Origin of the sequence: Trinickia diaoshuihuensis (assembly GCF_003390925.1) — a bacterium.
In the GTDB taxonomy this organism is placed as follows: Bacteria; Pseudomonadota; Gammaproteobacteria; order Burkholderiales; family Burkholderiaceae; genus Trinickia; species Trinickia diaoshuihuensis.
Genome location: NZ_QUBS01000090.1, coordinates 57672 through 288357, shown reverse-complemented (window position 1 = coordinate 288357; position 230686 = coordinate 57672). Strand labels below are relative to the sequence as shown.

General features: G+C 62.6%; 200 protein-coding genes and 8 pseudogenes (2 of these 208 only partly in view). 112 read left to right on the top strand and 96 right to left on the bottom strand.

Annotated features, from left to right (window positions below):
* The 8 genes in view from DXT59_RS29605 to DXT59_RS29570 are tightly spaced (at most 52 nt apart) and all read left to right on the top strand, a layout consistent with a single transcriptional unit that may run on beyond the window.
* On the top strand, nucleotides 1-118 hold the end of the coding sequence (locus tag DXT59_RS29605; RefSeq protein ID WP_162878304.1) for a c-type cytochrome. It extends 710 nt beyond the left edge of the window; 118 of the gene's 828 nt are visible here — the last part of the coding sequence; its start codon lies off the left edge, out of view; it ends in the stop codon at nucleotides 116-118.
* A 7-nt stretch (nucleotides 119-125) separates the two neighbouring features.
* On the top strand, nucleotides 126-788 hold the full coding sequence (locus tag DXT59_RS29600) for a chromate transporter (RefSeq protein ID WP_116142286.1): 663 nt from the start codon (nucleotides 126-128) through the stop codon (nucleotides 786-788).
* On the top strand, nucleotides 785-1330 hold the full coding sequence (locus tag DXT59_RS29595) for a chromate transporter (protein WP_116141953.1): 546 nt from the start codon (nucleotides 785-787) through the stop codon (nucleotides 1328-1330). Before DXT59_RS29600 ends, DXT59_RS29595 begins: the two co-directional genes overlap by 4 nt.
* 52 nt (nucleotides 1331-1382) lie before the next feature.
* A complete protein-coding gene (locus DXT59_RS29590; RefSeq protein ID WP_116141951.1) occupies nucleotides 1383-2513 on the top strand; it encodes a 3-deoxy-7-phosphoheptulonate synthase in 1131 nt (376 codons plus the stop codon).
* Nucleotides 2514-2537: 24 nt separating this feature from the next.
* A complete protein-coding gene (locus DXT59_RS29585) occupies nucleotides 2538-3512 on the top strand; it encodes an extracellular solute-binding protein (protein WP_116141949.1) in 975 nt (324 codons plus the stop codon).
* Nucleotides 3513-3536: 24 nt separating this feature from the next.
* On the top strand, nucleotides 3537-6704 hold the full coding sequence (locus tag DXT59_RS29580; protein WP_116141947.1) for an efflux RND transporter permease subunit: 3168 nt from the start codon (nucleotides 3537-3539) through the stop codon (nucleotides 6702-6704).
* Nucleotides 6705-6727: 23 nt separating this feature from the next.
* Nucleotides 6728-8014, top strand: coding sequence for an efflux RND transporter periplasmic adaptor subunit (locus DXT59_RS29575; RefSeq protein WP_420823438.1), 1287 nt, complete (start codon nucleotides 6728-6730; stop codon nucleotides 8012-8014).
* Nucleotides 8011-9510, top strand: coding sequence for an efflux transporter outer membrane subunit (locus DXT59_RS29570; protein ID WP_240324736.1), 1500 nt, complete (start codon nucleotides 8011-8013; stop codon nucleotides 9508-9510). Before DXT59_RS29575 ends, DXT59_RS29570 begins: the two co-directional genes overlap by 4 nt.
* On the opposite strand, the gene DXT59_RS29565 is transcribed toward DXT59_RS29570, so the two are convergent.
* The gene (locus DXT59_RS29565) at nucleotides 9467-10369 is read right to left on the bottom strand and encodes a LysR family transcriptional regulator (protein WP_116141945.1); all 903 of its coding nucleotides are present in this window, start codon (nucleotides 10367-10369) and stop codon (nucleotides 9467-9469) included. The genes DXT59_RS29570 and DXT59_RS29565 overlap by 44 nt on opposite strands.
* Before the next feature lie 218 nt (nucleotides 10370-10587).
* Here DXT59_RS29565 and DXT59_RS29560 point away from each other — a divergent pair, with 218 nt between their 5' ends.
* Entirely contained in the window at nucleotides 10588-11178 is a 591-nt protein-coding gene (locus tag DXT59_RS29560) for a class I SAM-dependent methyltransferase (RefSeq protein ID WP_116141943.1), read from the top strand.
* Here DXT59_RS29560 and DXT59_RS29555 read toward each other — a convergent pair.
* The 5 genes from DXT59_RS29555 to DXT59_RS29535 form a co-directional block, all read right to left on the bottom strand.
* Nucleotides 11159-12583 carry an efflux transporter outer membrane subunit gene (locus DXT59_RS29555; RefSeq protein ID WP_116141941.1) on the bottom strand — a complete coding sequence of 475 codons (1425 nt, stop codon included), beginning with the start codon at nucleotides 12581-12583 and terminating at the stop codon, nucleotides 11159-11161. The genes DXT59_RS29560 and DXT59_RS29555 overlap by 20 nt on opposite strands.
* A gap of 10 nt (nucleotides 12584-12593) precedes the next feature.
* Nucleotides 12594-14168: a DHA2 family efflux MFS transporter permease subunit gene (locus DXT59_RS29550; RefSeq protein ID WP_116141939.1), complete on the bottom strand. Its 1575-nt coding sequence runs from the start codon at nucleotides 14166-14168 to the stop codon at nucleotides 12594-12596.
* Nucleotides 14169-14181: 13 nt separating this feature from the next.
* Nucleotides 14182-15273 (bottom strand): HlyD family secretion protein, encoded by a 1092-nt coding sequence (locus tag DXT59_RS29545; protein WP_116141937.1) that lies wholly within the window; start codon nucleotides 15271-15273, stop codon nucleotides 14182-14184.
* A gap of 64 nt (nucleotides 15274-15337) precedes the next feature.
* On the bottom strand, nucleotides 15338-15769 hold the full coding sequence (locus DXT59_RS29540; protein WP_116141935.1) for a MarR family winged helix-turn-helix transcriptional regulator: 432 nt from the start codon (nucleotides 15767-15769) through the stop codon (nucleotides 15338-15340).
* Nucleotides 15770-15855: 86 nt separating this feature from the next.
* Entirely contained in the window at nucleotides 15856-16764 is a 909-nt protein-coding gene (locus tag DXT59_RS29535; RefSeq protein WP_116141933.1) for a LysR family transcriptional regulator, read from the bottom strand.
* Nucleotides 16765-16854: 90 nt separating this feature from the next.
* Between DXT59_RS29535 and DXT59_RS29530 the strand changes: the two genes are divergently transcribed.
* Complete coding sequence (locus tag DXT59_RS29530; RefSeq protein ID WP_116141931.1) at nucleotides 16855-17283, top strand: MarR family winged helix-turn-helix transcriptional regulator; 429 nt, start codon at nucleotides 16855-16857, stop codon at nucleotides 17281-17283.
* A 6-nt stretch (nucleotides 17284-17289) separates the two neighbouring features.
* On the opposite strand, the gene DXT59_RS29525 is transcribed toward DXT59_RS29530, so the two are convergent.
* The gene (locus DXT59_RS29525) at nucleotides 17290-18030 is read right to left on the bottom strand and encodes an SDR family NAD(P)-dependent oxidoreductase (RefSeq protein WP_116141929.1); all 741 of its coding nucleotides are present in this window, start codon (nucleotides 18028-18030) and stop codon (nucleotides 17290-17292) included.
* A 246-nt stretch (nucleotides 18031-18276) separates the two neighbouring features.
* Here DXT59_RS29525 and DXT59_RS29520 point away from each other — a divergent pair, with 246 nt between their 5' ends.
* On the top strand, nucleotides 18277-18849 hold the full coding sequence (locus DXT59_RS29520) for a TetR/AcrR family transcriptional regulator (RefSeq protein WP_116141927.1): 573 nt from the start codon (nucleotides 18277-18279) through the stop codon (nucleotides 18847-18849).
* Between the two features lie 15 nt (nucleotides 18850-18864).
* On the opposite strand, the pseudogene DXT59_RS29515 reads toward DXT59_RS29520, so the two are convergent.
* Nucleotides 18865-19458 (bottom strand): annotated as a pseudogene (locus DXT59_RS29515) (TolC family protein); the annotation flags it as partial.
* On the opposite strand from DXT59_RS29515, the pseudogene DXT59_RS29510 reads away from it, so the two are divergent.
* A pseudogene (locus tag DXT59_RS29510) lies at nucleotides 19457-20734 on the top strand (efflux RND transporter permease subunit); the annotation flags it as partial. The pseudogenes DXT59_RS29515 and DXT59_RS29510 sit on opposite strands and share 2 nt — an antisense overlap.
* 140 nt (nucleotides 20735-20874) lie before the next feature.
* Here DXT59_RS29510 and DXT59_RS29505 read toward each other — a convergent pair.
* Complete coding sequence (locus DXT59_RS29505) at nucleotides 20875-21618, bottom strand: IclR family transcriptional regulator (protein WP_116141925.1); 744 nt, start codon at nucleotides 21616-21618, stop codon at nucleotides 20875-20877.
* A 120-nt stretch (nucleotides 21619-21738) separates the two neighbouring features.
* Between DXT59_RS29505 and DXT59_RS29500 the strand changes: the two genes are divergently transcribed.
* On the top strand, nucleotides 21739-22728 hold the full coding sequence (locus DXT59_RS29500) for a nitrilase-related carbon-nitrogen hydrolase (RefSeq protein WP_240324735.1): 990 nt from the start codon (nucleotides 21739-21741) through the stop codon (nucleotides 22726-22728).
* Nucleotides 22725-23650: pseudogene (locus DXT59_RS29495) on the top strand (threonine/serine dehydratase). Before DXT59_RS29500 ends, DXT59_RS29495 begins: the two are co-directional and overlap by 4 nt.
* Before the next feature lie 7 nt (nucleotides 23651-23657).
* On the opposite strand, the gene DXT59_RS29490 reads toward DXT59_RS29495, so the two are convergent.
* The 4 genes and pseudogenes from DXT59_RS29490 to DXT59_RS29475 form a co-directional block, all read right to left on the bottom strand.
* A complete protein-coding gene (locus DXT59_RS29490; protein WP_116141920.1) occupies nucleotides 23658-24296 on the bottom strand; it encodes a LysE family translocator in 639 nt (212 codons plus the stop codon).
* Nucleotides 24297-24386: 90 nt separating this feature from the next.
* Nucleotides 24387-24743, bottom strand: a pseudogene (locus tag DXT59_RS29485) (HD domain-containing protein); the annotation flags it as partial.
* Nucleotides 24744-24836: 93 nt separating this feature from the next.
* The gene (locus DXT59_RS29480) at nucleotides 24837-25292 is read right to left on the bottom strand and encodes a carboxymuconolactone decarboxylase family protein (RefSeq protein WP_116142281.1); all 456 of its coding nucleotides are present in this window, start codon (nucleotides 25290-25292) and stop codon (nucleotides 24837-24839) included.
* Between the two features lie 24 nt (nucleotides 25293-25316).
* Nucleotides 25317-25733 (bottom strand): cupin domain-containing protein, encoded by a 417-nt coding sequence (locus tag DXT59_RS29475; protein ID WP_116141918.1) that lies wholly within the window; start codon nucleotides 25731-25733, stop codon nucleotides 25317-25319.
* 262 nt (nucleotides 25734-25995) lie between these two features.
* Here DXT59_RS29475 and DXT59_RS29470 point away from each other — a divergent pair, with 262 nt between their 5' ends.
* Both DXT59_RS29470 and DXT59_RS31380 read left to right on the top strand, forming a co-directional pair.
* Nucleotides 25996-26691, top strand: a complete 696-nt coding sequence (locus DXT59_RS29470; protein WP_116141916.1) for an HD domain-containing protein — start codon at nucleotides 25996-25998, stop codon at nucleotides 26689-26691.
* 20 nt (nucleotides 26692-26711) lie between these two features.
* Nucleotides 26712-26813, top strand: a pseudogene (locus DXT59_RS31380) (SDR family NAD(P)-dependent oxidoreductase); the annotation flags it as partial.
* 33 nt (nucleotides 26814-26846) lie between these two features.
* On the opposite strand, the gene DXT59_RS29460 reads toward DXT59_RS31380, so the two are convergent.
* From DXT59_RS29460 to DXT59_RS29445, 4 genes are all read right to left on the bottom strand, one after another.
* A complete protein-coding gene (locus DXT59_RS29460; RefSeq protein WP_116141914.1) occupies nucleotides 26847-28088 on the bottom strand; it encodes an MFS transporter in 1242 nt (413 codons plus the stop codon).
* Nucleotides 28089-28211: 123 nt separating this feature from the next.
* Entirely contained in the window at nucleotides 28212-30071 is a 1860-nt protein-coding gene (locus tag DXT59_RS29455; protein ID WP_116141912.1) for an amidase, read from the bottom strand.
* 28 nt (nucleotides 30072-30099) lie between these two features.
* On the bottom strand, nucleotides 30100-31368 hold the full coding sequence (locus DXT59_RS29450; RefSeq protein WP_338065206.1) for a D-amino acid dehydrogenase: 1269 nt from the start codon (nucleotides 31366-31368) through the stop codon (nucleotides 30100-30102).
* 103 nt (nucleotides 31369-31471) lie between these two features.
* Nucleotides 31472-32356, bottom strand: coding sequence for a LysR family transcriptional regulator (locus DXT59_RS29445; protein WP_116142278.1), 885 nt, complete (start codon nucleotides 32354-32356; stop codon nucleotides 31472-31474).
* A gap of 212 nt (nucleotides 32357-32568) precedes the next feature.
* Between DXT59_RS29445 and DXT59_RS29440 the strand changes: the two genes are divergently transcribed.
* Nucleotides 32569-34014 carry an N-acyl-D-amino-acid deacylase family protein gene (locus tag DXT59_RS29440; RefSeq protein ID WP_240324734.1) on the top strand — a complete coding sequence of 482 codons (1446 nt, stop codon included), beginning with the start codon at nucleotides 32569-32571 and terminating at the stop codon, nucleotides 34012-34014.
* A 32-nt stretch (nucleotides 34015-34046) separates the two neighbouring features.
* Here the strand turns inward: DXT59_RS29440 and DXT59_RS29435 are convergent, their stop codons facing one another.
* Nucleotides 34047-35195: a porin gene (locus tag DXT59_RS29435; protein WP_116141908.1), complete on the bottom strand. Its 1149-nt coding sequence runs from the start codon at nucleotides 35193-35195 to the stop codon at nucleotides 34047-34049.
* 263 nt (nucleotides 35196-35458) lie between these two features.
* The gene (locus tag DXT59_RS29430) at nucleotides 35459-36421 is read right to left on the bottom strand and encodes a quinone oxidoreductase family protein (RefSeq protein ID WP_116142276.1); all 963 of its coding nucleotides are present in this window, start codon (nucleotides 36419-36421) and stop codon (nucleotides 35459-35461) included.
* 92 nt (nucleotides 36422-36513) lie between these two features.
* Between DXT59_RS29430 and DXT59_RS29425 the strand changes: the two genes are divergently transcribed.
* Entirely contained in the window at nucleotides 36514-37323 is an 810-nt protein-coding gene (locus tag DXT59_RS29425) for an AraC family transcriptional regulator (protein WP_420823437.1), read from the top strand.
* Between the two features lie 128 nt (nucleotides 37324-37451).
* On the opposite strand, the gene DXT59_RS29420 is transcribed toward DXT59_RS29425, so the two are convergent.
* A complete protein-coding gene (locus tag DXT59_RS29420; protein WP_116141906.1) occupies nucleotides 37452-40211 on the bottom strand; it encodes a putative bifunctional diguanylate cyclase/phosphodiesterase in 2760 nt (919 codons plus the stop codon).
* Nucleotides 40212-40421: 210 nt separating this feature from the next.
* Here DXT59_RS29420 and DXT59_RS29415 point away from each other — a divergent pair.
* Nucleotides 40422-41548 (top strand): annotated as a pseudogene (locus DXT59_RS29415) (aminotransferase class V-fold PLP-dependent enzyme).
* Between the two features lie 156 nt (nucleotides 41549-41704).
* Here the strand turns inward: DXT59_RS29415 and DXT59_RS29405 are convergent.
* The 6 genes from DXT59_RS29405 to DXT59_RS29380 form a co-directional block, all read right to left on the bottom strand.
* Nucleotides 41705-42364 carry a lysozyme inhibitor LprI family protein gene (locus DXT59_RS29405; protein WP_162878303.1) on the bottom strand — a complete coding sequence of 220 codons (660 nt, stop codon included), beginning with the start codon at nucleotides 42362-42364 and terminating at the stop codon, nucleotides 41705-41707.
* Between the two features lie 292 nt (nucleotides 42365-42656).
* The gene (locus tag DXT59_RS29400; RefSeq protein WP_116141902.1) at nucleotides 42657-43694 is read right to left on the bottom strand and encodes an SDR family oxidoreductase; all 1038 of its coding nucleotides are present in this window, start codon (nucleotides 43692-43694) and stop codon (nucleotides 42657-42659) included.
* 48 nt (nucleotides 43695-43742) lie between these two features.
* A complete protein-coding gene (locus DXT59_RS29395; protein WP_116141900.1) occupies nucleotides 43743-45575 on the bottom strand; it encodes an ABC transporter ATP-binding protein in 1833 nt (610 codons plus the stop codon).
* Nucleotides 45576-45635: 60 nt separating this feature from the next.
* Nucleotides 45636-45911 carry a DUF6566 family protein gene (locus tag DXT59_RS29390; RefSeq protein WP_116141898.1) on the bottom strand — a complete coding sequence of 92 codons (276 nt, stop codon included), beginning with the start codon at nucleotides 45909-45911 and terminating at the stop codon, nucleotides 45636-45638.
* A gap of 71 nt (nucleotides 45912-45982) precedes the next feature.
* A complete protein-coding gene (locus tag DXT59_RS29385; RefSeq protein ID WP_116142272.1) occupies nucleotides 45983-46558 on the bottom strand; it encodes a diguanylate cyclase in 576 nt (191 codons plus the stop codon).
* 393 nt (nucleotides 46559-46951) lie between these two features.
* Entirely contained in the window at nucleotides 46952-48061 is a 1110-nt protein-coding gene (locus DXT59_RS29380; protein WP_116141896.1) for a patatin-like phospholipase family protein, read from the bottom strand.
* 106 nt (nucleotides 48062-48167) lie between these two features.
* Here DXT59_RS29380 and DXT59_RS29375 point away from each other — a divergent pair, with 106 nt between their 5' ends.
* The gene (locus tag DXT59_RS29375) at nucleotides 48168-48686 is read left to right on the top strand and encodes a CinA family protein (protein WP_116141894.1); all 519 of its coding nucleotides are present in this window, start codon (nucleotides 48168-48170) and stop codon (nucleotides 48684-48686) included.
* Nucleotides 48687-48981: 295 nt separating this feature from the next.
* Nucleotides 48982-49737, top strand: coding sequence for a TetR/AcrR family transcriptional regulator (locus DXT59_RS29370; protein WP_116141892.1), 756 nt, complete (start codon nucleotides 48982-48984; stop codon nucleotides 49735-49737).
* Nucleotides 49738-50405: 668 nt separating this feature from the next.
* On the opposite strand, the gene trpS is transcribed toward DXT59_RS29370, so the two are convergent.
* The gene (gene trpS, locus DXT59_RS29365; RefSeq protein WP_116141890.1) at nucleotides 50406-51416 is read right to left on the bottom strand and encodes a tryptophan--tRNA ligase; all 1011 of its coding nucleotides are present in this window, start codon (nucleotides 51414-51416) and stop codon (nucleotides 50406-50408) included.
* Between the two features lie 337 nt (nucleotides 51417-51753).
* Here trpS and DXT59_RS29360 point away from each other — a divergent pair, with 337 nt between their 5' ends.
* From DXT59_RS29360 to DXT59_RS29325, 8 genes are all read left to right on the top strand, one after another.
* The gene (locus DXT59_RS29360; RefSeq protein WP_116141888.1) at nucleotides 51754-52929 is read left to right on the top strand and encodes a methyl-accepting chemotaxis protein; all 1176 of its coding nucleotides are present in this window, start codon (nucleotides 51754-51756) and stop codon (nucleotides 52927-52929) included.
* A gap of 34 nt (nucleotides 52930-52963) precedes the next feature.
* Nucleotides 52964-53332, top strand: a complete 369-nt coding sequence (locus tag DXT59_RS29355; protein ID WP_116141886.1) for a response regulator — start codon at nucleotides 52964-52966, stop codon at nucleotides 53330-53332.
* 31 nt (nucleotides 53333-53363) lie between these two features.
* The gene (locus DXT59_RS29350) at nucleotides 53364-53720 is read left to right on the top strand and encodes an STAS domain-containing protein (RefSeq protein WP_116141884.1); all 357 of its coding nucleotides are present in this window, start codon (nucleotides 53364-53366) and stop codon (nucleotides 53718-53720) included.
* Complete coding sequence (locus DXT59_RS29345) at nucleotides 53704-55752, top strand: chemotaxis protein CheA (RefSeq protein WP_116141882.1); 2049 nt, start codon at nucleotides 53704-53706, stop codon at nucleotides 55750-55752. Before DXT59_RS29350 ends, DXT59_RS29345 begins: the two co-directional genes overlap by 17 nt.
* Before the next feature lie 73 nt (nucleotides 55753-55825).
* A complete protein-coding gene (locus tag DXT59_RS29340; RefSeq protein ID WP_116141880.1) occupies nucleotides 55826-57484 on the top strand; it encodes a methyl-accepting chemotaxis protein in 1659 nt (552 codons plus the stop codon).
* Between the two features lie 9 nt (nucleotides 57485-57493).
* Nucleotides 57494-58057 carry a chemotaxis protein CheW gene (locus DXT59_RS29335; RefSeq protein WP_116141878.1) on the top strand — a complete coding sequence of 188 codons (564 nt, stop codon included), beginning with the start codon at nucleotides 57494-57496 and terminating at the stop codon, nucleotides 58055-58057.
* A gap of 24 nt (nucleotides 58058-58081) precedes the next feature.
* A complete protein-coding gene (locus DXT59_RS29330; RefSeq protein WP_116141876.1) occupies nucleotides 58082-58885 on the top strand; it encodes a CheR family methyltransferase in 804 nt (267 codons plus the stop codon).
* Nucleotides 58886-58952: 67 nt separating this feature from the next.
* Nucleotides 58953-60032, top strand: a complete 1080-nt coding sequence (locus tag DXT59_RS29325) for a protein-glutamate methylesterase/protein-glutamine glutaminase (RefSeq protein WP_116141874.1) — start codon at nucleotides 58953-58955, stop codon at nucleotides 60030-60032.
* A gap of 48 nt (nucleotides 60033-60080) precedes the next feature.
* Here DXT59_RS29325 and DXT59_RS30910 read toward each other — a convergent pair whose 3' ends face one another.
* Nucleotides 60081-60932: a hypothetical protein gene (locus DXT59_RS30910; protein ID WP_162878302.1), complete on the bottom strand. Its 852-nt coding sequence runs from the start codon at nucleotides 60930-60932 to the stop codon at nucleotides 60081-60083.
* Between the two features lie 335 nt (nucleotides 60933-61267).
* Here DXT59_RS30910 and DXT59_RS29310 point away from each other — a divergent pair, with 335 nt between their 5' ends.
* Together DXT59_RS29310 and DXT59_RS29305 are read left to right on the top strand one after the other, a co-directional pair.
* A complete protein-coding gene (locus tag DXT59_RS29310) occupies nucleotides 61268-61990 on the top strand; it encodes a helix-turn-helix transcriptional regulator (protein ID WP_116142270.1) in 723 nt (240 codons plus the stop codon).
* A gap of 32 nt (nucleotides 61991-62022) precedes the next feature.
* A complete protein-coding gene (locus tag DXT59_RS29305) occupies nucleotides 62023-62397 on the top strand; it encodes a VOC family protein (protein ID WP_116141868.1) in 375 nt (124 codons plus the stop codon).
* A 45-nt stretch (nucleotides 62398-62442) separates the two neighbouring features.
* On the opposite strand, the gene DXT59_RS29300 is transcribed toward DXT59_RS29305, so the two are convergent.
* The gene (locus DXT59_RS29300; RefSeq protein ID WP_116141866.1) at nucleotides 62443-63687 is read right to left on the bottom strand and encodes a DUF1479 domain-containing protein; all 1245 of its coding nucleotides are present in this window, start codon (nucleotides 63685-63687) and stop codon (nucleotides 62443-62445) included.
* 97 nt (nucleotides 63688-63784) lie between these two features.
* Between DXT59_RS29300 and DXT59_RS29295 the strand changes: the two genes are divergently transcribed.
* Nucleotides 63785-64756 (top strand): helix-turn-helix domain-containing protein, encoded by a 972-nt coding sequence (locus tag DXT59_RS29295; protein ID WP_116141864.1) that lies wholly within the window; start codon nucleotides 63785-63787, stop codon nucleotides 64754-64756.
* A 51-nt stretch (nucleotides 64757-64807) separates the two neighbouring features.
* On the opposite strand, the gene DXT59_RS29290 is transcribed toward DXT59_RS29295, so the two are convergent.
* Nucleotides 64808-65557 (bottom strand): glucose 1-dehydrogenase, encoded by a 750-nt coding sequence (locus DXT59_RS29290; protein ID WP_116141862.1) that lies wholly within the window; start codon nucleotides 65555-65557, stop codon nucleotides 64808-64810.
* 82 nt (nucleotides 65558-65639) lie between these two features.
* Here DXT59_RS29290 and DXT59_RS29285 point away from each other — a divergent pair, with 82 nt between their 5' ends.
* A complete protein-coding gene (locus tag DXT59_RS29285) occupies nucleotides 65640-66215 on the top strand; it encodes a TetR/AcrR family transcriptional regulator (RefSeq protein ID WP_116141860.1) in 576 nt (191 codons plus the stop codon).
* A 28-nt stretch (nucleotides 66216-66243) separates the two neighbouring features.
* Here the strand turns inward: DXT59_RS29285 and DXT59_RS29280 are convergent, their stop codons facing one another.
* Nucleotides 66244-66600, bottom strand: a complete 357-nt coding sequence (locus DXT59_RS29280) for a carboxymuconolactone decarboxylase family protein (protein WP_116141858.1) — start codon at nucleotides 66598-66600, stop codon at nucleotides 66244-66246.
* Nucleotides 66601-66613: 13 nt separating this feature from the next.
* Entirely contained in the window at nucleotides 66614-68050 is a 1437-nt protein-coding gene (locus DXT59_RS29275) for an NAD-dependent succinate-semialdehyde dehydrogenase (RefSeq protein WP_116141856.1), read from the bottom strand.
* A 279-nt stretch (nucleotides 68051-68329) separates the two neighbouring features.
* Between DXT59_RS29275 and DXT59_RS29270 the strand changes: the two genes are divergently transcribed.
* Nucleotides 68330-69283 (top strand): LysR family transcriptional regulator, encoded by a 954-nt coding sequence (locus tag DXT59_RS29270; protein WP_116141853.1) that lies wholly within the window; start codon nucleotides 68330-68332, stop codon nucleotides 69281-69283.
* On the opposite strand, the gene DXT59_RS29265 is transcribed toward DXT59_RS29270, so the two are convergent.
* Nucleotides 69260-69859, bottom strand: coding sequence for a glutathione S-transferase N-terminal domain-containing protein (locus tag DXT59_RS29265; protein ID WP_116141851.1), 600 nt, complete (start codon nucleotides 69857-69859; stop codon nucleotides 69260-69262). The two genes, DXT59_RS29270 and DXT59_RS29265, sit on opposite strands and share 24 nt — an antisense overlap.
* Before the next feature lie 45 nt (nucleotides 69860-69904).
* Between DXT59_RS29265 and DXT59_RS29260 the strand changes: the two genes are divergently transcribed.
* From DXT59_RS29260 to DXT59_RS29235, 6 genes are all read left to right on the top strand, one after another.
* The gene (locus tag DXT59_RS29260) at nucleotides 69905-70333 is read left to right on the top strand and encodes a winged helix-turn-helix transcriptional regulator (RefSeq protein WP_240324733.1); all 429 of its coding nucleotides are present in this window, start codon (nucleotides 69905-69907) and stop codon (nucleotides 70331-70333) included.
* Between the two features lie 237 nt (nucleotides 70334-70570).
* Entirely contained in the window at nucleotides 70571-71215 is a 645-nt protein-coding gene (locus tag DXT59_RS29255) for a hypothetical protein (protein ID WP_116141847.1), read from the top strand.
* 1 nt (nucleotide 71216) lies between these two features.
* Nucleotides 71217-71924, top strand: coding sequence for a hypothetical protein (locus tag DXT59_RS29250; RefSeq protein ID WP_116141845.1), 708 nt, complete (start codon nucleotides 71217-71219; stop codon nucleotides 71922-71924).
* Nucleotides 71925-72004: 80 nt separating this feature from the next.
* Entirely contained in the window at nucleotides 72005-72613 is a 609-nt protein-coding gene (locus DXT59_RS29245; RefSeq protein ID WP_116141843.1) for a hypothetical protein, read from the top strand.
* 145 nt (nucleotides 72614-72758) lie between these two features.
* Nucleotides 72759-73361 carry a DUF1326 domain-containing protein gene (locus DXT59_RS29240; RefSeq protein WP_116141841.1) on the top strand — a complete coding sequence of 201 codons (603 nt, stop codon included), beginning with the start codon at nucleotides 72759-72761 and terminating at the stop codon, nucleotides 73359-73361.
* A 124-nt stretch (nucleotides 73362-73485) separates the two neighbouring features.
* The gene (locus tag DXT59_RS29235) at nucleotides 73486-74151 is read left to right on the top strand and encodes a DUF2182 domain-containing protein (RefSeq protein ID WP_116142268.1); all 666 of its coding nucleotides are present in this window, start codon (nucleotides 73486-73488) and stop codon (nucleotides 74149-74151) included.
* Between the two features lie 66 nt (nucleotides 74152-74217).
* On the opposite strand, the gene DXT59_RS29230 is transcribed toward DXT59_RS29235, so the two are convergent.
* Complete coding sequence (locus DXT59_RS29230) at nucleotides 74218-75141, bottom strand: alpha/beta fold hydrolase (RefSeq protein WP_116141839.1); 924 nt, start codon at nucleotides 75139-75141, stop codon at nucleotides 74218-74220.
* A gap of 87 nt (nucleotides 75142-75228) precedes the next feature.
* Here DXT59_RS29230 and DXT59_RS29225 point away from each other — a divergent pair, with 87 nt between their 5' ends.
* Nucleotides 75229-75615, top strand: coding sequence for a MerR family transcriptional regulator (locus DXT59_RS29225; RefSeq protein WP_116142267.1), 387 nt, complete (start codon nucleotides 75229-75231; stop codon nucleotides 75613-75615).
* 13 nt (nucleotides 75616-75628) lie between these two features.
* Here the strand turns inward: DXT59_RS29225 and DXT59_RS29220 are convergent, their stop codons facing one another.
* Complete coding sequence (locus DXT59_RS29220; RefSeq protein ID WP_116141837.1) at nucleotides 75629-76762, bottom strand: aromatic ring-hydroxylating oxygenase subunit alpha; 1134 nt, start codon at nucleotides 76760-76762, stop codon at nucleotides 75629-75631.
* Between the two features lie 193 nt (nucleotides 76763-76955).
* On the opposite strand from DXT59_RS29220, the gene DXT59_RS29215 reads away from it, so the two are divergent.
* From DXT59_RS29215 to DXT59_RS29205, 3 genes are all read left to right on the top strand, one after another.
* Nucleotides 76956-78701, top strand: a complete 1746-nt coding sequence (locus DXT59_RS29215) for a RecQ family ATP-dependent DNA helicase (RefSeq protein ID WP_240324732.1) — start codon at nucleotides 76956-76958, stop codon at nucleotides 78699-78701.
* A gap of 184 nt (nucleotides 78702-78885) precedes the next feature.
* Nucleotides 78886-80931: a hypothetical protein gene (locus tag DXT59_RS29210; protein ID WP_240324731.1), complete on the top strand. Its 2046-nt coding sequence runs from the start codon at nucleotides 78886-78888 to the stop codon at nucleotides 80929-80931.
* Nucleotides 80932-80996: 65 nt separating this feature from the next.
* Nucleotides 80997-82139, top strand: a complete 1143-nt coding sequence (locus DXT59_RS29205) for a CaiB/BaiF CoA transferase family protein (protein WP_116141833.1) — start codon at nucleotides 80997-80999, stop codon at nucleotides 82137-82139.
* A gap of 27 nt (nucleotides 82140-82166) precedes the next feature.
* On the opposite strand, the gene DXT59_RS29200 is transcribed toward DXT59_RS29205, so the two are convergent.
* Nucleotides 82167-83471, bottom strand: coding sequence for an NRAMP family divalent metal transporter (locus tag DXT59_RS29200; RefSeq protein ID WP_116141830.1), 1305 nt, complete (start codon nucleotides 83469-83471; stop codon nucleotides 82167-82169).
* 193 nt (nucleotides 83472-83664) lie between these two features.
* Between DXT59_RS29200 and DXT59_RS29195 the strand changes: the two genes are divergently transcribed.
* A complete protein-coding gene (locus tag DXT59_RS29195; protein WP_116141827.1) occupies nucleotides 83665-84324 on the top strand; it encodes a carbonic anhydrase in 660 nt (219 codons plus the stop codon).
* A 25-nt stretch (nucleotides 84325-84349) separates the two neighbouring features.
* Here DXT59_RS29195 and DXT59_RS29190 read toward each other — a convergent pair whose 3' ends face one another.
* Nucleotides 84350-86026, bottom strand: coding sequence for an alkaline phosphatase family protein (locus DXT59_RS29190; protein ID WP_116141825.1), 1677 nt, complete (start codon nucleotides 86024-86026; stop codon nucleotides 84350-84352).
* Between the two features lie 146 nt (nucleotides 86027-86172).
* The gene (gcvA, locus tag DXT59_RS29185) at nucleotides 86173-87144 is read right to left on the bottom strand and encodes a transcriptional regulator GcvA (protein ID WP_116141823.1); all 972 of its coding nucleotides are present in this window, start codon (nucleotides 87142-87144) and stop codon (nucleotides 86173-86175) included.
* Between the two features lie 134 nt (nucleotides 87145-87278).
* Here gcvA and DXT59_RS29180 point away from each other — a divergent pair, with 134 nt between their 5' ends.
* The gene (locus DXT59_RS29180) at nucleotides 87279-88493 is read left to right on the top strand and encodes an MFS transporter (protein WP_116141821.1); all 1215 of its coding nucleotides are present in this window, start codon (nucleotides 87279-87281) and stop codon (nucleotides 88491-88493) included.
* Between the two features lie 2 nt (nucleotides 88494-88495).
* Here the strand turns inward: DXT59_RS29180 and cysS are convergent, their stop codons facing one another.
* The 9 genes from cysS to glpD form a co-directional block, all read right to left on the bottom strand.
* Complete coding sequence (gene cysS, locus DXT59_RS29175) at nucleotides 88496-89890, bottom strand: cysteine--tRNA ligase (protein ID WP_116141819.1); 1395 nt, start codon at nucleotides 89888-89890, stop codon at nucleotides 88496-88498.
* Nucleotides 89891-90226: 336 nt separating this feature from the next.
* Complete coding sequence (locus tag DXT59_RS30905; RefSeq protein WP_162878301.1) at nucleotides 90227-90370, bottom strand: hypothetical protein; 144 nt, start codon at nucleotides 90368-90370, stop codon at nucleotides 90227-90229.
* Between the two features lie 33 nt (nucleotides 90371-90403).
* Nucleotides 90404-90766, bottom strand: coding sequence for a VOC family protein (locus DXT59_RS29170; RefSeq protein WP_116141817.1), 363 nt, complete (start codon nucleotides 90764-90766; stop codon nucleotides 90404-90406).
* 113 nt (nucleotides 90767-90879) lie between these two features.
* Nucleotides 90880-91623: an SDR family NAD(P)-dependent oxidoreductase gene (locus DXT59_RS29165; RefSeq protein WP_116141815.1), complete on the bottom strand. Its 744-nt coding sequence runs from the start codon at nucleotides 91621-91623 to the stop codon at nucleotides 90880-90882.
* 77 nt (nucleotides 91624-91700) lie between these two features.
* Complete coding sequence (locus DXT59_RS29160) at nucleotides 91701-92009, bottom strand: hypothetical protein (RefSeq protein WP_116141813.1); 309 nt, start codon at nucleotides 92007-92009, stop codon at nucleotides 91701-91703.
* Between the two features lie 201 nt (nucleotides 92010-92210).
* On the bottom strand, nucleotides 92211-93839 hold the full coding sequence (locus DXT59_RS29155) for an NADP-dependent glyceraldehyde-3-phosphate dehydrogenase (protein WP_116141811.1): 1629 nt from the start codon (nucleotides 93837-93839) through the stop codon (nucleotides 92211-92213).
* 46 nt (nucleotides 93840-93885) lie between these two features.
* The gene (pyk, locus tag DXT59_RS29150) at nucleotides 93886-95307 is read right to left on the bottom strand and encodes a pyruvate kinase (protein WP_116141809.1); all 1422 of its coding nucleotides are present in this window, start codon (nucleotides 95305-95307) and stop codon (nucleotides 93886-93888) included.
* Nucleotides 95308-95394: 87 nt separating this feature from the next.
* Complete coding sequence (glpK, locus tag DXT59_RS29145; RefSeq protein ID WP_116142263.1) at nucleotides 95395-96897, bottom strand: glycerol kinase GlpK; 1503 nt, start codon at nucleotides 96895-96897, stop codon at nucleotides 95395-95397.
* A 98-nt stretch (nucleotides 96898-96995) separates the two neighbouring features.
* The gene (gene glpD / locus DXT59_RS29140; protein WP_116141807.1) at nucleotides 96996-98531 is read right to left on the bottom strand and encodes a glycerol-3-phosphate dehydrogenase; all 1536 of its coding nucleotides are present in this window, start codon (nucleotides 98529-98531) and stop codon (nucleotides 96996-96998) included.
* 261 nt (nucleotides 98532-98792) lie between these two features.
* On the opposite strand from glpD, the gene DXT59_RS29135 reads away from it, so the two are divergent.
* The 7 genes from DXT59_RS29135 to DXT59_RS29105 all read left to right on the top strand — a co-directional run bounded on the left by DXT59_RS29135 (nucleotide 98793) and on the right by DXT59_RS29105 (nucleotide 106486).
* Nucleotides 98793-99521: an SDR family oxidoreductase gene (locus tag DXT59_RS29135; protein WP_116141805.1), complete on the top strand. Its 729-nt coding sequence runs from the start codon at nucleotides 98793-98795 to the stop codon at nucleotides 99519-99521.
* Between the two features lie 133 nt (nucleotides 99522-99654).
* Nucleotides 99655-99888, top strand: coding sequence for a FitA-like ribbon-helix-helix domain-containing protein (locus DXT59_RS29130; RefSeq protein WP_116141803.1), 234 nt, complete (start codon nucleotides 99655-99657; stop codon nucleotides 99886-99888).
* Nucleotides 99875-100291: a type II toxin-antitoxin system VapC family toxin gene (locus DXT59_RS29125; protein WP_116141801.1), complete on the top strand. Its 417-nt coding sequence runs from the start codon at nucleotides 99875-99877 to the stop codon at nucleotides 100289-100291. Before DXT59_RS29130 ends, DXT59_RS29125 begins: the two co-directional genes overlap by 14 nt.
* Nucleotides 100292-100446: 155 nt before the next feature.
* The gene (locus DXT59_RS29120; protein ID WP_116141799.1) at nucleotides 100447-100932 is read left to right on the top strand and encodes an OsmC family protein; all 486 of its coding nucleotides are present in this window, start codon (nucleotides 100447-100449) and stop codon (nucleotides 100930-100932) included.
* Between the two features lie 194 nt (nucleotides 100933-101126).
* On the top strand, nucleotides 101127-102731 hold the full coding sequence (locus tag DXT59_RS29115) for a ribonucleotide reductase N-terminal alpha domain-containing protein (RefSeq protein WP_116141797.1): 1605 nt from the start codon (nucleotides 101127-101129) through the stop codon (nucleotides 102729-102731).
* A 287-nt stretch (nucleotides 102732-103018) separates the two neighbouring features.
* Nucleotides 103019-105406 (top strand): beta strand repeat-containing protein, encoded by a 2388-nt coding sequence (locus DXT59_RS29110; protein WP_240324730.1) that lies wholly within the window; start codon nucleotides 103019-103021, stop codon nucleotides 105404-105406.
* A gap of 159 nt (nucleotides 105407-105565) precedes the next feature.
* Nucleotides 105566-106486 (top strand): hypothetical protein, encoded by a 921-nt coding sequence (locus DXT59_RS29105; protein ID WP_116141793.1) that lies wholly within the window; start codon nucleotides 105566-105568, stop codon nucleotides 106484-106486.
* Nucleotides 106487-106510: 24 nt separating this feature from the next.
* On the opposite strand, the gene DXT59_RS29100 is transcribed toward DXT59_RS29105, so the two are convergent.
* On the bottom strand, nucleotides 106511-107803 hold the full coding sequence (locus DXT59_RS29100) for an NRAMP family divalent metal transporter (RefSeq protein ID WP_240324729.1): 1293 nt from the start codon (nucleotides 107801-107803) through the stop codon (nucleotides 106511-106513).
* Nucleotides 107804-107907: 104 nt separating this feature from the next.
* On the opposite strand from DXT59_RS29100, the gene DXT59_RS29095 reads away from it, so the two are divergent.
* From DXT59_RS29095 to DXT59_RS29055, 9 genes are all read left to right on the top strand, one after another.
* Nucleotides 107908-108801, top strand: a complete 894-nt coding sequence (locus DXT59_RS29095) for a LysR substrate-binding domain-containing protein (protein ID WP_116141789.1) — start codon at nucleotides 107908-107910, stop codon at nucleotides 108799-108801.
* Nucleotides 108802-108962: 161 nt separating this feature from the next.
* Complete coding sequence (locus tag DXT59_RS29090; protein ID WP_116141787.1) at nucleotides 108963-110327, top strand: MFS transporter; 1365 nt, start codon at nucleotides 108963-108965, stop codon at nucleotides 110325-110327.
* Entirely contained in the window at nucleotides 110324-111664 is a 1341-nt protein-coding gene (gene gudD / locus DXT59_RS29085) for a glucarate dehydratase (protein WP_116141785.1), read from the top strand. The genes DXT59_RS29090 and gudD overlap by 4 nt, the downstream gene beginning before the upstream one ends.
* A 74-nt stretch (nucleotides 111665-111738) precedes the next feature.
* On the top strand, nucleotides 111739-112656 hold the full coding sequence (kdgD, locus tag DXT59_RS29080; protein ID WP_116142261.1) for a 5-dehydro-4-deoxyglucarate dehydratase: 918 nt from the start codon (nucleotides 111739-111741) through the stop codon (nucleotides 112654-112656).
* A 179-nt stretch (nucleotides 112657-112835) separates the two neighbouring features.
* Complete coding sequence (locus DXT59_RS29075) at nucleotides 112836-113363, top strand: FUSC family protein (RefSeq protein WP_240324748.1); 528 nt, start codon at nucleotides 112836-112838, stop codon at nucleotides 113361-113363.
* 139 nt (nucleotides 113364-113502) lie between these two features.
* Nucleotides 113503-114207: an ABC transporter ATP-binding protein gene (locus DXT59_RS29070; protein ID WP_420823436.1), complete on the top strand. Its 705-nt coding sequence runs from the start codon at nucleotides 113503-113505 to the stop codon at nucleotides 114205-114207.
* Nucleotides 114204-115607, top strand: a complete 1404-nt coding sequence (locus DXT59_RS29065) for an ABC transporter permease (RefSeq protein WP_116141781.1) — start codon at nucleotides 114204-114206, stop codon at nucleotides 115605-115607. Before DXT59_RS29070 ends, DXT59_RS29065 begins: the two co-directional genes overlap by 4 nt.
* A 23-nt stretch (nucleotides 115608-115630) precedes the next feature.
* Nucleotides 115631-116410: an outer membrane lipoprotein-sorting protein gene (locus tag DXT59_RS29060; protein ID WP_205417494.1), complete on the top strand. Its 780-nt coding sequence runs from the start codon at nucleotides 115631-115633 to the stop codon at nucleotides 116408-116410.
* A 3-nt stretch (nucleotides 116411-116413) separates the two neighbouring features.
* Nucleotides 116414-117667, top strand: a complete 1254-nt coding sequence (locus DXT59_RS29055; RefSeq protein WP_116141779.1) for a hypothetical protein — start codon at nucleotides 116414-116416, stop codon at nucleotides 117665-117667.
* A gap of 38 nt (nucleotides 117668-117705) precedes the next feature.
* Here the strand turns inward: DXT59_RS29055 and DXT59_RS29050 are convergent, their stop codons facing one another.
* Entirely contained in the window at nucleotides 117706-118200 is a 495-nt protein-coding gene (locus DXT59_RS29050) for an NUDIX hydrolase (RefSeq protein WP_116141777.1), read from the bottom strand.
* A 176-nt stretch (nucleotides 118201-118376) separates the two neighbouring features.
* Nucleotides 118377-118625, bottom strand: coding sequence for a hypothetical protein (locus tag DXT59_RS29040; RefSeq protein WP_162878300.1), 249 nt, complete (start codon nucleotides 118623-118625; stop codon nucleotides 118377-118379).
* A gap of 469 nt (nucleotides 118626-119094) precedes the next feature.
* Between DXT59_RS29040 and DXT59_RS29035 the strand changes: the two genes are divergently transcribed.
* Together DXT59_RS29035 and DXT59_RS29030 are read left to right on the top strand one after the other, a co-directional pair.
* Complete coding sequence (locus DXT59_RS29035; protein ID WP_116141771.1) at nucleotides 119095-119796, top strand: N-acetylmuramoyl-L-alanine amidase family protein; 702 nt, start codon at nucleotides 119095-119097, stop codon at nucleotides 119794-119796.
* A gap of 19 nt (nucleotides 119797-119815) precedes the next feature.
* Nucleotides 119816-120193 (top strand): lysozyme inhibitor LprI family protein, encoded by a 378-nt coding sequence (locus DXT59_RS29030; RefSeq protein WP_116141769.1) that lies wholly within the window; start codon nucleotides 119816-119818, stop codon nucleotides 120191-120193.
* A gap of 38 nt (nucleotides 120194-120231) precedes the next feature.
* Here the strand turns inward: DXT59_RS29030 and DXT59_RS29025 are convergent, their stop codons facing one another.
* Nucleotides 120232-120678: a GNAT family N-acetyltransferase gene (locus DXT59_RS29025; protein WP_116141767.1), complete on the bottom strand. Its 447-nt coding sequence runs from the start codon at nucleotides 120676-120678 to the stop codon at nucleotides 120232-120234.
* 186 nt (nucleotides 120679-120864) lie between these two features.
* Here DXT59_RS29025 and DXT59_RS29020 point away from each other — a divergent pair, with 186 nt between their 5' ends.
* Nucleotides 120865-121824: a carotenoid oxygenase family protein gene (locus DXT59_RS29020; protein ID WP_116141765.1), complete on the top strand. Its 960-nt coding sequence runs from the start codon at nucleotides 120865-120867 to the stop codon at nucleotides 121822-121824.
* Between the two features lie 13 nt (nucleotides 121825-121837).
* Here the strand turns inward: DXT59_RS29020 and DXT59_RS29015 are convergent, their stop codons facing one another.
* Nucleotides 121838-122542, bottom strand: coding sequence for an SDR family NAD(P)-dependent oxidoreductase (locus tag DXT59_RS29015; RefSeq protein ID WP_116141763.1), 705 nt, complete (start codon nucleotides 122540-122542; stop codon nucleotides 121838-121840).
* Nucleotides 122543-122680: 138 nt separating this feature from the next.
* On the opposite strand from DXT59_RS29015, the gene DXT59_RS29010 reads away from it, so the two are divergent.
* Nucleotides 122681-123637, top strand: coding sequence for a LysR family transcriptional regulator (locus DXT59_RS29010; protein ID WP_116141761.1), 957 nt, complete (start codon nucleotides 122681-122683; stop codon nucleotides 123635-123637).
* Between the two features lie 10 nt (nucleotides 123638-123647).
* Nucleotides 123648-124151 carry a GNAT family N-acetyltransferase gene (locus DXT59_RS29005; RefSeq protein ID WP_116141759.1) on the top strand — a complete coding sequence of 168 codons (504 nt, stop codon included), beginning with the start codon at nucleotides 123648-123650 and terminating at the stop codon, nucleotides 124149-124151.
* A 9-nt stretch (nucleotides 124152-124160) separates the two neighbouring features.
* Here DXT59_RS29005 and tam read toward each other — a convergent pair whose 3' ends face one another.
* The 7 genes from tam to DXT59_RS28970 form a co-directional block, all read right to left on the bottom strand.
* On the bottom strand, nucleotides 124161-124940 hold the full coding sequence (gene tam, locus DXT59_RS29000; RefSeq protein ID WP_116141757.1) for a trans-aconitate 2-methyltransferase: 780 nt from the start codon (nucleotides 124938-124940) through the stop codon (nucleotides 124161-124163).
* 193 nt (nucleotides 124941-125133) lie between these two features.
* Nucleotides 125134-125958, bottom strand: a complete 825-nt coding sequence (locus tag DXT59_RS28995) for an OmpW/AlkL family protein (protein WP_116141755.1) — start codon at nucleotides 125956-125958, stop codon at nucleotides 125134-125136.
* A gap of 37 nt (nucleotides 125959-125995) precedes the next feature.
* On the bottom strand, nucleotides 125996-127249 hold the full coding sequence (locus tag DXT59_RS28990; RefSeq protein ID WP_116142255.1) for a DUF2957 domain-containing protein: 1254 nt from the start codon (nucleotides 127247-127249) through the stop codon (nucleotides 125996-125998).
* Between the two features lie 139 nt (nucleotides 127250-127388).
* Entirely contained in the window at nucleotides 127389-127865 is a 477-nt protein-coding gene (locus tag DXT59_RS28985; protein ID WP_116141753.1) for an activator protein, read from the bottom strand.
* Between the two features lie 82 nt (nucleotides 127866-127947).
* Entirely contained in the window at nucleotides 127948-129555 is a 1608-nt protein-coding gene (locus tag DXT59_RS28980; RefSeq protein ID WP_116141751.1) for a DUF2957 domain-containing protein, read from the bottom strand.
* A gap of 752 nt (nucleotides 129556-130307) precedes the next feature.
* Complete coding sequence (locus tag DXT59_RS28975) at nucleotides 130308-130511, bottom strand: hypothetical protein (protein ID WP_116141749.1); 204 nt, start codon at nucleotides 130509-130511, stop codon at nucleotides 130308-130310.
* 150 nt (nucleotides 130512-130661) lie between these two features.
* A complete protein-coding gene (locus DXT59_RS28970) occupies nucleotides 130662-131291 on the bottom strand; it encodes a LysE/ArgO family amino acid transporter (protein ID WP_116141747.1) in 630 nt (209 codons plus the stop codon).
* A gap of 97 nt (nucleotides 131292-131388) precedes the next feature.
* Between DXT59_RS28970 and DXT59_RS28965 the strand changes: the two genes are divergently transcribed.
* Nucleotides 131389-132285 (top strand): LysR family transcriptional regulator ArgP, encoded by an 897-nt coding sequence (locus DXT59_RS28965; protein ID WP_116141745.1) that lies wholly within the window; start codon nucleotides 131389-131391, stop codon nucleotides 132283-132285.
* 183 nt (nucleotides 132286-132468) lie between these two features.
* A complete protein-coding gene (locus tag DXT59_RS28960; protein ID WP_116141743.1) occupies nucleotides 132469-133041 on the top strand; it encodes a helix-turn-helix domain-containing protein in 573 nt (190 codons plus the stop codon).
* On the opposite strand, the gene DXT59_RS28955 is transcribed toward DXT59_RS28960, so the two are convergent.
* Entirely contained in the window at nucleotides 133038-134432 is a 1395-nt protein-coding gene (locus DXT59_RS28955) for an NAD(P)/FAD-dependent oxidoreductase (protein ID WP_162878299.1), read from the bottom strand. The genes DXT59_RS28960 and DXT59_RS28955 overlap by 4 nt on opposite strands.
* On the bottom strand, nucleotides 134419-136446 hold the full coding sequence (gene lodA / locus DXT59_RS28950) for a CTQ-dependent lysine 6-oxidase LodA (protein WP_116141739.1): 2028 nt from the start codon (nucleotides 136444-136446) through the stop codon (nucleotides 134419-134421). Before lodA ends, DXT59_RS28955 begins: the two co-directional genes overlap by 14 nt.
* 279 nt (nucleotides 136447-136725) lie before the next feature.
* On the opposite strand from lodA, the gene DXT59_RS28945 reads away from it, so the two are divergent.
* Together DXT59_RS28945 and DXT59_RS28940 are read left to right on the top strand one after the other, a co-directional pair.
* A complete protein-coding gene (locus DXT59_RS28945; protein WP_116141737.1) occupies nucleotides 136726-137346 on the top strand; it encodes a TetR/AcrR family transcriptional regulator in 621 nt (206 codons plus the stop codon).
* A gap of 114 nt (nucleotides 137347-137460) precedes the next feature.
* Nucleotides 137461-138399, top strand: a complete 939-nt coding sequence (locus DXT59_RS28940) for an alpha/beta fold hydrolase (RefSeq protein ID WP_116141735.1) — start codon at nucleotides 137461-137463, stop codon at nucleotides 138397-138399.
* A gap of 37 nt (nucleotides 138400-138436) precedes the next feature.
* Here the strand turns inward: DXT59_RS28940 and DXT59_RS28935 are convergent, their stop codons facing one another.
* Both DXT59_RS28935 and DXT59_RS28930 read right to left on the bottom strand, forming a co-directional pair.
* A complete protein-coding gene (locus tag DXT59_RS28935; RefSeq protein WP_116142253.1) occupies nucleotides 138437-139285 on the bottom strand; it encodes a DUF72 domain-containing protein in 849 nt (282 codons plus the stop codon).
* A gap of 29 nt (nucleotides 139286-139314) precedes the next feature.
* Complete coding sequence (locus DXT59_RS28930) at nucleotides 139315-140373, bottom strand: LacI family DNA-binding transcriptional regulator (RefSeq protein ID WP_116142252.1); 1059 nt, start codon at nucleotides 140371-140373, stop codon at nucleotides 139315-139317.
* A 273-nt stretch (nucleotides 140374-140646) separates the two neighbouring features.
* Here DXT59_RS28930 and DXT59_RS28925 point away from each other — a divergent pair, with 273 nt between their 5' ends.
* From DXT59_RS28925 to DXT59_RS28905, 5 genes are read left to right on the top strand one after another with little or no spacing between them, the layout of a single operon-like run.
* Nucleotides 140647-141933, top strand: coding sequence for an extracellular solute-binding protein (locus DXT59_RS28925; RefSeq protein ID WP_116142250.1), 1287 nt, complete (start codon nucleotides 140647-140649; stop codon nucleotides 141931-141933).
* Between the two features lie 51 nt (nucleotides 141934-141984).
* Complete coding sequence (locus tag DXT59_RS28920) at nucleotides 141985-142908, top strand: carbohydrate ABC transporter permease (protein ID WP_240324746.1); 924 nt, start codon at nucleotides 141985-141987, stop codon at nucleotides 142906-142908.
* Nucleotides 142909-142910: 2 nt separating this feature from the next.
* The gene (locus DXT59_RS28915) at nucleotides 142911-143756 is read left to right on the top strand and encodes a carbohydrate ABC transporter permease (RefSeq protein WP_240324728.1); all 846 of its coding nucleotides are present in this window, start codon (nucleotides 142911-142913) and stop codon (nucleotides 143754-143756) included.
* A 6-nt stretch (nucleotides 143757-143762) separates the two neighbouring features.
* Nucleotides 143763-144929 carry an ABC transporter ATP-binding protein gene (locus DXT59_RS28910; protein WP_116141731.1) on the top strand — a complete coding sequence of 389 codons (1167 nt, stop codon included), beginning with the start codon at nucleotides 143763-143765 and terminating at the stop codon, nucleotides 144927-144929.
* A 32-nt stretch (nucleotides 144930-144961) separates the two neighbouring features.
* Nucleotides 144962-147382 carry a glycoside hydrolase family 3 N-terminal domain-containing protein gene (locus tag DXT59_RS28905; protein ID WP_116141729.1) on the top strand — a complete coding sequence of 807 codons (2421 nt, stop codon included), beginning with the start codon at nucleotides 144962-144964 and terminating at the stop codon, nucleotides 147380-147382.
* A gap of 22 nt (nucleotides 147383-147404) precedes the next feature.
* Here the strand turns inward: DXT59_RS28905 and DXT59_RS28900 are convergent, their stop codons facing one another.
* The 4 genes and pseudogenes from DXT59_RS28900 to DXT59_RS28885 all read right to left on the bottom strand — a co-directional run bounded on the left by DXT59_RS28900 (nucleotide 147405) and on the right by DXT59_RS28885 (nucleotide 152066).
* Nucleotides 147405-148865: an MFS transporter gene (locus DXT59_RS28900; protein ID WP_116141727.1), complete on the bottom strand. Its 1461-nt coding sequence runs from the start codon at nucleotides 148863-148865 to the stop codon at nucleotides 147405-147407.
* 28 nt (nucleotides 148866-148893) lie between these two features.
* Nucleotides 148894-149904 (bottom strand): cyclase family protein, encoded by a 1011-nt coding sequence (locus DXT59_RS28895; RefSeq protein ID WP_116141725.1) that lies wholly within the window; start codon nucleotides 149902-149904, stop codon nucleotides 148894-148896.
* Between the two features lie 66 nt (nucleotides 149905-149970).
* Nucleotides 149971-151261: pseudogene (locus DXT59_RS28890) on the bottom strand (CaiB/BaiF CoA transferase family protein); the annotation flags it as partial.
* Nucleotides 151262-151316: 55 nt separating this feature from the next.
* Complete coding sequence (locus DXT59_RS28885) at nucleotides 151317-152066, bottom strand: IclR family transcriptional regulator (protein WP_116141721.1); 750 nt, start codon at nucleotides 152064-152066, stop codon at nucleotides 151317-151319.
* Nucleotides 152067-152337: 271 nt separating this feature from the next.
* Here DXT59_RS28885 and DXT59_RS28880 point away from each other — a divergent pair, with 271 nt between their 5' ends.
* Together DXT59_RS28880 and DXT59_RS28875 are read left to right on the top strand one after the other, a co-directional pair.
* Complete coding sequence (locus tag DXT59_RS28880) at nucleotides 152338-153240, top strand: HpcH/HpaI aldolase/citrate lyase family protein (protein ID WP_116142246.1); 903 nt, start codon at nucleotides 152338-152340, stop codon at nucleotides 153238-153240.
* A gap of 74 nt (nucleotides 153241-153314) precedes the next feature.
* Nucleotides 153315-154388, top strand: a complete 1074-nt coding sequence (locus tag DXT59_RS28875; RefSeq protein WP_116141719.1) for a porin — start codon at nucleotides 153315-153317, stop codon at nucleotides 154386-154388.
* Between the two features lie 8 nt (nucleotides 154389-154396).
* On the opposite strand, the gene DXT59_RS28870 is transcribed toward DXT59_RS28875, so the two are convergent.
* The 6 genes from DXT59_RS28870 to DXT59_RS28845 form a co-directional block, all read right to left on the bottom strand.
* The gene (locus DXT59_RS28870; RefSeq protein ID WP_116141717.1) at nucleotides 154397-155383 is read right to left on the bottom strand and encodes a LysR family transcriptional regulator; all 987 of its coding nucleotides are present in this window, start codon (nucleotides 155381-155383) and stop codon (nucleotides 154397-154399) included.
* A gap of 180 nt (nucleotides 155384-155563) precedes the next feature.
* Entirely contained in the window at nucleotides 155564-156214 is a 651-nt protein-coding gene (maiA, locus tag DXT59_RS28865; protein WP_162878298.1) for a maleylacetoacetate isomerase, read from the bottom strand.
* A gap of 17 nt (nucleotides 156215-156231) precedes the next feature.
* On the bottom strand, nucleotides 156232-156735 hold the full coding sequence (locus DXT59_RS28860; RefSeq protein ID WP_116141712.1) for a cupin domain-containing protein: 504 nt from the start codon (nucleotides 156733-156735) through the stop codon (nucleotides 156232-156234).
* 81 nt (nucleotides 156736-156816) lie between these two features.
* Nucleotides 156817-158685, bottom strand: coding sequence for an FAD/NAD(P)-binding protein (locus tag DXT59_RS28855; RefSeq protein ID WP_205417493.1), 1869 nt, complete (start codon nucleotides 158683-158685; stop codon nucleotides 156817-156819).
* A gap of 13 nt (nucleotides 158686-158698) precedes the next feature.
* Entirely contained in the window at nucleotides 158699-159547 is an 849-nt protein-coding gene (locus DXT59_RS28850; RefSeq protein WP_116141709.1) for an N-acyl homoserine lactonase family protein, read from the bottom strand.
* Between the two features lie 54 nt (nucleotides 159548-159601).
* Nucleotides 159602-160435 (bottom strand): class I SAM-dependent methyltransferase, encoded by an 834-nt coding sequence (locus tag DXT59_RS28845; protein WP_116141707.1) that lies wholly within the window; start codon nucleotides 160433-160435, stop codon nucleotides 159602-159604.
* Between the two features lie 380 nt (nucleotides 160436-160815).
* Here DXT59_RS28845 and DXT59_RS28840 point away from each other — a divergent pair, with 380 nt between their 5' ends.
* From DXT59_RS28840 to DXT59_RS28815, 6 genes are all read left to right on the top strand, one after another.
* The gene (locus tag DXT59_RS28840) at nucleotides 160816-162135 is read left to right on the top strand and encodes an aspartate aminotransferase family protein (protein ID WP_116141705.1); all 1320 of its coding nucleotides are present in this window, start codon (nucleotides 160816-160818) and stop codon (nucleotides 162133-162135) included.
* 56 nt (nucleotides 162136-162191) lie between these two features.
* A complete protein-coding gene (locus DXT59_RS28835) occupies nucleotides 162192-163160 on the top strand; it encodes a diiron oxygenase (RefSeq protein WP_116141703.1) in 969 nt (322 codons plus the stop codon).
* A gap of 72 nt (nucleotides 163161-163232) precedes the next feature.
* The gene (locus tag DXT59_RS28830) at nucleotides 163233-167642 is read left to right on the top strand and encodes an SDR family oxidoreductase (protein WP_116141701.1); all 4410 of its coding nucleotides are present in this window, start codon (nucleotides 163233-163235) and stop codon (nucleotides 167640-167642) included.
* Between the two features lie 184 nt (nucleotides 167643-167826).
* On the top strand, nucleotides 167827-168720 hold the full coding sequence (locus tag DXT59_RS28825) for a LysR family transcriptional regulator (RefSeq protein ID WP_116141699.1): 894 nt from the start codon (nucleotides 167827-167829) through the stop codon (nucleotides 168718-168720).
* A gap of 226 nt (nucleotides 168721-168946) precedes the next feature.
* Nucleotides 168947-170440, top strand: coding sequence for an MFS transporter (locus DXT59_RS28820; protein ID WP_116141697.1), 1494 nt, complete (start codon nucleotides 168947-168949; stop codon nucleotides 170438-170440).
* Nucleotides 170441-170447: 7 nt separating this feature from the next.
* Nucleotides 170448-171335, top strand: a complete 888-nt coding sequence (locus DXT59_RS28815) for a molybdopterin-dependent oxidoreductase (protein WP_162878297.1) — start codon at nucleotides 170448-170450, stop codon at nucleotides 171333-171335.
* 70 nt (nucleotides 171336-171405) lie between these two features.
* Here DXT59_RS28815 and DXT59_RS28810 read toward each other — a convergent pair whose 3' ends face one another.
* The 4 genes from DXT59_RS28810 to DXT59_RS28795 form a co-directional block, all read right to left on the bottom strand.
* Complete coding sequence (locus tag DXT59_RS28810; RefSeq protein WP_116141693.1) at nucleotides 171406-172287, bottom strand: HpcH/HpaI aldolase/citrate lyase family protein; 882 nt, start codon at nucleotides 172285-172287, stop codon at nucleotides 171406-171408.
* Nucleotides 172284-173528, bottom strand: a complete 1245-nt coding sequence (locus DXT59_RS28805; protein ID WP_116141691.1) for a CaiB/BaiF CoA transferase family protein — start codon at nucleotides 173526-173528, stop codon at nucleotides 172284-172286. The genes DXT59_RS28810 and DXT59_RS28805 overlap by 4 nt, the downstream gene beginning before the upstream one ends.
* Nucleotides 173529-173615: 87 nt before the next feature.
* Nucleotides 173616-174779 carry a zinc-binding alcohol dehydrogenase family protein gene (locus DXT59_RS28800; RefSeq protein WP_116142242.1) on the bottom strand — a complete coding sequence of 388 codons (1164 nt, stop codon included), beginning with the start codon at nucleotides 174777-174779 and terminating at the stop codon, nucleotides 173616-173618.
* Nucleotides 174780-175019: 240 nt separating this feature from the next.
* On the bottom strand, nucleotides 175020-176531 hold the full coding sequence (locus DXT59_RS28795; RefSeq protein ID WP_116141689.1) for a peptide MFS transporter: 1512 nt from the start codon (nucleotides 176529-176531) through the stop codon (nucleotides 175020-175022).
* Between the two features lie 456 nt (nucleotides 176532-176987).
* On the opposite strand from DXT59_RS28795, the gene DXT59_RS28790 reads away from it, so the two are divergent.
* Nucleotides 176988-178370, top strand: coding sequence for an OprD family outer membrane porin (locus DXT59_RS28790; protein WP_240324727.1), 1383 nt, complete (start codon nucleotides 176988-176990; stop codon nucleotides 178368-178370).
* A gap of 129 nt (nucleotides 178371-178499) precedes the next feature.
* Here DXT59_RS28790 and DXT59_RS28785 read toward each other — a convergent pair whose 3' ends face one another.
* Together DXT59_RS28785 and DXT59_RS28780 are read right to left on the bottom strand one after the other, a co-directional pair.
* The gene (locus DXT59_RS28785) at nucleotides 178500-178745 is read right to left on the bottom strand and encodes a hypothetical protein (RefSeq protein WP_116141685.1); all 246 of its coding nucleotides are present in this window, start codon (nucleotides 178743-178745) and stop codon (nucleotides 178500-178502) included.
* 261 nt (nucleotides 178746-179006) lie between these two features.
* Complete coding sequence (locus DXT59_RS28780) at nucleotides 179007-179576, bottom strand: TetR/AcrR family transcriptional regulator (protein ID WP_116141683.1); 570 nt, start codon at nucleotides 179574-179576, stop codon at nucleotides 179007-179009.
* Between the two features lie 406 nt (nucleotides 179577-179982).
* Between DXT59_RS28780 and DXT59_RS28775 the strand changes: the two genes are divergently transcribed.
* Nucleotides 179983-180543: a J domain-containing protein gene (locus tag DXT59_RS28775; RefSeq protein WP_116141681.1), complete on the top strand. Its 561-nt coding sequence runs from the start codon at nucleotides 179983-179985 to the stop codon at nucleotides 180541-180543.
* Nucleotides 180544-180592: 49 nt separating this feature from the next.
* Here the strand turns inward: DXT59_RS28775 and DXT59_RS28770 are convergent, their stop codons facing one another.
* Nucleotides 180593-181432 (bottom strand): oxidoreductase, encoded by an 840-nt coding sequence (locus tag DXT59_RS28770; protein WP_205417499.1) that lies wholly within the window; start codon nucleotides 181430-181432, stop codon nucleotides 180593-180595.
* Nucleotides 181433-181537: 105 nt separating this feature from the next.
* Nucleotides 181538-182941 (bottom strand): GntP family permease, encoded by a 1404-nt coding sequence (locus DXT59_RS28765; protein ID WP_116141677.1) that lies wholly within the window; start codon nucleotides 182939-182941, stop codon nucleotides 181538-181540.
* Nucleotides 182942-183273: 332 nt separating this feature from the next.
* On the opposite strand from DXT59_RS28765, the gene DXT59_RS28760 reads away from it, so the two are divergent.
* The 6 genes from DXT59_RS28760 to DXT59_RS28735 all read left to right on the top strand — a co-directional run bounded on the left by DXT59_RS28760 (nucleotide 183274) and on the right by DXT59_RS28735 (nucleotide 188368).
* Nucleotides 183274-184731 (top strand): sigma-54 interaction domain-containing protein, encoded by a 1458-nt coding sequence (locus DXT59_RS28760; protein ID WP_116141675.1) that lies wholly within the window; start codon nucleotides 183274-183276, stop codon nucleotides 184729-184731.
* Nucleotides 184732-184842: 111 nt separating this feature from the next.
* On the top strand, nucleotides 184843-185121 hold the full coding sequence (locus DXT59_RS28755; RefSeq protein ID WP_420823435.1) for a hypothetical protein: 279 nt from the start codon (nucleotides 184843-184845) through the stop codon (nucleotides 185119-185121).
* Nucleotides 185122-185277: 156 nt separating this feature from the next.
* A complete protein-coding gene (locus DXT59_RS28750) occupies nucleotides 185278-185565 on the top strand; it encodes an H-NS histone family protein (protein ID WP_116141674.1) in 288 nt (95 codons plus the stop codon).
* Nucleotides 185566-185690: 125 nt separating this feature from the next.
* Complete coding sequence (locus tag DXT59_RS28745; protein ID WP_116141673.1) at nucleotides 185691-186968, top strand: NupC/NupG family nucleoside CNT transporter; 1278 nt, start codon at nucleotides 185691-185693, stop codon at nucleotides 186966-186968.
* A 42-nt stretch (nucleotides 186969-187010) separates the two neighbouring features.
* Nucleotides 187011-187400, top strand: a complete 390-nt coding sequence (locus DXT59_RS28740) for a cytidine deaminase (protein ID WP_116141672.1) — start codon at nucleotides 187011-187013, stop codon at nucleotides 187398-187400.
* A gap of 8 nt (nucleotides 187401-187408) precedes the next feature.
* Nucleotides 187409-188368, top strand: a complete 960-nt coding sequence (locus DXT59_RS28735) for a nucleoside hydrolase (protein WP_116141671.1) — start codon at nucleotides 187409-187411, stop codon at nucleotides 188366-188368.
* A 206-nt stretch (nucleotides 188369-188574) separates the two neighbouring features.
* Here the strand turns inward: DXT59_RS28735 and DXT59_RS28730 are convergent, their stop codons facing one another.
* Nucleotides 188575-189357 (bottom strand): CerR family C-terminal domain-containing protein, encoded by a 783-nt coding sequence (locus DXT59_RS28730; protein WP_116141670.1) that lies wholly within the window; start codon nucleotides 189355-189357, stop codon nucleotides 188575-188577.
* A 122-nt stretch (nucleotides 189358-189479) separates the two neighbouring features.
* Here DXT59_RS28730 and DXT59_RS28725 point away from each other — a divergent pair, with 122 nt between their 5' ends.
* From DXT59_RS28725 to DXT59_RS28680, 10 genes and pseudogenes are all read left to right on the top strand, one after another.
* A complete protein-coding gene (locus DXT59_RS28725; protein WP_116141669.1) occupies nucleotides 189480-190619 on the top strand; it encodes an HlyD family secretion protein in 1140 nt (379 codons plus the stop codon).
* Entirely contained in the window at nucleotides 190612-192213 is a 1602-nt protein-coding gene (locus DXT59_RS28720) for an MDR family MFS transporter (RefSeq protein WP_116141668.1), read from the top strand. The genes DXT59_RS28725 and DXT59_RS28720 overlap by 8 nt, the downstream gene beginning before the upstream one ends.
* Nucleotides 192214-192231: 18 nt before the next feature.
* The gene (locus tag DXT59_RS28715; RefSeq protein WP_116141667.1) at nucleotides 192232-193698 is read left to right on the top strand and encodes an efflux transporter outer membrane subunit; all 1467 of its coding nucleotides are present in this window, start codon (nucleotides 192232-192234) and stop codon (nucleotides 193696-193698) included.
* Nucleotides 193699-193967: 269 nt separating this feature from the next.
* Nucleotides 193968-195761: pseudogene (locus tag DXT59_RS28710) on the top strand (glycosyltransferase); the annotation flags it as partial.
* A 328-nt stretch (nucleotides 195762-196089) separates the two neighbouring features.
* Nucleotides 196090-196977: a UTP--glucose-1-phosphate uridylyltransferase GalU gene (galU, locus tag DXT59_RS28705; RefSeq protein WP_116141665.1), complete on the top strand. Its 888-nt coding sequence runs from the start codon at nucleotides 196090-196092 to the stop codon at nucleotides 196975-196977.
* A 373-nt stretch (nucleotides 196978-197350) separates the two neighbouring features.
* Nucleotides 197351-197554: a hypothetical protein gene (locus DXT59_RS30900; protein WP_162878296.1), complete on the top strand. Its 204-nt coding sequence runs from the start codon at nucleotides 197351-197353 to the stop codon at nucleotides 197552-197554.
* A gap of 186 nt (nucleotides 197555-197740) precedes the next feature.
* Nucleotides 197741-199849, top strand: a complete 2109-nt coding sequence (locus DXT59_RS28695) for a phosphocholine-specific phospholipase C (RefSeq protein WP_116142238.1) — start codon at nucleotides 197741-197743, stop codon at nucleotides 199847-199849.
* 264 nt (nucleotides 199850-200113) lie between these two features.
* Nucleotides 200114-200563 carry an HU family DNA-binding protein gene (locus DXT59_RS28690; protein WP_116141663.1) on the top strand — a complete coding sequence of 150 codons (450 nt, stop codon included), beginning with the start codon at nucleotides 200114-200116 and terminating at the stop codon, nucleotides 200561-200563.
* 139 nt (nucleotides 200564-200702) lie between these two features.
* Entirely contained in the window at nucleotides 200703-201401 is a 699-nt protein-coding gene (locus DXT59_RS28685) for a DUF421 domain-containing protein (RefSeq protein WP_240324726.1), read from the top strand.
* Complete coding sequence (locus DXT59_RS28680) at nucleotides 201398-202084, top strand: DUF421 domain-containing protein (RefSeq protein WP_116141661.1); 687 nt, start codon at nucleotides 201398-201400, stop codon at nucleotides 202082-202084. The genes DXT59_RS28685 and DXT59_RS28680 overlap by 4 nt, the downstream gene beginning before the upstream one ends.
* A gap of 51 nt (nucleotides 202085-202135) precedes the next feature.
* On the opposite strand, the gene DXT59_RS28675 is transcribed toward DXT59_RS28680, so the two are convergent.
* Nucleotides 202136-202471 carry a DUF4148 domain-containing protein gene (locus DXT59_RS28675; RefSeq protein ID WP_116141660.1) on the bottom strand — a complete coding sequence of 112 codons (336 nt, stop codon included), beginning with the start codon at nucleotides 202469-202471 and terminating at the stop codon, nucleotides 202136-202138.
* Nucleotides 202472-202603: 132 nt separating this feature from the next.
* The gene (locus tag DXT59_RS28670; protein ID WP_116142236.1) at nucleotides 202604-203566 is read right to left on the bottom strand and encodes a LysR family transcriptional regulator; all 963 of its coding nucleotides are present in this window, start codon (nucleotides 203564-203566) and stop codon (nucleotides 202604-202606) included.
* A 323-nt stretch (nucleotides 203567-203889) separates the two neighbouring features.
* Between DXT59_RS28670 and DXT59_RS28665 the strand changes: the two genes are divergently transcribed.
* The 6 genes from DXT59_RS28665 to DXT59_RS28640 all read left to right on the top strand — a co-directional run bounded on the left by DXT59_RS28665 (nucleotide 203890) and on the right by DXT59_RS28640 (nucleotide 211347).
* Nucleotides 203890-205044 carry a porin gene (locus DXT59_RS28665; RefSeq protein ID WP_116141659.1) on the top strand — a complete coding sequence of 385 codons (1155 nt, stop codon included), beginning with the start codon at nucleotides 203890-203892 and terminating at the stop codon, nucleotides 205042-205044.
* A 241-nt stretch (nucleotides 205045-205285) separates the two neighbouring features.
* Nucleotides 205286-207439 (top strand): FUSC family protein, encoded by a 2154-nt coding sequence (locus DXT59_RS28660; RefSeq protein ID WP_162878295.1) that lies wholly within the window; start codon nucleotides 205286-205288, stop codon nucleotides 207437-207439.
* Nucleotides 207440-207617: 178 nt separating this feature from the next.
* Complete coding sequence (locus tag DXT59_RS28655) at nucleotides 207618-207848, top strand: hypothetical protein (RefSeq protein WP_116141657.1); 231 nt, start codon at nucleotides 207618-207620, stop codon at nucleotides 207846-207848.
* A 149-nt stretch (nucleotides 207849-207997) separates the two neighbouring features.
* A complete protein-coding gene (locus DXT59_RS28650; protein ID WP_162878294.1) occupies nucleotides 207998-208366 on the top strand; it encodes a response regulator transcription factor in 369 nt (122 codons plus the stop codon).
* Between the two features lie 17 nt (nucleotides 208367-208383).
* The gene (locus DXT59_RS28645) at nucleotides 208384-210540 is read left to right on the top strand and encodes a PAS domain-containing sensor histidine kinase (protein WP_116141655.1); all 2157 of its coding nucleotides are present in this window, start codon (nucleotides 208384-208386) and stop codon (nucleotides 210538-210540) included.
* Between the two features lie 63 nt (nucleotides 210541-210603).
* Complete coding sequence (locus tag DXT59_RS28640; protein ID WP_116141654.1) at nucleotides 210604-211347, top strand: response regulator; 744 nt, start codon at nucleotides 210604-210606, stop codon at nucleotides 211345-211347.
* On the opposite strand, the gene DXT59_RS28635 is transcribed toward DXT59_RS28640, so the two are convergent.
* The 4 genes from DXT59_RS28635 to DXT59_RS28620 form a co-directional block, all read right to left on the bottom strand.
* On the bottom strand, nucleotides 211344-212297 hold the full coding sequence (locus DXT59_RS28635; RefSeq protein ID WP_116141653.1) for a LysR family transcriptional regulator: 954 nt from the start codon (nucleotides 212295-212297) through the stop codon (nucleotides 211344-211346). The genes DXT59_RS28640 and DXT59_RS28635 overlap by 4 nt on opposite strands.
* Entirely contained in the window at nucleotides 212294-212974 is a 681-nt protein-coding gene (locus DXT59_RS28630; RefSeq protein ID WP_116141652.1) for a cytochrome d ubiquinol oxidase subunit II, read from the bottom strand. Before DXT59_RS28630 ends, DXT59_RS28635 begins: the two co-directional genes overlap by 4 nt.
* A gap of 239 nt (nucleotides 212975-213213) precedes the next feature.
* Entirely contained in the window at nucleotides 213214-214725 is a 1512-nt protein-coding gene (locus tag DXT59_RS28625) for a cytochrome-c peroxidase (protein ID WP_162878293.1), read from the bottom strand.
* 51 nt (nucleotides 214726-214776) lie between these two features.
* Entirely contained in the window at nucleotides 214777-216438 is a 1662-nt protein-coding gene (locus tag DXT59_RS28620; protein ID WP_116141650.1) for a phospholipase C, read from the bottom strand.
* 327 nt (nucleotides 216439-216765) lie between these two features.
* On the opposite strand from DXT59_RS28620, the gene DXT59_RS28615 reads away from it, so the two are divergent.
* Nucleotides 216766-217518, top strand: coding sequence for a Fic family protein (locus tag DXT59_RS28615; protein ID WP_116141649.1), 753 nt, complete (start codon nucleotides 216766-216768; stop codon nucleotides 217516-217518).
* Between the two features lie 130 nt (nucleotides 217519-217648).
* Here DXT59_RS28615 and DXT59_RS28610 read toward each other — a convergent pair whose 3' ends face one another.
* Both DXT59_RS28610 and DXT59_RS28605 read right to left on the bottom strand, forming a co-directional pair.
* A complete protein-coding gene (locus tag DXT59_RS28610; RefSeq protein ID WP_116142234.1) occupies nucleotides 217649-218809 on the bottom strand; it encodes a porin in 1161 nt (386 codons plus the stop codon).
* A 377-nt stretch (nucleotides 218810-219186) separates the two neighbouring features.
* Complete coding sequence (locus DXT59_RS28605; RefSeq protein ID WP_116141648.1) at nucleotides 219187-220095, bottom strand: YihY/virulence factor BrkB family protein; 909 nt, start codon at nucleotides 220093-220095, stop codon at nucleotides 219187-219189.
* 251 nt (nucleotides 220096-220346) lie between these two features.
* Here DXT59_RS28605 and DXT59_RS28600 point away from each other — a divergent pair, with 251 nt between their 5' ends.
* The gene (locus DXT59_RS28600; protein ID WP_116141647.1) at nucleotides 220347-220598 is read left to right on the top strand and encodes a GlsB/YeaQ/YmgE family stress response membrane protein; all 252 of its coding nucleotides are present in this window, start codon (nucleotides 220347-220349) and stop codon (nucleotides 220596-220598) included.
* Nucleotides 220599-220661: 63 nt separating this feature from the next.
* Here DXT59_RS28600 and DXT59_RS28595 read toward each other — a convergent pair whose 3' ends face one another.
* On the bottom strand, nucleotides 220662-221555 hold the full coding sequence (locus DXT59_RS28595; protein WP_116141646.1) for a LysR substrate-binding domain-containing protein: 894 nt from the start codon (nucleotides 221553-221555) through the stop codon (nucleotides 220662-220664).
* Nucleotides 221556-221649: 94 nt separating this feature from the next.
* Between DXT59_RS28595 and DXT59_RS28590 the strand changes: the two genes are divergently transcribed.
* Nucleotides 221650-222609: a nitrilase-related carbon-nitrogen hydrolase gene (locus DXT59_RS28590; RefSeq protein ID WP_116141645.1), complete on the top strand. Its 960-nt coding sequence runs from the start codon at nucleotides 221650-221652 to the stop codon at nucleotides 222607-222609.
* 3 nt (nucleotides 222610-222612) lie between these two features.
* Here DXT59_RS28590 and DXT59_RS28585 read toward each other — a convergent pair whose 3' ends face one another.
* On the bottom strand, nucleotides 222613-223182 hold the full coding sequence (locus tag DXT59_RS28585) for a GNAT family N-acetyltransferase (protein WP_116141644.1): 570 nt from the start codon (nucleotides 223180-223182) through the stop codon (nucleotides 222613-222615).
* A gap of 97 nt (nucleotides 223183-223279) precedes the next feature.
* The gene (locus tag DXT59_RS28580; protein ID WP_162878292.1) at nucleotides 223280-224227 is read right to left on the bottom strand and encodes a sialidase family protein; all 948 of its coding nucleotides are present in this window, start codon (nucleotides 224225-224227) and stop codon (nucleotides 223280-223282) included.
* Nucleotides 224228-224735: 508 nt separating this feature from the next.
* Between DXT59_RS28580 and katG the strand changes: the two genes are divergently transcribed.
* A complete protein-coding gene (katG, locus tag DXT59_RS28575; RefSeq protein ID WP_116142232.1) occupies nucleotides 224736-226949 on the top strand; it encodes a catalase/peroxidase HPI in 2214 nt (737 codons plus the stop codon).
* 76 nt (nucleotides 226950-227025) lie between these two features.
* Here the strand turns inward: katG and DXT59_RS28570 are convergent, their stop codons facing one another.
* The 3 genes from DXT59_RS28570 to DXT59_RS28560 form a co-directional block, all read right to left on the bottom strand.
* Entirely contained in the window at nucleotides 227026-228489 is a 1464-nt protein-coding gene (locus tag DXT59_RS28570; protein ID WP_116141642.1) for a mechanosensitive ion channel family protein, read from the bottom strand.
* 57 nt (nucleotides 228490-228546) lie between these two features.
* Nucleotides 228547-230016, bottom strand: coding sequence for an efflux transporter outer membrane subunit (locus tag DXT59_RS28565; RefSeq protein WP_162878291.1), 1470 nt, complete (start codon nucleotides 230014-230016; stop codon nucleotides 228547-228549).
* Between the two features lie 86 nt (nucleotides 230017-230102).
* Nucleotides 230103-230686, bottom strand: the 3' portion of a protein-coding gene (locus DXT59_RS28560; protein WP_162878290.1) for an HlyD family secretion protein. Its footprint extends 481 nt past the window's final position; only the last 584 of its 1065 coding nucleotides appear in the window; its start codon lies beyond the right edge, outside the window; it ends in the stop codon at nucleotides 230103-230105.

The window sequence follows — 230686 nt, the reverse complement described above, 5'->3', positions numbered from 1 at the left end:
GACTGATCAGGAAGCCGTGGACGTGGCGGCGTATGTCACGCAGCAGCCGCGTCCCGACTTCGCCCAGAAAGCCAACGATTGGCCCAAGGGCGGCAAACCCTCCGATGCCCGCTACTGAGCACGCAATGCGAGCCGAAAGCACCGTTCCCCATCTGAGCACGCTGGCCCAACACGGCGCGTCGTCGCATGAGCGCGTCCCGGCACCGGTCTCGCCGGCCGCCCTGTTCGTCGCGTTCGCGACGATCGGCTTATGCGGCTTCGGCGGCATCTTGCCGTGGGCGCGGCGCACGCTCGTCGATACGAAAGCGTGGCTGACGGATCAGGAATTCACCGAGCTGCTCGGCTTCGCCCAAGTGCTGCCCGGCGCGAACGGGACGCATCTCGCGGTGATGTTCGGCGCGCGGCGGTGCGGCTGGCGCGGCGCCGTGGCCGCTGTCACGGGCCTGTTGATTCCGCCGTTCGTGATTCTGATCGCGCTCGCGCTGCTGTACCGCTGGTACGGCAAGCTGCCCGAGGTGCATGGCGCGCTCAAGGGGATGGCGGCCGTCGCCGCGGGTCTGAGCATCGAGACGGGGCTGCGGCTCGCGCGAGCGTTGACACGGCGCATCCATACGATCTTGCTGAGCTTGCTGCCTTTCATCGCGATCGCCGTGCTGCATCTGCCGCTCGTGCACGTCATGCTGGTGCTCGTGCCGGCGGCGATCGTTTGCGAGTTCGCGATGCGCAAATACGCAAGCTCGGCGGCGCGCCGCATCGACGGCCGCAAGCAGGGAGGGGGAGCGTCATGAGCCTGAACCTGAATCTGACGCGCGTCCTGGCGCTGCATTTCTTTCTGATCTCGATCATCGCGTTCGGCGGTGCGAGCGCGGTCTTGCCGGAGATGCATCGGTTTCTCGTCGACGATCTGCGCCTCATGACCGATCAAGACTTCATCGCGCTGAACGCGCTCGCACAGGCGGCGCCGGGGCCGAACGTGCAGATCGTGGCCATGTACGGTTTTTGGGTTGCAAGTCTGCCCGGTGCGCTCGCGTCGATCTGCGCGATGTGCGGGCCGACGTCGCTGCTCGCATTCGCCGTCGAGACGCTCGGCGCACGCCACAGCGGCACCGAATGGCACAAGCTGATTCGCCGCTCGCTGGCGCCGCTGACGGTCGGGCTCGTGCTGGCGACGGGCTGGATTCTCTCGGTCGGCGCCTCGCATATGGACGAGCGCTGGGTGCGCACATTGCTGCTGACGGCCGCGGCGACCGGCGTCGCGATGACGCGGCGGCTCAATCCGATCTACCTCATCGCGGCGGGCTCGTTGCTCGGGGCGGTGGGGATTATTTGAGGCGCTGCCTGCGCAAGCGCGCGGTATCCAACGATCATCGAGGACCGAGGATATGAACGAAGGCCTTCATCAGGACGGTACCTACCACGGTGGACGTATCGCCGAGGTCACGCCGCTGCCGTCGCCCGCGGAGCTTTGCACCGTGCTGCCCGGAGCGGCGGCTTTCGATACGGTCGAGCGGGCGCGCCGCGCACTGGGCGCGATCGTCGCCCGCGACGATGATCGCCTTGCGCTCGTCGTCGGGCCGTGTTCGATCCATGACGTCGACGCCGCGCTCGTCTATGCGGAGAAAATCGCGGCGTTGCGGCGCGTTTATGCGGACGACGTCGAGATCGTCATGCGCGCGTACTTCGAGAAGCCGCGCACGATCGACGGATGGAAGGGCTTGCTCAACGATCCGTTGCTCGACGGCAGCAGCGACGTGCGCCTGGGCTTGCGGCTCGCGCGGCGGCTACTCATCGACATCAACTTGCTGGGCGTGCCGGCCGCGACCGAGTTCCTCGAACCCGCGGCGACGCATTTTCTGAGCGATCTGATCGCCTGGGGGGCGATCGGCGCGCGCACGACCGAGTCGCAGATTCATCGGCAGATCGCCTCGGGGCTGCCCTGTCCGATCGGCTTCAAGAACGGCACCGACGGCAACGTGACGATCGCCGCCGATGCGCTGAAGGCGGCGAGCCGCCCGCATCAGTTTTTGTCGGTCGCACCCGACGGCACGCTCGCGACGATCGGCACGACCGGCAACGCGGCTTGCCACCTCGTCTTGCGGGGCGGCAAAGAGCCGAACTACGACGCGCAGAGCATTGCGCAGGCGTGCGCCGCGCTCGCGCAGCGCGGCCTGCCCGAGCGCGTGGTCATCGATGCGTCGCACGGCAACAGCCGCAAACGTCATGCAAATCAACTGCTCGTCTGCGATTACCTGGCACGGCTCGTCGGTGAGGGCAATCAGGCCGTGGTGGGCGTAATGGTCGAGTCGAATCTCGTCGACGGACGGCAGGATCTGCGCGCGGGGTGCGAACTCGTCTACGGACAAAGTATCACCGACGCATGCATCGGCTGGGGCGACACGGAGCGTGTCGTCGAGCAACTGGCGCTGGCGGTACGCCGCCGGCGCACGGCGGGTCGAGCCCGGCGCGCGCGGCTCGGCAGCCTCGGAAACCTCGAAACTCTGGCTAACGTTTGAACCAACGCGGCAAGATCCATAATAATGAAACGACCCTTTGTGCGGCTTCTCACTGCATGCTGTGCGGTGCTCGCGTGTGCGACGGCCGCGTCCGATGCGGCGGCATTGACCGTTTATAGCGTCGGGCCCGCGCCGCTCATTCGCCGCTTGGCGGCCGATTTCCGCGACGAAACGGGCATTGAGGTCAACGTCTTCCAAGGGGACACGGGCCAGGTGCTCGCGCGCTTGGCCGATCCTAGCGCGGCGCCCGCCGACGTCGTGATTCTGGGTTCGTGGGACACGGCGCTGGAGATGAGCCGGCGTGGCGAGCTATTGCCCTATCGGCCGGCGGGGTACGAGCATGTGCCCAGCGCTTATCGCACGCCGCGTTTCATCGCCCAGGGCGTCGCGACGCTTGCGCTCGTGTGGCGCGTCGATAGCGGCACGCCGCGGCCCGAGGACTGGAACGACCTCGCGGCGCCCGTCTATCGCGACCGGATCGGTACCGTCGATCCCGCGCAATCGGGCTCCTCGCTCGATCTCATCGCGGCGCTCGACGCTCAACGCGGCACCGACATCTGGGGACTGCTCGCCGCGTTGCGCGACAACGGCCTGGCGCCTTCCGGCTCGAATGCGCAGGCGATGGATGCCGTGCTCAAAGGCGGCAAAGCGGCGCTGTTCGCCGTGGCCGACCATACGGCGCTCGAGGACAAGGCGCACGGCGCCCCAATCGAGGTGATCTTCCCGCGCTCGGGCACGATTGCGACGGCGCGGCCCATGATGATCATGAAGCGAGCGCAAGCGGTGCGCGATGCGAAGCGCTTCGTCGATTTCGTGCTTTCGCGCAAGGGCCAGCAAGACGTCGCCGACGAGTTCATCATCCCCGCGCGCGATGATGTGGCGGCCAAACGGCCGGGGCTCGATTCGATCAAGCTGCTGCCGGCGCCCGCGGACCGGACCGGCGGCGGGACCGGCCGCGATGCGGTGCTCAAGCGCTTTGCCGCGCTGTTTTCGCAGTAACGGTATCGACGCGGGAAAGACGCAATGTGGATCGTCAGGCTGGCCCTCGCGCGGCCCTATACGTTTATCGTCATGGCGCTCGCGATCGTGCTGGCGACACCGCTTACGCTCGTGCGCACGCCGGTCGACGTGCTGCCCGATATCGACATCCCCGTCATCAGCGTGATCTGGACGTACAGCGGCTTATCGGCCGACGAGATGGCCAACCGCATCACGACCGTGAACGAGCGCAATCTGACGGTGCTCGTCAGCAATATCCAGCATAGCGAGTCGCAGTCTCTGGCCGGTATTGCGATCATCAAGCTGTTTCTGCAGCCGCATACCGACGTGCGCACGGCAATGGCGCAGGCCGTTTCGGCCGAAGAGGCGCAACTGCGCTTCATGCCGCCCGGCGCGACGCCGCCGCTGATTCTGACGTACTCGGCCTCCAGTATTCCCGTGCTGCAACTGGGCATCTCGAGTCCCGTCATGTCGGAGCAGGCGCTCAACGATGCGGCCACCAACTTTCTGCGCCCGCAACTCGTCACGATTCCGGGCACCGTCGTGCCGTTCGCCTATGGCGGCAAGCCGCGCGTGATCTCGGTCGATCTCGACACGCGCGCGCTGCTGGCCAAGAACCTGACGCCGAGCGACGTCATCAACGCCGTCAATGCGCAGAACTTGATTCTGCCGAGCGGTACGGCGAAGATCGGGGCAACCGAATATTCGGTGATGACGAACGCGTCGCCCGACACGATCGACGGCTTGAACCGCATTCCCGTCCGCACGATCGACGGTGCGACGACCTACCTCGGCGAAGTCGCCCACGTACGCGACGGTTTTTCGCCGCAGACGAACGTCGTGCGGCAAGACGGGCATCGCGGCGTGCTGATGTCCGTGATGAAAAGCGGCGAGGCCTCGACGCTCTCCATTGTGGATGCCATCCACGCGTTGCTGCCGCACGTCGCGCAATCGCTGCCGCCCGACCTCAAAATCGTTTCGCTGTTCGATCAATCGGTGTTCGTGAAGGCGGCCGTCCAGGGCGTGGCGCGCGAGGCGGTGATCGCCGCCGCCCTGACGGCCGCGATGGTGCTGCTGTTTCTCGGCAATTGGCGCAGTACGCTGATCATCGCGATCTCGATCCCATTGTCGATTCTGGCTTCGCTGATTGCGCTTTCGGCGCTCGGAGAAAGCATCAATATCATGACCCTCGGCGGGCTCGCGCTTGCCGTGGGTATTCTCGTCGACGATGCGACGGTCACGATCGAGAATATCGAGCGTCACTTGCATATGGGCAGCTCTCTGCGCGAAGCGATTCTCGACGGCGCCGGCGAGATCGCCGTGCCCGCTTTCGTCTCGACGCTCTCGATCTGTATCGTGTTCGTGCCGATGTTCTTCCTGACGGGCGTGGCGCGTTACTTGTTCGTACCGCTGGCCGAGGCCGTGGTGTTCGCGATGCTCGCCTCGTATCTGCTGTCGAGAACGCTGGTGCCGACGCTCGCGTTGCTGCTTACGCGGCATCCGCCGATGCACGTCGACGATGCGCACGAAGGTACGTCGCTCTTTGCACGCGTGCATCGGCGCTTTCAGCGCGTGTTCGACCGCTTGCATGCGAATTACGTCGTCTTGCTGACGATGGCACTCGAGCGGCCTGGGCGGTTCGGCGGGGTCTTTCTAGGCGGATGTCTGCTCTCCACGGCGCTGCTGTTCGTCGTCGGCACCGACTTTTTTCCGTCGGTCGATTCGGGGGCGATCCGCTTGCATATGCGAGGACCGACGGGCCTGCGTATCGAGGAGACGGCCCGCTTGGCCGATGAGGTGGAAGGTGCCGTGCGCGAAGTCGTGCCCGTAAGCGAGCGCGGCCCGATTCTCGATAACCTGGGACTGCCGTATAGCGGTATCAATCTGTCCTACAGCAACGCGGGCACGATCGGCACGTTCGACGGTGAACTGATGATTGCGTTGGCACCTAACCACGCCCCCGCCGAGCGCTATATCGAGCGGCTGCGTACGCTGTTGCCTCAGCGCTTTCCCGGCGTCGAATTTTTCTTTCAGCCAGCCGACATCGTCACGCAAATTCTGAATTTCGGTTTGCCCGCGGCGATCGACGTGCAAATCGTCGGTGCCAATCAGCGCGCGAACTTCGCCGTGGCGAGCCGGCTCATGAAGGCAATGCGTTCGTTGCCGGGTACGGTCGATGTCCACATTCAGCAACGCGTGAACGAGCCGACGCTCGTGTTTCAGATGGACCGCTCGCGCTTGCAGCAGTTGGATCTGACGGCGCAAAACGTCGCGCAGAATCTGCTCGTCGCGCTATCGGGCAGTTCGCAGACGGCTCCGGCATTCTGGCTCAACGAACATAACGGCGTGCAGTATCCGCTCAGCGTACAGATGCCGCAGTACGACGCGGCCTCGTTGGACAGCCTTATGCGCATTCCCGTGACGGCGCCGAGCGGCACCGGCCGGCCGCAGTTGCTCGGCAACCTGGTCCGCGTGGAGCGGCGCGCGTTGCCGGCCGAGGTGTCGCACTACAACATCCGGCCGGCCATCGACGTGCTCGTATCCGTGCAGGGGCGCGATCTGGGCAGCGTCGCACGCGCGATCGACAAGCTCGTCGCGGCCGCGCGGCCGACGCTGGCGCGCGGCTCGGACATCGACGTGCGAGGCCAAGTCGAAACGATGCGTTCTTCGTTCTCGGGGCTATACATCGGGCTAGCCGTGGCGGTCGTGCTGGTCTACTTGCTGATCGTCGTGAACTTCCAGTCGTGGCTCGATCCGCTGATCATCATCAGCGCACTGCCCGCGGCATTGGCCGGTATCGCATGGATGCTGTTTCTGACCGGCACGCGCCTGTCGGTGCCGGCGCTGACGGGCGGGATCATGACGGTCGGCGTGGCAACGGCCAACAGCATTCTCGTGGTTTCGTTCGCGCGCGAGCGGCTCGCCGCCGGGGCGACGCCGCTCGCCGCCGCGCTCGAAGCGGGCGCGACGCGCATGCGTCCGGTCTTGATGACGGCGACAGCGATGATCGTGGGGATGCTGCCGATGGCGCTGGGCGTCGGCGAGGCGGCGGAGCAAAACGCGCCGCTCGGGCGCGCGGTGATCGGCGGGCTGTTGTTCGCGACCGTGTCGACGCTCGTGTTCGTGCCCCTCGTGTTCTCGGTGTTGCATGGGCGGCTTGCTCGCAAGTACGACGCGGGGCACGCGTCATGACGATTCAATCGATACGCAATGACATGGACGATTCTTTTCAACCTGTGAGCGCGGAGCGCTTGACCGTGGCTGCGGACGCATCGCCTATGTCGTCGCTGGAGGGCAAGACCATGCCGTTGCCGTCGAGGGAAACGGTACGGCGGCGGTTGCGGTTGGCGGCGATCCTGATCGCGCTCGCAATTGCGGCGCTGACCGCGCGCACGGTCGTCGTCGGCATCGAGCGCACGCATGCGCTCGCCGACGCGTCGGCGAGCAATCAGCGCGAGTATGTCCATGTCGTGAAGCCGGCGCTGCCGCACCATGGCGACGCGCTCGTCTTGCCCGGCACGCTGCGCGGCGCCGTCGAATCGCCGATTTACGCACGCGCGAATGGTTACGTGAAGCGCTGGTATGCCGACATCGGCACGCGCGTGCGCGAAGGGCAACTGCTGGCGGAACTCGATACGCCCGAGATCGATCAAGAACTGGCGCAAGCGCTCGCGCAACGGCGCCAGGCCAGCGTTACGCTGGGTTTGGCCAAGAGTTCGCTCGCGCGTTGGCGCGAGTTGCGGGCGCACGACGCCGTCTCGCAGCAGGAACTCGACGAGCGTTCGAGCGCGTACGACGAGGCGGCGGCGAGCTTGGCCGCGGCCGATGCGAACGTGAAGCGGCTCGGCGAACTCGAGTCGTTCAAGCGCATCGCGGCGCCGTTCGCGGGCGTCGTCACGCGACGCAACGTCGATGTCGGCGATCTCGTCGACGCGGGCAACGGCGGTACGCGCCGGGCGCTGTTTTCGCTCGCGCAGACGGACCCGCTGCGCGTGTACGTCGACGTGCCGCAAGCCTATGCGCAAGGCATCGCGCCGGGGGAGCACGTCGTCGTGACGCAGGCCGAGCTTGCGCGCCGGTCGTTTGCCGGGACCATCACGCATACGGCGCAGGCAATCGACGTGACGACGCGCACGATGCAAGTGGAGGTGACGCTGCCGAACCGCGATGGCGCGTTGATGCCGGGTGCCTACGTCCAGGTGGCGTTCGCCGATACGGCCCATGCCCGTCTGCAAGTGCCCGGCAACGCGCTGCTGTTTCGCGCCGAAGGGCCGCGCGTGGCGGTCGTCGATGCCGAGGGCCGCGTGCACTTGCGGCCTGTCGTAATCGCGCGCGATCTGGGCCAGTCGCTCGAAATCGAGAGCGGCCTCACGCCGAAGGATCGGGTCATCGTCAATCCCGGCGACTCGCTGGCCGACGGCGACAAAGTGATCGTCGCCCCGGCTTCGGCTTCGGCTTCGGCGCCGGCGCCCGCTTCGGCTCCGGCGAAGGGGCACGCGTGAAGCTGCGCTGGGGGTGGCTGCCGATTGCCGCGGCGCTCGCGGGCTGCGCGGCCGGGCCCGACTACCGGAAGCCGGACGTCGAGCTCCCGGCGGCGTGGCGCATCGATGCTGGCGATGCATACTGGCATGCGGCCGCGCCCGCACATGCGCCGCTCACGCTCGATTGGTGGCGCGGCTTCGGCGATACGCAACTCGACAGCCTCGAGGTGTCCGCGCTGGCCGGGAATCAGACACTGCAAGCGGCCAGCGCGCATTTCGACGCCGCGCGGGCGAATCTTGCCGAAGTGGCGTCGGCGCAAGCGCCCACGTTGGGGCTCCAAGCGGACATGGCGCGCGAAAAAATCTCGGGCGAACGGCCGCGCATCAACTACGCGGTGCCGACCTACTCGACCGTGCAGAACGATATCGTGCTACGGGCGAGCGTGGGCTACGAAGTCGATCTGTTCGGGCGCATTCGCCGTGAGGTTCAGGCCGCGAATGCATCGGCGCAAGCGGCCGCTGACGATTTGGCCAACGCGCGGCTCGTGATCACGGCCGACGTGGCGGCCACTTACGTCGCGTTGCGCGTCGTCGATGCCCAAAGCGACGTGCTCGCGCAATTGATCGCGCTGCAGCAGCAGTCGCTCGATTACGTGCGCACACGGCACGACCTCGGCGCGGTTTCGGGTCTCGACGTATTGCAGCAGCAGACGCAGCTCGATGCCACGCGCACCCAGGCGCAACTGCTTCTTGCCACGCGTGCGCAATACGAGCATGCGCTGGCGGCGCTCGTCGGCGTGCCGGCCTCGTCGTTCTCGATCGCCTCGCGCGTCGTGCCGCTGACGGACACGCCGCCGCCGGCCGTCTCGCTCGCGCTGCCGAGCGAACTGCTCGAGCGGCGGCCCGATATCGCATCGGCCGAGCGCGCGATGGCCGCGGCCAACGCGCGTATCGGCGTGGCGCGCACCGCGTACTTTCCGAGCCTTATGCTGAACCCGGGCATCGGCTGGGAAGCCACACGCTTCACCAGCATGCTCAGTGCCCCTGCACTGCTGTGGTCGGTCGGCGCTTCGGCCGAATCGATGCTGTTCGACGGCGGCAAGCGCCGCGCACGGGTCGATTTCGCGCGGGCCGGCTATGCCGAGGCACAGGCGCGCTATCGACAGACTGTGCTCGATGCCATGCAGCAAGTGCAGGACGGCGTAACAGGCCTGTCCGTGCTCGACCAAGCCGCGCGACAGGCACAGGCGGCCGTGGACGATGCGCGCCGCCTCGTCGACATGGCGCATGAGCGCTATGCGGGCGGCATGGCGGCGTTCATCGACGTGATCAGCGCACAGCAACAACTGCAGACGAGCCGTGAACAGGAGGTCGCCATTCACGGCCGCCAACTGGCGACGCTGGTGTTTCTAGCGAAGGCGCTCGGCGGCGGCTGGAACGCGGCGGCGCCCGAACCCGCGCAGCCTCTGGCGGCTAACCGTTCAGGTGTCCAAAGTGATCGGTTAGGAACTGAATGAACGAGAGCACGCGCGGGGCGACGAACGGATCGTCGCGCCACATCAAGTACGCGAAGCGCTTCTCGAAGGTCCAGTCGGGAAAAATCGGTACGAGCGAGCCGGCTTCGATCGCTTCATGGGCGACATAGCGCGGCAGATAGGCGACGCCGAGGCCGTCCAAGGCCGAACTCAGCAGCGCGCGGCTATTGTTGGAGCGCATCACGCAGCGCGCGCGCACTTCGACTTCGCGCTTGTGCTTTTGCATCGCGACGACGCTCGTGTGGGCGGGACCGCGAAACAGCATGAAGCCGTGACGGCAGAGTTGTTCAGGGTCCGTGATCGGCGGATGGCGCGCGAGGTAGCCCGGCGCGGCAAACAAGCCCCATTCGATTTCCATGAGGACTTTCCCGTGCGCGTACTCGGGTTTGCTGCGATTGATCCCGATCGCGACGTCGAAATTCTGGCTGTCGAGATCGATTTGCCGATCCGTCAAATCGAGTTCGATCTGCACGTTCACGTATTTCGTCGCGAATCGATTCAATGCGGGCATCAGCATGATATTGCCGAATGTGACGGGGGCCGCCACCCGCAGATTGCCGACGGGATCGGCATGGTATTTCGCCATGAACGCCTCGGCGCTGCGCATCTCGACGAGCATGCGCGCGCAGTACTCGTAGTAGGTGCGCCCCACGTCGGTGATTTCCACCTTGCGCGTGGTGCGCTTGAGCAAGGTGACGCCGAGGGTCGCCTCCAGTCTAGCCAATTCCTTGCTGACGGCGGATTTCGACACGCCGATTAAACGCGCAGCCTCCGTATAGCTCATCGTCTCGACGATCTTGGCGAAGATCGCCATGGACGCCATTTGCTCCAACTGATTCATCGTCGCCCTCGGTCTGGTTATTCTTTTGCGCTTTTTCTTTATCGGCACGATTATAGCGATGGCCTTCGCGCAGGCAATCCTCATTCGAGGGCCGTCTGGGCAAGGCGGGGTTGGATGCCTGTCACGCCTGATACCGGGATAACGACTAACCTTTCCCGATAAGCCGGGTACGCCTAAACTACGGCGCAATCGTCACCTTTTGACCGGAGGGAGTTGTCATGGACGAACAGACTATCGAAGCCTACTCGACGGGCGCGAGCCGATTCGCCGCCGAGTGGCGCGACCAGCCAGCGCCCGCCGACATGTACGCGCTGCTGCAGCAGTATTTCACCCCTGGCGGTAAAACGGCCGATATCGGTTGCGGCGCCGGCCGCGACGTTGCGTGGCTAAACGATCACGGCTTCCCCACGATCGGCTATGACGCGGCGCCGGGACTGCTCGCGCAAGCCGAGGCCGCTTATCCGAATCTCGTCTTCAAGCACGACGCGCTTCCGGAACTCGGCTCGATCGATGCGCAGACATTCGACAACGTGCTTTGCGAGACCGTCGTCATGCATTTGCCGCCCGAGGAAGTCACGCGTGCCTGTGCGCGCCTGGCCGATATTCTCAAGCCGGGCGGAACGCTTTACCTGAGCTGGCGAGTCTCGGATTCCGCATCCAAGCGCGACGGCACCGGCCGGCTCTATGCCGGATTCGACGCCGCGCAAGTCAGGGAAGGCCTCGGCGACGTCCAGTTGCTGCTCGACGCCGAGACCGTCAACGAGTCTTCGGGCAAGCGCGTCCATCGGCTTATCGCGCGGCGCTCATGACGTCGGCCGTGTCCCCGGTGCTCCAGCCGCCGCCCAGCGAGCGATACAGCGCGACCGCGGAAAGCGCATGCTCGCGCCGCGCTTGATTGAGCGAGTCCGAATCGCGCAGATAAACTTCCTGGGCCGATAACACGTCGAGGAAATCGGTCGCACCGGCCTTGTAGAGTTGGTTCGCTAACCCAAGCGCCTTATCGGATGAGGCGAGCGCGCGGGTTAGGCGCCGCGTCGATTCGGTCGTGCCGACGAGATTCGCGCGCGAGTCCTCGACTTCGCGCAGCGCTTCTAGCATCGTCTGCCGCAGTTCGAGTTCCGACTCGCGCATCCGGCTTTCGCTTTGCGCGATGCCGGCCGTAATGCGTCCCGCGTTGAAGATAGGGCTCGTCGCGCTCAGCGCCGCGCTGAAGAGATTGTCGGTGAGCGTGGGCAGCCCTAGATACGAGGCGGCCAGTATGCCGTCGGTGAGGTTCAGCGAGAACTTCGGATACCGCTGCGCCTTTGCCACGCCGACTTGCGCCGCACGGCTTTCCACTTGGGCGTACGCCGTCAAGACGTCGGGGCGGCGCAGGAGCGCTTCGGACGGCAGCGTTTGCGGTGCGCCTTCCGGCGGCGCCGGGATGTCGCGGGGCTGGGCCAGCACGAGACGATCGACCGATTCGGGCGTGCGGCCGGAATAGACGGCAATCAAGTTCAGCTCATGGGCGATCTGTGCCTGCGTCGCCGGGATGCGGGCTTCGAGCGCGTCGAGCTGGTTTTGAGCGCGCGTGACGTCCAGTTCGGTGGACAGCCCGAACGCCAGCCGTTTGCGCGTGAGTTCGAGCGCGCGTTGCCGGATCTTCGCGTTGTCCTGCAAGATCAGCAGTTCCTGCTGGGCCCATCGTAGATCGACATAGGCAGAGGCCGTATCCGCGGCGAGCGCGAGCCGTATCGCGTCTTGCGCGTGCTGTCGTCCCACGAGGTCTGCTTTCGCCGCGAGCAGATCGAGCCGCTCCCCGCCGAACACGTCGGGCGACCAACTCAGCGCGAGGCCCGCGCCTGCTTGCTTCACATAGCCCACCGGCGGTGGCGTGTTCTGCCGTGCATCGGCGGCGCGCGCGGTTGCATCGAGTTCGGGCAGCAGCACCGAGCGCTTTTCGACGGTCAGCGCCTGCGCCTGTTTTACCCGCTCGGCAGCGGCCCGAACGTCGAGGTTGCCGTCGAGCACGGTCGCGATCAACTGGTCGAGCACGGGGTCGCGAAACTGCGCCCACCAAGCGGCCGCATCGGCGCCGGCAGGCGGTGCTTCGATATCCCACGCGGCGGGTGCCAGGGAGTCCACGGACTCGCGCAGCGGCGGGTGCGCGGCCGGCTGCACGGCGCAGCCGGCGGCAAATAGGCTCACGGCGACGGCAACGAGAAGCTTTTTCATGGCGAGTCTCTCAGTGCGCGTCCGGCGGCGGCGCGCTCAACGAAATTGGTTTGGAGAACAGGACGGCGACGAGCGCCACGACAAAACAGAGCGATAGCGCGTAATACGCATCGGCATAGGTCAGCGTCAGCGCCTCGCGATAGACGAGGTGATGCAAATTGGCGAGCCCCGCTTGCGCGGCATTGAACGTATCGCCCGCCACGCTTGCCCAATACGCGCTCTGCTGATTCAACAACGCTTGTATCTGCGGCTGTCCGGCGCTAACGTGTTCGTTTAGGCGCAAGTAATGGAAGTTCAGCCGGTCGTTGAGCATCGTTGCGCTGACGGCGATACCGATCGCGCCGCCGAGGTTGCGCATGAGGTTGAACAAACCGCTCGCCGATTTGAGCCGCGACTGCGGCAGCGAACCGAGCGACATCGTGACGATGGGCGGCACGCTGAATTGTTGGCCGATGCCGCGCAGTGCTTGCGGCAGCAGCAGTTGCTGCCAGCCCCAATCGTGCGTGATCGGCGTGTACAAGTAGCAGCCGAGGCCGAAGCAGACGAGGCCGAATACGAGCAAGGCGCGCATACTCACGTACCGCGACGCGATCGCATAAGCGCCGAGCGCGAGCATCTGAAAGGCCCCGACCGAGAGCAGGGCGACGCCGATCTGCAGCGAACTGAAGCCGCGCACCTGCGCGAGAAAGAGAGGTGTCAGGAACACCGTGACGAAAATCCCGATTCCCGTGACGAACGACAGTAAGCTGCCGATTCCGAAATTGCGCACGGCGAGGGCGCGTAGATCGACGATCGGATCCTTGGCGGTGAGCGCGTGCACGACGAACAGGAAGCCGCAGATCGCGGAGACCCAGGCGCAGGCGACGATCACATGGTCTCCGAACCAGTTCTTGCGCGGGCCTTCTTCGAGCACGTATTCGAGGCAGCCAAGGAAGCCCGACATCAGCGCAATGCCGGGGTAATCGCCGCGCTTGACGAGGCTCAGGTCAGGCGTATCGATATGGACGTAACGCGGCACCAGCGCAGCGACGACGATGCCGGGCAAGAGGTTCAAGTAGAACAGCCAGTGCCAAGACCATTGGGCGGTGATCCAACCGCCGATCACGGGCCCGATCGCGGGGGCAAGCGAGGCAAGCGCGCCGATCGTCGTCGAAGCGACGAGCCGCTGCTTGCCGGGGAACAGCACGAACGCCGTCGTGAATACCGTCGGAATCATCGCGGCGCCGAGCGCGCCTTGCAGCCCGCGGAAGAGAATCATCGAGTCGATGTCCCAAGCGAGGCCGCACAGCATGCTCGTTATCGTGAAGCCGACCGCCGATGCGACGAAGAGCCAGCGCGTGGACAGCACTTTCGACAGCCAGCCCGACATCGGAATCACGATGATTTCGGCGATCAGATAGGCCGTCTGCACCCAGGACAACTCGTCTTGGCTGGCTGACAGTCCGCCGCCGATGTCGCGCAGCGAGGAGGCGACGATTTGGATGTCGAGCGTCGCCATGAAGAAGCCGACGCACATCAGCGCGAAGGCGAATACGCGCTGCTTCATCGGTTGCGCCGACGGGTCGCCGGCGAATGCGGTGGTCATGATCGACTCCGTCTCAGTGCGCGCGGCCGGTGTGCACCGTCACGACGGCGGATAGCCCGGGGCGCAGCACGTTTTCCAGATCGGGCTGCGGGTCGAGCAGGACGCGCACGGGTACGCGCTGCACGATCTTCGTGAAGTTACCGGTCGCGTTCTCGGCGGGTAGCACGCTGAAGGTCGCACCGGTCGCGGGCGCGAGACTATCGACGTGACCATGCAGACTCACGCTGGAGGCGTCGAGCGAGATATCGACGCGATCACCCGGATGCATCCGCTTCAGTTGGTCTTCCTTGAAGTTCGCATCGATCCAAAGACCCGAGGCCGGCACGATGGTCAGCAGCGGGGCGCCCACGTTCGCGAGCATGCCGACTCGGCCGGTCCGGTTGCCGACGTAGCCGTCCACCGGCGAGCGGATCGTCGTGTACTCGACGTTCAGCGCCGCGACTTTTTGCGCGGCCAGCGCGGTGCTCACGCGAGCGCGGGCATCGACGATCTGCGCGCCGAGCACGTCGAGCTGGCGCTGTGCCGCGAGCAGCGCGGCGTCGCTGCGCGCGAGACCGGCGCTCGCCTTCGTGTAATCAGCGTCGGCCCGCTCGACGATCTGATTGGACACGGCGTCGGATTTCACGAGTTCGCCATAGCGCACTTTGTCCGATGCGGCGCGCGTCAATTCGGCCGCGGACGCGCTCTTATCCGCCGCATGCTGGCCGATCACCGCGAATTGCAGTTGCTGCTTGGCCTGCAGTTCGGCGACGGCGGCGCGCGCGCTATCGACTTCGGCGCTCGCCTGCGCGAGCTTCGCGTCATAGTCTCGTGAGTCGAGTCGAACGAGCACGTCGCCGGCCTTGACACGCTGATTGTCGGTGACGAGGATTTGCTCGACGAACCCGTTGACCTTCGGCGCAAGCACCGTGACGTTGCCGCCCACATAGGCATCGTCGGTGCTTTGCTCGAAGCGCAGCACGAAGTTCCAATAGAGTGCGGCCGACGCCACGACCACTACCACGGCGGATACCGCGATCGCCATCCAAGGGATCCGCCGGCGCTGCCGCACGGCGTCTAGGGCCGGAGCCGCCTCGCGAGAGACGGAAGTCTGTGTCGTATCCATCGCTTCACCTGTGTATATGCACTCATTAAAACGATCGACGCGGCGCGCCGATCTAGGGATTGCGTCAACGTTCCGGGATCTGGTGCGTGACTCGGAATAGTTCGTCTCGGAGCCGCGCGGCCTCGGAGGTCCCGAAACGCCGCTCGAACGCGTCTTGTGCGGCGAGCCAATACGTATGCGCCCGTGCGACCTTTGCTTCACCGTCGGCGGTCAGCATGTAGCTGAGCCGCCGGCGGTTATCCTCGCAATGGCCTGCCACGAGCGCCGCGCTCACGAGCGGTTTGAGCGCACGCAGCAGGGCGGAACGTTCGATGACGAGGGCGCTCGAGAGGGCCGCCATCGTCAGACCGGGGCGATCGCTCAGCAGCGCGAGGATGCTGTACTGCGAGGCGGTGATGCCCGCATGCGACAGGTAGCGCTCGTAAAACTGCGAGATTCGACGGGCGGCCTGCCGGACGGCGAAACAGTCGTCATCGATGAGAGTAGGCCTATGCATATGCACATGTTATGTGCCGAGCTATGCAAGAAGCGATATGCGGGAATGGATCAGATTGGTGCCGTGCTTGTACCAATCGGCGGCGATTACCGTACCGGCTCGACGTTCTCGCTGTAGGCTGCCGTATAGTCGATAAACGCTTTGACCTTCGCCGGCAGTAGCGCGCGGTTCGCATAGGCGAGTTTGATTTCGACGAACGCGTCGACGAGATCGGCGTCTTCGAGTATTTGAACGAGGATGCCGGACGCAAGCTCCTGCTCGACGAGCCCTTTCGGCACGACGCCGATGCCGAAATGGCGGGCGACCATTTCGCGATTGAACACGGGGCTGTTCGAGGAGACGTCGAACCGGTACGGCACGGTTATCGTTTCCCCTTCGTGATTGAACGCGAGCGCGGGGCGCCGGATCGACGGCGACATCGGCACGAACAGGTGGTCGGCCAGCTCGGCCGGCATGGTGGGCCGCCCATGAGTCCGCAGATACTCGGGTGTGGCGACGATAACGAACGGAATACGCTCGATGAGCCGTACGACGGTCGATTCGCTCGTGAGCATGTACGGTACGACGATGCCGATGTCATAGCCCTCGCCGACGAGATCGACGGGCCGCTCCGTCAGCGTGACGTCGAGGCGCACCTTCGGATGGGCGGCCTTGAAACCCGCAATCAGCGGCACGAGGCGATTGAGCGTGGCGCTCGTGTGCGCGACGAGCCGCAGCAGGCCGTCGGGCTCGCGCGTGTGCGTGACGGTCTCCGCTTCGAGCGAATCGAGTTCGTCGAGTGCGGCTGCGCACCGCTCGTAAATCCGTTCGGCCGCTTCCGTCAACGTAACTTGCCGTGTGGTACGGTGCAGCAGCCGGCAACCGAAGCGCGCCTCGAGTTCGGCGATCGCGCGCGATACCACGGGGCGGGCCACGCCGTGAATGTCGGCGGCGCGGGTGAAGCTGCGTTGCTCCACGACGGATCGAAAGAGCCGCAGTTTGTCGAAATAGTCCATGCGCGTGTGCTCGCGGCTGTTTCGGCCGTCTTGGGGGATACCGAGCAGTATAAATTGACTCTGTGCATACGCACATATAGATTGCTCGTCATGGACGATATTCAGATAGCCGATGCTTGCAACTGCTTCGCCCTGCGCCAGGCAGCGCGTTTCGTCACACAAATTTACGAGCGGCATTTGCAGCCGATCGGCGTGACGCCCGCGCAGTTTTCGATCATGGCGGCGCTTTCGCGCCGGGAGGACATGCTCATGAGCGAGCTTGCCGAGGCGCTCGTGATGGATCGCACGACGCTGTTGCGCGCGCTCAAGCCGTTGCAGCGCGACGGCTTGGTGCAGGCAGGCGTGTCGGAGGGCGATGCGCGCGCCCATACGCTCAACTTGACCAAACTCGGCTTACGGACGTTTGGTCAGGCGAAACGGGCGTGGCGCTCGGCGCAGAACGAATTCGAACAGCAATTCGGCGAGCGCCGCGCCAAGGCGTTACGTAAGGCGTTGTTCAGCTTGACCGGCAAGCGGTGACGCCGTTCAATCGATTGCGTGAACGAGTTGCGCCAATTGCGCTTGGATGCCCTCCGGGTCGTCCTTGAATGCCTTCGCGGTGGCCTGCGACAGTTCGCCGGGGAACACCTCTTCCGCGCCGGCGGCTAGTGCGTCGAGTGCCCCGGATGCGACCTGCTGCGGCGTCAGTTTCGGCTCGGGCAACGCGGCGCCCATTGCGGTGTCGGTTTGCGCGGGCAGGACGGCCAGAACTTGCACGCCGCGCGATTTCAGTTCGGCGCGCAACGTACGCGTGAGGTGCAAGGCGGCGGCCTTCGACGCCGAGTACGTGCCGGCAACGGGCAGCGTGATATGGGACAGGACCGAAAGAATATTGACGATGGCGCCGCCGGCGTGAAACGCCGCGGTATCGCGTAAGGCTTGCGAGAGGGCAAGCACGCCGAAGTAATTGGCTTCCATTTCGGCTCGCGCGCCGGTCGTATCGCGGGCGGACAGCGCACCGCTAAAAGCGGCCGTTCCGGCATTGTTGATCAGCAGATTGATATCCGACACGGCGCTTGCGGCGCGGGCGATCTGATCCGGCCGGCTCAGATCGAGTTCGATCGGAACGAGTCGATCCGACTGGCCGACGAGGTCCTGCACGGCCGCGGGGTTTCGCACACCTAGATAGATCTTCGACGCGCCGCGCTTGAGCAGTTGTTCGACGAATGCACGCCCGATTCCGCCGTTCGCGCCAGTGAGCAGTACGACCGATCCTTCGATATTCATGTTCGACTCCGAGTTGGGGATGAAGTGCTCGCGTTCTTTTTAATTGCGATCGCAATGTATAGAATGATTGGGCTTGCAATGAATAAAGTCAAGCGTTTTTTCGACGGCCGGTACCGGGCGGCGCCGGATGCCGCCCGCCTGTCATCCGGCTGTTCAGGCGGTAAAATTGCGATTGCAATCAATAGTTCCGAAACAACCTGAACGTTGCCTCGGGGCTTTGCCGTCGGATGTACAGGAGAGATAGATATGAAGGTTACGAAGGCGCGTGCGAGCGAGAACCGGGAAGCGATCGAAAAAGCCGCGGCGGCGTTGATGCGCGAGCGCGGTTTCGACCAAATGAGCGTGGCGGCGGTGGCGGGCGCGGCGGGCTTGACGCATGGCGCGCTGTACAGCCACTACGGCTCGAAGGAAGCGCTCGCCGAGGCCGCGACGAAACGTGCCTTCGACGACACCGTCAGAGGATTGGCGGGGTTGTCCGCTGCCGAGTTCGTCGTGCGCTATTTGTCGCCGATGCACCGCGATCATCCCGAGATGGGCTGCCCGAACGCGGCACTGGCGTCCGAGGTATGGCGGCAGCCTGGGGGAACACGTCAAGCGTTTCGCGATGGGATCGAACAATACGTCGAGCTGCTCCGATCGATGCTAACGTCCGCCGGCGAACCGGGAGACAAGGCTAAGGCGGTGACGATGCTGGCGGCGATGGTGGGAGCGATGGCGCTGTCGAGGGCCGTCGACGATGTCGATCCGTCATTTTCGAACGAAATCCTCAGCGACGTGAGCGAACAACTGACGGCGTTCATCGGGGCCAAGCGCGCTTAGTGCGCGTCGGCTCGATCAATCGGCCGACGACAACCGCACCGGATCCGCGGAGGTATCCCATCCGCCGCCGAGCGCCTTGAATGTCGCAATCGCCGCGCGAGCCGATTCCGTTTGCGCTTGCGCCCTCGCATCGGCCGCCTGAAGCAGTGTTTCGTCGGCATGCAGGACGGCTTGGCGATAGGCTGCGAGCGCTTCGGCGTCCTTGCCCTTCGCCTCGCCCACTTCGGCATTGATGCGGCCGAAATCGAACAAGCGCCAACGCAAACCCAAAAGCCCCGCGGCTTGGGTGGCGCCGCCCGAGAACAGCGTGCCGGCCGATACCGCGGTGGCGCTCCCGAGCAGCGCGGAGAGCGAAAGCTTCGGGTAGTACTCGCCGATCGCCGCGCCGATACGGGCATTCGACGCGGCGAGACGACGCTCGGCCGCGATCAGGTCGGGCCGCCGTTGCAGCGGATCCGCGGGCTTGCCCATATCGCCGATGGAGGGTGCCGCGGGAATCGGCGCGGCGGCGGCAAGCTCCGTGCGATGCGTGCCCGGCGGCGAGCCCAGCATGACATCGAGCGAGTTCATGGCCGCATCGAGATTTGCCGTGAGGACCGGCACCGTTGCGCTGAAGGCGAAAGGGCAGCCCGAACGGCTACTGGTGCGCGACGCCGAAGCGCTTCGTCGGCGGCTCCTTCACGTGGCAGGCGTGAAGAAAGTCAATATCGTCGGCGAACAGGCACAGCGGATTTTCATCTCCTTCTCGCACGACCGCCTCGCCACGCTCGGCGTCACGCCCCAAGAAATTTTCGCGGCGCTGAACGGCCAGAACGTGCTCACGCCGGCCGGCTCGATCGATACGGGCGGCGCGCAAGTCTTTATTCGCGTCGAAGGCGCCTTCGACAAACTCCAAAAAATCCGCGATACGCCGATCGTCGTTCAGGGACGCACGCTCAAGCTGTCCGACGTGGCGAACGTCGAACGCGGTTACGAAGACCCGGCGACATTCCAGATCCGCAACGACGGCGAGCCCGCCTTACTGTTGGGCGTCGTCATGCGCGACGGCTGGAATGGCTCGAACCTCGGCGCGGCGCTCGATCAGGAAGTGGAGAAGATCAACGCGGGTTTGCCGCTGGGAATGAGTTTGACGAAAGTCACGGATCAAGCCGTCAATATTCATTCGTCCATCGATGAATTCATGATCAAGTTTTTCGTCGCATTGCTTGTCGTCATGATCGTCAGTTTCGCGAGCATGGGCTGGCGTGTGGGGATCGTCGTGTCGGCGGCAGTGCCGCTCACGCTTGCCGGCGTATTCATCGTGATGGCCGCGACGGGGAGGAATTTCGACCGCATCACCCTCGGGTCGTTGATTCTGGCGCTCGGCCTGCTGGCCGACGACGCGATCATCGCCATCGAAATGATGGTCGTCAAAATGGAGGAGGGCTACAGCCGCGTTCAGGCATCGGCGTACGCATGGAGCCACACGGCCGCGCCGATGCTCTCCGGCACGCTCGTCACGGCCGTCGGCTTCATGCCGAACGGCTTTGCACGATCGACGGCCGGCGAATACACGAGCAACATGTTCTGGATCGTCGGCATCGCGTTGGTCACGTCCTGGGTCGTCGCCGTCGTCTTTACGCCCTATCTCGGCGTGAAGTTGTTGCCCGAGATACCCCGAATCGAGGGTGGACACGAGGCGATCTACAACACGCCCAGGTACCAACGCTTCCGCCGCTTCCTCGTGCGTGTCGTCGAGGGTAAATGGATGGTCGCGACAATCGTAATCGGCTCGTTCGTGGTGGCCGTTGCAGGGATGGCTGTCGTGAAGAAACAGTTCTTTCCGACGTCCGATCGTCCGGAAGTGATGGTCGAAGTGCAGATGCCTTACGGCACGTCGATCGACATCTATGCAATCGCATCGGCGCTCTCGCTCGACTGATCGGCCGGGGAATCATCGGCCATCTCTGGGCGAATCTTGAACCTGTTGCGGGACGCGACGTAAGCGAATTGGCCGGATGCGATCGCGTCCGGCCGAAACGAAAGCTACGCCGATACCCGCGACGCCGTGACGGCTGCGCTCAAGACCTTCGCCAGCGCTTTCGGATTGCCCACGCGCGCGGTCGGACCCGCGACCGATATCGCACCCAGGACCTCGTTGCCGCGCAGCAGCGGTACGGCCACGCACGTCAAACCCGCGATGAGTTCCTCCGCATCCACCGCGTAACCTTGCTTGCGGATCTGCGCGAGTTCCGCCTCGAGCTTTGCCTTCTCGACGATGGTATTGGGCGTAAAACGTTCGAGTCCCTCGTCGCACACGCGTGAAAGCAATTTCGCTTCGAGCGAAGCGAGCAGTACCTTGCCGACACCGGTTGCATGCAGCGGCCCGCGCCAACCCACTTGAGAAAACATACGAATCGGGTGAGGTGAATCGACCTTCGCGAGATAGACGACGCGATCGCCATCGAGCACGGCAAAGTGGGCCGTTTCCCCTGTCTCGTTGACGAGGCTTTGCAATAGCGGCTTGACCCGCTCGGCCAGCGCCGCCTGCGCGCCGGCGCCCACGCCTTGAAAGAGCCCGGTCAGACGCAAGCTGAGCCGATAGGCTTTGTCCTCCTGAACGATCCACTCACGTTGTATCAACGTTTTAAGTAGCCGATAGACCGTCGCGCGCGGCAGGTCCAAGGACTGCGCCAACTGGCTGACGCCGAGCCCGAGTTCCGAGGCGGCCATCAACTCGACGAGACGAATGGCGTGCTCAACGCTATTGACCGTCGCGATTTCACCCATCACCTCTCCTCGAATCGTTAGACAAAGACGAACGCGCGCCACTTGCCAAGTATTCGGCAAGAGACTACGATGTTCTTTATTGATACTATCACGTTCACTATAGATACACAAGGAGGCGATGTGAGTGAGTTGAAGACGCAAGCCCCATGGATCGCGGCAGTCGTTCAAGGCACGCCGGTGCCTTTCGATCAGCGCCAGACGTTAGCCAAAGTGGAGGATCTGGTTGCATCGGCCGTATCTCGAGGCGCCAAGCTGGTGGTCTTCCCCGAAGCGTTCGTCGGCGGGTATCCGAAGGGGCATGTGTTTGGGTCGTACGTGGGCGGACGCAGTGACGAAGGAAGAGACGCCTATCGGGAGTATTGGGAAGCGGCGATCGATGTACCGGGGCCGTACGTGGAGGAATTGGGCGCTATTGCGGGATGTCATGGCGTCCATATCGTGATCGGCGTGATCGAGCGCGATGCGGGAACACTCTATTGCTGCGTGCTGTTTTTCGGTCCGACCGGAGCATTTGTCGGCAAGCATCGCAAGTTGATGCCGACCGGTGCGGAGCGATTGATCTGGGGTTACGGTGACGGTTCGACCATGCCCGTGCTCGACACGGATCTAGGCAAACTCGGAGCGGTGATTTGCTGGGAGAACTACATGCCGATGATGCGCACGGCCATGTATGCGAAAGGGATTCAGCTCTACTGTGCGCCGACGGCCGATTCGCGGCCGAGCTGGGTTGCCTCGATGCAGCATATCGCGATCGAAGGCCGGTGCTACGTCCTTGCGAGCAATCAGTTTTTACGGCGCGGCGACTATCCGGAGCAATACCCCAGCCCGTTCGGCGACGATCCCGAAGCGGTCGTGCAGGCCGGTGGGAGTTGCATCGTCGATCCGTTTGGCCGAATCCTTGCCGGTCCGGCGTTCGGTGAGGAAACCATTTTGACGGCGGAGATCGATCTGCGAAACATCGCCCGCGGTAAGTTCGATTTCGACGTGACGGGCCATTACAGCCGCCCGGACGTGTTTCGCTTGACCGTTGACGAACGCCGTCAGGCACCGGTGAGTGTCATTTCCGCTGGCCGTTCCCAAGAAGCGCATTACGAGGAAGGATCCAAATGATTGCTCAAGAAGACATTCGCGCGGCCGCGCAGCGTATCGCGCCTTATATTCGCACCACGCCTGTTATACGGCTCGAACCTGGTTGCTTCGACGTTGCCGGCGACATGTTCCTCAAATTGGAGTCTCTCCAGGTCACGGGCTCCTTCAAACCCAGAGGTGCGTTCAATCGGCTGCTCAGCGCACCGCTTCCCCCGGCGGGTGTCATCGCCGCCTCGGGTGGAAACCACGGTATCGCAGTCGCTTACGCGGCTAAAAGACTGGGCGTTCGCGCCGAGATCTTCGTGCCGAGCCTAGCTACGGCAATCAAGCGCAAGATGCTGACGGATCTCGACGCGCAAATCGTTGTGGCGGGCGATACCTATGTCGAAGCACTGGCCGCTAGCGAAGCGCGGGCCGCGGAAACGGGGGCGCTCAAAGTTCATGCGTTCGACGATGCCGCGACGGTGGCGGGGCAAGGAACGATTGCGATCGAACTCGAGGCGCAAGCGCCCGATGTCGACACCGTGTTGGTTTCCGTGGGAGGCGGCGGATTTATTGGCGGTATTGCGGCCTGGTTTGCCGGGCGCGTAAGAATCGTCGCCGTCGAACCGACCGAATGTCCAACGCTCAACCGCGCGTTGCAGGCGCGCATGCCCGTCGATGTGCAAACCGGGGGCATTGCCGCGGATTCGCTCGGGTGTAAACGTATCGGTGACGTGCCGTTCTCGGTGCTGCTGCCTGCCGTCAGCGATTCGGTGTTGGTGTCCGACGAGCAAATCCGGCAGGCGCAACGGCTTTTGTGGGGAAGCTTAAGCTCGTCTCCGAGCCGGGCGGCGCAACGGCGTTGGCGGCGCTGGTGTCGGGAGGTTACCTACCCGCGCCGGGGGAGAAAGTTGCCGTGGTGATCTGTGGGGGCAATGCCGATCCGGCGTCGTTTGCTTAGAGCCGCGTTAAATCCCGGCTTTGGACCCATTGAGAATCAATCGCACACCGAGCACGGAAATGGCGCCAGCGGCAATGCGGTCGATCCATTTCTTCGCCCGGAGATACATTTCGCGGGGCCCCTTGCTGGAAAAACATAGCGCGACGATCGTATACCACCCGCATTCCACGGCAAACACGAGCGGTGGCAGAACGAAATAGCACCAAAGCGGTGGATGCGCAGGAAGCAGTGCGGCAAAAATACTGCCGTACCAAATGGCGGTTTTCGGATTGCTCAGTTGCGTCGTGAGACCGAGCCAGAACGATTTGCGTGTGCTGCCCGTCAGTGTGGCGAGCCTGTCATCGACCGTGATGGGATGCCCGGCTCCGCGCCAAATCTTTGAAGCGATAAAAAGCAGGTACGCGCCACCCGCTATTTTTAAACCGATATAGAGCCATTCGACGGCCTGCAACAGCGTGTAAAGCCCGGCGAGCGCAACGCCGCCGAAAAAGATGCCGCCTACCCCCATCCCGAGGGCGGTGGCCAGTCCGTCACTACGGGAAAGCCCAATTGCATTGCGCGCGACCAGCACGAAACTCGGTCCCGGAATCATGGCACCTAGCCATAACGCGACGAGAATAGCGAAAACGGCGGCGGATGCGGTCATCGAGCGCTCCCGGAATTGTTGAAGCCAATACCCTAGCTATGAAACGTTCCGCGCGCAACAAAAGCTCGGCTGCCGGTGGGGTGATCGATTCTCCACCCCAGCGGTCATGAGTTGAACCACCGGCTTCTCAAACTGCGGAATACCAGGCGTGGTATGCAAGGCAATGGCGTCCCAAACCAGGTCGATATCGTCTTCGGGAATGCGATGATCTTCGAGGAAACGGCGCGCGGCATTCGCACCGTCGACTTCGAAGCGATTCTGGGGCGTGTGGAATTGCTCGGTCAATCCGATATCGTAAAACATCGCGCCGATATAAAGAAGCCCCGGGTCGTACTTGAGCCGCTTGCGCCCACCGGTCGGCTCGCCGAAGAGAAACACTCGGGTGGAGTGGTGAAAAAGCAGGTCCGATTCCGTGTCGCGAATGAGTTCGGTGGCCGCGCGCGCCATCGCGCTATCGGGAATCTTGGTGCCTGCGATCGTGGATCATATTGGATCCTCCAATATTCATCTGGCCGCACCGCTGAAATCAGTGCAATAGGTTCACCGTTCCAACACGGCTTGCGGCGTATTACGGAAGCTGATCGCCATACGGTTATAGGTGTTCATCAGGCTGATTGCGATCGTCAAATCGACGAGCTCGCGCTCCTCGAAAGCCGCACGAGCGGCCTCGTAGGCAGCGTCGGGCACGCCGGTTTGCGCCACGAGCGTTACCGATTCCGCCCAGGCGAGCGCTGCGCGCTCTCGTTCGTCGAACAGACCGCCGGCCTCTCTCCACGCCTGCAATAGCGCTAGTTTTTCGATTTTCACGCCCTTCTTCAGCAAGTCGCGCGTGTGCATGTCCAGGCAGTAGGCGCAGTTGTTGATCTGCGAGACGCGCAGATAGACCAGATCGACGAGGATCGGCGACAGTCCGCTTTGCGAGACATAGCCGTACACGCCGCCGAGCGCTTTCGCGCCGGCGGGCGCGAGTTGGTTGTAGTCGAGACGGTTGCTCATCATGTGACTCCTTAATGCGGTGATTTACTTAAGAGGCGTGGTTAAAACCTTGTCGTTGCTGTCGACGACGAATACCGCCAGCAACTTCGCCGGTTCGGATTCGCTCGCATTGCGACTGACACGGTGAACCGCGCCGGGCTCTTCGAAAAAGCTTTCGCCGGCGTGGTAGATCCGTTTGGGGCCATCGTTCACCTGCGATTCGATCTCGCCGGAGAGCACGTACGCGTAAATAAATGCCGAAGGGGCGTGCGTGTGCGCCGGCGATGCCGCGCCGGGGGCGTAGTCGACAACGACAGCCTTCAACGATTTGCCCGGAATGTTGGGAATGGCGTGCGCGAAATTCGGCGTGACGGTTTCAGCGTTGTCGTGCGCCGCGGCGGGCAGGGCTGCGGCAAAGGCGAGACCGATACAAGCGTAACCGGCGATCGATCGAATGTTCATAGGTATTGGCTCCTGACTGTTGCTGCAGTTTGATACAGCGCTGGGGCACGCGAAAGAACCAGGAATGAACATTTTCGATGTACCAAGAATCGGTCGCCTGGCGGGCTGACCGGTCGGCAAACGCACGCCAAGGAGGGCGATAGTGCAGTCGAATTTGCCGATCTTGGGTCTTTTTCGTGGCCCGTGACAGGCGTAATTTCGGGTTGTCACGCGGGCCATCGGCGCCGGCGGAACCACAGCCTTTTACAGACCGAGTATCGCCATGAAGCAAGACAACACTGTCATGAACCGCGAAATGTGCGGCGTCGTGATTCCCGATAGCCGGCTCACCCGCGAGGTGACCCAGCTTATCCGCGACACCGAAAGCGCATTGCTGTTCAACCATTCCACGCGCGTGTACCTATGGGGATCGCTGCTTGGAAAACGAAAGAACCTCTCCTTCGATCCCGAGCTGCTATACGTTGCCGCCATGTTCCACGATATCGGCCTGACCTCGGACTATAGGGAAAGTCAACTGAGGTTCGAGGTGGACGGCGCGAACGCCGCGCGCGATTTTCTGCGTAGCCACCGCATAAACGAAGCGGATATCGAGAAGGTGTGGACCGCGGTCGCGCTCCACACCACGCCCGGCATTCCGGAGCACATGCACGGCGAGATCGCGCTGCTGCAAGCTGGAGCGGGCATGGATGTGGCGGGACGCGGCTTCGACGAGTTCACGGACGAGCAACGCGAGGCCGTGATCGAGGCCTACCCGCGAGGCCCCCAGTTCGCCGACAGGATGATCGACGCCTTCTATGAAGGCACGAAACATCGCCCCGGAACGACGTTCGGCACCTTCAACGATGATTTTCTTGCGCATAAGGACCCGAGTTTCGCCAGGGTCAACCTATGCAGCATCATCTTGAGTTCCCCTTGGGTCGACCATCCGCATTCGCATCGGCACGTGACGACTTTTTAAAAACTTCAGGATTTTTTTCGATGTTCAAACGTACGTTTCTAATCACGGGTGCGAGCAAAGGGATCGGCCGCGCCTTGTCGGATAGGCTCGCGGGCGAAGGTCATCAAGTCGTGGGTCTGGCCGTTCTGATCGCGCGCCCTTGCCGGCCGCTCACATCACGGGTTGGCGAGCGCCACCCGCGACGAATCCTGATTCGTACTTGGCGTCTTCAACGTGCAAGCGACCACGCAAGCGATCGCGGCCGAGAGCACGAGATACCAAAAGGCCCCGACGTATGAGCCATGGAAGGCCCCGATCAAATGCCCCATGATCACCGGTGCGATAAATCCGGCCATTTGACCGCCGAAGTTGATCAGCCCTGTCGCACTGCCGACCTTGTCATTCGGAAAATATTTGAGCGGAACAGTAAAAACCGTCGCGTAGACCATCGTGAATGCGCAGATGCATAGCGTCCAATACAGCACGAGCAGCGGGAGCGAGGACGTCGTCATCATCAGAACGAGGAACAGGGCGCACAGTAGCGCGCCGCACGCCATGAGCGGTTTCGATCGCTGCGCGCCCGCTTTATCGATCACATGGCCGACGGCGTTAGTGCCGAAGAACGCGGCGATGTAAGGGATCATCGATGCAATCCCGACATGTTGGATGTCTATGCCTCGAACCTTCAGCAAATACGAGGGCATCCATGATTGGAGGCCGAGGAACAGCGTGCTGCTGCAGAACCAGATTAGGCCCACACGCCATGTCATGGGATTGCGCAGTAAGTCCAGATACTGCGAACGGTGTTTAGCGGCTCCACCGGCGCCGCGCACCGACTCCCGAGGTTTGAGCATAAAGACGAACATCGCCGCGACGATCACGCCGCATACCCCCAATGCCGGAAACGTCCAACGCCAACCGTACGCCGCAATGACGGCTGCGACGAAAATCGACCCCGCCGCGTTGCCGAGAAACACGGTACTGGACATCAGCGATTGCACGCGGCCACGCTCGTGCTTTTGAAAATTCTCCGCGATCGCGACGGCATTGGCCGGCGCGAAGCCGCCCTCGCCGATCCCGAACAGCAATCGAATGATGACGAGCGAGGCGAACGACCAAGACATCCCCGTCAACGCGGTGAAGAAGGACCACATCACGATACAGGCGGTCAGCACGCGCTTCGCGCCGTAGCGATCGGCGAGCCATCCGCCGCCAAGCTGCATGAATGCGTAAGTGAAGTAGAAAGCGCCGAGAACGTACCCGCGCTCTTGATCATTGAGTCCAAATTCGTGGGCTATGGGAATCACGGCCGTCCCGATGACGATCCGGTCGGCGTATGCGACGACCCAAGCAACGAAGATGATGGCAATCAGCGCTGCCTTGCGCCAGTTTTGTGTACTCAATGTCGATGTCTCCATGACAACTCCTCTTGGCCCAGTTCGTCGGCCTGCCGATCGATCTCGACAGGCGCCAGGCTCTCAATGTGCGCGTGCCAATATGTCCAAGCAATTGACGATATGGCAATTGCCTATAAACGCATGTTATGGATGCCTCGAGCCTCGCGGGTTCGTCTCGGTTCCGAGGCACACAGGCACGGCTTCTTGCGTTCCGTTCGTCGTCGTGAGGCGCAGCGCGACCTCGCCGCCGACCCACCGAGCGAGTTGATGCGGTGCGAGCGGGAGCGTGCCGGATCTGCGGCGTTCGCCCCGCAGAAGCAGGTGGGCGAACATGGGGCCGGCCAACTGTTCTTGTCCGACATGAGCGGTCACGGCGATCAACCGGTCCGCCAGGACCGCGCTCGCGCACGCCTCGTAGCGCAGTTCGGCCGTCAACGTGTCCAACGTATAGTCGACGCGTACCCCCTCTTCGTCACCGCTTCGCTCGCGCAGATTGATGCTGCCGCGGACCGTCCGGTTCGATGAAGAGAGGTAGGACAGGCTAGGCGTGCTGTAGGGCGGCACGCGCGTCCATGCCTGCGCTTCCCAGTGGCTCGCGTAGCTGAGCAAGTCCTGCTCGGCGTAGCGCCGACCCAGCAGTTCGATGCCCACCGGCAGGTCGTCGCGCGTCCAGCCGGCCGGCATCACGATGGAGGGCAAGCCGGTGCCCGGCCCAAGTTGACTGTTATCGGCCGGCAAGATTTCCCCGATCAACGTCGGCTTGCGACGCAAGGCAGGATAGGCCAATACGTCGACCTGGTGCCGCGCCATGCAGGCTTGCACAACCCCGCGCAGCTTCGCTTGCTGAGCGATGGCCTCCCTGTACGCGTCGCTATCGGGCTCGTAGATTGCGTTTCTCGCTTTGAGCACCGTGTCGAGTTGCTCGTGGTGCAAACCGGCGGCGATGACATCGCCCAGCGAACGTATCGCGGACGCGGGATAACCGCGCAAATAGCCGGCTAGGGCGAAGCGGAACTCATGTGCGATGACATTGCTCGCCCGCATGAGTGGCTCGAGTTCGGGAATGTCGATCTCGACGAGCTGCGCGCCTAAGCCCTGCATCGTCTGCAACGCTTGACGGATCAGATCCGATACCTCGACTTCATCGGCGGCGCCGCCGAACAGTTGGCGCAGGACCCCGATCCTTAGCCCCGCGAGTGCGTCGGCGCGAATACCTGCCAAATAGGAGCGGGGAATATGCGCCCGGGCGCCGATCGTCGAAGCATCGGCGGGATCCTCGCCGACCATGGCGTCGAGCGTGACGGCGAGATCGGCCACGGTTCGCGCGAGCGGTCCCGCGATGTCTTGGGTGGGCGACAGCGGCATCATGCCCGAGCGGCTTGCGAGACCGCGCGACAACCGCAGCGTAAAGAGCGACTCGCACGACGCGGGAAGGCGCAGAGAACCGCAGGTATCGCTGCCGATGCCGACCGCGGCGAAACTCGCGGCAACGGCAACGGCCGTGCCGCCGCTCGAACCGCCGGGCACCCGGCGCGGGTCATAGGGATTGCGTGTAAAGCCCGTCAACGACGACACGTTCGTTACGCCGGCGGCTAACTCGTGCAGCGTCGTTTTTCCCAACACGATGGCGCCGGCGGAGCGCAGCTTTTCCACGAGAAAAGCGTCGCTGCGCGGATAGAGATTCGCAAACGCCAACGAGCCGCCGGAAGTCGGCAGGCCCGCAACGTCGATGTTGTCCTTGATGAGAATGGGGATGCCATGCAGTGGGCCGCGCATTCCCTTTTCGCAGCGCTCGACGTCGAGCGCCGCCGCTTCGTCTAAGGCGGACGGATTCAGCATGACGACAGAGTTGAGCCTGGGGCCGTTCCGGTCGAATGCCTCGATTCTGTCGATGTAGCCTTGCACGAGTTGGCGAGCGGTCACCTCCCCGCAGGCCATCGCGGCATGGAGTTGCTGCACTGATTTCTCGGTAACGTCGTAACGGGTTTCTTGCGAAATATTCATTCGCTCACCTCATCGGAATCGGAGGGCGCTAGGCGGGCAGCCCGAAACCGTCGAGCGGCACCGATGGCGTTCGTCCGCCGATAAGCTCGCTGACGAGCAAACCGCTCGCCAAAGCGAGCGTGAAACCGAGCGCGCCTTGCCCAAGGTTCAGCCAGAGATTGTCGAAGCCGGTTGGGCCGATGATGGGGGTACTCGTCGGCGTTGCCGGCCGCAATCCGCACCATGCGTCCGCGAGGCCGTAATCGGCAGCCTCGGGAAACGCTTGTGCGGCTTCCGCCCGCAGAGATTCGATCCGTGCCGGATCGGGCTTGGGATCGCGGCCGGTGATGTCGGCCATCCCGGCGATCCGAAGCCGATCGCCCAAGCGGGCATAGACAACCTTGCGATCGAAATCCGTGACGCTCGCGCGCGGCGCCGCACCGCGTTCGCCGATTCGGGCGGTCAAGCTATATCCCTTGAGCGGATAAAGCGGGATTCTAAGCCCAAGCGGCTTCAACAAGTCCGCGCTTGCCGTACCCGCGCACAAGACGACTTGATCGGCCTCGATCTCCCGGCCGCCGGCATGCACCGAGATGCGAGATGCTCGCCCCAACGTGCGGGCGCGCAAAGCGGTCACCTCGGTGCCGAGCATGAATTGAACGTTGCGCGAGCCAAGCAATTCGGCCAAGGCGGTGCAAAACTTATAGCAGTCCGCCGTCTCTTCGCTCGGCGTAAAAATGCCGCCTGCTAGTTTCGGCGCTAGCGCGCTCAAGGACGGCTCGACGACCGCGCATTCGCGTGGCGATAACACCCGTTGCTCGCAACCGAGATCGCGTTGCAGATCCACGAGATGCCGCGCCGAAGCGAAGCTTTCCTCGTTCCGATACACCACCAGTTTTCCAGCGGCCTTGTAGTCGAACGAGAGGGAGGACTCACGGGTTACGAGGTCCCGCATCAGTTCGCGGCTGAGGAACGAGAGCCTTAAAAGGCGGCGCGTCGCCAGTTCGCTTTGTGCCTGCGTGCATGCCCGAACGAATTTCAGCAGCCAGCGCCATTGGTCGATATCGGCGCGCGGACGGAATCGCACCGGCGAGTGCGCTTGCGTCAGCCACCGCGGCAACTTGGAGAGTATGCCGGGGCCGGCGAGAGGCGCCACGTAGCAATACGAAAGCTGGCCGCCGTTGGCATAGCTGCTTTCAAGCGCCACGCCGGCATTGCGTTCGACGATCGTCACGCGATGGCCGTCGGCGGCCAGATACCAGGCCGTCGCAAGTCCGGTCACGCCGCCACCCAACACCAGCACGTGCATATCGCCCATCCCTAGAATATCGATTTCCGCATTGTTGGCTGCTAGGGGCTAACCGTCCAATGCCGAAAAAGGCTGAAGCGATAAACGCGGGTTATGGGCATCGCGCCGCCGGCTATCGGGCGGCTTCACGTAGCGCTTGCAAAAGGCGCTCGGCGGGCTTCAAAGGCGGCCGCGAACGCTCGGTGACCGCATAGACATGCAAGGTCTGGTCGGAAGCGACGGGCCTCGTCTGGACGGTGTGCTGCCCGCCGCTCGATCGGGCAGTCAGCGAATCGACGAGCGCAAGGCCGACGCGGTTTTCGACGAGTGCTCGCGCCAGCGGATAAGTCTGCACGGATAGGCGCGAGCCGATACCCTCGGCGTCCGCCAGCCAGTCGGCGATCAGCGCGCCCAGGTAGTCGTCGGTATCGATCGAGATGAATGGCGTATTGGTCAGTTCGTTGGGCTCGAACGGACGGCTCAGCATGTCGTCCGGCCACCAGCCGGGCGGGGCGATGGCCCACAACGCGCAGTCGAGAATAGGCGTGGTAACCAGGTTCGGATGCGAGACGGGGCGCATGGTCAAGCCCAGTTCGGCCTCGCCGAGCAACAAGGCATATTCGATCTCGCGCGTATGAGCCACGGCGAGTTCGCACTGCGCATCGGGAAATGCTTTCGACCACGCGCCGACGGCGCGCGGCAACACGCTATAGGCGATCGCCGGCGTGACGGCGACGGTCAGTGGGCGCACCGCGCCCTGGGCCAGGCTTGTCGATAAACGCCGGATTCGCCGTAACTGATCTTCGAGCGGCGCCAGTTCTTGACGCAGCCGCAATGCTTCGGGCGTGGGCACGAGTTTGCCTTTGTCTCGGATGAACAAGGCAAAGCCCAGCGATTGTTCGGCATGCTTGAGGATCTTGCTGATCGCGGGCTGTGAGATGTGCAACAGCTTGGCCGCACCGGCCGCCGAGCCGGTCGAAACGATGGCGCTGAACACTTCGATATGTCGTAGCCGCACGTTGCTTCCTTTCCCGATAGGATTTCCGTTCGGCGTCACTGTACGCTACCCGATACGCGGCGCGAATAAGAAGCAGCCCTCATAACCGGCGGTTATCGGCACGGTCGCGAAAATCATTAGACACCCGGCCCATACCGGGCAATATTCCATCTCGTCGAAGACATCGCGCTTCATCATTCAGGGATACGAACGGTATGGCCTCGCGAGACGATATGAAGCTCTCCATCCTCATCCGCGGCGCAACGTTGATCGACGGAACGAAACGGCCCCGCGTCGATGCGGACGTCGGCATCGACGGCGACCAGATCGTCTTTATCGGCGACGCGTCGCGATTGACTGCCGACAGAGTCATCGACGCCTCGGGAAAGATCCTCGCTCCAGGTTTTATCGATTCGCACACCCACGACGACGCGGCGCTGCTGCTCGATCCGTTGATGTTGGCCAAGGTCTCGCAGGGCGTGACGAGCGTGGTGACGGGCAACTGCGGCGTCAGCACCGCGCCGCTTGCCGACCACGCGCCGCGGCCCATGCCGCTGAGTTTGATCGCAAGCCGTGAGTTGCACGGCGGCGCGTCGTTTCCCGATTTCGCCGGATACTTGGGTGCACTCGAGCGATCGCCGGCCTCCGTGAACGTAATCCCGATGGTGGGGCATACGACGTTGCGCGTCTCGGCGATGGACGCGCTCGATCGCGAGGCGCGTCCGGACGAGGTGCGCGCGATGCAGGCGCTGTTGTCGGAGGCAATGGATGCGGGTGCGGTTGGGCTTTCGACAGGGACGTACTATCCGCCTGCCGCCGCGGCGACGACGCGCGAGATCGTAGAGGTGTGCAGACCGCTCGCCGAGAAAGGCGGCATCTACGTGACGCATATGCGAGACGAAGCCGATCGATGCGTCGAATCGATCGAGGAGACGCTCGAAATCGGGCGGGCGCTCGGCGTCCCCGTCGTCATATCGCATCACAAATTGGCGCGCGAACAAAACTTCGGACGGTCGCTTGTCACGTTGCCGCTGATCGAGGCGGCGATGAAATGCCAATGCGTCGGCCTCGATTGCTACCCTTACGATGCGAGTTCGACGATGCTCCATCAGGACGAAGCGCGTCTGAAGGGCCGCGTGCGAATCGCTTCGAGCGGCTCGCATCCGGAGCTGGTCGGGCATGAGCTGGCCGACATCGCGGCATCGTGGGGTGTCTCGCTCGCTGAGGCGTCGAAGCGGTTGCAGCCGGCCAGCGCGATCTACTTCAGCATGGATGAAGCGGACGTGCAGCGTATCTTGGCGTTCGAACAGACGATGATCGGATCGGACGGCTTGCCCAGCAGCGAAAAGCCGCATCCTCGCCTGTGGGGCACGTTCTCACGCGTGCTCGGCCGCTATTGCCGCGAACTGAACTTGTTTCCGCTGGAAACGGCGATATGGAAAATGACGGGCCTCACGGCGCGAACGTTCGGCATCGGGCGGCGCGGCACGATCGAAGTGGGCAACTACGCCGACCTCGTCGTCTTCGACGCGCAGACGGTGGGCGACCGCGCCACCTATGAGAATCCCGCGCAGCCGTCCGCGGGCATCGAAACCGTTATCGTCAACGGCGAAGTGACATTCGCGCGAGGCGTCCATATCGGGCGGCGGGCGGGCCGCGTACTCACCCGCACGCGATAACACCGCGCCGCCCGGCACGCCTTGCCGGCTCGTCAGAACATGGTCCGGATACCGACGGCCGCGCCGACGTTGTTCGTACGACCGATCGAATCGACTACCCCGGTTGTCCGATTCGTTACGCCCGGATAGTCCGCGGAAAACGCTCCGGTACCGCGCGAGAAATCGGCGGTGCCGTAGATTTCCGTGCGCTTCGTAAGCGAGTATTCGGCCAGCACGGTGCCCGAGTAGTTGATGCCCGAGCCGAGCGTGCCGTCGAGGCGTTCGGCGTTTCGGGTTTGACCGTAGTAAGCGGCGAACGTGAAGAGCAGCGGGTCCGTTGCTTGCCAGTTGGCGCCCAAGTAGTACGTATCGTCGATGCGGTTCGGGCTGGCGCCGGGCAATACGGGCGCACCCGCTTGCTGCATGCCGCTGTCCAGCGTGCCGGTGCGGTCTTGCTGGTGCAGCCAGCCCGCGAGCAGCCGCACCTTGGGCGTGATCTGATAGGCGGCGCTGACGTGCAGCATGTTGATCTTCGCGCCATTGACCACGGCCCCTTGCGAGGACAGGACGGACGTTTGCTGGAAGCCGGCGCCGAGCGTCGCCGGACCTTGCGCGTACATCAGTTCGACGGCATACGTCGCACCGTTGCCGACTGAACCGGGCTTGTTGCTGAAACCGTAGGCCGCATCGATGCTCAAGCCTTTATAGCTCGCCTTGTACTTGACCGAGTTCGCGATCGTCAGATAGTTGCCGATGCCGTTCCAGGCCCAACTGTCTTGCCAATAGTCGCCGACGGTCAATGGATCGAAGATATCGCCCATCGTGTCGTACATCGGCGCATATTGATTCCCGAACGTGACCGTCCCCCACCTTTCGCTCGACAAGCCCACATATGCCTGACGACTGAACAGCGTGTTCGCCTGATGAAGCTGGCCGGTATTCACCTCGAAGCCGTTTTCGAGCCGGAAGACGGCGGACACGCCGCCACCCAAGTCTTCGCTTCCCCTCAAACCCCATCGGCTATGCGTTTCCGGCCCGACTGTCATGCCGATCAGATCTTTGCCATCGGCCGCGGCATTCGTTTGATACCGAATGGCCGTATCGATGAGGCCATAAAGCGTGACCGAGCTTTGAGCAAAGGCGGGTGATGCGGCAACGGCGCAAAGTGCGCCCGTTGCGATGGACATCGCGACTTCTTTCATTGGATCAAAATCTCAAGTTGAATGGAGGGAGAGGCGTGCTCTTTGGCTTTGAAAAAGGAGCATCGGGCCGGAGCATAACGCTCAAATTTTTGGATTCATAGGCACCGCACGATGCTGTTGTTCCTTTTCCACTCCCCGCGCCGGGCTTCGCGTAGCGGTCAACTCGTGATCAATGCATCAGTCGGAAAATGTCCTTTTCGAATCGAGTAATAATTGAATGGACGATTTCGATTCGTTTGAAACAAGCGCGATTAGCGAAGTGCCTAACGCGGGTTCGGCACGAATACCTTGCGCCCCTTGCCCGCTTGGTCGTCCCAGTGCTGGGCTAAATCGGCCAACGGTACCGCGTCGGCCGTGATATGGAGATGGCCGTCCGCCGCGGCGTGCAGCACGCCTTCGATAGCCTTCAATAGATGGGTGAACGGGACGCTGCCGATGCCGCTTCCCATAAGGCTGATCGGTTTCGAACGCAATACGGCCGCGGGCAACGAGAGTTCGAGCCCGCCCATGGACCCGATCTGCACGAAGCGCAGCGCGCGCTCCACTGGCGAGGCGCTTGCGGCGGCGAGCAATAGGGCGTGCGCGCTGGGCCCCCAAAGGTAATCCAGCACCACGTCGATGCCGGAGCGCAACGCCGCCGAGAACGCTTCTTTCATCTCGCTTTCGTCGCTCGCCAAGGTGATCGTCGTATCGACGCCGCCCGCGCGCAGCCGTTCGAGCTTCTCGGGATTACGGCCCGTCGCGATGATCTTTTCCGCGCCCAGCAGGCGGGCGATCTGCACCGCGAGTTGCCCCGATTCGCCCGTTGCACCGTTGATCAAAACCGTCTCTCCGCGAACCAAGTGCGCGCGCTCCGTCAACGCCGCCCATGAAGACATGCCCGGATTGGCGATGGCGGCTGCCGTGACGTCGCTAATGGCGGCCGGTAGCGCAATGCATTGCGTTTGCGCAACCGGTGCGAATTCCGCCATTGCGCCAAAAGGCGCGGTGGCCCCGAAGAAATAGACGCGCCGGCCGTCGTTCAATCGTCCAGCGCCGTCGACGCCCACCACCTGCGGATAGCTGTTCGACGAGGAATAATGACGACCCGCCGCCCTTCCACGGGCGAGCTGACTTAACGCGGACGCGCTTACCTCGACGATGTGCTCGCCTTCGCGCGGTTCGGGCCGACGGAAATCCATATAGATGGGTTGACTTCCCGGGGCGGTGACAACGGCGGCTTTCATCATGACTGATTCCCTTTAGCGTGAGGTGAAGCCCAAGTCTATGCGTGCGGAGTTGGCCAGGCTGCGGTATAACGGTCAATCCATACGCTATTTTGGTCAAAGTGAATCAATCGCCTTCCGCCGTCACGATCGTCCCCGGCGACCTCGTCGTATCGAACGAAGGGCCGTTTCTCGCCGCGGGCGAGCTGAGGCAACCGGCGCCGCGCGTGGTATCGACGCATAGTCATCCACGCGGGCAATTGATGGGCGCGTTAAATGGGCTCGTCTCCGTCGGCATAGCGTCGCAACAATGGGTCGTGCCTGCCGTGCATGCAATCTGGATACCGCCGCACGTCGAGCACTCGGTGCGCTCGTTCGGTCCATTCTCGGGATGGAGCGTATTCATTAGCGAGGCACGATGCCGCGATCTCCCGGCGAGTCCACGCGCGATTCGCACCACCGGGTTGCTGCGCGAGGCCGTGCACCGCGCGGGAGCGTGGGCGGGCGGGCCGCTCGATGCCGCCAAGGCTCGCATTGCCGAAGTGATTATCGACGAACTGATCGCCGCCCAGGCGGAGCCGCTCCATTTGCCGCGTCCGACCGACTCTGCGCTCGTGAAGATTACCGATGCATTGACGCACAACCTCGCGGACAACCGGCGGCAGGAGGAGTGGGCCGCGTGGGCCGGCGTCTCGGCTCGCACGATGAGCCGCAGGTTCGTGGCGCAGACGGGGCTGACGTTCGGGCGCTGGCGCCAGCAGGCGCGTATGTTGGCGGCTTTGGAGCGCGTCGCCGACGGCATGCCGGTCACGCGCATCGCGCTCGAATTGGGCTATGAAAACGTGAGCGCGTTCATCGACGTATTCCGCGATACCTTCGGGACGACGCCGGGGCGATATATGGCGCAGCCCGCCACGTCCTAGTCCGCATCGACCAGTTCGGCGATCTCATCGACCCCGATCGTGCGCCCATGCTTGTTCTTGACGCCATGTCCCCCGAGCCTGCACGTGCGCGCCGGGACGCAGATAGCTGTGCTCGAAGTGGCGAAAGCCTAGGTCAGCGCGGCGCTCTCCGTTGCTTCGAACCGCGCGACGTAAGCGGCGATGTCCGGCGCCGCCAAAGGCTTGGAAAATAGGTAGCCCTGGATGATCGGGCACCCGCGGTCCAGCAGAAACCGCAATTGTTCGTCGCTTTCCACCCCTTCCGCGACGATCTCGAACCCTAAGCTTTGCGCGAGCGCACTGACGGCGCGGATGATGGACTCATCGGCATGGCTTACGCCGATTCCGCGGACGAACGACATATCCACTTTGAGCCGGTTGGCGTGGAACGTACGCAGATACGACAAGCTCGAATATCCCGTGCCGAAATCGTCGATCGCAATCGAGACGCCCATGTCGCTCAGCGCTCGCAACGTTTGCAGGCTGTTCGGTGCGACCAGTGCTCCCTCGGTGATTTCGAGTTCCAGTCGCTCGGCGGGCAGACCGGTGATCGCGAGCGCGCGACGCACGACGTCGCAGAAGTTGTCCCGGGCGAGCTGGCGCGGCGCTACGTTCACCGAAATGCGCATGCCGGGTAAATGCGTCTCCCAACGTTTCGCTTGGGCACACGCGGTATGCAGCACCCATTCGCCGAGTTCTTCGATCAATCCGTTCTCTTCCGCGAGCGGGATGAAGACGGAAGGACTGACGGGGCCCAATTCCGAATCACGCCAACGGATAAGGGCTTCGACGCCGCAGACGCGCCTTGCCCGCATGTCGATCTGAGGCTGGTACACAAGCTCGAACGCCTTTTGCTCGAGCGCATCGCGCAGCCGTCGCGAAAGCTTGATGCGTTCATCCGAGACGCTCGCCAGTCTTGGGTTGAATCGCTCGACGCCGTTTCGGCCGTTGGCTTTGACGTGGTACATCGCGAGATCCGCATGCTTCAAAAGCGTCTCGGGGTCGTTCCCGTCCTCCGGATAGCAGGCCACGCCGATGCTCAGTTGCACGGACAATTGCGTGTCGTCGACGTGGATCGGCGCGCTGAATACCCGCGTGAGACGCTCGTACAACTTAGCGAGCCGCTGCGCATTGTATGGGTCCGGCAGCATCATGACGAACTCGTCGCCGCCGTAGCGCGTAGCGATGCCGTCACTCCCCACGCAATCGGACAGGCGTCGCGCGACTTCGCGCAGTAACCGGTCGCCCGCACCGTGACCGAGGCTGTCGTTGACATCCTTGAAGTGATCGAGATCCATGAACAACAATGCAAACGCGCGTTGTTCTTCGATGGCCTGACCGATGAGTTCGTGCAGCGTGACGCGGTTCGGGAGATTCGTGAGGGCGTCGCGACGCGCCTGCATGACGAGCTTGTCGCGCGAATCGATGAGTTCGGTGAGATCGCTTATGACGGAAATGTGATACGAGGGGATGCCACGTTCATCGCTGACGGAGGCGACGTGCAATTGATTCCAGAAGGATCGGCCGTCGGCGCGCCGGCTCTGGAGCAGCGTGCTGGCATCTTGTCCCTTTTCGACGATGTGCTGCAACTGCGGAAAGAGATCGCGGCTCGTGCTGCGTGCGCAAAGCGTTGCGCAGTCGCGTCCGACGATGCCGGTCAGCGCGTAGCCCGTGATTCTTTCGAATGCGGGGTTGGCATATTCGACGATTTGTCCTTCCTCGGTCGCGCGCGTAATGAGCACGCCATTGCCGATGGCATTCAGGGCACGGCTGCGCAGTCGCAATTCGAGTTCGGCGTTCTTGCGTTGCGTCACGTCGATGGCCGTGATGAAGCACGCCTCACGCTTGTCGTAAGTCAGGAAGTGATAGGACAGATCGACGTAGACGAGTGCTCCGTCGCGTCGCTGATGCCGGCAGATGCCGGCGGCTCCGCTTCCCGTGCCCGCCGACCTCGTCGCCCGTAGATCGCTCAGGAACGCGCACGAGTCGGCCGGCGCATAGAGCGACGCCATGCTGCGCCCGGCAAGTTCGCCGCTCGTATAGTCGTATTGCGTCGCGGCAGCGCGGTTCGCTGCGATGATTTCGAGCGTTTCGACATCGAAGATCAGCATCGGCAGCGGATGATGATCGAAATACTCTCGGAAGCGGCGCTCGCTCTCGGCGGCGACCACGTGTGCGCGCTGTCGCGCGAGGCCCGCGCGATAGTGAGCGATAAAGGCGTAGCCGAGCAAGGCGCAGGCGACCAAGCCGCTCAGAGCGAGCACGAGCCCTTCGACTTCGGTATGTCGCGCCGCGCTGTCGGCGGTCGCCTTCAATTTCGCGGTTTGCTCGTCACGCAGTCCGGCCACTTGCGAAGCGATTCGCTCGAGCAAGCGATTAGCATCGAGCAATCTCGCGCTGTCCACCGAGGCGCGCCCGTCCTCGAGACGGGCGTTGACCGCGATCTCGGCTTGCAAATAGGCCCATTGCGCGGTTTCCTCGCGCAACGCCTGCAAGATCGCGGCACTATCGGGCGTACGCGCGTAGGCCTCGCCAAGGCGCTGGAAACACGCGGTAGCCTTTCCCACGCGTGCGATCGGCCAGGCGAAAGACGCTAGACGAGCGCTTCCGAATCCTTGGAGAAAGTCCGCGTTGGCGCTTAGATAGAGGGTTTGCAGCGTATCGAGATCGTTGCGCACAAGGAAAGCACGCGTTCGTTCCCGGTGCAGGTGCTCCCGCCAATTCAATGTGTACCCGACCCCGGCGGCGAACATGCCGATCCCTAGCACCACGAGCGCGATGGTGACGGGGAGCCGACGATCGCTCCACAAATAGCGCGGCCATCGCCGCATCGCTGTGCGGGTCGCGTCGATATGTAAGCCGGTCGTCATTGATTGAGTGCGAGCGCGAGGACGCTGATCGAAATGGGTGCGGACAGTAGGAGGAGATGGCCCGATGGTCTTGGTTCAAGCCAAGCGATGCGGCCTCGCTGATTCCCGATACCGGTCTATCGGCCCTTGCCGCTAAAACTTGATAGGAAAGCCGGCTATCGGGAACTGAGCGATACTGCGCTTATTGTTTTTCCATTCCCGGAGACGAACGTGTCAGGCTTACTTCCCAATGTCGATCCCGAAGGACTCCTCGAATATTCGGTGGTCTACACCGATCGGGCGATCAACCATATGTCGCAACGCTTTCAAGGCGTGATGCGCGACATCTCCGGCGCCTTGAAAAGCGTCTATTGCGCCAAATCGGTTGTGGTGGTCCCGGGCAGCGGCACGTTCGGGATGGAGGCCGTTGCGCGGCAGTTCGCAACCGGCAAGAAATGCCTCGTCATTCGCAACGGCTGGTTCAGTTACCGTTGGTCGCAGATCTTCGATATGGGCGGCATTCCCTCCGAATCGATCGTGCTGAAAGCGCGTCCTGTCCAACAAGGCAGGCAAGCCGCGTATGCGCCGGCGCCGATCGAGGAAGTGGTCGCCGCGATCCACGAGCGCAAGCCGGACCTCGTTTTCGCGCCGCACGTGGAGACGGCATCAGGCATGATGTTGCCCGACCCCTACCTGCGCGCGGTGGCGGACGCAGTGCATGCGGTCGGCGGCATGTTCGCGCTCGACTGCATTGCCTCGGGCACCGTCTGGGTCGATATGCAGGCTACCGGCGTCGATATCCTGATCAGTGCGCCGCAAAAGGGTTGGAGCGCGTCGCCTTGTTGCGCGCTCGTGATGCTTGGCGCACTCGCCCGCGAAAGAATCGACGCCACGACAAGCACCAGCTTCGCCTGCGATTTGCGCAAATGGCTGCAAATCATGGAAGCCTATGAAAGCGGCGGCCACGCTTATCACGCGACGATGCCGACCGACAGCCTGGCAACGCTGCGCGATGTCATCAAGGAAACCGAGGCGTACGGCTTTGAGAAGGTGAGGGCCGAACAACTTGAACTAGGCAGGCGCATTCGTTCTTGTTGGCCCGTAAAGGCTTTAAAAGCGTCGCGGCCGAGGGTTTTCAGGCACCGGGCGTCGTAGTGAGCTATACGGACGACGACGGCATACGATCGGGTAAAAAGTTTGCCGATGCGGGCCTGCAGGTCGCGGCCGGTGTGCCCTTGCAATGCGATGAGCCCGAGGATTTCAAGACCTTCCGTATTGGGCTATTCGGCCTCGACAAGCTGCATGATATCGATGGTGCGGTCGCTAGATTCGCCGGCGCATTGGACCGCATCCTCTAATTGAGGCGTCGCGCTACGGCCAACAGACGAATGGCTCGCGTTGTCCGACGTGCCGCACGTCTTCCAGACGTTCGTGGACTCCCTCGACGAAGCGGGCCATGCCCTCGAGGGTGCGGCGCTTTTCATCACGCAACACCTCGGCAAGCGCGGCTCGAACTAATTCTCGGCCACGTCGCCCGAGTGGACCACTGCGTCCAAGTATTCCTGCTGGCGCCGAAACCATGCCGACACGCAGGCCGCGTCGTCGCATATCCGGTCGCGTTCTTCCCAACGACGCCGGACGATCCGTTCAAACGCGGCTTGGTCCTTGGCGACCAATTGCGCGATAAAGTAGCGCTCCGTGAAATGGTGATCCGCTTTCGCCAGTTCGGGCTGTCGACAGATGAGCTTCTCGGCGGCCGATCTCGTGCCTTCGCAATCGAAGCTCGGTGCCAATGGGTTTCTTATCGTGATCGCGTACGGCGTGGACGTCCATGGGCGCGCGGCATCCATGCTCGCCAGGATGCGATCCGCCTGGTTCTGCGCTGAATCCCACTTGCCTTGAGCCGTGTATCCAAATGCGACGAGTTTGCCGGCGACGGCATCTTTTACGATCGCGCCCAGTATCGAGGTGGAGGGCACAGGAACGGTTTGCACCTTGAGCGTCACCGGCGACACGATTTGCTCCACGGTCGCGACGGAGCACGGAAGCTTGCAATAGAGATGCAAGATTTGAGGCGGGAGGTAGTCGTGCTCGATATTGATATCGTACCGATCGCCGTGTTGGCCGAGATAGGTGACTGATACGAGAGGCGTACCGGCTGTGGCATTTCGCATCTCTTCTTGGCCCGGCAAACGCGCGTAGCCGTACGTCCAGTCTCGTTGATAGACGTAATGGAGTGGGCTTGACGATGGATCTATGTTTGCCGCTTCCTGCGCCGAGGAGGGGCGGTTGCCGAGAAGAAGCGTTGCAGCGAGTGCGAGCCGGAGTAATCGGTTTTTTTTGTACATCGTTGACGATAACGTTCGCTTAGAGGCCAGAGCCGAGCGAACGTATTGTTGCACAAAGCGATCCGGGAACCGGCCATCGGTCCCGGACGCGGCATGGTGCCATGCAGTGTTCGATCGGCTATTGAACCGAATGCCCCGCCACCTTCGGCCCACTCTGCGCGCGACGCGCCCCTCGCGTGAGCATCCACATCGCGAGTGCGCCGCCCGCGATCAGCGCCGTTTTCCGCCAATGCATGGCCGCCTGCGTATAAAGGCTCGATTCGAGTACGACGCGTTGCTGCGAAGACCGTTCATGGAGAGCGCCATCGCTCGAACCGGGATCCGTTTGCGCGCCTACCGGTTCGGCGGTCAGTTGCGACGAAATACCGATACGGCTCATCATTCGATCGTACAAGCGAGGGGCGATTCGCGCGAACGCCGCCATCGAAGCCGACGCGCCCCCGATATACAAATCGCGAACGGTATGCGTGGCTGCGTGCACGATGGCCTGCGCCACGATATCGGGCGCGTAGACCGGAGGCGGAAGCTTGGGCTGCCGGTCCACATGCTTGCGCGCATGCTCGACAAAGCGCGTATGAATGCCGGCGGGCTTGATCAGGGTCACCGATACGGGCGCGCCCTCGCTTTGCAATTCCATGCGCAGCGCATCCGTATAGCCTTTCACTGCATGCTTCGACGCGACATAGGCGCCTTGCAGAGGAAGCGCGACGTCGGACGCCTCGCTTCCCAGATTGATCAACGCGCCGCCGTGAGCTTTTAAGTGTCGGGCGGCGATGAGCGAACCGTTGACCACGCCCCAGAAGTTCGTGTCGAACAACTCCTTTTGTTCGTTGACGGGCACGTCGAGGCATTGACCGTAGATCGAAAAGCCAGCGTTGTTGACCCAGGTATCGTACCCGCCGAAACGCGCGATCGCTTGATCGGACGCCTTCTGAAGCTGATCCGCATCGCCTACGTCGGCGACGGCGTGTTCGACCTGGACGCCCTTGGCCGTCAGCTCTCGCGCGAGCGTTTCAAGCGCCTCGCCGTTGCGTGCGATCAGCATCAACCGCGCGCCGCGTTCCGCGGCCAACCGCGCGGTGGCCAAGCCGATGCCGCTGGTGGCGCCGGTGATGACGATGACTTGTGCGTCGATGGGTTTCAGTTTGACTTTCATGTCTATCCTCGATGGTGGCTGCCGTGCGAAGGCATGGATTGAGCGGCGTCACGCAGCGATGGCGGGCAAGCGCCGGCTTTGCTTCGTCCACATGTCCCGGTAGATGCCGGGGCGCCGGGCAAGCTCGGCAGGCGTGCCTTCCTGGACGATCCGTCCATGACTCAACACGACGATGCGATCGAAGTTTTGCAGCGTGGAAAGCCGATGCGCGACCGCCACGACCGTACGGCCGCGCATCAAATGGTCTAGTGCGGCTTGAATGGCGATCTCCGAGTGCGTGTCGAGCGCGGAGGTGGCCTCGTCGAGCAACAAGATGGGAGCATTGCGCAAGATGGCTCGCGCGATGCCTACGCGCTGGCGCTGGCCGCCGGATAGTTTCGCGCCGCGGTCCCCCACGATCGTGTCGAGCCCGGCCGGCAATGCCTTCACGAAGTCGAGACACTGGGCCGACTCGCAGGCGCGAAGGATTGCGTCGTCGGTGGCATCGGGGCGACCGTACGCGATGTTCTCCCGCAGCGTGCGATGAAACAACGACACGTCTTGAGGGACGATCGCAAGCGCGTCTTGCAAGCTGCCCGAGGCGACCTGCGCAATGTCCTGCCCCGAGATCAAAATGCGGCCCGCACTCGGCTCGTAAAAGTGCTGCAAGAGCATCAGTATGGTCGACTTACCCGCGCCGGAATGGCCCACGAGGCCCACGCGTTCCCCCGCATCGATGTGCAAGCATACTGCGTTGAGAACGGGCCGACGCCCCGGATAGGCGAAGTTCACGTCTTCGAAATCGATCGTCGCCTCGTTCACGGCAAGCGGCGCCGCTTTAAGCGTTTCGGGCATCGCTTGCGGCACGAGCAGCGTTCGTGTCGCCTCGCCCAAGCGAGCGACGTGTTGCGTGAGCTCGACGAACGCGACGGCCACATCGCGCGATCCGTGCAAGATCGAAAAACCGAGCGATGAAATCAGCACGATGTCGCCGGTCGTCGCCGTGCCGGCACTCCAGAGCAGCAAGGTCCAGCCGAGCAAGCCGGCGGACAACACCGCTGTAGCGACGGCATGCAGCAGACGCAGGCGCTCCAGATAGAGCAAGCTGTGTCTGCGTGCCTCGGTTTCGGTTTTGAGCCGGCCCGTGATGCGTTGATGTTCAGCCGCCTCGGCGCAAAACGCGCGCACGAGTCCCATGTTGCCCGCGACGTCGACCAATTCGCCGTCCACCGAGGCCGCTTGCTGGGCGAAGTGCTCATGACGCGCCGTGCCTTTGCTGGCAAGAACGAAGATGCCGTAGGCTAGTGCGGTCGAAACGGCCCCTAGCGCCAGCGTCATCGGTACGCTGACGGCCGACACCATGACCACCGATCCGATGATGGTCAGCGTGGGCGGCAGCGCGGTCCATGCCAGCGCGTTTTCGAGCGTGTAGACAGCGTTGGCCATCGCGGTGATGCGGCTCGACAGTACGCCCGGCTGCTTATCGGCGAAGTACGACGGCGCGTGACCGGCGAGATACTCGAACATATCCTGTCGCAGGTCGCCGGTGACCGCGACAAACGCGCGTGCCGATATCCAACCGGCCACGCGCCATAGCAGGTTGTCGGCAAAAATCAGCACGACCAAAACGACGAACGCTCGGACGATGAGCTCCATATGGTGCCGCCCCGCGGGCAAAGCGTCGACCAAGTTGCGGATGGCGTATTGCGACGCGAGCGCACAGCCGACCGCGGCGACGATCGCGAGCACCAAAACGCCGTGTGCGAGCTTGCGCCGCGCGACGTATCGCCAGATCAGCGCGAGCGGGCGCCCCGCGTAGCGCGACAAGATTCGCGATTTGCGCTTTTTACGAATGCGCCATGCCCGATCGCTTGCGCTACCGTGACCGCTGTTCGTCTTCATCGTTGCATCGCTCCCGCGGCGGCGCCGCGAACGGTGATCGTCGGGGCTGCTTGGGCGCGGTTATCGCGCGGGATTGCGTAAATCCAAGGGAGTCCGGTCGCGCTTATCGAGCAGGTATCGCGCTCGCTCGAGACCAGCTTGAAGCGCCTCGCGACGTGTCGCCCAGTAGGGACCGGTGCCCTCGGGCGCGTCCAGTTCGACCGGCTGCCCCTCCCGCGTCACCTCGATGTTCGGTAGCCATTGCTCCCGCTCGCCTTGCTCCGCCGAAACGGTGACGTTGTAGCCCCGGTATTCGTAGCACCGAAACTCGTCGTCCGAGCCTAAGGTTTGGTCCATGAATGCTCCCTATCACCGAAGAATGGCCAAGGCGGAAGCAGCACCCGCCATGCCTGGGAGACGACGAGCCACTAAGCGTGGCGCTCCAGACGTCTCGCGTTGAACTGCTTGCGAGCGCAGCGAACGAGTTCCTCGGCGTACGGCGCCACGCCGAAGAGCGCAACGGCGATCAGGACCGATGCCAACCACGCAGCCGGTAGCGGAGTGGCCTTCCAAGCGAGGGTGAAGCGGGCGTGTTCGGGCCCAGCTCCGAGCAGCGCCAGAACCTGGCCCCAATGCAGGGTCGCGACGCATACGAGGGCGAAGAGCGGCATCAGTTCAAGGAAGCTGTGCATATGCTGCTCGAACGGCGTGACCTCGCGGTCCGAATACGTCGCATAGCTCACGTCCCAGAGCGCGGTGGCCTCGTGGACGACGAATGCAAGCACCATCAACGCGATCAGCAGCGCGTCGATTTCTAGAAATAGGGCGGCGAGAAGGGGCAAGCCCACTTCGGCAAGCATCAAGCTATGAAGGATCGACTCTTTCGTACCGGTCGTCCGTTCGATACCGGAGGCTCGATGGCAGCCCCAATCGGCGACGCCGGCTGCCAGCCAAAGCGGAATCAAAAAGTAAAAGAGGATCGTACGGAGTGCGGCTTCGGTCATCGGATGCCTGGCGGTTCGGATCGATAGATAGCCGCTACTTCGCAAGCCTTGCGCCAGGGTTGCATCGGCCGATGCAGACGCGGCGCTGGAACGGCCGTTGCGCGGCTCATCGGGCGATCGGCTCTCGAAGCGTTGGCCGAACGCGCCCGGGCGGCATCGCCCCAACGTCAGACAAAAGGGAACATCGACTATGAAGACTGCCCCTCCAACTCATCGCACCGAGCAGGACACCAAGGCCGAGGCGCACTCCGGCAGGCCCGCCACGACGTCCAGCAGCAAACCCGGTAGCGGACAGCACGCCGCGAATCACACTAAGGCGGGGAAGGATCACGGCGCCGGCGGCGGCGCGAAACAGCGGCACGGCCCACGTTGAACGGCGCGGGCGGTCACGGCCTATGCGGTGCATGCGGCGATCCGTTCGAGCGCGGCGTGCGCCGCCCGCCGTCCGTTCTCCCAATGCTCGGCGATGGCCTGCTGTCCGAACTGGACGTCCTTGAAGTGGGTCCCGGATTGCGAGTGCGGATAGGCCACGGGGATGATCTCGATAGCAGCCGTCCTGACTTCTCGCTTTGCGCGCGTCAGTTGAGGATCGGCGCTGATTCGTTCGGGATCGATCCGATCTAACGCATGCGCGAGCAGGGTGCGCAGTTCTGCGGCTTCACGATAGGCCTCATCGAAAAATGCGGCTCGGCTCGCCTGTTCGATATTTTTGTGGCGGATATCGACGTCCGTCATGTTATCGGGCATCGGTCCGTCGGACGCCCAAAGATCGGCACGCAAGATAACGGTTTCGCCATCGCTTGGTGCCGTTTCGATCAGACGCCTCAGCGGTGTGCCGGTCACGAGCGAGCCGTCCCAGTACCAGGCGCCGTCCACCTCGACCGCCGGGAACCACGGCGGCAAAGCGCCCGATGCCATGATCGCCGATGCGCTCAAAGAACCGTTGTCGAAATAGCGGACCTTACCTGTCTCTACGTTGGCCGCCACGACGCTGAGCTGCGTGTCGCTCTCGTTTAGGAGCGAGAAATCGCAGAGCATTTCGAGCGTTCGCTTCAGCGGCGTCGTATCGCACAGGGCCGCGGCGGACGGATCGCCCACGCCGTCGACCCAAGGCACCCAACCGCGTCGAGCGAAGAACCCCGGCAACCCGAAGGACAGTGCGTACGCTTGGTCCACCTCGGCCTGTGTGCGTCTGAATGCCGGTATAGCGCCCACGAGCGGTGCGGCCCGCGCGAAAAGATCCGTCCAAGTCGCGCTGCCCGGGATCGACACGCCGTTCCAAAACGCCTGCAAGCGTTCGAGCCGCTCCGATCTATGGTTGCCGAAAAACAGTGCGGCATTGATCGCGCCGATCGACGAGGCGCAGCATGCATCGATCGAAATGTTCTCTTCGTGCAGCACCTCCAGTATGCCCGCTTGAAACGCACCGATCGCTCCGCCGCCCTGTAACGCCAGTGCGATGCGTTTTCCCGTCCTTTCCGGCCGGATGGTCGCTGCCTGCATGTAGATTCTCCGAAAGTGATATGGACGCAATACAACGTCGGCAGGGAATGCAATTTGCATGCACGTAACACGGATGAGCCAACACCCAAAAACGGGGAGACAGTCGATGAGTACCGAACAAGATGTCGTTTCCTTTCTAACCGAGGCCGAGCTCAAGCTCGCGACGGCCGAGTCGTGCACGGGCGGGCTAATCGCGGCGAGTTTGGCGGCTGTGCCGGGAAGCGGTAAATGTTTGGACGTCGGGTTCGTTGCATATTCGCCGTCGGCGAAGGCGGGCTTGCTCGGCGTTCGGCAAGAAACGATGGATCGCTTCGGGCTCACGAGCGAAGAGGTTGCACGCGAAATGGCGGAAGGCGCGTTGGCGTCGCAGGGATGCTGCGCGGATGTGGCTGTGTCCAACACCGGGGTGGCCGATCCGGTTGGCGACGGCAAGGGACCGCCGCCCGGCACGCAATGCTTCGCATGGTCTTGGCGTTTGGAGGATCGGGGTTGCGTGACGTTCAGCGAGACCGCCCGCTTTGCATGTACACGTAATGAAATTCGCGAGACGGCGGCCCGCTATGCGCTGTCGCGGATCGAGCATTATTTTGGGCTGCTGCCGCGTCCCATCTCCGACGTGGGGTAGTGCGCCGGGGGCGCGCCGTCGTCGCTTTCTGCACTGCGCGACGCATTTCGCTTGCGGCCTCTCCCTTTTGCCGCAGAGACTCCATTGACAGGTCGACCCATCGATAGGAAGCCCCCTCGATTAATAGCGCCCGGGCTGCCTCGACCAACCGCTCGCTGGTCTGCGTTCCGCGGGCTTCAGCCGTTTGCGTTCATTAAATTTCAATGCGGAATATGGGCATTTATGTCACGGGTGAGCGTTTTGTCGATAACCACCTTTGAATCTATACTGCGGAATGGATCGACACTGAATTCTCATGCCGAAGACAACAAATATACCGGCCGCCAAGCGTACGGTTTTGCAAACGCCTGTCGCCGCCGCGGAGCCTGCTGAAGCCCGCGAACCGCGCGGCGCGCGCCGCAAGAGAGAGACACGAGCGCGCTTGCTCGGAGCAGCGCTCAAGCTCATGGCCCGAAAGGGCATGGACGGCGTCGCAATCAACGAAATCACCGAGGCGGCCGACGTCGGCTTTGGCTCGTTCTATAACCACTTCGAGTCCAAGGAGGCGATCTATGCCGCGCTGGTCGAATCGGTGTTCGACGAATTTACCGACTGGCTCGATCGCCTCACGACGGGCCTGACGGATCCGGCCGAAGTGATTGCTGTCTCCGTGCGCTACACGCTAATGCGCGCGCATCGCGAGCCGCTCTGGGGGCAGTTCTTGGTTAGGGAGGGGTTTTCCTCGCGCATGCTCGACCGGGGGCTCGGCAAACGCTTGTTGCGCGACTTGCAACGAGGCATGGTTGCCAAGCGTTTCCCCGTGGCGGATCCTTTCGTCGCGTTCTTATCCGTGGGCGGGACCATGCTCACCGCGGTGACGGCCGTACTCGGGTTCGTCGCCCCAGAGGCACCGAACGCCGCAATATTGGAGGAACTCCGGTTCAGCGGGGAACATCTTCCCGAGCGCACCGCAGCCACGTTATTGCAGACGTTGGGCTTGAAACGCGCCGAGGCCGAAAAAGTGGCGATGCGTGAGTTGCCGATCGTGATGTCCGCGGTCGAGGCCGGCTGAAACCGACGGCGGCATACCCCACGGCCGGCGAGCGGCGGGTCGGCAGGTAGGCTCATTCAAGCAGTCGCGGCCGACCGACGTGTTCGAAGGCGTCCTAGGAACGCCTAACGCAAGGGGAAGCATGGTACGAAAATCCACGTTCAAGTCCCGCGTCTTGAGTGCGTCGGCTGGCTCGGTGTTCCTTTTGTCGTGCCTCGTATATTCGACGGATAGCGAAGCCGGTGGCTCCGGTCAGGCGGCATTCTGTGTGCCGTGCGTTCGTATCCGCGTAGGCCTGCCCCAAGTAGTGCGGGGCCCCTCTCCCGGTATTCCCGACAGCCCTTTCACGGAAATCCAACTACCCGGCGGAAACTTTCGCGGCTTCAGCGCCAGTGCGACGACATACGCGGCAATGGCGGCAAGCGGTGTTGGATCACCGAGTGGGGATTCATCTATGCCAGTAAAACCTGTCCCGCCCCGGACGAGAGCGATCACGCCCGCTTGATCCAGGAGATGACAGGCGATTTCGCGCAGCTTGCAAGCGAGAATCGTCTCGGCGCTGCGATCTATTACTCCTGGACCGGAGATCCGTCATTCGATCTCGATCGTTGCGGCGGCCCGGGGGAGGCGGCAAGGACCCTGTTGAAGCAGCGTTGACATAGAGTCGGCTTTGCGGGGGCAACGCATCTTTAGAAGTAACTTAGACCGAGCGCTCCTTTGACATCGAGCAGGGTTTGCGCGGCGACCTCTCTTGCCCGCATCGTGCCCCGGCGTAGTATGTCGACCACCGCGCCGCGGTCGGCCGCTAGTTCATGGCGGCGGGCGCGAATCGGTTCGATCAGCGATTGAAGCCGCTCGTTGAGCATGCGCTTCACCACGCTGTCGCCGAGCCCGCCGCGCCGATAGTGGGCTTTAAGTTCATCCACTCTCTGTGTGTCGGGCTCGAATGCGTCGAGGAATGCAAAGACGACATTGCCTTCCACTTGCCCGGGGTCGTTGACGCGTAGATGATTGGGATCGGTGTACATGGCGTTGACGGCGCTCGCGATCTCATCCGCGCTCGCGCCCAATGTAATTGCATTGCCGAGCGATTTACTCATCTTGGCCCTACCGTCGATGCCGGGCAATCGAGGCACGTGCGACAGCACGGCCTCGCATTCGACCAGCACCGGCTGGCCGACGGCGGCGTTGAAGCGGCGCACTAATTCGTTCGTCTGCTCGATCATCGGAAGCTGATCGTCGCCCACCGGCACGTGCGTGGCCCGGAACGCCGTGATATCGGCGGCTTGGCTGACCGGATAGGTCAAGAACCCGGCCGGGATATCGCGCTCGAAGCCGCGCAGACGAATCTCTTCTTTGATGGTCGGGTTGCGCTCCAGGCGCGCGACGGTGACTAGGTTCAGCAGATACTGCGATAGTTCCGCCAGCTCGGGGACTTGTGATTGAATGAGGATGGTCGACTTTTCTGGATCGATGCCCACGGCAAGATAATCGAGTGCGACTTCGATTACGTTCTCGGTCACCTTCCGATGACGGCCGACGTTATCGGTCAATGCTTGGGTATCGGCGAGGAGCAGGAACTGCCGCGCTTCATGCTGAAGTTGCACGCGAGCCCGTAGCGAGCCGATGTAGTGGCCGAGATGAAGGGGGCCGGTCGTTCGATCGCCGGTGAGGATGGTGGGACGGTTTGCGCAGGTCATGGGCTGAAGTCTCAAGTATTTGATGACGCCAGCCGTCAGCGGATAAAAACGAAAACGCCGCCAAGACTGGCGGCATCGCGTTTGGGAAATACGTAGGAAAACGGGCCGCCGGATTCAGGCGTGCCACCAACCGTGCAGGTTCGGAGAGATCGGTTTCGTATCCATGGCGGAGAGTATAGCGCAGTTAAAAAAGTTCAGCGCGCTGAGGGTTCGACCATAAATACGCAAAACAATAAACGTTCGGGGACGATTTAAAAAACATCGGACGAGTATTCAGTTCCCTTTCAAAAGACCGAAATACAGGCTCGTTAGGACGAAAGGAAAAAGGAAGCCGTCGATGTCGCGTCAGCACGTTACACCGTTCAACCCGCTCCAGATCAGATCAGGTATCGCACGCCATCAATCGGCTGCGATGACGATCGTCGCCGTCGTGGCGACGTGGTCCGCGGGCAACTGGACGATCAATGGCTGGATTGCCGCCGTTGCGGTCGCGGCGCTCGCGATGGGATGGTTCGCGGATCGCCGTCGAGAGGCAGAGCTGGAGCAATTGCACCGCGCATTCGCGGCATACGTGCAGGGCACGGCTGACCTCGGCAGCGACTTGTTGCCCGTGTGGAGCGCGCACATAGAAGACTCGCGTAGTCAAATGGAAAGCGCGGTGTCGGCGCTGACGCAGCGCTTCTCCGCCATCGTGGACCGGCTCGGCAAGGCGTTGGGTTCGTCGGCCGAGGGCGGGCGCGGCAAGGCAGCGAGCGTGCTTGCTCAAAGCGAGCGCGATCTTTCGCCCGTCGTCGATTCGCTGTCGGATGCGATGTCCAGCAACCGCTCGATGCAAGCCGAGGTACAAAGCCTTGGACGCTTCGCTCAGGAACTCGACGCAATGGCAGCCGAGGTCGCCGCGATTGCCTCGAAAACGAATCTGCTTGCGATCAATGCGGCTATCGAGGCCGCGCATGCGGGCGAGTCCGGCCGCAGCTTCGGTGTCCTCGCGCAGGAAGTGCGCAAACTCGCGGCGATGTCCGGCGAAACCGGGCGCCAAATGGCCGCTAAGGTCAGTGTGATCGTGGCAGCCATCGAAGCGGCGCGGCAAGCCGCCGAATCGTCCGCGCAACGCGAAGCAAGCTCCATCGGCGCGTCGCAAGTCGCGATCAACGGCGTGCTCGAAAATTTCCGTGCCGTCATCGACGCACTCGAAACCTCGGCAGAGACGCTAACTCGCGAGAGCGCGGCCATCCAGACCGAAATCGTCGAGTCGCTCGTTCAATTGCAATTCCAGGACCGAGTCAGTCAGCGTATGACGCATGTGCGTCAAAACATCGAACGCGTGGCGCCGTTAGTCGCGGAAAGCCTACGGGAATTCGAGCAGCACGGATCCCCGGCCGCCGTTGACAGCAAGCGCCTCCTGGGCGAGCTACAAAGCACATATGCGATGGTCGACGAACATGCGACCCATGCCGGCGGCGCCGCGGCCGGTGTCCAGGCGAGCCCCGTCGACGACGTCACGTTCTTCTAAACCGCATACCTTCACAATTCATACCGGAACACCCATGGCAAAGACCATCATGATCGTCGACGACTCGGCGTCCTTGCGCCAAGTCGTGAGCATCGCGCTGCGCGGCGCGGGTTACGAAGTCATCGAGGGCTCGGACGGCGCCGACGCATTGAAAAAGTTGACGGGTCAGAAAATCCATTTGATCGTCAGCGACGTGAACATGCCGAACATGGACGGCATCAGCTTCGTCAAAGCGGTGAAGCAATTGCCCGCCTACCGCTTCACGCCGATCGTCATGCTGACCACCGAGTCGCAGGACGACAAAAAGCGCGAAGGGCAGGCCGCGGGCGCGAAGGCTTGGATGGTCAAGCCGTTCAACCCGCCGCAACTGCTCTCCGTCGTGCAAAAGCTCGTTCTGCCCTGAGCACGCGCTACAACATTGACTCCATAACACGATGAATTCCGCAGAAATCGCTGTGCCGTCAACGTTACGTCTAGAAGGCGAACTGACGATTTATCGAGCGGTCGAATTGCACGAGGCGCTACGAGCGCTGCTCGATGGCGCCGCGAAGTGCGCCATCGAGCTATCCCAGGTGACGGAAATCGATAGCTGTGGTGTGCAGCTACTGCTCGCCGCGCGGCGTACCGCGCGCGAAATCGATTGCGAGCTCGAGTTCGCAGCGCCGAGCGCCGCAGTGCTCGACGCACTGACGACCTTCGATCTGACCGGCATGCTCGATGCCGGCACCCCGAACAATGAACGCGGCGCGAATGCTGCAATGCTGACGGTGGACCATGCAGACGGAGCTTGACGAGGTACTCCCCACCTTCCTACTCGAAAGCAGGGAACTGCTCGCCGAGATGGAGGCGGCCCTGCTGCGGATCGCAAGAGGGGAACGCGACACGGAAAGCGTGAACGCGATTTTTCGTGCGGCGCATACGATCAAAGGTTCCGCCGGCTTGTTCGGGTTGGATGCGGTCGTTCGCTTCACCCACATCGTCGAAGGTTTGCTCGATGCGGTCCGCGGCGGCGAAGTCGCGATCTCCGAACCGCTGACGCAATTGTTGCTCGCATGCGCCGACCATATCGGCGCAATGGTCGATTGCGTCGAACGCGGGCAGCCTGGCGCGGACACGCCGGCCCTGACCGACGCCGGCGATGCGCTAATCGAGCGAATGAAACGTCAGATGCCCGGAACTGCTCAAGCGCCGGGCGCATCGGATGATCGCCGCGCGGCGAGTACCGCAGCTCTCGCTAGCGATGCGTGCACGAGTAACGGCGACGGGCAGTGGCACATCTCGGTGCAATTCGGGACCAACGTGCTGAGGAACGGGATGGATCCGTTGTCTTTTCTGCGCTATTTGGCGACGCTCGGCACCGTCAAAAACATCGTGACGCATTCGGATGCCGTTCCCGGCTTGAGCCAGTTGGACCCCGAAGCGTGCTACCTCGGCTGCGAGATCACCTTCGAAGGGCCGGTGGATCGGGCTACCCTGTTAGGGGTCTTCGATTTCGTGGCCGATGAAAGCGTCATCGATGTCGTGGCGCCGAACAGCCGGGCGGAGGCTGCGCCGGAGGAAGTCGTCGCACCGGCCGTGCCGGTCCAGACCGCCGTTGCGCCGCTGCGCGCGCCCCCGGTCGATACGCACAAGCCGGCAGCGCAAGCGCGGGCTTCGGAAGGAAAGTCAGTACGAGTCGATGCGGACAAGCTCGACCGCCTTATCAATCTCGTCGGCGAATTGATTACCGTGACCGCCGGCGCCGCATTGATTGCAAGGCGTTCATCGAATGTCGAGATGCAAGAGAGCACGTCGACATTGGCCGGCCTCGTCGAGGAGGTGCGCGACAGCGCACTGCAACTCCGGATGGTGAAGATCGGCGCGACCTTCGGCCGCTTTCAACGCGTCGTGCACGACGTCGCCCGCGAACTCGGGAAAGACATCGAGCTACGGACGAGCGGAGAGGATACCGAACTCGACAAGACGCTCGTGGAGAAGATAGGCGACCCGCTGCTGCATCTCGTGCGCAACGCGATCGACCACGGCATCGATCCCGTGGAGGTGCGTACCGCGCGCGGTAAGCCCGCCCGGGGGGGCGTTACGCTCAATGCCTATCACGATTCCGGCAGTATCGTCATCGAGGTCAGCGACGATGGTCACGGGCTCGACCGCGACAAGATACTCGCGAAAGCGATCGAGCGAGGGCTCGTGGAGCAGGGCAAGCCGATGAGTGACGCCGAGGTCTACGCATTGATTTTCGAGCCCGGCTTTTCCACCGCCGCTGTCGTAACGAACTTGTCGGGCAGAGGCGTGGGGATGGACGTGGTCAAACGCAACATCACTGCCTTGCGCGGTAGCGTCAGTCTCGTGAGTTCGCCGGGTTTGGGGACAACGGTCACCGTTCGGCTGCCGCTCACGCTCGCGATCATCGATGGTTTTCTCGTGTTGGTGGGGAACGCTGTCTTCGTCGTGCCGCTCGACATGGTGGACGAATGCGTGACCTACGGGGGTGAGGCGGATCGGGACTACACCGATTTGCGCGGCCACGTCCTGCCGTTCATACGCTTGCGCGAACTGTTCGATATTCCCGGCCGGCCGACGAAGCGCCAGAACATCGTTGTCGTCGAACATGCGGGCCGGAAGGTCGGTCTGCTCGTGGACCAACTGGTGGGCGAGGCGCAGACGGTCATCAAACCGCTATCGAGAATGTTCGAGCACGTGAAAGGCATCAGCGGATCGAGCATTCTCGGTACGGGAGAGGTCGCATTGATTCTCGACGTGCCGGGGTTGATGCAGCGGTTCGAACCCGCCGCGCAAGCGAGCGTGCCTCTGCACGCCGACTAAGTAAGTAATTTCAAATTCATCTGTTTGTCGCAAAAGTAGTTAGTCATACTAACTAATTATAAGTGGAGTAATAATGTTTAAGAACATGAGAGTGGCGACGAAGCTGTACGGCTCGTTCTTCATCGTACTGGTTCTGATGGTGGCGCTCGGGGGATATTCGATCTCGCAGCTTTCCGCGGTCAACGGATCCACCGTCGAGATCGCCACGAACTGGATGACAGGCATTCAGAACATTCAGGAGATTCGAGGGCGCGTCAATCACTTGCGGGCGGTTCAGTACCGGATGGCGAGCATGACCGCCGGCGCTAGCCTTGACGATAGCCTGACGCAGATTCAGCAGGACTTCGATGCGGCCGGCAAAGCCGACGACGCTTACTCGAAGACAGTCTCGACGGCGGAAGAACGGCAACTCTACGACGCTTTCAAGACGCGGCGAGACGTGTTCTTTGGCGACATCCAAAAGTCCGTCGATCTGGCCAAGCAAGGCAAGTCGAACGAGATCATGGCCGTGTTGACGGGCGGTCGCCCCAATTACGAGGCGTTGCGCCAGGCATTGGCCAAGGACACGTTGTTCAACGCCGAGGGCGGTCATCGCGCCGAGGCAAACGCCGCGGAGGTCTTTTCGCGTGCGCGCGTCTGGACCATCGGCGTGCTGGTCGGAAGTCTTGCGATCGCGTTGCTGCTGGCTTGGATCATCACGCGCTCGCTGACGCGTCAGCTCGGCGGCGAACCGGCCTACGTCGCCGAAATCGCGGGGCGTGTGTCGGAAGGCGATCTGACCATCAGCGTCGAGGTGAAGGCTAACGATAAGAGCAGCGTGCTGTACGCCATGAAGACGATGGTCGGCAAGCTCTCGCAGGTCGTCACCGACGTGAACGGCGGCGCCGAGGCGCTGGCGGGCGCATCGGAAGAAGTCAGCGCAACCGCGCAGACGCTTTCGCAAGCGTCGAGCGAACAGGCCGCGAGCGTCGAGGAAACGAGTGCCTCGATGGAAGAGATGACGGCCTCGATCGCGCAAAACGCGGAGAATTCGCGGATGACCGATACGATGGCCACGAAGGCAGCGGGCGAAGCGGGTGAGGGCGGCGAAGCCGTCAAGGCGACCGTGACCGCGATGAAGCAAATCGCGCAGAAGATCGGGATCATCGACGACATCGCCTATCAGACCAATTTGCTCGCGTTGAACGCCGCGATCGAAGCGGCGCGTGCCGGCCAGCACGGCAAGGGCTTTGCAGTGGTGGCGGCGGAGGTGCGCAAGCTGGCCGAGCGCAGCCAAATCGCGGCGCAGGAGATCAGCACGGTGGCTAGTTCGAGCGTCGAGCTTGCCGAGCGCGCGGGCATGCTGCTCGATGCGATCGTGCCGAACATCAAGCGGACCTCTGAACTCGTGCAGGAAATCACCGCGGCGTCGGATGAGCAATCGGCCGGCGTGGGCCAAATCAATGCCGCTATCACTCAACTGAGCCAGACGACGCAGCAAAACGCGGCTAGTTCCGAGGAATTGGCGGCAACCGCGGAGGAAATGAGCGGCCAAGCCGAGCAGCTCAAGCAGACGATGACGTTCTTCAAGCTTACCGATGGGGCCTCGGGCGCGATGCGTACCGTGTCGGCCAAGCGCGCGGCGCCGAAACAATCGCTGTCTCGTCCGGTGGGCGTGGCGCCGAAGATGGCGCCCACCTTTGCCGCGGCGATCGTCGACGGTCCCGACGAATCGCATTTCACGCGGTTTTGAGGGGGCGGCATGAGCGATCGAAAAGCGATCCGGGACACAGCGTCTACGGCTACCGATGACGAGGAGGGAATCGATTTCGAACCCACTCAATTCCTGACGTTTATGTTGGCCGGCGAGGTCTACGCGATCGGCATCTTGGCGATCAGGGAGATCATCGAATACAAGAGCGTGACCGAGGTGCCGATGATGCCTGCAACCGTGCGCGGCGTGATCAACCTGCGTGGCGCGGTCGTGCCCGTCGTGGATTTGCTTGCTCGATTCGGGCGGCAGCCGGGCGCCATCACGAAGCGCAGTTGCATCGTGATTGTCGAGGTGCAGAGCGCCGATGCGAGGCAAACGATCGGCGTGGTCGTCGATGCCGTGAACGAGGTATTGGACATTGCCGAGGAGGACATCGAGCCGGCGCCGAGCTTCGGCACGCGGGTGCGCAGCGATTTCGTGCGAGGCATCGGCAAAGTGAAAGAGAAGTTCGTGATTCTGCTTGACGTCGATCAACTGCTGTCGGTTGAAGAAATTTCCACACTGGCTCGCGTCGGCACGGGCGTGACGGAAGTCGTCGCCCAAACCGCTTAGTCGAGCCGCCGCCAGACTCAAACCATGAGCGTGATCTCCGACGCTGAATTCACTGGTTTTCAGCGCTTTATCTACGAGGCGGCCGGCATATCGTTGTCGGCCGCCAAGAAGCAAATGGTATCGGGCCGGCTCGCCAAGCGCCTTTCGGCGCTCGGCTTGCCGGCCTATACCCAGTACCTCGCCTTGCTGAAGAGCGGCAAGTCGCCCGGCGAAGTGCAGACCGCCATCGATTTACTGACGACGAACGAAACGTTCTTTTTCCGAGAGCCGAAGCACTTTGAAATGTTGCATCGTTTAGCCACGTCCGCGAGGGAACGCGGTTCGCCGCTCGCGGTCTGGAGCGCCGCATGTTCGACGGGTGAGGAGCCCTACAGCATCGCAATGGTGCTCGCCGAGTGCATGCCGGATCTGCACTGGAGCGTGTCCGGCTCCGACATCAGCGATCGCGTTTTGCAGCGCGCACGCGTGGCGCATTATCCGCTCGCGCGCGCGCAGCACATTCCGCAGACTTACTTGAAGCGGTTTTGCTTGAAGGGGCGCGGCGAGCAGGAAGGCACGTTGCTGGTCGAACGGTCATTGCGCGGCCATGTGACGTTTCAGCGACTGAACCTGAACGAGGATACTTCGTCGATGGGGCGTTTCGACGTGATTTTCCTGCGCAACGTGCTGATCTACTTCAATCCCGAGACAAAGCGGCGCGTGGTGGAACGCGTGCTTTCGCATTTGAAACCGGGCGGACATTTTTTTATCGGCCACTCCGAAACGCTCAACGAGGTCAACTCGTCGGTTTTGCAGTTGGCCCCATCGATCTATCGCAAGGCGGCCTGATGCGGACCACGGTTCGCCCGGGACGGGCCGGCTCTAGTCGAGGGCGTGCGATTTCCGAGCATCGAACATGAATCCGATAAAAGTGATGGTGGTCGACGATTCGGCCGTCGTGCGGCAGGTCGTTTCCGGTTTGCTTGCGCAGGCGCGGGGCATCGAGGTCATCGCGGCAGTGGCGGATCCGCTGTTGGCCATCGAGCGGCTCAAGAAGCAATGGCCCGACGTCATCGTCCTCGATGTCGAGATGCCGCGCATGGATGGTTTGACGTTCCTGCGCAAGATCATGGCGCAGCGCCCGACGCCGGTCGTTATTTGCTCAACGCTGACCGAAAAAGGCGCGCCGACCACACTCGAGGCGTTGGCGGCCGGCGCGGTGGCGGTCGTGGCAAAACCTAAGCTCGGACTGCGGCAGTTCTTGATCGATGCTTCGGAAGACCTCGTCAGCACGGTTCGCACTGCCGCCGGCGCCAACGTGAAGCGGCTGGCGTCGCGACACCACGCGGAAGGCGTGAAACCGGTCCCGAAGTACTCGGCCGACGCGATCCTCGCTGCCCAGGCGCCGCAGGCCATGACGCATACGACCGAGCGGGTCGTCGCGATCGGTACCTCGACGGGAGGCACGCAGGCGCTCGAGGAGGTGTTGACGGCACTGCCCGAGGTATCGCCCGGGGTGGTCGTGGTTCAACATATGCCGGAGAAGTTCACCGCCGCGTTTGCCGCGCGTCTCGACGGCATTTGCAGGGTGTCGGTGAGAGAGGCGCAGTCCAACGCGCGAGTCGCCCCCGGTCAGGTGCTGATTGCACCGGGCGGTCGTCACATGGCGCTTCGAAGAAGCGGCGCGCACTATTTCGTCGACGTGATCGACGGGCCCCTCGTCAATCGACATCGTCCCTCCGTGGACGTCCTCTTTCGGTCCGTGGCCCACAGCGCGGGCGCGAATGCACTTGGCGTGATCATGACGGGTATGGGCGACGATGGCGCCAATGGAATGCTGGAGATGAGAACCGCGGGCGCCGCCACTGTCGCCCAGAACGAGGAGACTTGCGTCGTCTTCGGCATGCCTAAAGAGGCGATCAAGCGCGGGGGCGTCGAGCGAACGGTGCCGTTGCAGGCGATCGCTCAGGAAGTGATGCGATTTGCCGCCGGATGAGATCGCTGCGCCGATTACCGCCGCGGCGGGCGGAGGTTGCCATACCTCTCAGGGGTGCGCTGACAGGCGTGCGGTGAGGCTTTCCCGTGCGGGGTCGGATATCCAACCTATCCGGCTTAGCAAGCCCGAGGCGGCGGCCGGCGGCCATGGCTGCTGATGGAAGTTCTCGCAGATCCTCGCAAAATCATGCGCACCGAGATAGGGCAGACTGAATAAGTGTTTCGCCAAAGCACCGAGCGCGGCAGATTTCTGAGCGTCCGTGAAGCTATCCATGCGTTCAAGAAACTGCGGGATCTCTTCATGGCCGAATACGTCGTTTGCGCTTGCCGCAACCCGCGCTTCGTCGGCACCCTCAAGGTTTGCCAGGCGAGCTTGGCAATCCTCGCGAAGCGGTGAATTCCAGTCGTTGGTCTGCCTGAACAACTCTGTGAGAGGTTCGAACTTGAAGGTACATTTCTCGGTCGCCGCGGCTAAAAGATCGAAGCGCTGCATACGCTCGTGTTGGGGAACTACGTCGAGCTGGGCGCAAAGAACGGCAAGTGGATCGTGGCGCAAATGCTCCGGAACGGTGCGTTCCAGTTGATTCACGGCGTCGCCTACTCCCTTCAGGCTGCGTACCTGTGGGGGCTGACTGGTCAGCGACAAGGCCACTGCTTCACCATGAAAGATTTCCGCGTACCGGCGGCTCACCAACTGCATTTGATGCGGGTCAAGATTCATTCCTCGTATCAACTCGGTCGGTAAATCGTCGAGCGTGGGCCGTCTTACCGGGCCGGCATCTTTGGCAGTAGCGGTCGGTGCTTTGCGGGCCTCGGGCAGTGGAATTTTGCCGAGCCTCGCTTTTGCCGATTGCGTTGCCGCGATCACGTTGTCTTCCCGTTGTGCATTGACGTTCGTCACGCTGGGCTCCAGCGGAAGAGGGCGGCGTGCGGTCAGATCCTGAAATGCCGCGTTGCGGCTTATACGGGAGGTAGCGTTGGAAGGCGGTTTATTAGGCGCCGGATCGCTTGCCGGCGCTGTGTTTTCCATAGGCGACGACGTATGGAGAGAACTTGGCCGTTGAAGCTTTAACATGGGCAGCCTCGATCATGAGGATAATTGAACGATTGCCCATCTTGCGCCTCGACAGCGGCCGTGTCGGCCGGCAACGCGAAGGTCGGTGCGGCCAGGCGAAGCACTCAACGGCGCGCAGGATATATGCGCTTGATTTCCTCCCCCGATATCAGGATTCACGCATGTCCCGAGCCGAACGCCTCCTTCAGCTCCTGCAAGTGTTACGTCGTTATCGACGTCCCGTCAGCGGCCAGACCCTGGCCGACGAACTCGGCGTGAGCATCCGCACGCTATACCGGGACATCGCCAGCTTGCAGGCACAGGGAGCGATGATCGAGGGAGAGCCAGGCGTCGGCTACGTGATGAAAGCGGGTTTCATGCTGCCACCCATTATGTTCGGCTCGGAGGAACTCGATGCCCTGGTGCTTGGCATGCGCTGGGTGGCCGATCGCTGCGACAAGACGCTATCGTCCGGTGCGCTAAGCGCGCTTTCGAAGATCGCGGCCGTACTGCCCCCTGAATTGCGGCGCGAACTGGATGAGTCTTCGCTGTTGGTCGGCGCGCCGTTGAGGAGACCTGTCAACCTAATCTCGCCGGACCTTTTGCGTGCCGCGGTCCGCGCAGAGCGAAAGCTAGAGATCACTTACGTGGACGGCAACGGTAATCGCTCGCGGCGTGTCGTCTGGCCCTTCGCCTTAGTGTATTTCGATCAGGCGCGAGTGCTGATGTGCTGGTGCGAGCTCCGATCTGATTTCCGAAATTTTCGTTCGGATCGTATCTTGAGCGTCGAGCAGAGGCAGGAGCGCTACCCAAAGCGGCGGTCCACGCTGCTTCGCGAGTGGCGCAAGCTCAATCAGATCGCCAGCCGCACCATACTGCCAGAATATGACAGTATCGATCGTTAGACTGAAGCTCTTTTCTTGAAGAGGAGCTCAGAATGAAATTCGCATCGGTCCGAGTGGTTACCCGGGATATCGAAAGATTGCTTGATTTCTATCAGCGGCTTTCCGGGATCGAAGCCGTACGCCCGGCCGATGGATTTGCCGAAATGCGATTCGAGGGCGCGACGCTAGCGATCTCATCGGAGCACCTGATCGAGCTTTTTAACATCGGCGCAGCGACTGCCGCGGCCAATCGATCGGCGATTTTGGAGTTCGAAGTGGACGACGTCGACGCGGTGTTCGAACGGATGAACGCGTCGGGATCAACCATCGTGATGCCGACGACGTTGATGCCATGGGGCAATCGCTCGCTCCTATTGCGCGACCCGGATGGGAATCTCGTCAACGTATTTTCTCGCCCCGAACGTTGAAAAAGCCCGCCGCCAGCGCGGGCGGCGGCGACCGACCCCTTGCCTCTAAAGCGTCATTCCCATTTGCGCGCGCCCCAAGGGCGTTAGATCGTCCGCGGTCGCGCGACCAACAAAGTCGATTTCGAAGTGATCGGAGGGAAAGTCCGGCGGGCTCTTGCCTTCGAGAAAGCTCGGTAACTGCCGTTTGAGATAGGCGTCGTTTTTCGCACAAGCAGGCAGCGACGCGATATACATGACGTTGCTGTATCCCGTTCCTCGATGCGCATCTTCAACGGCGTGAATGACGTCGCTATGCCAGAAGACAGTGTCACCGGCCTGCATCTGCGGAATAGACGACAGCGCGCGAAACAGCGGTGCGTGGTACTGCTCCTTGATGGACAGTGCGCGCCCGGGCATCGCGCCGCACAAGTCGTCGTCTGCCACGTCGTCTTGCAGGGCCCGCAGGAGGATGTAGACCATCGAGTTTGCAATAGGCACGAGCTGCAGAGTCCCGTCGCCGGGCCCTTGCGGCGTGAGTGCGGTCCAGCCCTGGAAGGTTCGGAACATGGAGCAAACCGCGGGCGACGCAATCTCCTCGACCTCCGTGCGCCACGCCGCATCGAAAGGATCATAGGCGCGCCAGTTTCCGGAGAAGACGTGTCGATAGACCTTGCGGAAATTCGCCTCGATCCATCGCTCGACGGAGCCGCCGTCGCAGTGAGCCGAAAGACCAAGCGACTCCGAGCCGGGCGGACGTCGGCGAAGCCGGTCGGCGTACACGGGGACGTGGTCGGGATCAAAGTGAACGCGCCCTTCGCTCTCTGCCTTCCACAGCCGATTCAGAAACACGCGTGCTTGCGTCAACTCGGCGGACTGCCGCGCCGTGACTTGGGGCTTCGACCAGTAAACGCCATAAATCTGAGGTTTGCTCGATGCCAGTTGACCGAAATATTTATCCTCGGCACGGTTCTGCAACTTCGCATCGAGGTGATTGCGTTCGACGTACTCGGCAATATCGCGGTCCCACTTCTCGACTAGAGACCGGTCGAAGACATTGCGAATGACGCATGCCCCCCTCGCTTTGACGGTAGCGATCTCTTCGGCTGTTACCCGCTCCTCGACGATGTCGCTGAAGCGTATTTCGGGGATGATGGGAATTCCCCGTTCACGCAGATCCGCAATGCGATCCGCTTCTGCCAGCATGGCGTTTTCGACGTCTTTGAAGACTGCCTTGTAGTTGGGCAGCAGTTCGCGAAGTTCACGCTTCGCCTGCCTGATGGTGGCCGGCAGGTCATCAATTTGAAGGGCCATGTTTGTCTCCGTATCGTAGGTTTTCGGTACGGATAGCGTACGACGCGCAGGGTCGCCGCGGTGATACTATCGAGTCAAACTTTTTGCGGTTTCGGCCATGAAAGCAGCCTATGAGCACGTCGAATTCGGCGGCAGTTGTTCGGTCCGGATCTACAACCGGCGGCTAGCGCGCATTCCGTTCGAATGGCATCACCACCCGGAGTACGAGCTGACCCTCACGATGAACAGTCAGGGCAAGCGCTACATCGGAGATTCGGTAGCGCTGTACGGCGACAATGACCTGGTGTTGGTTCCGCCCGACATGCCTCATACGTGGTCATCGAACCGTTCGATCGACGTATCGGAACCTCAGATCGCAATCGTCGTATGGTTCGATGGGTCATGGGCCCGGCGGCTTGCCGACCTTTGCCCCGAATATGGAGAACTGCGCAGCCTATTGCGGCGTGCCGCATGCGGATTAGCCTTCGAAAATGGCGCGGGCGCAGCCATGCGGGGGCACCTCGACAGACTACTTTCAGCCAATGCCCGAGAAAGACTCAGTACTGTGCTCGAGATTCTTGTCTGGCTGTCCGATTTGCCGGCGCAGTCCTTGGCGTCCCCCGCCGCCTTCGATGCGCGCATCGGTCAGGCGTCCGGGTATGAGTCGGAGCAACTCAATCGCGTGCTCGCGTTGATCGACACGCAGTTCGCGCATCCGCTTAGGCTCGCCACGCTCGCAAAAGCGGCCGGTCTTTCGGAGCGGACGCTGACGAGGCATTTCACGCAGCATCTTGGGGTAAGCGTCGGACAATACATTACCCGCGTGCGGATCGGTTACGCATGCCGGATGCTTACGAACACGGAGATGCCGATATCGGTGGTTGCTTCGCGCTCGGGGTTCCCGAACTTGGCAAATTTCAACCGGCAATTCAAGGAAACGAAAGCGATGACGCCGGTGGCGTATCGGCGACAATTTGCCGGCTCGGCACCCGATTCGTCTCCGTCGCTCACGGAACGCTCGCCTTCGCTCGAAGCAAAGACACGAAAGCACTCCAACGCCGGCCGCCGCCGAACGCGGGCGCCGGCCTGACTGGTCCGCGGAATTCATATGGACCGCGTTGAGAGTTGAACACTGAGCCGCTTAAACGGCAATCGAACCGCCGTCCACATAGAGTTCGGCGCCGGCGATATAACTGCTTTCGCTCGAAGCGAGGAAGAGCACGGCGCGCGCGATTTCATCCGGTTGCCCCAGTCGCCCCAGCGGCACGGCTTGCTTGAACATTTCTTCGACTCCGGGCCGCGTATCGAGGTAGCCGCGCATCAGCGCTGTCTCCGTTCCGCCCGGCGAGACGACGTTGACGCGAATGCCTCGCTCTTTGAGGTCGGTCGTCCAGCTTCGCGCAAACGATCGCACGGCCGCCTTGCTTGCGTTGTAGAGCGACTGCCCAGGGAAGCCTTTGCTGCCGGCCACCGAGCCGTTCAGCACGATTGCGCTACCTGCCGAAAGCAGGGGCAAGGCTTTCTGCACCGTGAAAAGCATGCCTCGCACGTTGACGCCGAAAAGACGGTCGAAACCTTCCTCGGTGATCGCGCCAAGCGGTCGCGACTCGACGTCGGCAATACCAGCATTGGCGAACACCACATCGAGCCTGCCGTGGTCGCGCTGGATGCGCTCATAGAGTCGGTCGAGATCGGCGAGGTTACTTGCGTCCCCCTGAACGCCGACGGCGCCGTTGCCGATTTCTCTCACCGCCTCATTTAGACGACCTTCCCGACGGCCCGTGATGTAAACCGTTGCACCCTCGTTCGCGAAAAGCTTGGCGCTCGCCAAGCCGATGCCCTCGCTGCCACCGGTGATCGCCACAATCTTGTTTTCGAATCGCTTCGTCATACGCGCCTCTCGATTAAGTGGAGTGTTGCTCCACTTAGTATATGGAGGCATCATCCGCTTATCAAGAAGAATCATCGGAAGTATGAAAAGCAAGCATTCGACGGCCGACGAAGCGCCGCTGCGAGCCGACGCAGCCCTCAACCGGCAACGTATTCTCGAAGCGGCGGAAGCGCTGTTTCTCGAACGGGGCGCCGAGGTCTCGCTCGACGATATCGCCAAGCGCGCCAACGTCGGCATCGGCACGCTCTATCGCCGCTTTCCCACACGCGATGCGCTGCTCGCTGCGACGAGTGACGAGCGCCTTCTGTCACTCGTCGCAGCGAGCCGCGCGCGCGACGGCAAAATGGAGCCGGTCGCGTCGATACGCGCCTTCGTCAAGGAGCTCGTGAACCATGCTACCCACTGTCGCGGGTTGGCCGCGATGCTGGGAACGGTACTTCAGGAGGGCACCGCGGGTTGCCGGGCAGGGCGAGAAGAGGGGCACCGGTTATTGCAGCGGGCCCAGGTGGCAGGCGCGGTCCGCTCGGACGTCTCGATCGACGATCTCATCTGCGTCGTCACGGCGATTGCGCTTGCCGTGGAGCAAGGCGGCGCAACGAAGTCACGCGTCACCCACTTGGTGGACCTCTTCCTCGACGGCATAGGAACGACTCGATGAGGCGCTTCGGACGCGGTGTCCGGCAGCGTCAGTCTGACGATTTGGCGTCGTCTCCGAGTTGCGCCGGTGCACCCAGCGTCGCCTGAGCCGCGGCGGATGCGGAGATAGCCGCCGGAAATCCCGCATAGAAAGCTAAATGTGTAATCGCCGCTGAGAGCTCTTCCCGCGTGACACCGTTCGCCACTGCGCGGCGCAGGTGTGCCGGCAACTCGTCGAGGTGGCCGCCGGTTATCAAAGCGGCTACGGTGACGAGGCTGCGGTCGCGCGGCGAGAGCGCGGCGTCGTTCCAGAAGCGTGGATAGAGCGTATCGTCGATGAATCCGGAGAGCTTCGGCGTAAAGGCTCGGGCGGCTTCGCGAGGGCTGCTGAAATCGGTCTGGGACATGGCAAGGTTCCTCTCAAGCTTGGCTGATGAATTTGTGCGTCAGATAGTATTCGATACCCTCGACTCCCCCTTCGGAGCCATGGCCGCTTTCTTTCATGCCGCCGAACGGGAGTTCGGTTGCGACGATGCGGTACTGGTTGATCCCGATCATGCCGGCTTCTAGTCCATCGGCGACGTCGATGGCAGTGCGCGCGTCGTTTGTGAACGCGTAGGCGGAAAGGCCGTACGGCAGCCGGTTTGCTTCGGCAAGTCCGTCCGCGAGCGCGTCGAAGCGCATCAGAATGGCGATTGGACCGAACGGCTCCTCATGCATCACGCGGGCGTCCATCGGAACGTCGGCAAGCACTGTGGGTTCGAAAAAGTATCCGTCGCCCTCGATGCGCTTGCCCCCGGCAAGGAGCCGAGCGCCGCGCGCCACGGCATCGGCGATGAGCGCTTCCATCTTCGCGAGTTGGCGCGGATTGGCCAACGGACCGACCTGGGTGCTCGGATCCATGCCGTCGCCGACTTTGAGCGCCTTCGCGGTGCGGACGAAATGTCCGGCGAACGCGTCGTAGACCTCGCGTTGAACGATGAACCGCGTCGAGGAGATGCAGATCTGACCCGTGCCGCGAAAGCGATTTGCCGCCCCTTCGACAGCGGCCTTTTCGACGTCGGCATCGGAGAAGACCAGTACCGGCCCGTGGCCGCCCAGTTCCAACGTAATGGGCTTGACGCCTTCGGCGGCACGCGCCGAGAGAAGACGTCCGATCGGCACCGAGCCCGTGAACGTCACCTTGCGGATGACCGGCGAAGCGATCAAGTGCTTCGATACTGCGTCGGGTATGCCGAATACGACTTGCAGCACGCCCTTCGGCAAGCCCGCGTCGTCGAGTGCGCGTGCCAGCGCGAGCGCTGTGGCGGGGCTTTCCTCGCCGGGTTTGATGATGACGCTGCAGCCCGCGGCGAGTGCGGCGGAGAGCTTGCGTGCCGGGGTAATCGCCGGAAAATTCCATGGAGTGAAGGCGGCAACGGGCCCAATGGCTTGTTTTTTCACAAGCTGTTGCACGCCGGGCCGATTCGACGGCACAACTCGACCGTCTATGCGGCGCGCCTCTTCAGCGAACCATTCGAAGTAGTCGGCGGCGCGTAGGACTTCATCTCGGCTCTCCGCGAGCGGCTTGCCCTCCTCGAGCGTCATAAGCGTTGCAATATGCGCGCTGCGCTCGCGCATGAGTTCCGCGCTTCGCTTGAGGATGCGGGCCCGTTCGGCGGGCACGGTGTTGCGCCAAACGTTGAAAGCGCTTTGCGCGGCCTGTAACGCGTGATCGAGATCGGCGGCCGTCGCGAGCGGTACACGGCCTAGCTCGCGTCCGGTGGCCGGGTTGACCACGGGCGCTGCCGGCCGTTCGTCCGCGCCGACCCATGCGCCGTCGATGAAAAGATGAAGTGCGTCGTACGTCATGTTCATAACTGCGAACTCCTGGAAAATTGGTTCGGACGACAAGGCCGCGACGAGTGCGGTTCGTTGAGCGCTTTACAGCGGAGCCAAGTCTAGGCATGACGCGGGCGGCGATTTAGTCAGGACAGAGAGAATGATTCTTGTCCCTGGAGGGAAAATCCGTGCTCCGGCAAGGGAGAGCCAGGCGGGCTCTCGCGATTTGCAGCGGGCATCTCGCCTATCATGACAATCCGGCGTCAGCCGGGAAGTAGCGGTCTGCCGGCACAGCATGAGAAACGAGGATGCACAATGGACAAGGTTTACAACATGTCGGTTTTTGTGAGGGTGGTCGAGATGGGAAGTTTCACCGCGGTCGCCAATCACCTCGACACCACGGTTGGAAACATCTCGAGAGCGGTGTCGGTACTCGAGGAGAACCTCGACACGCGCCTGCTGCAACGTTCCACACGCAGACTTTCGGTAACCGACGCGGGACGACGCTTTTACGAACGGAGCGTCGCAATCCTGGCCGACATCGACCGCGCCGAAGCCGAAGCGCGCGACGCGCTGCTCGAGCCGCGAGGTACGTTGCGCGTCCATGCGGTGCCAGGGTTAGGGCGGCGGCTCGTTTCGCGCGCCGTACTGGCCTATCGCCGGGCCTATCCCGATGTATCCGTCGATCTTTTCTTGTCACAAAGATTGCCGAGCCTGCTCGAAGAACAACTCGATGTCGCGGTCGTGATTGCGCGCGCGCTTCCGGACTCGGCGTATGTCAGCCAGAAGATCGGCGTGAGTCACTGCATTCTGGCCGCGTCGCCCGGTTACCTTGCGCAGCATCGCGCACCCGAGCGCCCGGAAGATTTGGCCGATCACACCTGCGTGCGCCTCGGCACTGTGGACTACCTGCCTGACGAATGGCAACTCCAGAGCGCGGGCGGTTTAGTCGTCCATCGCCCGGCTGGCCCGTACTTCAGCGTGAACGACATGGATGCGATGTCGACAGCGCTTCGCGACGGCGCGGGCATCGGGTTGCTTGCGGCGTTTTCGGCAATCGACGATTTGCGTAGTGGATCGCTCGTGCGCGTTCTGCCGCAATATCACACTCATCGGCGCAATGTATATGCGGTCAATTCATCGCGGCAGTTCGTCGATGCGAAGATCAAGTGCTTTGTCGATGTTCTCAAACGGGAGGTCGGCGGTGAACTCGATCGCTACGTGGCGGAGCTTGGCATCGAGGACTCAGCGGATATCGTCTGTCGCTAGTCCTTCCTCGATGAGGGCCTGCTGAACCGACGGCCGCTGGTTCATATGTGCCGTATAGGCGATGAAGCGCGGCGGGACCTCGATCTCGTGAGTGGCGGCCCATCGAAGCATGACCAAGAGATACGGATCGGCAATCGTCATCGTCTTCCCGACCAAGAAACGCCTCTCGCCGAGTTGCTCCGCGATGACCGCGAAGTGCTTGACCAGCGACGCGCGGGCCTTGTCCTTCTCCGCATCGGACGCCTTCTTCCAAAACGGCTTAAAATTTCCGTGGATCTCGGTGACCATGAATGAGAGCGCCTCTAGCGCCTGCCAGCGCTCAGGCCCGTCTGACGCCAGCAGCGTGGCGGATCGATCCGCGACGTAGACGAGGATAGCGAGCGATTCGCTCAACGTCGTGCCATCGTCGAATTCGAGCGCGGGCACATAGCCTTTCGGATTAATTTTCAGGAAATCTCGCCCGTCGCCGGTTCGCTTTTCCCTGGTGATCGTCACGAGTCGATAAGGGATATTCGCTTCCACGAGCGCTATGTGAACGGCGAGACTGCATGCGCCGGGATGGTAAAAGAGGTTCATGGGGTGCTCGAATGTTTTTAAACAGGTTGTTGCTCGGCAACCAGTATGAAACTTTCGGTTCCGCGCCGAAAACGCATATCTTTGAGACCAAGTCATATGGATGTGACTACCCCGCCCGGTGATGTTCGCGACTGTCGAGGCGTCAGCGAGATACTGAGTCAAGTCGGCGACAAATGGACGATGCAGGTTGTCGTCGCGCTTCGCGACCAGCCGCGTCGCTTCAACGACATCAAGCGTAACGTCGGCGGTATTTCGCAGCAGATGCTCACTCGCACGCTCAAAGCGCTCGAACGCGACGGTATGGTGGATCGCACGGTGCTCTCCACCACCCCGCCGCAGGTGGAGTACGCGCTGACCGCACTTGGAAAGTCGTTAAGCGAACCGGTGCGCCAACTCGCGGAATGGGCGCGCAAGCATCGCGCGGCTATTCAGGACAATCGTGTGCGCTACGATTCGGGCCGGGTCGATCTGTAAGCGGTTTCGGCAAGCACCGGTGTGTTTGCGAACTGGGCGATTCGCGTAGACGGTGGATCGTTAGGATAGCCGAACTCAACCTCAACAGGGCTTCCCAGGGGCAGTGTTTCGCCGCAACGCCGCCGTAGGCCGTGATGAGGACGCGAGTCCGAACGTCGTGGTGAGTTGACAGAATGGCAAAACGCCTAAACAATGCGTCCATTGTCCATGGACTGTGGACGCATCCTCGAGCCTTGAATGAAAAGTCAAGACATAGTGCTTCTGCTAAAGCTCTCGACGCTGGAGCGGCAAGCCCATGTCTCGGTCAGCGAGATGTCAAGCGAGCCGGACCACCTCAACTCAGCGGTTTCAGATACGAACGAAGCGCTCGAAGACGAAGCTGGCAACCCAGGTTCGCTTAGACCGAAGCTCGAAGTCGATCCCTATAGTGTGAGGGGTCTGTCGAGTGCTATCGGCATCAGCAAATCGGAAGTGAGTAACGCATTGATACGTTGCTACGCCAACGGTCTCGCAAAACCAAGCCGGCGCGGTGGAACCCCGGTTGTCAATCGCAGAGGACTCGAGGAATTTCTTTCATACGGCATAAGGTTCGTATTCCCCGTGCAAACTTCCGGTCTAGCACTAGGCATACCGACTGGACTCACCGCCCCCATTTTTGACGGTATTCTTCGCGGCGGTGGCGAGCATCCGCCGGTGTGGCCCGACCCGCATGGCGATACTCTCGGGCTCGCGGTGGAACCGCTATACAAAACTGTCACCACTGCAATCCGCGGCGACAAAGCGCTCTATAAACTGCTTGCCGTAGTCGATTCAATTCGCCTAGGCCAGCCCCGCGAACGCAAGCTGGCCATTACGCAGCTACATGAACTCCTGAATTACTGAAATGCCTACCGTCGACGATCACATCACTATGATTCGAGCTGTCGCGAAAGCAATCGGACCGGAAATCTGTCAGCAGGTTGCATTCGTCGGCGGCTGCACGACGGCCCTTTTGCTAACCGATCTCTACACAAGGCAACAAGTCAGGCATACCGATGACGTTGACCTCATTGTGCATGTATTAAGCTATCCACACTGGGAAAAGCTGAAAGAGCAACTGCGCGAAAAAGGCTTTCGCGAACAACTGGACAACGACGCGCCGATCTGCTCAATGTTTTTGAACAGTCTGCGGGTCGATTTCATGCCCGACGATGCAGAAATTCTGAAGTTCGGAAACGCTTGGTACCGCGACGCGCTTGAAAGCGCCGAACCCCGTGATATTGGCGAAGGCGTGACGGTGAAGATTGTCCGCCCGGCACATTTCGTCGCCACGAAGATCGCGGCCTATCTCTCACGCGGAAACGACGATCCCTTGGACAGCCACGACGTTGAGGATATCTTGACTTTGCTCGATGGCCGTTCGGAAATAGCGGACGAAATACTTCATGCCGAATCCATAATGCGCAAGTACATTAGTTCGCAGCTCAAGATACTGCAGGAGCACCGAGACTTCGATTATGCAATTGCGGCGGCGAGCAACGGAGACGCAGCCCGGGAAAAAATGATCGGTGAGCGCGTCGACCTCATCGTCTCGTTCGCAACACTTGAATGAACAGCGAAAGTCCTGCCACTTGGCGGTGGTCCAGTAGGCAAGGGACGACTTGTTCCGAAAATCGAGACGCGTGTGGCGTCTTGGAATCCACGGCGTACAGCTTCTCCGTGGTCATGGATGCGTCGCCTTGCGGCGACCGCGGGATTCAATTCAACGCCTGCTGGATCACAACGGTCCTCGATCGGATGAGCCACGAACTGCCCTCCGTAGAAGCTGTGCTTTCCGCAATGCATGAGGGGCAAAAGCATCTGCGTAGCGAGCGATTCTTCGCGGAGAAGGCGTCCTATGCTGCCTTCTTGCTCCCGCGCGGAGCGAACAACGCCTATGTCTTTTGCTGCGGTGATTGCACGCTGGGTGTGCAATCACCGGACGGCAAGATCGACTGGCTGACCCGAACTCACACGTTCGCCAATGCACTCGAAGATCTGGGTATTAACGTAGATGCCTCGAAACGGCATATCGTTACGCGTACGTTGAATGCGAAACGGTTTCAGACGCCGGAGGTCCATGTCGTACCCGCCAATGATCCGCGATTGTGGGTGCTGGCGACGGACGGTTATCGCTACCCGGAATCAGACGATAGTGGAAATCCAAAGGACGATTGTAGTGCCCTGATCATTGGAAGCGGTCTAGAGGCGAAGCCTGCGGTGACGTATACGAATTTGTTTGTTAGGACATTACCACCATAGCGTGGTGTGGTCGGCCAGGCGCCTCTGGCCGGGCAAACTCGGAAAGGACACTCGCCCCACCGCCGAACTCATTTCGACCTAGACTTGAATAACGATTCGCCGGCCGCGAACCGCTCGCACGTATCGCTACGATGGAGGTAACGCCATGGCCGAAAACTGGAGCGTGAACGGAACATATTTCGAAAGCTGCAACTGTTTTGCCCCGTGTAGCTGTGTTTGTCTCGGGCCCCCGTCGGATGGCGACTGCGCCGTCTTGATCGGCTGGCACGTCGATCACGGCGCCTTCGCCGACGTGATGCTCGACGGACTCAACGTTGCACTATTCGCGTATTCGCCGGGCCACATGCTGGAAAACAAGTGGCGCGTGGCGTTGTATCTCGACGAGCGCGGCACGCCCCCGCAACAGGCGGCCTTAGGTAAGATATTTTCCGGTCAGGCGGGTGGGCCGCTAGCCGCCCTGGGCCCGATGATCGGCGAAGTCATGGGCGTCAAGCCGGTCGCGATCGACTATCGGCTCGAGGGCAAGCGGCGCAGCCTTCGCATTCCCGAAGTCGCCGACGTCGAAATCGAAGCGATGACGGGTCAAGATGGCGGCGACGTCACGTTGAGCAATCATCCGCTGACTCCCGTGCCGGGATTCACCGCGGTGATCGGGAAGTCGAAGCGGTTCGGTTTCACCGATTACGGTTTCTCCAGAGAAATCTCCGATCGAAACGGGTTCTATTCGCCGTTTGCTTATCGTGGCTGAGTTGCCTCTTCGCGGCGGAGCCGCTATCGGGCGGCTGCCGGTTCGGGTCCGGGTCATCGTGCTTTCCGGGATTGCGGCTTGCGCAGCGCTCGGATGGAGCTATCTTGCGTATATGAGTTGGGGCATGGCGCATATGGACACCGCAAGCGTGGCCATCATGCCGAGCATGACGGCGTGGAGCGTCATCGATTTGTCGCTCGTGCTCGCCATGTGGACCGTCATGATGGCGGCCATGATGCTACCGTCGAGCGTTCCGATGGTGCTGAGTTTCGCGTCGTTGACTCGTCAGCGACGCGTCCAACGCCTCCCCTACGCGAAAACGAGCGTGTTCGTTCTCGGCTATCTAACGGTCTGGGCAGGCTTCAGCTTGATGGCGACCCTCGCTCAATGGGGGCTGCTCGAAGGGCGCCTCGTTACACCGATGATGGTTAGCGCAACCCCGAAGCTCGCAAGCGCATGCTTGATCATAGCCGGTGTCTACCAACTTACACCGCTCAAACGCCGGTGTCTCGCCAAGTGCGCGTCACCGCTCGGCTTCCTCTTGAATGAGTGGCGCGACGGCCCGTTCGGCGCCTGGACCATGGGGTGGCGCCACGGCGCGTATTGCGTCGGCTGCTGCGGCGTTCTGATGGCATTGTTGTTCGTGTTCGGTGTGATGAACGTGCTCTGGGTCGCCGTGCTGTCGGCATACGTCCTGCTGGAAAAGCTGCTGCCGCGAGTGCGATGGCTCCCGTTTCTTGCGGGAGCGGCCCTGCTCGTTTGGGGGCTCGCGGTTGCAATCGTTTCGTGACTGGCGCAACGGCGGGGGACCCTGTAACACGATCCGCACGCCTTGCGCACTCTATCTGCCGCCGCGTTACTGACCCACCGTTTCATGCGTTTGCACTGAATCAACGAACCGCGCCAGATCGCGATTAAACCGGCTGGCTTCCTCGATAAACGGCGCGTGCCCCGAGTTTGCATACACGGTGCTGACGATGTGCGGATTCAGTGCGTTCGCCCGGGCGAGCGTGCCGCGTGTGTCGACCAATGCGTCGTGCGCACCGTAGATAAACAGCAACGGCACGCGCGCATTGCCGAGCCCTCGCTCAGCGAAATCGGTCATCGTCGGAATCTCTTTTTGCATGTCCCACGAAGCCATCGCGGCATTGGCGAGCAGCCGGTCGAACGCTTGGGCATGGGGGCGGCGATGAAAGCACAAGCCGACGAAAACCCGCTCGCCGTCCAGATGCGTCTTCAGATCCGGTGAATTCATGTCTCGATAGACATCGGGATGGTCGACGATTTGATCCGGCGCGAGATCGACGACGCCATCGACATAGACGGCCCCCGCGATGGCGCCATCGCCATACTTGGCAAGATAGTTCGATATCACGACGCCACCGAGCGACCAGCCGACTACGACGGGCTTGGGCACATGGGCGCCTTCTATGACCGCCGCGAGATCGTCCGCCCATCGGTTGCCGTCATGATAGGGTTCGGCGCCTGCCGGTTTATCGGATAAACCGTGACCGCGCAAATCGTAGCTGATGATCCGATATTGACGCAGATCGGCGCTATGCGCCTGCCCATCCCAGTCCAGGCGACTGCCGAGCAGACCGTGGACGAAGATGATGGGAGGGCCGTTCGGGTTGCCGCTTTCTTGAACGGCCAATTTAACGCCGTCGGTCGAGGTGACCGTGTAGCTTACGGGCGCCGCGAGCGCGTTAGATGCGGCCGCGAGCAAGGTCGCCATCGCGCACCCTGCAATCAGAAAACTGGAGAACAATCGCAATCTCATTGTCGTTTCCTAAAGAGCTATCGAAGCGTCTAGTCTCAACCCTCACACTGATGTCAGAGTCAAGCGACTTGCGCTATGCTGCTCTCCATGAAAACGACGCCTTCACAGAAACTGCTGACGATCGGCGCACTCTCGCGGCTTACCGGTGCGAGCGTCCGATCGATCCGCCACTACGATGAAAACGGGTTGCTGGCCTCCGTACGGGCGAGCAATGGCTACCGGATGTTCCCGGAGCGCGCGGCGACCCAGGTCAAACAGATTCAGCGCATGATTGCGACCGGCTTCACCATCGAGGACATCCGCGGGTTTCCGGACTGCATGCTGTTGATCGAGGGCGCCCGCTCGTGCGATCAGATCACGCAAGTGCAGCGGGAACGGCTCGAAGCCATCGACCGGCAGATCGCCGATCTCGAGAAGCGGCGCGCCCGGCTCATCAAGACGCTGCGGGAGGGGGCGGTGCCGCCGATCGACTGAGCGCAAGCGCCGGCTACGACGCCGCTGCCCGTTCTTGCGCGACCGCGCCGGGCACTTCGTGGATGGGGATCACGGTTCGACCGCCGCATTGCCGCAACACGTCGCGTAATTCGTTGATCACCGGGAATACCTCGTGATTCCAGTCTGCGCCTTGCCGATCGTGAGCCTCTTGTTCGCGTTCGACGATCCAGCGGTCTTCCTTGAAGATGCGTTCGGTGAACCAGACCAGCAGCGGCCAAGCGAGGTCCAGCGCAAATGGGATACTAGGCTTGCGAATCGAGAGCAGGCCAAACGTGCGGTTCGTGCGTTGCTCCGCATCCAGCGGCACGTAGACGATCCAAAGGTCCATCACTAAAGTCCCGCTGCCCGAGCGAATGCGCAGCGTTTGGTACGGATAGCCGGTGCGCACGGTCATCACGTCCTTGTCGTTTTTATCTCCCTCCTTCTTGGCGGCGCCGAATACGAGCGCCTCGCCGACCGGCTGCTTGCCTTCCATCCGCGCGAAGGTGTAATCCACTTCAACCCAATCGTCGCCGCGCCGGCGGCCCAGCGAGCGCGCACGCATCTGCCCCATCTGCCGCCGGTGCAAGAACTGATGGTTCATGTCCATCAAGTTCTCGTGCATGAACGAATAGTGGCATTTGACTTCGCGGCCGAAGCGGCGCGTCTTGTACGCCTTGTCCTCTACCGAGGGCAGGGCGGGCAAGGGGCGCTCTTGCGCAAGCGCCGGATCGCCGGGAAAGACGAAGATGAGCCCATACATCTCGCGGCACGGGTACGCGCGTACTCCGTTCGGCAGCCGTTCGCGCCCCAAATACGGGACATCCACGCATTTGCCCGTACAGTCGTAAGTCCAGCCGTGATAGCCGCAGCGGATCGACTCGCCGTCCACCACGCCCGCATGCAGCGGCACTTGCCTGTGCGCGCAACGATCTTCGAGCGCGAACAGCTTCCCTGACTGGGTGCGTACTAGGACGATGGGGTCGCCCGCGAAGCGCACGCCGAGCGTTTTTCCGCGCTTCAGTTCGCTCGACCACGCGAGCGGATACCAGTGATCGGGATGGATCGGCACGCGGCGCAGATCGCGCACGGGCGCGGCTGCGAGCGGGTCGATGGCACTGCTGCATTGCAGCGGCATTGCATGCATACGTGACGCCTCCTTCCATATCGGGAACTGCGGCCGTCGCCGTAAGTGAACGCGTCAGCGAACGGGAACGGGTGCAGTTTACGCGAAACCGCAACCTTACTCGATATAGCGGGAGACTAAGCGACGGGACCACGCCTTGCTACACAGCGTAGCCCACCACTTCGGTTCCGACGACGCAATGACCGGACGATCGATGTCCACGCGTGCTGCCATCAACATGCGAGCGATGCTTGGAACGCTGACCGGCGTCTTCGGGCTCGATGAATTGCGGCCGGGCCAACGAGAGGTGATCGACAGTGTCGCGCGCGGGCGCGACACGCTGGCGATCATGCCCACCGGCGCGGGAAAGTCGCTCTGCTATCAATTGCCGGCGATGCATCTGCCCGGCCTCACGCTGGTCGTGTCTCCGTTGATCGCCCTGATGAAGGACCAATTCGATAAGCTGGCCGAGACGGGCGTCCCAGCGATCCAGATCAACAGCGCACTGAAAGCCGATGAGGTGCGTGAAGCGTTCGAGAACATTCGGACGGCAAAGCGCGGGATCTTGTTCGTGACGCCGGAGCAACTGACCAATGCCGCATTGTTCGATGCACTCGGCGTCGATCGATCGGGGCGTTCGACGCGACGCGTGAGCCTCGTCGTCATCGATGAAGCGCATTGCGTTTCGCAATGGGGACATGATTTTCGCCCGGCATTCCTGCAGATCGCCGATGCCGTGCATGCGTTGGGCAATCCGCCGATGCTGGCGCTCACAGCCACCGCGACTCCCGCCGTGATCGACGATATCGTCCGCTCTTTGGGGATGCGCGATGTGCGTATCTTTCACGGCGGCGTCTATCGCGAGAACCTGCGCTATTCGGTCCGGCAATTGTCGGTCGCGGACGGGAAGGGACGTGCGTCGGCGCGGGCCGCGCAGGCCAAACTGGACGCCGTTCGCAAGCTGCTCGCCGTTCACGATGGCCCCGGCATCGTCTATACGGCGACGGTGCGGGAAGCCGAACATGTGCGGGCGGCGCTCGATCATGACGGCGTGGCCGTGGCGCTTTACCACGGACGGATGCCGGCGAGAGAGCGGCACGATGCGCAAGAGCGTTTTATGAACGGCGCGGTGCGCGTGATGGTGGCAACCAACGCCTTCGGCATGGGAATCGATAAACCAGACGTGCGCTACCTCGTCCATTATCAAATGCCGGGCAGCGTCGATGCCTACTATCAGGAGACGGGGCGCGCCGGCCGTGACGGCGAGATCGCCCATTGCGTGCTGCTGTTCGATCTGAGCGACCGCCGCATTCAACAATTCTTGATGGCGGGGCGCTATCCGGATGCCGAGCTGATCGCTCGCGTGGAGAACGCGCTTAGAGCGGCGTCGCGCGAGGGCGGCCGCGGCATGACGCTCGACGAACTTTCGGAGCGACTTGGCGATACCGGTCGCAACAAGCTGACAGTGGCTTTGAAGATCTTGACGGACACGAGGCAGGTTAAGCGCGATCGCGCGAAACGTTATGCGGCGACGCCCGACCCGAAGCGTGAATCGAACGTCGAGGCAATGCTCGAGCAATACCGCAATAGGACACGGCGTGACCACGAGGCGCTCGAGCGGATGATCGACTATGCGCAAACGGGGCAATGTCGTTGGCGCAATATCCTCGCTTACTTCGGAGAGGCCGCGTTCGATCGATGCGGCACCTGCGACAACTGCGTGAATCCGCCTCGTGTCGATCCGCTGCCTGAACCTGTGCTTCAAGACGGTGGCAGTCGGCCTAAAGGCAATAATTTACCCGATACGCGTCGCCCATTTTCAAAGGGTGATCCCGTCCGGGTTCGCCGATACGGCATTGGTGAGGTCCAATTCTCTACGGCGGACCAAGTCGCCGTCGTTTTTTCGGATGGGACGGTGCGGACTTTCCTATCGAAATTCGTTAAGCGCGTCGCAGCTTGACGCCCGGCCGACAAGCGAGTCTTTTTAAGAGCGCTCGATCGCTTCGGTTGCATAGACTGCGCGATATTCCGCCCGCTTTTCGACCAATCGATTGGATCAAGCCTCTATTACGCTCACAAAACCTTCCTGTCGCGGTTTTTCAAACACTGGAAACGCGGCCGTCCCCCGTCTTTCTCAATTCACTGTGAATTCATTCAAACTCACCACGTTAGCATCGGCCGTATTCGCGCTGAGTATCGGCGCTTGCGGGCAATCGACTCCGACCCTGACCGGCAGCGCGTATCTCGGTCCAATCTCCAGCGCGACGGTTTCCGTCTACGCACTCAATGCGGATGGCACTGCCGGATCGGCGCCGCTTGCCACGGCGACGACCGCAGGCGATGGCTCCTTCTCGGTCTACCAACCTTTGAGATTTCCGGTGCTCGTGCGCGTCACGAGCGGAAGCTATCAAGAGGAGGCGACGGGCGCGAACGCGGATCTTACGCAAGAGCTCGATGCCGTTTATCTGTCTGCGCCTTCGCATGCGGTCGTCTCGGTTTATTCGAATGCGGTCGTATCGGATGCCAACTCGGCCGGTGGTTTGACGGCCGCCAATATCGCCGCGGCCATCGCACGAGTCAACGCGTTTGCGGGAAATATCGATGTCGAACAAACGCTACCGACCTTCACCGGGATCGGTGCGTCGACCGACGTCACGCCCGGCGCACTGATGGCTCTCGCGCTCGGCGCCGAATCGCAAAGCCGCACGTCGGCGGGGATTTCGATCGAGGGCAGCACGGCGAACGTGGTAATGCAAGCGGCCAACGGCGATACGATCGCCCAATGCAACACTGGCGCCGGCGATATCGCCGCGGATGGCACGCTCGCCGCACCCTCCGCCGTCACTTGCCCAATCACGGTCGGTGCGGCCGATTACACCGGCGGTTCGCGCAATCGCTCGGGCATCGCTTCGCTTGCGAAGCTCGATCCCGTGATTCCCGGGAATCCCTCGACGATCACCGTCAGCGCCGCGGCATGCCGTGATCGCATCACGCTGCTGGGCGAACAAATGCCGCTATTCACGAGCCGCAAGAACGACGTGCAAGCGTTGCTCGGCAACGGCGTGACCGCGGCCAATTGGTCGAGTTACGCGAACGGCGGCACGTGGGGACCGCATGCGGCCGTCTATGGCGCCATTTCGACGGCCTCATGCGGCGACGATGTCGCCACGTTTCAGCGCGAACTCGTCATGGCGGCCGAAAACTACTGGATCGACCAGGGCATCAATTACTGTCACCACCACATTCCCGGCTGGCTTCCTCCCGCGAGCCCGGCGAAGTTCCGCAATGCTTCGTCGGGCAGCACCTCGGGCGGCGACAGTTCAGGCATGACCTGTACCGCTCACCGCAGGAGCGACGGATCGCAGAGCCTGACGGCGGTTTCGCAAGACGATGTCAATTGGCAAGGCGTGGATTGCTCCGATTTCACATCCTGGGTGTACGACTTCACGGGCGTGACGCACGACGAAGGCAACTTGGAAACGGGCATCGGCACGCAGGCCTGTTCGACCGGCGACGACCCGCTGACGGGCAAGGAGCAACCGGGCGTGCTGCTCGATATCAATCAAGGCAATGTCGCGAGCTTGGTCGATCATCTGCGTCCCGGCGATCTGCTCTACATCACGCAGACGTCCGCTCTAGCCGCCAATTCCACGCCGGCGAACGCGGCGAACGGCTACATCGTCTCGCATGTGGTGACGTGGACGGGCAAGCATTTCAGCGATCTGCGAACCGGGCCGGAGGGCAACCTTTACGATCCCGCCACGGCCGGTCAACGGGGGAATCGCCTAGGCGCCGATATCGGCTCGTATTTGAAGAGCGTGGATCCGAACCAAACGATTTTGCCGACGGACTTGGGCAGTGCCGGCAAGGACCCGTGGATGATCATCGACAGTCACTTCGCCGGGCCGGCGTATCGGCCGTTCGTGATCCCTACCGCGTCGATGAAGGCCGATTGGTATGCGGCGAGTCTTTCTCACGTGCGCCGTATCATCGATGCGGACTCCGCACGCACGGATCCCGTTCTCTCGAAGCTCATCATCGCGCAGACGGGAACGAGCAACGGCGAGTACGGGAAGGTGGTGACGTTCAGTTCGCCGCAATCGCGTGCATCGTCGGGCGGGTATAAGCTCATCTACCAGCGCCCGAGCAAGAATGCGATTCCTACTTGCTACCGGGTGGGTACACCCTGAGCGCAGGCGGCCGGTCCCGCATCGTCGCCTTCCACGCTAATCGAAACGCAACGAGAGAGGCGACGATGAGTGATGACAACGGCTTGCCGCTGAGCGGCGTGCGGGTGGTCGAGTTCACCCACATGGTGATGGGACCCACGTGCGGGATGATCCTCGCCGACCTTGGTGCGGAAGTCATCAAAATCGAGCCGCCCGGGGGCGACAAAACACGCAAGCTTCCCGGCCTCGGCATCGGTTTTTTCCGCACCTTCAATCGAAACAAAAAGAGCGTGGTGCTGGACATTCAAACTAGCGAGGGTCAGGCTACCGCGCGTGAGTTGATCGCGCAATGCGATGTCGTACTTGAAAATTTCAGGCCGGGACTCATGGATCAGTTCGGTCTTGGCTATGCGGAGCTGTCGCCAATATTTCCGCGTTTGATTTATGTCTCGCACAAGGGCTTCCTGCCCGGACCGTATGAGAAGCGTCTAGCGCTCGACGAAGTCGTCCAAATGATGGGCGGGCTTTCATACATGACCGGACCGGCTGGGCGGCCGCTGCGAGCGGGGACATCGGTCAACGACATCATGGGCGGCATGTTCGGTGCGATCGGCGTGTTGGCCGCGCTGCGCGAGCGCGATCGCACCGGTCGAGGACAAGAAGTGCAAAGCGCGTTGTTCGAAAACTGCGTCTTCCTCTGCGCTCAGCATATGCAGCAATTCGCCATGACGAAGGTGCCGCCGCCGCCGATGCCCTCGCGCGTGTCCTCCTGGAGCGTTTACGACGTCTTTACGCTGGCGCAAGGCGAGCAACTATTTATCGGGGCCGTCAGCGATAAGCAATTCGTGGCGCTATGCAACGTCCTGGCGCATCCGGAACTCGCGCGGCGCCCGGAGTATGCCTCCAACGCATCGCGCGTCGAGGCGCGCCCGCAATTGCTCGCCGATTTGAGCGAGATTCTCGAACATATTCGCGCTGACGAATTGGTACCGATGCTTGAAAGCGCCGGCGTTCCGTATGCGCCGATCGTTCGACCCGACCAATTGTTCGACGATCCGCATCTTAGGCAAAGCGGGGGCCTTGTCCCGATGCAGACGGACGACGGCGGCACGACCGACGTGGTGCTCCTGCCGCTGACGATGGGCGGGCGCCGCCCCGGAGTTCGGCAGCCGCTTGCCAGGATCGGGGAGCATACGCGTGAGATTCTCTCTCGCTTGAAATCGCGTTGATGCCATACGACGCAATCGGGATGCAAGTTACGAGAAAACCTCCGATGCAAACCATGCGCATAGAACAACGCTGATCGCCCCCGATGCCACCCAAGTACCCGCGCGCAACGACCAATGCGCGCGGAGATCACGGATCATAGGCGGCTTGATGCTCAACTGCGCGATCAATACGATGACGGGGGCGACGGTCGCGCCATTGAATACAGCGCTCAAATAGAGGATATGGAGCGGCTCGACCTGGAGGGCCAATAGCGTCACGGCCGCGACGAGGCCAACGGCCATCAACGCAAATAGGACATACGCGATGCGGCGATCACGCGCGGCGCCGTGTTGCAAGCCGAACGCGCTCACGGACGCGTTTGCCGCCGAACCCGCTAGCGGCGGCATGGCGAGCAAGGCGGTACCGATCAGCAGAAGTCCGAGTACCGAGGGCGCAAAACGGCCGGCGATCGGATAGAGCGCACCTTGCGCGTCGGCTAATGTGTTTATCGTGTGTCCGCCCGTATGTAGCGTCGCGGCCGTCGCGGCTAACACGAACCAGGCGGCTGCGTTGGAGCAAGCGGTGCGGATGACGATGTCATGGCGCATTTTGCGCAAGTGACCCTGGCGAATCGCGGCGGACTCGCCCGGAGGGCGACCTGCGATTCGAGCGTGCAGTGCTTCGACTTCCTGTTCGGCTTGCGAAAACAGCAGATACGGGCTGATTGTCGTGCCAAGCACGGCCAGCAGCATTTCGAGGAAATCTTTCGACCACTCGAGACGCGGCACGAACGAGCGCAGCAGCGCCAGGTCCCACGGCGTATGGACGACCCAGACCGCTCCTGCGTACACGAACAGCCCAACCGAAAGCCACTGAATCACGCGAGCGTAACGTTCATAGCGGACGAACCATTGCAGCATCGCCGAAACGAGCGTCGCCAACACGGCCCAGAGCATGGGATGGCCTGAACATATCAAGTACATGCCCGTTCCCATCGCCATGATATTGGCCGCGATATTCAGCAAATTCGCCAGCAAAAAGCGGGCGACCACGAAGTAAAGCACCGGGCGCGCATCGTGAGCCCGGAGGTTTTCCGTGAGACCGTGGCCCGTCACGGCGGCAATATGCGCGGAAACGAGTTGCAGGGCGACGACGAAGGGGTACGACAGCACGCTCGCCGCCAGCATGCCGTAACCCCATTGCGCTGCGGCCAGGCAATAGGTGGCGATGCCGCTCGGATCGTTGTCCGCCGCCGTACTGGCAAGGCCGGGCCCCGTGCCCGCGGCCCACGAGTGGGATGGCGTCCGGTAGTCGCTGCGAAGGTCGTTCCCGGCATCGAGGGGGCGCCGCATGCGTTAGTGAACTGTCTAATGAAAGGGTTTGATTGGAGAAGCGTAAGTGCACGAGCAAGGAGCGGACCCACGCCGAACGGTGCCTGGGGGCGCATCGCGTCCGCGCGGAACTTGGGCGATAATGGCGGCCGCACGCGCACGGCGTTCCATGCGGTGGCGTGCCGGAATGGATATTCGAATTTGGAGGGTCTAAATGCGTGACGTGATCGACGGCTTCTTGCGCTTCCAGCGCGAGGTCTTCCCGCAACGTGCCGAGCTATTCAAATCGCTCGCGACAACGCAAAATCCGAAGGCGTTATTCGTCACCTGTTCGGACAGCCGTGTCGTGCCTGAATTGCTCACGCAGCGCGAGCCGGGCGAATTGTTCGTGATTCGCAATGCGGGCAATATCGTGCCGTCCTACGGCCCGGAGCCCGGCGGCGTGTCCGCTACCGTCGAATACGCGGTTGCCGTGCTGGGCGTACAGGACATTGTGATATGCGGCCATTCCGATTGCGGCGCAATGGGCGCGATTTCCCGTTGTACCTGCCTCGACCATTTGCCGGCGGTCGCCAATTGGCTGCGCCATTCCGATGCGGCCAAGGTCATCAATGCGGCGCATGAATTCGATTCGCCCCGCGCGAAACTCGACGGCCTCGTTCGAGAAAACGTGATCGCTCAATTGGCGAACCTGCGCACGCATCCGTCGGTTGCGCTTGCGCTCGAACAGGGACGCATGAACCTGCATGGCTGGGTGTACGACATCGAGAACGGCAGCATCGATGCGCTGGACGGTGCGACCAGACGCTTCGTGCCGCTTGCCGAAGCGCCGACCACGGTTGCGGTGGCGTCCCGCAACCGTGCTCAGTTGTAATGCGCTTCCGAGTAGAACAGTTCGTTTATCGGTCGCGTTCAAAACCCGGCAGCGCTTCGGTGCCTTCGCGCTCCACCGCATGCAGCCAGTGAGGGTGCAGATCGAGTAGCCGCAAGACCGTGGGAGCGACTTGGGTCGTCAGCACAGGCGCTGGGATCGTCCGAGCGTGATGGATCCCCGGCAGCGACACCAACAAGCCGAGGTGGCTGTCGTCGGGTGCGTTGCCGCCGTGCTCTTCGTCTTTTTTCTTGCTCGACGAATAGATCACCCCGGGGTTAGGCTGCACGATGATGTCGGGCGTGCGGCCGAGCGCCGGATCGCCGAAGCGGTGGGCGAGGCCGGCGCCGGACAGGATGTACGCTTGCGGCCCATCCGCGCAGATGCCGGGGGCGTTGCAGCCGAGGTTGGCTTTCAAGGTGGCGACGGCCGCGTTCACCTGCGACGGGTCGCGCAGCCAAATGAGCCCGACGTCGTCGGTTTGCACGAAGCCCGTGCCCGAGAGGCCGGTGCCGTCGTTCAGATTGCCTGACGCCGTATTGTTCTGGCCGAAGTTGCCGTTCGGGTCCAGATAGTTATTGGCTTCGAGCAGCTTCGTCAGCGTATCGCCGTTCTTGACGAGCTTCGTGTGGTCGGTCGGCGATTGCCCATGCTTGGCCGTGACGATGATGGCCGTGCTCGAATACAGATCGCGTTGCTTGAGCGCCTCGACCATCGTGCCGATCGCGGCATCGGCGTAGGTAATCGCCGCGGCCACTTGCGGACCCGGGGTGAAGTCCGCGTCGAGATATCCGCCTCCCTTCGCAACAGGCGCCTTTTGCGCCACGCTCAGCGTTTGGAAATTCGTGCCGAACAGCGTCGGCACGGGCGCGCGCTTCGTGCCCGTCGAATCCTTGCCGTCGATTTCGTTCAGGATCGCTTGGACGTGATACGCGTCGAACTTTTCGGTGTGCGTGTAGACGTCGGTGTAATCGCTGTTGGTTGCCGGGTCGATCGAATTGATTTCCGTGCGCGCGAGATCGTCCACACCGTGACCCGACGGCCCGTTGAGCCAGTCGTAGCCCCATGCGTGCTTGTCGGCCCACGCCGTGCGTGCCGCGGGCAGGTGCTGTTTGACGACCTCGAAGATCGTATTGGTCTTCACGTAGTCGTGCGGATAGACGCTCTTGCAGACGCCATTGACGAGCGCATGAGGAATCGCCTGCGGATTGAATGCAGCGCCGCCGTCGAGGTGCGTGAGCGCACCGCCGTTTTGCGCGTCGATACCGGTCGTTTCGTCGAAGACGACATTCCAGCCTTGCTTGCCCGTGCAGTTCGTATCCGACGGTGCGTAAAGCGTGCGGTCATACGAAACGTCGTAGAACAGGCCGGCGGTTTTCGGCGAACCGCCCGTCACGAGCGCCGCCAGACCCGGGAAAGAATCGGAGAGGCCCGGCGTATGAGCGCCGGTGTAGGTGACGCCCGATTGCGCCAGCGACGCCAAGTTCGGGCACGTGTTGCCGCCGATGCAACGCGCGAGGTCCTGTTCATGCAGACCGTCGATGCTGATCAGCAGCACGCGCTCGATGCGTTTGGCATCACGATCGTGATCGTGATCATGGTCACGGCCGGTGTCGCTAGCCTGCGCGGTATGCGCGCCAACCATCGCGATGACGGCGCTAGTGACCGCCGCGCCCAAGTACGACCACTTCCTGCGTCCTTCCATGTTGTCACCTCATCGTTGTTAGACAGCAATCGGGCATGCGCAAGCCGATGACTGTCTACGACGAATGCGAATCTGTCATGAAGGAGACCTTTCGGCCCGCTGTCGGTCTTGTCTGACCTAATGTCTTGTGTGACCGAGCGTACCGCTTAGCGGCGAGGCCTTTGTTTGGACTTATTGCGAGCCGATGCCGTGCGTTCGGGCGCGGCGCTAGCGGTGATCCACTTGACGAAGGCCGCGACGGCTTCATCCTCCGCGCGTTCGGTGTTGACGGCCAACGTATAGTCCGGCGCTTGCCATGCCGGCTCCGCAAGCGGACAGACGAGCCGGCCCGCCGCGATCTCGCGTTCGATGAGCGGCAGCGATGCCAATGTCACACCTAGGCCTTCGACGGCAGCGCTCAGTTGGAGAAAGACATGATCGAAGTCGAGATGGCGACTGCCTTGCAAGCCGGGCGCGCCGGCTTGTCTCAGCCAATCGGCCCAGGCCGTACGCGTGGTGGTGGAGTGCAGAAGCGTATGGTGACGCAAGTCGGCAGGCGTTGCGATCGGCCGGCTTCGCAGCACGGCGGGGCTACATGCCGGGAGACGCACATCGGGCATGAGCGTCATCGATGCGAGCCCGGCGGCATGCTCAGGTCCCGAGCGCACGCCGACGTCGAAGGCATCGCCGACGTAGCGCAATTTGCGTGAAGTCGTCGAGATCCTCACATCGATATCGGGGAAGCTGCTTTGGAAATTGGATAGCCGCGGGATGAGCCAGTACAAAGCGAAGCTGGGTAGCGCATTGACGCGCACGATGCCTGCAATGCGCCGGGTCGTCGGTTCATGGCGCAGTTGCGTGACTGAATGGCTCAAACAAGCGAAGGCGCCGTTGACGTCGCTCAGCAACGCAGCGCCCTGATCGGTCGGTACGACGCCCCGTGCCCGACGCTCGAAGAGCGGCAGGCCGAACCAATCCTCCAGTAGTCGAATCTGTTTGCCTACCGCCCAGTGCGTGACATGCAGCTCGTTTGCCGCGGCCGCGAAGCTCCCCAAGCGGGCGACGGCCTCGAAGTGCCGCAAGGCATTCAATGGAGGCAGATTGTCCGCGTCGTTCCCTTTGCGCTTTTCCGTGACCATGCGTGACTTTTTCTCCCGGGTGACCCAATTTTACGTTGATTGCGGATCATTTCGGGCGAACTTAGACTACCTAAATTCAATAACAACAAGCCGAGTCGTCGCTAAAGCCCGCGCTTTCGCGATGCGATTCAACGATGAGATTATTTTCTTTCTCTTGGGCGACGACACGCACGGCCGATGGCCCCGGTTCGACGAACGCCGTGATACGCAAGCGGATACTGTGGCTCTCGTGTATGGCGCATGCGCTGCACGACGGGTACACGGACATGATCTACGCCTTGCTCCCCGTCTGGCAGACCGACTTCGGGCTCGGCTATGGCGCGCTCGCCGCTCTGCGTGGACTCTACGCGGGTGCGATGGCGCTGCTGCAGTTGCCGGCAGGGCGTCTCGCGGATAAGTTCGGTACCCGGGCGACGCTTGCATTCGGCACGCTGCTCGCGGCCCTTGGCTATGGCCTCGCCGGATTGTCGGGGACGCTGCTCGGCTTGTGCGTGGCGCTGGTTATTTCGGGCGGCGGTTCCAGCACGCAGCACCCATTGGCTTCGGGGGCAGTCTCGCGTGCGTATGGAGCGAATGCCAGAGGGCCGTTGAGTATCTATAACTTTTCCGGCGATCTCGGCAAATCCGCCTTGCCGGCGGCGATTTCGCTGCTGATCACGATGATGCCGTGGCGCCATGCGCTATGGGCGATGGCGGTCGTCGGGGTAGTCGTTACGGCGGTGATTGCACTTTTTCTCCCTTCGACGCCAAGGGGAATGTCGTCGGAGGACGGCACGCCGCTGCAAGAGCGCCAAGGTTCTCGGTCGGGTTTCTCGCTGCTGTTCGCGATCGGCGTGCTCGATACGGCCGTACGTATGGGGTTGTTGACGTTCCTGCCGTTTCTGTTGACGGCTAAGGGGATCTCGCGGCCGATGATGGGTACCGCGCTTGCGCTCGTGTTTATCGGCGGCGCCGCCGGCAAGTTCGCATGCGGCTGGCTCGGCGCTCGCATGGGCGTGATAGGAACCGTACTTGCCACCGAAGGTGGGACGGCGGCGCTGATTCTTGCCGCCGTCTTTCTGCCATTGACGCCGACGCTGATCCTATTGCCGTTGCTGGGGGTGATGCTCAATGGCACGTCGTCCATTCTCTACGGCACCGTGCCTGAGTTGACCCCAGTCGAGCGCACCGAGCGGGCGTTCGCGCTGTTCTATACAGGCGTGATCGCGTCCGGTGCGCTGGCGCCGGTCGCCTACGGTTTCTTGGGCGATCGAATCGGGGCGCAGGGGGCGACTATCGCCACGGCGATGACGGCGTTGGCCATTTTCCCCTTGGCGATTGCGCTGCGCCCGAGATTAGCGGGGGCGTGACGTTATTCGGCTGTTTCCAAACCGATTTCGATCAGCCGCTGGCCATCCTTGCTGTCCTCCACTTTCCAGCCTAGTGTGCTTAGGGTTTGACGGAGGCGGTCGGCTTTCGCCCAGTCTTTATCCGCTCTCGCTTGCGCGCGCTCGGTCAGCAACATCGCGATGTTTTCGGGGATGTCGGACTTTACCGGCTTCCAATCGCGTAGCCCAAGACCGAGCACTGTATCGAAGCTATCCATCGTTGCTCTTAACGTCGCGGGTGGCAGAGTGCTCTTGGCGAGTTCCCACGCGACGGCGAGCGCGCGCGGCAGGTTCAGGTCTTCGTTGACCTGCGCATCGAATCGCGCAATGAACTCGGCGTCGGCGCAACCGCCTTCGGGCCAACTCCAATAGAGATTGCGCAGGCGCGCGAGCGCCGTTTGCGCCGCCTCGAGCGCGGCCCAACTAAAACTGAGCTTGCTGCGGTAGTGGGCCGTCAGGCACAAGTAGCGATACGCGAGCGGGTCGATGTTTCGGCTCACCAAGGTTTGCAGGCGAATGAAGTCGCCGCTCGACTTTGACATCTTCGTATCGGCATCGAGCGTCAAGAAGTGGCCGTGCATCCAAAAGTTCGCCAGCCGCGTGCCGTGGGCCGCTTGGGTTTGCGCGATCTCGTTGCTGTGGTGCACGGCGATATGGTCTTCGCCGCCGCAATGGATGTCGAACCAGGCGCCGAGGTATTTGGCCGACATCGCCGAGCATTCGATATGCCATCCTGGGAAGCCTCGGCCCCATGGGCTATCCCATTCCATCTGGCGCTTTACGCCGGGAGGGGTGAATTTCCACAGCGCGAAGTCGGTGATGTTTCTTTTCGCGCCTAGGGCAACGCGTTTTCCTGCTTGCAGCCCTGCACGGTCTAGCCGCGCCAGGTAGCCGTAATCGTCTTGCTTGCTGGTGTCGAAATAGAGGCCGTCGTTGGTGCGGTAGACGTAGCCGGCTCGTTCGAGTTCGTCGATAAAAGCGATCTGTTCGCCGATATGATCCGTCGCGCGGCACCACAGCGTGGGTTCGAGCAGATTGAGCGCGCGCCAATCCGCGACGAATGCATCCGTATAGTGGCGAGCGATGGCCCACGCCGATTCCCCCGTTCGGCGGCTGCCTTTTTCCATCTTGTCCTCGCCTTCGTCGGCGTCCGAGGTGAGATGGCCTACGTCCGTGATGTTGACGATATGCCGGACCTCGTAGCCATTGCGTATGAGGGCGCGGCGCAAGACGTCTTCGAATAGGTAGGTTCGGAGATTGCCGATATGCGCGTGGTCATAGACCGTCGGTCCGCAGCAGTACATGCCGGCCTGACCTGCGTGAATGGGCGAGAAGGGGCGCACGGTACGCGACCAGGTGTCATACAGCGCAAGCGGCATCGATTGTCTCCAAAAACTAAAAAGCCGCCGGTTTTTCAACGGGCGGCCAGAGGGCGATAGTTTTGACGTTTTGCTGGATTGCTAGACGCGGCTTCCCCCCGGCAGGTTGTTATGACAACAACATGCGCACGAGGACGACGAGAAGAAAGTGGTTTGCCGGGACATACGGGCAATCCTAGCGGGTGTTCGTTGCTTCGGTCAATAGCGCTGTATTGGCCGGTGGCGCGTCGGTGGCGGTGATTCTTAGAATGGACGGAATAGTTCGTCTATGGGATAGGGCGGCTATCGCCGAGATGCCGGATCATCGGAACGCTTGTGCCCTTGCATGCGGCGCCTTCATTCGTCTCGAAACCGAGCGATTGGTAAAAGGGCACCGCAGTGGGCGCCGAGTTTTTCGAGGCTCAGGCTCGTCGTCACGACGTGGCGCATCAACGCGCCAAGCGTGTCGGTATCGATCGGCTGTACATCCAGAATCTGCATGTTTGGCCCTGCGTCGTTAGTGCGCGGAGACACCTACGCCTTATGGCAAACCACTTCCACGTTATGCCCATCGGGGCCGATGACGAAGGCCGCGTAATAGTTCTCGTGGTATTGCGGCCGCAGGCCGGGCGCGCCGTTGTCTTTACCGCCGGCCGCAAGCGCCGCATGATAAAACGCATCGACTTGCTCGCGCCGTTCCGCCACGAACGCCAGATGCAGACGCGAGGGCTTCTCGTCGGTCTTGCCGAGGCACAGCGACGCTTGGCCGTCCGGGCTCATTTCCACGCCAAGCGCTCCTTCGGACACCACCTTGACTCCCAGCGGCTCCAGGGCCCTCAAGAAGAACGTTTTGCTAACTTCGTAATCGCTGACGCCAATCGCGACGTGGTCGAACATGAATTCTCCTGAGATCGATGGCACGGCCGCAAGGCTGTAATCGATTTATCGCGGCCAACGCGCAGTATCCACCAAAAAACAGTGACCGCGTTACCTCTGCCTGGGCCGCCGAACTACGTTAGATTCAACCCGCCGTCCGAGAGAAGGATTTCGCCGGTCAGATAATCCGAGGCAACGAGCAAAGCGACGGCCTGCGCAATATCCTCGGGACTGGCGGCCCGGCGCATAGGCGAGCGTTCCTTCCATAGTCTTTGCGCATCCGTCCAATCGGCCGTGAGCGGCGTGTCCACAAGACCGGGCGCCACCGCATTTACACGGATAGCCGGCGCCAGCGATAGCGCGAGGAGCCGTGTGACATGATTGAGCGCCGCCTTCGTCGCGGCATAGGGAATCGATGCGCCCTTCGGTCGAACGCCCGCGTGCGAACTGACGTTCACCACACAACCGGGGCGTCCGCGCTCGGCCGCTTCGCGTAGCGCCGATTGCGCCAGCGCCACGAGCCGAAACGGTGCCACGACGTTGATTTCATGGAGCTGATGCCACACATCCGGCGTGGCAGCGTCCAAATCCGCATGTGGAATGACGCGACTGATTCCGGCGTTATTCACCAGAACGTCGAGCCGCCCCCATGCGGCGGTCGCTTCGTCGATGAGCCTGATCCTATCGGCGTCATTGGATAGATCGGCTTGCACGTACGTTGCCGATCCGAGTTCGCGTGCAAACCCAAGCCCCGCTTCGACGGATTGCCTCGAATGCAGGACGACCGAGAATCCTTCCGCGGACAAGCGCCGGGCGATCGCGGCGCCGATACCCGAGGTCGAACCGGTGACCAGCGCGACAGGATGCGTAGCTTTCATGAATGGCTTGTTAGGAACGAAGGGGTTTGCTCCGGTGCATTTTCAACGATTCGTTCCCCGGTGTCTAACTAAGCCCTTTAACCCGCAACAGAACCCGTTGCCTTCCGGGCACCTGCGCCGGCGAACAGTTGCCGGAGCTTGCCTTTAGCCGCGATGAGTGCGCCGACAGAGACCGTACTGACTTGACGATCGTACACCGCCAAAACAGGCTTTAGCGCCTGCTCGGTATCGTATTCGATCGTCCAGCTACCAGTCTCGTAGCCGAGCCGCGCGGCATCGTCCAAACCGGATTCGGCAGCCGAAAACATCGCATGCTCGGCTTCGCCGTACCCCTGCGTCCAAAGAATGTAGGAAAGATAGGTGGCGTGCACGAGTTCAAACAGCAAGTGCTTGCTTCCTCGCCCCGTTCGGCACGCGACGAGCGATAGATGAGCTGCCAGCAACGTCTCGACGATTTGTCGTCGAGGCAGCGGCGATGACTTTGTTCGTTTGTGCACGGTGTGTGCAAAGCGGCGGCGAAGGAACGATTGCGCATGGCGAGTGCCGGCGAGCTATCTCGCGCACTCGGCGCCCAATCGACCTACGGTTTAAAGAATAAAGTTCGTATTGATGAACCGGCTCTTATTGGACTGCGCGATCGCGCCGATCAATTGCTTGCCGGGCTCGTCCATTTTGGTCGAGACCATCGAGCGAATCGAGAAAGCACGCAATGCGTCGTGGACGGAAAGCGTCCCTTCCGCCGAATCCTTTCGCCCGGCGAACGGGAATGCATCGGGCCCGCGCTGGCATTGCGTATTGAGATTGATGCGGCATACCTGGTTCGCCAGCGCGTCGACCAACGTCGCGATCTGCGACGGATCGCGCCCGAACAGGCTCACCTGCTGCCCGAAATCGGACGTGATGACGTAGTTCAGCGTCTCCTCGATATCGTCGAAGGGGGCGATCGGCACGACGGGACCGAACTGCTCCTCGCGGTAAAGCTTCATCGACGCGTTGACGGGATAGACCACCGCGGGATGAAAGAGCGTTTCGGTTACGGTCGCGCCGCCTTCGTTGACGACGGACGCCCCATGCGCACGCGCATCGCGAACGCATTCGCTCAGGTAGTCGCATTTCCCCTTGTCCGGCAACGGCGTGATGATCACGCCGTCTTCCCACGGCATGCCGCGTTTGAGCGCATTGACTTCGGCAGCCATCCGTTCGACGAACGCCTCGGCAATCGAGCTATGCACCAAAATCATCTTGATGGCGGTGCAGCGCTGACCGTTGAACGACAACGAACCGGCTACGCACTCGCGCACGGCAACGTCGAGATCGGCATCGGGCAATACGATCGCCGCATTCTTCGCATCCAAACCGAGCACGGCGCGCAACCGATTCGACTTCGGATGCGCTTTCTTCAATTGATCGGCAACGCGGCTCGACCCAATAAGCGCCAGCACGTTGATTTTGCCGGTCTCCATCAACGCGGGCACCACTTCATGGCCGCTGCCGTAGACCATATTGATCACGCCGCGAGGAAAGGCCGCGCGCATCGCATCGGCCATCGGCGCGTAAAGCAGCGTGCCGAAACGCGGTGGCTTGAGCAGCACGACGTTGCCCATGATCAAGGCTGGAATCAACGTGGTGAACGTTTCGTTCATGGGGTAGTTGTAGGGCCCCAGGCACAACGTGATGCCGAGCGGCGAGCGTCGAATCTGTCCCAGCGTGCCCTCGACGATTTGAAACTGCGATCCGCTATTGTCGAGCTTCTTGAGTTCGGAAATCGTATCGTTGATGTAGGCGATCGTCCGGTCGAATTCCTTTTCCGAATCCTTGAGCGTCTTGCCGATCTCCCACATGATGAGTCGAACGATCTCCGCGCGCTTGGCGAGGATCCGACGCGTGAAATCTTCCACGCAGGCGATACGCTCGGCCACGTGCAGCGTGGGCCACGTTCCGCGGCCGTTGCCATAGGCCGCTTCGGCGGCGGACAAAGCCGATAGGGCTTGCGGCAAGCCCGCGTCCGGCACGCTGCCGAGTGCCTGCGGCGTAAATGCACCATCCGCATCGCCCACGACGATCGCCGAACGAATCGGGCGCATGGCGCCTTTCCAGCGTACGAGTTCGCCGTCGATCAGGATCGTGTCCTGATGCAAGGGCGCGGCGATTCGGCAAGCTTCGGGAATCTGGTCTTCGCGCCAAAATACGTTTGCCACATCGGTCTCCGTGGTCATGTCATGTCCTTTCAACATTGAGCGTGAATCTTGAGAACGCAACCGCTTATTGCGCGGACGGCCAGACGACGCGCAACAGGTTCGTCGATCCCGGGGTACCGAACGGCATGCCCGCCGCGACGAGAATGGGTTTGCTCGCTTGCGTGAATCCATGGGCTTGCGCGGTCGCGCTCGCTTTCGAAACCATGTCTTCCGCGGTATGGGCGCCATCGATTTCGAGCGAGCTGATCCCCCATGACAGCGCCAACTGGCGCGCTACCGCTTTGTCAGGCGTCAAGCTGAGAATAGGCGAGACCGGGCGCTCCCGAGCGACGCGCAACGCCGTCGCACCGGATGTCGTGTAGGTCACCGTCGCGCTAACGGGCATCACGCCCGTGATCGTGCGGATGGCGGCGCCGATCGCATCGGTGGTATCGGCGCGGTCGAGCGGAGCCACGGCATGCATCAATTGGCGATACGACGGATCGGCCTCCGTATGTTCGAGAATGCGGTTCATCATCGAGACCGCCTCGACTGGGTATTTGCCGGAGGCCGATTCCGCGGACAGCATGACCGCATCGGCGCCGTCGTAGACAGCGGTCGCCACATCGGATGCCTCTGCCCGCGTGGGCGATGCCGAGGCGACCATCGATTCCAACATTTGCGTGGCCACGATGACCGGCTTGCCGGCCTCGCGGCACAATCGGACGATGCGCTTTTGAATCGCCGGAATGTATTCGGGCGGCAACTCGACGCCGAGATCGCCGCGGGCCACCATGACGGCATCGGCCGCATCGATGATCTCCTCGATACGATCCACCGCGGAGGGTTTTTCGACTTTGGCTATGAGCTTCGCACGCTTGCCGATCAACGCGCGCGCTTCATGAAGATCTTCGGGGCGTTGCACGAACGAGAGCGCCACCCAATCGACGCCTTGCGCGAGCCCGAATTCGAGATCCGCGCGATCCTTGGCGGTGAGCGCGGGTAGCGGCAGCGCAACGCTAGGCACGTTGACGCCTTTGCGATCGGAGATGATGCCGCCTACCACTACCTCTGTCACGATCCGCGTGAGCGAGACGCCGGTCACCTTGAACCGCAAGAGGCCATCGTTGACGAGCAAGATGTCGCCGATGCCGGCGGCGGCGAATATTTCCGGATGGGGCAGGCAGACGCGCCGGCTGTCGCCCGGCGTGGGATCCTGATCGAATACGAACGACGCACCCGTCGCCAACTCGGCGCGACCCGTTTCGAACGTCGAAATGCGCAGCTTGGGGCCTTGCAAATCGAGCAGTACGCCGATCGAGCAACCGTTCTGCGTTTCGATTTCCCGGATGAGCCGCAGTCGAGCCGCGTGGTCTTCGTAGCTGCCGTGGCTGAAGTTCAAACGGAATAGATCGGCGCCTGCCCGATGCAGTGCATCTATCACGGCCTGAGCGGAACTGGCCGGTCCCAGCGTTGCGACGATCTTGGTAGCGCGGTTTCGTGTCATATCGATTAGTTCTGCTAACTGTGTGGTGCGTGTTTGAAAGTCAAGCGTGTGCAAAGAACTACATGGGCGCCGGCCGTCCCACCCGTTTCAACCGTGTTCGCCGGCCCATGCTTCGGTGGCGCGAACGGCGCGCTGCCAGCCTGCCAGGCGGGTTTCGACTTCCGGCGCTTCGAGCGAAGGCGAGAAGCGCCGGTCAGGCATCCATTGCGTCTGAAGCTCGTCGATATCTCGCCAATACCCGACGGCTAGACCGGCGAGATAAGCGGCGCCGAGCGCGGTCGTTTCGCTGATCTTCGGCCGAACGGCGTCCGCGCCGAGGATGTCGGCCTGAAACTGCATCAATAGATCGTTTGCCGTTGCACCGCCGTCCACGCGCAGCTCGCGGATCGGAAGACCCGAATCCGCTTCCATGGCCTTCAACACACCGAGCGATTGATACGCGATCGAATCGAGCGCGGCGCGCGCGATGTGCGCGTCGCGGGTACCGCGTGTGGTGCCGAAGAGCGATCCTCGCGCGTGCGCGTTCCAATGCGGTGCGCCAAGCCCCGCGAAGGCGGGGACGAGGTAGACGCCGTCGCTGTGCGGCACGCGTTCGGCGAGCGCCTGAACCTCGTGCGCGCTCTTGATGATGCCCAGGCCGTCGCGCAGCCACTGCACGACGGCGCCGGCGATGAAGATGCTGCCCTCGAGCGCGTAATCGACGCGATCGCCGATCTGCCACGCGAGCGTGGTGACGAGGTTGTTCTTGGAGGGAATCGGCGTCGCGCCCGTATTCATCATCAAGAAGCAACCGGTACCGTACGTATTCTTGACCATCCCGGAGCGCGTGCACATTTGGCCGAAGAGGGCGGCTTGCTGGTCGCCCGCGATGCCCGCGAGCGGAATCTTCGAGGCGAAGACGGGCGTTTGCGCATAGCCGTAGATTTCGGACGAGCCTCGCACTCGCGGCAGCATGCTACGGGGGATCTCGAGTAGATCGAGCAGTTCGTCGTCCCACTCGCGCGTGTGGATATTGAACAGCATCGTGCGCGACGCGTTCGTCGCATCGGTCGCGTGAAGCGTGTGTTTCGTGAAATTCCACAGCAGCCAACTGTCGACCGTGCCGAAGGCGAGCTCGCCGCGCCGCGCCTTCTCGCGCGCGCCGGGGACATTATCGAGAATCCAGCGGATTTTGGTGGCGGAGAAGTAGGCGTCGATCGGCAAACCGGTCTTCGCGCGAACCTTCTCTTCGAGGCCCCGCGCCTTGAGCGCATCGCATAGCGGCGCCGTGCGGCGGTCCTGCCAGACGATCGCGTTGTAGACGGGCTGACCCGTTTCGCGGTCCCAGACGATCGTGGTTTCTCGCTGATTCGTGATACCGATCGCGGCGATCGACCTGCTGTCCAAATCGGCGCGCATCACGCATTCGGTGGCAACGCCTGTCTGCGTCGACCAGATTTCGTGCGGATCGTGTTCGACCCAGCCCGGTTGCGGATAGATTTGGCGCAACTCTTTCTGTGCGACGGAGACGACCTTGCCTTCGCGATCGAACAAAATCGCGCGCGAACTCGTCGTGCCTTGATCAAGGGCGAGGATGTACTGGTCCTGCATCTGTCTGCGCTCCATGTGTTGTTGTATCGAGCGCGGGTCGATCGATTGCCCGCGCTCTTTTCCGCAGGGCGGCCTGCGGTGTTGCTGCGTTTGCTAGTTCAAAGCGCGAGCGCGGGGGCAACGCGCTCAGGGGACAGCCACGCATCGATTTCGCGTGTCGCCGCTTCGAGCTGCGCCGGCGCGATGTGAAGACCCAGTTTCGTGCGGCGCCATAGGATGTCTTGCGCGCTGCGCGCCCATTCGACGTCGCGCAGATAGCGCAGCTCGGCTTCGTAAAGGTCGGGCGCGAACTGGCGGCCGAGGTCGGCGAGCGAACGTGCGCCGCTCAGCATCTTGTCGGCGCGTGTGCCATATGCGTGCGCATAGCGCAGCGCCAATTCGGCCGGAAGCCATGGGTGGCAGGCGGCGAATCGTTTCGCGAAGCGTTCGAAGTCGGCGCCTTCCATGTCTCCGCCGGGCAGCGGCGCGCCCGCCGTCCACGACGGCGCGCGTTGTCCGAGCGCATGCGTCAAGGTATCGACGGCCTCCTCGGCCAACTTGCGGAACGTCGTGATCTTGCCGCCGAACACCGATAGCAGCGGAGCCTGGTCGGACCCGGCTTCGAGTTCGAGCTTGTAGTCGCGCGTGGCCGCCGACGGGTTGTCGGTGCCTTCCTCTTGCAGCAGCGGGCGCACGCCCGAGTAGGTCCAGCACACGTCGCTCGGCGAGATCCGCCGTTTGAAGTAGCGGTTGATCGACTCGCACAAATAGCTGGTTTCCGCGTCGTCGATCGCGACTTGCGCCGGATCGCTCCCGTATTCGACGTCGGTCGTGCCGATCAGCGTGAAGTCGCGTTCGTACGGAATCGCGAAGATGATGCGCTTGTCGGGATTTTGAAAGATATAGGCGTGATCGTGGTCGAACAAGCGCCGCGTCACGATATGGCTGCCTTTCACGAGCCGGATACCGTGCTGCGCCTGGCGGCCCAGTGCGCCCGTCAGCAACTCGCCTACCCAGGGACCCGCCGCGTTGGCGATCGCGCGCGCACGAACCTGAACCGTCGTGCCGCCGGCCCGGCGCAACTGCGCCTGCCATTGACCGTCTCGGCGCGCAGCATGGACGAGCTTCGTACGCGTGAGGACCTTCGCGCCCCGCTCGCTCGCATCTAGGGCGTTGAGCACGACGAGGCGGGCGTCGTCGACCCAGCCGTCGGAATAGACGAAGCCGCGCTCGATCGAATCGACGAGCGGCGCGCCGGCGGGATGGCGGCGCATGTCGATCCCGCTCGAACCGGGCAGTCGCTTGCGCCGGGCGAGATGGTCGTACAAGAACAAGCCCGTACGAATCAGCCAAGCCGGGCGCAGGTTCGGCATGTGAGGCATGACGAAACGTAGCGGCCGCATGATGTGCGGCGCGGCTGCGAGCAACGTTTCGCGCTCCTGCAACGCCTTACGCACGAGCCCGAACTCGCGGTATTCGAGGTAGCGCAAGCCCCCGTGAATGAGCTTGGTGCTCGACGACGAAGTATGGGCCGCCAGATCGTCCTGTTCGCACAGCAGGACCGACAGCCCGCGACCGGCGGCGTCCCGCGCGATGCCGGCTCCGTTGATGCCGCCCCCGACGACGAGCAGATCCACTACCTCTGTTGCACCCATTGAACGTCTCCTGATCGAATTCGCGCGCGAAACACCGTTTTCGGAATATTACCGAAAAAATTCGAACATTGGAATTTCGAAAACGAACATTTCGAGTTGACGATGCGCCCCCGATATCGGCAAGACGGGACGCTAGCCAGCGGGATTGCTTCGCTGGGATCGCCGCCTTGACAACCCTTACGGTGCGTACGATCATTTGATCGATATGTGAACAAATGATCTGTTCGCCCTCCCGGGCGATTTCCATAAGAGGCGGAGACGATGGCAGGTGAACTGAACGGCAAAGTCGCGGTTGTTACGGGCGCCGCGTCGGGGATTGGGTTGGCGAGCGTGGATGCGCTCTTGTCGGCCGGCGCGCGCGTGGTGCTGGTGGATCGCGACGAGGCCGCGTTGACTGCGCTGTGCGGCAAGCGCGGCGAGGCGGCCATTCCGCTCGTGATCGACCTGCTCGATTCGAAAGCCTGCGCGTCGCTCGTGCCTCGCGCGCTGCAATTGGCTGGGCAGATCGATATCTTGCATGCCAACGCGGGTACGTATGTCGGCGGCGATCTCGTAGATGCCGATACTGACGCGATCGATCGAATGCTCAATTTGAACGTCAACGTCGTCATGAAAAACGTGCATGACGTCCTGCCGCATATGATCGAAAGACGAACCGGCGATATCGTGGTGACGAGTTCGTTGGCCGCGCATTTCCCCACGCCGTGGGAGCCCGTTTATGCCTCGTCCAAGTGGGCGATCAACTGTTTCGTGCAAACGGTGCGGCGGCAGGTGTTCAAACATGGCATTCGTGTCGGCTCCGTGTCCCCCGGCCCGGTCATCAGCGCGCTGCTGGCCGATTGGCCCGAGGAAAAGCTTAAGGAAGCCAAGGCGTCGGGTAGTCTCATCGAAGCAAGCGAAGTGGCGGCGACGATCTTGTTCATGCTCACGCGCCAACGCGGTGTGACGATTCGCGACGTGGTCCTGATGCCGACCAATTTCGATCTTTGATGGTCGGTAGGAGGCTGTTTGACAGTTGGACGGCCACGCGCATGTGGTCACCGGTGTGGCTAGGAAATGATTGCAATGATTGCGTTTTCCGCCTATGATGCTAGCATTGATAGCACTCTGCTAGGAGGTAGGCATGGCAAACCTTGTTGTCAGGAATCTGGACGACGCACTGGTTCAAAGCTTAAAGGAGCGTGCGGCTGCCCACGGTCGAAGCGCTGAGGCGGAGCATCGGGAAATTCTTGCGCGGGCGCTGCGCCGGCCCCAGCGCAAAAGCTTTGCGCAAGTACTGATGGCAATGCCGAATGTCGGGGATGACATCGATTTCACGCGAGTCGATGACGGCGAGGCGGGACATGTATTTGGTTGATACCAATGTCATTAGCGAAATTCGCAAGCAGGGGCGTGCGAACCCAGGCGTCTTGGGGTTCTTCCAGGAAGCGGCGCGTGACGATATTGATCTGTATTTGTCGGTTGTGACGGTCGGCGAGTTGCGGCGGGGTGTCGAGTTGATCCGACATAGAGGAGACGATCCGCAGGCGACGCGCCTCGAAAGGTGGTTGAATGCGGTCCTGCACGAATTTTCACAATACATCTTGCCCGTAGACGAAGAGATCGGTCAGGTATGGGGACGCCTCAGAGTTCCACACCCGGAGCATGCGCTGGACAAGCTGATCGCGGCGACTGCGCTCATTCACGACCTAACGCTCGTTACCCGGAACGTTGGCGACTTCGTCGGAACCGGTGCTCGCCTGCTGAATCCGTTCGATTAATCGAACGAGCCAAGCCGGGTCTCGGCTAGAGAGGTTGGTATACCAAAATACCATATCGTGTCACAATGCGTCATCAGGTCAGTCAGCGCGACGGGGCGGTCCCTCAAGTATCGCTTCTGCGTCGCACGTTCAACGTTTCGATACGGGGCAATGCAATGACATACGGCGAACATACCTATCGCGTTTCGGTGCAATGGACGGGTAACAAGGGCAGTGGCACATCGGGATATCGTGAGTACTCACGCGATCACGTCATCCGCTCGGGCGAGAAACCCGACATTGCCGGTTCATCCGACGCCGCATTCCGTGGCGACCCCGCGCGCTGGAATCCCGAAGACCTGCTCGTGGCATCGGCATCGGCGTGCCATAAGTTGTGGTACCTGCATCTGTGCGCGGATGCCGGTGTCCGCGTGGTCGATTACCTCGATCACGCCGAAGGCACGATGATGGACAGCCCGGCACAGGGGCGCTTCACCGAAATCATATTGCACCCCCGCGTGGTGATCCGGCGCGGCGACGACCGCGCGTTGGCGATGGAGCTGCACCATAAAGCGCACAGCCATTGCTACGTGGCCAATTCAGTCAATTTTCCCATTCGATGCGAACCGGTCGTCGACTATGAGGACGGCAACGACGCGTAAAGGTATCCGCGGGTATCCGCGCAATGCGAAGAAAGGGCCGCGGAATGCGTCCCCCCGATGCCTCCCGCGCACGCCGAAAAGGCGCTTAGCCGCCCCTCTCAGTATCTGAAAGCGAGGCCGTCAACGCAGCTTGACACCCCTCGCTTCTCGCCTAGCTTTTAATCTCATTCATCCCCCGAGAAACGCAATCTGTCATGCAATCCGAGCATGAGGGCATCGTTTTGTCTTCGCAGGAGATAGGCGCACTGATTTGGTCGTCGAAATACCGAATGCGCGACGCGCGCGGAAACGTGGAGGGTAGCATCGAAGAGACGTTCGCGAGAGTGGCAAACGCGCTCTCGATGAACGAGGCACCGCACGCTAGGTCTGCTTGGGCCCGCGCGTTTCTGCGTTGCATGACGAGCTTCGAATTCTTGCCTGCCGGACGCGTTCTTCGAAACGCGGGGCGTGACGATGCCGTGACGATGGTCAGCACATTCGCGATGCCCGCGCTGACCGCAAGCAATTGGCTAGGCACCGCGAAGACAGCGCTCAGAACGATGGTGTCCGGCGGCGGCATCGGCTTGAACTTTCAAGCGGAAGGGGAACAACGGCGGCTTCGCCGCGATCTCGACTTTTGGCAGTCGATCGCGGCTACGGCCATGGCATCGTCCGAGGGCCGCGCCGCCATGATCGGCCTCGTGCCGGCCGATCATCCCGAGGTCAAGGAATTCGTCAATGCGAAAAGACAGATCGGCGATCTGAATCAGTTCAATTTATCTGTCTTGATCTCCCAGGAAACGCTTGAGCGGGACGACGAACTCATCTCGTCGATCTGTGAATCCATCGTGGACACCGGCGAACCCGGTGTCCTTTTTATCGACAATATCGTCGCTTCCGACAATTTGCGGGGCATCGAAGAGATCGTCGGTACGAACTCATGCTGCGAGCAACCGTTGCCGGCTTTCGGCTCGAGTCCGCTCGGCTCTGTCAACCTAGCCAAGTTCGTGAAAAATCCATTCACGCTTGAAGCGCGAATGGATTTAGAGCGGCTCGGATCGGTGGTATGCACCGCCGTCCGCATGCTCGACAACATCATCGAGTTAGAGCGCTACCCCACTCAGCGGCAAGCATCCGTGGCGAGAAGTACGAGACGAGTCGGGCTTGGGGTCATGGGTTTGGACGATGCGTTTCGAATGCTCGGCATCGAGTACGGGTCCGAGGACAGCTTGAGCACCGTGGCGGCGCTGTTGGAGCGAGTGCGTGCAGCCGCGTACGCGGCATCGATCGAGCTGGCCGCGGAAAGGGGGGCGTTCCCGCGCTTCGACGCGCGCCAATTCAAGAGCGGCCCCGGCGGGCCAGGCGTCGACGATTCCGGTGTCCGCGCCTCGTTTTTCGTCCACGGAATCCGTAACGGGGCGCTGACCGCAATCGCGCCGGCGGGATCGCTCGCGCTATTGGCCGGTAACGTGAGCGCCGGCATCGAACCGACCTACGCGCGAGAGCAAAAGCGGACGATACGAATCGCCGGCGCGGCGCGCGTGTATCGTCTGCAACCGCGCTGGGCCGAGCTTGCACCGAACGGATGCGACCGCGCGCTGCTAGACGGCTATGCCACCCATATTCCAGCGTCGGCGCACGTACGAGTGGTCGGTCAAGCTCAGCACTACGTCGACGGCGGGATTTCGAAGACGGTCAATCTGCCCGAGCGCGCGTCGGCAAGCGATGTGCGCGCTGCGATTCGCTTGGGGCACGCCCTGAAGGTAAAAGGGCTTTCGTTCTATCGGGAGCATTGCCGGCGCCCGCCCATTTTGGCTTAGCCCGAAGCAACCAAGCTAATCATTTTGAATATGCGGCGCCGCGCAAGACCTTGCCGGCGAATAGGTGGGGATCTTTGTCCGATACGGCATGCTTTTAGAAAGAAAAATTAGCATTTTCCGCAGATGAACAATACTATGTTTTTCCTATAAAAATTAAAAGACACATCCCTTCGGTTATTGAAATATTCAGAGCAATATTTCATTAGCGAATATCAACCATCCTCGCGAGGTTTGCAATGAAAAGCATAAAAGCTAATCGCCCTTCGGTTGTATTAAGGCCGACGCTCGTGTTCGTCTTGAGCGCTGTCTCCGCGCTGTGCGGTGCGCCCTCGTCGGCCAACGCCGGGAGCGTGCTGCCTGCCGGTGGTCGTTTCGTGGCCGGCACGGGCTCGATGACGGGCAATTCCACGTCGTTGACGATCAATCAAACGTCCAGTCGCGGCGTGATCGATTGGAATAGTTTCTCGATCGGCAACGGCAACCATGTCGTGATCAATAACGGTACGGGCGCAACACTGAACCGTGTCACCGGCGCGGACCACTCCTGGATACTCGGCGAGCTGTCCGCAACCGGTAGCGTGTATCTAATCAACCCGCAGGGCATCGTTTTCGGCAACCGCGGCGTAGTCTCCACCGGCGGGCGTTTCGTCGCCTCCACGCTCGATGTGGATAACACGGCATTCATGAATGGTACGCCGCTCACGTTCGCGAGCAAGCCTGGCGCCTCGAACGGCTTCGTCGTCAATCTCGGCAAGCTTGCCTCCACCGGCGGCGACGTATTAATCATTGCCAATAACGAAGCCGCCAATGCCGGCAGCATCAGCGCACCGAAAGGAACGGCGGAGATTGCCGCCGGGCAACGTGTGCTGCTAAAAGATTCCGCCGTCGGCCAGCAAGTCTTCGTGCAGAGCGGCAGTGGGGGAAAGATTTTCAATCGTGGCGCTATCGAAGCGGCGCAGATCAGTCTGCAAGCAGCCGATGGCAATATCTTCGCGCTAGCCGGCAAGCATTCCATCCTGCGCGCAACGGGTACCGCGTCGCGTGACGGTCACGTGTGGCTCGTCGCCGATACGGGCGGAGCGTGGCTCGGCGGTACGATAGAAGCAAGTAACGCGAATGGCAGCGGCGGCACCGTCGACACCGACGCAAAGACGTTGCGGATCGCGGGAGGCGCAATCGTTAAGGCGAACCAGTGGAACATTACGACCCCCGCGTTCACTATCGACGGCCTCGCCTCCCGAGTGTTCCAAAGCAACCTCGACCGCGGGACGTCCATTAACTTACAAACGACAGGCGCGGGCGGCGCGAGCGGCAATATCGACGTGGCGTCTGGCATTCATTGGATCGGCGCCGCGTCGCTGACGCTCGGCGCCTACCACTCGCTCACGATCGAAGCGGCCGCAGACTTGAAGAACTGCGGCAACGGGAACCTGACATTGCGAGCCGACGCGGGCGCCATCGATAACGGCGGCAGCATTACGAACAAGGGGACGGTCGATTGGTCGGCGAGTCGTGGCATCGTCAATCTGTTCTACGACATGAACGGCAGCTACGAGCCGGGACGCCTGCTTGCCAATGCTACGTGGACGCCGGCCGCGTACAGCGGCCTCGTGACCCAAATCACAGGCTATCGGCTCGTCAACTCGTTGGCGGATCTGGAGAACGTAAACGCGGATCTCGCCGGCAACTACGCGCTCGGTAGGGATATCGACGCGAGCGCGACCAGCGGTGGCTCATACGTCCCGATCGGCAGCGGCAATACCTCGTTCACCGGCCAGTTCGACGGGCAGGGCTATACGATCAGTTCGCTCACGGTAGACGGACTACCGACGCAGTCGGTGGGTATGTTCGCGAGCATCGGCAAAACGGCGGTGGTGCGCGATCTCAACGTCAACGGTCACGCAACGATCAACTGGGCCTCCGACGATACGCCTACCTCGGGTAGCGAGGGGATTCTGGCCGGCGAAAACGATGGGACGATTTTGCGCGTCAACACGTCCGGTGTCGTCGACGCCGCAGGTTCGGCGGATGGAGACATCACGACGGGCGGCGGACTTGTCGGAACCAACCGCGGCACGATAGAGCGCTCATCGAGCAGCGCATCGGTCACGACCGGCGGATATTTAGGCGGTCTAGTGGGTGAAAACGACGGCGTCGTCGCCCAATCGTTTGCCTCCGGCCAGGTGACGGGCGGGGTCTACGGCGTACTCGGCGGGGTCTCCTTCGGCAGCCCGGGTGGCCTCGTCGGCACGAACTCCGGAACGATCACGCAATCCTATGCGACCGCGTCGATATTGGAGGGGTGTGGGGCATTCGCATGTACGTCGGGCGCCGCGCTCGTGTACAACAACGTGGGGACGATTAGCCAGTCGTTCGCAAACGGCGCGATTACGGCGGCGATTCCAGGCGCCGGCGGTCAAGCGGCGGGCATCGCGGTTCAGAACTCCGGAACGATTGCGAACGACGTTTACTGGAACCGCGACACGACGGGCGCCACGAGCGGCGTCGCCTTCGGCACCCCAACTCCGGCGGCGAACGGACTCACAACCGCTCAGATGAGCGACCCATCGAGCTTCGCGGGCTGGCACTTCGGCCCCGGCGGCGATTGGGTCATGCCCGCCGGCGGAACGCACCCCGTGCTTGCATGGCAATTGAACGCCTCAGGCTCACAATGACCTCGCAATAACAATGACAATCGTCAGCCCTTCGTCGTCATTTAGGCGAAGGGCGTTGGCGCGCTGGCCGCTAACGCAGAGACGATGGCCGCGCCGGTCGTGTTCCCAACGCATCGCATAGGTTATCGTTTCGCTCATGGGCATTTTACGGAGCGGCCAATGACCGCCAGTACACTCGACGCCTATCGTCAGTTACAGCAACAGATCGCATCGGATATCGCGGAGCGTAAAGCCGAGCACAAACGTCGACTCAGCGACGTCCGCAGAAACTTCGCCGACGCGCGCGTCAAGCCCTTGAACCTATTGGCCGTTGGCGATTCGTGGTTCGACTATCCGGTCCCGTCGCAGGGCCATCTTCCCACGGACGTCATCGTCTCGCTCGAACACCTGATCGACCTCGACCCGGCGCCGCTCAAGCTCGCGCACTATGGCGACGCCACGACGACACTGCTCGGCACATCCAAGCGCGATCGATTGGTGAGTACGCTGCAGGACAAGGATCACGGGCCGTTCGATGCGATCTTGTTTTCCGGCGGCGGCAACGACCTGGTTGGAGATGCGTTTCGCTTCTGGCTCAACGATGCGGCGTCCGTCGCTCGAGTCGCCGATCTTGCGGTGAACGAAGCGGCGCTGACGGACATCCTGAGCATCGTGAGGCGCGCCTATCTGGATTTGATCGACGTGCGGAATCAATACGCGCCGAATGCCTATCTTTTCTTTCATCAGTACGACTTCGCGACGCCCACGAATAGGTCGGTTTGCGATGGGTTGGTCGGCCCCTGGCTTCACCCGTCCTTCGTCGATAGAGGATGGACCACGTTGGAGGTCGATCCCGGTTTTTTCGTCGAGGGGCGCCAAATCGTCACGGCGATTCTTCATCGCTTCTCCGGGCTGCTCTTTGACGTCGTTTCGATGCCGGGGGCGAACAATATCGTCATCGTCGAAACCCAAGGGACCTTGAATCCCGATGCCGATTGGCAGAACGAACTGCATCCCACGCATGACGGCTTCGCCAAGATTGCACGCAAATTTCAACAAGCGTTGCAATCCGTCTTCAAAGAGCGCGCGGCGCCGCGTTAGCACGAGCGCCGGATAGGTGTTTCGTTATCCGGGCACGAATACGCCGACCGCTGCGATCGCCATCGCTATCGTCGCGATCCATCCGCCCCACGCCAACGGGCCTTTGACGGCGAACTCGCCCATGATCCGCCGGCTCCGGGCCATCAACATAATGACGGCCATGATCGGGACCGCCGTCACGCCGTTGATGACCGCGCTCCAATAGAGCGCGCGAATCGGGTCGAAGTGCATGAAGGTGATCGCCACGCCACCGACGATCGCGAACGCGATGACGGCATAGAATTCACGCGCGAGCGCGAGATGTAAGGACAAGCTACTGCGCCAACGAAAGCTGCCCGCGGCTGCGTAGGCCGCCGATCCCGCTAGGACCGGCAACGCGAGCAGACCGGTGCCGATGATGCCCAAGGCGAACAGAACATAGGCGAATCGGCCGGCGATCGGCTCTAGCGCGCGAGCGGCGTCCGCGGATGTTTTTACGTCGATGTGGTGCAGATTGAGCGTTGCGGCCGCCGTGAGCACGATGAAAAATGCGATGATATTCGACACTCCCATGCCGATCCACGTATCGAAGCTGATTCGCCGTAGCTGTGCGGGTGCTTGATGCGGTACGCGGCGCAGCGGCTTTTGCCCCGGCTCCGATTTCATTTCCTCGACTTCCTGCGAGGCCTGCCAGAAGAATAAATATGGGCTAATCGTGGTGCCCAAGACGGCGACGATTGTCGTCAGGTAATCGGACGTCAACGAAAAACGAGGCTGTACTAGCGCATGCGCCACATCGCCCCATCGAATCGGCAAGATGAGCGCAACGGCGACATAGGCGAGCAACGTCAGCGCAATCCACTTCAACAGCCTGGCATAGCGCTCGTAAGGTACGAAGATTTGCAGGGCTGCCGACAGGCCGCCCAAGACGACGACGTTCAATTGCTGCGGCGTGCCCACGAGCAACTGCGCCGAGGCCCCCATGGCCGAGAGATCGGCCGCGATATTGATGACGTTCGCGACGATCAACAAGAGCACCGCGCTGTAGAGCAGCCATCGCGGATAGTGCTCCCGTATGTTGGAGGCGAGACCCTTGCCCGTGACGCGGCCGATCGTTGCGCTCACGAGTTGGATCGCCGCCATCAGCGGATAGGTCAACAGCAACGTCCAGAGCAGATGGTAGCCGAATTGGGCGCCCGCCTGCGAATAAGTACCGATGCCGGACGGATCGTCGTCCGCCGCGCCCGTAATGAGGCCTGGGCCCAGCCGCCGGATCCACGAGCGCTCGACGGGGTCGATGACGGTGCTTTCGGGTTCTTTGATGTGCTCGTCTGCCACGGTTGCCTCCTCGAACATACAGGTGACCGCAAGTATCGAGCCTGCCCCTAAATGCGCTATGGTGCAAACCTGCGTTCCGATTCCCATTCATTGCCCGCACTGCCATGTTCGAGATCAGCCAACTTCGATGTTTCGTCGCCGTCGCGGAGGAACTGCACTTTAGCCGCGCGGCGGAGCGCTTGAACATGACGCAACCGCCGCTCAGCCGGCAGATCCGTCTTTTGGAACATCAGATCGGCGCGCCGTTGCTGGATCGCACGAGCCGTACTGTCCGGCTGACCGCCGCCGGTCGTTCGTTCTTTCAAGAAGCGGCCCGCATTCTTCGGCTGGCGGAGGAGGCGGCCTACACGGCGCGCCGTGTTGCGAAAGGCGAAGCCGGGTTCTTATCGATCGGATTCACCGCGGCGTCCGGCTACGGGCTCTTGCCGAAACTTGTTCGGCTCGTGCATGAGCATTCGCCCGGCGTCGCGTTGACGCTCAAAGAGCTCGTGAGTCGCGACCAACTCGATGCACTGGCGTCCGGACAACTCGATCTAGGCTTGCTGCGCCCGCACGTGGACAGCGACGAAGTAGAGACCGCCGTGCTGAGCAAGGAAGGCCTCGTGCTCGCCATCCCCGAGGTGCAGGCCCGCGATTGGCCCAAGCATCCCGTTGCCGCGGACCTGCACGGGCGGCCCATGTTGATGTATTCGCCCTACGAAGCCGACTATTTTTACCGGCTCACTAGGGCAATCTTCGATCGGGCGCGCGCCGTACCGGTCATCGTCGAACACGTCGCCCAGATCCACACGATGCTCGCGCTCGTGCATGCCGGGATCGGGGCGGCATTGATTCCGGAAGCGGCCACGCGCCTGCGTTTCGAAGGGGTCGTGCTGCGCAGGATCGAAACCGACCCGGCCAGACCCGTCGAGACGATCGGCGTTTTCAGGCGCGATAACGACAACCCGATCCTCTCGATCGTGAAGACGCGCATTCTTCCTTTGCTCGCCGATGCATGAGTGCGCGCGTGGGTCGGCCTCCTACTCATCGATACAAGAATTGAATCGTTCAAGTCAGTTGTTGATTTGATTCTGAATCGGTCTCCTCGCACAATCGAGCGCATAACGAGATCGCGGCCATTCGTTGCGAAGCAGCGAAGACGCGATGGAGGAGACGAAAGATGGACGAGATACACGTACCCGGTGTGTCCGTTGGCGCGAAGCTCGCGTCCCGGACGCGCTGGGGCATCTTGACGATGCTTTTTATCGTGACGTCGGTCAATTACGCGGACAGGGCGACGATCTCGATTGCCGGTCCCGCGATTCGGCGTGCGATGTCGTTATCCCCGGTCGAAATGGGCTACATCTTCTCCGCGTTCGCGTGGTCGTATGTGATCGGCCAAGTGCCGGGCGGCTGGCTATTGGACCGGTTCGGCTCGCGCATCACCTATTTTTTCAGCATCTTGCTTTGGTCTGTCTTCACGTTGTTGCAAGGCACTGTTGGGTTCTTGACGGGCGGCGCGGCCGTCGCCGCGCTGATTATGCTGCGGCTCGCCGTGGGCGCGGCCGAGGCTCCCTCGTTTCCCGGCAATAGCCGCATCGCCGCGGCCTGGTTTCCGTCGCATGAACGAGGCTTGGCCGCGGCGATTTTCAATTCGGCCCAATACTTCGCAACGGTGTTGTTCGCCCCGATCATGGGATGGCTTGTCCATCGGTACGGTTGGCAGAGCGCGTTCGTGTTCATGGGCGCGGTGGGCGTGGCCTGCGCTTTCGTATGGTTGCGTGTGATCCATGGCCCGAAAGAGCATCCCGCGCTCAGCGAAAGCGAATTGCGCTACATCGAGCAGGGCGGCGCGCTCGTCTCGCTGGATGCTTGCCGCGGGGAGGCCGATCGCAAGCAGGTCGACACGTGGGCGTGCGTCAAGGAGTTGTTGGCAAATCGCATGTTGCTCGGCATCTATATCGGTCAATACTGCATTACGACGCTGACCTATTTCTTCTTGACGTGGTTTCCCGTCTATCTGGTGCAACAGCGCGGCATGACCATCCTCAACGCCGGTTTCGTTGCATCGCTGCCGGCGATATGCGGCTTTCTCGGCGGAATCGTCGGCGGTTGGCTTTCGGATTGGATGTCGAAATCGGGCTTGCCGCTGTCGGTCGCGCGTAAAACGCCGATCGTCGCCGGTATGTTGATGTCGATGAGCATGGTCGCTTGCAGCTATATCGAGGCGAACGTACTGGTCGTTATCGTCATGTCGCTCGCTTTCTTCGGGAAAGGCGTCGGTGCGCTCGGCTGGGCCGTGGTGTCCGACACCTCGCCGCGCGAAGCGGCCGGACTCTCGGGCGGGCTGTTCAACACGTTCGGAAACATGGCCGGCATTACGACGCCGATCGCCATCGGTTACATCGTCCAGGCCACCGGTTCGTTTGCCGGAGCCCTCGTCTTCGTCAGCGCAAATGCCGCGATGGCGATCGTGAGCTACGTGTTCATCGTCGGCGAGATCAAGCGCGTGCGTCTTTCATTTTCAGCGGAGCGTCAAACATGAATTCGCTTTCTTCCGGTACGCCGGTCGTCACTGACATGCAGGTGGTTCCGGTCGCGGGGCAGGACAGCATGCTGCTCAATCTCAGCGGCGCTCATGGTCCCTGGTTCACGCGAAATGTGGTGATTCTGCGCGACAACGCGGGACGCATCGGCCTGGGAGAAGTGCCCGGTGGCGAGGCTATCCGCAAGACCCTCGAGGATGCGCGCGCGCTCGTGCAGGGCAAGCCGATCGGCAGATACAACGAGGTGCTCAATGCCATGCACGCGGCGTTTGCCGAGCGAGACGCGGGCGGTCGCGGCTTGCAGACGTTCGATTTGCGGACAACGATTCACGCCGTGACGGCGGTCGAATCGGCATTGCTCGATTTGCTCGGGCAATTCCTCGACGTACCGGTGGCTGCACTTTTGGGTACGGGCCAGCAGCGCGACTCGGTCCAGATGCTGGGCTATCTGTTTTACGTCGGCGATCGGCGCAAAACGCCGCTTGCCTACCGCGCACCGTCCGAGGGCGGCGATGCTTGGCTGAGCCTGCGCGACGAAGCGGCGCTGACGCCCGAGGCCGTGGTCCGGCTTGCCGAGGCCGCGCAGGCCCGCTACGGCTTCGACGATTTCAAGCTCAAGGGCGGTGTTTTGAGCGGCGACGTGGAGATGGAGGCGGTCATCGCCTTGCACGAGCGTTTTCCCGACGCGCGCATCACACTGGACCCCAACGGTGCCTGGACGCTCGCCGAAGCGATCCGGCTATGCCGCGATAAGCATGGCGTGCTGGCCTACGCGGAAGACCCTTGCGGCGCGGAAAACGGTTACTCGGGCCGAGAAGTGATGGCCGAGTTTCGCCGCGCGACGGGGTTGCCGACCGCGACGAACATGATTGCGACCGACTGGCGCCAGATGGCGCATTCGATTCAATTGCAATCGGTGGATATTCCGCTCGCCGACCCGCACTTTTGGACCATGCAAGGCGCGGTGCGCGTGGCGCACCTGTGCCAAATGTTCGGGCTGACCTGGGGATCGCACTCGAATAACCATTTCGATATTTCGCTGGCGATGTTTACGCATGTGGGGGCCGCCGCGCCCGGCAAGGTGACGGCGATCGACACGCACTGGATTTGGCAAGACGGACAGCGGCTGACGCGCGAACCGCTGAGGATCGACGGCGGCAAGATCTCGGTTCCCGCCAAGCCGGGCCTCGGGATCGAGATCGATATGGACGAGCTCGAGAAGGCCCATGCCCTTTATAAAAAACATGGCCTCGGGGCGCGCGACGATGCCGTTGCCATGCAATACCTGATTCCTAATTGGACGTTCGACAATAAGCGCCCCTGTCTTGTCCGGTGACGGATGCTCATGACAAGCCGCGCGCCCCGCTTTATCAAACTCAAACGAGTATTACGTTGAAAATCATGACGACCATGACCACGCCGCAAGAACTCAAGGCAATCATCTCGGAAGGCCTCTTATCTTTCCCCGTGACCGATTTCGACGTGGACGGAGAGTTCCGCCCCGACACCTATGCGGAACGTCTCGAATGGCTCGCGCCATACGGCGCCACCGCACTGTTCGCCGCGGGCGGTACCGGGGAATTTTTTTCCCTGACGACCCGCGAGTACTCGCAAGTCATTCGCACGGCCACGGAAGCATGCCGGGGCAAGGTGCCGATTCTGGCGGGCGCGGGCGGCCCCACTCGGGCGGCGATCGACTACGCGCAAGAGGCGCGGCGGAACGGCGCGCAGGGCATCTTGCTGATGCCGCATTACCTGACCGAGGCCTCCCAAGAGGGCATCGCCGCGCATGTCGAGCAGGTTTGCAAGGCCGTCCCGGATATGGGCGTGATCGTCTATAACCGCGCGAATTCGAAACTCGGCGCCGAGACGCTGGAGTCGTTGGCCGATCGGTGCGACAACCTGATCGGGTTCAAGGACGGCGTGGGCGAGATCGAGGCGATGGTGACGATCCGCCGCCGGCTGGGGGATCGCTTCGCCTATCTGGGCGGGCTACCGACCGCGGAAGTCTATGCCGCGGCTTATAAGGCGCTCGGCGTCCCGGTGTATTCGTCGGCGGTTTTCAATTTCATTCCGAAGACGGCGATGACGTTTTATCGTGCGATTGCTTCGGGCGACGAAGCGACCACGGACCGCTTGCTCGACGAATTTTTTCTGCCCTATCTGAAGATCCGCAATCGCCGCGCGGGCTATGCAGTCAGTATCGTGAAGGCGGGGGCGAGGCTCGTGGGGCGCGACGCGGGTCCGGTGCGCGCGCCCTTGACCGACCTCACGAGTGACGAAGCGGCGCAACTGGACGCGCTCATCAAGCGGCTCGGGCCCCAGTGAGCTAGAACGCAATTTGCTCGCGGAGCAGTTCAGGCATAGTCATGCCGGCTGCCGGGCGATCGGGCGAGGTTTGCAACGCCGGGCGGCAACCCGTTGCAATACTCGTTCGGAGCAGGTTCATGACCGCGGGCAAGAATACAGTGAAGACGCAATTGAGGGCTGCCCGGCATCGAGCTAGCATGCGCGCCGCCGACGCCTTGATCGACCTCGTCAAGGCGCTGCCGTTTCCCGACCGCATCGTCGAGGGCGGCTTGATGGCGCTGCAAGCGGTGTGCGGCGCGTCGCTGGCTTACGCGATCGGCAGCGCCTTGCATACCGCGCAACCGTTTTGGGCGGCGATTACCGCGATTGCGGTCACTCAGCAGCGCTACTCGGATACGCGCACCTTGTCGCGCGACCAGTTTATCGGCGCGCTGGCCGGTGGACTATTCGGATTCGCCGGTGCCTCGCTCGGGGCGGGCGCGCACGAGATTCTCGGCTACGCGGCCACTGTCGCGGCCGTGATCGTCGCGTGCTGGTGTATGAATGTGGGCAGCGCGGCGCGCCTCGGGGCGATTACCGCAACGATCGTTCTGCTCGTCCCTATGCAAGGCCCGCTTTGGGACGTGCCGTTGTTCCGGCTCCTGCAAGTCATCCTCGGCGCCGCCTGTACGCTGCTCGTGAGTTGGCTCTTCACACAAGCCGCTCGCTTGCTTAGGGGGCCTTAGCATCGCTTGCCGCCGTTGCCGTCCGTCGCCGAGTCGAACGGTTCGTCGGGCGTTTTTATCCGTTCGTCGCAAGCGCGCCTAAGCGCCGCTAGCACCGGTCACAGTGATCCCCATCGACAATCGATAAAAAGGGGTGCCCGTGATAGCGGCCAGTTTTCATCAAGTAACGAGGACGTACGGCGCCGGGGCGGGCGCGGTGGCGGCGGTGCGCGATAGCTCCGTGGACATCGTGTCCGGACGGTTCACTGTGCTCTGCGGTGCTTCAGGCAGCGGCAAAACGACGATGCTCAACTTGCTCGGCGGGCTCGACCGTGCGACGAGCGGCAGCGTCGTCGTAGCCGGACAACCGCTGGAGACGCTCAAGGGCAACGCGCTTTCGGATTTTCGTGCGCGGCATATCGGATTCGTATTTCAAGCGTTCAATTTGGTTCCCGTTTTGAGCGCTTATGAAAACGTGGAATACCCGCTGTCCTTGCTCGGAGTGTCCAAGGCGCGGCGACGCGCCCGCGTGTTGGACCTGCTCGACGCCGTGGGCGTCGCACAGCACGCGCATCGCAAGCCGGGCGAACTTTCCGGCGGCCAGCAACAGCGCGTGGCCATCGCGCGGGCTTTGGCGACCCGCCCCGCGCTCGTCTTGGCCGACGAACCCACGGCGAACCTCGACAGCACGACCGGTGCCGCCATCCTCGCGCTGATGCGCGACATACAACGCGCCCGTGAGACGACCTTCGTCTTTTCTTCGCACGATCCGCAGGTGATCGAAGCGGCCGACGACGTCGTCCGCATTCGCGACGGGGGCATCGTATCGGTCGAGCGTATGGCCGCGGCGGAGGCCTCGCTATGAAGACTTGGATTCTTGCGTGCCGCAACGTGCTGCGCAACGGGCGCCGTTCGGCGACGACGCTGCTGGCCATGGTGATCGGGCTGACGGCGGTGCTCCTCTTCGGGGGCTACGTCCGCAATATCAACTATGGCTTGCAGACGAGCTATGTTCGCTACGGCGGGCATTTGCAAATCCAACGCAGCGACTATTTTCTCTACGGAAGCGGCGACCCGGTGTCGTATGGGATAGGAGACTACGCCCGCGTCATCGACGCCGTGCGCGGCGACGCCCTGTTGAGATCGATGGTGACCGTCGTTACTCCGCAGTTGAGCGTGAACGGCATTGCCGGAAACTTTGCCGAGGGAGCATCGCGAACCGTGTTCGGCAGTGGGATCGTCGTGGACGAGCAAACCAAGATGCGCGAATGGGACGACTACGGATTTCCGAATCGGTCCGGACCGCTCGCGCTTGCCGATACGCCCGCGAATGCGGCGGTGATCGGCGCCGGCGTGGCGCGGGTGCTGCACTTATGCGGTCCGTTGCGCGTGCCGCAATGCCGCGATCGGCCGGTGGAGCGAGACGCCGCGACGCACGTGGCGACCCCGGACGACTTGACGCGGCTTGCTTCGGCCGAGGCACATACCGCGGGCGGCGGGCCGAATGCCGCGGCGGGGACGCACATCCAATTGCTGACTTCCAACGCATACGGCGCCCCTAACGTTGCCGAGCTTCATGTCGTCGCGGCCGAGAAGCAAGGCGTAAAGGCGCTCGACGACATGTACGTGCAATTGCATCTCGCGCAGGCCCAGCGCCTCGTCTACGGCGGCGGCGAACCGAGGGTGACGTCGATCGTCGTTCAACTGCGCCACACCGCCGATATCGACCGCGCACGGGCCCGTTTGATGTCCGTGCTGCACGGCATACCGGGCGGCGACGCGCTCGACGTGCTCGACTTTGCGACGCTCAATCCGCAATACGGACAGATCACGGGGATGTTCAACGCCGTATTCGGCTTCATCGCCGTCTTATTCGCGACCGTCGTGATGTTCACCGTGGGCAATACGATGAACATGGCGGTTACCGAGCGCACGCGCGAGATCGGCATGTTGCGCGCGATAGGACTGCGCGACGGCGGCGTACGCAGGATTTTCGTTTGCGAGGGTTTCGTGCTCGGGGTTTGCGGCGCGGCGCTCGGTAGCGTATTGGCGCTCCTCGGTGCCGCGGCAATCAATCATGCGGGATTGCATTGGGTGCCGCCGGGCCAGACGGACAGCGTTGCGCTGACGGTTCGCGTATGGGGCGAGGCCGCCATGATCGGGCGCCATGCGCTAGGCATCGTTTTCGTGGCGACCGCATCAGCTTGGCTGCCTGCACGGCGCGCTTCGCGTCTGCCGATCGTCGAAGCGCTGCGCTTCTCCTGACTCTCATTGTGAACGGAGTATCCATGGCTCATTACATGCCGGCGCGCTGGCTTCCCGCGATGTTCCTAAGCATATCGATCGTCGCCGCCGCGGCGCCCAACGCTCAGCAGTTGCTCGAGGCGAGCGACGCGATGCGCAATCCGGATCGGCCTTTCAGCCTGACGACGACCTTGATCGACTTCCACGAGGGGCGGCAGACCGACCAGGACACGCTCACGGTTTACTCGAAGATCGATGCCGACAGCGGCCAGTATCGCAGCCTCATCCGCTTCGATTCACCTGCTCGCGACGCCGGTAAATTACTGTTCAAAAGCGGCTTGGATTTATGGTTCTACGATCCGTCGAGTCAAGCAAGCGTGCGCATCTCGCCTCAGCAGCGTCTACTAGGGCAGGCGGCCAACGGCGATGTCGTCACCGTCAACTGGGCGCATGACTATGCCGCGTCGTTCGCAGGCGAGCAGGACATTGCCGACGGCGACCGCCAACTCAAGCATTGCTATGAATTGGCGCTGGTGGCGCGCTCGCCGCAGGCCACCTATCACTCGATCGACCTATGGCTCGACGTCGCCACCCAGCGCCCCGTGAAGGCGCGCTTTCATGCGGAAAGCGGCACCGTGTTAAAGGTTTCGTATTTCCGGCGTTTCCAGGAAGAGCTGGGCGCCGTGCGGCCGACCGAGATCGTCATCATCGACGGCCTCATCCCCGATTGGATCACGGTCATGCGCTATTCGAATTACGCCTGGAAAGACATTCCCGAGGCGTGGATGCAGCGCGATTACCTCGCTCGCTTTCATCCCGATTGAACGATGCGAATTGCGACGGCACTGGTGCTGCTCGCGTCGGGCGTGGTGTCCGTTGCAACGGCGTATGCGTCCGGGGACGCCGATCTCGACGCATTGACCTTGGCGGACACGGCGAACTCGACAGTCTCAAAGCCGAGCCATTGGCGGGGCGCCTTTGAATTGGCCGCGGCCCACTATGGCGTGGCCCGTCAATCGCGTGAGAAAACCGGGAACGATACCGTTCGGGCAGGCGCGTCGATTTCATACGATGGCGCTTTGGGGAGTGGCTGGCACGCCGTGTTCTCGAATCGGATCGATATGGGTTGGCGGGGGACGGCAAGCACGATCGATACGTGGAAGGAGGGGTACGTGAGTTGGCAACCGGCGCAATCGATCGTCGTGGACGCCGGTCGAGTCAATTTGCGCGAGGGCGTGTCCTCCGGTTTCAATCCCACCGACTTTTTCAAGGCGAACGTATTGCGCTCGATCGTATCGATCGACCCGGCGAGCCTTCGCGAGAATCGCTTGGGCACCGTCATGCTTCGGGCTCAAATGTTGTGGGCGGGCGGCTCGCTGAATGCGCTCGTATCGCCGCGGCTGGCCGACGGAGCGAGCGGCGCCGCCTTGAGCCCGGACCTTGGTGCGACCAATCGCCAGTGGCGATACATGATCGGCGGGACGCAACGTCTCTTCGAGGGCTTCGCGCCGCAATGGCTCGTGTATGGGGGCGCGGGGACGTCGCCGCAAATCGGGGTGAACGCAACGGCGCTGCTGGACGATGCCACGGTGGCTTTCGTCGAGTACGCAGGAGGGCGAGGCCAGGCACTCGCGGATGAACCTCGCGCGGGCGAGCGCTTTCACTCCCGTTTATCGACAGGCGTCACTCGCACGTTCCCGGGCAAGGTTTCGGTCACGCTTGAATACGACTACGACGGTCTGAGCGCCGATCGTTCGACGTGGCATGCGCTCGGTAGCGACCCGGCGCGTTATGGCGCGTATCGCGAGGCCGTGGGCCGAACTCAGGAGTTGACGACGCGCCAATCGCTATTTGCTTACGTGACTTGGGAGGATGCGATCGTTCGTCATCTCGACGCCACCGCGATGGGGCGATACGACCTCGTGGATCACAGCGCATTCACGTGGTTGGAGGCCCGCTATCATTGGTCGCGCACGGACCTCGCCGTTCAATGGCAAACGGATTATAGCGGCCCGCATACCGTCTATGGCGCGGCGGAGCAGGCGGAGCTCTTGCAGGCTATCGTGACGTTCTATTTTTGACGTCGGCCTAGCCGGTACCGGAGGATGTCGGTCCTATTCTAATGAGGGCCTACGCCCTGTTCGGCGAAATACGCGGTGACGGCCGGGGTCACTGCGATAGCGGGCAATTCCTCGGGGGAAGTCAGGCGTGCGGCGACGATCTCGCGATAATCGAGCCGCAACTCGGGCAGGCTATCCAGATGCAGTTCGAAGAAATGAACGCGGTCGCGCCGCCCATCCCAGATTCCGCAGACGGTGCCCTTCGGGGTCAACGGATACGGCTGCATGCCGATCTCTTCGCGCATTTCACGCTGCGCCGCTTGCTCCGGCGTTTCCCCGGGATTGATGCTGCCGCCCGGAAGACCCCATTCGTCCCGATACGATGACTTCAGCAGCAAGAGGGCCCGCCCGACGTAGATCGCGACGAGCGCGCCTTCGTGATTCGGCCGCCGCAGGCGCCACCAGACGCGCGCCAGCCGAAAGCCGACACGCAGCGTCACGCGCCAGACTGCATCGACGAGCATGGTCGATGGCGATCGGTTAGGGGATGGCATGGAGTGTTTCTTCTCGCATTCGTGATTGCGACGATGATTACGCGTTCCGCAATTCGTCGCAAGATGCCGGCGTGCGCGAAGTGTACGGGGCGATATCGATTTCGCGCGATCGACGAGGACGCGAGTGATGCCGGGACGGCCACTCGTCGCCTCGTCGATTTCACGGCAACTGCGCCCTACGCCCCGTAGGCACCGCCGAGCGCGTCGCGCAGCGCCTGGGCCACGGAGTGATGGTCGTCGAGCACTTTGTCCGCGCCTACACAACTCCAAATCGGCCGGCCTTGATAGATCACGGTATCGCTGTCGAGAACCAATGAATCGACGAGCGCCGTCGCCGTCACGCCCGGAGGGACGACGAAGATTTCAGGAGCACCTGCGTCGAGCGCGGCTCTTCCCTCGTCGATAGCCGCGATGAAGTGCTGCACGCTAACCTCCTGGTCCGAGGCTCTAGCGCCGACGAATGGATAACTGACCTCCGTTCCGCCGACGCGGGCGGTCCAATTTCCGTTTACCTTTTCGATCATGAGTGCTGGCATAGAAATCCCCTAAAGATTGCGGATTCGCGGGCTGCTCGCACGTTTCGATTTTTTTATGATTATCCAAGCCCGTACCGATAGATTAGAAAAAACGCGTTGAGAGGCGAATGCACCAAAGGTAATGCCTGTGGTAACGGGACGACGGTAATGCAAGAGCCGTGTCGGCGTCTGGGCGAGACCGCTGCCGGTGCCGTGGGCGACGGGCCGCCCCTGAACACATCGGCGCCGGCGTCATTCAGGTAGATACACTTCCCGCCGCGCATCTATATCAATTAGAATGCGCTACGCTGCCATACCGATTACCACGGGCAATCTAAGAACCAACAACCGCAACACTGAATCCTGCGTCCAATTCCCGATGTCGAAAATATCAGTCATCCGTTCGCTGTCGTTGCTTTTGGGTTGGTTCTGCGTCGCGACTTGCAACGCGGCATGGGTCGTCGTCGATGCGGGACATACGCCGGCGCACCCTGGCGCGACGGGGGCAAGCGGCCGCGTCGAGCATCTTTACAACCTCGATCTGAGCAAAGCCGTTACGGACGATCTGCAAGCGGCCGGCGTTCGCGTCACGCGCACGGGCGCCGACGCGCGCGACATTGCGCTAGCGGAGCGGCCCAACGCCGCGCCGAATGCCGACGTTTTCATCTCTATCCATCACGATTCGATGCAACAGGCGTGGATCGATGCGGGCCGGCGTAGCGAATTCAAAGGGTATGCGATTTTCGTCTCCGAACTCAATCCGCACTACGAGCAAAGCCTCGCGTGCGCGCGGGCGATAGGCGAACGGATGCTGGCGGCCGGTGAAACGCCGTCGCTGTATCACGCGACGCCGATCAAGGGAGAGAACCGGCCCCTGATCGATCGGCGCCTTGGCATTCATCGGTTCGACGATCTCGTCGTTCTAAAGACCGCGCCGATGCCGGCGGTACTGGTCGAGGCCGGCGTGATCGTCAACCCTGAAGAGGAGCGACGACTGGCCGAACCGGCCACGATCGCGAAATTAGCGGCGGCGATCTCCAGGGGCGTAATGGATTGCCGTGCGATCAATAAGGTTTTATGACGATGAGAGAGGAATAACAATGAAGAAGCTTGCCATTGCACTGACTGCCGCGCTCGTCCCGTTCGCCGCGCACGCCGCGGGTTGCGCCAAGCCGCGCAATGCGTTCGACCAAGTCTATTGCGCAAGCAATATTTTTTCGCAGGCCGATCGCGATTTGAACGAGCAGTACTCTCGGCTGCGTACGCACCTTAACCCGACGCAGCAAACGTCGCTAAAGAGCGGTCAACTGACCTGGCTCAAGCAACGCGATCAGCAATGCAGCGAGGAAAAGGAAAACGGGTACTTCGTGAACCTCGATTGCGCCGTGAACATGACGCAGCAACGCCTCGCCTTCCTGCAAGAGCGTGAGCGCGAATGCAACAGCACGGGTTGCGTCGACGCTAAGCTCGGCCAATAAACGCGGCGTCAAGGAGTGCGATGCGCTCGCATCGCACTCTAAGAAGCCCCGCTAGGCGCTTTGACGTAGTAAATATCCCATTCGGTCTCGTCCACTTGGACGAAACCATGCCGTCGATAGAAGCGGTTGGAATCGCTCTCTCGTAGCGCCCCCAACTTGACCGGCATCGATTGCGTATTCGCATCGGCCAGGATCGACTCGAGCACGGCCGCACCGATCCCTCTTCCCTGATAGCCGGGCACGATATACAGGTGCTCGAGCGCCAGATAGCCCTCGGCCGGTTTAACTTGAACGAAGCCCGCCGGTTGATCGTCCACCACAACGAACCTGCACCACGCCGGCTCGAAACTCGCTAAGAAGCGCGCCCGTGCCCGTTCGGGATCGAAGCGGCCGATGCGCTCGAGACTTTGGCGCATGGCGTCGATCCGCATCTGTACGAGCGTGTCGGCATCGCCCGGCGCCGTCGGCGCAAATCCTACGTTCATGCCAATCGCTCCCTCTCCGCTGAGGCTTCGCAGCTTACGTCGGCGTGCCCGGCCCCCGCAAGCGTTGCGTGGCGCGACGAGCACCTCCTTTAAATTTAACCCGGATAATATTGACTTAAATTTAATCCGGGTATAAATTGACGCGGCTCGTCGTCGAGCGCCCTCCTGACCTTGCTTGAACCTGCCTTGCCAACGATCGACTTAAACGCCGGCGCGCTCGCGCCGGTCGCAACCGAAGCCGAGTATCTCGCGTTGCCTGTGACCGGCGACATACCCGGCGATCTCAATGGGGTTTTGGTCCGCAACGGCCCCAATCCCTTGACGGGCCGCTTCGAAGGTCAGGGCGTTCTCGGATGGTGGCCCGAGGCCGCGATGTTGCACGGCATTTCGTTCGAGGGCGGCAGGGCTACCGCCTATCGCAACAAATGGTTGCGGACGCAACGATGTGCACGGGTGTACGAGCCGCAATCCGTTTCGTCGCGGCCCGACACGAATCCTAACGTCAACGTCATTCGGCACGCCGGTGAAACACTGGCCTTGGCGGAAGGCGGCGTGCCGCTGCCGATTTCGCCGCTACTCGATACGCTCAAGCGGCCGAGCCGGCATCCGTTTGCGACGAACGGCATGACCGCGCACTCGAAGATCGATCCCGAGACCGGCGAGCTGATCATGTTTGGTCGCGAGTTCGAGGAAAACCCTCTTGGGAGGCTGCACAGGTATCGAATCGACCTGGCCCCGGGGCAGGTACAAGAGCACGCGGTCGCAGTACTCGGCATCGAGTTGCCCCGCATCAACGAGCGACTGACAGGCCGGCCGTATCGCTATTTCTACGCGGTCGAGCAGCCGAACACCTCGGAGATGCGCGGCATCGTGCGCTACGACTGGCAAAGTGCGGCGTTCGAGCGATACGCACTAGCGCCGGGCGACCAAAACAGCGAGCCGGTTTTCGTGCCGCGCCGTGGAGCACGGACCGAAGACGACGGCTGGCTGCTGTCTTGCGTCTACCGGCATACGACGGCAACTAGCGACGTGGTAGTGCTCGATGCGCGCGATATCGCGGCCGGCCCCATTGCCACCGTACACCTGCCGACTCGAATTCCGTCCGGTTTTCATGGTCAGTGGCTGGACAACGACCATGAAGGCTAAAGGGCATGAGGCATCACCAGGGGACGACGCGTCCGAGGTAATCCACGTAATGCAGGCCCGTGCGGCCCGCATGCGCTTCGATCGTGTCGACCAAGTTGGGAATGCTTTCTTCGATGCTCAGCCGTGCCTCGGGGCCGCCCATATCGGTCCGCACCCAGCCAGGCGCCAAGAGCAGCAGCGTGCGCCCATCACCAGCATGCCGTGCGGCATAGCTGCGCATGAACATATTGAGCGCTGCCTTGCTGCCGCGGTAGACCTCGTAGTTGCCGTTGACGTTATTGGCGACGCTGCCCTGGCCGGACGACATGACCGCGATCGTTCCGTGGGGATCGACGAGATCTTGAAACCGCTCGACGACTCGCATGGGGCTCAGCGAATTCGTGACCATCACGCGCACGAATTCTTCCGTGGACACATCGGCGATCGTCTCCCGGTCGTCGTTCTTGACGCCCGCGTTGACGAGCAGCATATCGAGCCTGCGCTGCGCCAAACGTTCGCGTAACGCGGCGACCTGATCGAGATCGGCGATATCGACCGTCTCTGCCTCCAGTGTCCCTTGGCTATTCTCGGCAAGCTGCCGCAGTTTCCCTATCGAGTGCTCGCGGCCCGTGGCGATCACTCGCCAGCCGCGCGCGAGGTATTGCTCGGCCAGCGCAAATCCGAGGCCGCGCGATGCGCCGATAAGAAGAACGGTTTTTTGACGAGCTGTGGATTCCATCGATAACTCCTGACGGGCGAGACGCTTTGGATCGAGCAATATATCGAGAACGCAGCCACGCCGGAATACGCGTGCCGTGCACTCGTCAGTTGCACGGTACGCCTTCTCTCCATTAGTAGCCATGCTAGGATCGCGCGCATGTCCGATCCCGATTTGAACTTGCTCGTCGCACTCGATGCGTTCCTCGCCGAGGCCAGCGTGGCCGGGGCGGCGCGTCGCTTAGGGTTGAGTACGTCGGCCATGAGCCGAACGCTGCTGCGGCTGCGGGCGGCGACGGGCGATCCGCTGTTGGTTCGCGCCGGGCGGCGCATGGTATTGACGCCGCACGCACAGGCGATTCACACGCGTACTCGCGAGGCGTTGGACGGCGCTCGCGCGGTACTGAGTTCGGCAAGGACGCAAATCGATATTGCAGCGTTGGCGCGCACATTCACGATTCGCGCGAGCGACGACTTCGTGGAAGCGTTCGGCTCGCCGTTGATCGCCGCGGCATCGGCGAGCGCACCCAACGTGTTGCTGCGCTTCGCTTCGAAACCGGAAAAAACGCCGATGCATTTACGCGACGGTTCGGCCGATCTGGAAATCGGCGTCTTGGGGCAAATGGGCCCCGAGGTGCGCTTGCAGGCATTGTTCAGGGATCGCTTCGTCGGCGTGGTGCGGTGGGGCCATCCGCTTCAAAGCGAGGCGCCGATCAGCGCGCCTCGTTATGCCGCGTTCCGCCACGTCGTCGCCGCGCGGCGCGAGAACCCAAACGGGCCCGTCGACGAGGCGCTGGCCGCGCTCGGGCTCACGCGCAAGATCGCGGCCGTCGTGCCGAGCTTTTCCGCCGCGCTGGCCGTCGCTCGTACATCCGATCTCGTCGCTCTGGTGCCGGCTTCGTGCGTGGCGCAGGTCCCGGAATCGGCTGAACCTTCGGTACATGGCGGGATTTACGTGTTCGAACTGCCGGTTGAAACGGGCTCGATTACCGTGTCGCAAATGTGGCATCCGCGATTGGAGCTCGACCCGGCCCACCGCTGGCTTCGGCAATTGGTCCTTTCGGTTTGCCGACAGTATTTCCGCCCTCTTTCCGATTCAGAGTCCTCGACAATCTAGACAGCGTGGCATGGAACATTTAACGATCAGGCGCAGCAGCGACGCGGACAGCGCAGCCATCACCCAACTCTACGAAGACGCGGATGTCTACGCGCAGACGCTGCAGTTGCCGTTCCCCTCGCTCGCGGCTTGGCAAAAGCGTTTAAGCGAAAACCCTCCGAACGTCTATCACTTGGTTGCCGAGATCGACGGCGAGGTCGTCGGATCGGTCGTCGTCGAGCCGATGGCGAATCTTCGGCGCCGGCACGTGGGCACCATTGCGATTGCGGTAAAGGGTGGCCGCCAAGGGCAGGGGATCGGCAATAAGTTGCTCGGCAGCGTGATCGACCTCGCCGATAATTGGCTCAATCTCGTGCGGCTCGAACTGACGGTCTTCGTCGACAACGAGGCGGCGATCGCGCTTTATAAGAAACACGGCTTTGCGTTCGAAGGCGAACTCGTCAAGTACGCCTATCGAAACGGTCGATACGTCAACGTCTATCAGATGGGCCGGATCAAACCCGAGGGCGTCTGACCGACCGGCTCATTTGCGTGTCGCGACGATGAATAGCCGCGGGAACGGAAGTAAAACCGTACCGTCCTCGAGCGCCGGATAGCCGAGCGCGACGGCGTCTCGATAGCGGGCGAGGAAAGTATCTCGCTCGCCCTCGTCCAGTGCCGCGAGAAACGGCCGCAATGCGCTGCCTTTGAACCACTCGACCACCGCATCGGCGCCGCCCCGCAATGGGTGGTAATAGGTCGTGCGCCAGACGTCCACACGCGAGCACAGCGGCGACAACAACGCGTAGTAATAACGCGCGTCGTGACGTTCGGTGCGCGCCGCGCCTTTCAATTTGTCGGCCCAAGGGCCGCCAGCAGCGACCTCGCGCATGAGCCGGTGTGCGGGCTCGTCGAGGTTGTCCGGCATTTGTACGGCGAGGTGACCGCCCGGCGACAGCTTGCGCACGAGCCGCGGAAATAGCGTTTCGTGCGCCGGTAGCCATTGCAATACGGCGTTCGAGAGAATCAAGTCGTATGCGCCGGGCTCGTCCCATTGTGCGATGTCGGCGACGTCGAAGCGGATCGCGGGCAGGCGCTTGCGCGCCGCCTCGATCATATCGGTCGAGGCGTCGAGCCCGCGGATCGCGGCGTCCGGCGCTCGCGCCGCCAGTGCTTGCGTGGAGTTGCCGGGGCCGCAACCCAGATCGATGGCGGTATGCAGGGGCGTTTGAGGGACCGCGGCCAACAGATCCCTGACGGGACGAGTGCGTTCGTCCTCGAATTGGACATATTGCTGCGCGGATTGATCGAACGGGTGGGTCACGATCGCCTCCTTCGGATACTGAAGATGCTCGATTGTGCGAGCATCGGCGCCGTCAGTAAAATGAATTTATCGCAGCCGTCGATTCACTGCGACGATCGCTTCCGATAGTTTGGGGGCATGCGAGCGATTCCCGGTGCGATGCTGGGTCGATTCCGGCGCGCTGGCGGTAGCCGCGCCGTGCCGCTGCGTCGGATCAGAACCGATAGGAGACCGCGAGGAACGTGATGATCGGATCGGCCTTGAGTTTCGCCTTGCTGACGGCGAGCAACGTACCGTCGGCCGCTTTGATGTCGGTTTCCGCGTAGGTTTTCAACGGCATATAGGACACCGAGGCATTGATCTGCCAATGCTTCGTCAGCGCATAGCTCGCCCCGACGTTGAAGATCGGCGTCCACGACGAAGACGATTTCGCCGAGATGTTCGTCGGCCCGGGCTTGCCGGCCCCGGCGGCGAGAATGCTGCCGAGATTCTCGTTCAGCGATTGCGAGAAATACGGGTTCAAGCGAAACGAATTGAACCACGAATAGGTAATGCCGACGCCTACGAACGGCCGGAATTTCGCCTCCGCGTTGTTAAAGAAATATTGCAGCATCGCACCGGCCGTCCATTGCCGCACCTTGCCGACGAGCGGGTTGTTCGAGGGCGCGCTGAGGTTTTCCTGCCCGAGCGCGCCGCTGGGTCCCGGCGGTTGAATGACCCCGAAGCCGCCGATATGAAACTCGGGCGGCACGCCGCCCAATGTCGTCAGTGCGATGTGATCGGTAAAGAAATGGCTGAACGTGAGCCCGAGCGTATTCGCGTTGCTGACGGTCAGCCCGGTCCCGGCCGACGTGAACGCCGACGGCAGCCCGAGCGGTCCATTGATCGGCATCGGCGCCACATGCGTCGTCAGCGGATCGCTCGAGTACTGCGGCGCGATATGAAACCAGCCGAGCGACAGCACGTTGTCGCCGGCGTGCTGCGCATAAGCGCCCGTCGATACGCAAGCCGCGACGAGCGGCGTCAATAGCTTCCTCATCCCCATATCCGCGTTCCTAGGCGTTGTTCGTTGTCGTTCATTGGACGAAAGCGCTCACGGCGAAGTACGGTGCGCTCGGATCCGATGTATCGAGGTACCCGATCGTGCCGCCCGTGAAGATCATTTTTCCGGTCGGTGTCGTTCCGGCCGCGCCCTTCGTCGTCGTGACGAGCCCGGGGAGCGTCTGCGTGTAGTCGAGATTGAGCGCGGTCGCGAGCTGGGCTTGCGACGCATTGAACGGGTCGAGCATCGTCGCTTGTCCATTCATCAATGCGGTGGTGCGATAGGCGAAATTGCTGTCGACGCCGACGTATTCGCCGTTCTGCGAGCCCGCCGCGATCTTTGTTTGCGGCGCAAGCATGGCAATGCCCGATTCGTCGTCGGCCAGCGGCGTGGCAGGAGGCGATCCCGGCGGCGAGAAAATCGACGGATTCGCCGCGCCCACTCGAATCAGGATCGGTACGAGCTGGCCCCTCAGTTTGCCGACGATCAGAATCCCTTGCGCTTGCGGTCCGTTGACGGCTTGCGTCGGCGTGACTTGCCCCGTGAAATGATCGGTCTCGAAGGTCGGCGAATCGGTGCGGGCAACGAAATTCGTTCCCGGCTGGCGGCATTGCCCCGCGTAGATTCCGCTGTTGTCGCATTCCGTGAAACTGCCGTTCGCATTGATCGTGACCGATGCGTCGACGGCGACCGGCGCGAAGCTTTGTGACGGGACCTTGTGGTAGCCGAGCATCGAATACGTCCCGGCGATCTCGGCAAGGCTCGTCGAACTTTGCGCGAACGAAATGAACGGGTAGTACGGGAACGTCGTATCGGGCACGACGCCGACACCGGCCACGCCCGCGAACTGGATTTCGGCGCCCGGGATCGTGCCGCCCAGTACGCCTTCGCCTAAAAACACGCGGGCGGGTCGCGTCGGATCGAGACTCGCGTTGTTCAGGCGGAACGCGCATTGATTGAGCTTGGTGGTCGGCAGCAACGTTTCTTGCGTGAGCGTGCCGGAGAATACGTTGTTCGGCGCCGTCGCCCGAGTGGGCAAGACGGTGCCTTTGGTGACCGGAACGGGCGAGGCCAAGTACGTGATCTTGTACGTCATCGCCGTCGTATCCAGTTGCACCTGCACGAGTTCGCCGGAGCCGGAGCCCCCCGTGAATACGGTGTCGTAATCGATCGTCTGCGGGCATAGCCGCGTCACGACCGGAGCGGGCGGATCGCCGCCGCCGCTGCCGCCACAGGCGGTGAGAACAAGGGCGGCCAGCGCCATCGAGAGCAAACTACGCCACATCATGAGGAGTCCCGAATAAAAATTTTTGATCGATGCCGGAGCCATGAGAGAACCGGATGCTAGCGGCGCGAAAGGTGCGCGCGCCCGCTCCTCGTGAGGCGGGCGCGCTGCGCACCGCGGCGGTTCAGCCGCGGTTAGCGTGTTACTTGATCGTCAGGAACGGCGACGTCGTGAGCGTGCCGGTTACCGAGCAACCGCCGGAGAGAGGTTGGTTCGTCAGGGTGATCGTCGTTTCTTGTAGCGTCGTGTTCTCGGTGATGCTGCCCACAATCGCGCTCGGACCGCATGCGCCCAGGAGCGTGTTCACCGCGACGTTGTTCAACTTGAGGGCAGTCGTCGATGTCACCGTGCCGGTCCAAGGCAATCCCGTCGGCGTGACGCCCGAACACAGCGTGCCGCCGGTGAACTTGGCTGCCGAAATGGAGATCGCGCCGGCGGACGAGACAGTGCCCGTGAAGTTGGCCGTGCAACTGACCGAAGTGATTCCCTTCGTGAGGGTAGTGGATCCCGTCAGCGTGACGGGACCCGCCGGCGAAATGGTAACGGCGTATGCCGATGCCGAAGCCGCGAGGAACAATGCCAATGCCGCACCTACGGGGATGAGTTTGAAACTCTTCATGTTGAGACCTCTCATCAGGTTAAAGGCAGGATTGATGGCGGCCGGTTGGCGCTGCCGGCCGTCGGATGAAGCGATACCACCCTTACTGTACGAACGCGCCAATCGTGAAGAACGGATTCGGCAGGCCCGTGCCGTTCATCAGCACGGCGAACACGGAGCCCACTTTGATCATGTAGCCGGTGTCGCCCGTCTTGAAGACGGTGGCGGCGCCCGAGGTGAAGTTGTTTTGCGCGGTGACTTTGACGAGCCCCGGCTGACTTTGCGTGAAGTCGAGCGAGAAGTTGGTCGCCGCGGTGGAGGTGAACGGATTCAAGAACGACGCGCTGGTCCCCTGGAAAATCGTCGATGTGTAGTTGACGCCCGGATTGCGCGTCGTCGTATCGTCGAGGCAAGCGCCTTCGAAAACGGGCGGTGACGTGGAGGTGGGGGCATAAGCACTCACGATGCCGCAAGCGGTTACGCTGTTCGCGCCGATATACGCACCGGTCATCGTGGACGGATCGACGTTCGCGACGGGGGCGAGCAACGAGATGCCGAGTTGATCGTCCACCGAGGAGTCGACGAGCGTGGCGCCCGAGTGCGCGTAGCCCACGCGGATGACGACGGGGATGATTTGGCCGTTCAATTGCCCGGCGATCATGATGCCGTGGGCTTGATCGCCCGCGAGGGGGACTTGCAGCAAGCCGGCGCCGAGGGCCGGGTAGACGTTGGCGCCGAGCCCCGAGTCGATGTTCGCCGCGCTGGTGAAGACATTGTCCGCCGATCCATCGGTATTCGTTCGCAGGGTCCAATTACCGCCGCTCGTCGGACATGACGTGTACGACTGCCCGCTATCGGGCGTGCACGAGCCGTCGGCATTCATCGTCTCGGTCACTTGTACGCCGTCCGCTTGCCATCCCAGCAACGTGCCGGTCGGGATATCGGGCGTCGTTTGAAGGTCGCCGCCCGTCGGCGTGAAGTGAATGCCGAGTTCGTTGTAGTGGCCGGCCACTTTCGAAAAGTCGGTCACGGTTTGGCTGAATGCGACGAAGGGGTAATAGTCGAACGTCTTGCTGGGAACGGTCGCCAAGAAGGTCCCCGGTGCGACTTCGAGGCCGGCGAATTGCACCGTCGATCCCGGAATGCCCCCGCCCACGATGCCGTTGCCGACGAACAGCATCGGAGGGTCGTCCGGATTGATCGCGACCTTGTAGCTGCCGTCGGCCGTTTGGCCGTTTTTGAGCACGAACGCGCAGCGGTTTTGCTCGGCCGTGGGCAGCTTGAGCGGCGTCGTGGCCACGCCTTGCGTGTTCGTGATTTGGTACTGGTCGGCGTTTTGGAAATCGCCCGTGATCGTCAAGCCGGCCCGCGTCGTGTTGACTTGCCCGGCGGAGGTCGGCACTTCCGATTCGATGAAGGTCATTTGGTACTGCTTTTTCGACGTATCGAACTTGACCTTGATGTACTCGCCGCTGCCCGAGCCGCCGGTGTAGGTGGTGGTGTAATCGAGCGTGGCGGGGCACAGCACCGTAGGCGGGGAGGGCTGCGTGGCCGCGCCCGAACCCGAACACGTGTTGCTCGAACAAGGCGCGGTCGCGATCGGCGCGGGGTTGTCCGAACCGCCACCGCTGCAGCCGCTCGTCAGCAACGCGACGGCCAAGGCGCCGGCGGATGCCGCAATAAAAGAATGAATGCGCGCGGTAGGCGCCATAGTGTGTCTCCATGCTCCGCAGTCGGCCGAAGTTAGCGCTTGAACGATCGACGGAAAATCGACGCAGGGCGCTTTTTCCGAAGCACTGACCCCGATCCCGCGGAGCTCGCGATATGGAATGGGTGGATATTTACCCTCAATTGGCATATCGAGGGCAGCGGGCGTTACCTTACGGGTGTCTCACGATTCGTGTAAATAGAGACGCGGATCCAAACGACTTTTTCTAAATTCCTCAATATTTATGCGGGTTTGAGCGATCGTTTAAAACGGTCGACAATGTGAGATTTCACCCCTTTCGCATGCGGATTGAGTGAATCTATTCGAGATACGGGCGGAAGGTGTGCGCCGGTTGCGCATCGAGGCGGGCCGGGCGCCACCGTCCGTTCGGCCGGCGGTGCGGCGAAATACGAAGTAAATGTGGCCGATAGATCCGCCGCATGACGCGCGGTTGGAAACGATGAATTCATCGCAATCGCATGAGTGAACCGCATGTGCATTTGCGGAAATAGCGATGCGATTTCAATTTGAAAGGGTCGTTGTGGGCGCGATTGTTTAATATGTTTAAAGGCTAATCGATGGCCCATATGGGCGAGCGGAATACTCTCTGCGCCCAGCTATGCTTGGAAACGGTTCAACTTGCGCTGCAATAATCGCATCAGTTCGGCATTCCTGAGCGCGAATCGCGGGCGACGACGAAGCGGGCCCAGCCGCATGACTGCGGTCGGCCGAACCGCCTGCGTTCGGGGGGAGGGTCAGACCGTCGGCAGGGCCGCGCGTGAAATGGGCTTGGGCGTCGTGGACGTTGCCGGCGCGGAGCCGGTGACCTTGCCGGCGGCGGCCACATCGCTGTCCGTCGCGCCTCTTCGGTCGATATGCCCTTCCTTGAGAATCATGCACATCGCGAGGAGCAGCGCGAGCGCGACCGACCAGAGTGCACAGTAGCCGACGATTTTCATGAATCGAGACCTCACAGCCGTGGGGCGCGTCTTCCGAACGCAAACGATTGCCGTGGTGCGTTTATAGCACGATCTCGTGACAACTTAAGAATCCGAACGTTTAGGCGTCCGATCTATTGGGAGGCGTACAGCGGCCCCCGGACGAACCTATCAGCGCAGTTGCGCCGCCGCCACGAACAGCACCATGCTGCCGATGGCACCGTCGAGCAGCCGCCACGCCGTGGCCTTGCGGAACAGCGGAGCTAAAAGCCGCGCACCATAGCCAAGCGAGATGAACCAGAGCGGACTAATGGTCATCGCGCCGAGCGCGAACGACACTCTGGCGCCCTCGGGCTCGCGCGCACCGGCCGTGCCGATCAACAGGAGCACGTCGACATAGACGTGCGGGTTGAGCCAAGTGAAGGCGAGCGTCATGAAGACCACCGACCATCCGCTTTGCCGTACCGGCGCGTTTGCCGGTGCTTGCTCGCTCGGCACTTGCATGACCGCATGGCCGGGGCGCCATGCGCGCCGCAGCGTGGAGAAGCCGAACCAAGCGAGGTAGGCCAACCCCCCGTACAGGACGAATTCGATAACGCGCGGGTAGTGCGTGGCCAGCGCCGCGGCGCCTCCGACGCCGGCCGCGATCAGCAAGAAATCCGAGACGGTGCATAGCGTCACGATTTTGCCGACGTGCGAGCGCATGATGCCCTGACGAAGCACGAAAGCGTTTTGCGCTCCGATGGTGACGATGAGCGAGGCGCACAGCGCCGCGCCGTGTGCGTAAGCGGTCCAGTTCATGATGAGGCGAGTAGACGATGCGAGTGGATAGCGTTAGTCTGCATGCCGAATGCATCTAAGAACAGCTAATTTGGCTTATGCCGATTAAGGAACGCTAATGATCGACTATGCTTTGCTCGACGCGCTGGCCGCGGTGGTGCGGCATGGCTCGTTCGACCGGGCGGCGAGCGAGCTGAATGTGACCGCGTCGGCGGTCTCGCAGCGCGTCAAGCTGTTGGAAGAGCGCGTCGGCAGCGTGCTCGTCAAGCGCGGGCAGCCGTGCGTGGCTACGGCGTCGGGCGCCTTGCTCTGCCGCCACACCGAGCGCGTGCGGCTGCTCGAAGCCCAACTGGCCGACGACATGCCGTCGATGGCGGGAAGCCTGCTCGGCCAGTCGTGGCCAACGCTGCGCGTGGCCGTCAACGACGACAGCGTCGGTACCTGGTTCGTCGACGCCGTGGCGGCGTTTTGCGCCGAGCGGCGCATGCTGCTCGATCTCGTCATCGACGATCAGGACCACACGGCTCAGCGAATTCGCGACGGCAGCGTGCAAGGCGCGGTAACGACGCAAGCCGAGCCGGTGCAGGGTTGCCGTTCGGTACGGCTCGGGCGGATGCGCTATCTCGCGGTCTGCTCGCCGGCGTTCTTCCAAAAGTATTTCGGTGACGGAGTGGGTCGGGAGGCGCTGCGCCGGGCGCCGTGCGTGGTCTTCAATCCGAAGGACGCGCTGCAAGCGCGATTCATGCGGCGTCTGACGCGGGCGGAGATCGACCCGCCCCAGCATTGGCTGCCGCATGTCGGCGGCTATTTGCGGGCATGCGCGACGGGGCTCGGCTGGGGCATGTGCCCCACCCAAATGATCGAAGGGTTGCTCGAGCGGGGCGAACTCGTCGAACTCGCGCCGGGCCGGCATCTCGACGTCGATTTGTACTGGCAGAGCTGGCGCTTGTCGATCGGCTGGCTGGACGAATTCAGCTCCGTGTTGAAGCGGCGCGCCGGGGAGTTCTTGGATTGAAGCTTGCCGGTTGCAACTTACGGTAAACCCTCATAGGTGACACCCTTTTTGCGTAACGCATTCGTATTCTGGCAACATAGAGTGCTTTGTCTACCCCGGTACAACGTTGCGCGAAGACGCGACGGGGCGCTTGGCGCCATATAACGAGCGGTCCCCCCAACCACTGCGAGCAGTGCATTTCCTATGGTTTTGAACGTCGAAAGTGCCCGCCAAGCTGCGGATTTAGGCAGCAAGATCCGAGCGCTGAGGCATCGGCTGCATAAAACGCTCGATGAAACGGCAACCGCGGCAGGCATCTCGAAGCCGTTTCTGTCGCAAGTCGAACGCGGCCTCGCCACCCCGTCGCTGACGTCCCTCGCCGGCATCGCCGCCGCGCTGGGCGTCACGCTCCAATATTTCGTGGATACGCCGAGCGAGGAGCGCTCGGTGCGGCGCGCGGGTCAACTGCGTTTTTTCAGCTTCGCCGATTCGACCGACCTCTTCGCCCGGCTGACGAACTCGTCGGTCGGTAGCCAACTGGAAAGCATCTTGGTGCGGTTGCCCGCCGGGCAGCCCTCGGCCGAAGTCACGACGCACGCGGGCGAGGAGTTCGTCTATGTCATCTCGGGCGAGATGTCGCTGACGCTCGAGGGCAAAACCTTCGTGCTCTACGCGGGCGATAGCGCGCACTACGAATCCACGGTGCCCCATAGCTGGTCCAATACCGGCAACGTCGAAACGACGCTCGTTTGGGTTGGTACGCCGCGGCTGTTCTAGTGTGGGCCGCGCGAACGGGGCGGCGACGCCTCCCCCAATACGCGGGCTCGAAGGAGCCACTGCAAACCAAGAATGATCCGCGTATCGCCGATTCGCTCTCGTTGCGCGTGGGTCGCGACGATGTCGGCGGCCCGGCGTGCTTCGCGGCAGGCCGCGATGAGCGACGCCGGATCGAGAGGCTCCAACTCTGCCGGCCAATATGCAGGCGACGTGGCCCCACGCATCGCTATGAGACGAGATGCGGGATCGAGCGTGATTTCGCGTTGCCGGAGCCGCCAGAATTCGCCGTTCGGCCAACGTTGCTCCATTGCGTAGTACTGTGCGCGCGTGGCCAAATAGCGGTCGAAATCGGTTTCGTGGCTCGCCTGCAGTGCATCGAGAGCGGTCCGGTTCGCAACGGTGTCGCCGCTGGACAGTAGCCGGGTGATGATTCCTGCTGCGCGGATGCCCGAATCGAGCGCGCGTGCGATTCCGCTAGAGGACAGTGGATCATGACTCGCCGCGCAATCGCCTACCGCGAGCCAGCCGTCGCCGTGCATCTGCTCGAGGCTGGCGGAGTGCGCGGGCGCCACGCCGATTCGCAAAGGCACCGGACGCGCGCCGAGGCGCTCCATCGTCCTGCCAGCACCCGAGAGCAGACCCGACCATACGGCGGGCGAGCGTAACGCGTGACGCCGGCACAAGTGAGCATCGGTCATTAACGCGACCCACCATACGCGATCGGAGCCGGTGGCCGGTTTTTCGGCGGGCAGACTCGCCGAGTAGAACCAGCCGCATTCGACAGGCTCGACCAGCGTGAAGGTATCGGCGATCGGTTCGCGGATAGGGAAAGCCGAATAGAGCGCAAGCATCCGATCGTATCGCCGACGGCGTGCGCCTAGCCGGCTCACGAGCGCCTGGGCCTTGCCCGTGGCGTCGACGAGCATACGCGCGCTGATCGTCGACGCGGAACCCGGCGTGCGGACGACGACGCGCCAACCCTGAGGCGATCGCACCGGCTCTGCGATACGCGCCTCGCGCCAGACGGTCGCGCCGGCCCGTTCGGCCGCGGCGGCAAGATCGGCGTCGAAACGCCGGCGATCGAGATGCCACCCGTGTCCGTACGGCGTGAAGAGAAAATCGCGCTCTTCGCGCACCTCGCTTCCCCATGAGGCCGCATTGCCGTATGCAGCAAGATGACCGGCACGCTCGAAGTCGCGCCATACGCCGAGATGTTCCAACAAGCCGCGCGTGCCCGGCGATAGCGTTTCGCCTACGCGCGGTTCTTCGTAGCGCGTCTTTTCGACAATGGCGACGCTCAGGCCCGCGCGTGCGAGTTGCAACGCCGTGGCGCATCCCGCCGGTCCGCCCCCGACGACGAGGATATCGAGCGCGCCCTCACTTGATGCCAAGCCCTGCCCCTTGTGCGAGATAGTTCGTGTTCCGTTCGCTTTCCACGAAATTTTGGTAATCCTCGGTGCCGATATTGACGATGAAACCGAGGTCTTTCCACGCCGAGGTCATTTGGCCGAACGAATTGATGCCCCGCGAATAGTCGACCGGTTGGCCGGCGGCGGTAAGGCTGAAGCCCGATTGCGACTGTATGTTCAACGTCAGGCCGTTGTTGCCGCCGATTTGTACCGGCTGCGCGCAGACGTAGCCATCGAGCACTTGATTGCCGGGGTCCATGTCTCCTGCCACCACGTGCATCGGACTTTGCGGCGGCCACCAATATACGTAGTAGGTGGGTGCGATTTGGACGCCATCGGCGCTTTGGTTCACGGCAGGATCGAGCGCATTCGGCGTTTGTATCGTGCAGTCGAAAAAGTCGGCCTGCCACGGAATGGCCATGCGCTTCGTCAAATCGCCGGGCTCTACCCCGTGACCGTCCTGAGGGTCGGAGGTCAGCGACAGTCCGTGTTGCCCGTAGTGGGTCGCGAGCGCTTCGAGGTTGCCGCTCCAATGCGCTATGTCGTAGCAGAACGGCTTCCGGTAGAGCTTAGGGCTGCGTACGATCCATGATGTCTCGATGCCCGGTGAGAAAGGGCCGCCGACCACGTTGCCGAGGACCGAACGATCGAGTTCGGTGACCTCGCCGCGCAGGTCAGGCGCGGCTGGCCCGAGGTCGAACTTGCCTTCGGCCCATTGGTGCAAAAAGAAGTATTGCGTGGGCGTGAGCGTCAGAAATTTGTAAATCAGCGTGTTGGTGACGGAATTGTCGCCCGAATTGAGCGGCATCAACGGAACGCCGTCCTGGCTCATGAGCGTGTTCGGCCCGTTCTCCACCTCATCGATGAACCGGTACGACTCCGGCGGAACCGGAACGCGAAAGTAGCTGAAGTAGCGTTTGCGAGCGGCCGCGTTCGTATCGGATCCGTCGCGCACGTCGAAGGCCGGATGGGAGAACTCGCTCATCGTCGGCGTATGCGCGACCCAGCGATAAGCGCCGGGACGTTCGATGATCGGTTTGATGTCGCGTTCGAAGTTTGGTCGATACTCCGTATTGAAGCCGGCGATCGGATCGTAGCGCTCGGGATTGCCCGGCCAAGCGGTGGCGTCGTAAAGCTCGGGAGCATAGTCGAGCAAGCGCACGGATATGTCGTAGACGGTGTCGTCGAGCGTCACGATGTTGACGAGTTCAGGGGCGAATTTCGGACTTCCGACGATTACCCAAGCCGGTTCGAGATCCACGACGGTGCCGTCCTTCAAATAGACGGTCGCGCCGACATAGCCGTCCGAGACGTCGTCCCACCACTCTTGCGCGCCGCGGAAGTTGCTGAGCGGCGACATACCGGCGGAGTTGCCGAAACCGCCGAGCAACACGAGCCGGCCGTCGTCGTCCATCATGATTTCGCCGAGTGTGTCGATCGACGGATGGAGTGTCGTCGGCGGAAACGAGAAATGCGCGTAATTGGCGGGCGGTGTGTATCGCGAGAATGCTTGCCTGTCGCCGGGTGCGGTGACGGTGCGAGGCCCGGGGTCGATCATCAGCTTCTTACGTTTCTCATGATCCGTCTCATCGGCGTTGTTCAGCGGAACGTGTTGTTTCTCGTAGCTATTCCAGTCACCGAACTCCAGATCACCTTGCAGTTCCGAGAACGTGTACCAAATCGGCTTTTTGTTGGCAATGTGGGCGGTCCACTCGATGCGAGCGACGCGCGGATCGGCAAGTGTGACTTCGGCATGGCTGCCGTCGCTTAGATGTTCGAATATCTTGAAGCGCGCGGCCTGGCGTTTGATGCCGCCGACGGCATCCTTGAAGCGGCTGACCTCGATCGGTTTGCCGTCGGGCACCGTCGGATTGCCTCCCGCGTCGCACTCCAGCGGCAGGCCGCCGGTGCTTTCCGGGCCGAGGTAAAAAGCGCTCTTGCTATTGCCTATGCGGGCAACGCCCACCTTTGGGTGGATGGAAAACATAGATGACATAGGGTCTCCGTGCACCAAGCCCTCGACGGATGCGCCTAAGCCACGCGGCAACGCGGTGTCGCATCGATGAATGGACTCGACGGTGGTTTCTAGATTCGCGGAAACCAGGTTAGGACAAAGTGAACCAAATGGTGAGAGCAATACCTCGTCCGCGCGAGGGTTTGCGCCAGATAGTGGGAATGATGCCGCGCGAAGTGTCGTGTTGGCTGAAATCCGCCATCGGCTACAGCGCGAAAAACTCTCTTGATTTGGAGGTGTTTACTTCCTAATATCTGCGGTATGAACACTTCCACCGAAGGCGTAGCCGAATCGCGAGGGCCGGGCCGGCCCCGTGAATTCGTGCTCGACGACATACTGGACAAGGCGATCGTCGTCTTCAGCGAGCTTGGCTTCCACGCCACGTCGCTGGCCAGGCTCACGCAGGCGCTCGGTATCACCGAAGGCAGCCTTTACAAAGCATTCAAGGACAAGCGCGCGATTTTTCTGGCCGCTTTCGAGCGTTATGTCGGCTTGCGCAACGCACGCATGGCGCAGGAACTGGCGAATGCAAAGACGGGAAGGGAAAGCGTCGAGGCGATCCTTAGACTGTATGCCGAGTACAGTCACGGCGTGGTGGGCCGGCGCGGCTGTCTCGTGGTCGGCAGCGCCATCGATCTGGCTAGCTCCGATGCGGATATGGCCAAGCGGGTCGCGGGCGTGCTCAAGGTGCATGAAAAGCGCCTCATGGACGCGATCCGGCAAGGACAGGAAGACGGCTCGATCTCCGCCCGGTTGGACGTGGAGTCCGCGGGGCGGCTGCTACTTTGCATCGTTCAGGGCATGCGCGTCCTGGGCAAGACAGGCCGGTCGCACGGCGAAATGCTGGGCGTTGTCGAAAACGCACTGAAATTGCTCGATTGAATTTTTTTGCCCTATTTGGAAATGATCGTTCCCAAATAGGGCATGACCCATCCGTGCTTCGCTGCGCCGCTCGGCGACGCGTCGGCACGACATTCGAAAGAGGAGTAGATCGTCATGGAGCACAGCGTCATTGATACCTCGGCGGCCGATACGTGTCCGCCGTTCGATTCCACCCAATTCTGGCGCGTGTTCCATCGCGAGACCACCACGGTGAACGGCGTGCGCCTGCATTTCGTCGAGGGCGGGCGCGGCGAGCCGGTGCTGTTGCTGCCGGGATGGCCGCAAAGCTGGTATGCATGGCGATACGTCATGCCCTTGCTCGCCGAGGCGGGAAGGCGCGTGATCGCCGTCGATCCGAGAGGCATGGGCGATTCGGATCGTGCTGTCGCGGGGTACGACATGCGAACGGCGGCCGCTGACATCCACGGGCTTGCTCAGGCGTTGGCGTTGACGTCATCGGGGCCGATCGACGTCGTGGGTCACGATATCGGCAGTTGGATCGGCTACGCGTATGCGGCCGAGTGGCCGCGGGAGGTGCGCCGTCTCGCGGTCTTCGACTCGGCGCTGCCCGGCGTCACACCGCTTGCGCCGGCACGTATCCCGAGCGAGGAAGCCAACGTCAAGACCTGGCATTTCGGTTTCAACCGGTTGGACGATCTGCCTGAAATCCTGCTGCGGGGCCGCGAACGTGAATTCTTGACCTGGCTGTTCCGTGCCAAGGCGCTACGCGATTGGACAATCACACCCGCGGATCTCGACGAGTACGTGAGAGTGAACGCCTTACCCGGTGCGACGCGCTCCGCGCTCTCTTACTACCGGCATGTATTTAGTGTCGAGGGGCTCGAACAGAACCGCCGGCGCGCCGAGACCCGGCTCGAGATACCCGTGCTCGCGTTCGGGGCGGATAGGGGCGTCGGATCGATGCTGTTCGATACGATCCGCATGGTGGCTCACGACGTTCGCGGCGGCGTATTCAACGATTGCGGACACTATATGCCCGAGGAGGCGCCGCGCGCGGTCGCGAATCGGGTCCTCGCGTTCCTCGAGGCCTGACGGGGTCATGCGGCGCCGACGACCCTACCGGACGCTACTAGGTTTTGTCGACGCGCTCGATCAGCGCCATGGCGGCCCGCGGATTGTTCGCTTTATAACCGCTGATCACATAAAGGAAGACATCGCACGGCGCCGGCTCGCGTGTCGCGGGCTCGACGCTGCGCAAATCTTCGGGTCGTGCACCCGTCGCCCACTGCTTGGCTCGCTCGGCCCAAGCATCCAACGCCTGCTTCGAATATCCGAGCGATTCCTGTTCGACCGTCCCCATGATGCGCGCATAGACGAACGGAGCGGTGACGTCCGCGATCTGCGGATAATCGCTGTCGCCGGCGATGACGACGGCAACTTCATGTTCGCGGGCGAGCGCGATGAACTCCGGGTGCGCGAAGCTTTCGTGTCTGACTTCGACGGCATGCCGGATGGTGCGTCCATCGATTTGCTGCGGCAGCAAGCGCAGGAACCCATCGAAATCCTCGGCATCGAATTGCTTGGTCGGCGCGAATTGCCAGTTGATCGGCCCCAGCTTGTCTTTTAAGGCGAGTACCCCGCTCGAGAAAAACCGCTCGATCGAATCGCCGGCTTCGGCCAGGACGCGGCGATGCGTGGCGAAGCGCGGGGCTTTCAGCGAAAAGACGAAATCGTCGGGCGTCTCGTCATGCCACTTTTCGAAACTGGTTGCGCGTTGCGTGCCGTAGAACGTGCCGTTGATTTCGATCGAAGTCAATTGGCGGCTCGCGTATTCGAGCTCGCGTTTTTGCGTGAGGTCGCCCGGGTAGAAACGGCCGCGCCAAGGCTCGTAAGTCCAGCCTCCAATGCCGATGCGAATACGCGCGGCGGGGCGCGTGGTTTTGCGGGTTCGAGGTTTGGCGCGCTGCGGGTCGGTCATAGTCGCTCCGTCTGATGCGCGATCGCGCATTAAGTTTTCTCTCGATGGCGTGCCTTCGAGCGGCGCTCGGCGGCCTGACGCGGCGCAGGCCCCGTGGATTGTCTCACGATCAGCTCGGTCGGCAGCACGATGCGCGGCGCTATCGTATCGTCGTTTTCCATCTGCGAGAGCAGCGTCTGCACGGCGGCGCGCCCCATCTGCGCGAACGGCTGACGTATCGTCGTCAACGGCGGATGCACTTGCGACGCCATCGGGATATCGTCGAAACCGACAACGGAAAGGTCGATGGGGACCTTGAGGCCCTGTTCGCGCGCCGCGGCGATCACCCCGAAGGCGCTCAAGTCGTTCACGGCGAAGATCGCGGTAGGCGGCTCGGGAAGCGCAAGCAATGTGCATCCCGCCTCGAATGCCCTCATCTGCGAAAGATCGCCGGGGACGATAAGCCGTGGGTCGCTTTGCAACCCGAGTCTAGCCAGCCCATCGACATAACCTCGCCGCCTATCGCGCACGCCTTCGATCGACTCGTCCCCGCCGACGAAGCCGATGCGAGTATGGCCGAGTTGCGCCAAATGCTCGACCGCACGCATGGCGCCGCCGTAACTGTCGACGGAAATCGAGGGGAAGCCGTCGAGGCTGCCGCGTTGATCGATGGCGACGACGGGAACGTTGGCTGCCGCAAGCGCGCTGAAATAGGCGGATTCGCGAGGCAGGATCGCGACCACTCCATCGGTGAACTGCCGGATCAATCCCAAGACCGAGCGGTGCGAATGACGGTCTTCGTCAAACAGCGTATAGACGAGCGTTTCATACCCTTGCGCGCGCGCAGCCCGGCCGACGCCGACGACGAGTTCGCCGACGTAGTGATTGTCGAGTACGGGCGTCATGATGCCGATGATGCCGTTACGGCTGCCGGAGAGCTTTTGCGCGCTGCGGTTGACGACATATCCGAGGTCCGAGGCGATCTTCAGCACCTCCTCGCGTGTTTCCTGCGAGACGCCGGGCTTGTCGTTGAGCGCGCGCGACGCGGTCATCTGCGAGACGCCGGCAATTTTCGCGACCTGCGCAAGGGTGGGGGCTTGTTTGCTCATTTCGTTCATTGCGAGCTGCGATTCAGTCTACTCGCTACGCGGGCCTTGGCACCATCGACGGTAGCGGTAACGTCATCTTATCAGGGACTGCGCGGATGGGCGGGATAAAACGAATTCAGTGCTCTTATGCACGATGGGAATGACTAAGGAAGAGCACATGGCCGAGCCGAGAGGTGCGGCGGGTAAACACTGATAGCGGCTGTTTTCGGGCAAACCTAACATGAACTAACGTTAGCGATAACGTGACGCTGGTAGACAACGATGGAGACATGGATGCGTGCTGGCAAACTCACCCAATTCGCGCGTGCCGCGACTTGCCTCGCGGCTGTCTGGGCCCTGTCGATCGGCTCCGGCTACGCGCAGTCGGATAAGGTGATCGTCGAATGGGATCACCAAACGAGCGGCAGCGAGCCGACGAATTTACAGGATGCGATCACCCGGTTCGAGCGCGCCAATCCCGGCGCCAAGGTCGAGTCGTCGCACGTACTCAACGATCCCTACAAGGCCAAGTTGAAGATAGCCTTCGGTGCGGCGCAGCCACCGTGCGTGTTCGATACGTGGGGCGGCGGCGGGCTTCGGGAGTACGTCAAGTCGGGGCAAGTGGTCGATCTCACCCCATTCCTGAAGCAAAACCCGGCGTTCGCCGGCCGGTTTCTCCCCACGTCTTGGACGGCGGTCACCACCGACGGAAAGACCTACGCCATTCCGGAAGAAAACGTTGCAGTCGCCGTCGTTTTCTATAACAAAGACCTCTTTCAGAAATATCACTTGAGCCCGCCCGCCACGTGGCCCGAGTTGATGAACGTGGTGAAGACCCTCAATGCGCATGGCGTCGCTCCGTTTGCTTTGGCGAACAAGAACAAATGGACCGGCTCGATGTACTACATGTACCTCGTCGATCGTCTCGGCGGGCCGGGTGTGTTCCAGCGCGCAGTCAGCGCAACGGGCGGCAGTTTTGCCGATCCGGTATTCGTCGAGGCAGGCAAGTACATCCAGGATCTCGTGAAAGCGGGTGCGTTTGCTCCTGGCTTCAACGGCCTCGACTACGACATTGGGGCATCGCGCCGCCTACTTTATTCGGGGCGTGCCGCGATGGAACTGATGGGTACGTGGGAGGCCTCCACCATTCGCAAAGAGAATCCGTCGTTCTATCAGAAGCTCGACTTCTTCCCGTTTCCTAGCGTGCCGGGTGGAAAAGGCGATCCGCGCGACGTCGTCGGGACGGTCGGCGATAGCTTCTTGAGCATTTCGACGCAATGCCAAGATAAAGCCGCGGCATTTCGCTTGATTCAAACCTTGACCGACGACGCAGCGATGAAAGGCCGCGTGGCCGACGATCGCATTCCGCCCGTCAAGGACGTCACGCTCTCCGATCCGTTGATGAAACGCGTGCAGGCGCTGATCGAACAAGCGCCGAGCGTGCAGCTCTGGTACGACCAGGAATTGCCGCCGCGCCTGGGCGAACGGCACAAGGATCTCGCACAAGCGCTGTTCGGGCTGTCCGTCACGCCCGAAGCGGCAGCCGAGCAGATGCAAGAGGCCGCCAAAGGCGCGAACTGATTCGCGTCGATCGACTGCATGCACTAAAAGCCGGAGGTGGTCTTGAGTACGGTGACGGTTGAATCCGACGTATCGAAGATATCGAGTGGGCGACGCAAGGTGGGTTCGCAGTGGCTCGGCGTCGTGGTTTTGCTTGCGCCTTCGATGTTGTTGCTCGGCGTATTCTTGCTCTATCCGCTCGCCGGCAGTTTCCGTTTGTCGTTGCTCGATTGGAATGGGCTCGGCAGCGGCGCGCGGTTCGTCGGCCTCGCCAACTGGGTCCACCTGTCGCAGGACGCCGTGTTCTGGAAGGCGTTGCGCAACAATTTGCTGCTGGCGCTGTTTTCAGTCGTGATTCAGTTGCCGATCGCGCTCGTGCTTGCCGTCATGTTGGACAAGGCGGGGCAGGGATCGAGAGTACTGAAACTGCTCTATTTCCTGCCTTTGCTGATGTCGAGCGTCGCCATCGGCGTGCTGTTCAAGAACGTCTATGATCCGAATTTCGGTCCTCTGAACGTCGGTTTGCGCGCGATCGGACTCGATGGATTGGCTCAAGATTGGCTTGGGGATCCGCATTTTTCGCTTGCCGCCACGATTGCGGTCATCTGCTGGCAGAACATCCCGTTCTACATGATTCTGTTTCTCGCTGGGCTGTCCTCGTTTCCCGCCGAGTTGAGCGAAGCGGCGAGACTCGACGGCGCCTCCGAATCCACGATCTTTTGGCGCATCAAGCTGCCGCATTTGCAAGGCACGATTCGCACGGCGATGTTGCTGGCCGTTCTGGGCTCGCTCAGGTACTTCGATCTTGTGTTCGTCATGACGGGCGGGGGTCCCGAACACGCCTCCGAACTGATGGCGACCTATATGTACAACAAGGTATTCAGCGCGTTCCAACTCGGTTACGGAAGCACGATCGCCTCCGCGATGTTCCTGATCGTCGCGCTCGTTGCCGCCGCCGCCATGCGCGCGACGCAACGCTACTCGCAAAAGGTCTGACCATGTTCGCTCCGAGAATTCGAGGGATGGCGCAGGCCAAACGCGGCGTGTCGTATTTCCTCGCGCTCATCTGGCTCGCCGTCACCACGCTTCCTTTTCTCTTCGTGATCGTCACGAGCTTGAAGTCGCAGGAGGAATCTTTCGCGGATTCGGTATGGGCCTTGCCGCGGCATCTCGATTTTGCCGAGTACGCATCGGTATTGCAGGGACCGTTCTTCACCTACCTGCTCAACAGTTGTTTCGTGGTCGGCGTGTCGGTGCTATTGATCGTCTTGCTGAGTTCGATGGCTGCCTATGCCTTTGCTCGGCTCCATTTCCCTTTCGGGAAGACGTTGTTCGGCCTCGTGGTGGCGGCGATGATCGTGCCGATACACGCCACCTTGGTTCCGATTTATCTCCTCGTCCGAAATATCGGCTTGTACGATTCCGCCTTTGCTTTGATCGGGCCGTACGTCGCATTCAGTTTGCCGATTTCGATCTTCATCTTGACCGAGTTCATGCGGCAGATTCCGCGTGAATTGGAGGAGGCCGCTTGTTTGGACGGCTGCGGACCGCTCAAGATATTTTGGCGAATCTACTTTCCGCTCTCCACGCCGGGGCTCGCCACCGTTGCGATCTACAACGCCGTTGCGCTCTGGAATGAGTTCATCTTCGCCTACGTACTGACGTCGACGCCTGGACACCGCACGCTCCCGCTCGCGATATGGGACTTCCAGGGGCAGTATTCGTCGAACGTTCCCGCGATGCTTGCGCTCGTCACGCTCACCTCGCTTCCTTTGATTGCCGTCTATGCGTTCGGTCAAGAACGTGTGATCAAGGGAATGATGGCGGGATCGCTAAAAGGTTGATCAATCATGGCAAGCATTAGTTTGAGAAACGTCCACAAGGCGTATCAAGGCAATAGCCCGGTCGTGCGCCGGGTCGATTTGGACATCGATGCGCATGAGTTCTGCGTATTTCTAGGCCCATCCGGCTGCGGAAAATCAACGCTGCTTCGCATGATCGCCGGTCTCGAAGGGATAACTTCGGGCGAACTGAGCATCGACGGCAAGGTGGTCAACGACGTCCACCCGTCGAAGCGGAACGTTGCGATGGTGTTTCAGAATTATGCGTTGTATCCGCACATGAGCGTCTACGAAAACATGGCGTTCGCGTTGCGGCAGGCCAAGCTGGACGGCGCGGTCATCGATCGTAAAGTCCGGCAGGCGGCCGCCGCATTACAGCTCGATCAACTCCTGAGCCGCAAGCCCGCGGCGCTTTCCGGCGGCCAACGCCAACGCGTGGCGATCGGCCGAGCGATCGTGCGAGAGCCGGGCGTCTTCCTCTTCGACGAGCCGCTCTCCAACCTCGACGCCGCGCTGCGCGTGCAAACCCGGACGGAAATTTCTCGGCTGCATCGTGAATTCAATCAGGCAAGCGCGGTGTATGTCACGCACGATCAGACCGAAGCGATGGCGCTTGCGGACAAGATCGTTTTACTGCACGCCGGCGCCGACATGGAGCGCGAGGGAAGCATCGCGCAAGTGGGCTCGCCGCTCGATCTCTATCACCGGCCCAAGAATCGATTCGTCGCGGGCTTCATCGGTTCTCCGCGAATGAATTTCGTGCGGGGCAACGTCGTCGAGGCGCATGCGGACGGGGTTCATCTACGGCTGCCGGGCGGGGAGATGCTCGCCGCGGCGGTTGACGGGCGCAGCATCCGCGCGGGTGCCGAGGCCACGCTCGGCATTCGTCCCGAGCATCTCGCCTTGGCCGGCGGCGAGACGAAAGTGCAAATCATCAGGGCGCAAGCGCGGCTCATCGAACGATTCGGCGAATGCACCTACTTGCACGCCGGACTAGCGGAACAAGCCGATGCGCACGTCGTCGCGAAGCTGTCGGGCGACGTCAACGTCGAGCGCGGCCGGCCGGTCGCGCTTTGGGCCCCGCCCCATGCCTGCCATGTCTTCGACAGCAACGGTCTCGCACTGCCGCGGCTCGCCGGCACCGAGCACGCCCAACTTGCCGAGCGCAGCGCCTGATCGGTCATTCATTTATCCAAGCGAGAGCTTCCATGCCAATCGATATTGCTGAACAACCGGCCTTGTACCGTGACGCGGCGGCGCCTATTGCCGAGCGCGTAGCCGATCTGCTTGCGCGCATGACGCTGCGGGAAAAAATCGCGCAGTTGCACGCGGGGTGGCTGAAGCTGTCGGCCGACGGCAACCACAGATGGCGGCTCGCCGATTTTGCTCAGCGCGAAACGGACATTACCGTCGATCAGTTGCTCGAGCATGGCCTTGGGCAAATCACGCGGCCGCTCGGCACGCACACAGTCGAGGCGCACGAGGGCGTTCGAGCGTTCAACGCCTTGCAGCGCAGGATGGTCGAAGAGACGCGCCTCGGTATTCCCGTGATGTCCCATGAGGAATGTCTCGTCGGACTCATGATCGAGGGCGCGACGCTGTTTCCCGCGCCGCTCAACTATGCCGCGACGTGGGATGCCGATCTGATCGAGGAGGTGGGGCGCACGATCGGCGAACAAGCGCGATCGATCGGTTGTCATCAAGGCCTCGCGCCCGTGCTCGATGTCTCGCGCGATCCTCGTTGGGGGCGTACGGAAGAAACGTTTGGCGAGGATCCTTATTTGGTCGGGGTCATGGCTACCCGGTACGTCTTGGGGCTCCAGGGCGAACGCCGGGATTTGCTCGCGACGCTGAAGCATTTTGCGGGGCACTCGGCAAGCGAGGGCGGCCGAAATCATGCGCCGGTTCACATCGGGCCGAGGGAATTCAACGATATCTTTCTTTTGCCGTTCGAAATGGCCGTGAAGCTGGCGAACGCCGGCGCGGTGATGCCCGCTTATCACGACATCGACGGTATTCCTTGCCATGCCGATCAGGTGCTGATCGAGGGTACGTTGCGCCGCAAATGGGGATTCGACGGACTCGTCGTGGCCGACTACGCCGGAGTCAATCTGCTCTACTCGCATCATGGCGTGGCGCCCGACGCGGCGAAAGCCGCGGCCTTGGCGTACAACGCCGGCCTCGACGTCGAACTGCCCGGACACGAATGCGCGCTGCATTTGGAAACCGCGATCGAGCGGGGCGACATCGATATGTCGGTCATCGACGCGGCCGTGTCTCGTGTGCTGACGGCGAAGTTCCGGCTTGGGTTATTCGAGCATCCCTATGCGGACCCGGACGGTGTCAACGTCAACAGCCCGCGCGCGACGGCCGTGGCGCGTCGCGCCGCCTTGGAGTCGATCATCCTGCTGAAAAACGACGCGGTGCTTCCGCTCGACGCCGGTGGCGAGGCGAGTATCGCGGTCATCGGCCCGACCGCCGACGACCCGCTCGCGCTGCTCGCGGGGTATAGCTTCCCCGTGCATTTGATTACGGCGGGCGAGCAAGCACGTTCGGCCGTCAAGACACCGTTGCAAGCATTCAAGGAGCGGTACGGAAGCGATCGTGTCGCGTACGCGAAAGGGTGCGACATCATTCGCGAACGCCGCGCCGGCACGCCCGTATATCCGGGAGACGTGGACATGGCGCGTGCTGTCGGCGAGAACCGGCCGACGCCGGTCAGCCGCGACGTCGGCCAGATCGACGAGGCGGTTCGCGTTGCGCGCTCGGCCGACGTGGCGTTTGTCTTCGTCGGCGATTTGTCTGGCCTGTTTCAATCGGGTACGGTGGGCGAGGGCTCCGATACCGATAGTCTCGACTTGCCTGGCGTACAGCAGGCGTTATTGAGCGCCGTCGTGGCGAGCGGCACGCCGGCGGTCGTCGTGCAAACGGGCGGGCGTCCATATAACCTGGGCGGTCTGGAAGATTCCGTCGCCGCCCATATTCTCGCCTTTTCTCCGGGCGAAGGCGGCGCCGATGCGCTCGTGCAATTGATCTCGGGCGCGGCCAATTTTAGCGGCAGGCTGCCCTTGTCGATTCCGAAGAATGTCGGCGCGGTGCCCTACGTCTATAACCACAAGCTCAAAAGCGCGGGTACGCCGATCGCTTATCACTTCGGGTCGCGCTACCCGTTCGGGTTCGGCCTCGGTTACACGCGATTCGAATACGGTGCGCTACAGTGGATCAAGCAGCGCGCGGATATCGGCGACGGACAATTCGAATTTACGTTCGAGGTCGGCAACGCGGGAGCCCATGACGGGATCGAGGTGGTTCAGATCTACGTGGCGGATCGCGTTGCATCGGTCGTGCGGCCCGTGCGAGAGCTGAAGGGTTTTCAGCGCGTGTTCGTTCCCGCGGGCGCGCGCCGTACCGTCCATGTCACATTGCCGGTGGACATGCTCAACTTCACGGATGGTCGAGGCGAGCGCATCGTGGAGCCCGGCGAGTTCCAGATCATGATCGGCAGTTCGAGCCGGGACATTCACTTGAGCGGCACGGTCGTGGTTGCCGGTAACGCCACACGCACGCTCGAACGTCACTGGCGGTTGCTCTGCGACGTGTCGGTGAAGGACGATGTCGGTCGCCCTTGACCACGGCTGATTGGGGCGTCGCTCACCTTCGGCCGATCGCCGGCGCAGGGGCATCCACACGCATCGAGCCGGTGCGTTGCGCCTCGCCGCCGGCCTCGCTCGCGATCTCCTCGAGCGAACGCCCGTTCGTGCGCGGACCGAACAGTCCGATCGATACGATCACGACGGCCATGCTGCCCGCGATCAGTGCGAATACCGCCGCGGGGCCACCGTGCTGAAGTAAGAGGGCAACGAGGAAACTGCTCGCGATACCGGTCAGCCGGCCGATCGAATGGACGAAGCCCAACGCCTTGCTGCGAATTGGCGTGGGGAAAATTTCGGCCTGATACGCCGTTGCATTGCCGGCCATGACGGCGCTGCAAAGCGTCACGAGCAAGCCGAACACGACGGCGAACGGCGAGTGCCCGGCCATGGCGAACGCTGTGCCGAAGAGCGCGACGCCCAGAGCGCACGCCGAGATGAGCCATTTGCGTTCGATGCGATCCGCGAGTCCGGCGGCGATATACGGAGACACCGGGTAGGCGAAGGCGATAAGAAAAGCGTACCAAAGACTCTTCGTGATCGCGGCGCCTTGGGCGACGAGCAGCGTCGGCAGCCATTGGCTAAAGCCAAAAAAGCCGATGCTCAGGAATGCGTTGAACGCGATGAGCATCCATGTGCGGCGCCGATACGCACTGTCCCACATCGACGGCGTCCGTGCCGTCGCACCCGCGGGCGCCGGTGCTTCGATTTCATGTATCGGCGGCAGCGGCCGCCCGTATTCGCGTTCGACGCGCTGCTCGATCGATAGCAGCGTGGCTTGCGCTTCTTGCTCGCGCCCGCGCGTGGCGAGCCAGCGCGGCGACTCGGGCAGCTTCGCTTGCAGCCAGACGGCTACGATGGCACCCGAGCCGCCGAGCAGCACGACCCAGCGCCAACCCGAGAACCCCAACGGAGCGTAGGGGATCAACTGCCAGGAGGCAAACGCCAGCACGGGCATCGCGAGGTAGCCCACCGAGAAACACAGGGCGAACGCTCGGCCGCGAACGGCCTTGGGCACGAGCTCGGTCAGGAACGCGCCTATCGTGATCAACTCGGCACCCACGCCGCATCCGGCGATCAGGCGGCAGACGCAAATGCCGATCGCCGTGTGCTGCCAGCACATCGACAGGCTGGCCGCCGTATAGAGGACGAGCGAGCTCGTGAACAGAATCCGCCGTCCGACGAGATCGGCGAAGCGCGATAGGAAGATCTCGCCGATGAACAGTCCCGCGAACGTCGCCGCGCCCAGCGCCCCTTGATCGGACATGCCGAGCAGGCCCTTGGCGCCGGCATGAAAGATGCCGTCGCGCACCAGCCCCGGTGGCAGGTAAGTCATCTGGAACAAGTCATAGACTTCGAAAAAGCCGCCGACGCTGAGCAGCAGGACGATGTGCCAAACCGTGCGAGTGGGCGGCAAACGATCGATGCGTGCCGTGATCGACGACACCTGGGACGAGGACATCGGGGTCTCCTAATAAGTCGTTGTTCTGTCAGACTGTCGCGATGGGATTGACGGGCGAACCCACGAGCCCGCGCAGATAAAGCGGTGGCGCGGTCAGCAGGAAGCGCGAGCGTTCATGCCGCGCGAGCCAAGCCGCGAGCGGCGTCAAATGCCAAAGCTCGCCCAGATGAATGCCGAGCTTGAAGAGGCACAGCTCATGCAGCGGCATGATGGGGCCGGGGCGAGTGCGATCCGCTACTTGCTGCGGCCGTTCTTCCACCGCGTGGTTGTCGGCGGCGAGGGCCGCGAGGCCCGATTCGTCGATCCATCGAAGCAGGCGGTCGTCGTCGCCGTCGAGCACGCAACAGATGTTCGACGCGGATGGCGCCTCGCTCGTCAGTAAACGGTCGGCAAAACCGGTATGGATACAGACGATATCGCCGCGCTCGACTTGAACGCCGTCGGCATCCAGTGTGCGCATCCAGTCGTCATAGCCGATCTTGCGGCGCTCGTCGCCGAAACGGCGGCGCAGATCCACCATGACGCCCCGCCCTTGCACGCCGGTTTGCGCCATCACTTCGATGCCTAGGGCCTGCGCACCGCCGGCGGCGGCGCCATCCTCGGGCACGCGTACGTGTTCGTCCATGCGATAGCCGTTGTAGAAGACGCGCTCGGCGTGGCCGTCGCCGTCGGCGTCGAATAGCGAGCCGACGTGCGAGAGGGCATCCCATTGGGTCGAGAACTGCGAGTGCATGCAGAAGGCGTCGTCGCAGACGACGTCGGTCGCTCCGCGCACTCGCTCATCGGCGCGATAGCCGAAGTATGGTTTGCCCTCGAGCGATGCCGGCCAGACGGCAGGAGGGCGCCGGCGAGCATTCAAGCCGCCGCCTCGCGGCACGTCGAGCGGCAGGCTCAATGAAAAGACGAGGCCCTCTCGAACTTCGGCCACAGCTTGCCGCACATGTTCCGGCGTCAGCCAATTCAAGCGGCCCTTTTGATCGTCAGCGCCGAAATCGCCCCAATTCGATCCGGGCGGACGGCGAATCCAACGTGGATTCATGCGCTCTGTCTCCTTGTCATGGCGGCCGGCGGCGCAAGCGCGGGCCGCTTGTCGGATATCGGCCCGCTATTCGTTGCCCGGGCCGACGATGATGCCTCTCTGCGTCAAGGCCGCATATTCGCTCTCGCCGACCAACGGCATCAGTACCTCGCGATTGTGTTCGCCGAGCGAGGGGGCGGGGCGTCGAAATACGCCCGGCGTGCCCGAGAGCCGAGGCACGATGTTGTGCATCGGTAAGCTGCCGGCGTCGTCGTCGGGGAGTTCGACGAGTACTTCCCGTTCGATCACGTAGGAGTCCTGTACGATCTGCGCGACATCGTTGATCGGGCCGACGGTCACGCCGGCCGACTCGAAAAACGCGAGGTTCTCGTCTAGATCGCGTTCGGCAATGAAAGAGCCCACAATGGCGTCGAGCTCGCCGGCATGTTTGACGCGCTCGACGTTGGTCGCATAGCGCGGATCGTCGATCAGATCGGCGCGCCCAATGGCCCGAAAGAGGCGCTCGGCCATCGTTTGCGTCGAACTCGACAGACAGAGCCACTTGCCGTCGCGCGTCCGATACGCGTTGCGCGGTGCCGTATTCGTGGAGCGGCTGCCCGTGCGCGGTTTGATCTTGCCGGTCATGGCGTAGTTGGCGGCGAGCGGGCCGAGAATCGAAAACATCGGTTCGAACAAGGACACGTCGATCACTTGGCCGGGGGCGTCGCGCCGGGTGCGGGCGAGTAGAGCGACGAGTACCGCGATCGCGCCTGAGAGGCCCGCCGTCATGTCGCCGAGGAAGATCGGGGGCAAGACAGGCTCGCGATCGGCGAACCCGTTGATGGCGGCGAAGCCGGAATAGCCCTCCGCCAGCGTGCCGAAGCCGGGTTTGTGCCGATAGGGGCCCGTTTGTCCCCAGCCCGAAATGCGTGCGATGACGAGTTGCGGACGGATGCCGTGCAGCACATCCGGTGCAAGGCCCATTTGTTCGAGTACGCCCGGCTTGAAGCTTTCGATGAAGACGTCGGCTTGCGCAACGAGCTTGCGGACGAGTTCGATTCCTTCGGCGCAATGCAAATCGACGCACACGCTACGCTTGTTACGTCCGTAGACCTTCCAGTTCGTGCTGATGCCCCCCGCGCCGACCGCCCGCAGCGTATCGCCGCGCTCGTTCTCGACTTTAATGACGTCGGCGCCGAAATCGGCGAGCTGCAGGCTTAACATGTTGCCGGCCATGAGACGGGACAGATCGACCACACGTATGCCTTCGAGCGGACCACGCGACGCGCTGTCGAAGGTTTTTTGATGGATGGCGCCAGTGCTTCCCCGCCGCACGGCGCGAGCGCCCTCGGTGGGTATGTGTGCTACGGACATCCTTTGTCTCCTGGTGTGCGTGGCCGGTAGCCGGCCACGTTGGGCTGCGTTAGGCCGGGTTAGTCGTTGAGGGCGCTGTCGATGGCGGCTTGGGAGAGGTTCGAGAAGCCGCCCGGCAGATCGCCGCCTAGGTCGTGCGTCAATTGAGCGGCGGCCGCTTGCACGCGCGGCAGGTAATCGGCCAAGACCTTTTTGTTGAAGCGGTAACGCGGCACGCCGAGCGAAATGGCGCCGCTGAGCAACCGCCCGACACCGAACACGGGGCAGGCGATCGCGGCGCTTTCGGGTTCGCGCTCGCCGATCGATACGGCGTATCCGAGTTCCGCCACTTTGTCGTAGTCGTTACCGCGCGTTCCCGAAAACGCCAGTAGGACACGGCCCGCGGCGCCCACATCGAGCGGGAAGCGATCGCCCTCGCGTAAGTGCGTATGAACGGCACGGCGCGCGTAGAAGCGAAACAGACACACGCGTTCGTCCCCTTCGCGCACGTAGTAGGCCGCAGTCTCGCCGGTTTCATCAGTCAGTTTGCGCAGGATGGGAACGGCGTATTCGCGCAACTGGAAGGACTCCCGATACATGATGCCGAGGTGAAAACTGGCGGGGCCGAGCACATAGCGGCCGTCGGGCAAGCGTTTGATGAAGCGGAACGTTTCGAGCGATTCGAACAGCCGGAGCAAGGTGCTCATGTTCAGGCCGGTGGCCTCGCTCACTTGCGCGAGCATGAGCCCGTTCGGTGCGTCGGCGAAGGCGAGCAGCGCCGTCAGGGCACGATTGACGGCGGCGACGCCGCCGTCGGCTTGAGCATTCATCTGAACCTCTACTTGAACTGTGGCAAACCGGGCACCCCGTTCGACGCGATGCTGCCATCGTCGCGGCCTGCTCCTTGGAAAAAACAAAAGTCGCTTTCATTTTTATCCGTTGACTTCCCCATGTCAACACGTTTTGGTTTTCGCAAGCCGATAGTAAGGAGAACTGACCGGCCCATGGTGCAAAGCAGAACGGGTTAACGATAGTTTGACCGTCGTGGGTATGTGGCAACAAAATGAAAGTCACTTTCATTTTAGGAATCCGGTGATCGAGATGAATGAAGGCTTGTCGTTTGCTCCCTGGCGCTCGTTGCTCTACGTGCCCGCGCATATCAGCCGCTATGCCGATAGTGCTTGCCGTTCGAGCGCTGATGCGGCGTTGCTCGATCTAGAGGACAGCGTGCCTCCCGAATCGAAGCACGATGCGCGCGCGATGCTGCCCGCCTCGGCGCACCGGATAGCGGCGGCGGGGCTTGCCGTGCTGGTGCGCGTGAACGCGCCCTTGCGATGGATGGTGGACGATTTGCGGGCCGCGGTCGGAGCCGGGGTGACGGGCGTGGTGGTGCCGAAGGTACTCGGCGCATCGCATCTGATGGCGATCGACGAATGCTTGGAGATGCTGGAGCTGGAGCATGGCCGGGAGCGCGGCGCCACCCGATTGATCGCGACGATCGAGACACCTCAGGCGTTCGGGTGTATGGATCGAATCGCGCGCGCGTCGCCGCGACTCGTCGGAATGATGCTCGGCGGCGGTGACTTCGCGGTCACTTGCGGCAGCCACGCCAACGCGAACGTATTGCGCGTTCCGAAGCAACTGCTGGTCATTGCGGCCGCGGCGGCCGGCGTATGGCCGCTCGGGCTGATGGGGACGCCGGATGATCTAGGCGACCTCGAGGGATTCGAGCGGATGGCGCGCGAATCGGCGGAGTTCGGGTTCGTCGGGGCGACGTGCATTCATCCGAAGCAGGTCGGCGCGCTCAACCGGGCGTTCTCTCCTTCCGAGGCGGAGGTCGCCCGCGCGCGCCGTATCGTCGATGCATACGCGGCCGCGCGCGGTGCCGGACGCGGCGCGGCTGCGTTCGAGGGAAAGATGATCGATTTGCCTGTGCTCGCACAGGCGCGCCGCATCATCGAACGCGACGCCGCGTTGCGCCAGCGCTCGGGCGGCGCGGCATAGCCACGGAACGGCCGGGTGCCGGCCGGCCCGAGACACACATAAAACGATAAGGACTACTAAGGAGACGGTGACACATGAAGAAGCAATGGCTAGCAGCATGCGGCGTGGGATTGGCATCGGCTGGTGCGAGCGCGCAGACGAACGTGACGCTATACGGCGTGGCCGACATCTATACCGAGGTTGTGACTCATCAACAAACGCCGGCTCAGGGTTCGGGCACGCTGGTTCGCATGGGGTCGGGCGGCAGAAGCGGCTCGCGTTGGGGTATCAAAGCGGCGGAGGAGTTAGGGGACGGCTGGCGTGCCGATGTGCGCCTGGAGAGTTCGATTCTGATGAACAACGGCAGGGGCGTGGGGACCGGGGGTTTCGATCGCGGCGCGTGGCTCGGGCTCAGCCGGCAGGGGTGGGGTGGGGTGCGCTTCGGGCGTCAATACACGTCGCTGTTCGATATCTTCGAGCACTACTCGGTCACCGACGGCTACTCGACGCTGTATGAGCCCGACGGCGCGATCGTGGGCCTGAATTTCCGCGAGAACAACATGGTGAAGTATTACGCGGACTTCGGCCGGCTCTCGCTGCGCGCGCATTATTCGTTCGGCGGCACGCCCGGTGCGTTCAGCGCCGGTGCCGGATCGGGGTTCGGCTTCGAATACGCCGGCGGTTTGGTGGGCATTGCCGCCGGTTATGACGACGTCAACGGCGCGGTGCCGAACGTGACGCATTTTCGACGCTATGCGATTGCGGCGGCGATCCATCCCGGGCCGGCTACGTTCATCGCGGGGTTCGAACATGGGAGCGCGAACGTGACGACGCCCGGCGTCGTGACGCGATTCGATTTTTACTGGGCCGGCGTACGGTATCGGGTGACACCGGCCCTGCAAGCCATCGGTGCTTTCTATTATGAGAATGTCGTGTTGCAAAACCCGAGTCCGGGAACCGCTTCCGCCGGCCCGTCGAATCCGAAGCAGGTCACGCTGGAAATGGACTACTCGCTGTCGAAGTCGGCGTTGCTATATGTAGCCGCGGGCTATGCGTGGCGCGCGGCGCTCGACTTCGATAACTACAACTACAACTTTCTAGGGTATTCGCTCGCGAGCGGGCGAAGCGGCAGCGCCGGCGTGGCGCTCGGAATGCGCAAGCAGTTTTAGGATTGGCCTCATGTAGCCGCGGCCACGTCGTACAGCTTCGGATCATCCGCCGGCACGGACGATGGCCTATCGGCCGGCCACCGATGCGAGGCATCGAGCGCGGCCGCGCATTCGGTCATCCGCGTGCGCAGCCACCGATGTGCCGCGCTCGTATCGTGCCTCGGGTGCCAGTAAAGCGACCATGTCAGCGGCTCGAGCGGAAGCGGCAACGGCGCGATCGTGAACCGGCCGGGTTCCAGCGTCATCGCATGACGCGCCGACATGATCACCGCGACAGGCAGCGCGATCAGCATATCGGGCACGACGAGCCAATGGGGTACCGTTAGAACGACGCGCCGTGTGCAATCGATTTCCGCCAGGAGGTCATCGACGATTCCACCCGCGGTGCGGTTCGGCGAAACATCCAAAAAGTCCAGTGCGAGGAATCGATCGAGCGAAAGCGGCTGATTCGCGTCCGCATGCAACCGGCTCATCACGCAAACCATATCGTCCTGCAACAGCACCTGCGAACGTAGCGATCCGTCATCGAGGCGCCGTGCGCTGAGCGCGATGTCGATCGCTCCTTCGTGGAGTCCTTCCACGGTTTGCGCGGCCCCTAGATGAAGGATATTGAGCGTCACCCGCGGCGCGCTGGTCCGAACGGACCGAGACAGCGCCGGCAAAAACAGCAGCTCGGTCAAGTCGGACATCCTCAGCGCGAATTGCCGTTCCGATTCAAGCGGATCGAACGATTGCTCCGATGCAAGCAACGTTTCGATTTGCTGAAGGATCTGCCGGAGCGCCGGCGCCAACGCCTTGGCGCGGGACGTCAATTCCATCCCGGAAGCCGCACGTACGAGGATCTCATCCTTGAACATATGGCGCAGCCGGCCGAGCGCGTTACTAACGGCCGGCTGCGTCAACCCGATTTTTCTGCCGGCCCGCGTGACGTGCTTCTCGGCGAGCAACGCATCGAGCGTAACGAGCAAATTCAAATCGACTGAACGAAGATTCATGGCGCCCACCCTATGCTCACTGAGTAGTGGTGAAAGGCCGGAAACGGATACTGTGATTCGTCCGACCTCGAGGGAACACGACCCCTCATCTTCATCAATGACCTTAGCAAGGTCCAGTATTGACACTTCAATAATGAAAGCGTATGCGGCGGTGCAATATGCTGTTTGGGTTTATTCTCCTCATGCCGCTTCGGGCTGTTTCTCGGGCAAGGCCGCCTGAAATGCAGGCTGCTCAAGACAGCGGCCCACAATTTGGCCAACGAGTTCTAGGTCATCGATAGCAACGCCATAGTGGATAGCGCTGGCAAGCTGCGGCACGAGGAATACGTCGGCGAGCGATATCTCGTCGCCGCAGCAATAGCGGCCAGTGTGACCGCCGCGCTTCAGGCTCGCCTCGATCGCAAGGAGTCCCTCGCGTATCCAGTGTTGACCCCACGCCCGGCGCGCTTGCGCATCGGCATCGAACGCTCGCTCGAGATACCGCGACACGCGAATCGCATGTAGCGGGTGAATGTCGCTGGCCATCGCGGCGGCCAAAGCACGCACGTAAGCGCGCTTCGATGGACTGGCCGGCAGAAGCGGCGGCGCGGGCCGCAAGTCTTCGAGGTACTCGCAGATCGCCAAGGATTGTGTGATCCGTTCGCCGTCGTCCGTGACCAGAACGGGCAGCATTCTCTGCGGATTGATCTCCGCGAAGGCCGGGGCCTGGTGTTCGCCCTCGCCTTGTAGCAGATTGATAGGGATCGTCTCACATGTTAGGCCTTTCAGCGCCAATGCGATTCGAACACGAAAGCACGCGGTGGATCTGAAGAACGAATAGAGTCGCATCATGCGTCTCCTAGGTAAGGTCACGCATCGGCGTAAGTCAATTCGATCGATTGACGCTCGTCGGCTCGCGCGAGGTTGCCCAGCGCCGCGCAATGCGGCAAGTTCTGCAGCGCGAATAGATCGAGCGGGGCCGTACCGGCGCGATTGTCGACGGCATGCGGATGCCATGCCGGCACGAATAACCAGTCTCCCGCCGTGACTTGCACGCGGTTCGATTCATCTCCCAGAATAACGTGGCCGCTCCCGCCTGCGACGTGATACAGGTGCCAAAACGAGTGGCGATGCAGCCCCGCGCGCATACCGGCTTCGACGCGCTGCGCCGTAAGCGATATGCCGGGCACGATCTCGGTCGCGTTACCTGCCGCGCCGCGGGTGAAGGCGACGGCGCCGCGCGCGTCAGCGGGCTGGCGCGCGGCGGCACGCCAAATATCGGCGCCGTGCCAAACGGCAGGCTGCTCGCTCGGCAAACGCGAACCTTCCAGATAAGCGGAGAATGAAATGAATGCGCCAAGGGGAATGGCCATGTGAGCGGCTCCTGTCTATTCGATGCGCGACCTGTCGTCGGCGTGGATTTGCCTCGCCATGCTGTTCGGGCGAGCGTGCGTTCAGCTATCGAGCACCGCCTCGCTGGCTTGCGGCGGGCTTTGCGGGATGCTATCCGCCCCGAGCGAAGCGAATAGCCCTTGCACGCAGATCTCGGCATCGATGGTTAGACGAGATTTCCTGCCGGGCCGCGGCAGCTCCTGCGTGTAATAGTGGGGGCCTTCGACGGGATAGCCGATCGCCCATACGCGATCGTTCACGAGTCCGTCGCGGCCGACCACTTGATATGTAGGCGCGATGTCGATCCCTCCGGGGTGGTAGTCGCCGTTCTCGAAAGCGCGAATAAGTCCGCGCGTCATCAGATTGGCTACTAACGGCGATCGATCCGTCAGCGGGCTGAATACGTCGATACGCGATACGACGAGCACGTCGGCGTGCCGCCGCTCCTTGCGCCCTCCGAAGACGCTCTCGATCGCGAAGCGCGCTTGGTCCGGATCGTGAACGACGGCTGCTCCCGGCCCGCCGGCCAGATCGACGAACCCTTGGTCCAGTAGTGCGAGCAACTCCAGGTTGCGCCGCTTCGGCGGTCCGAACACGATTCGGTTGAGCGTGTTGACGAATACTTCGGAAAAGACCTTGTTCGATTCGGGCGTGAAGCCGGCGTACTCGGCGGCGTTGCGGAACTGTTCGCGTAAGTCGCGCAGAACGTCGGTCGCCGCTTTGACCGGGCTCTTGACGTTGCCTTTGTCCACCTCGGCAAGGTCGTCGAGCAGGAATTGACGAAAGAACCGTCGGAACGCGTCGAGATCGTCGAACTGACGCGTTCCGACAGGATCCAATATTGCTTCGATCGCGGCGCGAGCCTGCGCGTTCCATTCGAACGTGTCGTCGGCGCCATCCGCGTGCAGCGCGCAATGCCGGGCATAAGCCATATCGGCCATGATCAGCGGCATCGCCTCGTTCACGAAGTCGATTCGACCGTCGCCGCGTGTGGTCCGTGCGCGTTCGCGCAGTTGCGAGATGGCATTCATCGTGAAGAAGCGCGGGTTGTATCGTCCCGCGGGGCCCTTTTGATTGACCGCTCGCGCCGAAAACGGCAAACCGCTGCGGGAAAATAGCAACATGCGAGGCTCGCGACCCGAAGGCTCGTAACGCAGCTCGCCCGCTCGCCCGACGAATCGCCCGCCCCGGCCGACGGTCAAGTGCGATATGACGTCGTGTGCGGTGAGGCCGATGCCCTGGATCGCCACCGTGGCACCGGGCGAAATGCGGCCCAGCGCTTCGACCGGGTACGCCGATTCGAACAGGTCCAGTTTGTCGTTGCGGCGCCCGCACTCCTCTACGAAGCGCCGGTGCGCGGCATCGGTCGCGTCGCCCTTGCGTCTGCCGTGGCCCATCGCCAATATGACGTAATCGGTTTGGAACGAGCCGCCGCTGTCCAAATGTACCGTGTATCCGTGCGCGGTAGGGGTGAGGTCGTGAGCGCGCCGCCGCCGGTGGCTGACGGACACGTTCGGCGGCAACGCTCGCACGATGCGGTCGAACGCGTCCGAAAAGTAGCGTCCCAATAGATAACGCGGGAGGTAATGCTGCTCGCCTACGTCTTCGCCGTAGGGAGCGCCCACGGCATGGAAGGCGCCCTCGAAGTGCCGATAGCCTTCGGCCCTTGCCCATTCCAAGAAACTGCGCGGGGCGCTATCCAGTGCAAGGCTTTCCGGGGGAAAAATCGTGACCTGGCTCGCGAGGGTGTTGGTGAGCAGGTGCGGCGGTTGGGTATCGTAATGCGTGCCTTGACCGCATTCGCCGGGATCGACGATTTCGACGCGGATCGCTTGACGCCAACCCAGCGCACGTACGAAGTGTGCGAGACGTTCGAGAACGCTAACGCCGCGCGGGCCCATACCGATAATCGTGACCGTGATCGCACTCATTTTGCGCTCCTAATCATATTTGCACGGAAAGCGCCGTCTGGCCGTCGGTCCGCTCGGCGTGCGCGATCGGGGCCTCGTGGAGCAACGCCACGTCGCCGCTGGAGGGCCAAGTCGGGAAGGTCGTCAGGACGGCGGGATCGTGGCCGGGGATCACGTGCTCGGGGCCGTCCGCGAGCGCGTCGATGCGCGTGTATCCCTCGAGCATCAGCATGACGTCGGCGACGAGCGGGAACGGCTTGCGCGAGCGAATATTCGACCAGTAATGCGCGCCGTCGCTCGCGAGCACGATGTAACCACGCTTGGTGTGCACCCGGACGACCTGCTGGCCGAGCGTGTGCCCGCCGATCAAGTGTAGCGAGACGCCAGGCGCGAGCGTCTCGTCGCCGTCGTGGAACACGAGCCGTCCTTCGAAAAGATGTCGAACGGCCGTGATGACGTCGTACTTCTCGAACGGACGCCGCAGCAAGTCGTAACACATGCAGCGGCCGGTGCAGTACTGCATCTCCTTGTCCTGCACGTGAAAGCGCGCCTGCGGAAACGCATCCAGATTGCCCGCATGGTCGTAGTGCATATGCGTGATCACGACGTCCCGCACTTGCGAGGCGTCGATGCCGATCCCGGCCAGCGCGGCTATCGGCGAGCGAAGAAACGTGCGCTTGCGCTTGGCCGCCATTTCGGCCGTGAATCCGGTATCGACGACGATGACGCGCGCTTCGTCGCGTATGGCCCAGATGAAATAGTCCTGCGGCATCGGTCCATCGTGCTCGTCGTAGAACAAGTAGTTTTCGCGGGCCGTGCGGTCGGGCTGGACGGCATAGCGCAGTGCATACACTTCGTATTCCGGTGGAAACGTGGAATTCATCTGTCCGGGCCTCCTGAATGAGCGGGGGCGCGGCTTGGACGCCGCGCGGGCGCGCTAGCGCTTTTCGAATACGTAGAGGTACAGGCTGCTCGAGACTTTGAGCGAGCCGGTTCGTTCGCGATAGGCTTCGACGATCTCGCGTGCCGTGTCGCGCAGCGTATCGTTGCCCAGTTGCATGGCTACGTTTTTGTATCGCATGGTGTGCGTGTAGAAATTCATGACGCCGTCGACATCGGGGAACGTCATCGTTCCGTCGAACCAAGGTTTGCGAATCAAGCGCAGCGACTGCGGCGCATAGCGCATGATGTTCGCGTCGCAAAAACGGTTCGTCACCGGCGCCGTCAGCGCCGGATGATCGTGGGCGAAACCTAGCTTCAGCAGCGCGTGGTCTTGAAAGCGGTTGAGCTCGCTCATCCAGTCGAAATCGACCGTCAAAAGCGCGACGTGTCCGCCTTTCTTCGTGAAGTCGGCCAGTTTCTTGAACGCGCCGCCGATGTCGGGCACATGAAAGAGGACGAGGTTCGCCAGTACGAGATCGAAGCTTCCGTCGGAAAACGGTGCGTCCTCGATCGACGTTTGCACGAACTCGTGCTTGCCGGGCAGCGAGCCGAGCGCCTGGCGCGTGGCCTCCACCATCGGCTCGGCAATATCGATGGCCGTGACGTCGACCCGGCGCGCCCGCGCAATGGCGGTACTGAACCGGCCCAGCCCGCATCCGGCGTCGAGTAGATTTTCAAACGCGAGGTCCTGGAGTTGGGCCGCGTACCACTCGGAGATCGACTGCTGCGCCAATGACTCCCATGCATCCGAGCGAACGCGATAATCCTCTGTGGTTGCGTAGCTGTGTTTCACCAAATGCTGCTTGTTGAAATAGACGCTCATGTCCATCTGATCTCTCCTTGGATGGGGGTTAATGCACGGTTCATTGCCGTGCTGATCGACGTGAAAAAACGGTCATCGCATGATTCGTGGTGAATTTAGGCCGTTCGTGAAACTGTTGTTATATCTATTGGATATGCGTTAATAAAAACGGCTAATCATACGCGAACGATTATCTGTTCATATTAAGCCGTTATGCGAATGAAACTCACGGTTCGGTGATAAATAAAGCACGCCTCGGCATGCTGTCAAGATACTTTTTAAGGCCTTGACATTGGAGGAGGCTGTTCTAAAGTACACCGGCCGAACCGTCTAGATGAATTTTCATTTGTTTATATCATCATTAATGAATCAATATATAAAAATCTGTTAATAAACCGGAGCGTCTTATGGCTACTTATTTAAAATCGCAAGCGCTATTCCAGCGCGGGACGAAATCGATCCCCGATGGCGTTAATTCTCCGCTGCGGACCTTTAGACTGGTCGGCGGCGATCCGATCGTCGCTCGCGAAGCGCGCGGCTCGCGCATCGTCGATGCCGACGGCAACGAATACATCGATTTTTTGAATGGATTCGGGGCGTTGATTCTCGGCCACGCCCACCAAGAGGTGGTGGAGGCAATCAAGCGCCAAGCGTCGCTCGGTACGACGTACGGGCTTTCGACGCAGGCGGAGTACGAACTTGCGGAGCGCATCGTCGCGAGTACACCCGCACTCGAAGCGATTCGGTTCGTTTGCAGCGGCACCGAAGCGGTCATGACGGCCACTCGAATCGCGCGCAGCCACACGGGACGCGCCTTGATCGTGAAGTTTCGCGGCTCCTACCACGGGCACTCCGATGCGCTGCTTGCAAGCCCGCTCAATCTCGAGCGCGGCCAAGGCAGTTTGAAGACGGTGAGCCGAGGGATCGCCGATCATGCTAACCGCGACGTGCTGCTGGCCGACTACAACGACGTGGAAGAGGTCACGAACCTGTTTGCGGAGCATGGAGATGCGATTGCCGCTGTGCTCGTCGAGCCGCACTCGACCAACATGGGCTTCGTCAAATCGCGTCCCGAATTCATCAAGGCGTTGCGCGAACTCACGCATCAGTACGGCGCGCTGCTGATCTTCGACGAGGTGGTGTCAGGCTTTCGCTTTCGGTACGGCGGCGTTAGCCAGGCCTTCGGCATCGACCCCGATCTCACCACGTTCGGCAAGATCATCGGCGGCGGAACGCCGGTGGGCGCCTACGGCGGCAAAGCGCTCTATCTCTCGCACGTCGCGGTCGGCGGCGGCGTTTTTCAGTCGGGAACTTTCGCCGGCAATCCGCTGACGACGGCGGCCGGCATTGCGACATTGGATGTTATCTCGCGACCTGGCTTCTACGAACGGTTGGACAGTCTTGGCGCAGCGCTCGAACGGCGCCTTGCGGCGGGCTTCACCGAGCATGGAATCCGCTTTCACGTAAGCCGGGCGGGGTCGGTGCTGGGAATCGCCTTTCGCGACAGCGACGAGCCGTTGCGCAACTATCGCGACGTCAAGAGCCAGGATTACGAAGCATTTACGCGCGTGCATCGGCGCCTGCGCGACCGAGGCTTTTTGCTGGCTCCGTCGCTCGAGGAACCGATCTTTCTCTCGGCCGCGCATACCGAAAGCGACCTCGATCGCTTCGGCGATGCGGTCCTCGAATCGTTACGTGATCTGCGAAGTTTCGTCGAAAGCGAATAGCCGTTATTGATATTCCAAACCGTCGCGTGCCCGGCACGCATTCCGAGAGGTGCCGTATGTCTACCGTATTCCAAGCTTCCGAAAGTACGATCGAAGACGCCGTCAGCCGCTGGTATGGCAATGCGACGGTGCGTAACAGCCCGCGCGTTCTCGTACCCGCCAATATCGTCGAGGAGAACATTTTCCCGAAGTCGCGCCAACTGATCGCCGAACATCAGATCGTGACGTCGCTCGGCAGCGAGGCCGTCGCCTACGTGCTCGCACAGTCCACCTATAAGTATATGTACGAGATCGGTTTGCTCGAAACGCGGTTCGTCATCGATTGCGCGCTGAAAATCATCAACGGCGAAATCATTGCGCAAGCCGACGAGCAAACGCGCCGCGAAGCGATCACGATCGTGATCGACGAGGGCTATCACGCGTATGTGGCGCTCGATTTCATCATTCAATTGAAGGCCACCTCGGGTATCGAACCGCTGTCGGTCCCGCAAACCAACGGAAATCTCGACGCGGTGCGGCGTGGATATGCGGCGCTGCCGGAATCGATGCATGCTCCGTATCAGTTGCTGGCCACCTGTCTGGCCGAGCATACGTTGACTAAGGATCTGCTCAGTATCGGCCGTGAAAAAGAGGCGACGCGCACCTTTACGCAGGTAATGACCGACCATGTCTCGGACGAAGGCCGCCACGCGAACTATTTCGCCACGCTCGTGCGCGAACACTGGCGGACGCTGGACGTGGACACGCGCCGGCGGATCGGCACGTTGTTGCCGGCCTATCTCGACGATTATCTGGCAGCCGACTTCAGCCGGCGGTTCGATCGATCGGTCCTCGAGCAACTCGCGCTTTCGCCGGGCGAGATCGAAACGGTGCTCGGCGAAACGCAAACGCGGTATGTCGCGAATGCGAAAGACTATATCGACGTCACGCGCAAGAACCTCGTGAAGCTGCTCGAGCGTACCGGTGTGCTCGACGACGAAGCGGTCAGGGCGGCCTTCGCCCGGCATGACCAGGCACGCGTTTGAATAAGAAACCGGTGCGGCCGAGCGGGCCGGGCCGATCGCGGTTCGCATCCCACCGAACCCATTGGAGGAGCGATGTTGCTGCAACAGCTACGCCGTCATTGGACGGAGGCACCGGAAACAATTGCCGTGTGCGACGAACATACGGTCGTCACGTACGCGGCACTGGATCGCGTGAGCGCGGCGATCGCCGCGGCAATCGAAGCCGCAACGCCGGAGCGCCGTCCGCTTATCGCCATTTACCTGAAGCGCAGCGCCTGGATGGCCGCGTCGATCGTCGGCGTCTGGCGCGGCAACGCGGCCTATACGATCGTCGAAGCCGACGGCTCCCCCGAGGAACATTACCTGCGCCTGAAAACGATCGATCCCGACCTCGTCATAACGTCACCCGAGGAGGCACGCGCGCTGGCGGAGCGCGGCTTGCCGGCCTGCGCGATCGACTTCGCGCAGGCCGCGGCCGCCGCGCCGCTGCGGCATACCGATCCCGCCCAAGGCGGCGACTTGGCATACGTCCTGTTTACCTCGGGGTCCACGGGCGTGCCGAAAGGCGTCATGGTGACGCACGCGAATATCGCGCACTACGTGCGCGCCGTCATTGATCGGCTCGACATCGAAGATGGACTTAGCTACGCGCACGTCAGCACGATGTCGGCGGATCTGGGCAATACCGGGCTATTTCTCTCATTGTGGACGGGCGGGACGTTGCATGTCATCGAAGATGAACGGCGCAAGGATCCGAACGCCCTCCTGAGCTATCTCCTCGATCGCCGCATCGATGTACTGAAGATGACGCCTTCGCATTGGGAGCCGATCTTCTCGCTCGTTCGCGCGAGCGTTGGGCCGGCTCTTGCGCTTCGCTATCTGATCTTGGGCGGCGAGGCACTCTCGGCCAAACTTGCGTCGGCGATCGTCGAGAGCGGCGTCGCGCGGCAGCTCGTCAACCACTACGGTCCCACGGAAACGACGATCGGCGTGACTGTTTATCCGATCGGCGGCGACGACCTGGCGTCGCTCGCGGCGCTCGAGACGGTGCCGATCGGCCGCCCGCTCGGCCAGACCCGCCTCGCGGTACGCGAAGACGACGGCACTTGGAAAACGCGCGACGCGCACGGCGAGCTTTTCATCGGTGGTCCGTCGGTGTCGGCCGGTTATAGAAACAACCCCGAAGCGAACGCCAAGGCCTTCGTTACCGGCGGGTTCGGCGGCGAGCGGCTGTATCGCACCGGTGACATCGTGCGGATCGACGATGAGGGCGTCGTTCACTTCGTGGGCCGAGTGGACCGGCAAGTGAAGGTCAACGGCTATCGCATCGAACTAGAACACATCGAGCGCGCGCTCAAGTCGGTCGACGGTTGCGACGGCGCGGCGGCCTTTCTGATGTCGATCCGCGGCCGCCCGGCGATCGTCGCGGCGGTGCTCGCGCGCACGCCGCTGACGCCGGCTGAGGTGAAGTCGCGCATGGCCGCACTACTGCCGGCCTATATGGTGCCGCGCGAGGTGCATGTCCTGTCCTCGTTTCCGCTCAACGCGAACGGTAAGACCGATCTCAAGCGTCTACGCGCGTGGCTCGACGAGCAGTTGCTACAGACGTCCGCGGCGCGGGAGCCGGGTGCCGTCGCCGGCAATGCGGATGCCGGCGACGCCGATCCGCGCGAAGCCATCCGGCAAGCATGGCGATCCTGCCTCGGTACGGATGACTTCGCCGACGACGATGATTTCTTCCAACTCGGCGCCGACTCGCTCGATGCGATCGATGTCATCGCCAAGCTTCAGGCCGCGGGCTACCGTGTAACGGCGCGCGCGTTTCTCAAGGCACCGACGGTGAACGGCCTACTCGAGGCCATCGTTGCGAGTTCGGATCGGATCACGCCTAATATCGCAGACGAACGCGCGCGCGAGGCCGGCGATCGTGCGGATGGCTCCTCCCGCATCTCGGTCGCGCAGCACCTGATGCTCGATGCTCCGTTGACGCGGCCCGACCATCACAATCAAGCGTTGCTGTTCGATATCGACGGCTCGGTTTCGGTCGACGCGCTGGCGCGCGCCTTGGAGGCCGTGCGCGGTTGGCATCCCTTACTGAGTGCGCGCTTTTATCGCGCCGATGGTGCGTGGCGGGCCGATACGCGGCAACTGGAACGGCTCGCTCCCGTGTTGCAGTCGTCCGAGATTCCGGCAACGCTTGGCGCCGACGGAGTACGGGCGGTCGTTCGGCGAACGAGCCAAGCATTGCAGGCATCGCTGAGCTTAAATACCGGGCGTGTATTCGCCGCGCACTTGTTCTTTCGAGGCGAGCATGCGAGCCATCTGCTCTTGTGCGCGCATCACGTGGCGGTCGATGCGATCTCATGGCGCATCGTGGTCGACGATATGCTGCGGTTGTACGGCGCCTTCGTTTCGTCGTCGACGCCACCCTCGGCGCCGCGATCGTATTCGATTTCGCGATGGGCGGATCATCTCGCCGGTGCCGCGGTTCTGCACGATGACCTGGCGTATTGGCGTGCGCTCCCCGAGGCGCTCGTTCGCGCGCATCTCGGAAAGCGTCCGGCGTCCAATCTGGAGCGGCACGCGAAGACCGTGTGGGTCGCGTTCTCGCGCGAGGAAACGGCACGGCTGCAACGCGATGTGCCCGTGATGTTCGACGCACCTTTGCACCATGCGCTGCTAGCGGCATATCTGCACGCGTTCGAGGAGTTGTCGGGAAGCAGCGAGGAAGGACAACTCGTCGAGCTGGAGAGCCATGGACGCATCAGCTTCGACGACGGGCTCGACATCTCGCGTACGGTGGGATGGTTCACGTCGGCTTATCCAGTGGCCGTGGCGCCTGTCGCCGGGGCGTTCGGCGAAACGATCCGGCGCGTCGAGACGGCGCTTACACGCGTGCCGCATTTGGGCGTCGCCTACGGCGTACACCGGGACGTGCTGCAAGCGCACTGGGGCGGCATACCGGTACCGCGACACTGCTATAACTATCTGGGCCACTTCGAGTGCGGCAGTACGGACGCGCTGCCGCTCAGGCCTTCGACACTATCCCCTGGTTTTGCCCGCGGCTACGATAACGATCGGATCCACGAGTTCAAGCTGACCGCCCGCATCATCGAAGGCCAGTTGGTGTGCGACCTTGGATACAGCGGCGAGCTTTGTGCACCCGAGCTTGCCCGTGCGATCGCCGAACGTATGGCGCAGTTGCTCGTCGAGCGCAAGGCGCAGGCGCACGAGCGCGATGCGTTGCCCAACGAGCCGCGCCCGGGCGCGCCGTTCGACCTGCTGCTAGAGGCCGGCAGCAGCGCGGGGTTGTTGGCCTATCGTCCGGCGGCGCTTGTGAAAGAGGCGGCGCCGGCCCTCGCTCGCCCTCGGGCCGATGTCCGCCATTACGGCGACGTACTGATAACGGGAGCGACGGGCTTCGTCGGCGCGTATGTGTTGCGTGAATTGCTCGTCACGACGAACGCGCGCGTGCATTGTCTCGTGCGCGCGTCGACGCACGAGCAGGCTATGCGCCGGCTCTCGTCATCCTTCGATTGGTACTTCGCCGACACGCCGCTCGCCGGATTCCGCGACCGGTTGCGCGTCTATGCGGGCGACGTGACGAGCGAGCGGTTCGGCCTGGCCGATGAGGACTATGCGCAGCTCGACCTGCAAGCCGACGCTATTTATCATCTCGCCGCCGATACGCGCCTGTTTGCGCCGGACGAGGCGCTCGAGCGGCACAACGTGCTCGGCACCCGTCGGGTCATCGCATTTGCGCAGGGCCGCCGGCCGAAGGATCTACACCATATGTCCACGCTAGCCGTATGCGGCGTCGTCGACGGCGCGCGGCGCATCGTCTTTAGCGAGGACACGCTCGACATCGGACAGGATTTTCAAAACGCCTACGAGAGGACCAAGCACCACGCGGAACGGTTAGTGCAGGCGTTCGTCTCGCAGGGTGGTCGCGCATTCGTCTATCGATCCGGCAACGTGTCGGCGGATTCGCGGCACGCGCGATTCCAGCGCAATGCGACCGATAACCGGCTCATCCAACTACTCCGCGCCAGTGTGAAGCTGGGCCGCGTGCCTAGCCGTATCGACGATGAGTTCGCGCTCAGTCCCGTCGATCACGTTGCGCGCGCGATGGTGGCGCTATCGCGCTCGACGGCGCCGAGCGGCGCGGTCTTCCATGTCGATAACCCTTGGGACATCGCCCTAGCCGATCTTTTCGACATTTTGGGCGAGCTCGGCGTGGCATTGGAGGTGACGGAGTGCCGGACGTTTGCCGAGCTTTTCGGGAGGAGCGCGGCGTCATCCGACCGCGAGATCGCGCTCGGCTATTTCTGGGCCTCTAGGCCGCGGCGCGGCGTCGAATTCGACCACAGTCGCACCATGCGGCGCCTGGAGGCGCTCGGCTGCGCGTTCGAGCGACCCAGCAGGACGTGGCTGCGTCAGTTCATGGCGCATCTACTCGCCGAAGGGGCGCTGCCCCGATCGTCGCCCGCGCTACTGCAATAGGCTGGCTGATTAGAACAGCACGCCGCGTACCTGAATCATTTCGCATAATACGGCGAATAAGTTTTTATCGAGGTGCGAGCCTGTAAATAACTTGAAATAAAAAATTTGGACTTGACCGAATATCGCCGTAATAAGAGAATGGCGCGACAAGGTATGCTTATCGCATTCCCGGAGGCCATCCGTTATGATTACGCTTGATGTCGATTCCGTTCATGCTTTTGTTTTGGTGGCCGATTTCGGGAGTTTTACCAAGGCGGCGCATGCGCTCGGCACATCTCAAGCGGCCGTGAGCATCAAAATCAAGCGTCTCGAAGACCGTTTGGGTTACCGGCTGCTCGAGCGTACGCCGCGCCAGGTGCGGCTAACCGCCCACGGTATGTCGTTCTTGCGGCCGGCGCGCAATTTCGTCGCGGCGCACGAGTTGGCCATCGCGGGGATCGGCGGCGCGGCGAAACGGTTGACGATCGGGATCAGCGATCAGGTTGCCGGCCCTAATTTGCCGATGCTACTGGCGCGATTGAATGCGCACGATCCGAGCCTCGTCATCGAAGTACAGATCGACAGCTCGCGCGCGCTGGTCAATGCATTCGACAAAGGCGCGATCGACGCCGCCATCGTGCGGCGTGAGGACGAGCGCTGGGACGGGGAGTTGCTCGCTCGCGAACGCTTCGGCTGGTTCGCCTCTGCCCATTGGGAACATAGGGAGGGCGAGCCTTTGCGGCTTGCCTCCCTGGCGCCGTCTTGCGGAGTCCGGGCCCTCGCGACGCAGGCATTGGACGAAGCCGGGGTGCCTTGGCGGGAGGTCTTCATCGGCGGCGGCACGGCGGCCGTCGCGGCCGCGGTGTCGGCCGGCCTCGCGGTCGCGGCGTTGGCGTACGGCGTGGCGCCGCCTGACACCATCGACATCGGCCCGAGGTATCGGCTGCCTCGGCTCCCCGAATCGGACATCCTGTTGCACTCGTCGGTGACGGACCCGGCCTCCTCCGAGGCCGTGCGCGCGTTGGCGGCTTCGTTCAGAAACAGCGATACGGTTGCCGATCTCAGGCGTCAAATGGCGCGCAGCGTGGTGGCCGCCTAATCTCGCTTTGCATCGCGGCCGGTGGCATGCCGGTAGCCGAGTCGCGTCGTTCGCCCGCCCTCTACCGATCGTTTATTGACCATTAAAAGTTGTTGTTTCTGAAATATCCATCCATATCTGTTTGTTATGAGCGGCGTCCGCTACAGTGTTAGCGGATGGCCGTTCGCCGACGCTTGGCGGACGCTCATGTGCAGCATGCCCTTTAGACACTGCCTAAGACACCGCCATGAAATCCGTAGAGTTGAACCAAAGTGCGACATCGGCCGCCGATATATCGGCGGCGCCTCCTGTTGCGCAAGAGCCTATTGGGCGAAGCCGGTCGGGGCTTTCGCAATCGCTGGCTCTGATCGTTTTGCTTACCGGGACGTTTCTCTCTCCGCTTGATTACTTTATCGTTAATCTAGCGCTTCCCGCGATTCGAACCGGTTTGCATGCCACTTCCGCTGAATTGCAATTGATCGTTTCCGTATATGCCTCGGCATTCGCCGTATTACTTGTGACAGGCGGGCGGTTGGGCGATTTATACGGGCGCAAAAAGCTCTTTATGACAGGGCTCGCGGGATTCGTCCTATCGTCGGCGCTCTGCGCCGGTTCCCCGAACGGCGGCGTTCTCGTCGTCGGGCGCATTTTGCAAGGCGCATCGGCCTCGATCATGGTCCCGCAGATTCTCGCGACCATCCGCACGGTGTTCCCGCAGGAACAGCAGACGAAAGTCATGAGCTTGTACGGATTCGTGTTCGGTATCGCGTCGGTGGCCGGGCAGCTCGGGGGTGGGGCGCTTATCACGCTGAAGCCGTTCGGCCTCGATTGGCAATCGATATTTTTGATCAACGTGCCCGTGGGTACGCTCGCCTTGATCGGGGCCTGGCGTTTTGTCCCGGAGAATAAGCCCGCCAGCCGCGCGCGTGTCGATATGGTCGGCGTGATGCTGCTTTCCACATTCCTCGCGCTCGTGATCTACCCGTTGACGCAGGGACGCGAGGCCGGTTGGCCTCGATGGACGCTCGTTTGCTTTGCGCTGAGCGTGCCGGTGTTCCTGCTTTTTTTGCTGGCGGAGCGGCGCCTCGAACGGCGAGGCGGCGATCCGCTCGTCGATCTGCATCTGTTTCGCAATCCTGTCTTTTCGATCGGTCTCGTGCTGGCGTTCTGCTTCTATTGCGACAGCGTCTTTTTCCTCACATATGGGATTTATTTGCAGGGGGGGCTGCATTGGAGCGCGCTCGCATCGGGCCTGGCGATTTTCCCGTTCGGGGCCGGCGCGGTACTTGGGCCGTTGCTTTCACCGGCGCTCGTACGCCGTGTCGGCAGCCATGTCCTCACGGTGGGCTTCTTATTGCTCGCGACGGGTTTCGGCCTATCCGGTCTTGCATTGATGCACGCGCTTTCCCCCAACGTTCTTTTCTATATCGGGTTGCTGCTTGCCGGAATGGGGCACGGCACGGTGTTGCCTTCGGTCGTGCGCATCGTGATCGGCGAGATCGAGCCGGCCAAAGCGGGGCTGGCTTCGGGTGTCGTGACGTCGATGTTGCAGATCGGCTCCGCATTCGGCGCCACGGCCATCAGCGGCGCGTTCTTCTCGGTACTGGCCGCGCAGCGCACCCCGCAGGGCTATGTCCACGCCTACCAAACGGGGATCGCCATTGCCACGGTCTTGTTCGTCGCGTGCGTGGGATTGTCGGCGTTGCTCGTCGCGCGGCAGGCGAGGGCGGCACGAACCTGAGCGCCGCATGTTCGCCATTTCACATTTGAACCTGCCGGCCGTCGATGTGTCGCAGTGGCGGCTGCAGGTGCGGGGGCTCGTCGAGCGCGCGCTGACGCTCGACTTGATGCAACTGCGTCGCTATCCGCCGGCAGTGCTCGAGAGCGTTCATCATTGCGCGGGCAATCCGCTCGATCCCACGCAGCCTTCACGTGAGGCGGCCAATGCGACGTGGAGTGGGGTGTGGTTGCGCGATATTCTCGATGACGCGGGCGTGTTGCCCGGCGCCGAGTTCGTTTGGGCCGATGGACTCGATCACGGCGTCTTCGCCGGCGTGGCGGTGAGCTACTACCGTAAGGATCTGCCCCGCTCGCGTATCGGCCACGATGTCATGTTGGCCACGGGCCTGAACGGCCTGCCGCTCCCGATCGAGCACGGGGCACCCGTTCGTCTCGTCGTGCCCGGTTTCTACGGGACCAACAGCGTCAAATGGCTGTGGCGCATTACGTTGGCGAGCGAGCGCGCCGAGGGCTTGTTCACGACGCGCCTTTACAACGATCCATTGCCGGACGGCGGTTCGCGGCCGGTTTGGGCGATGGCGCCGTCGTCGCTGATCGTCTCGCCGGAGCCGTTCGCGAAGGTCCGAGGGCCCGTGCGGGTGGAGGGGTGGGCGTGGTCCGATCCGCCGGTCGCCGCGCTGGCGTTGAGCGCCGACGGCGGGGCCACCTGGACGAGCGCCGAGGTCGCGGTGCGCGCTCGCCGCGAGTGGCAGCGTTGGTCCGTCCTGTGGCATCCCTCGCGCCGGGGCAGGCACACGCTCCAGTGCCGAGCCACCGACGCAGCCGGGGAAACGCAGCCGTGCGCGGGAGCGCGCAACGCCATGCATGCGGTCGCCGTGGACGTCATCGAAACGTGAAAACGGCGGCTCCTCGCAAACGGCGGTCCCTCGCGCGCAGTGCCCGCGTCGCCACGCGCGAGGTGGTCCGCTATGCCGGATGCGGCGACCCGCGCGCCAGTTGCTCGGCCAATGCCAATGTGACGCGGGCGTTGGCGATCAGCGGCGGTGCGATGACGCGCCCGTCGGGCAATACGTATACCGATGACGCCGTCTGCTCGCCCGCCGCCGACGCAACGGCATCGAGCACGCCGCGCGCCGTCCGAACTTCGGCTTCGGAGGGCGTGAAGACTTCGTTGATGACCGGCAACTGCGACGGATGAAAAACGAAGCGGCCGACGAACCCCATCGCCTTGGCACGCCGCGTCGATTCGCGCAAACCGTCGAGATCGTTCAGCGTGTGGTAGACGGTCTGGATCGGCGCCGCGAGGCCGGCGGCGCGCGAAACGACGACGCACCGGGCGCGGCAATATTCGAGCGTCAAATTATCCACGCCGACTTGCAAATCGGCGCGTAGATCGCTTTCGCCCACGCCGATCCGATCGAGCCTCGCAGAGGCCGTCGCAAGCTGATACGCGGTCTCGATCCCATAAGCGGATTCGATGAGAATTTGGATGCGCGCGGGGCACTGCGCTTGATCGAGCCACGATGCGACGGTACGAATTTCCTCGGGGCCGTCGCATTTCGGTAGACGCAGCGCCACGAGCGACGGTTGCGCGATCGCTTCGACGTCGTCCCGGCACCATGGGCTCGATGCCGGATTCACACGCACGTAAGTCGGTTTCGGCGGGCCCGATGCGAGCACGGCGGCCGCTTGCAGGCGCGCGTCGGTCTTGCGCTCCGCCGGGACCGCGTCTTCGAGATCGAGCACGATGGCGTCGGCCTCGCTCGCATAGGCTTTCTCGACGACGCTCGGTTTATGTGCGGGCACATAGAGGTAGCTTCGGTAAGTGCGGCTGTCGTTGATGCTCATAAGACACCCCGATCGCGCAGTTGAGCCAACTCGTGCGGTTTGAAGCCGAGCGAGCCATAGATCGCGGCGTTGTGCTCGCCTCGCGTCGGTCCGCCCCACCGAATCGAGCCGGGCGTGCGGGAGAGCCGGAACGGGACGTTGTGCGTACGAAACGAGCCGAGCTCGTCGTCGACGACTTCGACGATCGTGCCGAGCGCCGCGTATTGCGGGTCGCGCATCACGTCGGCAATGTCGTAGACGGGCGCGATCGCCGCTTCCGCTTTCTCGAACGCTTCGATCACTTCATCTCTCGAGCGTTTGCCGATCCATCCCCCGACCGCGGCGTCGAGTTCGTCGACGTGCTTCGCGCGCGATGGCCCTGTCGCGAACCACGGTTTGGCGATCAGATCCTCCCGGCCCACGAGCCGCATGACGCGTTCGGCGATGCTGTGCGCCGAAGTGGAGAGCGCGACCCACTTGCCGTCCGCGGTGCGATAGACGCCGCGCGGTGCGTTGTTCGGCGAACGATTGCCCATTCGCGCGGGGATTTCGCCCGTTTGGTCGTAGGTGGTCACCTGCGCGCCCATGGCGGCGAGCATCGTTTCGATGATGGCCAGGTCGATGACTTGGCCTTGACCCGTCCGCTCGCGGGCCCACAACGCGGTCATGATCGCGAACGCGGCGGTCAAACCCGCAATGGTGTCCGCGAGCGGGAAAGACGGCAGCAGCGGCGGGCCGTCGGGTTCGCCGGTGATCCCCGCGAGGCCGCTCATCGCTTCCGCGAGCGTCCCGAAGCCCGGGCGCCGGGCATACGGGCCGAACTGCCCGAAAGCGGTCACACGCAGGAGGATGAGCCTCGGGTTCACGGCCGATAGCGCGTCGTATCCGAGGCCCCAGCGTTCGAGCGTGCCCGGCCGGAAATTCTCGACCACGACATCGGCATGCTCCGCCATTTCCAAGAAGATGCGCTGCCCCTCGGGTGATCCGAGGTTCAACGTTATCGCTTGCTTATTGCGAGCGAGTACTTTCCACCACAGCGCAACGTTCTCGTGTCGCGCACCGTACTTGCGCGCCGGGTCTCCCGAGGGATGCTCCACCTTGATCACTTCGGCGCCGTAGTCGGCCAGCAGCGTGGCGGAAAGCGGAGCGGCGAAGAGCGTCGCCACATCGAGCACGCGTACGCCCGCGAGCGCCGGCTTCGAGGCCGCCGCTGCGCCTAAGTCCGCTCTCGCATCGTTTAGCTCGAAATCGTGCACTATCATGCTGTTCTCCTATGCGTCGTCGTTCGCCGTCTCATTAGGAGTGCTAATGAAATGGCGGTCTCGACCGCACTGAATGAGTGAAACCGCTTAGGTGCCGTTTACGCGGTAGATGGGGAAGTAGGTTTCGACACGCCCGTGCAAGTAGGCATCCGCCAGTTTCGGCACGTCGTCGAAATCGAACACTTCAGTCGGCTCGGGACCGATCCAATCGGTCGCCTCTTGGAAGTCGCGAATCGTTTCGCTGTCGCCGTGGCGCCAGGCATGCGTGTGGACATGCAAGCGCCGGTTGATGCATTCGGTCGCACGGAGATTCCAGAGCCGCATTCCCGTTTTCCAACCTACGGTCGAGACGATTCCGGTGCGGCCGATCGCGCGCATCGTCGCGCGGTAAAGCCCACCGCCCAAGTTGTCGAGAAAGATCGAGACGCCTTTGCCGTCGCTCAACTCGGCGATCGTCTCGAGCAGGACATGCTCCGATGCTTTGTATGCCGTTCGATATTCGGGATCGTCGCGATAGCGCTTCTCGTCGTAAGCGAGGTTGGGGAAGCGGCGCCGATCGACAGGCGTGATACCCAGTTCGGCGATCTCCCTCAAGCGCGCATCGTTGCTGGCGGTCATGGCCACGCGAAAACCTTCGCGCTTGGCGAGTGCAAGCTCGGCGAGGGTCGTGCCGCCGCCCCAGCCGAACACGAGATGTTTCTCCGGATCGGCATGCGGAAGCTGGGCGCGCCAACAGGCCGATGCGACTTTCCAGTTGTCCCACGCGGTGAAATAGCGCCCATACGTCGTCCATCGCAACAACGAATGCCGGCTGCCGGATGGCAGCGGGACCAAATTGTCGGCATGCACCTTCGTGCGTCTTGCCATCACGCCGATCGTGCCGGGCGCGTCATACGCGAACACCAATTCTGCAAAGCCGTTCTCGTCGCGTTTGCCGAACGGCATGACCATGCAGACGTCGCCCTCGCCGAGCGATTTGACGTTGCGCCCGCGTTCGATCACGCGCACGAGCGCGCCGTTGCCGAGCACGATCTTTTCCTCGCGGCGCTGGCGGCAAATGTCGACGGGGTTGCGCGAGAGCGCGTGGTCGAGATTGGCTTCCCATGAACCGTAGAGGGGTTCGACGAGAACCTCGTCGTCGTCCAAGTCGGGAAAGGTGAATGTTTCGCGGCGCAATTCGCCGGGTATCGGCTGCCGGGCCGTTTCTGTTTCAGGGCCGGCGTAAAGAACCCATGCATCGGTGCTGATCATCGTGGCCTCGCTTCGGTTGATGTTGAGCTGCGGAACCCACGTTGACGATACGATGTTCAGGCGCGTGTTTGAAATGGATTGTTGCGATGCACATATTCGGTTGTTGAATGGTCGCACCGCAAGCGGGGGAGATGAAACCGCGGTTTCAAACGACATGCCCCGACGACCGTGACGGCCGCCGGGGCATGTTCGATGTGAGGCAGGTTTGCGCGGCCGAGACGGCCGCGTCGAGCTCGCCGATTAGTCGGTGGCCATGCTCGCAGCGTTTGAACCCGCGAGTGCCTCGCTGGATGCGCGGCGGTGCTGATCGGAGAGCTTACGCATGAGCGGCAAAAGCGCCAGCGACATGATGACGCCCGCCACGGCGAGCCAGCCGAGCTTGCCGAACAAATCCGTATAGAGCGGGAGCGTTTGCGTGGCGGGCAGATTGTTCGACGGCATCTGCGCGTAATTGGCGACCACGCTGCCCAGGTATTGGGAAATGCCGGTGGCGAGGAAGTAAGCGCCCATCATGAAACCGCTCATTCGCGCCGGGATATAACGCGCGATCATCGCGAGGCCGAGGCCGCTGACGAGCAACTCGCCCAGCGAGTTCAATCCGTAGCCCCACACCATGAACCAGGACGACACGCGGCCATCGACGGCGTAGCGGCCGCTGAACGCGTAGATGAGAAAGCCGATGGCGACGGCGACATAACCGAGCGCGAATTTAGCCGCGATGCTGAGGTCGCCCCGGCCCTTCGCGAGCCGCGTGTAGGTCGACGCCAGAACCGGGCTGAGGATCATGATCCAAATCGGATTGAGCGCTTGGAATTGCGCCGCGCTCCATGAGAACAGATGCATGCCGAAGAGCGTAAAGGCCGGGTCGACGTTGCGCAGCGCGAACAGCGTCAGCGAAGTCATCTGCTGCTGGTAGAAGATGAAAAACAGGATCGACTGCGCGGAGAGTACGAGCGCGGCGACGAGACCGGCACGCTCGGAACGGTCGCATTTCGCGATCATGTACCCGAAGAGGGCGAGGATGATGAGTGCGGCGATATCGACGCAGGTTACGGCCAGCGTCTTGTTGCCGAGCACGAACGTCGCCGCGGCGCCGAGCGCCACCGCGCCGGCGGCTACCGCGCCGAGGCGCGGCCAGACGATCGGTTTGGCGTCGGGGCCGGAGCCCACGTGCGAAAGCGAGCGATAGCGCAGCAGGAAATTGAGCACGCCCAAGATCATGCCGGCGCAGCAAACGGCAAAGGCCGCGCGCCAGCCCCAGCGATCCTTGATCCACGGCGTGGCGAGAATCGAGAGCGTGGAGCCGATGTTGACGGCCATGTAGTAGATCGTGAAAGCGCTGTCGATCCGGGCGTCGTCGCCCTCGTAAATGCGGCGCACGAGATTGGCGGAGTTCGCTTTGAATAGGCCATTGCCTACGACGATGACCCCGAGCGACAGGTAGAGGAACGATAGATCTTCATTCGGCAACGCGAGCATGCCATAGCCGAAGGAGAGGACGATGGCGCCGAACAGCATCGTGCGGCGCGTGCCGAGGATTTTGTCGCCGACCCATCCGCCGATCGACGGCGCCGCATAGACGAGCGCGGTGAACGCTCCCCAGGTGAGGTTCGCGCGCGCATCGCCGAACCCCAGCCTTTCGACCATGTAGAGCACGAGCAACGCACCCATGCCGTAATAGCCGAAGCGCTCCCACATTTCGACTAGAAAGACCGTCGTAAACGATCTCCTTTGCGACGCCGACGAATTCATTAAAAGTTCTCCCTGATAGGTCGAATGACTTCCGCACGTTTTGCGTGCGCATCTCGATCGACGACGCGATAGCGCATCGATCGTATCGCTCGCTCGCGCGAGCTCGTGCCGGCACGCCGCTGGCCGCAGCGCCGCGCGCGATTCTCCTAGCGTTGGCCGCGGGCGTCACTCCGGGTATGCACCAGTGCGTTCGCGCCCAACACCATTGCTAGCTGCGCACGAAAGAGCCCCGTGCTTTGATGCGCGTGCAATCGGCCGATTGCTTCCTTTCCATTGTCATTCGCCATTATGAAAGCCACGCCTATTTTTGCGAGGGCCGCTTCGCCTACCGATGCGACGGGCGCTATCGTACCCTTACTTGCGCGTTCGTGGTCGCAACCCGCTTCTGTTGACAGGATGGTTGCCGCCGGCTCGCGCGCGCTCGCGCTTACCTGCGGCTTACAAGCGATCGCCGGCATGGGCGCCGCACTTGCCGACGAGCCCGCGCGGTTACCGTCTGCCGGTAAGCCACCGCCGCAGATCGCGCAACAGGCCACCACGCCCAATGCCCTGGTCGAAACCGAATCGTCGTTGACACGCAAAAGCCCGGCGCCGCGCTCGAGCCAAGCGAGCAGCGCCGGTTTCGCCGCGGACAGCCGCATGAGCCTCGAATGGCGCAATTACACCGACTACTATCACGCGAGCGGCGTCAGCCGGCATGCATGGGTCGAAAGCTTGCAGGCCCAGTTCGAATCGGGTTTCACGCGCGGGCCGATCGGCTTGGGCATCGACGCGGCGTGGTTCGCCGCGCTGAAACTGGACGGCGGACGAGGGGCTCGCAACATGGTATTCAACGGCCGGCACGGCGACGGCGAGCGCCGGCTCGCGTGGGCTTATCCAGGCTTATACAGCCTGAAGGCCCGCATTTCGGAGTCCGTATTAAAGTACGGTCTGCAACAAGTGTCGAACCCGTTTCTCGATCCGCACGATAACCGGGCATTGCCACCGGCGTTTCTAGGCGCTTCGCTGCTCAGTCGCGAAGTCGAAGGTCTCGCGCTGCAAGCGGGCAGCTTTTCGAAGGTGGACCCGCGCGGCCAAACGAATTTGACCGATCTGCGCACGACTTATGGCCAGGTGCCGTTCAAACGCGTGAGCTACGCGGGCGCGACTTGGCAGTACTCGCCCGACGGTGCGATATCCGTGTATGCCGATCAAGCCGACGACGTATGGCGCCAATACTATGCATCCGCGCAGCACGCGATCGGCAACGTGCACTCGCTCAGGGTGACCGGCTTCGCCAATCTTTATTCGACGCGCGACACGGGCGCGGCGCGGCAAGGACCGATTCATAACAATGCATACAGCGCATCTCTTTCGGCGCAGCACGGCCCGCACGGATTACTCGTGGCCTATCAAAAGATACTCGGCGACGAGTTTTTCGATTACATCGACGAGACCGCCGGCGTTTATCTGGTCAATTCGATGGATGTCGATTACAACGCACCGCATGAGCAGTCGCTTCAATTGCGCTATACGTTCGACGGCAAACAAGCGGGCTTGCCCGGCCTTGGCGCAATCGTCTGGGTTCAGCAAGGCTGGGGCGCCGATACCTCCGCGGGCGCTCGGCGGTATGCGCAAAACGGCGCCGCGTATGAAGCGCTATACGAGCGTAACGGACAGCCGGTGCATGGCCGCCATCACGAGTTCGGATTCATTCCCACCTATGTCGTGCAAAGCGGTCCGCTGCGCCAGGCGAAGTTCACGTTGATCGCGCAGTGGCACATCGGCTCGGCCTTTTATTCCGACAGCACGAATCAGGTCTATCGGTTTCTCGTTACGTTGCCGACGCGAATATTCTGACAAGTAGAGAGCGATGAGCCCGCGGCGGCGGCGATGATGCCGCCGCGAGTCGTGTGTCGTTCAAACGCGCTGAACGCGGAAAGGGAGCAGTGCGATCGCGTGGGAACCGGCGATCGATTATCGGTAAATTTAGCGTACGTGCTGTTCGCCCGGTAATTCCGCCCCATGGGCGCGGATTGCCGCAATCAGTTCGGCCGGCGTGATCTCGTAACGCACTTCCCGGTGAATGCCGGGTTTGCGCTCGTCGACTTCGATCAGATGAATGCTTTTGCCGTCGTCTGTCGCTTCTAGCCGCAATGTGCGGACGACATGTCCGCCCGTGTCGTGGATTTCGGTGAGCAGGGTCATTGCCCCGGAAGAGCCGGTGGTGCGCATCGAACGTTTCCTCGAGTCGTGGGTGAACCGATTGTACGGGCTTATGCGAGGCTCATGTCTGTCGCCGCGCGCGCATAGCGCCGGCCTGCGACAGGCATGACGAACGGGCCCCGCGCCCATTTCATGGCGATGAGTGTATCGCGAAGTCCGGCCGCGTCAGCGGGTTTTAAAAGTGCACGAACACAACGCACCACAGAGCGTGCACTGGGGCTTGACGCTTTCGCATTTTCCGAGCGCCGGCTTGCTTGCCGGCGCTCGCCGTTAGGCGACGTGCATGCGTTCGTTTTCGACGAGGGTTTGGGCGATCTCCCACGCGTCGCGGGCTGCATCGACACGACCGCTCAATTGCCGCGCAAGCGTGGCGCCATCGAGCAGCAATGCGCAACGGCGCGCTAGCCGCACGGCCGTTTCGTGATCGAAGCGTTCGTCCAGAATGCGTTCGAGCGATTGAACGAAGGCGCGGCGTTGCGCTTCCGATGCCGACAGAATTTCATTTTCTTCGGCATGAAACTCCGCCGCGGCGTGGATCAGCATGTTGCCCGTGAACGTTTCGGAACGAAACCAGGTGTCGTGCCATTGGAAGATCGCGTGCAGCTTGTCGAGCGCATCGGTATGCGCGGCGACCGCGGCGGCGATCCCCGCTGCGAAGCCGGCGCCTTGCTCGTTGAGCACTTCGACGACGAGGCGGCTTTTGGAGGGGAAGTGCTTATACATCGTCATCTTCGCCACACGCGATTCGGCGATGATTCGGTCGATGCCAACGGCGTGAAAACCGAACTGCGAAAATAGCCGAGTCGCGGTTTCGATCAGCGCTTTCTTTTTTTCGCTCATTTAGAGGCCCGCTTCTATAGTGAAAGTTATGTGTTTTCGCGTCGAAACCCGTCGGTCGCGAAGCTTCTCCCTTGGAAAAAGGATTTCAGAAGAAACTTATCGCGGCTTATGACTTGGTTCGGCTGCCGCGCAGTCTCTCAATGCGCGACATGATCTCGAAGCTTCGTCATTCAAATCGAAGCGCGCGATGAAATCAAGCCCTTTGCGCGACTAATCCGATTGCACGAGCGTTTTATTTTGGTGCTCGCATGAGGCGCTTGCACGCGTGGCCGCGTTTCAGCGACGAAGCTGACGTTTTGCTTTCGTCGTAAAAAGCCGTTTCGGCGGCCAAACGCGCCGCTTTTGACGGGGCGCGAGGACCCGGTGATACGATGGCCATGCCGGCAACCCACCCCTCGTAACAGACATGGTGACGCTGTATGAAGCGCTCGGCGTGCGCGAAGACGCCTCCGAGGACGAGATCAAGCGCGCGTATCGAAAGGCGGCGATGCGGGCCCATCCCGATCGCAATCAAGGCCGCGAAGCCGCGGCGCACGATGCATTCCAAGAAATCAAGCAGGCGTACGCGATTTTGTCGGACCCCGAACAACGCCGCGTCTACGATATGGTTTTTGCGCAGGAAATGAGAAAACTGCGCGACCAGGAGGAGCGGCGGGCGCGGCGCGCGCGCGAACGCGCAGAGCGCGAGGCGCAAGCGCAACGCGAACGGTACGAGAAATTCGTGGCGGTCGCCATCCGCCACGCCGAGCGCGGGCATAACCGCGATGTCGTGTTCGGAGTGCTGCTGGGCCGAGGATGCGATGAAGCGTTAGCCGCGCGCATTGCGGACGGCGTGGCCGCTTTCTCCGCCGCGAGGACCGAACCGTCGGCGGCAACGTCCGGCGATGCGCCCGTACCGGACACCTCCTCCGGGCATGCGGGCTTGCTTGCGACGCTTTGGCACGGCGTGTTCGGCCTGCGTCCCTAAGCGCGGCTACCCTCCCCACGGAGCAGGGCGGATCCGCCGCCGCCCACGCTCAAGCCGTGAAATCGGTCGATTTCGAAAGTGATTCCCACGCGGTAAATTCCGCGCGCAACGCATCGAGCTTTTCGGTGACGCGAGCGAAGGCGTCCGTGCCGAGGAGCAGGTGTACGGGCGGGTCATCCGAGCCGATGACGTCGAGTATCGCGCGCGCGGCTTTGGCCGGATCGCCGGGTTGTTTGCCGCTCATCGATTGCCGCCGTGCGCGCAGTGGCTCGAAGACGGTGTCGTAATCGGCGATCGAGCGCTCCCCGCGCACGAGTGAACGTCCCGCCCAATCGGTACGGAAGCCGCCCGGTGCGACGGCGGTGACCTTGATGCCGAGGCCGCCCACCTCTCCGGCGAGGCTTTCCGAGATCCCTTCGAGCGCGAACTTCGTCCCGTGATAAGCACTGAGGCCGGGGAACCCGATGTACCCGCCCATCGACGTGATATTCAGGATATGGCCGCGTTTGCGGCGACGCATGTAGGGCAGTACCGCCTGCATCATCGCCACGGCGCCGAAAACATTGACGTCGAACTGCTTGCGCCAGTCGGCCAGCGTCGATTCCTCCAGGATGCTTTCGTAGCCGTAGCCGGCGTTGTTGACGAGGACGTCGATCGGGCCGACTTTGCCTTCGATATCGGCCACCGTATCGCCGATCGCATCGGTATGCGTGACGTCGAGCAGTTTGCCGATCGCTCGGCCCGGGCCCAATAATTCGAATTCTCCGAGCGCGGCTTGATCGCGCAGCGTGCCGACGACGCGGTGGCCGTCGGCGATTGCCGCTTGCGCCAGCGCGCGGCCGAGGCCGGTGCTGACGCCCGTAATGAGAAAGACCTTGCTTGGCGTGATGGACATCGATCCCTCCGGTCGCAATTGACGTAGCTGCCTATGCTACGGCAGCCGCGGACCGTTCAGGGGCGCAATGAACGTGCCTTGCGCCACCGCCGAGCAGCGTCAAACGATGCCGGTGGCGTAGTACACGCCGATCACGAAAAAGACCGCGAGCGTCTTGATCAGCGTGACGGCGAAGATATCGCGATACGATTCCTTGTGCGTGAGCCCCGTTACCGCCAATAACGTGATGACGGCCCCGTTGTGGGGCAGCGTGTCCATCCCGCCGCTGGCCATCGCCACCACGCGATGCAGCACCTCGAGCGGAATATGCGCGGCGGTCGCGTTCTTGACGAACCAATCGGACATCGCGGCCAGGGCGATGCTCATACCGCCCGACGCGGAGCCCGTGATACCGGCGAGCGAGCTGACCGATACGGCCGCATTGACGAGCGGGTTGGGAATCGATTTGAGCGCGCTACCCACGACGAGAAAGCCCGGCAACGCCGCGATGACGCCCCCGAAACCGTATTCCGACGCAGTGTTCATCGATGCCAGCAGCGCACCGGCGACGGCGCCTTTGGTGCCCGCCGCGAAGCGGGCCCGGACGCGATTGAACGCCGTGACGACGACGAGCAAGATGCCCGCGATCAACGCGCCCTCGACCGACCATACGGCGAGCACGGTCTTGATCGTCGCGGACAGCGGCGTATGCACGCCCGGCAGCACGTCGGGCGGCACCGTGTAGGTGTCGGCGCCGTACCACTGGGGAATGAGTTTGGTGAGCGCGAAGTTTGCCACGCCGACGAGCACGAGCGGCGCGATCGCCACGAGCGGGTGCGGCAACGCGTTCGTGCCGGCATGCTCCGGCTCGTTCACGAGCGAGCTGCCGTAGCCTTCGCCCTTGGCGAGCGCGGCGCGGCGGCGCCACTCGAGATAAGTGAGGCCGACGACGATGATGAAGACGGAACCGATGGTGCCGAGCGCCGGCGCCGCCCATCCGGTGGTCTTGAAGAACGCACTGGGAATGATGTTTTGGATTTGCGGGGTACCCGGCAGCGAATCCATCGTGAACGAGAACGCGCCCAGTGCGATGGCGCCCGGCATCAGGCGCTTCGGAATATTGCTCTGGCGATAGAGTTCGGCTGCGAACGGATAGACCGCGAACACGACGACGAACAGCGATACGCCGCCGTACGTCAGCAACGCGCAGACGGCGACGATCACGGCATTGGCGCGGCCTCGGCCGATATAGCGGATGGCGGCCGCGACGATCGCCTCGGAGAAGCCGGCCAATTCGATGACCTTGCCGAAGACGGCGCCCAGCAAAAAGACGGGGAAATACAGTTTGACGAAGCCGACCATCTTTTCCATGAAGATGCCGGTGAACACGGGCGCGACCGCGGCCGGGTCGGTCAGCAAGACGGCGGCGAGCGCCGCGATGGGGGCAAACAGAATCACGCTGTAGCCGCGGTAGGCGGCGAACATCAAGAACGCCAATGCGGCAAGAACGATGACGAAAGACATCGGGTCTCCAATTTTTGATCGTGAGTGCGGGTTGCCGCACGGAAAAATGCAGGCAGCGCACATTGCAGGTTCCGTGCCATGGCTTATCGCCGCTCGTTCCCGGCGCGGTTGGGCCAGGCCTTGCGGTTAAACCGGTTCTATTCAGATCGAGCCGGTCTCCGAGCGGAGACGCACGGCATCATCCAAACGGCGGCGCGATCCGACTTCTCGACGATATGCGCCCGGTCCGAGGCCAATAACGGCGCTGTCTCTATTCTGAGATATGCTGTCGCCAATTAGAGAATCTCGCCCGATCACCCGAGCGCGGGCCCAACCTGGAGACGCAATCGTAAATGAGCGACCCCATCGGCGTACCGGCCGATTACAGCGCGATCGTGCGCCGCGCCATGAATTCGCTATTCAAGGCATTCGAGAATTTCAGCGAAGGCACGCTGATCGTCGATTCGGATGCCCGGATCGTTTGGATCAGCGAGCGCTACGCCGCGCGTTTCGGCTTTACCGATACGCGTCAGGCCATCGGCCTCGACTGCGAGGCGGTCATTCCGAACAGCCTCATGCGCGAAGTGGTGCAAACGGGCAAGCCGATCTTGCTCGACGTGCTCGAAAACGGCCGGGAGCCGCTCGTCGTCACGCGCTTGCCGCTCGAAGATGAAACCGGAAAGACGGTCGGCGCGGTCGGCTTCGCGCTCTTCGATGAAATGAAATCGCTGACGCCGCTCTTTTCGCATTACTCGCGCGTGCAAGCAGAACTGATTGCCGCGCGGCAATCGTTGGCGCAGGCGCGGCGGGCCAAATACACGTTGGCCAGCTTCGTCGGCACGAGCGCGGCCAGCCTGGAGGTGAAGCGCCAGGCGCGCCGCGCCGCGAGCGTCGATTCGCCGGTGCTGCTGCTCGGCGAGACCGGTACGGGAAAGGAATTGCTTGCGCATGCGATTCACGGCACGTCGCCGCGCGCGAGCGGCCCGCTCGTGATCGTCAACGTCGCCGCGATTCCGGAGACGCTGCTGGAGGTCGAGTTTTTCGGTGCCGCCCCCGGCGCCTATACGGGAGCGGAGCGTCGCGGCCGGGCCGGCAAGTTCGAGCTCGCGCACGGGGGCACGCTCTTTCTCGACGAGATCGGCGATATGCCGCTGCAATTGCAAGGCAAGCTGTTGCGTGTCTTGCAAGATCAGGAGTTCGAACCGCTCGGCTCGAATCGCATCGTGCGGACCGACGTGCGTATCGTGGCCGCCACGTCGGCGGATCTGCCGGCGCTCGTCGCCGCGGGACGCTTTCGCGCGGATCTCTTTTACCGGCTCAATGTGCTGACGATTCATGCGCCGCCGTTGCGCGAGCGGCGCGCCGATATCGAAGCATTGGCCTATGCGATCCTCGAGGAGCTCAGCGCACCGGGGCGGGGAGGGCATGGACGGCACTTCGAATTGCGGGACGATGCGCGGCGTCTACTGGCTGCGTACGATTGGCCGGGGAATGTGCGCGAGTTGAGAAACGCACTGGAGCGCGTGGTCATGCTTTCGGATGCGGAGCGTATCGATGCCGCGATGCTTGCGCCTTTCATCGGCGCGGGCACGCTGCCGATCGCGGGCGGCAGCGAAGAGACGACGCAGCCCGGATCGAATGCCGCCGTGCAAGCGCAATCGTATGGGCAGGCGATGGCCGAATTCGAACGTCGTTTTCTCGCCGATGCGCTGCGCGAAACCGGCGGGCGCGTGGCCGAGGCGGCTGCGCGTATCGGGATGGGGCGCGCCACGCTTTATAAAAAGATAGCCGCCTTGGGGATCGATATTTGAACGATCTTGGCCCATTGCGGCTTAAGCGGCTATAACGATCGCCGGCCCGCCGCTATGCCGTGGCATACTCGGCCATTCGAAAAAGAACGTTAGGCCAAAGGAGTTCGTTCAATGAAGGGTATGTCTTTCTTTCATTCGCGCATGGGCGCGATGGCGCGCGCGATCGCGGCGGCGTCGGCATGCGCCGCGACGCTCGCGGGATGCGGCTCGAGCGCGCCGCTCTTTACGAGCGACGGGCGACCCACCACGGTTGTCCAATGTTCGGCGAGCAGCGCATGGGACAACTGCACCGAGCATGCGCGCGCCATTTGCAACGGCGATATCGATATCCTCGACCAATCGGATGTCGAGGGATCGCATAAATTACTGTTTGCTTGCAAGCGCAAATGAGCCGGCATGCCTTGGACAGGAGGCGCGGCAACGACGCGTCGAGCAAGGTCCATGGTTTGCTGCGTAAGTAGGCGAGCGGGTCCCCGCGATTGCACTTTTGCACGAACGGGTAGTCAGAGAAGCGTTTACCGTCAATCAACAAGGAGGCGATTTTCTATGGCGACGTATAGGCAGTTGACCGAGCAACTGGCAAAAGTGCAAGCGCAAATGGAAACGGCTCGACAAAAAGAGCTTTCCGCTACGATCGATCAAATCAAGGAGCAGATCGCGGAATATGGCATTACCGCCGAGGAGCTCGGTTTTTCGAGCAAACGCACCGCATCGCGCAAGACGGGCGCTCTGCCGCCGAAGTACCGCGATCCGAAGACGGGCGCCACCTGGAGCGGACGCGGGCGCGCTCCCGCATGGCTCGGCAAGCGGCGGGAGAAATTCCTCATTCAGTAGTACTCAGCAGCGCCTGGCGCGTTCGCGCCGGCCGGGCAGAACGAAAAGCACGCTTTTGCTTTTCGTTCGCCTACGGTTTCGTTTAGCATCGCAGCCATCCACAACAATTCAAAATCCGGAGAGACATGGCTTCGATCGCTCGAAACCTCTTGGGTATGGCCGTCCTATTGGCGATTGCATTCGCGTTTTCCACGAATCGCCGAGCAATCCGGCCGCGTACCGTGATCATGGCCTTGCTCGCGCAGGTCGCAATCGGCGCGTTCGTGCTGTTCGTACCGTTCGGTAAAGTCGTGCTGGCCAACATGGCGGCAGGCGTCAACCACGTTTTGGACTATGGCAATGCCGGGATCGAATTCTTATTCGGCGGCCTCGTTCAATCCAAAATGTTTGCGTTGTTCGGCGACGGCGGGTTCGTGTTCGCCGTGCGCGTGCTGCCCGCGATCATCTTCGTCACCGCGCTGATCTCGGTGTTGTACTACCTCGGGGTGATGCGTTGGATCGTCATCGTCCTCGGCACGCTGTTTCAGCGGCTGCTCGGGGTGTCGAAGCTCGAATCGTTCTCGGCGGTCACGACTATCTTTCTGGGTCAAAGCGAGATGCCGGCCGTCGTCAAGCCGTTCGCCCGCGACATGACGGGGGCCGAACTGTTTGCCGTCATGTCGAGCGGGATGGCCGCCGTCGCCGGCTCCGTGCTCGCGGGTTACGCCGGACTCGGGGTGAGGATCGAGTATCTGCTGGCCGCCTCGTTCATGGCGGTGCCGGGCGGGTTGCTATTCGCAAAAATCATTCATCCGACGACGGAACCGAGCCGCGTTCGCCTCGAGCATTTGAGCTTCGACGAGCGCCGTCCGGCGAACGTCATCGAGGCCGCGAGTTCCGGCGCGGCGGTGGGGCTCAAGATCGCGGTCATGGTCGGCGCGATGCTGATCGCGTTCGTCGGGTTGATCGCACTCCTAAACGGTTTGGTCGGCGGCATCGGCGGATGGTTCGGTCATCCGAACGTATCGATGCAGTCGATTCTCGGCAGCGTCTTCGCACCGCTCGCGTATTTGATCGGGGTTCCGTGGAACGAAGCGATGCTCGCCGGGAATTTCCTTGGCCAAAAGATCATTCTCAATGAATTCGTCGCGTACGCTTCGCTCTCGCCGTATTTGAAGGATTCGGCGAGCGTGGCCGCCGCGGGGCTGCAAGTGCTGACGCCGCGCACGCTTGCGATCGTTTCGTTCGCGCTCTGCGGTTTCGCGAACTTCGCATCGATCGCCGTGCTGACGGGCGGCTTCAGCGCCGTCGCACCGGAGCGCCGTTCCGAAGTGGCGCGTTATGGACTGCGTGTGGTGCTGGCCGGTACGCTGTCCAATTTGATGAGCGCGACGATCGCCGGTATGTTTTTAACATTCCATTGAGCGCCGAACGTCGTAAAACGGCGCGCTTGAACGGGAAATGCCATGACATTGGATGATCTGCTCGAAAGAGCCAAGGCCGCGCGTGAAAAAGCCTATGCGCCGTATTCGAAATTCAAGGTGGGCGCTGCCTTACTGACGAAGGACGGGCAGGTATTCGAGGGCTGCAACGTCGAAAACGCCTCGTACGGTCTGTGCAATTGCGCCGAGCGCACGGCGTTCTTTAGCGCCATCGCGGCCGGATGCCGGCGCGATGAATTCGCGGCGCTGGCCGTGATCGGCGATACCGATGGGCCGATCGCGCCGTGCGGCGCGTGCCGCCAGGTCATCATCGAACTGGGCGGCCCCGATCTGAACATCAGGCTCGGCAACTTGCGCGGCGACCGGCGCGACACGACGGCGCGCGAGCAACTGCCCGACGCCTTCTATCTTTGAGTCAGACCATGCATAAAGTCATTTACGATACCGATCCCGGCGTCGACGACTCGATGGCGCTCGTGTTCCAGGCGCTGCATCCCGAGATCGAACTGCTCGGCGTGACGAGCGTGTTCGGCAACGCGACGATCGAGACGACGACGCGCAATGCGCTGTATCTCGTCGAACGATTCGCGCCCGGCGTCCCCGTGGCGCGCGGCGCGGCGGCGCCGTTGCAGCGCGAGGCGCCGGCGCCGATCGGCTGGATTCACGGCGACGACGGCCTCGGCAATACGGGCTTGGGGCCAAAAGGGCAAGCGGCGCTCGATGCGCGTCCGGCGCATCGGTTCATCATCGATACCGTTCGCGCGCATCCCGGCGAAGTCGTGCTTGTCGCGGTGGGGCCCTTGACCAATCTGGCGGTGGCACTGGAAGAAGATCCGGAAATCGCGCGGCTCGTCAAACAAGTGGTGGTCATGGGCGGGGCGTTCGGGACGAACGGCGTGAACGGCAATGTATCGCCGGCCGCCGAGGCGAACATGGCCGGCGACCCGCATGCGGCCGATATCGTGTTCGGTGCGCCTTGGCCCGTCGCGATCGTCGGCTTGGACGTGACCGAAAACACCATCATGACGACGGATTACCTTGCGAAGCTGCGCGACGAAGCCGGCGAGAACGGACGATTCGTCTGGGACGTCTCGCGCGACTACGAAGCGTTTCACCGTTCGAGCGCGGGGCTCGAAGGCATCTATGTGCACGATTCGTCGGCCGTCGCTTATTTGCTCGCGCCGCAACTATATTTGACGCGCAGCGGACCCGTGCGCGTCTTGACCGAAGGGATTGCCGCCGGCCACACGATTCAAAAACCGATCGGATTCGCGGCGCCCGCGCCGGCATGGGACGGACGCCCCGCCTGCGAGGTCTGCGTCGGGGTGGATAGCAAGCGGATGCTTGAACTCTATGCGCGCACGTTGACAGGCGCGAAGTAGGGGGGGGCGAGTGGGGAGTGAGAGCATGCCGCGCGGCTACCGGCGGCATACTCCCGAAAACCCTCACCTCAGGCGCCGCTGCGCGAGCTGCGAACCGCTGCCTGGCGGTGCTTCGAACCGTAGCAGGTCCCCCGCTCCCGCAAACCCTCACCTTGTCGTGCAAGCAAGCATGCGGAAAGGCGCGGTACTTTCCCCGAATGAATCATTCAGCCCTTTGCACTGGCGCGGTTGGAACGCTTGGTCCGAGGCGGCGCGCTTGTGTTTTTTTTACGGGCCGCTTGTGCGGCGGCATGCTCGCCTGCCCACATCCTTAGCAAGGTGCGCGTGTTCGAGAACACCGCTTCTTTGACGAACTCGATTTTCTCCGTATCGAGCGTAGACCAGCCGAACAGCGTCAAGAGGCTGCGCGGCGCCGTGTGAAAGAGCATGAACTGACCATGCAGCGATAGAAGGCGCATGATCGTTAGCGGGTCGTCCGGGGGCATCCCGCAGATCTTCGAGACGAGCTTAGTGGCCACGCCCATCAACGGCCGCCGCACGCGCTCCTGAATGATCTCGGTGGCGATCGGCGGCTCTCGTCCCCCTTGCTCCCGGACAAAAAACAGCCGCAGCGTGGGCGCTTTCGACGTTTCGAGCGCTTTGTCCATCATGACGTTCTGCAGCTCGATAAATGCCTCGATCAGCGCCGGCACGTCGTCGCTCGATTCCAGCGTTTGCGTCGAACGGCGAACCACCGGTTCGAACCTTTTCCAGGCTTCGTCGGCGAGATGCTCCGCGCAGGCGCGATAAACGCCTTCCTTGTTCTCGAAGTAGTACTGCAGCGCCGGCGCGTTCACGCCGGCTTTCGCCGCGATATCGCGCGTCGAAGCCGCAACGAATCCATGCTCGCCGAACAGTTCGATGGCGGCTTGGATGATGCGCAGGCGGGTCTCCTCACCGCGCGCATAGCCCCCTTCAGTCGAGCGGCGGGGGCGCTTCGTCTCAGTCATGACGTCGATTCCTTTCTAACGGTTACAGCGGTGACCGTCAGAAATATATCACTTGACACATTTTTTCCAACTGGAATAATTGTGACGAAATGACTTTTTCTTCAGGGCGGGACACGGCAATCATGTCAACGACAACGGAAGCGCGGCCACGCGGCCAGACGCAACAAGAGGGTGGGGGAGCCCCGCGACGCGCGCGTAGTCGCGTTTGGCTTATCGGCGTGCTGATCGTCGCGCTCGTAGCCGGTATCGCCTGGACCGCGCACTGGTGGACAGTCGGACGCTTTATCGAAAGCACCGACGATGCCTATCTGCAAGCGGATAGCGTGACCATCGCACCGAAAATCAGCGGGTACGTCACCCAAGTTTATATACGCGACAACGAATCGATCGCGGCTGGCGCGCCGCTCGTGCGGCTCGATACTCGGCAGTACGAAGCATCGCTCGCCCAGGCACAGGCCACGGTCGATGCGCGCGAGGCCGACTTGGCCCGGGCGCAGGCCGATTTGAAGCAGCAGCAGGCGGGCGTCGCGCAAGCGCAGGCGCAAGAACAAGTTGCGCGTGTCGCGGCGCGCCATGCGCAAGACGATGTGAGCCGCTACGCACCCCTCGCTGCGACGGGTGCCGAAACGAGCGAGCGGCTCGCGAGTTTGGTTAGTACGCGCGATCAAGCGCGTGCGACGGTCGAGGCCAACGCGGCCGCCGTGCGCTCCGCGCAGACACAAGTGGACGCCACGACGGCGCAGATCGCGCAAGCCCGCGCTCAGCTCGAAGCGGCGCGCGCGAGCTTGCGCCAAGCGCAATTGGATGTGAACGATACGACGCTTTACAGCTCGGTGGCGGGTAAGGTCGGCGACCGGTCCGTGCGGGTGGGGCAATACGTACAGCCCGGCACGCGCCTGCTCTCCGTCGTGCCGGTGCAAAGCTTCTATCTGGAGGCGAATTTCAAGGAAACGCAAATAGGCGGCATGCGCCCGGGACAACGGGCGACGCTGCACGTGGATGCGCTGCGCGGCATCGACCTGCACGGCGTCGTCGACAGCTTCGCGCCCGGTACCGGTTCTCAATTCGCGCTCCTGCCGCCCGAGAATGCGACCGGCAATTTCACGAAGATCGTGCAACGCGTGCCGGTGAGAATCCGCGTGGATGCGGATCCGAAAACGCGCGCATTGCTGTTGCCGGGTCTGTCGGTGACGGTCGACGTCGATACGCGGCCGGCCCAGGCCGACGACCGGGGGCTCGCCGGCGAGAACGCGCATGGCTAACACCGCATCGGCCCAGGCCGGCGGCGCCGTGCCGAGTCAACCGGAGCGCGCGCACGCGGTCGATTGGATCGCCGTGGCGGCGGGTTCGCTCGGCGCATTGATGGCGACGCTCGACATCTCGATCACGAACTCGGCGCTGCCGCAGATACAAGGCTCGGTGGGAGCGACGGGCACGGAAGGGACCTGGATCTCGACGGGCTATCTCATGTCCGAGATCGTCATGATCCCGCTTGCCGCGTGGCTCACGCGCGTGTTCGGGCTCCGCAACTTCTTGCTGACGAACGCCGCGTTGTTCATGGTGTTCTCGATGGTTTGCGGCGCATCGCATTCGCTGGAGTGGATGATCATCGGCCGCGTTGGGCAAGGGTTCACGGGCGGCGCGATGATCCCGACCGCGCAAACGATCATTCGTACTCGGCTACCGCGCTCGCAGCTCGCCGTCGGCATGACGATTTTCGGTCTCATCGTCTTGCTCGGACCACTGCTGGGGCCCGTCCTCGGCGGATGGCTGGCCGAGAACGTATCGTGGAAATGGTGCTTTTTCATCAATCTGCCGGTCTGCATCGCACTGCTTGCGTTGCTGGTTGCCGGACTGCCCGCCGATCGGCCGCATTGGCACGACTTCGTGAACGCCGATTGGATCGGTATCGTGGGATTGTCGATCGGCCTCAGTTCGCTCACGCTCGTGCTCGAAGAGGGGCAGCGGCATCAATGGTTCGAGTCGAGCGAGATCGTGACGTTTTCGGCGATCACGTTGCTTGGTTTCATCTTGATCGGCATCTCGCAGTTCGTTGCGGCCAAACCCATCATGCGGCTCGCGCTGCTGCGCAATCCGCGCTATGCGAGCGTCATCGTCATCGTCTTCGCCGTCGGCGCGGGGCTCTATGGCGTGTCCTATCTCGTGCCTCAATTCTTGAGCCTCGTTTCGGGCTACAACGCGGAGCAATCGGGCAACATCATGCTGCTCTCGGGAATCCCAGCATTCTTGATGATGCCGCTTTTGCCGAAGTTGCTCGGCAAGCTCGATTTCCGAGTGATGGTCGTGAGCGGGCTCGTGTGCTTCGCGGTCAGTTGCATGTTCGATACGAGTTTGACGGCGCAAAGCGCGGGTCACGATTTCATGTGGTCGCAACTGCTGCGCGGCGTGGGGCAGATGCTCGCGATGATGCCGCTCAATCAAGCGTCGATGTCGGCGGTCTCGCGCGAGGAATCGGGTGACGCGGCGGGCTTATACAACATGGCCCGCAATCTCGGCGGCTCGGTGGGACTCGCCGTGATCGGCGTCATCATCGACCGGCGCAATGCCTACCATGTCGCTGCGCTACGCGAGTCCGTCACCGCTAATTCGCTGATCGGGCAGGAGCGTGTCACGGCGAGCGCGGCGAGCTGGCTCGCGCGAACCGGCGATGCCGCCTACGCGAAGATGCAAGCGCTTGCGCAACTGGCCCAGCAGATCCAGCAGCAAGCCGTCGTCATGACGTATTCGGAAACGTTCTACCTGCTCGCGATCGCGCTCGTTGCCTGCATCCCGCTCGCACTGATGCTCAAACGGCCGGCGCTGCAGCCGGGCAACTCGCCTTCGGCGGGACACTAAAGGTTCTAGGCCTCGACTATGTCATTTCGTCGTTCCTCGCGGCTCGCCGCCGCTTCTTCAATCGTCGTCGCGTTATGCGCGTTGTCGGCTTGCACCGTCGGCCCGGACTATCGCGGCGCCCCCCCCGTCGCGGCCGACGCCGTCAACGCGGGCGCGTTCGTGCGGGCGCCCGGCGCGGCCGTCGTGGGCACTGCGCCTGAGCTTAGCGCGTGGTGGCGTCAGTTGGGCGATGCGCAACTCGATGCACTGGTCGAGGCCGCGCTCGCGCACAACCCTGATGTCCATGTGGCGCAGGCAAGGTTACGCGCCGCGCGCGCGCAGTTGATGCGCGCACGCGCGAATGAGTTGCCGAAGGTATCGGCCGACGCTGCTGCCGTTCGTCTGCGCAGCCCCGATCTTTCGAAGCTGACCTCGAACGGCAACGGCGGCAGCGGCGGCCGTGGGCCATTGCAGCTTTATACGGCGGGACTCGATGCGTCCTGGGAGATCGACTTGTTCGGCGGCACACGGCGCTCGATCGAGGCGGCGTCCGACGAAGCCGACGCGCTCGACGCGGATTTGGCCGATACGCAGGTGTCGCTCGCCGCGGAAGTGGCACAGGCTTACATCGATTTGCGCGACGAGCAGCAACGGCTCGTGCTGGCCAAGCGATCGGCCGAGCTGCAACAGCAAATGTTCGATCTCACGCGCCAGCGGCGCGCGCATGGAACGGCCGCCGATGTCGACGTCGAGCGCTTGGCGGGCCAAGTGCAAACGACGCGGGCCGCGCTCGTGCCGCTCGATCAGCAGGTCGCCGAATCGCTCGACCGGCTTGCCGTCTTGACGGGGCAGGCGCCCGGCGCCCTCGATGCCGAGCTCGGGGAGGCCCGCCCGCTACCGGCGCTGCCGGCAACCGTGCCCGTGGGCGACGCCGCCGCGCTGCTGCGCCGGCGTCCCGATATCCGCGCGGCCGAGCGGCGCCTCGCATCGAGCAACGCGCAAATCGGCGAGCATGTGGCCGACTACTTCCCGAAGGTCTCGCTGCTCGGCGACCTCGGATTCACGGCGGCCGATCCGGGGCACTTGTTCAGAAAAACGAATTTCTCGTGGCTCGGCGTGCCGTATCTGCAATGGAACCTGCTCGACTTCGGCCGGGTGGCCGCCGATGTCCGTTCGGCGCAGGCCTCGCGCGACGAGGCGAGCGCCCGCTACGAGCATACGGTGCTCGCCGCGCTCGAAGACGCCAATTCGGCGTTGTCGCGTTACGGGCATCAACGCGAGCATGTCGTGCGGCTCGAAGAGGTGGATGCATCGGCGCGGCGGGCGTCGACCTTGATGCGCCAGCGTTATAGGGCGGGCGTGGCAACCGCCATAGACCTGCTCGACACCGAACGGACGCAGTTCAGCGCGCAACAAGACGTGATCGCGGGGCGTGCCCAGTTGATCGAAGACTTCATTCAACTGCAAAAAAGCTTGGGTCTCGGCTGGCAACCACAGGCAAGCTGATCGGCTGCTTGCGTCGGCAGCTTTTACAAACGATGTAATTTGGATAGGCTAGCGCCTCTAGGATCAAGCTTTCGAACACCTATCGGGGGGGCTTCGTGTCCATGCGGCAGCGCAAAAAAATCATAAAAAAGTGACGAGATAAAGGCGTTCCGATCATGCGAACGCCCCGCCCAGAGCGCTCCGGGCGGGGTGCTGCATTTTTTTGAAATAATTTCGGCCTTTCCCCGGAATACTTTGTTCGTAGGCTAGTGCGGCTAGAGGAGAAGCGCATGAGCCACGACACTTTCGCCGACGCATCCGCCACGCTGGATCGACACAGCGAGGCCTCATTGGCCCCGCAACGGGCGCCGATCGCACGCGCGCCTCGCGTGGCGATCGTCCACGATTGGCTTGTCACCTACGCAGGCGCCGAGCGCGTGCTCGAGCAGATGATCGCCTGCTTTCCGCAGGCCGACGTGTTCAGCCTCGTCGATTTTGTTGAAGATCGTAAGTTCTTGCACGGAAAACGGGCGACGACTTCGTTCATTCAACGGCTACCACTCGCGCGCAAAAAGTATCGCGCCTATCTGCCGTTGATGCCGATTGCCATCGAACAGCTCGACCTCAGCGCTTACGATCTCGTCATCTCGAGCAGCCACGCGGTGGCCAAGGGCGTGCTGACCGGGCCCGATCAAGTGCACATCAGCTATGTGCACTCTCCGATTCGCTACGCCTGGGATTTGCAGCACCAATACCTCGAGCAGTCGAACCTGACGCGCGGGTTGCGTTCGGCGATGGCGCGGGCGGTGCTGCACTACATCCGCAATTGGGACACGCGCACGTCCAATGCCGTCGATCATTTCGTCGCCAATTCGCACTTCATCGCGCGGCGCATCAGGAAGGTCTATCACCGCGATTCCCGCGTGATCTTCCCGCCCGTGGACGTGCAATCGTTCGAGCTCGGGGAGCACAAGGAGGATTTCTATCTCACCGCTTCGCGCATGGTGCCGTACAAGAAGATCGATCTGATCGTCGAGGCGTTCTCGCGCATGCCGGGCAAACGGCTCGTCGTCATCGGCGACGGCCCGGAGATGAAGGCCATTCGCGCGAAGGCGGGGCCGAACATCGAGATCCTCGGCTATCAGCCTTTTGCCGTCTTGCATGACCATATGCGGCGCGCGAAGGCGTTCGTGTTCGCCGCCGAGGAGGACTTCGGCATCGCGCCCGTCGAGGCGCAGGCGTGCGGCACGCCCGTGATCGCTTTCGGTAAGGGCGGTGCGCTCGAAACCGTGCGCGAGCTTGGCGACCCTCACCCCACGGGAATCTTTTTCCGCGAGCAAAGCGTGCCGTCCATCGTTGCCGCCGTACGGGAGTTCGAGCAGAATGCGCAGCGCTTTTCGCCGTTCGATTGCCGTTTGAATGCGGAGCGCTTTTCCGTCGCGACGTTTCGCGAGCGCTTCATGTCATTCGTCGAACAAGTCATGCCCGGAGCGACGAAGTTCGGCGAGGATGCGCCCTCGGCGGGCGGCGACAGCGATCGTTCGCCCGCATCGATGCCCGGGTCGGTACGAGTGCTCGCGCTCGATCAAAGCGGCGGGCTCGACGAAGCGGAAGTATCGTTGCTCGATGTCGCGAGTCATCTGAGGGAATCGGTCGAAGTCGTGCTGTTCGACGACGGGCCGTTCCGTTTGGCGTTGGAAGAGGCGGGCGTGGCAGTGGACGTACTCGATGCTCCGGTGCTGTACGGCCAGAGCAGCGCCAAGCGTCAGCCGAAGTCGCGTACGCTGTCGGGCATCGTGTCGCTCGTGCGGGAGACGGTTAAACGCGCGCGGCATGTCGACGTCATCTACGCGAATACGCCGCGGACGATGCTCGTCGGCGCGCTCGCGGGCATGTTGGTACGGCGGCCGGTGGTATGGCACTTGCGTCAAAGCGTCGGCGCGGATCCGCTCGGAAGAGCCCAGCGCCTCGCGCTGAAATGGTGCGCGCGCGTGGCGCTCGATCGCGCGATTGCCGATAGCGTGGCCTCCAAGCATGCGTTCGAGGCGTTTACGAAAGCGCCACGGCTACGGATCGACGTGGTCGACGAGGAGCCGAGCGTGCCGCGCAGCGCCGAAGCGGCGAAGTCGCAGCCGTGCGTGCCTCGCAAGCGGATCGAGAGCGTTTCGGCCATCCTCGCGCAAGCCGCGATGCGTGGCGCGCGCTGATCGGCCTATAAAAATACCCACTATTTGATCAGATAGCTGTATTTCGGCGGGTTCGCGTCAACAATGCGCGTCGCGTAATCGACGCGCAACGACCGGTTTTTGTGGATGGCGCGCGATCCTCCCGGATCGCTCGCATCGAGCGGCGTACCGCTTGGGATGAGCGCACGCCGCGGTCACGATAACAATTACCCCAAGGGAACGAACGATGTTGAAAGTTACTAAAGCGGTGTTTCCAGTGGCGGGTCTGGGCACGCGGTTCCTTCCGGCCACCAAGGCAAGTCCCAAGGAGATGCTGCCCGTCGTCGACAAGCCGTTGATCCAATACGCGGTCGAGGAAGCGATCGAAGCGGGTATCACCGAACTGATTTTCGTGACGGGACGTAGCAAGCGTGCGATCGAAGATCACTTCGACACGTCGTATGAGATCGAAGCGGAACTCGAGGCGCGCGGCAAGGAGAAGCTGCTCGAACTGGTACGCGGCATCAAACCGAGCCACGTCGATTGCTTCTACGTGCGCCAGCCGGCCGCGCGCGGGCTCGGGCATGCCGTGCTGTGCGCCGAAAAGCTCGTTGCCGACAGCCCGTTCGCGGTGATCCTCGCCGACGATCTGCTGCATGGCTCGCAGCCGGTCATGAAGCAGATGATCGACGTCTTCAACCACTATCACAGCACGATCATCGGCGTCGAAGCGATCGCGCGCGAAGACAGCCGTTCCTACGGCATCGTCGAAGGGCGCGAATGGGAGGAGGATATCTTCAAGCTCTCGGGCATCGTCGAGAAACCTTCTCCCGAAGCCGCGCCGTCGAATCTCGGGGTAGTGGGCCGCTATGTCTTGATGCCGAGCATCTTCGAGCATTTGCGGCGCCTGGAGCCTTCGGTGCAAGGCGAATTGCAGTTGACCGACGCGCTGCATGCGCTGCTCGCCGAGGAGCAGGTTCTGGCCTACCGGTACTACGGCCAGCGCTTCGATTGCGGCAGCAAGCTCGGCTATCTAAAAGCCACCGTCGAGTTCGCGCTGCGGCATCCGGAAGTCGGGCGTTCCTTCGACATGTACCTGCGCGACTACGTCGGGCATCTCGCGCCGTCGTCGTAAAGCCGCGGCGCCCCGTGAGCAGCCGCTTGCTCGCCAGGGCCGCCCGGTATCTTCTCCAGCCTCTCTTCTCATCGACGCGCGCGCGGCATGCCGCCGCGCGCGCGTTCTCGTTCGCGACGCATTCCCATTCATCAAGCGGACACGATTCGTTTCTAAGCTTATCGCCCATTCGATCGGATTGCCGGCATGTCCGTGCGTCCGGTTTGGTGTGCGAATTCAGGAGCGGGAGCTGACAGTGGCGCGAACTCAGCGGCGATCGTGGTTTAGCCTTTTATGTGGGAGCAAACGTTTCGCTCCGGCGTCGCCGCTTGGCCGCGCGCGCCGCCTGCCGGTCGCGGCGTTTGCCGCGGTCGCGGCCGGGGCGGCTTGCGCGTTGGCTGCCGGCTGCGACGGCCGTCACGACGATCTCGATGCGCGATCGAGCGCGGCCGGCGCCGCGGCGATGCTGCCGGGAACGCGCGACAGCGTAGCGCCGCAAGCGGGCAACCGCGCGCAGGGATTCGACATGCAGGAGGGCGCTTCCGCGCGCGGTGCATCCGATGCGCTGCTGCCGCCCGTCATGCACACCGCCGACTGATTCGTTTGCTCGGCCAGCATCGAGGCGGGAGCGTGCATGCCGGAACGACGCGCTTATCGCCTATCTTCGTAGTGCCATCCGTTGCCGTTGTCTTGCAGTCGTTCGTTTTGCCGTAGTGCGCCGATGTGCGTCGCCGATGGCGAGGCCGTCATCGTTCCATTCCTTCGTCAGATATACGAATTCCATATGACATCGAAAAGCCGCCGTGATTTTCTGCGCGCCGCCGCTCAAGCGGCAGGCGCGGCCGCCGCGATGGGCGCGTTGCCCGCCGGTATCCGCAATGCGCTCGCGATTCCCGCGAACGACGCCACGCGCAGCATCAACGACATCGAGCACATCGTGATTCTCATGCAAGAGAATCGCTCGTTCGACCATTACTTCGGGACGCTTCGCGGCGTGCGGGGTTACGGCGACCGGCGCGCGATCCGCTTGCCCAACGGCAATAGCGTGTGGCAGCAGCCTTTGCTGGCCGATGCGGGCGAGGTGCTGCCGTTCCGGCCGAGCGCGCCCGATCTCGGGATGCAGTTCCTGCAAGACTTGCCCCACGATTGGACGACGACGCATAACGCCTGGAACGGCGGCCGTTACGACCAATGGGTCAGCGCCAAGGGGACGACGACGATGGCGTATCTCACGCGCCAAGACATTCCGTTCCACTATCAGCTTGCCGATGCCTTCACGATCTGCGACGCCTATCACTGCTCGGGCATGACGCCCACCGACCCGAACCGCTACTACATGTGGACGGGCTGGGTAGGCAACGACGGCAAGGGCGGCGGTCCCGTCATCGACAACGCCGAGGCAGGTTACGGCTGGTCCACGTATCCCGAGGTGCTCCAATCGGCCGGCATCTCGTGGAAAATCTATCAGGATATCGGCACGGGTTTGAACGCGGCCGGTTCCTGGGGCTGGACGCAGAATGCCTACATCGGCAACTACGGCGACAACTCGTTGCTCTACTTCAACCAATATCGCAACGCGCAGCCGGGCGATCCGCTTTACGAGCGCGCGCGCACGGGGACGAACGTCGCCGTCAGCGGCGGCTATTTCGACGTGCTCAAGCATGACGTCGCGAACGGCACGCTGCCGCAGGTGTCGTGGATCGTCGCCCCGGAGGCCTACTCCGAGCATCCGAACTGGCCCGCGAACTACGGCGCGTGGTATGTCGATCAAGTGCTGCAGGTGCTGACGTCCAATCCGGCGCTATGGAGCAAGACCGCTTTGCTTATCACCTACGACGAGAACGACGGCTTTTTCGATCACGTGGCGCCGCCGTTCGCGCCGTGGTCGAAGGAGACGGGCTTGTCGACCGTCGATACCGCGAACGAGTATTTCCCCGGCAACGCCAGCTATCCGGCCGGTCCCTACGGCTTGGGGCCGCGCGTTCCGATGCTCGTGGTGTCGCCGTGGTCCAAGGGCGGATGGGTCTGCTCGGAGACGTTCGACCATACGTCGATCATTCGCTTCATCGCCCGCCGCTTCGGCCATGCGCACAACCTGTGCGAGGCGAACATCACGCCGTGGCGCAAGGCCGTTTGCGGCGATTTGACGCGCGCATTCGATTTCGCGAACCCCAACGCGGCGTTCCCGACGCTGCCGAGCACGACCGGCTATGCCCCGCCCGACCAGCAGCGCCACCCCGACTACGTGCCGTTGCCGCCGCTCGTGCAGGCCAAGCCCGCGCAGGAACCGGGCGTGCGCCCGGCGCGTGCGCTGCCCTATGAGCTTTTCGTGCGCGCGCATGCGGATGCGGGCGATGCGCAACTGCGCTTGAAGTTTACGAACACGGGCCACGCGGGCGCCGCTTTTCAGGTCTACAAGGCGCATAGCCTCGAGGCGCCGCGCGCCTATACCGTCGAGCCGCACAAGCACCTCGCCGACGAATTCGCGCTCAACTTGGACGGCAGCTACGATTTCGCCGTCCACGGGCCGAACGGTTTCGCGCGGCATTTCGCCGGACGCGCCGTCGCAGCCCATTGGTGGAGCGCGGGCGTGGCCGTGCCCGAGGTCGTCGAGTCGTACGACGTGGCCAACGGCAACATCGAATTGTGCCTGCAAAACAAGGGGTCGGCGGCTTGCGAGTTCACGATCGTCAACGGGTACGACGGCACGACGCACAAGCGCCGCGTCGCCGGCGGCGAAAGTGTGGACCTGTATGTCGATTTGCGCGCGCACCATGCCTGGTACGACTTGCACGTGAGCGTCGACACCGACCCGTTGTTCGTGCGCATGCTGGCCGGTCACGTCGAAACGGGCCGCCACAGCATGAGCGATCCCGCGCTCGGCATCGCCTGAGCGCGGCTCTCCGAGCGCGCTCGATTCGAGGGGGCTTGCCCCCTCGGTCAAACCCTCTACACCTGTCGTCGAAGGCGCTCGCCGATCGACGACAGGCCCGCCCAGCCGCGAAATAGTCGGCCCCGCGCAACAAAACCCCTGTAAACACGCTCCCGAAATACAAAAAGAGATGCATGAAGCCGCGCGGCGCTTGTAGAATCCGGCGTTGAAGCGTTGCACATGGTGCCCGTTTCACGCGTTCAACGACCAACAGGTAGGAGAAACATGGTTACTTCCGCAAAGAAGGTTGCGAAAAAGGCTGCTGCCGCACCGGCGAAAAAGGCAGTTGCGAAGAAAGCTGCTCCGGCGAAGACTGCCGCGGCTAAGAAGGTCGCCGTGAAGGCGTCCGGCGCTCCGTCGCCGATCAAGGACACCTTCACGAAGGCCTCGCTGGCTGCTCACCTCGCGGAGCGCGCGGCTGTCGAACCGAAGTCGGTCAAGGCCGTCCTCGCGGCGCTCGAAGACACGATCCTCGGCTCGGTCCACAAGAAGGGCGCAGGCGAGTTCACGCTGTCGGGTCTGCTCAAGATCGTCGTTCAAGCCGTTCCGGCGAAGAAGAAGCGCTTCGGCAAGGATCCGTTCACGGGTCAAGAGCGTTGGTTCCCGGCCAAGCCGGCCAGCGTGCGCATCAAGGCACGTGCGCTGAAGAAGCTGAAGGACGCGGCAGCGGGCTAACCCGGCCGTTGCAGTAAGCAAGAATCCGCAAGGGCAGAGATGCCTTTGCGGATTTTTTTATGGCCGCCGGGTTTGCGCTCGTGGGTACCAAGCGGGCATGCGGCGTGCGTTGCAGCAGCCATCTCGTCGAGAGGCTCGCATGCAAAACCACCCGTTCAACGTCACCGGCTGGCATCGCTTCCTGTTTGGTGACGCATCGGCGGCCTTCCTGCTCGAGGTCCTGCTCCGGACGGGCCTCACCTGGTTTCTACTGACGGTCACGATGCGCCTGCTCGGGCGCCGGGTTGCGGCGCAGTACACCTTGTTCGAAATATCGATTGCCGTGACCCTGGCCGCGGCCATCGGCGTGCCGCTGCAGGCGTCGAATCGCGGCATGCTGCCGCCGCTCGTCATTGCGCTCGTCGCGGTGGTGCTGCAACGCACGCTCGCGAGAGCGGGCACCAAAAGCCGCCGAGTCGAGACGCTGATTTCGACCGACATCACGCTGCTCGTCAGCGACGGCCGGCTCGACGCTCGCGCGTTGCGCCGCACCGCCATGCCCAAGGAGAAAGTGTTCGAGGCGATCCGCATGCGGGGCCTGCAGCACCTCGGTCAGATTGGTCGCCTCTATATGGAGCCGTCCGGGGCATTCTCGGTCGTTCCCGCGCGGCCCGTGCGTCCGGGGCTGAGCGTCCTGCCTCGCATCGACACCGAACTGGTGCGCGAAGGGGCGGTACAGGGCTGGTATGTTTGCGAGCAGTGCGGCGGCGCGCTCGAAGCGCAGCATCAGCCCGATGCGCCGTGCGCGCATTGCGACGGCTCGCGATGGATGCCGGCGGTTAGGGAACTGGAACGATGAGCGCGTTCATCGATCGGCTACTGATCGGCGAGGGTCCGTGGCCGTTCCTGATCGAGGTCGTCCCACGCGCCGCGTTTATGTACGCGATGCTGTTAATTGCGATGCGCATGATGGGCAAGCGCGTGGCGGCGCAACTGAGCATCACCGAGTTGGCTGTAATTCTGATGCTGGGCGCGGCGATCGGCGTGCCGATCCAGGTGCCGTCGCAAGGCGTGCTGCCGGCGTTGGCCGTGTTGCTGGCGGTCGTCTTCCTGCAGCGCGCGAGCGCGAGGGCGAGCTTGCGCTGGCGGCGCATCGAAATCATGACGCAAGGCGACGTGACCATCCTGCTGAAGGATGGACGCATTTTGATCGAACAACTGAACCGAAGCGTCATCTCGCGCGAGATGCTCGCGTCGGAATTGCGCGCCGCCGGTATCGCCCACCTCGGACAGCTTCGCCGCGTATATCTCGAAGCATCGGGCTCGGTCAGCTTCGTCAAGCGTAAGCGGCCGGAACCCGGGCTGCCGCTGCGGCCCGACATGGACGTTGAAAAACTGGACGGCTACGCGGCGGACGGTTTTTTCGCGTGTTGGCGTTGCGGGCTCACACGCGCGAGTGCCGAGCGGCCCACCGAGCGTTGCCCTGCATGCAACGCCTGCCGATGGGAATCGGCCGTGCGGCTGCCGGAGGAGAGCGCCTAGCATTCGCGCGGCGGCCGCGCGACAGACGCCGGGCGCGGTCGCCTCGATCGTTCAATGATTGCGGTAGAGCGAAGCGGGCGCGGGGGACGTTTCCGGTTCGCGCGGTTGCGCGAGATGCGGCTGGCCCGCGTTCGCGCTTCCGTTCGCGCTGCCGCCGTAGCCGCTCGCGGCATTCATCGCCGCCACCTTCGCTTCGGCGGCTTGGATGTCTTCCGGGTAATGCGGGTCGTTGCCCGCGGCGGGGCGCCAGCCCGTGCTTTCGAGTTGGATGAGTTCGGCGCGTACCTGCTCGCGTGTGATGGGCCCGTTCGATTGCGATTGCGCGAACGAAACGGCCGGAACGATAAGGACAGAGGCGAGCGCAATGGCGCGGACAAGCGGTTTCACGTTGATGATCTCCGTGGGTTGAAGTGATCGGCATACGTACCGAATCGATGACCCAGTGTAGAACCGCCTGCGCGTGGGTTTAAGGCGGGTGCCCAGAACGATTCTTTCCGGCAACGGCCGCAATCGTCCTATTCAGGCGGCGACGGTTTGCCCTCGCATGCCGATCGCGAGGTCGTTCAGCGTCGACGCATCGCGTTCGAGTCGAGGAGGCAGCCACTCGCTAATGAAGTTGATCCATGAGCGCGTGCGCGCATCGACGAACTTATGCGAGGGATAGAGCAGGCACACCTGACGCGTATCGAGCGTGTAGTGCGGCAGCACGCGCACGAGCGTGCCGTCGCGTAGCTCGTCCAGCGCGGCATAAGCCGGAATAGCCGCGATGCCCATACCCTCGCGCGCCGCAGTCGCCAGCGATTCCGCGATGTTGATGCTGACCACGCTTTCCACTTCCTGAACGACGACTTCGCCGTCCGGTCCCTCCAAGCGCCATACGCTGGGAGCGGCTACGCCGGTGCCGAGCGTCAGGCATGAATGCGACGGCAACTCGTGCGGCGAATCGGGTTCGCCGCGCGCATCCAAATAGGCGGGCGACGCGCACAAGATGCTGTGCGAGTAGCCCATCCGGTGCGAGGTCATACTGCTGTCGGACTGCGACGACAAAGCGACGACCGACGCATCGTGCATCCCGTCGAAGAGATTGGGCAGCGACTGCGATAGGCTCAATTCCACCTGCACTTCGGGATAGCGGACCCGATAGTCCTTGATCGCGGGCATCACGTGCCGCTGACCGAGGCTCGCCAGGCTATGAAGCCGCAGTAGACCGCTCGGACGGTCCGCGGCGCGCGCGGTGTCGTCCTCGGCTCGCACGACCTCGGCGAGAATGCGCCGGCATCGTTCGGCATAGACGAGGCCTTCGGCGGTCGGGGCAATACGTCGCGTGGAACGGTGGATGAGCCGTGTGCGCAGATGTTCCTCGAGTTCGCTGATCGCTCGCGAGGCGGTGCCTAGGCCTACGTCGAGCGATGCCGCCGCCGCGGTGAAACTGCCCGTATCGATGACGCGGACGAAGATCTGCATGTTGTGCAAGGTGTTCATTCGGCGAAGTATCGCGGTGCGCCGTTTCGTCGCTGTTTCATCGCCGCGCATGGCGCATTTCAAATGTAACCAGCGTTGGAAGGCGATGGGCCACCGCGCGCCGTGTGGTTTCGATGCAACTGGCATGGGGCCGCCACCGCGCGAATCGATGCCGGCGCGCCCCGCCGAGGCCCGCCGCGGCGGCACTGTGACTAATGCTTGAATCATTACGCGCGTCCACGGAACGGAGCGATCCGAATGAATAGGCTTTTCTCGAGCGCGGCAATTCCTACACTCTCGTCCGCTGATTCATTCAGTCATCCGAACAATCGTGGAGCTCTTACGTGAAAAAGTTGCACTTGGCACTGTCCGCAGTGGGTTTGGTCGCCGCGTCGGCGGCGCATGCACAAAGCGCGGTAACGCTGTACGGCCTGATCGATGCCGGGATCATGTACACGAACAACGTGGCCAGCGGCGGCGCGCACGGCCCGTTGTGGCAAGCGACGAGCGGCAACATCAACGGCAGCCGTTTCGGCGTTCGCGGCAGCGAGGATCTCGGCGGCGGCCTGAGGGCGCTGTTCGTGTTGGAGAACGGATTTAACGTGCAAAACGGCAAGCTGGGGCAAGACAGCCGATTCTTCGGCCGTCAAGCCTACCTCGGTCTTTCGAGCCGCACGTTCGGCACGCTCACGCTGGGCCGTCAATACGATTCCGTCGTGGATTACGTCGCTCCGTTGTCCGCGACTGCCGGAACCTTCGGCGACGCCGGTTTCGCGCATCCGTTCGACAATGACAATCTGAACCACTCGGTGCGGATCAACAACGCCGTCAAATATGCGAGCAACAGCTACCATGGGCTGAAGTTCGGCGGTATGTACGCGTTTTCGAACAACCAGAATTTCTCCGCCGATCGCGCCTATAGCTTCGGCGTGAGCTACAACAACGGCCCGTTGAACGTCGCTGCCGGCTACCTGCAGATCAACGGCTCGACAGGTACGAGCGCGAGCAGTCCCGGTGCCGTCGATATCGCCGAATCGGCCGCCAATAACAAGGGCGGCTTCGTGCTGGGCGCGGGCGTGCAACGCGTGATCGGCGGCGGCGTGAACTATGCGATCGGCCCCGTGACGGCCGGTTTCGTCTATACCCACAGCCTCTTCGAGAACTCGACGTCCTTCGGTTCGACCGGCTCGAACGTGTCGTTCAACAACTATGAAGTGAACGGCAAGTATGCGGTCACCCCGCAACTGACGTTGGGTCTTGCCTATACGTACACCGACGGCCATGTCGACAACACGGCGACGTACGGCAACGATCCGAAGTGGCATTCGGTCGATTTCCAGTCTGTCTATGCACTGTCCAAGCGCACGGACGTTTATCTCGAAGCGATGTATCAGCACGCGTCGGGCAGCCACTACGTCGCCTTCCTGAACACCGCGGGCGGCGCTTCGTCGACGGCAAACCAGGTCGTCGGCACGCTCGGGATGCGTACGCGCTTCTAACGGAATCCGGTACCCCTGTAGTTCGTAGTCTGTAGTCTGTAGTGCGCTCTCGCTTCGCGAGAGCGGTAGTCCCTTGAGTCTCTTGAGTGAGTTTTTGCGCGGCGTTCTCGCCGCGCTTTTTTTTTGAGACTGCCGCGGGCCGTTTCAGGTGTAACGCGGCGGGCCCTATTCGACATGCCGTTGCAACGGCGGCGCCTGATTCTGTTTCGCCTTTGCACGCAGCGCCCGCGCTAACGCAATCGTGACTTCCCAATCTCTTCCCGAATCGCCGCTTTCGCAACGAAGCGCCGCGTCCAAGTTTTTTCGGCGGTTGCGCGCCGCCGCCGCGGATTTCGCCGCGCGCGACGGTTTGATATGGCTTCACCTCATCAAGACTACGGCCGCGGCCTTGACCGCGCTCGGCATCGCAATGACGCTCGAGTTGCCGGCGCCTCCCGTCGCGATGGTGACGGTCTTCGTTTTGATGCAGCCCGTAACGGGCATGGTCCTCGCGAAGTGTTTTTATCGCGTCCTCGGCACGGCGGCGGGGGCGATCGCCGCCGTGGTGTTCGGCGCCGTATTTCCACAGCAGCCGGAACTCTATCTTGCGGTACTCACGCTTTGGACGGCTAGCTGTACGGCACTCGCGGTTCGATTCCGGCATTTCCGCTGGTATGCCTTCGTGCTCGCCGGTTATACGGCGGTGCTTGTCGGCATACCGGTCGTCACGCGTCCCGACGCGCTCTTTATCGCGGCGATGACGCGCGCGGCCGAAGTCACAATCGGCATTCTGGTTTCGGCGGCATTCAGCGCGCTCGTGTTTCCCGTTCGCGCGGGCACGGCGCTCATGCACGGACAGCGCCGGCGCCGCCAGGCGATTCTCGAACTATGCGCCGACGTACTCGCCGCGCGTTGCGGCGACGCGGCTTTTCAGCAGCGCTTCGCGGCCCTCGCGGGCGGCATCGCGGGGTTCGAGGCCGCGCGGACATTCGCGTCGTACGAAGACCCTAATCTGCGCATGCGCAGCCGCCGCTTGACCAAGATCGACGCCGAATTCGCCGCGCTCTGCTCGCGGCTGCACGTGCTCGAGCAGCAGCTCGAACGGCTCGATCGCGTGGGGGCGAACGCGCTGACCGCCGGCGTGTGGCCGGCGTTGCGGCGGGCCGCCGCGCTGATCGACCGGTTACGCCGCGATGAGTCCCCGCTAGATGATGCGGCGCCGCTCGCCGCGCTGGCCGGTCTTGCTTCCTCGCTTGCGCCCGCGGCGCCGGAGCCGGCTGCCGCGAACGAAGAAACCGCGTCGTTCGTCGAAGCGCATACGATGCGTGAAGCGCTGCGCCGGCTGATCGGCAGCCTGCTCGCGTATTTGGAAGCGGAGGCGGGCCGGTCTCGAACCGATCCGGCGCCGCGCGTGCGCCCGCCGCCCACGCGTACGAGCGCCTACGTGGTCGCGCTCACGTTCATCCGCAATGCATTGACCGTCGGCGCCGCCGGCGCGTTTTGGCTGTTCACTGCGTGGCCGAGCGGGGAATTCGCCGTCATCGCGGCAGCGATCGTCTCCGGTTTGACGTCGGCCGCCCCGCGGCCGGAGAAGCTGTCGATGCAGATCGCACTGGGCGCGGCGGCCTCCGTGGCGCTCGGGTATCTCTATCTTTGCTACGTCTATCCGGCCATCGACGGCTTTCCGTTGCTTTGCTTCGTGCTCGCGCCGATCGTTGCCGGCAGCGCCTTCCTGGCGACGCGGCCGACCGTGTCGGGATACGGCATTGGTTTGTGCGTTTTCTTCGTCGTCCTGGCGGGCCCTGACAACCTGATGCGGTATGCGCCGGATGCGCTGCTCAACAACGGGCTCGCGGCGGTGTCGGCGCTGTTCGTGGCCGTGCTGATGGGGACCATGGTGTTTCCGTTGCAAACGCCATGGGTGGTCGGCCGGATTCAGCGCGATCTGCGTCGCGAGGTGGCGTTCGCCTGGACGACCCGGCTCGATCGGGCCGACGCTCACTTTCACGGGCGGACTCACGATCTTTCCTCGCAGTTGCGCATGCTGCTCGAACCGGGAACGAGGCGCTACGACGAGGCGTGGCATTGGCTGCTCGCCACGCTCGAACTTGGACAAGCGCTGCTGGACCTGCGCGCGAACCTCGCCCAACTCGTGCCGGCGCGCGCATCGGGCGCCCCGCGCTGGGCACGCTGCGTCGAACACGCCGGACGGCGCGTGGCCGATCTTTTCGAGCGTCCCGATGCGCGCCGCGCGGCGCTGGCTGTGCGTGCCGCGGATCGCGCGCTCGCCCGGGTCGATGCGCAGTCGCGCAGGACCGGGCGTGGGGCACGGCAGGCCGCCTTGCTGCGGCTGTCCGGCGACCTATCTCTCATGCGCAGCGCGCTGCTCGACTCCGATGCGCCGTTTCATCGCTAGGGTGCGCGCCGCGTGCGAGCGCAGGCTCCGCGGCATTGAGCAAGGTCGCCGCTATTTCGCCGCTATTGACGCCGGCATGCAAAGTCTCCTTTCCGCAGCGGCTGCTTAATTGCAGCGGGGTGCCGCCTTATAGTTCCTTCCATCGCAGCACAGTTCGCTGCATGTTTGGAGTCCAGCCGTGAAAGCCCTGCAATGCCTCGTTCTCTCCCTTTCCCTTTGCGCTGCCGTTGCTCATGCGCAGAACAGCGCGCCGGAGTCCGCCGCCGCTAGCCCGGCGGTCACGCAAGCGAGCGCCGGCGCGCAGCCAGCGGCGCGTACGGCCGGTCGCGACGAGCAGCGCCCCCAAGCTTCGCACGAGGACAAATGCGTCGGCCCGATCTCGTTTTGCAACATCTATTTCGGCGGCTGACGCAGCCGTGCCGCTCCCGGTTCGGTGCTCGCATGTTGCGGATGTAACCTAGCGGCCTGAAATTCGAAACGAGCCGGTAACCGCGCGCCCGTACCGTTGCCCTTGCCAGCCCGCGTCCAGCGGGCATAGCGGCGGGGCGAGACGATACTGTGAGTGCGGACAAAATTCTTGTGATCGAAGACGATCCGATGATGCGCGAGTTAGTCGTCGCGACCTTGCTCGACGCGGGTCTCGCGGCGACGGCCTCGCTTGCCGAAGACCGAACCGGATCGATGCCGGCCCTGCTCGTCGTCGATCTGGGCGAGCCTAAGACGGGCGGCGCGGATAGGCTGCGTGCGTTGCGCGCGCGTTATTCGAATGCACGAATCGTTGCTATCTCGGGCCGTTTCCGGTTCAATGCCGCCACGGCGGCCTCGGTTGCGCGGCAACTGGGCGCGGACCGCGTGCTCGCGAAACCGCTCGACTGCCGCGCGCTCGTTGCCAACGTCCGAGAATTGATGAACGAGCTCATCCAATAACGCCTGCCTCGCGAAACGTGTCCACCCCTTCCCCCGGCAGGCCCGCCGGTACCTACGACGGCTGGCCGATCCATAGCCGCTACCGCACGACGGTCGCGGGCGGTCTGCTGCTCGTCGTCCTCGTTTGCCTCGCAGCCTTGCACAACGTTCGAGAGGCGCGGCGAGTCTCGCTGGCCGAGGGCCATCGCACCGTCGCGCTCATTGCACACGTGCTGGCCGATCGCGTCGGCGGCGTCATCGACCAAATGCCGGCGGCTGGACGAAACGAAACCGATCCGCCGCCGGGCCTCGACTGCGCCGCGGCGCTTGCGCCCGTGGGCGAGCTTGCGCGTGACGAAGGTTTGCGCGTGACGCTCCAGGGCAACGGCACGCATCGCGATTTTCGATGCTGGGCCGGAGCGGCGCTGACAGAGGACGCATTGCGCGATCTCGAGACTGCGCGCCTGCCGGTGCCCGGCTATCCCCTGGAGATCGACGTGGGCCGGCCGCGCCGGGACATCCTGCGCGAGTGGCGCGCCAACGCTTGGACCACCCTTGTGCGCACGCTAGGGATCTCCTCGTTCGTGCTCGTCTTGCTCTACGCGATGGTGCGTCAGGTCCGCCGCCAGGCGTTCGCCGCCAGCGAACTCGCGGCCGGCGAGCAGCGCTGGCGCGCCGTTTTCGACGAGGCGCCGGTCGGCATCGTGATGCTGCAGCCGAATCAGCCGTACATGGTGGCCAACCCCGCCTTCAAACGCATGGTGGGCTATTCGATAGATGAATTGCAGCAGTTGGGCGCGTCCGACATTACGCATCCCGACGATATCGAACTCATGCAGGCCAAGATCGGCGCGCTGGAGCGCGGCGAACGTTCGTCGGTCAAATTCGAGAAGCGTTATTTGCATAAAGACGGGCGAGTCATTTGGACGGAGATCACCATCTCGCGGCTCTCCGAAACCGGCGCGCTGAACGGCATGCTCGTGGCCGTGATCGACGACGTTAGCGCCCGCCGGGAGGCCGAGGTCGAACGCCTGCGGCTCGAGGCGCAACTGCGCCAATCGCAGAAACTCGAGGCGCTCGGCACATTTGCCGGCGGCATCGCCCACGATTTCAACAATATCCTGAGCGCGATCGTCGGCTACGGGGAGCGCGTGCTGCGCGCCCTCAGTGCGGATTCCCCGTTGCGTCATGACGCGCAGCAAGTGCTCAACGCGGGTATGCGTGCGAGCCTTTTGGTCGAACGCATTCTCGCTTTCAGCCGCAGCGGCATGACGGCGCGCTTGCCCGTTCATGTCGAACAGGTGCTCGTCGAGACCGTCGAGTTGCTCAAGGCGAGCTTGCCGCCCGACGTCACGCTCCATCTCGATCTGTCGGCGCCGCAGGCGTATGTGCTCGGCGATCCCACCCACTTGCATCAGGTCGTCATGAACCTATGCAGCAACGCGCGTCATGCGTTGCATGGGCAAGGAACGATCAGCGTGTCGGCTCGGGAAGTGTCGCCGGCGCAAGCATTGGCCTTGACCTCGGGCACGCTTCAGAGCGGCCGCTACGTACGCATCGGCGTGACGGATACAGGCGCCGGCATCAGTCCCGAGGTGCAAGAGCGGATGTTCGATCCGTTCTTCACGACGCGCAAAGCGGTAGGCGGAACGGGGCTCGGCCTTTCGTTGGTCGACGGCATCGTGAAGGAGTACGGCGGCGCGATCGAAGTCAAAAGCGAAATCGGACGGGGCACTCGATTCGACATCTATTTGCCGCTGTCCGCGGAGCGTCCGTCCGCGCCGCCGCGACGGACCATCGAGACGCAGCGCGGGAACGGCGAGACGATTCTGCTCGTCGACGACGAGCGCGCCCTCGTGCAACTGTGTGAGGATCTGCTCGCCGAGCTCGGTTATGAGCCGTTGGGATTCTCGTCGCCGCACGAGGCGCTGGAGGCGTTCCTGTCGGACCCGGCGCGTTTCGACCTGGTGCTCACCGACCATTCGATGCCGGAGATGACCGGCACCGAACTGATCGCGAAGATACGCGCCGTGCGTACCGATTTGCCGGTCCTGCTCATGAGCGGTTACGGCACGGCAGTGGCGGAGCAAGAGTCGCGCACGCTGGGCGTGCTCGCTGTTTTGAAAAAGCCGGTGCTGCTCGTCGACCTGGCGGCCGCCGTGCGCGATGCGTTCAGGCGCAGTGGATCGCCTTGAACGAACGGAAGGCGCGGCGCTTGCCGCTATAATTTTTGTTTGTGCAGTCGAACGCGGTCCCACATGAACGACATCAATCCGGCCCACGTACTCGTTGTCGACGACGACGAAGCGGTGCGCAATCTCATTGCCGCCTATCTGAGCGAAAACGACATGCGGGTCAGCGTCGCGGCCGACGGCAAGCAAATGGCCGAGGTGCTCAAGGAGCAAGCCATCGACCTCGTCGTGCTCGATCTGCGTTTGCCGGGCGAGGACGGTATCGAGATCGCGCGCAAGATTCGGGAACGATCCACACTTCCGATCATCGTAGTCTCGGGCCGCCGCGACGAAGCCGACCGCGTCATGGCGCTCGAACTGGGCGCCGACGACTATCTGACCAAGCCGTTCAGTTCGCGCGAATTGCTGGCCCGCGTGCGGGCGCTGCTGCGTCGCTCCGCGGCCGCGGCGTCGGTGAGCGGGCGCCAGCTCGATGCGCGCGCGTACCGCTTTGCAGGCTGGCAATTGAACATCGGTACGCGCAAGCTGACCTCGCCCGCGGGCGAAAACGTGCCGCTGACCAACGGCGAGTTCTCGTTGCTGAGCGCGTTTTTGGCTGCGCCGGGCCGGGTGCTGACGCGCGAGCAACTGCTCGAGGCGAGCCGCTTGTACGACGATGTCTACGATCGGTCGATCGACGTTCAGATCTTGCGCTTGCGGCGCAAGATCGAGCACAACCCGTCGCGGCCCGATTACATCAAGACCGAACGCGGGGCGGGGTATGTTTTTTCGGTCCCGGTGGAGAAGCTGAGCCGGGCGGTGGCGGGTTAGGCCTCTTCGGGTTCCGCGACGAGACTCTTCAGGGCGCGCTGATCGCGCGCCAGCGCGGGCGGCAGATACTCGCGCATGAAGTCCGACCATGTTCGCGTTCTCGCATCGAGGTAGCGGCGCGACGGAAACAGCGCGCAGATATCCTTCGTCTCGAGCGTATATTCGGGCAGCACGCGCACGAGCGTGCCCGCGCGCAATCCGGCCAACGCGGAGTAGACGGGCAGGGGTCCAATGCCCATGTCCGCCCGGATCGCACCCACGAGCGATTCGGCCATATTGATCCTGAATACGCTGTTGATCGCGATGCATTCGGTTTGGCTGCCGTCCGCCTTTTCGAGCGTCCATTCGCGGGGCGAAAACGTCGGCGTGCTCAGGGCGAGACAATCGTGTTCGATCAAATCGCCGGGATGAGCGGGCGTGCCGTGCGCATTCAGATAGGCTTGCGACGCGCACAGTACGCTATAGGTCGAGCCTAAGCGGTGCATGACGATTTCGGAATCGCGCAGACTCGAGACGGCAAGAATCGACGTGTCGCAGGTGCCGTCGAAGAGATCGGGCAAGCTTTGCGAGAGTTCGAGCTCGATCCGCACGCCGGGATGCAAGCGGCGATAAGCGCCGATTGCCGGAACGATATAGTGTTGGCCGAAGCTCGCGAAGCTATGGATACGCAACACGCCTTGTGCGCGGCTACTGGCCTCACAGACCTCTTGTTCGGCCGCGTCGATGGCTTGCACGATTTTTTGACAGTGCTCGAGGTAGTTGCGCCCCGCATCGGTCAATGTAATGCGCCGCGTGGAACGAATCAGTAGACGAACCCGTAGATGCTGCTCGAGTTCGCTCACTGCTTTCGATGCGGACGCAGGGCTCATATCGAGTGCATCGGCCGCGGCCGTGAAACTGCCCGATTCGATGACCTGCATAAAGGTCCGCATGTTCTGCAAAGTGTTCATAACCGGTTCCGTTGCTGCAAGCGTGTTTCGAAGGGAAGATGGGTGACCAGGGCGGCGACGAACATCGCCGCGAGGACGGCAATCGTCAACGGCGTCAGACGGTCGAGTGCCGTGCTGCCGAAGCGCCGCGCATCCGCGTCGCCCTCGATGACGAGCCAGCCGGCGCCTAGCAAGGCGTAACACAGCACGGCGCCGATCCCGCTCCATAGCGGAAAAATCGTGGCCCACGCGAACTCGTCGCCGATGGAGGGTGCTCGCTCGAGCGGAATATTCCTCGCGCACATACCGGCCGTCACGCCCTGCGCGAAGGCGGCGACCAGCGAAGCGGCGAAGAGCAGTCCGTCGTACCAGCCGCGCGTTTCACGCCTCTTCGGGCGCCATTCGAGTGCGATAGCGCGTAGCGTCAGCGCCGCGAGCATGGCCGAGACAGGCGCGTAGAACGGCGTAAGAGAGACCGAGCGGAGCGTCGGAAAGAGACCGAACAAGACGGTGCCCGCGACCACGAGCGAGGTCCCGGCGCCGTCCCCCCGGGGCGAGATCGAGGCGATTAGCGCATCTCGCCGCGACGAGCTTGCCGCAAAGCCGCTGAGAATGCCGACGCCGAGGCCGAAGCCGTCGAATGCGACGTAGGCGGCAAGGGCAAAGGCCAATTCGGCCGGCCAGAACCAGGCAAGCATGACTTGTTTCGCGATGAGCGGTTAAACGCCGACGTGCATCGTAGGCGTGGATGCCCCGGCTAGTGGGGACGGATGGAGTGTGGTGCTCGTCTGTTGCCGCGCGATTGCGATTCGGCCTAGGCCCGTTACATTCGTAACGGGCGTGGTGGCGAACGTCGATGCGTGACCGCGCTGGCCGCCCTATCTGGAGGGGCGATGCGCCCTCCGAAGGGGCGCAGGCGGGGAGAAGGCGGGGAGACTTAGTGCGTGGCGCCGTTCGGCTGATAACCGTCCGTCAGCGTTTGCAAGAACGCGACGATGTCCTTGATATCGGCGTCCGTCATCGCCGGAGCGTCGCCCGGCTTGCGGTCGAACGGTGCGTCGGCCGTGTCGATATTGGCGTGATACTTCGCGGGCAGATCGTCGTACTTCATGACGTGGCCCTGCGCATCGTGCGGATAGATCTTGCCGGGCTCGACATCGCGCAGGTTGTAAAAGGTCATGACTTGATCGAGCGAGTGGTATACGCCGTTATGAAAGAAGGCATGGCGCGTGGCCGCATTGCGTAGCGTGGGGGTAAGGAACATACCGCAGTACTGCGTTTGCGATGCGAGGTCGGTGCGATGCGGGCCGCATACGCCCATGTCGAAATAGTCCGCCTTACGGTTGACTGCGAGCGCGCCGTTGCGCGGTACGCCGAGCGCTTCGTACTGGTAATCGGTAAACATCGGCGGCAGGCCGTCACGCGAAGGCTTCGAGAGATGGCAGCCCGCGCAATTGGCCTTGGCCGGATCGTTGAACAGTTGCAGGCCGCGCAATTCGGCTCGTGTCAGACGTGCGCGGCCTTCGAGCCAGTAATCGTATTTGCTCGAATACGGGTGGAACGAAGGATCCTCCACTTGGTAACGCGCGACGGCGAACATCGCCTCCGACAACAACAAGCGCGGATCCTTGAAAACGTTCGGCCCGAACAGTTGCAGCAGTTCGGTGCGGTAAGCGCCGCGTTGGAACTTGGCGGCGACGTCGGCTTCGCTCGTATTCGCCATCTCGACCGGATTCATGAGCGGTCCGAACGCTTGCGCTTGCAGCGTATCGGCGCGGCCGTCCCAGAACATGCCGCCTTGCGGCACCATCGCGGGCGCTGCCGGTGCAGCCCCCGCCGTCTTTTGCGCGCGCGCGACGCCCGAGGCCGCGGCCGCCTCCTGCGCGAAATTCACCGCCGTATCGGCATCGGCGGTGTCCGGGCCGATACTGAAATTCGGCTGTCGATTCAGATACATCAACGAAGGCGGCGGCCGGTCGCCTTGCAGCGTCATGTCCGGTCCGCCGAATTGGACGGGCAACGCGTTGGGCGGACCGTAAGCGTGCGCGGGGCTATGGCACGACGCGCAGGAGAGCTTGCCCGACGCCGAGAGGCTCGGGTCGAAGAAGATCTGCTTGCCCAGTTGCGCCATTGCGCTCAACGGGGCAACGGCGGGGCGCTGCAGGTGCACGGGATGGGCATTGGCGCCCGTCAGTTGCTCCACGATGTCGCCCACGGCAGCCGGCGTGCGCTCGGGGTAAGCCAACGCCCACGCACAGGCGAGTACCGCCGCGAGCGCGACACCGGCAGCGGCGGCGCGAACGAGGATCTTGCGGCGGTGGGACGAGCGAGCGCCTGCGGCGGGCGGGTTCGGCAAGACGGAATCGAGCGGTTGCATCGTGTCGTGGATGAAACGTGGAGTGCGATCTAACAAAAGACCACAGCCCGTTGCCGGGCTGTGGGGACTCATCGTTGCGCCGGCGCGATGTGCGTCACGCCGGCGGCCGGTGGCTGGCGCCTGTTAGCTCTTCGGCGCCGTGCTCACTTGCGTGCCCAGCGTCGTGTCGAGGAACAGCGGCGTCGTGCGCGGCGCGCTCGAGAAGTCGAACATGCCCTGGATGTTGCCGGCCGTGGCGTCGAACGAGCCGCCGCCGATGCGCTGACCGCCGAGCCAGTTGTCCTCGATGAAGCGGACGACGGACGCTTGCGAAATCGGCGTGTGATCGACGTAGTTCTTCTTCGCATACGGCGAGATCACGACGAACGGGATGCGCGTGCCCGGGCCGCAGCGGCCGTTCACGGGTTGGCCGTTCAGGCCGGCCGGAGCCGTACCGGTGCCGCAGATGCCGTTGCCGTTCAATTGATCGCCGCTCGAGAACGATGCCGACGTCGGCGTGGCGTACTGATGGTCGTACCAGCCGTCCGAGTCATCCCACGCGACGATCACGGCCGTGTTCTGCCAATCGGGTTGTTGCTCGAGGAAGTTGACGACCTTCGTGACGAACGCTTGTTCGTCGAGCGGGTCCGAGTAGCCTGCGTGGCCGTCTTGATACGCCGGCGCTTTCAGGAAGCTGACCGACGGGAAATTGCCGGCGCTGACGGCGGCGAAGAAATCGTCGGAGTCATACTGGTGGTTTGCCGGATCGACCGTCGACGTATTGGGCACGTTCGTATAGCCGACCGAGGCCATCGACGTCGGACGCGCGTGCGTCGGGTTCGCCGTCGACTGGTAGTACTGGAACCAGTTGTGGTGCGGGATGTAGTCGGCGGTGGCGGAGCCGACGACGGTCGAGGTCGTGCTGCGCGCGCAGCCCGTCGTGCCGTTGCTGTTCGTCGTCGCGAGGTTGAAGCCGCCCATGAAGCCGCCCCACGTGATGCTCTTCGCGTTCAGCAGATCGCCGATGTTCTTACCGAGCATCATCGCTTGGTCGGTCGTGCTGGAGCATGTATCGATCGGGTCGACGTCGTTGATCATCGTCAGGCCGCCTTGACCGTCGGCCGTGTAGTACGAGCTGCGCGACGATTTGATGATCTGCATGCCGTTCGTTTGACCGGAGATCACGTTGAGCGCGCCCGGCGTGGACGGGCCGTACACGTCGGTGTACGCGTTATCGCTCATCGCGTAGTTCTGCGCGTAGTTCCACAGTGCCGTCACCGTGTTGCCGTCGTAGTAGCCCATGACTTGACCGGTCGTGCCGAACGCGCCGGCGCCGCCGCTCGATCCCTTGCCCGTGTATTTCGGGAAGAGGTCCATGGCGCCGTTATCGTACGCTTGCTCTTCGGCTGTGTAGGCGTGGTTCTGGTCGGCCGTTGCCGCTTGCGTGCGGTCGAGGCGGAACGGGTTCGATGCGCCCGCGCCGTTGGCGGCGTTGGTCGAATTCGGGTTGGCCGTCAGGAGCGTGCCGCTCAAGCCGTTGACCGACGGCGTGCCCGCCGCTGCCGTGAAGGCGGGCTCGCCGGCCGGGTTCGTCGCGTTCGGGTAGGTCGCGAAGTAATGGTCGAACGAGACGTTTTCGCCGTAGATGACAACCACGTGCTTGATCGGCGTGGCCGTCGCGAGGGCGTCTTGCACGGAGACCGCGGCTACGCTCGAGGGCGTCGACGAGTTGCTGCTGCCGCATGCGGCGAGCACGGCGAGCGCTGCGGCGCCCACTGCGACGGGGAGAAGCTTACGGCGAAACATGGGGACGAACTCCTGGTTGTCGTCGCCGCGCCTCGCCCGCGAGGGGCGTCATTCGATCCCGAAAGAATGACAGCGGGGGAAAGTGCGGTTGACGATGGTTATTTTTCGGAAGGACGGCGCATTGGACCATGCGAGTGTTAAGCGTCCGCGACACATAGCTTTCGGCTCTATTTCAATGGCTTTCGATTTCATTAGACGTTATTCGATGAAGGGGCGGCATTCGGGCGGGCGTGCGCGGCGGCTAGGGGCGGAAGGGGGCGCAAGCGGCTACGGTATGATGTGCATCGTCATCGGCTCGACGCCGGCAATGCATAGCAAGGTGAGGTTATGAAGCTTTTCGAGGCGCTCGGATTCGAATGGGATCGCGCCGCTATTCCGACCGACATCCCACGGTACTCGATCGAGCGAGTCTGCTTCCGTTTCCATAAGATGCTTCCGGAATTCGTCTGGGATGCAGGCGTTCTCGAGGGCAATCCTTTTACTTTTCCGGAAGTCAAGACGTTGCTGGACGGAATCACGGTGGGCGGTCGCCGCATTTCCGATCAGGAACAGATTCTGAACTTGGTCGAGAGCTCAAAGCTACTGCTCAAGCTTGTGAGGAGCGGGCAGTTCTGTCTGGACAAGCCGACTTTCGTGCATTTGCATGGCCTCGTCGCCCGCAACGAAGCACTTGAGTGGGGGCATTTCAGAGGCGAGGGCGATGAATGGCGCTACACCCCTGACGTCGGTTTGGGCGAATTCGGGCGCTATACACCGCTGCCTACTATCAAAGGCGGAGCAAATTTAGATGAGGTGTTTGGCCGAGGTGTGGCAGCGCTCGACGAAGACGTGCCCGACGCCTTCGAAAAGGGTGCGGCCTTTTTCCTCTTCGGGGCGCTGCAACAGTTCTTCTTCGACGGCAACAAACGCACGTCGCGGTTCATGATGAACGGCGTGCTGATGTCCCATGGAATCGATGCCATAAGTATTCCCGCGGCGAAAGCGCAGGTTTTCAATGAAAAGATGATCCGGTTCTACCAGAATCGTGACGCGACGGAGATGCTGCGGTTTCTCGTCGAGTGCCATCCTGAGGCGAAGTAAGGCCGTGACTCGCGGTTGCTGACGCCTGACATACGCGCGCCGCAATAAAAAAAGCCAGCCGGAGCAACTCCGGCTGGCTTGATACAACGTACTGCTAAGCGTTGTTCTCGCCGATTGCTCGGCGAACTTATTAGAACTTGTGACGCAGGCCCAGAGCCACGAGCTCTTGCGAGTTCGTGCCGGCGTAGCCGTACGAGCCGATCGACGCCACTGCGGGTGCGCCGCCGGTCGTATTGCCGCTCGCGTGTTGATACGCGCCGACGAGGTAGACGTCGGTACGCTTGGACAGGTTGTAGTCCGCGCCCAGCGAAGCTTGATGGTACTTGGCCGACGAATCGCCGCTCGACTTCATGTACGTGTAGCCCACGCCGACCAGCAACGCTGCCGTTGCTTGATAGTTGAAGAAGCCGCTACCCGAGTTGTACTTCTCGGTCGAACCGAACGTCGAGAAACCGTCCGGCTTGTACTGCGCGTTGCTGTAGCTCAGACCCATCGTGAACGGGCCGACCGTGTATTGGCCAGCGACGCGCGCGATACCGATCGACTTCGCCGTTTCGTAACCATCGTTGATCGGATCGATGTCGAACGGGCCGTCCGACGTGCCGCCCCAGGCCGTGCGACGGTTGGTCAACGCCGACAGCGTATTCGTGTTGTCGGCATGGAAGTAGCCTGCCGCGAGGGCGATCGGGCCGTTGTTGTACGCTGCCGCGAGCGACCACGTTTGGCCGGAGCCGGTCGAGCCCGCCACACCGCCGAATGCATACATCGCTTCGGCTTGGAAGCCCGCGAATGTCGGCGAAACGTACTTGACGGCGTTGTTAGTACGCGAGCTGTTGTCGTAGTTGTCGACGTCGCCCGGCGTGGCGAACGCGCTGCCGAAGTAGTTGTCGGCCGTGATCCCTTGGACCATATCGACCACCGGGTCGTATTGACGGCCGAGCGTCAACGTACCGTACGTTTGGCTCGTCAAACCGACGAACGCTTGACGGCCGAATTCACGGCCGCCCTGATTGAGGTGGCCGTTCGCCGGATCAAAGCCGTTTTCCAATTGGAAGATCGCAGCCAGACCGCCGCCCAGATCTTCTTGACCCTTCAATCCCCAACGCGTGCCGGCCAAGTCGCCGCCGCTCGAATTGCCGAGCGCCCAGAGGTTCTTGCTACCTTGCGCGTTATGCACGTACGTAATCGAATCATCGATCACGCCATAAAGCGTCACGCTCGATTGAGCGTGCGCAGCACCGGCAGCGCCGAGCAGGGCGAGCGAGAGGGTTGACAAAGCGATTTTTTTCATCATTTCTCCACGCGAAGCGATTATTAGAAGTTGCGGAAAGGAGAATAGCGCAACGTGGTGGAAACAACGAACGGGAAAAAAAGGAGTGTCGTCAAAAGGAAACACGTCCGCCGGATTCGCGTAAAAATGGCATATACGATTATTGTGGCGTTTGAAATACTGAATTGGCGAAAGTGCAAAATTGCGACGCAACGACGCAACTTTTCCCAACGGCTGGGCATCGCGCACCGCGCGGGTTCGCGGAACGCGCGACAAAGCGGCGTGCCTTGACGATAGCAGTGCGCCCATGCACATCCACGGCTCGCGATGCGCACTGGGTGTCGCACATTGGGCGAGTGGACAAACTCTATTGGATATGTTGTGCCGCCCGGCGCACGCTAATCATCAGCCTTATCGTTCGCTCCGCGCAATTGCACCCGACCGTGACGGCGCCCTCGTGCCGCGGCATATTCAGCACCGAGCAACAAAACGGCGGCCGAAAAGTACAGCCACATCAATAGCACCGCCAGCGATCCCGCGGCACCGAACGCATTCGAAAGTCCGGCATGCGCGAGATAAAGCGCGAAGATCTTTTTGCCCGCAGTGAACAGCAATGCGGCGACGATTCCGCCCGTCAATGCGTCGTGCCATGCGACACGGGCATCGGGCAAGAACTTGAGTAACGCGGCGAATGCGAATGCAAGCACCACGATGCCGAGTACGAGTTGCAGGATATTGCCGATGACGACGAACGGGGTGCCGCCGAGCAGCCAATCGCCGATATAGGTCACGACGGTGTCGAGCACGAGCGAGACGATCGCGAGAAACGCGACGCCCAGCACGAGGCCGAACGAAATCAATCTGACCTTCACGAGCGCGAGGACGCTCGAGACGCGCGTCGAGGCGTCGGCCGGCCAGACGACCGAGAGCGCCGTGTTCAGCGACGCGAACGTCGCCGAAGCGCCGAGCGCCAGGGCCGCGAAGGAAATGACCGCGGCCATTCCGCCCGAATCGCTGTTCGAGTGCGCATTGGCCACGATCATTTGGACGGCCGCGGCCGCTTCGTCGCCGATCAGTAAGTGCGCGTCTTGGAAAATTTGCCCACGGATCGCATTGGCGCCGAAGAACCAGCCTGCCACGGCGATGACCATGACGAGCATCGGTGCGAGCGAGAACGCCGAGTAGAAGGCGATGCCCGCCGCCATCGTCGTACACCGATCGTTGCCGAAGTGCTGCACCGCATCGATGGCGCAAGCACCTTCCGAACGCGCGGCGCGCGGCAAGCGACTCAGCGAAAAGGAACTCATCCATCCACCCCGTAGGTTCGCATCCCTAATGCATACGAACGTTGCAGGCCGCATGCCTGTTCGGCCGCGAGACGCCGTGCGCGTCGACCCCGTGCCGGGTGGTGCCGCGTGCTCGACCGAGCGCGCTTAACAAAAATTACCGGTGCCGGTCGCACATCTCGTCTAGAGTGCAGGATTGTCCCCTAATTATTCGAGCGGGGGGCGGAATCTTCGAATCATGCAACGCGTCAATAACCGGAAGCGGGGGAAATATGGAACACGGCATCATTGCTTGGCTCATCATCGGCGCTATCGCCGGATGGCTCGCGGGCCTGCTCGTCAAGGGCGGCGGCTTCGGCCTCTTCGTCGACATCATCGTCGGCATCGTCGGCGCCTTCATCGGTGGCTGGCTCGCCGGCATCTTGCACATATCGCTCGGCAACGGCTGGATCGGCTCGATCATTACCGCCGTCATCGGCGCCGTCATCTTGCTGTTCGTCATACGCTTGTTCAAGCGATCGTAGCGCGCCGCGATCGGCAGGTGGCCGGTTTCGGCCGGCTCGTCCGAAGGCGCGCCTCGCGCGCGGTCAATTGTCCGCTTGCGTGCGCTGACGCTTGAGCGCGGCGCGGGCGAAAGCGACGAAGCGCTGCGTGACGACATCGTCGCGGCCCGCCTGCCATGCGAGCCCGACGCGCCAACGCGCGTGCGCCCCTTGCAGCGTGAGGACCGTCGCGTCGCGCAGCAGGTAGCGCATGCGCGAAGGAACGAAGGCAACGCCCACTCCGGCCGCGACCGTTGCCAGCACGGACTGTACGTCGTGCGCCTCCTGCACGATGCGCGGGATGAAGCCGCGCTCGGCGCACCATCGATCGACCTGATCGGCCGTACCTGCCTGGCGCGCGCGGGTTAGCGAGACAAAGCCGATCTCGTTGAGCACCTTCAGATCGGCCGGCAGCCGCTTGATCTTCGCTTCTTGCGGGATCGCGAGGGCGAGCGATTCATCGATGATCGGCACCGTGGCGAGTTCGTCGCTGCCCGACATGCGCATGAAGCCGACGTCGAGCGTTCCCGCCAGCAGCCGGCGCGTTTGTTCGGCCGACGACAAATCGACGAGCGAGACAATGACGTTCGGATGCGACCGCCGGAAGTCGGCGATCAGGCGTGGGGCGATCGTCAGCACGGATAGACATAGGCCTACGCGCAGCCGGCCGCGCTTGCCGCCGCTCGCCTCTTTCGCGCGCAACAAAATGTCGTCGGCGTCGCGCACGAGCGCGGCGGCATCGGGCAAAAAGTCTGCGCCGAATGTCGTCAACTGAGCGCCATGTCTGCCGCGTTCGAAAAGCCGCGCGCCGAGGCTCGTCTCGAGCGCACCGATTTGCTTGCTCAGCGCCGGCTGACTCGTGTGCAAGGCATCGGCCGCGCGCCCGAAGTGCTTGAGTTCCGACACGGTCAGAAACGCGCGCAGTAGTTTGAGATCCATTCGTTTCAGGAATCGAATCGGTAAAAGCATTCATTTTACTAATCGAATGGCCGGCGCTCCAATAGCGCTATCCCATCGCCGATTCCTCCATGCCATGTCGAGCCATTCCGTTTCGCCTCTGCGTGTTGCCGCGTTGCCGTTTACCGCGGCTTGCGCCGCCGGACGGCAGCCGCCGTTCGGCGCGATCGCCGAGCACTTGAGCGCGCTTGCCCGTGACCGGGTGGGCTTGGCGGTGTTTCCCGAGATGAGCCTCGTCGGCGCGGCCCGCGTGGAGAGGCTTCGGCGCGCGGAACTCGAAGCGCTTTCGGAGCCGCTCGACGGACCTTCGATCGAGGCAGTCGCATGCGCCGTGGAAACGACCGGCGTGGCGGCCGGTGTCGGTTGGGTCGAGCGGGCGGACGATGGCGCGCTCTACAACAGCTACGTCGTTTGCATGCCCGGCGGCGCGCGGCATGTGCACCGCAAGGTGTACTCGATGGAGAGTCCGCATTTACAGAGCGGTGCGCGGTTCGAGGTGTTCGATACGCCGTGGGGGATCAAGATGAGCATCTTGATCGGCGCGGACAACTACATGCCGGAGAATGCGCGCGTGACCGCGCTCAAGGGCGCGACGTTGCTCGTCGCGCCGCATCGCAGCAGCGCGGGGCGGACCGATGCGTCGCCCGATCCGGCGTGGTTCGCCCGTTCGATTCCGGCTCGCGCCGGCGACAATGGAATGTTCGCCGTGCTGAGCGATGCGCAAGCCGCGCGCAAAGGAGCGTGCACGCCGGGCGTGGCGTTGATCGCCGACCCGTGCGGCCAGGTCATCGCGCAAGGCGAGCGCCCGCAGCGGCCCGTGGCGACGGCGTCGATCGATCCAGCCCTCGCGCAACACAGCGACGCACGCCGCTGGCTCGCCGCGCGCAGGCCCGAACTCTACGCGTCGTTGAACGCGTCGGAAGCGCAACCCTCGGGCGATGTGCGGCCGTGGCCGCAACCCGAGCGCGAGGCCTGCGCGCGCGGATCGGTAGCGGTGAGCTTTGCGGTCGTCGGCAGAAGGCGGCCGCTGCGTTAGCGGCTATCGACCATGGGCGACACCCGGGCGCCGGTCGCTGCGCAAAAGTCCGTAAATAGCTCCGTCCGATATTTCGCCGTCGATGATCCAACGCTCGCGCAGTAACCCTTCCTTGATGAAGCCGAGGCGCTCCAGCACGCGTGCCGACGCGGTATTGCGCGGGTCGATTTCCGCTTCGATGCGATGCAAGTTCAACGCGTCGAACCCGCAATCGACAGCAGCTTGCGCGGCTTCGGTCATATAGCCGCGGCCCCAGAAGGGGCGGTGCAAGCCGAAGCCGATTTCCGCGTGTCTGGAGACCGGGTCCGCGTTGAATAGGCAACAGGTGCCGATCATTTCATGCGTCGCCGCGAGATCGATGGCCCAAAAGATCTCGGTTTGCGTCGCCGAGCCTTGGATACGGCAGGCGACGTAATCGACCGCTTGCTCGTAGCGCTTCATGACGGGAAACGACCAGTAGCGCATGAATTCGGTATTCGAATACATCGCGAACATCGCGCCGGCGTCTTCCGGTCGAAGGGGGCGCAGCGTGAGACGTGCGGTCGTGAGCGTGGAGACGTCGGGTAGCGGCATGGGAATGCAACGGTGCGAGTGGGTCGATGTGCGGCAGTGTATTGCCTTCGGCATTCAAGCAAGCGGCGGTGCCAGGGGCCGGCCGCTCGCGCGGCGCTCAACGCACGTCGAGGTAGGCAATTCCCTTGCCCGATACGGCCCAGATACGGCGGCCCGTCACTGTTACCTCGCTGTTGACGAGTTCGTTCGGCATCACGTAACGCCGCCAATGGGCGCCATGGTCGGTGCTGACGTGAAGCTTGGTGCGAAATTCCCCTTCCGACGCGATCATTTCATTCTTATCCCATGTTTCGACCGCGAGCAATTCGGGCGTCGCCCAGGCACGACCCGCGTTCTCGTTGCTTGTCCAAACCGCGGCGGCAGCCCCGTCTTTGACGGCATAAAGGCGTGCGCCGGGAGCCGGATACGCGCCGCTATCGAGCAGCGCATAGAGCGTATCGCCTTGGGCGAGCAGAAGATTGACCCGGCCGCGCAGTTGATCCGCGTTGCTCAACAACGTGGCTGTTTTCCCGGTTTCGTCGATTTGTACGATCGACTTGGCTCCGTCGTCCCGCCCTTGTACCAGGTTGACGGCATGGGCCGTGATCGCGGCGTTCCATCCGAACGCGGCAATGCCCTCGCCCTGCGTCAGAGGCGACCACGTTCGCGCGTCGTCGTTCGATAGGAAGATTCGCGTCTTCCATGCGTCGAACGAGTCGTCGAGGATATCGGTCACGAGCAGCAAGTATCGGTGAGGGGCCGGGAATGCGAAGGTGCAGGACGCTCGCTGCGTGCACGCAGTGGGCAGTTTGATCGTGGACCACGTACGGCCGCGATCGGTTGATCGTGCGTATGAAGGCTCGAATGAATTAAGGCTGTCGCCGCTATAGGTTTCGACTTCGGCCACCCTGTCATCCCCGTGGCCGCCGAGGATGTGCGTTACGCGCTGCTCGTCATCCATCTTGACGAGCTCGCATTTCGCGTTGCGCGCATCGCATTCGTACAAAGGATTCCCAAGGGGGCCCGACGTCGGGGGCGACATGAGACGCACCAGATCCCAGCGCATGTTGACTCCGACGTAGGCGTTCTCGCCATCCGCCCAGAGCCGAAAAACATCGTGGGCGTGATTGCGATCCGCGCTGTTCGCGAACGCATAGGTTGTTTGCCCGGCGAATTTCCACGGTCCGCAGGCGCCCGTCCGCAATTCGCAGTCGAGCACGGGCTGCGGTTGCTCGGGGGCGGTGATGCTCTCTGCGCGGGACGGTGCGCTTGCGGCGAAACATGCGGCCAGCAGGAGTGTCGAGAAGACGGTGAAACGTACGAAGGGTAATCGGCTAAACAATGTCATGAGCGTGACCGGAAGTGGTCTTTAGCGGAAAACGGGTGATCATTCTAAACGCGCCCGTATACCTTCATACGAGTTGCTCGACGGACGCAAGCCGCGCACGTCAGAAATATTCAGTGGACATTCAGGACATTCGACTTATTCTCTTTTAGGGTATCGGTACTGTTCGCCGGTGTGGGCGGACGCCAATCGCGCCGCACGCAACGGCGGATTCAATAAGGAGAAAACGATGTCGACCGAGGCAAAATGCCCTTTCAATCATGGTGCCGGCGGTGGCACGACCAACCGTGATTGGTGGCCCAAGCAATTGCGGCTCGATCTGTTGAGTCAGCACGGCGTCGCATCGAATCCGCTCGACGAGCGATTCGACTACGCGCAGGCATTCCGTAGCCTCGATCTGGCGGCCGTCAAAAAAGACCTGGCGGCGCTGATGACCGATTCGCAGGATTGGTGGCCGGCGGACTTCGGCCACTACGGTCCGCTGTTCATTCGTATGGCCTGGCACAGCGCCGGCACCTACCGGACCGGCGATGGCCGCGGCGGCGCGGGGCGCGGGCAACAGCGCTTCGCCCCGCTCAATAGCTGGCCCGACAACGGGAACCTGGATAAGGCGCGCCGCTTGTTGTGGCCGATCAAGCAAAAATACGGACAGAAGATTTCGTGGGCCGACTTGCTCATTCTGGCCGGTAATGTGGCGCTCGAAACGATGGGCGTCAAAACGTTCGGTTTTGCAGGGGGGCGCGAGGACACTTGGGAGCCCGATCTCGATGTGTACTGGGGCAACGAGAAAACGTGGCTCGCCGGCGACGTCCGGTACGGCAAGCCCCCGCTGCCCGGCCAGAACGTGGCGGCCGACGAGGCGCGCCGCCTCGAGAATCCCCTGGCCGCGGTTCAGATGGGACTCATCTACGTCAACCCGGAGGGGCCGGACGGCAATCCCGATCCGTTGGCCGCGGCATACGATATCCGCGATACGTTCGCCCGCATGGCCATGAACGACGAGGAAACCGTCGCGTTGATCGCCGGCGGCCATACGTTTGGTAAGACGCATGGCGCGGGGCCCGCCGAAAACGTGGGACCCGAGCCCGAGGCCGCGCCGCTCGAAGACCAGGGTCTCGGCTGGAAGAATGCGTTCGGGACCGGCAAGGGAGCGGACGCGATCACGAGCGGATTGGAAGTCACCTGGACTGCCACCCCGACGCAGTGGGGCATGGGATTCTTCGAAAACCTCTTCGGCCACGAATGGGAGCTGACCAAGAGCCCGGCCGGTGCGCATCAATGGGTGGCCAAAGACGCGCCCGCGACGATCCCGCATGCGCACGATGCCTCGAAGAAGCTCACGCCCACGATGTTGACGACGGATCTCGCGCTGCGCTTCGATCCCGCGTACGAGAAGATCGCGCGTCGCTTCATGGCTCATCCCGACGAATTCGCCGATGCCTTCGCTCGCGCTTGGTTCAAGCTGACCCACCGCGACATGGGTCCGCGCGCGCGTTACCTAGGCCCGGAAGTGCCGGCGGAAGAATTGATTTGGCAAGATCCGATTCCGGCGCGCGATCACCCGCTGATCGACGAGAACGATATCGCTTTGCTCAAGCAACAGATTTCGGCATCGGGTCTTTCCGTGGCGCAACTCGTATCGGTTGCGTGGGCGTCGGCATCCACGTTCCGCGGCTCCGACAAACGCGGAGGCGCGAACGGCGCGCGTATTCGCCTAGTCCCTCAGAAAAGCTGGGAGGTCAATCAGCCGCAGCAATTGGCCGCCGTCCTCGAGGTGCTCGAAGGCGTTCAGCGCGCCTTCAACGCCAAGCAAGCGGACGGCAAGAAAGTGTCGTTGGCCGATCTGATCGTGCTCGCCGGCGGCGTGGGCATCGAGCAGGCGGCGAAGAACGCCGGCCGCGACGTCACGGTGCCGTTCATGCCGGGGCGGATGGACGCGTCGCAGGAACAAACCGACGTACAGTCCGCCGAAGTGCTCGAACCGCTGGCGGACGGCTTCCGCAACTACGTGAAGCGTGGCGTGGCTATTCCGGCCGAGGATCTGTTGATCGACCGCGCGCAGTTGCTGACGCTGTCGGTGCCGGAGATGACGGTGCTCGTCGGCGGTCTACGTGTGCTGAACGTTCGTGCCGGCGACGACGCCCACGGCGTCTTCACCGAGCGGCCGGAGGCGCTGACCAATGACTTCTTCCGCCATCTGCTCGACATGGGAACGCAGTGGGTTCCGACATCGAGCGAGCGTCAAACGTTCGAGGGGCGGGATCGGAAAACTGGCGTGCTGAAGTGGACCGGCACACGCGTGGATCTCGTTTTTGGTGCGAATGCGCAGTTGCGAGCGGTCTCCGAGGTTTATGCAAGCGACGACGCGCGCGAGAAGTTCATCCGCGATTTCGTTGCCGCTTGGGTCAAGGTGATGAACCTGGATCGTTTCGATCTCGCGTGAGTCGACGCAGTTACCGATAGCGCTCCGCGCAGGGTCTTCCTTTCGCGGGGCGCAGTCTTTGCCTCACCGCATTCGATCAGACGATCACGTCGTGCAGTTGCCTCATGCCCTTTTCGAGCCACGCCATCAGACTGAACGATTCACCCGCGCCGTGCTCGGGCGGCGTCATCAGTTTCTCCTCCAAGGCCCGATGTTCCGTCAACGCCCGGCACATGGTTTGCCCGAGTTCCGGTTTGCGGCCGATTAGCGGCGTGAGATCGGCGCTCGTCAGACGATAGACGGTGACGGCTGTCAACGCTCGCACGGTCGCGTGTAGTTGGATGCCCGCGAGTATGACGGATTGGCCGATGGCGTCGCCGGGCACCATACGGCGCACTTCGGTGTCGCCGGCTGCCGTGGGTACCGTAACGGAGGCGACCCCCGAGTCGACGATGGTCAGTACGCGCTCCTCGGCATCGGAGGTGTAGATCACTTCGTCTTTGTCGTAGCGGCGTTCGGTGAGCGCGCTTTCGAGCATCGCGAGATCGTCGTCGCTCACATGACGGAAAAGCGCCACCGACCGCAGCAATCGGCGCCGGTGCGAGACGAGCTCCACGGGGGCAGGCGGTACCGCAAGCGCCCGCAAGCCGACTCCCGCCGCCGACAGATGACGATGCACGAGGTCGTACAGTTCGTTTTGCACGACGATCTTCTTGCGCAGCGAGTCGACATAGCCGACGAGTTCGTATTCGATCGCATTCGTGCCGAACGTCTTGACGGTGACGAACGGCGCGGGGCTCTCGAGCACCTCGTTCGAACTGACGGCTGCGCGCTCCAACGCCTCCAATACGATGGCGGGCCGCACGCCGGGGTCGATGTTCAGTACGAGCGTGATGCCGTGCGTCTTGGGCGGCTCGCTCAGATTGACGATCGTCGCTTTCGCGGCGACGCTGTTCGGCACGACCACGAGGTTGCCGAGACTGTTGATCAGCTTCGTCGCCCGCCAGTTGCTCTCCACGATGCGGCCGTCGAGGTCGCCGATGCTTACGACGTCGTTCAATTGGAACGGCCGCGATGTGCTGAGCACTAGCCCGGAGAACATATCGTTGAGCGTGTTTTGAATCGCTAGGCCGAAGATGACGGCCATCGCGCCGGAGGTGGCGACGAGTCCGCTCACGGGCAGTCCGAGCACATAACCGGAGGCCGCGACGACGGCAGCGCCGAAGATGACGCCGGCGGCCACATCGTGAAAAAGCCGCTGCGTATGCCAAGACGCGGGCAGCAGCAAGCGGTCGAGCAGCAAGGTGACGAAGCGTGCGGCCTGTAGCCACCAGCCGAGCGCGATGGCTTGCAGCGCTAGACGCTCGAGGCGGCCGGGGGCGGAGGGGACCGCGAGCGGGCTTAAGTTGTTGCTGTAGAGGAGCCAAGAGAGCGCGGCGAACATCGCACAGCGCCACGCCGTCTCGAAGGTCGAATTTCGGCGAGCGGCCAAGCGCCATACCGCGAAATCGGCGATCAGAATCGGCACGCCCCATAGGACGGCTTTCGATAGAGTGGACATGGAGGTAGCGCCGGCGCGAGAAAAGGAACGTTGTGAGAGGCGAAGCGAACGACGCCGCTATCGCTGCAAGACGATGGCCGCGGCGTCTTGCTCGCGGGGCAGGGTCTGCGCTGCGGGCGGCGTGTGCCAGCCTCCGCCGAGCGACTTATAGAGCGCCACGAGCGCGAGCGCCGTGTCTCGATCGGTCTGCGCGAGCTTGTCGTCGGCCTTATAGAGCGAGCGTTCGGCGTCGAGCACCGAGATGAAGTCGGTCAGTCCCTGCCGATAGAGCCGCGTGGCGAGGGTCACGGCATCGCGGTCGCTTGCCGTCTCGGCGGCAAGCTGCTCGCGCCGTACACGCGACTGACCGTACGCGTCGAGCGCCGTTTCCACGTCGCGCAGCGCGTCGAGCACCGTACGCCGGTAGGCCGCCTCGGCTTGATCGGTCCGCGCCTGTTCCGCACTCACCGCGAAGCGAACCTTGCCGGCATCGAAGATCAACCAACGCACGCTTGGGCCGACCGCGAGGTAACGGCTGGGCGCCGTCAGCAGCGTCGATGCGTTCAAGCTTTCGAGTCCGGCCGCGCCGGTGAGCGAGAAGTGCGGATAAAGATCGGCCTTTGCCATGCCGATACGCGCATTGGCCGCCGCGAGCCGCCGCTCGGCAGCGCGGATATCGGGGCGGCGCTGGAGCAGGTCCGACGGCAGACCGATGGGGACGTCGGCGCACGGCGCCGGAATGGCGCCTGAAACGTCGAGGCGTGCGAGCAGATCTTCGGGCGGGCGGCCCAGCAATGCGCCGATCCGGTAGATCGAGGCGCGCGCGGTCTCGGTGAGCGCCGGCAATTCGGCTTGCGTGTCCGAAACCTGCGCCTGCGCGCGCAACACATCGAGGCGAGACGCGAGTCCCGCGTCGAACTGCGAGCGAGTGAGTGCCAGCGCGTCTTGCTGGATCGAGAGGTTATCGCGTGCGACTTCGAGGCGGCGTTGCGCGCCTCGCAGTTCGACGTAGTCGCGTGCGATTTCGGCGACGAGCGTCAAGGTCACGTCACCGCGCGAGGCGAGTTCGGCCTGATACGACGCATCGGCCGATTCGACGCCGCGGCGCGCCCCGCCGAATAGATCGATCTCCCACGAGGCGTCGAAACCCGCTTGCCAGAGATTGCCGTTGGCGCCCCGGCCTAGCCCGCCCGGTTGTACGCCGAGGGGGACGTTCGCGCTGCCGTGCGTGCGCTTGTAGGCCGAGCCGGCATCGACTTCCGGCAGATCGGCCGCGCCCGCGATGCCGCGCAGCGCGCGAGCCTCGCCCACGCGTGCTTCGGCTTGCTCGATATCCGGCGCTTGCCGCAGCGCCTCGTCGATCAACGCGTCGAGCGTCGGGTCTCCGAAGTTTTTCCACCAAGTATCGAGTTGCGCCGCGTGCACCGGATCTTCGACGCGCGCCGGCATCGCATGCCGCTCCACGTAGCGCGCGGGCATCGCGGCTTTCGGCGCGACATAGTCGGGCCCGACGGTGCAGCCCGCGAATACGGCGCCGATCGATGCCAATACCGCGGTCCCCAAGACACGAGAACGAGCCCGCCCTGACGCGCGCGTGCCCGCATACCTTGGGAAGGCCGCCACGCAAGCGGCAGCTAGTTGAGGAAACCGAGCCATCGCGGCTGCTCCCTGACGAAGATGCGCGTTTCGACCGACATACCGGGGGAGATCCAGCGCAACGCCTCGCCCGGATCGTCGAATTCGATCTTGACTGGAACGCGTTGCACTACCTTGACGAAGTTGCCTGTTGCGTTTTCCGGGGGCAGCAGCGCGAAGCGCGAGCCGGTGCCGCGCTGGATACTTTCCACGTGGCCATGCAGCCTCAGGCGCGGGAACGCATCGATGTCGATCGATACGCGTTGGCCGGGCCGCACGCGCGTGAGCTGCGTTTCCTTGTAGTTGGCGATGACGTACAAATGTCGCGGAACGAGCGACAGCAACAGTTGGCCGGGCTGCACGAAATTGCCCGCTTCCACGCTCTTGCGCGCCACGCTGCCCGCCTCGGTTGCGTAGATTTTTGTGTATGACACATTCAGCGCGGCTTGATCGAGGGCGGCTCGCGCCTGCTCGACGGCGGCTCGTGCCGTGGCGGCCTTCGAACGCGCGAGTTTCGCCTGCGCCTGCGCCCCCGCGATCCGGACCTGCGCCGCGAGTGTGGCGGCCCGCGTGCTCGCGGCCG

Bases quoted from the DNA above. Each gene is read 5' to 3' on its own strand.
- gcvA (WP_116141823.1), bottom strand. From the start codon at position 87,144: ATGGTCACGGAAAAGCGCAAAGGGAACGACGCGGACAATCTGCCTCCA.
- DXT59_RS29135 (WP_116141805.1), top strand. From the start codon at position 98,793: ATGGCAGGTGAACTGAACGGCAAAGTCGCGGTTGTTACGGGCGCCGCG.
- DXT59_RS28980 (WP_116141751.1), bottom strand. From the start codon at position 129,555: ATGGCGCCTACCGCGCGCATTCATTCTTTTATTGCGGCATCCGCCGGC.
- DXT59_RS29325 (WP_116141874.1), top strand. From the start codon at position 58,953: ATGAATCCGATAAAAGTGATGGTGGTCGACGATTCGGCCGTCGTGCGG.
- DXT59_RS28735 (WP_116141671.1), top strand. From the start codon at position 187,409: ATGCATAAAGTCATTTACGATACCGATCCCGGCGTCGACGACTCGATG.
- DXT59_RS29565 (WP_116141945.1), bottom strand. From the start codon at position 10,369: ATGAATCAGTTGGAGCAAATGGCGTCCATGGCGATCTTCGCCAAGATC.
- DXT59_RS29360 (WP_116141888.1), top strand. From the start codon at position 51,754: ATGTCGCGTCAGCACGTTACACCGTTCAACCCGCTCCAGATCAGATCA.
- DXT59_RS28640 (WP_116141654.1), top strand. From the start codon at position 210,604: ATGAACGACATCAATCCGGCCCACGTACTCGTTGTCGACGACGACGAA.
- DXT59_RS28590 (WP_116141645.1), top strand. From the start codon at position 221,650: ATGTCGAGCCATTCCGTTTCGCCTCTGCGTGTTGCCGCGTTGCCGTTT.
- DXT59_RS28745 (WP_116141673.1), top strand. From the start codon at position 185,691: ATGGCTTCGATCGCTCGAAACCTCTTGGGTATGGCCGTCCTATTGGCG.
- DXT59_RS28940 (WP_116141735.1), top strand. From the start codon at position 137,461: ATGGAGCACAGCGTCATTGATACCTCGGCGGCCGATACGTGTCCGCCG.
- DXT59_RS29270 (WP_116141853.1), top strand. From the start codon at position 68,330: ATGGACAAGGTTTACAACATGTCGGTTTTTGTGAGGGTGGTCGAGATG.
- DXT59_RS29255 (WP_116141847.1), top strand. From the start codon at position 70,571: ATGAAAAGTCAAGACATAGTGCTTCTGCTAAAGCTCTCGACGCTGGAG.
- DXT59_RS29390 (WP_116141898.1), bottom strand. From the start codon at position 45,911: ATGGACCAAACCTTAGGCTCGGACGACGAGTTTCGGTGCTACGAATAC.
- DXT59_RS28825 (WP_116141699.1), top strand. From the start codon at position 167,827: ATGATTACGCTTGATGTCGATTCCGTTCATGCTTTTGTTTTGGTGGCC.
- DXT59_RS29535 (WP_116141933.1), bottom strand. From the start codon at position 16,764: ATGGACTATTTCGACAAACTGCGGCTCTTTCGATCCGTCGTGGAGCAA.
- DXT59_RS28755 (WP_420823435.1), top strand. From the start codon at position 184,843: ATGAAGGGTATGTCTTTCTTTCATTCGCGCATGGGCGCGATGGCGCGC.
- DXT59_RS28910 (WP_116141731.1), top strand. From the start codon at position 143,763: ATGGCAAGCATTAGTTTGAGAAACGTCCACAAGGCGTATCAAGGCAAT.
- DXT59_RS29215 (WP_240324732.1), top strand. From the start codon at position 76,956: ATGTCCACGCGTGCTGCCATCAACATGCGAGCGATGCTTGGAACGCTG.
- DXT59_RS28925 (WP_116142250.1), top strand. From the start codon at position 140,647: ATGCGTGCTGGCAAACTCACCCAATTCGCGCGTGCCGCGACTTGCCTC.
- DXT59_RS28905 (WP_116141729.1), top strand. From the start codon at position 144,962: ATGCCAATCGATATTGCTGAACAACCGGCCTTGTACCGTGACGCGGCG.
- DXT59_RS28625 (WP_162878293.1), bottom strand. From the start codon at position 214,725: ATGAGTCCCCACAGCCCGGCAACGGGCTGTGGTCTTTTGTTAGATCGC.
- DXT59_RS29260 (WP_240324733.1), top strand. From the start codon at position 69,905: ATGAAACTTTCGGTTCCGCGCCGAAAACGCATATCTTTGAGACCAAGT.
- DXT59_RS28670 (WP_116142236.1), bottom strand. From the start codon at position 203,566: ATGAACACCTTGCACAACATGCAGATCTTCGTCCGCGTCATCGATACG.
- DXT59_RS28740 (WP_116141672.1), top strand. From the start codon at position 187,011: ATGACATTGGATGATCTGCTCGAAAGAGCCAAGGCCGCGCGTGAAAAA.
- DXT59_RS28685 (WP_240324726.1), top strand. From the start codon at position 200,703: ATGCAAAACCACCCGTTCAACGTCACCGGCTGGCATCGCTTCCTGTTT.
- DXT59_RS28715 (WP_116141667.1), top strand. From the start codon at position 192,232: ATGTCATTTCGTCGTTCCTCGCGGCTCGCCGCCGCTTCTTCAATCGTC.
- DXT59_RS28790 (WP_240324727.1), top strand. From the start codon at position 176,988: ATGGGCGCCGCACTTGCCGACGAGCCCGCGCGGTTACCGTCTGCCGGT.
- DXT59_RS28620 (WP_116141650.1), bottom strand. From the start codon at position 216,438: ATGTTTCGCCGTAAGCTTCTCCCCGTCGCAGTGGGCGCCGCAGCGCTC.
- DXT59_RS28610 (WP_116142234.1), bottom strand. From the start codon at position 218,809: ATGAAAAAAATCGCTTTGTCAACCCTCTCGCTCGCCCTGCTCGGCGCT.
- DXT59_RS28585 (WP_116141644.1), bottom strand. From the start codon at position 223,182: ATGCCGCTACCCGACGTCTCCACGCTCACGACCGCACGTCTCACGCTG.
- glpD (WP_116141807.1), bottom strand. From the start codon at position 98,531: ATGGGTGCAACAGAGGTAGTGGATCTGCTCGTCGTCGGGGGCGGCATC.
- DXT59_RS28875 (WP_116141719.1), top strand. From the start codon at position 153,315: ATGAAGAAGCAATGGCTAGCAGCATGCGGCGTGGGATTGGCATCGGCT.
- DXT59_RS29310 (WP_116142270.1), top strand. From the start codon at position 61,268: ATGTCCCGAGCCGAACGCCTCCTTCAGCTCCTGCAAGTGTTACGTCGT.
- DXT59_RS29230 (WP_116141839.1), bottom strand. From the start codon at position 75,141: ATGAGATTGCGATTGTTCTCCAGTTTTCTGATTGCAGGGTGCGCGATG.
- DXT59_RS28695 (WP_116142238.1), top strand. From the start codon at position 197,741: ATGACATCGAAAAGCCGCCGTGATTTTCTGCGCGCCGCCGCTCAAGCG.
- DXT59_RS29395 (WP_116141900.1), bottom strand. From the start codon at position 45,575: ATGAAGACGAACAGCGGTCACGGTAGCGCAAGCGATCGGGCATGGCGC.
- DXT59_RS29165 (WP_116141815.1), bottom strand. From the start codon at position 91,623: ATGAAAGCTACGCATCCTGTCGCGCTGGTCACCGGTTCGACCTCGGGT.
- DXT59_RS29220 (WP_116141837.1), bottom strand. From the start codon at position 76,762: ATGCATGCAATGCCGCTGCAATGCAGCAGTGCCATCGACCCGCTCGCA.
- DXT59_RS29250 (WP_116141845.1), top strand. From the start codon at position 71,217: ATGCCTACCGTCGACGATCACATCACTATGATTCGAGCTGTCGCGAAA.
- DXT59_RS29240 (WP_116141841.1), top strand. From the start codon at position 72,759: ATGGCCGAAAACTGGAGCGTGAACGGAACATATTTCGAAAGCTGCAAC.
- DXT59_RS30905 (WP_162878301.1), bottom strand. From the start codon at position 90,370: ATGCAGATTCTGGATGTACAGCCGATCGATACCGACACGCTTGGCGCG.
- DXT59_RS28850 (WP_116141709.1), bottom strand. From the start codon at position 159,547: ATGAATTCCACGTTTCCACCGGAATACGAAGTGTATGCACTGCGCTAT.
- DXT59_RS28985 (WP_116141753.1), bottom strand. From the start codon at position 127,865: ATGAAGAGTTTCAAACTCATCCCCGTAGGTGCGGCATTGGCATTGTTC.
- DXT59_RS29555 (WP_116141941.1), bottom strand. From the start codon at position 12,583: ATGAAAAAGCTTCTCGTTGCCGTCGCCGTGAGCCTATTTGCCGCCGGC.
- DXT59_RS29330 (WP_116141876.1), top strand. From the start codon at position 58,082: ATGAGCGTGATCTCCGACGCTGAATTCACTGGTTTTCAGCGCTTTATC.
- DXT59_RS29530 (WP_116141931.1), top strand. From the start codon at position 16,855: ATGGACGATATTCAGATAGCCGATGCTTGCAACTGCTTCGCCCTGCGC.
- DXT59_RS28630 (WP_116141652.1), bottom strand. From the start codon at position 212,974: ATGCTTGCCTGGTTCTGGCCGGCCGAATTGGCCTTTGCCCTTGCCGCC.
- DXT59_RS29475 (WP_116141918.1), bottom strand. From the start codon at position 25,733: ATGAACATTCGATCGATCGCCGGTTACGCTTGTATCGGTCTCGCCTTT.
- DXT59_RS28760 (WP_116141675.1), top strand. From the start codon at position 183,274: ATGAGCGACCCCATCGGCGTACCGGCCGATTACAGCGCGATCGTGCGC.
- DXT59_RS29055 (WP_116141779.1), top strand. From the start codon at position 116,414: ATGCGAATTGCGACGGCACTGGTGCTGCTCGCGTCGGGCGTGGTGTCC.
- DXT59_RS29340 (WP_116141880.1), top strand. From the start codon at position 55,826: ATGTTTAAGAACATGAGAGTGGCGACGAAGCTGTACGGCTCGTTCTTC.
- cysS (WP_116141819.1), bottom strand. From the start codon at position 89,890: ATGCCGCTTGCGCTGTATGACACCTGGTCGCGTACCGTGCGCCCCTTC.
- DXT59_RS29290 (WP_116141862.1), bottom strand. From the start codon at position 65,557: ATGACGAAGCGATTCGAAAACAAGATTGTGGCGATCACCGGTGGCAGC.
- DXT59_RS28820 (WP_116141697.1), top strand. From the start codon at position 168,947: ATGAAATCCGTAGAGTTGAACCAAAGTGCGACATCGGCCGCCGATATA.
- DXT59_RS29295 (WP_116141864.1), top strand. From the start codon at position 63,785: ATGAAAGCAGCCTATGAGCACGTCGAATTCGGCGGCAGTTGTTCGGTC.
- DXT59_RS28730 (WP_116141670.1), bottom strand. From the start codon at position 189,357: ATGACTGAGACGAAGCGCCCCCGCCGCTCGACTGAAGGGGGCTATGCG.
- DXT59_RS29560 (WP_116141943.1), top strand. From the start codon at position 10,588: ATGGACGAACAGACTATCGAAGCCTACTCGACGGGCGCGAGCCGATTC.
- DXT59_RS28885 (WP_116141721.1), bottom strand. From the start codon at position 152,066: ATGAATGCTCAAGCCGACGGCGGCGTCGCCGCCGTCAATCGTGCCCTG.
- DXT59_RS28840 (WP_116141705.1), top strand. From the start codon at position 160,816: ATGGCTACTTATTTAAAATCGCAAGCGCTATTCCAGCGCGGGACGAAA.
- DXT59_RS29375 (WP_116141894.1), top strand. From the start codon at position 48,168: ATGAGTACCGAACAAGATGTCGTTTCCTTTCTAACCGAGGCCGAGCTC.
- DXT59_RS28635 (WP_116141653.1), bottom strand. From the start codon at position 212,297: ATGAACACTTTGCAGAACATGCGGACCTTTATGCAGGTCATCGAATCG.
- DXT59_RS28930 (WP_116142252.1), bottom strand. From the start codon at position 140,373: ATGAGCAAACAAGCCCCCACCCTTGCGCAGGTCGCGAAAATTGCCGGC.
- DXT59_RS29435 (WP_116141908.1), bottom strand. From the start codon at position 35,195: ATGAAAGAAGTCGCGATGTCCATCGCAACGGGCGCACTTTGCGCCGTT.
- DXT59_RS29190 (WP_116141825.1), bottom strand. From the start codon at position 86,026: ATGGAAGGACGCAGGAAGTGGTCGTACTTGGGCGCGGCGGTCACTAGC.
- DXT59_RS29195 (WP_116141827.1), top strand. From the start codon at position 83,665: ATGCGTGACGTGATCGACGGCTTCTTGCGCTTCCAGCGCGAGGTCTTC.
- DXT59_RS29470 (WP_116141916.1), top strand. From the start codon at position 25,996: ATGAAGCAAGACAACACTGTCATGAACCGCGAAATGTGCGGCGTCGTG.
- DXT59_RS28945 (WP_116141737.1), top strand. From the start codon at position 136,726: ATGAACACTTCCACCGAAGGCGTAGCCGAATCGCGAGGGCCGGGCCGG.
- DXT59_RS28580 (WP_162878292.1), bottom strand. From the start codon at position 224,227: ATGCGCTGGGATCTGGTGCGTCTCATGTCGCCCCCGACGTCGGGCCCC.
- DXT59_RS29385 (WP_116142272.1), bottom strand. From the start codon at position 46,558: ATGACCGAAGCCGCACTCCGTACGATCCTCTTTTACTTTTTGATTCCG.
- DXT59_RS29305 (WP_116141868.1), top strand. From the start codon at position 62,023: ATGAAATTCGCATCGGTCCGAGTGGTTACCCGGGATATCGAAAGATTG.
- lodA (WP_116141739.1), bottom strand. From the start codon at position 136,446: ATGTCATCTATGTTTTCCATCCACCCAAAGGTGGGCGTTGCCCGCATA.
- DXT59_RS29075 (WP_240324748.1), top strand. From the start codon at position 112,836: ATGCGCGCCGCCGACGCCTTGATCGACCTCGTCAAGGCGCTGCCGTTT.
- DXT59_RS28725 (WP_116141669.1), top strand. From the start codon at position 189,480: ATGTCAACGACAACGGAAGCGCGGCCACGCGGCCAGACGCAACAAGAG.
- DXT59_RS29030 (WP_116141769.1), top strand. From the start codon at position 119,816: ATGAAGAAGCTTGCCATTGCACTGACTGCCGCGCTCGTCCCGTTCGCC.
- DXT59_RS28720 (WP_116141668.1), top strand. From the start codon at position 190,612: ATGGCTAACACCGCATCGGCCCAGGCCGGCGGCGCCGTGCCGAGTCAA.
- DXT59_RS29520 (WP_116141927.1), top strand. From the start codon at position 18,277: ATGAAGGTTACGAAGGCGCGTGCGAGCGAGAACCGGGAAGCGATCGAA.
- DXT59_RS28880 (WP_116142246.1), top strand. From the start codon at position 152,338: ATGAATGAAGGCTTGTCGTTTGCTCCCTGGCGCTCGTTGCTCTACGTG.
- DXT59_RS29525 (WP_116141929.1), bottom strand. From the start codon at position 18,030: ATGAATATCGAAGGATCGGTCGTACTGCTCACTGGCGCGAACGGCGGA.
- DXT59_RS29455 (WP_116141912.1), bottom strand. From the start codon at position 30,071: ATGAATATTTCGCAAGAAACCCGTTACGACGTTACCGAGAAATCAGTG.
- DXT59_RS29400 (WP_116141902.1), bottom strand. From the start codon at position 43,694: ATGAAAGTCAAACTGAAACCCATCGACGCACAAGTCATCGTCATCACC.
- DXT59_RS29460 (WP_116141914.1), bottom strand. From the start codon at position 28,088: ATGGAGACATCGACATTGAGTACACAAAACTGGCGCAAGGCAGCGCTG.
- DXT59_RS29205 (WP_116141833.1), top strand. From the start codon at position 80,997: ATGAGTGATGACAACGGCTTGCCGCTGAGCGGCGTGCGGGTGGTCGAG.
- DXT59_RS29430 (WP_116142276.1), bottom strand. From the start codon at position 36,421: ATGAAAGCCGCCGTTGTCACCGCCCCGGGAAGTCAACCCATCTATATG.
- DXT59_RS29505 (WP_116141925.1), bottom strand. From the start codon at position 21,618: ATGGGTGAAATCGCGACGGTCAATAGCGTTGAGCACGCCATTCGTCTC.
- DXT59_RS29090 (WP_116141787.1), top strand. From the start codon at position 108,963: ATGGACGAGATACACGTACCCGGTGTGTCCGTTGGCGCGAAGCTCGCG.
- DXT59_RS29235 (WP_116142268.1), top strand. From the start codon at position 73,486: ATGGCGCATATGGACACCGCAAGCGTGGCCATCATGCCGAGCATGACG.
- katG (WP_116142232.1), top strand. From the start codon at position 224,736: ATGTCGACCGAGGCAAAATGCCCTTTCAATCATGGTGCCGGCGGTGGC.
- DXT59_RS28750 (WP_116141674.1), top strand. From the start codon at position 185,278: ATGGCGACGTATAGGCAGTTGACCGAGCAACTGGCAAAAGTGCAAGCG.
- DXT59_RS28615 (WP_116141649.1), top strand. From the start codon at position 216,766: ATGAAGCTTTTCGAGGCGCTCGGATTCGAATGGGATCGCGCCGCTATT.
- DXT59_RS29380 (WP_116141896.1), bottom strand. From the start codon at position 48,061: ATGCAGGCAGCGACCATCCGGCCGGAAAGGACGGGAAAACGCATCGCA.
- DXT59_RS29095 (WP_116141789.1), top strand. From the start codon at position 107,908: ATGTTCGAGATCAGCCAACTTCGATGTTTCGTCGCCGTCGCGGAGGAA.
- DXT59_RS28810 (WP_116141693.1), bottom strand. From the start codon at position 172,287: ATGAGCATCAACGACAGCCGCACTTACCGAAGCTACCTCTATGTGCCC.
- DXT59_RS29060 (WP_205417494.1), top strand. From the start codon at position 115,631: ATGGCTCATTACATGCCGGCGCGCTGGCTTCCCGCGATGTTCCTAAGC.
- DXT59_RS29600 (WP_116142286.1), top strand. From the start codon at position 126: ATGCGAGCCGAAAGCACCGTTCCCCATCTGAGCACGCTGGCCCAACAC.
- DXT59_RS29015 (WP_116141763.1), bottom strand. From the start codon at position 122,542: ATGGAATCCACAGCTCGTCAAAAAACCGTTCTTCTTATCGGCGCATCG.
- DXT59_RS29200 (WP_116141830.1), bottom strand. From the start codon at position 83,471: ATGCGGCGCCCCCTCGATGCCGGGAACGACCTTCGCAGCGACTACCGG.
- DXT59_RS29350 (WP_116141884.1), top strand. From the start codon at position 53,364: ATGAATTCCGCAGAAATCGCTGTGCCGTCAACGTTACGTCTAGAAGGC.
- DXT59_RS28780 (WP_116141683.1), bottom strand. From the start codon at position 179,576: ATGAGCGAAAAAAAGAAAGCGCTGATCGAAACCGCGACTCGGCTATTT.
- DXT59_RS29005 (WP_116141759.1), top strand. From the start codon at position 123,648: ATGGAACATTTAACGATCAGGCGCAGCAGCGACGCGGACAGCGCAGCC.
- glpK (WP_116142263.1), bottom strand. From the start codon at position 96,897: ATGCAGGACCAGTACATCCTCGCCCTTGATCAAGGCACGACGAGTTCG.
- DXT59_RS28595 (WP_116141646.1), bottom strand. From the start codon at position 221,555: ATGGATCTCAAACTACTGCGCGCGTTTCTGACCGTGTCGGAACTCAAG.
- DXT59_RS28785 (WP_116141685.1), bottom strand. From the start codon at position 178,745: ATGCGCACCACCGGCTCTTCCGGGGCAATGACCCTGCTCACCGAAATC.
- DXT59_RS29545 (WP_116141937.1), bottom strand. From the start codon at position 15,273: ATGGATACGACACAGACTTCCGTCTCTCGCGAGGCGGCTCCGGCCCTA.
- DXT59_RS29065 (WP_116141781.1), top strand. From the start codon at position 114,204: ATGAAGACTTGGATTCTTGCGTGCCGCAACGTGCTGCGCAACGGGCGC.
- DXT59_RS28995 (WP_116141755.1), bottom strand. From the start codon at position 125,958: ATGAGGAAGCTATTGACGCCGCTCGTCGCGGCTTGCGTATCGACGGGC.
- DXT59_RS28600 (WP_116141647.1), top strand. From the start codon at position 220,347: ATGGAACACGGCATCATTGCTTGGCTCATCATCGGCGCTATCGCCGGA.
- DXT59_RS29450 (WP_338065206.1), bottom strand. From the start codon at position 31,368: ATGGGCGATATGCACGTGCTGGTGTTGGGTGGCGGCGTGACCGGACTT.
- DXT59_RS29335 (WP_116141878.1), top strand. From the start codon at position 57,494: ATGAGCGATCGAAAAGCGATCCGGGACACAGCGTCTACGGCTACCGAT.
- DXT59_RS28815 (WP_162878297.1), top strand. From the start codon at position 170,448: ATGTTCGCCATTTCACATTTGAACCTGCCGGCCGTCGATGTGTCGCAG.
- DXT59_RS28965 (WP_116141745.1), top strand. From the start codon at position 131,389: ATGATCGACTATGCTTTGCTCGACGCGCTGGCCGCGGTGGTGCGGCAT.
- DXT59_RS28775 (WP_116141681.1), top strand. From the start codon at position 179,983: ATGGTGACGCTGTATGAAGCGCTCGGCGTGCGCGAAGACGCCTCCGAG.
- DXT59_RS28915 (WP_240324728.1), top strand. From the start codon at position 142,911: ATGTTCGCTCCGAGAATTCGAGGGATGGCGCAGGCCAAACGCGGCGTG.
- DXT59_RS29050 (WP_116141777.1), bottom strand. From the start codon at position 118,200: ATGCCATCCCCTAACCGATCGCCATCGACCATGCTCGTCGATGCAGTC.
- DXT59_RS29105 (WP_116141793.1), top strand. From the start codon at position 105,566: ATGACCGCCAGTACACTCGACGCCTATCGTCAGTTACAGCAACAGATC.
- DXT59_RS28895 (WP_116141725.1), bottom strand. From the start codon at position 149,904: ATGAATCCACGTTGGATTCGCCGTCCGCCCGGATCGAATTGGGGCGAT.
- DXT59_RS28680 (WP_116141661.1), top strand. From the start codon at position 201,398: ATGAGCGCGTTCATCGATCGGCTACTGATCGGCGAGGGTCCGTGGCCG.
- DXT59_RS28860 (WP_116141712.1), bottom strand. From the start codon at position 156,735: ATGGCCATTCCCCTTGGCGCATTCATTTCATTCTCCGCTTATCTGGAA.
- DXT59_RS29580 (WP_116141947.1), top strand. From the start codon at position 3,537: ATGTGGATCGTCAGGCTGGCCCTCGCGCGGCCCTATACGTTTATCGTC.
- DXT59_RS28975 (WP_116141749.1), bottom strand. From the start codon at position 130,511: ATGAAAATCGTCGGCTACTGTGCACTCTGGTCGGTCGCGCTCGCGCTG.
- DXT59_RS29550 (WP_116141939.1), bottom strand. From the start codon at position 14,168: ATGACCACCGCATTCGCCGGCGACCCGTCGGCGCAACCGATGAAGCAG.
- DXT59_RS28835 (WP_116141703.1), top strand. From the start codon at position 162,192: ATGTCTACCGTATTCCAAGCTTCCGAAAGTACGATCGAAGACGCCGTC.
- galU (WP_116141665.1), top strand. From the start codon at position 196,090: ATGTTGAAAGTTACTAAAGCGGTGTTTCCAGTGGCGGGTCTGGGCACG.
- DXT59_RS29025 (WP_116141767.1), bottom strand. From the start codon at position 120,678: ATGAACGTAGGATTTGCGCCGACGGCGCCGGGCGATGCCGACACGCTC.
- DXT59_RS29480 (WP_116142281.1), bottom strand. From the start codon at position 25,292: ATGAGCAACCGTCTCGACTACAACCAACTCGCGCCCGCCGGCGCGAAA.
- pyk (WP_116141809.1), bottom strand. From the start codon at position 95,307: ATGACACGAAACCGCGCTACCAAGATCGTCGCAACGCTGGGACCGGCC.
- DXT59_RS29225 (WP_116142267.1), top strand. From the start codon at position 75,229: ATGAAAACGACGCCTTCACAGAAACTGCTGACGATCGGCGCACTCTCG.
- DXT59_RS29490 (WP_116141920.1), bottom strand. From the start codon at position 24,296: ATGACCGCATCCGCCGCCGTTTTCGCTATTCTCGTCGCGTTATGGCTA.
- DXT59_RS29595 (WP_116141953.1), top strand. From the start codon at position 785: ATGAGCCTGAACCTGAATCTGACGCGCGTCCTGGCGCTGCATTTCTTT.
- DXT59_RS29575 (WP_420823438.1), top strand. From the start codon at position 6,728: ATGGACGATTCTTTTCAACCTGTGAGCGCGGAGCGCTTGACCGTGGCT.
- DXT59_RS29115 (WP_116141797.1), top strand. From the start codon at position 101,127: ATGCAATCCGAGCATGAGGGCATCGTTTTGTCTTCGCAGGAGATAGGC.
- DXT59_RS28845 (WP_116141707.1), bottom strand. From the start codon at position 160,435: ATGGACATGAGCGTCTATTTCAACAAGCAGCATTTGGTGAAACACAGC.
- kdgD (WP_116142261.1), top strand. From the start codon at position 111,739: ATGACCACGCCGCAAGAACTCAAGGCAATCATCTCGGAAGGCCTCTTA.
- DXT59_RS29370 (WP_116141892.1), top strand. From the start codon at position 48,982: ATGCCGAAGACAACAAATATACCGGCCGCCAAGCGTACGGTTTTGCAA.
- DXT59_RS29180 (WP_116141821.1), top strand. From the start codon at position 87,279: ATGAGATTATTTTCTTTCTCTTGGGCGACGACACGCACGGCCGATGGC.
- DXT59_RS28830 (WP_116141701.1), top strand. From the start codon at position 163,233: ATGTTGCTGCAACAGCTACGCCGTCATTGGACGGAGGCACCGGAAACA.
- DXT59_RS29355 (WP_116141886.1), top strand. From the start codon at position 52,964: ATGGCAAAGACCATCATGATCGTCGACGACTCGGCGTCCTTGCGCCAA.
- DXT59_RS29130 (WP_116141803.1), top strand. From the start codon at position 99,655: ATGGCAAACCTTGTTGTCAGGAATCTGGACGACGCACTGGTTCAAAGC.
- DXT59_RS28970 (WP_116141747.1), bottom strand. From the start codon at position 131,291: ATGAACTGGACCGCTTACGCACACGGCGCGGCGCTGTGCGCCTCGCTC.
- DXT59_RS28870 (WP_116141717.1), bottom strand. From the start codon at position 155,383: ATGAATCTTCGTTCAGTCGATTTGAATTTGCTCGTTACGCTCGATGCG.
- DXT59_RS28855 (WP_205417493.1), bottom strand. From the start codon at position 158,685: ATGAGTGCGATCACGGTCACGATTATCGGTATGGGCCCGCGCGGCGTT.
- DXT59_RS28795 (WP_116141689.1), bottom strand. From the start codon at position 176,531: ATGAATTCGTCGGCGTCGCAAAGGAGATCGTTTACGACGGTCTTTCTA.
- DXT59_RS28570 (WP_116141642.1), bottom strand. From the start codon at position 228,489: ATGTCCACTCTATCGAAAGCCGTCCTATGGGGCGTGCCGATTCTGATC.
- DXT59_RS29585 (WP_116141949.1), top strand. From the start codon at position 2,538: ATGAAACGACCCTTTGTGCGGCTTCTCACTGCATGCTGTGCGGTGCTC.
- DXT59_RS29265 (WP_116141851.1), bottom strand. From the start codon at position 69,859: ATGAACCTCTTTTACCATCCCGGCGCATGCAGTCTCGCCGTTCACATA.
- DXT59_RS29155 (WP_116141811.1), bottom strand. From the start codon at position 93,839: ATGACCACGGAGACCGATGTGGCAAACGTATTTTGGCGCGAAGACCAG.
- DXT59_RS29035 (WP_116141771.1), top strand. From the start codon at position 119,095: ATGTCGAAAATATCAGTCATCCGTTCGCTGTCGTTGCTTTTGGGTTGG.
- DXT59_RS29275 (WP_116141856.1), bottom strand. From the start codon at position 68,050: ATGAACATGACGTACGACGCACTTCATCTTTTCATCGACGGCGCATGG.
- DXT59_RS29345 (WP_116141882.1), top strand. From the start codon at position 53,704: ATGCAGACGGAGCTTGACGAGGTACTCCCCACCTTCCTACTCGAAAGC.
- DXT59_RS28805 (WP_116141691.1), bottom strand. From the start codon at position 173,528: ATGATAGTGCACGATTTCGAGCTAAACGATGCGAGAGCGGACTTAGGC.
- DXT59_RS29405 (WP_162878303.1), bottom strand. From the start codon at position 42,364: ATGCGAAATGCCACAGCCGGTACGCCTCTCGTATCAGTCACCTATCTC.
- DXT59_RS29010 (WP_116141761.1), top strand. From the start codon at position 122,681: ATGTCCGATCCCGATTTGAACTTGCTCGTCGCACTCGATGCGTTCCTC.
- gudD (WP_116141785.1), top strand. From the start codon at position 110,324: ATGAATTCGCTTTCTTCCGGTACGCCGGTCGTCACTGACATGCAGGTG.
- DXT59_RS29170 (WP_116141817.1), bottom strand. From the start codon at position 90,766: ATGTTCGACCACGTCGCGATTGGCGTCAGCGATTACGAAGTTAGCAAA.
- DXT59_RS28690 (WP_116141663.1), top strand. From the start codon at position 200,114: ATGGTTACTTCCGCAAAGAAGGTTGCGAAAAAGGCTGCTGCCGCACCG.
- DXT59_RS29120 (WP_116141799.1), top strand. From the start codon at position 100,447: ATGACATACGGCGAACATACCTATCGCGTTTCGGTGCAATGGACGGGT.
- DXT59_RS29440 (WP_240324734.1), top strand. From the start codon at position 32,569: ATGAAGCTCTCCATCCTCATCCGCGGCGCAACGTTGATCGACGGAACG.
- DXT59_RS28960 (WP_116141743.1), top strand. From the start codon at position 132,469: ATGGTTTTGAACGTCGAAAGTGCCCGCCAAGCTGCGGATTTAGGCAGC.
- maiA (WP_162878298.1), bottom strand. From the start codon at position 156,214: ATGATGCGACTCTATTCGTTCTTCAGATCCACCGCGTGCTTTCGTGTT.
- DXT59_RS29300 (WP_116141866.1), bottom strand. From the start codon at position 63,687: ATGGCCCTTCAAATTGATGACCTGCCGGCCACCATCAGGCAGGCGAAG.
- DXT59_RS29590 (WP_116141951.1), top strand. From the start codon at position 1,383: ATGAACGAAGGCCTTCATCAGGACGGTACCTACCACGGTGGACGTATC.
- DXT59_RS29125 (WP_116141801.1), top strand. From the start codon at position 99,875: ATGTATTTGGTTGATACCAATGTCATTAGCGAAATTCGCAAGCAGGGG.
- DXT59_RS29540 (WP_116141935.1), bottom strand. From the start codon at position 15,769: ATGCATAGGCCTACTCTCATCGATGACGACTGTTTCGCCGTCCGGCAG.
- DXT59_RS28800 (WP_116142242.1), bottom strand. From the start codon at position 174,779: ATGATCAGCACCGATGCATGGGTTCTTTACGCCGGCCCTGAAACAGAA.
- DXT59_RS29280 (WP_116141858.1), bottom strand. From the start codon at position 66,600: ATGTCCCAGACCGATTTCAGCAGCCCTCGCGAAGCCGCCCGAGCCTTT.
- DXT59_RS29420 (WP_116141906.1), bottom strand. From the start codon at position 40,211: ATGACGACCGGCTTACATATCGACGCGACCCGCACAGCGATGCGGCGA.
- DXT59_RS28990 (WP_116142255.1), bottom strand. From the start codon at position 127,249: ATGATGTGGCGTAGTTTGCTCTCGATGGCGCTGGCCGCCCTTGTTCTC.
- trpS (WP_116141890.1), bottom strand. From the start codon at position 51,416: ATGACCTGCGCAAACCGTCCCACCATCCTCACCGGCGATCGAACGACC.
- DXT59_RS28900 (WP_116141727.1), bottom strand. From the start codon at position 148,865: ATGTCCTCGTCCCAGGTGTCGTCGATCACGGCACGCATCGATCGTTTG.
- DXT59_RS28765 (WP_116141677.1), bottom strand. From the start codon at position 182,941: ATGTCTTTCGTCATCGTTCTTGCCGCATTGGCGTTCTTGATGTTCGCC.
- DXT59_RS28605 (WP_116141648.1), bottom strand. From the start codon at position 220,095: ATGAGTTCCTTTTCGCTGAGTCGCTTGCCGCGCGCCGCGCGTTCGGAA.
- DXT59_RS28935 (WP_116142253.1), bottom strand. From the start codon at position 139,285: ATGACCGACCCGCAGCGCGCCAAACCTCGAACCCGCAAAACCACGCGC.
- DXT59_RS29285 (WP_116141860.1), top strand. From the start codon at position 65,640: ATGAAAAGCAAGCATTCGACGGCCGACGAAGCGCCGCTGCGAGCCGAC.